At 33.2% G+C, this 230,686-nt stretch carries 228 protein-coding genes, 6 tRNA genes, 1 other RNA gene and 1 pseudogene (2 of these 236 cut by a window edge); 121 read left to right on the forward strand and 115 right to left on the reverse strand.

The features are described from left to right. The 7 genes from C1S72_RS03840 to C1S72_RS03870 all read right to left on the reverse strand — a co-directional run. Nucleotides 1-660, reverse strand: partial view of an ABC transporter ATP-binding protein gene (locus C1S72_RS03840; RefSeq protein WP_104734340.1) — the 5' portion only. Its footprint begins 597 nt before the window's first position; 660 of the gene's 1,257 nt are visible here — the first part of the coding sequence; the start codon lies at nucleotides 658-660; its stop codon lies beyond the left edge, outside the window. 30 nt (nucleotides 661-690) lie between these two features. Then, nucleotides 691-1,452, reverse strand: a complete 762-nt coding sequence (locus tag C1S72_RS03845; RefSeq protein WP_104734341.1) for a class I SAM-dependent methyltransferase — start codon at nucleotides 1,450-1,452, stop codon at nucleotides 691-693. 4 nt (nucleotides 1,453-1,456) lie between these two features. Further along, nucleotides 1,457-2,323 carry an ABC transporter permease gene (locus C1S72_RS03850; RefSeq protein WP_104734342.1) on the reverse strand — a complete coding sequence of 289 codons (867 nt, stop codon included), beginning with the start codon at nucleotides 2,321-2,323 and terminating at the stop codon, nucleotides 1,457-1,459. A gap of 446 nt (nucleotides 2,324-2,769) precedes the next feature. Then, nucleotides 2,770-3,747, reverse strand: coding sequence for an SDR family oxidoreductase (locus C1S72_RS03855; protein WP_104734343.1), 978 nt, complete (start codon nucleotides 3,745-3,747; stop codon nucleotides 2,770-2,772). Beyond that, entirely contained in the window at nucleotides 3,747-5,033 is a 1,287-nt protein-coding gene (locus C1S72_RS03860) for a nucleotide sugar dehydrogenase (RefSeq protein ID WP_104734344.1), read from the reverse strand. Before C1S72_RS03860 ends, C1S72_RS03855 begins: the two co-directional genes overlap by 1 nt. Before the next feature lie 38 nt (nucleotides 5,034-5,071). Continuing rightward, a complete protein-coding gene (locus C1S72_RS03865; protein WP_104735779.1) occupies nucleotides 5,072-7,555 on the reverse strand; it encodes an exopolysaccharide transport family protein in 2,484 nt (827 codons plus the stop codon). Nucleotides 7,556-7,559: 4 nt separating this feature from the next. Continuing rightward, the gene (locus tag C1S72_RS03870) at nucleotides 7,560-8,354 is read right to left on the reverse strand and encodes a polysaccharide biosynthesis/export family protein (RefSeq protein WP_104734345.1); all 795 of its coding nucleotides are present in this window, start codon (nucleotides 8,352-8,354) and stop codon (nucleotides 7,560-7,562) included. Between the two features lie 102 nt (nucleotides 8,355-8,456). Between C1S72_RS03870 and C1S72_RS03875 the strand changes: the two genes are divergently transcribed. From C1S72_RS03875 to C1S72_RS03905, 7 genes are all read left to right on the forward strand, one after another. After that, complete coding sequence (locus C1S72_RS03875) at nucleotides 8,457-10,316, forward strand: ABC-F family ATP-binding cassette domain-containing protein (RefSeq protein ID WP_104734346.1); 1,860 nt, start codon at nucleotides 8,457-8,459, stop codon at nucleotides 10,314-10,316. A gap of 2 nt (nucleotides 10,317-10,318) precedes the next feature. Continuing rightward, entirely contained in the window at nucleotides 10,319-11,086 is a 768-nt protein-coding gene (locus tag C1S72_RS03880; RefSeq protein ID WP_104735780.1) for an O-methyltransferase, read from the forward strand. A 40-nt stretch (nucleotides 11,087-11,126) separates the two neighbouring features. After that, nucleotides 11,127-11,699, forward strand: coding sequence for a cob(I)yrinic acid a,c-diamide adenosyltransferase (locus C1S72_RS03885; RefSeq protein WP_104734347.1), 573 nt, complete (start codon nucleotides 11,127-11,129; stop codon nucleotides 11,697-11,699). A 167-nt stretch (nucleotides 11,700-11,866) separates the two neighbouring features. Continuing rightward, a complete protein-coding gene (locus C1S72_RS03890) occupies nucleotides 11,867-12,088 on the forward strand; it encodes a DUF2795 domain-containing protein (RefSeq protein WP_008637498.1) in 222 nt (73 codons plus the stop codon). Between the two features lie 162 nt (nucleotides 12,089-12,250). Continuing rightward, on the forward strand, nucleotides 12,251-15,604 hold the full coding sequence (gene secA, locus C1S72_RS03895) for a preprotein translocase subunit SecA (RefSeq protein ID WP_104735781.1): 3,354 nt from the start codon (nucleotides 12,251-12,253) through the stop codon (nucleotides 15,602-15,604). A 202-nt stretch (nucleotides 15,605-15,806) separates the two neighbouring features. Next, complete coding sequence (locus C1S72_RS03900; protein WP_104734348.1) at nucleotides 15,807-20,384, forward strand: malectin domain-containing carbohydrate-binding protein; 4,578 nt, start codon at nucleotides 15,807-15,809, stop codon at nucleotides 20,382-20,384. A 10-nt stretch (nucleotides 20,385-20,394) separates the two neighbouring features. Continuing rightward, nucleotides 20,395-21,150, forward strand: a complete 756-nt coding sequence (locus tag C1S72_RS03905; RefSeq protein WP_162919921.1) for a T9SS type A sorting domain-containing protein — start codon at nucleotides 20,395-20,397, stop codon at nucleotides 21,148-21,150. On the opposite strand, the gene C1S72_RS03910 is transcribed toward C1S72_RS03905, so the two are convergent. Genes C1S72_RS03910 through C1S72_RS03925 form a run of 4 tightly spaced genes read right to left on the reverse strand, consistent with a single transcriptional unit; the run spans nucleotide 21,147 to nucleotide 24,554 of the window. Further along, nucleotides 21,147-21,839: a peptidoglycan DD-metalloendopeptidase family protein gene (locus tag C1S72_RS03910; protein WP_104734350.1), complete on the reverse strand. Its 693-nt coding sequence runs from the start codon at nucleotides 21,837-21,839 to the stop codon at nucleotides 21,147-21,149. The genes C1S72_RS03905 and C1S72_RS03910 overlap by 4 nt on opposite strands. A 29-nt stretch (nucleotides 21,840-21,868) precedes the next feature. Next, on the reverse strand, nucleotides 21,869-23,422 hold the full coding sequence (locus C1S72_RS03915; protein WP_162919922.1) for a YggN family protein: 1,554 nt from the start codon (nucleotides 23,420-23,422) through the stop codon (nucleotides 21,869-21,871). Between the two features lie 12 nt (nucleotides 23,423-23,434). After that, nucleotides 23,435-24,019, reverse strand: coding sequence for a hypothetical protein (locus C1S72_RS03920; RefSeq protein ID WP_104734352.1), 585 nt, complete (start codon nucleotides 24,017-24,019; stop codon nucleotides 23,435-23,437). Further along, on the reverse strand, nucleotides 24,003-24,554 hold the full coding sequence (locus tag C1S72_RS03925) for an RNA polymerase sigma factor (protein WP_104734353.1): 552 nt from the start codon (nucleotides 24,552-24,554) through the stop codon (nucleotides 24,003-24,005). Before C1S72_RS03925 ends, C1S72_RS03920 begins: the two co-directional genes overlap by 17 nt. Before the next feature lie 160 nt (nucleotides 24,555-24,714). On the opposite strand from C1S72_RS03925, the gene C1S72_RS03930 reads away from it, so the two are divergent. Continuing rightward, nucleotides 24,715-25,281, forward strand: a complete 567-nt coding sequence (locus C1S72_RS03930; protein ID WP_104734354.1) for a DUF2911 domain-containing protein — start codon at nucleotides 24,715-24,717, stop codon at nucleotides 25,279-25,281. Then, on the forward strand, nucleotides 25,274-26,362 hold the full coding sequence (gene meaB / locus C1S72_RS03935; RefSeq protein ID WP_104734355.1) for a methylmalonyl Co-A mutase-associated GTPase MeaB: 1,089 nt from the start codon (nucleotides 25,274-25,276) through the stop codon (nucleotides 26,360-26,362). Before C1S72_RS03930 ends, meaB begins: the two co-directional genes overlap by 8 nt. Here the strand turns inward: meaB and C1S72_RS03940 are convergent. After that, nucleotides 26,357-27,298 carry an NAD-dependent epimerase/dehydratase family protein gene (locus C1S72_RS03940; protein WP_104734356.1) on the reverse strand — a complete coding sequence of 314 codons (942 nt, stop codon included), beginning with the start codon at nucleotides 27,296-27,298 and terminating at the stop codon, nucleotides 26,357-26,359. The two genes, meaB and C1S72_RS03940, sit on opposite strands and share 6 nt — an antisense overlap. Before the next feature lie 91 nt (nucleotides 27,299-27,389). On the opposite strand from C1S72_RS03940, the gene C1S72_RS03945 reads away from it, so the two are divergent. From C1S72_RS03945 to C1S72_RS03955, 3 genes are read left to right on the forward strand one after another with little or no spacing between them, the layout of a single operon-like run. Next, the gene (locus C1S72_RS03945) at nucleotides 27,390-28,106 is read left to right on the forward strand and encodes a glycosyltransferase family 2 protein (protein WP_104734357.1); all 717 of its coding nucleotides are present in this window, start codon (nucleotides 27,390-27,392) and stop codon (nucleotides 28,104-28,106) included. Further along, the gene (locus C1S72_RS03950; protein ID WP_104734358.1) at nucleotides 28,103-28,735 is read left to right on the forward strand and encodes a lipid-A-disaccharide synthase N-terminal domain-containing protein; all 633 of its coding nucleotides are present in this window, start codon (nucleotides 28,103-28,105) and stop codon (nucleotides 28,733-28,735) included. Before C1S72_RS03945 ends, C1S72_RS03950 begins: the two co-directional genes overlap by 4 nt. Further along, on the forward strand, nucleotides 28,716-30,347 hold the full coding sequence (locus C1S72_RS03955; protein ID WP_104734359.1) for an ArnT family glycosyltransferase: 1,632 nt from the start codon (nucleotides 28,716-28,718) through the stop codon (nucleotides 30,345-30,347). The genes C1S72_RS03950 and C1S72_RS03955 overlap by 20 nt, the downstream gene beginning before the upstream one ends. Here C1S72_RS03955 and C1S72_RS03960 read toward each other — a convergent pair. The 3 genes from C1S72_RS03960 to C1S72_RS03970 are packed head-to-tail and all read right to left on the reverse strand — an operon-like array spanning nucleotide 30,344 to nucleotide 32,521. Further along, the gene (locus C1S72_RS03960; RefSeq protein ID WP_104734360.1) at nucleotides 30,344-30,919 is read right to left on the reverse strand and encodes a phosphatase PAP2 family protein; all 576 of its coding nucleotides are present in this window, start codon (nucleotides 30,917-30,919) and stop codon (nucleotides 30,344-30,346) included. The genes C1S72_RS03955 and C1S72_RS03960 overlap by 4 nt on opposite strands. Nucleotides 30,920-30,921: 2 nt before the next feature. Then, the gene (locus tag C1S72_RS03965) at nucleotides 30,922-31,149 is read right to left on the reverse strand and encodes a hypothetical protein (protein ID WP_104735782.1); all 228 of its coding nucleotides are present in this window, start codon (nucleotides 31,147-31,149) and stop codon (nucleotides 30,922-30,924) included. Continuing rightward, a complete protein-coding gene (locus C1S72_RS03970) occupies nucleotides 31,136-32,521 on the reverse strand; it encodes an MATE family efflux transporter (RefSeq protein WP_104734361.1) in 1,386 nt (461 codons plus the stop codon). The genes C1S72_RS03965 and C1S72_RS03970 overlap by 14 nt, the downstream gene beginning before the upstream one ends. 112 nt (nucleotides 32,522-32,633) lie before the next feature. On the opposite strand from C1S72_RS03970, the gene C1S72_RS03975 reads away from it, so the two are divergent. Together C1S72_RS03975 and C1S72_RS03980 are read left to right on the forward strand one after the other, a co-directional pair. After that, the gene (locus C1S72_RS03975) at nucleotides 32,634-33,560 is read left to right on the forward strand and encodes a TolB family protein (protein ID WP_104734362.1); all 927 of its coding nucleotides are present in this window, start codon (nucleotides 32,634-32,636) and stop codon (nucleotides 33,558-33,560) included. A gap of 67 nt (nucleotides 33,561-33,627) precedes the next feature. After that, nucleotides 33,628-36,003: an outer membrane beta-barrel family protein gene (locus C1S72_RS03980; RefSeq protein WP_104734363.1), complete on the forward strand. Its 2,376-nt coding sequence runs from the start codon at nucleotides 33,628-33,630 to the stop codon at nucleotides 36,001-36,003. Between the two features lie 15 nt (nucleotides 36,004-36,018). Here C1S72_RS03980 and C1S72_RS03985 read toward each other — a convergent pair whose 3' ends face one another. From C1S72_RS03985 to C1S72_RS04005, 5 genes are all read right to left on the reverse strand, one after another. Next, on the reverse strand, nucleotides 36,019-36,960 hold the full coding sequence (locus C1S72_RS03985) for an NAD(P)H-dependent flavin oxidoreductase (protein WP_104734364.1): 942 nt from the start codon (nucleotides 36,958-36,960) through the stop codon (nucleotides 36,019-36,021). A 124-nt stretch (nucleotides 36,961-37,084) separates the two neighbouring features. Continuing rightward, on the reverse strand, nucleotides 37,085-38,281 hold the full coding sequence (gene mnmA, locus C1S72_RS03990; RefSeq protein WP_104734365.1) for a tRNA 2-thiouridine(34) synthase MnmA: 1,197 nt from the start codon (nucleotides 38,279-38,281) through the stop codon (nucleotides 37,085-37,087). 339 nt (nucleotides 38,282-38,620) lie between these two features. Next, complete coding sequence (locus tag C1S72_RS03995) at nucleotides 38,621-39,337, reverse strand: toxin-antitoxin system YwqK family antitoxin (protein WP_230401576.1); 717 nt, start codon at nucleotides 39,335-39,337, stop codon at nucleotides 38,621-38,623. Between the two features lie 72 nt (nucleotides 39,338-39,409). Then, the gene (yidC, locus tag C1S72_RS04000; RefSeq protein WP_104735784.1) at nucleotides 39,410-41,308 is read right to left on the reverse strand and encodes a membrane protein insertase YidC; all 1,899 of its coding nucleotides are present in this window, start codon (nucleotides 41,306-41,308) and stop codon (nucleotides 39,410-39,412) included. Nucleotides 41,309-41,369: 61 nt separating this feature from the next. Then, the gene (locus C1S72_RS04005) at nucleotides 41,370-43,010 is read right to left on the reverse strand and encodes a CTP synthase (RefSeq protein WP_104734366.1); all 1,641 of its coding nucleotides are present in this window, start codon (nucleotides 43,008-43,010) and stop codon (nucleotides 41,370-41,372) included. A 572-nt stretch (nucleotides 43,011-43,582) separates the two neighbouring features. Between C1S72_RS04005 and C1S72_RS04010 the strand changes: the two genes are divergently transcribed. The 22 genes from C1S72_RS04010 to C1S72_RS04115 all read left to right on the forward strand — a co-directional run bounded on the left by C1S72_RS04010 (nucleotide 43,583) and on the right by C1S72_RS04115 (nucleotide 62,683). Further along, the gene (locus C1S72_RS04010; protein WP_104734367.1) at nucleotides 43,583-43,939 is read left to right on the forward strand and encodes a DUF6616 family protein; all 357 of its coding nucleotides are present in this window, start codon (nucleotides 43,583-43,585) and stop codon (nucleotides 43,937-43,939) included. A gap of 216 nt (nucleotides 43,940-44,155) precedes the next feature. Next, nucleotides 44,156-45,199: a hypothetical protein gene (locus C1S72_RS04015; RefSeq protein WP_104734368.1), complete on the forward strand. Its 1,044-nt coding sequence runs from the start codon at nucleotides 44,156-44,158 to the stop codon at nucleotides 45,197-45,199. Between the two features lie 336 nt (nucleotides 45,200-45,535). After that, nucleotides 45,536-46,021, forward strand: a complete 486-nt coding sequence (locus tag C1S72_RS04020; protein ID WP_104734369.1) for a hypothetical protein — start codon at nucleotides 45,536-45,538, stop codon at nucleotides 46,019-46,021. Next, the gene (locus C1S72_RS04025) at nucleotides 46,014-46,589 is read left to right on the forward strand and encodes a helix-turn-helix domain-containing protein (protein WP_104734370.1); all 576 of its coding nucleotides are present in this window, start codon (nucleotides 46,014-46,016) and stop codon (nucleotides 46,587-46,589) included. Before C1S72_RS04020 ends, C1S72_RS04025 begins: the two co-directional genes overlap by 8 nt. A 263-nt stretch (nucleotides 46,590-46,852) precedes the next feature. Then, nucleotides 46,853-47,869, forward strand: coding sequence for a hypothetical protein (locus tag C1S72_RS04030; protein WP_162919923.1), 1,017 nt, complete (start codon nucleotides 46,853-46,855; stop codon nucleotides 47,867-47,869). A gap of 187 nt (nucleotides 47,870-48,056) precedes the next feature. Next, nucleotides 48,057-48,476 (forward strand): hypothetical protein, encoded by a 420-nt coding sequence (locus tag C1S72_RS04035; RefSeq protein WP_104734372.1) that lies wholly within the window; start codon nucleotides 48,057-48,059, stop codon nucleotides 48,474-48,476. Nucleotides 48,477-48,621: 145 nt separating this feature from the next. Further along, nucleotides 48,622-49,269, forward strand: a complete 648-nt coding sequence (locus C1S72_RS04040) for a hypothetical protein (protein ID WP_104734373.1) — start codon at nucleotides 48,622-48,624, stop codon at nucleotides 49,267-49,269. A gap of 183 nt (nucleotides 49,270-49,452) precedes the next feature. Next, entirely contained in the window at nucleotides 49,453-50,196 is a 744-nt protein-coding gene (locus C1S72_RS04045; protein WP_104734374.1) for a DUF6090 family protein, read from the forward strand. Nucleotides 50,197-50,394: 198 nt separating this feature from the next. Next, nucleotides 50,395-51,567 carry an FISUMP domain-containing protein gene (locus C1S72_RS04050; protein WP_104734375.1) on the forward strand — a complete coding sequence of 391 codons (1,173 nt, stop codon included), beginning with the start codon at nucleotides 50,395-50,397 and terminating at the stop codon, nucleotides 51,565-51,567. A gap of 182 nt (nucleotides 51,568-51,749) precedes the next feature. Continuing rightward, nucleotides 51,750-52,550 (forward strand): alpha/beta hydrolase, encoded by an 801-nt coding sequence (locus tag C1S72_RS04055; RefSeq protein ID WP_104734376.1) that lies wholly within the window; start codon nucleotides 51,750-51,752, stop codon nucleotides 52,548-52,550. 155 nt (nucleotides 52,551-52,705) lie between these two features. Continuing rightward, a complete protein-coding gene (locus C1S72_RS04060; RefSeq protein WP_162919880.1) occupies nucleotides 52,706-53,497 on the forward strand; it encodes a DUF6090 family protein in 792 nt (263 codons plus the stop codon). 141 nt (nucleotides 53,498-53,638) lie between these two features. Next, nucleotides 53,639-54,127 (forward strand): hypothetical protein, encoded by a 489-nt coding sequence (locus tag C1S72_RS04065; RefSeq protein ID WP_104734378.1) that lies wholly within the window; start codon nucleotides 53,639-53,641, stop codon nucleotides 54,125-54,127. A gap of 230 nt (nucleotides 54,128-54,357) precedes the next feature. Next, entirely contained in the window at nucleotides 54,358-55,167 is an 810-nt protein-coding gene (locus tag C1S72_RS04070; protein ID WP_162919924.1) for an ExbD/TolR family protein, read from the forward strand. Between the two features lie 195 nt (nucleotides 55,168-55,362). Then, on the forward strand, nucleotides 55,363-55,929 hold the full coding sequence (locus tag C1S72_RS04075) for a hypothetical protein (RefSeq protein ID WP_162919925.1): 567 nt from the start codon (nucleotides 55,363-55,365) through the stop codon (nucleotides 55,927-55,929). Nucleotides 55,930-56,064: 135 nt separating this feature from the next. Further along, a complete protein-coding gene (locus C1S72_RS04080; protein ID WP_104734381.1) occupies nucleotides 56,065-56,499 on the forward strand; it encodes a hypothetical protein in 435 nt (144 codons plus the stop codon). A 184-nt stretch (nucleotides 56,500-56,683) separates the two neighbouring features. After that, complete coding sequence (locus C1S72_RS04085; protein ID WP_104734382.1) at nucleotides 56,684-57,034, forward strand: hypothetical protein; 351 nt, start codon at nucleotides 56,684-56,686, stop codon at nucleotides 57,032-57,034. A gap of 90 nt (nucleotides 57,035-57,124) precedes the next feature. After that, entirely contained in the window at nucleotides 57,125-58,012 is an 888-nt protein-coding gene (locus tag C1S72_RS04090) for a tetratricopeptide repeat protein (RefSeq protein ID WP_104734383.1), read from the forward strand. Nucleotides 58,013-58,396: 384 nt separating this feature from the next. Next, the gene (locus C1S72_RS04095; RefSeq protein WP_230401631.1) at nucleotides 58,397-59,080 is read left to right on the forward strand and encodes an SUMF1/EgtB/PvdO family nonheme iron enzyme; all 684 of its coding nucleotides are present in this window, start codon (nucleotides 58,397-58,399) and stop codon (nucleotides 59,078-59,080) included. Between the two features lie 196 nt (nucleotides 59,081-59,276). Continuing rightward, a complete protein-coding gene (locus C1S72_RS14470) occupies nucleotides 59,277-60,002 on the forward strand; it encodes a DUF6090 family protein (protein WP_104734385.1) in 726 nt (241 codons plus the stop codon). A gap of 28 nt (nucleotides 60,003-60,030) precedes the next feature. Further along, nucleotides 60,031-60,939, forward strand: a complete 909-nt coding sequence (locus C1S72_RS04105; protein ID WP_104734386.1) for a hypothetical protein — start codon at nucleotides 60,031-60,033, stop codon at nucleotides 60,937-60,939. Between the two features lie 124 nt (nucleotides 60,940-61,063). Continuing rightward, nucleotides 61,064-61,876: a hypothetical protein gene (locus C1S72_RS04110; RefSeq protein ID WP_104734387.1), complete on the forward strand. Its 813-nt coding sequence runs from the start codon at nucleotides 61,064-61,066 to the stop codon at nucleotides 61,874-61,876. Between the two features lie 228 nt (nucleotides 61,877-62,104). Continuing rightward, complete coding sequence (locus C1S72_RS04115; RefSeq protein WP_104734388.1) at nucleotides 62,105-62,683, forward strand: hypothetical protein; 579 nt, start codon at nucleotides 62,105-62,107, stop codon at nucleotides 62,681-62,683. Nucleotides 62,684-62,717: 34 nt separating this feature from the next. On the opposite strand, the gene C1S72_RS04120 is transcribed toward C1S72_RS04115, so the two are convergent. The 6 genes from C1S72_RS04120 to bshC are packed head-to-tail and all read right to left on the reverse strand — an operon-like array spanning nucleotide 62,718 to nucleotide 70,088. Continuing rightward, nucleotides 62,718-62,954 (reverse strand): DUF3820 family protein, encoded by a 237-nt coding sequence (locus C1S72_RS04120; RefSeq protein WP_394338516.1) that lies wholly within the window; start codon nucleotides 62,952-62,954, stop codon nucleotides 62,718-62,720. Further along, entirely contained in the window at nucleotides 62,955-63,494 is a 540-nt protein-coding gene (locus tag C1S72_RS04125; protein ID WP_162919926.1) for a DUF922 domain-containing protein, read from the reverse strand. A gap of 44 nt (nucleotides 63,495-63,538) precedes the next feature. Further along, nucleotides 63,539-65,482: a LysM peptidoglycan-binding domain-containing protein gene (locus C1S72_RS04130; RefSeq protein WP_104734390.1), complete on the reverse strand. Its 1,944-nt coding sequence runs from the start codon at nucleotides 65,480-65,482 to the stop codon at nucleotides 63,539-63,541. Between the two features lie 42 nt (nucleotides 65,483-65,524). Beyond that, a complete protein-coding gene (gene guaA / locus C1S72_RS04135; RefSeq protein WP_104734391.1) occupies nucleotides 65,525-67,060 on the reverse strand; it encodes a glutamine-hydrolyzing GMP synthase in 1,536 nt (511 codons plus the stop codon). 49 nt (nucleotides 67,061-67,109) lie between these two features. Then, nucleotides 67,110-68,480: a pyridoxal phosphate-dependent decarboxylase family protein gene (locus C1S72_RS04140; RefSeq protein ID WP_104734392.1), complete on the reverse strand. Its 1,371-nt coding sequence runs from the start codon at nucleotides 68,478-68,480 to the stop codon at nucleotides 67,110-67,112. Between the two features lie 3 nt (nucleotides 68,481-68,483). Next, the gene (gene bshC / locus C1S72_RS04145) at nucleotides 68,484-70,088 is read right to left on the reverse strand and encodes a bacillithiol biosynthesis cysteine-adding enzyme BshC (protein WP_104734393.1); all 1,605 of its coding nucleotides are present in this window, start codon (nucleotides 70,086-70,088) and stop codon (nucleotides 68,484-68,486) included. A 172-nt stretch (nucleotides 70,089-70,260) separates the two neighbouring features. Here bshC and C1S72_RS04150 point away from each other — a divergent pair, with 172 nt between their 5' ends. The 4 genes from C1S72_RS04150 (at nucleotide 70,261) to C1S72_RS04160 (ending at nucleotide 74,037) form a co-directional block, all read left to right on the forward strand. After that, nucleotides 70,261-71,532 (forward strand): carboxypeptidase-like regulatory domain-containing protein, encoded by a 1,272-nt coding sequence (locus tag C1S72_RS04150; RefSeq protein ID WP_104734394.1) that lies wholly within the window; start codon nucleotides 70,261-70,263, stop codon nucleotides 71,530-71,532. 11 nt (nucleotides 71,533-71,543) lie between these two features. Continuing rightward, nucleotides 71,544-72,401 (forward strand): O-methyltransferase, encoded by an 858-nt coding sequence (locus C1S72_RS04155; RefSeq protein WP_104734395.1) that lies wholly within the window; start codon nucleotides 71,544-71,546, stop codon nucleotides 72,399-72,401. Nucleotides 72,402-72,572: 171 nt separating this feature from the next. After that, nucleotides 72,573-72,737: a hypothetical protein gene (locus C1S72_RS14405; RefSeq protein ID WP_162919927.1), complete on the forward strand. Its 165-nt coding sequence runs from the start codon at nucleotides 72,573-72,575 to the stop codon at nucleotides 72,735-72,737. A gap of 154 nt (nucleotides 72,738-72,891) precedes the next feature. Beyond that, nucleotides 72,892-74,037, forward strand: a complete 1,146-nt coding sequence (locus C1S72_RS04160) for an alpha/beta hydrolase-fold protein (protein WP_104734396.1) — start codon at nucleotides 72,892-72,894, stop codon at nucleotides 74,035-74,037. A 30-nt stretch (nucleotides 74,038-74,067) separates the two neighbouring features. On the opposite strand, the gene rimO is transcribed toward C1S72_RS04160, so the two are convergent. The 9 genes from rimO to C1S72_RS04205 all read right to left on the reverse strand — a co-directional run bounded on the left by rimO (nucleotide 74,068) and on the right by C1S72_RS04205 (nucleotide 80,338). Then, a complete protein-coding gene (rimO, locus tag C1S72_RS04165; RefSeq protein WP_104734397.1) occupies nucleotides 74,068-75,372 on the reverse strand; it encodes a 30S ribosomal protein S12 methylthiotransferase RimO in 1,305 nt (434 codons plus the stop codon). A 59-nt stretch (nucleotides 75,373-75,431) separates the two neighbouring features. Further along, complete coding sequence (ftsY, locus tag C1S72_RS04170; protein ID WP_104734398.1) at nucleotides 75,432-76,385, reverse strand: signal recognition particle-docking protein FtsY; 954 nt, start codon at nucleotides 76,383-76,385, stop codon at nucleotides 75,432-75,434. A gap of 144 nt (nucleotides 76,386-76,529) precedes the next feature. Then, a complete protein-coding gene (locus tag C1S72_RS04175; protein ID WP_104734399.1) occupies nucleotides 76,530-76,682 on the reverse strand; it encodes a DUF4295 domain-containing protein in 153 nt (50 codons plus the stop codon). Between the two features lie 46 nt (nucleotides 76,683-76,728). Next, complete coding sequence (gene rpmG, locus C1S72_RS04180; RefSeq protein WP_007648529.1) at nucleotides 76,729-76,911, reverse strand: 50S ribosomal protein L33; 183 nt, start codon at nucleotides 76,909-76,911, stop codon at nucleotides 76,729-76,731. Between the two features lie 23 nt (nucleotides 76,912-76,934). Next, complete coding sequence (gene rpmB / locus C1S72_RS04185) at nucleotides 76,935-77,171, reverse strand: 50S ribosomal protein L28 (protein ID WP_104734400.1); 237 nt, start codon at nucleotides 77,169-77,171, stop codon at nucleotides 76,935-76,937. Nucleotides 77,172-77,270: 99 nt separating this feature from the next. Then, nucleotides 77,271-78,518: a competence/damage-inducible protein A gene (locus tag C1S72_RS04190; RefSeq protein WP_104734401.1), complete on the reverse strand. Its 1,248-nt coding sequence runs from the start codon at nucleotides 78,516-78,518 to the stop codon at nucleotides 77,271-77,273. Next, nucleotides 78,518-78,859, reverse strand: a complete 342-nt coding sequence (locus tag C1S72_RS04195) for an Hpt domain-containing protein (RefSeq protein WP_104734402.1) — start codon at nucleotides 78,857-78,859, stop codon at nucleotides 78,518-78,520. The genes C1S72_RS04190 and C1S72_RS04195 overlap by 1 nt, the downstream gene beginning before the upstream one ends. Continuing rightward, nucleotides 78,860-79,471: a fumarylacetoacetate hydrolase family protein gene (locus C1S72_RS04200; RefSeq protein ID WP_104734403.1), complete on the reverse strand. Its 612-nt coding sequence runs from the start codon at nucleotides 79,469-79,471 to the stop codon at nucleotides 78,860-78,862. Between the two features lie 90 nt (nucleotides 79,472-79,561). Beyond that, entirely contained in the window at nucleotides 79,562-80,338 is a 777-nt protein-coding gene (locus tag C1S72_RS04205; RefSeq protein WP_104734404.1) for a 3'-5' exonuclease, read from the reverse strand. 112 nt (nucleotides 80,339-80,450) lie between these two features. On the opposite strand from C1S72_RS04205, the gene C1S72_RS04210 reads away from it, so the two are divergent. Beyond that, nucleotides 80,451-81,539, forward strand: coding sequence for an NADH:flavin oxidoreductase (locus tag C1S72_RS04210; protein ID WP_104734405.1), 1,089 nt, complete (start codon nucleotides 80,451-80,453; stop codon nucleotides 81,537-81,539). 158 nt (nucleotides 81,540-81,697) lie between these two features. Here C1S72_RS04210 and C1S72_RS04215 read toward each other — a convergent pair whose 3' ends face one another. The 3 genes from C1S72_RS04215 to recR all read right to left on the reverse strand — a co-directional run bounded on the left by C1S72_RS04215 (nucleotide 81,698) and on the right by recR (nucleotide 84,835). After that, nucleotides 81,698-83,020 (reverse strand): dihydrolipoamide acetyltransferase family protein, encoded by a 1,323-nt coding sequence (locus C1S72_RS04215; RefSeq protein ID WP_104734406.1) that lies wholly within the window; start codon nucleotides 83,018-83,020, stop codon nucleotides 81,698-81,700. Nucleotides 83,021-83,100: 80 nt separating this feature from the next. Next, a complete protein-coding gene (locus C1S72_RS04220) occupies nucleotides 83,101-84,207 on the reverse strand; it encodes a glycosyltransferase family 2 protein (RefSeq protein ID WP_104734407.1) in 1,107 nt (368 codons plus the stop codon). 10 nt (nucleotides 84,208-84,217) lie between these two features. Next, nucleotides 84,218-84,835 carry a recombination mediator RecR gene (gene recR, locus C1S72_RS04225; protein ID WP_104734408.1) on the reverse strand — a complete coding sequence of 206 codons (618 nt, stop codon included), beginning with the start codon at nucleotides 84,833-84,835 and terminating at the stop codon, nucleotides 84,218-84,220. A gap of 78 nt (nucleotides 84,836-84,913) precedes the next feature. Between recR and C1S72_RS04230 the strand changes: the two genes are divergently transcribed. Next, nucleotides 84,914-86,356: a sodium:solute symporter gene (locus tag C1S72_RS04230; RefSeq protein ID WP_104734409.1), complete on the forward strand. Its 1,443-nt coding sequence runs from the start codon at nucleotides 84,914-84,916 to the stop codon at nucleotides 86,354-86,356. Here C1S72_RS04230 and C1S72_RS04235 read toward each other — a convergent pair. After that, nucleotides 86,327-86,689 (reverse strand): CoA-binding protein, encoded by a 363-nt coding sequence (locus C1S72_RS04235; RefSeq protein WP_104734410.1) that lies wholly within the window; start codon nucleotides 86,687-86,689, stop codon nucleotides 86,327-86,329. The genes C1S72_RS04230 and C1S72_RS04235 overlap by 30 nt on opposite strands. A gap of 109 nt (nucleotides 86,690-86,798) precedes the next feature. Here C1S72_RS04235 and C1S72_RS04240 point away from each other — a divergent pair, with 109 nt between their 5' ends. After that, nucleotides 86,799-89,297: an outer membrane beta-barrel family protein gene (locus C1S72_RS04240; protein WP_104734411.1), complete on the forward strand. Its 2,499-nt coding sequence runs from the start codon at nucleotides 86,799-86,801 to the stop codon at nucleotides 89,295-89,297. 305 nt (nucleotides 89,298-89,602) lie between these two features. On the opposite strand, the gene C1S72_RS04245 is transcribed toward C1S72_RS04240, so the two are convergent. Then, nucleotides 89,603-90,613, reverse strand: coding sequence for a 3-oxoacyl-ACP synthase III family protein (locus C1S72_RS04245; RefSeq protein WP_104734412.1), 1,011 nt, complete (start codon nucleotides 90,611-90,613; stop codon nucleotides 89,603-89,605). A 168-nt stretch (nucleotides 90,614-90,781) separates the two neighbouring features. Here C1S72_RS04245 and C1S72_RS04250 point away from each other — a divergent pair, with 168 nt between their 5' ends. The 5 genes from C1S72_RS04250 to C1S72_RS04270 all read left to right on the forward strand — a co-directional run bounded on the left by C1S72_RS04250 (nucleotide 90,782) and on the right by C1S72_RS04270 (nucleotide 98,584). Beyond that, on the forward strand, nucleotides 90,782-93,223 hold the full coding sequence (locus C1S72_RS04250; RefSeq protein ID WP_104734413.1) for an alpha/beta hydrolase family protein: 2,442 nt from the start codon (nucleotides 90,782-90,784) through the stop codon (nucleotides 93,221-93,223). 5 nt (nucleotides 93,224-93,228) lie between these two features. Beyond that, the gene (locus C1S72_RS04255) at nucleotides 93,229-93,936 is read left to right on the forward strand and encodes a hypothetical protein (RefSeq protein ID WP_104734414.1); all 708 of its coding nucleotides are present in this window, start codon (nucleotides 93,229-93,231) and stop codon (nucleotides 93,934-93,936) included. Nucleotides 93,937-94,096: 160 nt separating this feature from the next. Then, nucleotides 94,097-96,007: a molecular chaperone HtpG gene (gene htpG, locus C1S72_RS04260; RefSeq protein WP_104734415.1), complete on the forward strand. Its 1,911-nt coding sequence runs from the start codon at nucleotides 94,097-94,099 to the stop codon at nucleotides 96,005-96,007. Between the two features lie 135 nt (nucleotides 96,008-96,142). Beyond that, complete coding sequence (locus C1S72_RS04265; protein WP_104734416.1) at nucleotides 96,143-97,801, forward strand: serine hydrolase; 1,659 nt, start codon at nucleotides 96,143-96,145, stop codon at nucleotides 97,799-97,801. Nucleotides 97,802-97,951: 150 nt separating this feature from the next. Next, on the forward strand, nucleotides 97,952-98,584 hold the full coding sequence (locus C1S72_RS04270) for an outer membrane beta-barrel protein (RefSeq protein ID WP_104734417.1): 633 nt from the start codon (nucleotides 97,952-97,954) through the stop codon (nucleotides 98,582-98,584). 18 nt (nucleotides 98,585-98,602) lie between these two features. On the opposite strand, the gene C1S72_RS04275 is transcribed toward C1S72_RS04270, so the two are convergent. After that, nucleotides 98,603-99,277: a M15 family metallopeptidase gene (locus tag C1S72_RS04275; protein ID WP_104734418.1), complete on the reverse strand. Its 675-nt coding sequence runs from the start codon at nucleotides 99,275-99,277 to the stop codon at nucleotides 98,603-98,605. Nucleotides 99,278-99,310: 33 nt separating this feature from the next. On the opposite strand from C1S72_RS04275, the gene C1S72_RS04280 reads away from it, so the two are divergent. The 9 genes from C1S72_RS04280 to C1S72_RS04320 all read left to right on the forward strand — a co-directional run bounded on the left by C1S72_RS04280 (nucleotide 99,311) and on the right by C1S72_RS04320 (nucleotide 105,907). Next, nucleotides 99,311-99,910 carry an alpha-ketoglutarate-dependent dioxygenase AlkB family protein gene (locus C1S72_RS04280; RefSeq protein WP_104735786.1) on the forward strand — a complete coding sequence of 200 codons (600 nt, stop codon included), beginning with the start codon at nucleotides 99,311-99,313 and terminating at the stop codon, nucleotides 99,908-99,910. Nucleotides 99,911-100,273: 363 nt separating this feature from the next. Further along, nucleotides 100,274-101,200, forward strand: a complete 927-nt coding sequence (locus C1S72_RS04285; protein WP_104734419.1) for an alpha/beta hydrolase — start codon at nucleotides 100,274-100,276, stop codon at nucleotides 101,198-101,200. A 234-nt stretch (nucleotides 101,201-101,434) separates the two neighbouring features. Beyond that, nucleotides 101,435-102,295: an SPFH domain-containing protein gene (locus C1S72_RS04290; protein WP_104734420.1), complete on the forward strand. Its 861-nt coding sequence runs from the start codon at nucleotides 101,435-101,437 to the stop codon at nucleotides 102,293-102,295. A 1-nt stretch (nucleotide 102,296) separates the two neighbouring features. Continuing rightward, nucleotides 102,297-102,482, forward strand: coding sequence for a hypothetical protein (locus C1S72_RS04295; protein ID WP_104734421.1), 186 nt, complete (start codon nucleotides 102,297-102,299; stop codon nucleotides 102,480-102,482). A gap of 6 nt (nucleotides 102,483-102,488) precedes the next feature. Continuing rightward, nucleotides 102,489-102,647, forward strand: coding sequence for a DUF4177 domain-containing protein (locus C1S72_RS04300; protein ID WP_103051374.1), 159 nt, complete (start codon nucleotides 102,489-102,491; stop codon nucleotides 102,645-102,647). 2 nt (nucleotides 102,648-102,649) lie between these two features. Further along, nucleotides 102,650-103,159, forward strand: a complete 510-nt coding sequence (locus C1S72_RS04305) for a DUF1648 domain-containing protein (RefSeq protein WP_104734422.1) — start codon at nucleotides 102,650-102,652, stop codon at nucleotides 103,157-103,159. A gap of 4 nt (nucleotides 103,160-103,163) precedes the next feature. After that, complete coding sequence (locus tag C1S72_RS04310) at nucleotides 103,164-103,349, forward strand: Arc family DNA-binding protein (RefSeq protein ID WP_104734423.1); 186 nt, start codon at nucleotides 103,164-103,166, stop codon at nucleotides 103,347-103,349. 546 nt (nucleotides 103,350-103,895) lie between these two features. Beyond that, nucleotides 103,896-105,155 (forward strand): DUF819 family protein, encoded by a 1,260-nt coding sequence (locus C1S72_RS04315; protein ID WP_104735787.1) that lies wholly within the window; start codon nucleotides 103,896-103,898, stop codon nucleotides 105,153-105,155. Nucleotides 105,156-105,205: 50 nt separating this feature from the next. Then, entirely contained in the window at nucleotides 105,206-105,907 is a 702-nt protein-coding gene (locus tag C1S72_RS04320; RefSeq protein ID WP_104734424.1) for a DUF4369 domain-containing protein, read from the forward strand. Nucleotides 105,908-106,065: 158 nt separating this feature from the next. Here C1S72_RS04320 and C1S72_RS04325 read toward each other — a convergent pair. The 5 genes from C1S72_RS04325 to idi all read right to left on the reverse strand — a co-directional run bounded on the left by C1S72_RS04325 (nucleotide 106,066) and on the right by idi (nucleotide 108,397). Continuing rightward, nucleotides 106,066-106,139: transfer RNA gene (locus tag C1S72_RS04325), tRNA-Thr, on the reverse strand. Between the two features lie 56 nt (nucleotides 106,140-106,195). Beyond that, nucleotides 106,196-106,465, reverse strand: a complete 270-nt coding sequence (locus C1S72_RS04330; RefSeq protein WP_104734425.1) for a hypothetical protein — start codon at nucleotides 106,463-106,465, stop codon at nucleotides 106,196-106,198. A gap of 27 nt (nucleotides 106,466-106,492) precedes the next feature. Beyond that, on the reverse strand, nucleotides 106,493-107,464 hold the full coding sequence (locus C1S72_RS04335) for a type I phosphomannose isomerase catalytic subunit (RefSeq protein WP_104734426.1): 972 nt from the start codon (nucleotides 107,462-107,464) through the stop codon (nucleotides 106,493-106,495). Then, complete coding sequence (locus C1S72_RS04340; protein ID WP_104734427.1) at nucleotides 107,464-107,874, reverse strand: 6-pyruvoyl trahydropterin synthase family protein; 411 nt, start codon at nucleotides 107,872-107,874, stop codon at nucleotides 107,464-107,466. The genes C1S72_RS04335 and C1S72_RS04340 overlap by 1 nt, the downstream gene beginning before the upstream one ends. After that, on the reverse strand, nucleotides 107,858-108,397 hold the full coding sequence (gene idi, locus C1S72_RS04345; RefSeq protein ID WP_104734428.1) for an isopentenyl-diphosphate Delta-isomerase: 540 nt from the start codon (nucleotides 108,395-108,397) through the stop codon (nucleotides 107,858-107,860). The genes C1S72_RS04340 and idi overlap by 17 nt, the downstream gene beginning before the upstream one ends. Nucleotides 108,398-108,517: 120 nt before the next feature. On the opposite strand from idi, the gene C1S72_RS04350 reads away from it, so the two are divergent. Together C1S72_RS04350 and C1S72_RS04355 are read left to right on the forward strand one after the other, a co-directional pair. After that, nucleotides 108,518-110,107 carry a peptide chain release factor 3 gene (locus tag C1S72_RS04350; RefSeq protein WP_104734429.1) on the forward strand — a complete coding sequence of 530 codons (1,590 nt, stop codon included), beginning with the start codon at nucleotides 108,518-108,520 and terminating at the stop codon, nucleotides 110,105-110,107. A 140-nt stretch (nucleotides 110,108-110,247) separates the two neighbouring features. Then, nucleotides 110,248-110,478, forward strand: coding sequence for a (4Fe-4S)-binding protein (locus C1S72_RS04355; protein ID WP_104734430.1), 231 nt, complete (start codon nucleotides 110,248-110,250; stop codon nucleotides 110,476-110,478). A gap of 212 nt (nucleotides 110,479-110,690) precedes the next feature. Here C1S72_RS04355 and C1S72_RS04360 read toward each other — a convergent pair whose 3' ends face one another. The 25 genes from C1S72_RS04360 to C1S72_RS04480 all read right to left on the reverse strand — a co-directional run bounded on the left by C1S72_RS04360 (nucleotide 110,691) and on the right by C1S72_RS04480 (nucleotide 133,972). Then, the gene (locus C1S72_RS04360) at nucleotides 110,691-111,008 is read right to left on the reverse strand and encodes a DUF3467 domain-containing protein (RefSeq protein ID WP_104734431.1); all 318 of its coding nucleotides are present in this window, start codon (nucleotides 111,006-111,008) and stop codon (nucleotides 110,691-110,693) included. Between the two features lie 51 nt (nucleotides 111,009-111,059). Continuing rightward, nucleotides 111,060-115,361, reverse strand: a complete 4,302-nt coding sequence (gene rpoC, locus C1S72_RS04365) for a DNA-directed RNA polymerase subunit beta' (RefSeq protein WP_104734432.1) — start codon at nucleotides 115,359-115,361, stop codon at nucleotides 111,060-111,062. A 29-nt stretch (nucleotides 115,362-115,390) separates the two neighbouring features. Further along, nucleotides 115,391-119,203: a DNA-directed RNA polymerase subunit beta gene (gene rpoB, locus C1S72_RS04370; RefSeq protein ID WP_104734433.1), complete on the reverse strand. Its 3,813-nt coding sequence runs from the start codon at nucleotides 119,201-119,203 to the stop codon at nucleotides 115,391-115,393. Between the two features lie 127 nt (nucleotides 119,204-119,330). Continuing rightward, on the reverse strand, nucleotides 119,331-119,708 hold the full coding sequence (gene rplL / locus C1S72_RS04375) for a 50S ribosomal protein L7/L12 (protein ID WP_104734434.1): 378 nt from the start codon (nucleotides 119,706-119,708) through the stop codon (nucleotides 119,331-119,333). 66 nt (nucleotides 119,709-119,774) lie between these two features. Then, nucleotides 119,775-120,296 carry a 50S ribosomal protein L10 gene (gene rplJ / locus C1S72_RS04380; RefSeq protein ID WP_104734435.1) on the reverse strand — a complete coding sequence of 174 codons (522 nt, stop codon included), beginning with the start codon at nucleotides 120,294-120,296 and terminating at the stop codon, nucleotides 119,775-119,777. A gap of 19 nt (nucleotides 120,297-120,315) precedes the next feature. Further along, entirely contained in the window at nucleotides 120,316-121,005 is a 690-nt protein-coding gene (gene rplA, locus C1S72_RS04385) for a 50S ribosomal protein L1 (protein ID WP_104734436.1), read from the reverse strand. A 17-nt stretch (nucleotides 121,006-121,022) separates the two neighbouring features. Then, nucleotides 121,023-121,463, reverse strand: coding sequence for a 50S ribosomal protein L11 (rplK, locus tag C1S72_RS04390; protein ID WP_103051391.1), 441 nt, complete (start codon nucleotides 121,461-121,463; stop codon nucleotides 121,023-121,025). Nucleotides 121,464-121,535: 72 nt separating this feature from the next. Beyond that, nucleotides 121,536-122,090, reverse strand: coding sequence for a transcription termination/antitermination protein NusG (gene nusG, locus C1S72_RS04395; RefSeq protein ID WP_104734437.1), 555 nt, complete (start codon nucleotides 122,088-122,090; stop codon nucleotides 121,536-121,538). 11 nt (nucleotides 122,091-122,101) lie between these two features. Then, nucleotides 122,102-122,299 carry a preprotein translocase subunit SecE gene (gene secE, locus C1S72_RS04400; RefSeq protein WP_104734438.1) on the reverse strand — a complete coding sequence of 66 codons (198 nt, stop codon included), beginning with the start codon at nucleotides 122,297-122,299 and terminating at the stop codon, nucleotides 122,102-122,104. A 119-nt stretch (nucleotides 122,300-122,418) separates the two neighbouring features. Continuing rightward, nucleotides 122,419-122,491: transfer RNA gene (locus C1S72_RS04405), tRNA-Trp, on the reverse strand. Nucleotides 122,492-122,552: 61 nt separating this feature from the next. Continuing rightward, nucleotides 122,553-123,740 (reverse strand): elongation factor Tu, encoded by a 1,188-nt coding sequence (gene tuf, locus C1S72_RS04410; RefSeq protein WP_104734439.1) that lies wholly within the window; start codon nucleotides 123,738-123,740, stop codon nucleotides 122,553-122,555. Between the two features lie 58 nt (nucleotides 123,741-123,798). Next, a tRNA-Thr gene (locus C1S72_RS04415) sits at nucleotides 123,799-123,870 on the reverse strand. 55 nt (nucleotides 123,871-123,925) lie between these two features. Further along, nucleotides 123,926-123,998: transfer RNA gene (locus C1S72_RS04420), tRNA-Gly, on the reverse strand. A gap of 121 nt (nucleotides 123,999-124,119) precedes the next feature. Beyond that, nucleotides 124,120-124,202 (reverse strand) — tRNA-Tyr (locus tag C1S72_RS04425). Nucleotides 124,203-124,341: 139 nt separating this feature from the next. Continuing rightward, nucleotides 124,342-124,415 (reverse strand) — tRNA-Thr (locus tag C1S72_RS04430). 101 nt (nucleotides 124,416-124,516) lie between these two features. Beyond that, complete coding sequence (hpf, locus tag C1S72_RS04435) at nucleotides 124,517-124,819, reverse strand: ribosome hibernation-promoting factor, HPF/YfiA family (RefSeq protein WP_104734440.1); 303 nt, start codon at nucleotides 124,817-124,819, stop codon at nucleotides 124,517-124,519. Between the two features lie 37 nt (nucleotides 124,820-124,856). Continuing rightward, the gene (locus C1S72_RS04440) at nucleotides 124,857-125,747 is read right to left on the reverse strand and encodes a tyrosine-type recombinase/integrase (protein ID WP_104734441.1); all 891 of its coding nucleotides are present in this window, start codon (nucleotides 125,745-125,747) and stop codon (nucleotides 124,857-124,859) included. Between the two features lie 119 nt (nucleotides 125,748-125,866). Continuing rightward, complete coding sequence (gene rpsU / locus C1S72_RS04445) at nucleotides 125,867-126,061, reverse strand: 30S ribosomal protein S21 (RefSeq protein WP_104734442.1); 195 nt, start codon at nucleotides 126,059-126,061, stop codon at nucleotides 125,867-125,869. Between the two features lie 84 nt (nucleotides 126,062-126,145). After that, nucleotides 126,146-127,570: a carboxypeptidase-like regulatory domain-containing protein gene (locus C1S72_RS04450; protein WP_104734443.1), complete on the reverse strand. Its 1,425-nt coding sequence runs from the start codon at nucleotides 127,568-127,570 to the stop codon at nucleotides 126,146-126,148. A 12-nt stretch (nucleotides 127,571-127,582) separates the two neighbouring features. After that, nucleotides 127,583-128,749, reverse strand: coding sequence for an acyl-CoA dehydrogenase family protein (locus C1S72_RS04455; protein WP_104734444.1), 1,167 nt, complete (start codon nucleotides 128,747-128,749; stop codon nucleotides 127,583-127,585). A 19-nt stretch (nucleotides 128,750-128,768) separates the two neighbouring features. Next, nucleotides 128,769-129,647: a ComEA family DNA-binding protein gene (locus tag C1S72_RS04460; RefSeq protein WP_104734445.1), complete on the reverse strand. Its 879-nt coding sequence runs from the start codon at nucleotides 129,645-129,647 to the stop codon at nucleotides 128,769-128,771. Between the two features lie 14 nt (nucleotides 129,648-129,661). Next, nucleotides 129,662-131,332 carry an alanine/glycine:cation symporter family protein gene (locus C1S72_RS04465; RefSeq protein ID WP_104734446.1) on the reverse strand — a complete coding sequence of 557 codons (1,671 nt, stop codon included), beginning with the start codon at nucleotides 131,330-131,332 and terminating at the stop codon, nucleotides 129,662-129,664. A 98-nt stretch (nucleotides 131,333-131,430) separates the two neighbouring features. After that, nucleotides 131,431-132,453, reverse strand: coding sequence for a potassium channel family protein (locus C1S72_RS04470; RefSeq protein ID WP_104734447.1), 1,023 nt, complete (start codon nucleotides 132,451-132,453; stop codon nucleotides 131,431-131,433). A 3-nt stretch (nucleotides 132,454-132,456) separates the two neighbouring features. Then, nucleotides 132,457-132,684 (reverse strand): PspC domain-containing protein, encoded by a 228-nt coding sequence (locus tag C1S72_RS04475; RefSeq protein WP_104734448.1) that lies wholly within the window; start codon nucleotides 132,682-132,684, stop codon nucleotides 132,457-132,459. 16 nt (nucleotides 132,685-132,700) lie between these two features. Further along, a complete protein-coding gene (locus C1S72_RS04480; RefSeq protein WP_104734449.1) occupies nucleotides 132,701-133,972 on the reverse strand; it encodes a DUF2851 family protein in 1,272 nt (423 codons plus the stop codon). Nucleotides 133,973-134,116: 144 nt separating this feature from the next. Between C1S72_RS04480 and C1S72_RS04485 the strand changes: the two genes are divergently transcribed. From C1S72_RS04485 to C1S72_RS04495, 3 genes are all read left to right on the forward strand, one after another. Further along, nucleotides 134,117-134,602 (forward strand): CIA30 family protein, encoded by a 486-nt coding sequence (locus C1S72_RS04485; RefSeq protein ID WP_104735788.1) that lies wholly within the window; start codon nucleotides 134,117-134,119, stop codon nucleotides 134,600-134,602. Continuing rightward, complete coding sequence (locus C1S72_RS04490) at nucleotides 134,602-135,033, forward strand: GNAT family N-acetyltransferase (protein WP_104734450.1); 432 nt, start codon at nucleotides 134,602-134,604, stop codon at nucleotides 135,031-135,033. Before C1S72_RS04485 ends, C1S72_RS04490 begins: the two co-directional genes overlap by 1 nt. A gap of 96 nt (nucleotides 135,034-135,129) precedes the next feature. Beyond that, on the forward strand, nucleotides 135,130-135,579 hold the full coding sequence (locus C1S72_RS04495) for a hypothetical protein (protein WP_104734451.1): 450 nt from the start codon (nucleotides 135,130-135,132) through the stop codon (nucleotides 135,577-135,579). A 155-nt stretch (nucleotides 135,580-135,734) separates the two neighbouring features. Here the strand turns inward: C1S72_RS04495 and C1S72_RS04500 are convergent, their stop codons facing one another. Next, nucleotides 135,735-136,715 carry a PLP-dependent cysteine synthase family protein gene (locus C1S72_RS04500; protein ID WP_104734452.1) on the reverse strand — a complete coding sequence of 327 codons (981 nt, stop codon included), beginning with the start codon at nucleotides 136,713-136,715 and terminating at the stop codon, nucleotides 135,735-135,737. Between the two features lie 104 nt (nucleotides 136,716-136,819). After that, nucleotides 136,820-138,052: an ABC transporter permease gene (locus tag C1S72_RS04505; RefSeq protein WP_104734453.1), complete on the reverse strand. Its 1,233-nt coding sequence runs from the start codon at nucleotides 138,050-138,052 to the stop codon at nucleotides 136,820-136,822. Here C1S72_RS04505 and C1S72_RS04510 point away from each other — a divergent pair, their 5' ends adjacent. After that, the gene (locus tag C1S72_RS04510) at nucleotides 138,053-139,330 is read left to right on the forward strand and encodes an exo-beta-N-acetylmuramidase NamZ family protein (protein ID WP_104734454.1); all 1,278 of its coding nucleotides are present in this window, start codon (nucleotides 138,053-138,055) and stop codon (nucleotides 139,328-139,330) included. Nucleotides 139,331-139,332: 2 nt separating this feature from the next. Here C1S72_RS04510 and C1S72_RS04515 read toward each other — a convergent pair whose 3' ends face one another. The 3 genes from C1S72_RS04515 to C1S72_RS04525 form a co-directional block, all read right to left on the reverse strand. Then, entirely contained in the window at nucleotides 139,333-139,737 is a 405-nt protein-coding gene (locus C1S72_RS04515; RefSeq protein ID WP_104734455.1) for a hypothetical protein, read from the reverse strand. 164 nt (nucleotides 139,738-139,901) lie between these two features. Continuing rightward, nucleotides 139,902-140,738, reverse strand: coding sequence for a sterol desaturase family protein (locus tag C1S72_RS04520; protein WP_104734456.1), 837 nt, complete (start codon nucleotides 140,736-140,738; stop codon nucleotides 139,902-139,904). A 35-nt stretch (nucleotides 140,739-140,773) separates the two neighbouring features. Further along, nucleotides 140,774-141,268, reverse strand: coding sequence for a YkgJ family cysteine cluster protein (locus C1S72_RS04525; protein WP_104734457.1), 495 nt, complete (start codon nucleotides 141,266-141,268; stop codon nucleotides 140,774-140,776). A 65-nt stretch (nucleotides 141,269-141,333) separates the two neighbouring features. On the opposite strand from C1S72_RS04525, the gene C1S72_RS04530 reads away from it, so the two are divergent. Continuing rightward, nucleotides 141,334-142,032 (forward strand): class I SAM-dependent methyltransferase, encoded by a 699-nt coding sequence (locus C1S72_RS04530; protein WP_104734458.1) that lies wholly within the window; start codon nucleotides 141,334-141,336, stop codon nucleotides 142,030-142,032. Here C1S72_RS04530 and C1S72_RS04535 read toward each other — a convergent pair. The 5 genes from C1S72_RS04535 to C1S72_RS04555 all read right to left on the reverse strand — a co-directional run bounded on the left by C1S72_RS04535 (nucleotide 142,029) and on the right by C1S72_RS04555 (nucleotide 153,783). Then, a complete protein-coding gene (locus C1S72_RS04535; protein WP_104734459.1) occupies nucleotides 142,029-143,669 on the reverse strand; it encodes an amidohydrolase in 1,641 nt (546 codons plus the stop codon). The genes C1S72_RS04530 and C1S72_RS04535 overlap by 4 nt on opposite strands. Nucleotides 143,670-143,829: 160 nt before the next feature. Next, nucleotides 143,830-146,421 (reverse strand): T9SS type A sorting domain-containing protein, encoded by a 2,592-nt coding sequence (locus C1S72_RS04540; RefSeq protein ID WP_104734460.1) that lies wholly within the window; start codon nucleotides 146,419-146,421, stop codon nucleotides 143,830-143,832. A 111-nt stretch (nucleotides 146,422-146,532) separates the two neighbouring features. Further along, the gene (locus C1S72_RS04545) at nucleotides 146,533-148,812 is read right to left on the reverse strand and encodes a T9SS type A sorting domain-containing protein (protein WP_104734461.1); all 2,280 of its coding nucleotides are present in this window, start codon (nucleotides 148,810-148,812) and stop codon (nucleotides 146,533-146,535) included. A gap of 165 nt (nucleotides 148,813-148,977) precedes the next feature. Next, a complete protein-coding gene (locus tag C1S72_RS04550; RefSeq protein WP_104734462.1) occupies nucleotides 148,978-150,702 on the reverse strand; it encodes a porin family protein in 1,725 nt (574 codons plus the stop codon). Nucleotides 150,703-150,759: 57 nt separating this feature from the next. Continuing rightward, nucleotides 150,760-153,783 carry a tetratricopeptide repeat protein gene (locus C1S72_RS04555; protein WP_104734463.1) on the reverse strand — a complete coding sequence of 1,008 codons (3,024 nt, stop codon included), beginning with the start codon at nucleotides 153,781-153,783 and terminating at the stop codon, nucleotides 150,760-150,762. A 190-nt stretch (nucleotides 153,784-153,973) separates the two neighbouring features. Between C1S72_RS04555 and C1S72_RS04560 the strand changes: the two genes are divergently transcribed. The 3 genes from C1S72_RS04560 to C1S72_RS04570 are packed head-to-tail and all read left to right on the forward strand — an operon-like array spanning nucleotide 153,974 to nucleotide 156,722. Next, entirely contained in the window at nucleotides 153,974-154,702 is a 729-nt protein-coding gene (locus C1S72_RS04560) for a glycosyltransferase (protein WP_104734464.1), read from the forward strand. Beyond that, nucleotides 154,699-156,039, forward strand: coding sequence for a glycosyltransferase family protein (locus C1S72_RS04565; RefSeq protein ID WP_104734465.1), 1,341 nt, complete (start codon nucleotides 154,699-154,701; stop codon nucleotides 156,037-156,039). The genes C1S72_RS04560 and C1S72_RS04565 overlap by 4 nt, the downstream gene beginning before the upstream one ends. A gap of 2 nt (nucleotides 156,040-156,041) precedes the next feature. Beyond that, entirely contained in the window at nucleotides 156,042-156,722 is a 681-nt protein-coding gene (locus C1S72_RS04570; RefSeq protein WP_104734466.1) for a cell division ATP-binding protein FtsE, read from the forward strand. A 2-nt stretch (nucleotides 156,723-156,724) separates the two neighbouring features. Here the strand turns inward: C1S72_RS04570 and C1S72_RS04575 are convergent, their stop codons facing one another. The 3 genes from C1S72_RS04575 to C1S72_RS04585 form a co-directional block, all read right to left on the reverse strand. Then, nucleotides 156,725-157,669 carry a hypothetical protein gene (locus tag C1S72_RS04575; RefSeq protein WP_104734467.1) on the reverse strand — a complete coding sequence of 315 codons (945 nt, stop codon included), beginning with the start codon at nucleotides 157,667-157,669 and terminating at the stop codon, nucleotides 156,725-156,727. After that, the gene (locus tag C1S72_RS04580; protein ID WP_104734468.1) at nucleotides 157,662-158,117 is read right to left on the reverse strand and encodes a hypothetical protein; all 456 of its coding nucleotides are present in this window, start codon (nucleotides 158,115-158,117) and stop codon (nucleotides 157,662-157,664) included. Before C1S72_RS04580 ends, C1S72_RS04575 begins: the two co-directional genes overlap by 8 nt. A 67-nt stretch (nucleotides 158,118-158,184) precedes the next feature. Next, nucleotides 158,185-159,771, reverse strand: coding sequence for a right-handed parallel beta-helix repeat-containing protein (locus tag C1S72_RS04585; RefSeq protein WP_104734469.1), 1,587 nt, complete (start codon nucleotides 159,769-159,771; stop codon nucleotides 158,185-158,187). A 105-nt stretch (nucleotides 159,772-159,876) separates the two neighbouring features. Here C1S72_RS04585 and C1S72_RS04590 point away from each other — a divergent pair, with 105 nt between their 5' ends. Further along, entirely contained in the window at nucleotides 159,877-160,773 is an 897-nt protein-coding gene (locus C1S72_RS04590) for a glycosyltransferase family 2 protein (protein WP_104734470.1), read from the forward strand. Then, nucleotides 160,766-161,686, forward strand: a complete 921-nt coding sequence (locus C1S72_RS04595) for a glycosyltransferase family 2 protein (RefSeq protein WP_104734471.1) — start codon at nucleotides 160,766-160,768, stop codon at nucleotides 161,684-161,686. Before C1S72_RS04590 ends, C1S72_RS04595 begins: the two co-directional genes overlap by 8 nt. Here C1S72_RS04595 and C1S72_RS04600 read toward each other — a convergent pair. Together C1S72_RS04600 and C1S72_RS04605 are read right to left on the reverse strand one after the other, a co-directional pair. Then, nucleotides 161,683-162,087, reverse strand: coding sequence for a sugar 3,4-ketoisomerase (locus C1S72_RS04600; RefSeq protein ID WP_104734472.1), 405 nt, complete (start codon nucleotides 162,085-162,087; stop codon nucleotides 161,683-161,685). The two genes, C1S72_RS04595 and C1S72_RS04600, sit on opposite strands and share 4 nt — an antisense overlap. Next, nucleotides 162,088-162,912 carry a glycosyltransferase family A protein gene (locus tag C1S72_RS04605; protein ID WP_104734473.1) on the reverse strand — a complete coding sequence of 275 codons (825 nt, stop codon included), beginning with the start codon at nucleotides 162,910-162,912 and terminating at the stop codon, nucleotides 162,088-162,090. It lies immediately after the preceding gene. Nucleotides 162,913-162,951: 39 nt separating this feature from the next. On the opposite strand from C1S72_RS04605, the gene C1S72_RS04610 reads away from it, so the two are divergent. Continuing rightward, nucleotides 162,952-164,103 (forward strand): glycosyltransferase, encoded by a 1,152-nt coding sequence (locus C1S72_RS04610; protein WP_104734474.1) that lies wholly within the window; start codon nucleotides 162,952-162,954, stop codon nucleotides 164,101-164,103. Here C1S72_RS04610 and C1S72_RS04615 read toward each other — a convergent pair. From C1S72_RS04615 to typA, 8 genes are all read right to left on the reverse strand, one after another. Beyond that, complete coding sequence (locus tag C1S72_RS04615; protein WP_104734475.1) at nucleotides 164,100-165,410, reverse strand: O-antigen translocase; 1,311 nt, start codon at nucleotides 165,408-165,410, stop codon at nucleotides 164,100-164,102. The genes C1S72_RS04610 and C1S72_RS04615 overlap by 4 nt on opposite strands. Further along, the gene (locus tag C1S72_RS04620) at nucleotides 165,411-166,511 is read right to left on the reverse strand and encodes a DegT/DnrJ/EryC1/StrS family aminotransferase (RefSeq protein WP_104734476.1); all 1,101 of its coding nucleotides are present in this window, start codon (nucleotides 166,509-166,511) and stop codon (nucleotides 165,411-165,413) included. Further along, complete coding sequence (locus C1S72_RS04625) at nucleotides 166,508-167,380, reverse strand: GNAT family N-acetyltransferase (RefSeq protein WP_121495516.1); 873 nt, start codon at nucleotides 167,378-167,380, stop codon at nucleotides 166,508-166,510. Before C1S72_RS04625 ends, C1S72_RS04620 begins: the two co-directional genes overlap by 4 nt. Before the next feature lie 150 nt (nucleotides 167,381-167,530). Continuing rightward, complete coding sequence (locus tag C1S72_RS04630) at nucleotides 167,531-169,030, reverse strand: alkaline phosphatase family protein (protein WP_104734478.1); 1,500 nt, start codon at nucleotides 169,028-169,030, stop codon at nucleotides 167,531-167,533. 2 nt (nucleotides 169,031-169,032) lie between these two features. Further along, nucleotides 169,033-170,412 (reverse strand): nodulation protein NoeA, encoded by a 1,380-nt coding sequence (locus tag C1S72_RS04635; RefSeq protein WP_104734479.1) that lies wholly within the window; start codon nucleotides 170,410-170,412, stop codon nucleotides 169,033-169,035. Further along, complete coding sequence (locus C1S72_RS04640; RefSeq protein ID WP_104734480.1) at nucleotides 170,402-170,608, reverse strand: hypothetical protein; 207 nt, start codon at nucleotides 170,606-170,608, stop codon at nucleotides 170,402-170,404. Before C1S72_RS04640 ends, C1S72_RS04635 begins: the two co-directional genes overlap by 11 nt. Nucleotides 170,609-170,637: 29 nt before the next feature. Further along, a complete protein-coding gene (locus C1S72_RS04645) occupies nucleotides 170,638-170,865 on the reverse strand; it encodes a uroporphyrinogen decarboxylase (RefSeq protein ID WP_104734481.1) in 228 nt (75 codons plus the stop codon). 3 nt (nucleotides 170,866-170,868) lie between these two features. Then, entirely contained in the window at nucleotides 170,869-172,668 is a 1,800-nt protein-coding gene (gene typA, locus C1S72_RS04650) for a translational GTPase TypA (RefSeq protein WP_104734482.1), read from the reverse strand. 217 nt (nucleotides 172,669-172,885) lie between these two features. On the opposite strand from typA, the gene C1S72_RS04655 reads away from it, so the two are divergent. The 3 genes from C1S72_RS04655 to C1S72_RS04665 are packed head-to-tail and all read left to right on the forward strand — an operon-like array spanning nucleotide 172,886 to nucleotide 174,578. After that, a complete protein-coding gene (locus C1S72_RS04655) occupies nucleotides 172,886-173,245 on the forward strand; it encodes a hypothetical protein (RefSeq protein WP_104734483.1) in 360 nt (119 codons plus the stop codon). Nucleotides 173,246-173,279: 34 nt separating this feature from the next. After that, nucleotides 173,280-174,101: a 3-deoxy-8-phosphooctulonate synthase gene (kdsA, locus tag C1S72_RS04660; protein WP_104734484.1), complete on the forward strand. Its 822-nt coding sequence runs from the start codon at nucleotides 173,280-173,282 to the stop codon at nucleotides 174,099-174,101. 9 nt (nucleotides 174,102-174,110) lie between these two features. Continuing rightward, nucleotides 174,111-174,578 (forward strand): GNAT family N-acetyltransferase, encoded by a 468-nt coding sequence (locus C1S72_RS04665; protein WP_104734485.1) that lies wholly within the window; start codon nucleotides 174,111-174,113, stop codon nucleotides 174,576-174,578. Here the strand turns inward: C1S72_RS04665 and C1S72_RS04670 are convergent. Then, nucleotides 174,575-174,952: a DUF1801 domain-containing protein gene (locus tag C1S72_RS04670; protein ID WP_104734486.1), complete on the reverse strand. Its 378-nt coding sequence runs from the start codon at nucleotides 174,950-174,952 to the stop codon at nucleotides 174,575-174,577. The genes C1S72_RS04665 and C1S72_RS04670 overlap by 4 nt on opposite strands. A gap of 108 nt (nucleotides 174,953-175,060) precedes the next feature. Between C1S72_RS04670 and C1S72_RS04675 the strand changes: the two genes are divergently transcribed. The 15 genes from C1S72_RS04675 (at nucleotide 175,061) to C1S72_RS04750 (ending at nucleotide 186,682) form a co-directional block, all read left to right on the forward strand. Next, nucleotides 175,061-176,119 (forward strand): DUF6090 family protein, encoded by a 1,059-nt coding sequence (locus C1S72_RS04675; protein ID WP_104734487.1) that lies wholly within the window; start codon nucleotides 175,061-175,063, stop codon nucleotides 176,117-176,119. Beyond that, on the forward strand, nucleotides 176,112-176,918 hold the full coding sequence (locus C1S72_RS04680; protein WP_162919928.1) for a DUF6090 family protein: 807 nt from the start codon (nucleotides 176,112-176,114) through the stop codon (nucleotides 176,916-176,918). The genes C1S72_RS04675 and C1S72_RS04680 overlap by 8 nt, the downstream gene beginning before the upstream one ends. After that, entirely contained in the window at nucleotides 176,911-177,630 is a 720-nt protein-coding gene (locus C1S72_RS04685) for a DUF6090 family protein (RefSeq protein ID WP_104734489.1), read from the forward strand. The genes C1S72_RS04680 and C1S72_RS04685 overlap by 8 nt, the downstream gene beginning before the upstream one ends. Further along, entirely contained in the window at nucleotides 177,627-178,436 is an 810-nt protein-coding gene (locus C1S72_RS14500) for a DUF6090 family protein (RefSeq protein WP_230401577.1), read from the forward strand. Before C1S72_RS04685 ends, C1S72_RS14500 begins: the two co-directional genes overlap by 4 nt. After that, nucleotides 178,429-179,187 (forward strand): DUF6090 family protein, encoded by a 759-nt coding sequence (locus tag C1S72_RS04695; RefSeq protein ID WP_104734490.1) that lies wholly within the window; start codon nucleotides 178,429-178,431, stop codon nucleotides 179,185-179,187. Before C1S72_RS14500 ends, C1S72_RS04695 begins: the two co-directional genes overlap by 8 nt. Before the next feature lie 10 nt (nucleotides 179,188-179,197). Beyond that, nucleotides 179,198-179,989, forward strand: coding sequence for a DUF6090 family protein (locus C1S72_RS04700; RefSeq protein WP_104734491.1), 792 nt, complete (start codon nucleotides 179,198-179,200; stop codon nucleotides 179,987-179,989). Between the two features lie 147 nt (nucleotides 179,990-180,136). Beyond that, nucleotides 180,137-180,862: a DUF6090 family protein gene (locus C1S72_RS04705; protein ID WP_104734492.1), complete on the forward strand. Its 726-nt coding sequence runs from the start codon at nucleotides 180,137-180,139 to the stop codon at nucleotides 180,860-180,862. 32 nt (nucleotides 180,863-180,894) lie between these two features. Continuing rightward, the gene (locus C1S72_RS14475) at nucleotides 180,895-181,656 is read left to right on the forward strand and encodes a DUF6090 family protein (RefSeq protein ID WP_205527083.1); all 762 of its coding nucleotides are present in this window, start codon (nucleotides 180,895-180,897) and stop codon (nucleotides 181,654-181,656) included. A 31-nt stretch (nucleotides 181,657-181,687) separates the two neighbouring features. Continuing rightward, nucleotides 181,688-182,419, forward strand: a complete 732-nt coding sequence (locus tag C1S72_RS04715; protein WP_162919929.1) for a DUF6090 family protein — start codon at nucleotides 181,688-181,690, stop codon at nucleotides 182,417-182,419. Nucleotides 182,420-182,578: 159 nt separating this feature from the next. Further along, nucleotides 182,579-183,187 (forward strand): hypothetical protein, encoded by a 609-nt coding sequence (locus C1S72_RS04720; protein ID WP_104734494.1) that lies wholly within the window; start codon nucleotides 182,579-182,581, stop codon nucleotides 183,185-183,187. A gap of 23 nt (nucleotides 183,188-183,210) precedes the next feature. Beyond that, a complete protein-coding gene (locus C1S72_RS04725) occupies nucleotides 183,211-183,501 on the forward strand; it encodes a hypothetical protein (protein WP_104734495.1) in 291 nt (96 codons plus the stop codon). Nucleotides 183,502-183,537: 36 nt separating this feature from the next. Next, a complete protein-coding gene (locus C1S72_RS04730; RefSeq protein ID WP_104735789.1) occupies nucleotides 183,538-183,831 on the forward strand; it encodes a winged helix-turn-helix domain-containing protein in 294 nt (97 codons plus the stop codon). Nucleotides 183,832-183,905: 74 nt separating this feature from the next. After that, nucleotides 183,906-185,291 (forward strand): DUF4153 domain-containing protein, encoded by a 1,386-nt coding sequence (locus tag C1S72_RS04735; RefSeq protein WP_104734496.1) that lies wholly within the window; start codon nucleotides 183,906-183,908, stop codon nucleotides 185,289-185,291. A 387-nt stretch (nucleotides 185,292-185,678) separates the two neighbouring features. Next, nucleotides 185,679-186,308, forward strand: coding sequence for a SanA/YdcF family protein (locus C1S72_RS04745; RefSeq protein ID WP_104734498.1), 630 nt, complete (start codon nucleotides 185,679-185,681; stop codon nucleotides 186,306-186,308). Beyond that, nucleotides 186,305-186,682 carry a ribosomal maturation YjgA family protein gene (locus tag C1S72_RS04750; protein WP_104734499.1) on the forward strand — a complete coding sequence of 126 codons (378 nt, stop codon included), beginning with the start codon at nucleotides 186,305-186,307 and terminating at the stop codon, nucleotides 186,680-186,682. Before C1S72_RS04745 ends, C1S72_RS04750 begins: the two co-directional genes overlap by 4 nt. A gap of 3 nt (nucleotides 186,683-186,685) precedes the next feature. Here the strand turns inward: C1S72_RS04750 and C1S72_RS04755 are convergent, their stop codons facing one another. Together C1S72_RS04755 and C1S72_RS04760 are read right to left on the reverse strand one after the other, a co-directional pair. Further along, a complete protein-coding gene (locus C1S72_RS04755) occupies nucleotides 186,686-187,474 on the reverse strand; it encodes an SDR family NAD(P)-dependent oxidoreductase (RefSeq protein WP_104734500.1) in 789 nt (262 codons plus the stop codon). After that, a complete protein-coding gene (locus C1S72_RS04760) occupies nucleotides 187,464-188,666 on the reverse strand; it encodes an NAD(P)-dependent oxidoreductase (RefSeq protein ID WP_104734501.1) in 1,203 nt (400 codons plus the stop codon). The genes C1S72_RS04755 and C1S72_RS04760 overlap by 11 nt, the downstream gene beginning before the upstream one ends. Before the next feature lie 106 nt (nucleotides 188,667-188,772). On the opposite strand from C1S72_RS04760, the gene ssrA reads away from it, so the two are divergent. After that, nucleotides 188,773-189,167, forward strand: a transfer-messenger RNA (tmRNA) gene (gene ssrA, locus C1S72_RS04765). A gap of 82 nt (nucleotides 189,168-189,249) precedes the next feature. On the opposite strand, the gene C1S72_RS04770 is transcribed toward ssrA, so the two are convergent. The 4 genes from C1S72_RS04770 to C1S72_RS04785 form a co-directional block, all read right to left on the reverse strand. Continuing rightward, complete coding sequence (locus C1S72_RS04770; protein ID WP_104734502.1) at nucleotides 189,250-189,651, reverse strand: rhodanese-like domain-containing protein; 402 nt, start codon at nucleotides 189,649-189,651, stop codon at nucleotides 189,250-189,252. A 9-nt stretch (nucleotides 189,652-189,660) separates the two neighbouring features. Continuing rightward, nucleotides 189,661-189,975 (reverse strand): rhodanese-like domain-containing protein, encoded by a 315-nt coding sequence (locus C1S72_RS04775; protein WP_104734503.1) that lies wholly within the window; start codon nucleotides 189,973-189,975, stop codon nucleotides 189,661-189,663. Between the two features lie 91 nt (nucleotides 189,976-190,066). Next, nucleotides 190,067-190,678 carry a thioredoxin family protein gene (locus C1S72_RS04780; RefSeq protein ID WP_104734504.1) on the reverse strand — a complete coding sequence of 204 codons (612 nt, stop codon included), beginning with the start codon at nucleotides 190,676-190,678 and terminating at the stop codon, nucleotides 190,067-190,069. A gap of 5 nt (nucleotides 190,679-190,683) precedes the next feature. Beyond that, nucleotides 190,684-191,223 (reverse strand): TlpA disulfide reductase family protein, encoded by a 540-nt coding sequence (locus C1S72_RS04785; protein ID WP_104734505.1) that lies wholly within the window; start codon nucleotides 191,221-191,223, stop codon nucleotides 190,684-190,686. A gap of 108 nt (nucleotides 191,224-191,331) precedes the next feature. Here C1S72_RS04785 and C1S72_RS04790 point away from each other — a divergent pair, with 108 nt between their 5' ends. From C1S72_RS04790 to C1S72_RS04840, 11 genes are all read left to right on the forward strand, one after another. Beyond that, nucleotides 191,332-191,793: a MarR family winged helix-turn-helix transcriptional regulator gene (locus C1S72_RS04790; RefSeq protein ID WP_104734506.1), complete on the forward strand. Its 462-nt coding sequence runs from the start codon at nucleotides 191,332-191,334 to the stop codon at nucleotides 191,791-191,793. 233 nt (nucleotides 191,794-192,026) lie between these two features. Further along, nucleotides 192,027-193,430 (forward strand): anthranilate synthase component I family protein, encoded by a 1,404-nt coding sequence (locus C1S72_RS04795; RefSeq protein WP_104734507.1) that lies wholly within the window; start codon nucleotides 192,027-192,029, stop codon nucleotides 193,428-193,430. A gap of 1 nt (nucleotide 193,431) precedes the next feature. After that, entirely contained in the window at nucleotides 193,432-193,998 is a 567-nt protein-coding gene (locus C1S72_RS04800; RefSeq protein ID WP_104734508.1) for an anthranilate synthase component II, read from the forward strand. Between the two features lies 1 nt (nucleotide 193,999). After that, on the forward strand, nucleotides 194,000-194,995 hold the full coding sequence (gene trpD, locus C1S72_RS04805) for an anthranilate phosphoribosyltransferase (protein WP_104734509.1): 996 nt from the start codon (nucleotides 194,000-194,002) through the stop codon (nucleotides 194,993-194,995). Beyond that, nucleotides 194,995-195,780 carry an indole-3-glycerol phosphate synthase TrpC gene (gene trpC, locus C1S72_RS04810; RefSeq protein WP_104734510.1) on the forward strand — a complete coding sequence of 262 codons (786 nt, stop codon included), beginning with the start codon at nucleotides 194,995-194,997 and terminating at the stop codon, nucleotides 195,778-195,780. The genes trpD and trpC overlap by 1 nt, the downstream gene beginning before the upstream one ends. A gap of 124 nt (nucleotides 195,781-195,904) precedes the next feature. Then, complete coding sequence (locus C1S72_RS04815; protein WP_104734511.1) at nucleotides 195,905-196,525, forward strand: phosphoribosylanthranilate isomerase; 621 nt, start codon at nucleotides 195,905-195,907, stop codon at nucleotides 196,523-196,525. A 62-nt stretch (nucleotides 196,526-196,587) separates the two neighbouring features. Next, nucleotides 196,588-197,769 carry a tryptophan synthase subunit beta gene (gene trpB, locus C1S72_RS04820; protein WP_104734512.1) on the forward strand — a complete coding sequence of 394 codons (1,182 nt, stop codon included), beginning with the start codon at nucleotides 196,588-196,590 and terminating at the stop codon, nucleotides 197,767-197,769. Nucleotides 197,770-197,771: 2 nt separating this feature from the next. Further along, nucleotides 197,772-198,539, forward strand: coding sequence for a tryptophan synthase subunit alpha (gene trpA, locus C1S72_RS04825; protein ID WP_104734513.1), 768 nt, complete (start codon nucleotides 197,772-197,774; stop codon nucleotides 198,537-198,539). 52 nt (nucleotides 198,540-198,591) lie between these two features. Next, nucleotides 198,592-199,419, forward strand: a complete 828-nt coding sequence (locus C1S72_RS04830) for a hypothetical protein (RefSeq protein ID WP_104734514.1) — start codon at nucleotides 198,592-198,594, stop codon at nucleotides 199,417-199,419. Nucleotides 199,420-199,447: 28 nt separating this feature from the next. Continuing rightward, entirely contained in the window at nucleotides 199,448-200,470 is a 1,023-nt protein-coding gene (locus tag C1S72_RS04835; RefSeq protein ID WP_104735790.1) for a DUF481 domain-containing protein, read from the forward strand. Nucleotides 200,471-200,478: 8 nt separating this feature from the next. Beyond that, nucleotides 200,479-201,081, forward strand: coding sequence for a hypothetical protein (locus C1S72_RS04840; protein ID WP_104734515.1), 603 nt, complete (start codon nucleotides 200,479-200,481; stop codon nucleotides 201,079-201,081). Here C1S72_RS04840 and C1S72_RS04845 read toward each other — a convergent pair. The 4 genes and pseudogenes from C1S72_RS04845 to C1S72_RS04855 form a co-directional block, all read right to left on the reverse strand. Next, nucleotides 201,078-201,302, reverse strand: coding sequence for a VF530 family protein (locus tag C1S72_RS04845; protein WP_104734516.1), 225 nt, complete (start codon nucleotides 201,300-201,302; stop codon nucleotides 201,078-201,080). The genes C1S72_RS04840 and C1S72_RS04845 overlap by 4 nt on opposite strands. Then, a pseudogene (locus tag C1S72_RS14570) lies at nucleotides 201,283-201,401 on the reverse strand (DUF6500 family protein); the annotation flags it as partial. The gene C1S72_RS04845 and the pseudogene C1S72_RS14570, both read right to left, overlap by 20 nt. Beyond that, entirely contained in the window at nucleotides 201,381-201,506 is a 126-nt protein-coding gene (locus C1S72_RS14510) for a DUF6500 family protein (RefSeq protein WP_230401578.1), read from the reverse strand. The pseudogene C1S72_RS14570 and the gene C1S72_RS14510, both read right to left, overlap by 21 nt. Before the next feature lie 3 nt (nucleotides 201,507-201,509). Then, nucleotides 201,510-202,790, reverse strand: coding sequence for a DEAD/DEAH box helicase (locus tag C1S72_RS04855; RefSeq protein ID WP_104734517.1), 1,281 nt, complete (start codon nucleotides 202,788-202,790; stop codon nucleotides 201,510-201,512). A gap of 221 nt (nucleotides 202,791-203,011) precedes the next feature. Between C1S72_RS04855 and C1S72_RS04860 the strand changes: the two genes are divergently transcribed. The 15 genes from C1S72_RS04860 to C1S72_RS04930 all read left to right on the forward strand — a co-directional run bounded on the left by C1S72_RS04860 (nucleotide 203,012) and on the right by C1S72_RS04930 (nucleotide 218,462). Next, on the forward strand, nucleotides 203,012-203,758 hold the full coding sequence (locus C1S72_RS04860; protein ID WP_162919881.1) for a DUF6090 family protein: 747 nt from the start codon (nucleotides 203,012-203,014) through the stop codon (nucleotides 203,756-203,758). A 208-nt stretch (nucleotides 203,759-203,966) separates the two neighbouring features. Further along, on the forward strand, nucleotides 203,967-204,782 hold the full coding sequence (locus C1S72_RS04865; RefSeq protein ID WP_230401579.1) for a cyclase family protein: 816 nt from the start codon (nucleotides 203,967-203,969) through the stop codon (nucleotides 204,780-204,782). 18 nt (nucleotides 204,783-204,800) lie between these two features. Beyond that, nucleotides 204,801-205,340, forward strand: coding sequence for a hypothetical protein (locus tag C1S72_RS04870; RefSeq protein WP_162919930.1), 540 nt, complete (start codon nucleotides 204,801-204,803; stop codon nucleotides 205,338-205,340). A 198-nt stretch (nucleotides 205,341-205,538) separates the two neighbouring features. Further along, nucleotides 205,539-206,516: a PliI family lysozyme inhibitor of I-type lysozyme gene (locus C1S72_RS04875; RefSeq protein ID WP_104735791.1), complete on the forward strand. Its 978-nt coding sequence runs from the start codon at nucleotides 205,539-205,541 to the stop codon at nucleotides 206,514-206,516. 20 nt (nucleotides 206,517-206,536) lie between these two features. Next, the gene (locus tag C1S72_RS04880) at nucleotides 206,537-207,517 is read left to right on the forward strand and encodes a leucine-rich repeat domain-containing protein (protein ID WP_104734521.1); all 981 of its coding nucleotides are present in this window, start codon (nucleotides 206,537-206,539) and stop codon (nucleotides 207,515-207,517) included. Nucleotides 207,518-207,578: 61 nt separating this feature from the next. Then, nucleotides 207,579-208,337 (forward strand): DJ-1/PfpI family protein, encoded by a 759-nt coding sequence (locus C1S72_RS04885; protein ID WP_104735792.1) that lies wholly within the window; start codon nucleotides 207,579-207,581, stop codon nucleotides 208,335-208,337. Nucleotides 208,338-208,440: 103 nt separating this feature from the next. Then, nucleotides 208,441-209,238, forward strand: coding sequence for an alpha/beta hydrolase (locus tag C1S72_RS04890; protein WP_104734522.1), 798 nt, complete (start codon nucleotides 208,441-208,443; stop codon nucleotides 209,236-209,238). A gap of 127 nt (nucleotides 209,239-209,365) precedes the next feature. Continuing rightward, nucleotides 209,366-210,151 (forward strand): hypothetical protein, encoded by a 786-nt coding sequence (locus tag C1S72_RS04895; RefSeq protein ID WP_104734523.1) that lies wholly within the window; start codon nucleotides 209,366-209,368, stop codon nucleotides 210,149-210,151. 106 nt (nucleotides 210,152-210,257) lie between these two features. Next, nucleotides 210,258-210,692 carry a cbb3-type cytochrome c oxidase subunit I gene (locus C1S72_RS04900; RefSeq protein WP_104734524.1) on the forward strand — a complete coding sequence of 145 codons (435 nt, stop codon included), beginning with the start codon at nucleotides 210,258-210,260 and terminating at the stop codon, nucleotides 210,690-210,692. Between the two features lie 620 nt (nucleotides 210,693-211,312). Continuing rightward, complete coding sequence (locus tag C1S72_RS04905) at nucleotides 211,313-212,233, forward strand: hypothetical protein (protein ID WP_104734525.1); 921 nt, start codon at nucleotides 211,313-211,315, stop codon at nucleotides 212,231-212,233. A gap of 159 nt (nucleotides 212,234-212,392) precedes the next feature. Next, a complete protein-coding gene (locus C1S72_RS04910; protein WP_104734526.1) occupies nucleotides 212,393-212,953 on the forward strand; it encodes a hypothetical protein in 561 nt (186 codons plus the stop codon). A 156-nt stretch (nucleotides 212,954-213,109) separates the two neighbouring features. Beyond that, the gene (locus C1S72_RS04915) at nucleotides 213,110-213,490 is read left to right on the forward strand and encodes a hypothetical protein (RefSeq protein WP_104734527.1); all 381 of its coding nucleotides are present in this window, start codon (nucleotides 213,110-213,112) and stop codon (nucleotides 213,488-213,490) included. 193 nt (nucleotides 213,491-213,683) lie between these two features. After that, entirely contained in the window at nucleotides 213,684-215,273 is a 1,590-nt protein-coding gene (locus C1S72_RS04920) for a T9SS type A sorting domain-containing protein (RefSeq protein WP_104734528.1), read from the forward strand. 260 nt (nucleotides 215,274-215,533) lie between these two features. Beyond that, entirely contained in the window at nucleotides 215,534-217,567 is a 2,034-nt protein-coding gene (locus tag C1S72_RS04925; protein WP_104734529.1) for a BspA family leucine-rich repeat surface protein, read from the forward strand. A 271-nt stretch (nucleotides 217,568-217,838) separates the two neighbouring features. Further along, on the forward strand, nucleotides 217,839-218,462 hold the full coding sequence (locus C1S72_RS04930) for a hypothetical protein (protein ID WP_104734530.1): 624 nt from the start codon (nucleotides 217,839-217,841) through the stop codon (nucleotides 218,460-218,462). Between the two features lie 47 nt (nucleotides 218,463-218,509). On the opposite strand, the gene C1S72_RS04935 is transcribed toward C1S72_RS04930, so the two are convergent. Together C1S72_RS04935 and C1S72_RS04940 are read right to left on the reverse strand one after the other, a co-directional pair. Next, on the reverse strand, nucleotides 218,510-218,869 hold the full coding sequence (locus C1S72_RS04935; protein ID WP_104734531.1) for a hypothetical protein: 360 nt from the start codon (nucleotides 218,867-218,869) through the stop codon (nucleotides 218,510-218,512). 60 nt (nucleotides 218,870-218,929) lie between these two features. Then, complete coding sequence (locus C1S72_RS04940; RefSeq protein WP_104734532.1) at nucleotides 218,930-219,583, reverse strand: uracil-DNA glycosylase family protein; 654 nt, start codon at nucleotides 219,581-219,583, stop codon at nucleotides 218,930-218,932. Between the two features lie 429 nt (nucleotides 219,584-220,012). Between C1S72_RS04940 and C1S72_RS04950 the strand changes: the two genes are divergently transcribed. Continuing rightward, nucleotides 220,013-220,144: a 30S ribosomal protein THX gene (locus C1S72_RS04950; RefSeq protein ID WP_104734534.1), complete on the forward strand. Its 132-nt coding sequence runs from the start codon at nucleotides 220,013-220,015 to the stop codon at nucleotides 220,142-220,144. Here C1S72_RS04950 and C1S72_RS04955 read toward each other — a convergent pair. From C1S72_RS04955 to C1S72_RS04985, 7 genes are all read right to left on the reverse strand, one after another. Continuing rightward, nucleotides 220,134-220,472: a hypothetical protein gene (locus C1S72_RS04955; protein ID WP_104734535.1), complete on the reverse strand. Its 339-nt coding sequence runs from the start codon at nucleotides 220,470-220,472 to the stop codon at nucleotides 220,134-220,136. The genes C1S72_RS04950 and C1S72_RS04955 overlap by 11 nt on opposite strands. Continuing rightward, a complete protein-coding gene (gene yaaA, locus C1S72_RS04960) occupies nucleotides 220,429-221,187 on the reverse strand; it encodes a peroxide stress protein YaaA (RefSeq protein WP_104734536.1) in 759 nt (252 codons plus the stop codon). The genes C1S72_RS04955 and yaaA overlap by 44 nt, the downstream gene beginning before the upstream one ends. Before the next feature lie 95 nt (nucleotides 221,188-221,282). After that, on the reverse strand, nucleotides 221,283-222,044 hold the full coding sequence (locus C1S72_RS04965; RefSeq protein ID WP_104734537.1) for a glycosyltransferase: 762 nt from the start codon (nucleotides 222,042-222,044) through the stop codon (nucleotides 221,283-221,285). Between the two features lie 6 nt (nucleotides 222,045-222,050). Beyond that, nucleotides 222,051-222,290, reverse strand: a complete 240-nt coding sequence (locus C1S72_RS04970; RefSeq protein ID WP_104734538.1) for a hypothetical protein — start codon at nucleotides 222,288-222,290, stop codon at nucleotides 222,051-222,053. A 64-nt stretch (nucleotides 222,291-222,354) separates the two neighbouring features. Continuing rightward, nucleotides 222,355-222,534 carry a hypothetical protein gene (locus C1S72_RS04975; protein ID WP_104734539.1) on the reverse strand — a complete coding sequence of 60 codons (180 nt, stop codon included), beginning with the start codon at nucleotides 222,532-222,534 and terminating at the stop codon, nucleotides 222,355-222,357. Nucleotides 222,535-222,591: 57 nt separating this feature from the next. Next, nucleotides 222,592-223,629, reverse strand: a complete 1,038-nt coding sequence (locus C1S72_RS04980) for an RluA family pseudouridine synthase (RefSeq protein WP_104734540.1) — start codon at nucleotides 223,627-223,629, stop codon at nucleotides 222,592-222,594. A 2-nt stretch (nucleotides 223,630-223,631) separates the two neighbouring features. Beyond that, nucleotides 223,632-224,195 (reverse strand): PASTA domain-containing protein, encoded by a 564-nt coding sequence (locus tag C1S72_RS04985; RefSeq protein ID WP_104734541.1) that lies wholly within the window; start codon nucleotides 224,193-224,195, stop codon nucleotides 223,632-223,634. Between the two features lie 162 nt (nucleotides 224,196-224,357). Between C1S72_RS04985 and C1S72_RS04990 the strand changes: the two genes are divergently transcribed. From C1S72_RS04990 to C1S72_RS05000, 3 genes are read left to right on the forward strand one after another with little or no spacing between them, the layout of a single operon-like run. Further along, nucleotides 224,358-225,332 (forward strand): D-alanine--D-alanine ligase, encoded by a 975-nt coding sequence (locus C1S72_RS04990; protein WP_104734542.1) that lies wholly within the window; start codon nucleotides 224,358-224,360, stop codon nucleotides 225,330-225,332. A gap of 19 nt (nucleotides 225,333-225,351) precedes the next feature. After that, nucleotides 225,352-225,807 (forward strand): pantetheine-phosphate adenylyltransferase, encoded by a 456-nt coding sequence (gene coaD, locus C1S72_RS04995; RefSeq protein WP_104734543.1) that lies wholly within the window; start codon nucleotides 225,352-225,354, stop codon nucleotides 225,805-225,807. Between the two features lie 5 nt (nucleotides 225,808-225,812). Continuing rightward, nucleotides 225,813-226,286 carry a hypothetical protein gene (locus C1S72_RS05000; protein ID WP_104734544.1) on the forward strand — a complete coding sequence of 158 codons (474 nt, stop codon included), beginning with the start codon at nucleotides 225,813-225,815 and terminating at the stop codon, nucleotides 226,284-226,286. Here the strand turns inward: C1S72_RS05000 and C1S72_RS05005 are convergent. Next, a complete protein-coding gene (locus tag C1S72_RS05005; protein WP_104734545.1) occupies nucleotides 226,283-227,905 on the reverse strand; it encodes a SulP family inorganic anion transporter in 1,623 nt (540 codons plus the stop codon). The genes C1S72_RS05000 and C1S72_RS05005 overlap by 4 nt on opposite strands. 99 nt (nucleotides 227,906-228,004) lie before the next feature. On the opposite strand from C1S72_RS05005, the gene C1S72_RS05010 reads away from it, so the two are divergent. Together C1S72_RS05010 and C1S72_RS05015 are read left to right on the forward strand one after the other, a co-directional pair. Then, entirely contained in the window at nucleotides 228,005-229,741 is a 1,737-nt protein-coding gene (locus C1S72_RS05010) for a M14 family metallopeptidase (RefSeq protein WP_104734546.1), read from the forward strand. Between the two features lie 61 nt (nucleotides 229,742-229,802). Next, nucleotides 229,803-230,686, forward strand: partial view of a carbon-nitrogen hydrolase family protein gene (locus tag C1S72_RS05015; RefSeq protein ID WP_104734547.1) — the 5' portion only. Its footprint extends 646 nt past the window's final position; the window shows 884 of its 1,530 coding nt (coding positions 1-884); the start codon lies at nucleotides 229,803-229,805; the stop codon falls past the right edge of the window.

Here is a 230,686-nt window from a genome sequence, read left to right on the forward strand (position 1 = left end):
CGTACGCCCATCTCCTTTGCTGATGTCCTGCATTTTACCCACGGCTTTTTTTTGAAATTCAGCATCCCCTACAGCCAGTACCTCATCAACCACCAAAATATCGGGCTCCAAATGCGCCGCAACGGCAAAAGCCAATCGTACACGCATCCCAGAACTATAACGCTTCACAGGTGTATCTACATAACGCTCACAACCACTAAAGGCAATGATTTCACTTTCTTTTGCCTTAATTTCAGATTTAGTCATCCCCAAAATAGCACCGTTCAAATATATGTTTTCCCTGCCAGTTAATTCTGGGTGAAACCCCGTCCCAACTTCCAGTAAACTGGCGATACGACCTTTGGTCTTTATTTCCCCAGTGGTAGGACTTGTAACCCGACTCAATATTTTTAACAAAGTACTCTTGCCTGCACCATTTTTACCAATAATTCCTAACACCTCACCTTGATGCACCTCAAAATTAATGTCCTGTAGTGCCCAAACATAATCACTATCAGCTTTGGCACTTCTATCATTTACAGAACCTACTTTCAAATAAGGATCTTCCTTTCCGCGCACACGATACCACCAACGGTTTAAATCATGGCTCAAGGTACCAGTCCCTACGAGACCTAGGCGGTATTGTTTACTAATATGTTTGGCTTTTAGTATAACACTCACAGTTTAACACTTTTTTTTAATCAAGGATTATTAATCACTCTCCTTTGGTTTCTCATAAACAGCCACTAGAGTAGCACTTAAATATTTTGTTGGGTGTTTTTCCAAGTATGGATTTATCACATACTTAAAAATAATGCGTGTGGACTTAAAAATAAACTTTTGAAAAATATTTAATTTTTGATGTACACCAAATGGAAACCCTCCATGATATTCTAAACGCAGAATTTTAAGATTATTTCGTTTTGCAAACCCTTTAAACGTATTAAAATTCATACATTTTAAATTATGGGCTTTTAAATTCTTATAATCCACAAGATACCCATAAAACTTACGCAAATAACGTTTATTTGGAACCATAACCAGTAATCTGCCACCTGGCTTTAAATAATCCAAATGCTTGTCTAAAACGGTATCAAAATTCTCAAAATGTTCTATAAACCCTAATGAAATTACATAGTCATATTGTTGCTTCGTAGTATGAATATTAAAATCAGCCTCTAGTAAATGGTAATCAAATACACCCATAGAAGCAAATGTTTTTTGCAATTGAGAAGCATCCGAATTAAAATCAAGACAGGTTGGCTTCAATTGGTATTTATCAGCTAAATAGGCCAGATAACGGCCAGGGTAACCACCAATTTCAATTATCGTTTGCTTTTTAGAATCATGGGTTATTAAGGTATTCCAAAAGAGATCATATTTTGAACACACGGTTACAATGTGTTTTCTGCCACTGTGGTCATGCTTATAATACCCTTCCCAATATTCTCTTGTTGTTAATTCCGTTTCCATAAAATCACACCGTATCAATAAATGATTTTTCAGTTCGGTTAAATATAGTGATGCCTATTAAAAACAACATGACACTAACAAAAAAAGTATAAATAAATCCTAACCAAGTGAAACTACCAGTATTAAGTAGCATATAACGAAAGCCCTCAATAATTTGGGTAAGCGGATTGTATTCCACGAAATTAGCAACAAGTTCAGGAAATTTTTTTCGTGCTTCAGAAAGCGGATAAGGTACAGCCGACATATACATCAATAACTGAACCCCAAAACCAATAACCACGGTCATATCTCGATATTTCGTGGTCATAGATGACAAAATCATACCAAGACCCAAACCCATTAAAGCCATCATAACAATATAAACAGGAAATAATAATAGATTCGTATTTGGTTGAACTCCGGCTCCAATACCCACATAATAAATATAAAAACCAATAAAAATAACTAATTGTATGAAGAATTTCAATAAATTAGAAATCGTAACCGACAAAGGCATAATAACCCGTGGAAAATATACCTTCCCAAAAATATTCTGATTTTTTTTAAACGTATCACTGGTACCAGACAAACATTCTTTAAAATAATTCCAGGCTGTAATCCCTGCAAGGTTAAACAAAAAACTAGGCACGGCACCTGTATTAATATTTCCTAAATTATTAAAAACCAAAGTGAAAATTACCGAAGTAAACAGCGGCTGAATTATATACCAAAGTGGTCCTAGAATGGTTTGTTTATAAACCGTAACAATATCTCGCTTTACAAACAAAATCAACAAATCACGATACCTCCAAATTTCATTAAAATTCACATCAATAAGCTTGCGCTTAGAGGAAATGGTATATAGCCATTGATCGTTATCTGGAGTACTCAAAGTAACCTGCGTTTTTGGTTAGGGCTAATATAAAGAATGCCATTTTAACAACAAAGCATAATAAAGAACTAATATCTAAAAACTCCTATGTCATTGCAAGCTAAAAACGAAGATAGTAATCATTAATAAAGCCCAACCTGTCTAGGCACTCTCAAAAGCTCAAAAAAGGTTTTCCTGTTTAGTAGGAAAACCACTGTAGTAATAAAAGGACAAAAACTTCAAGAACAGGAGCTATGCGACGCCAAGTTATGAGGTTTGTTCACCCAAGATTAAATGCCTAACGACAATAAAAGCACTTATCGGTTCTTATTTGTGCTTAAAAAAGAACAAACAACTTCCAAATAAAATCCCAAACTCTCTTCGTCATTGCAAGCAAAACGAAGCAATTTCCTTTGTAATCCTAAATTTGATTCAGGAACCACAAACTTCCAACGACCAACTAAAAACTACTGAAAAAAATCCCAAGTTAATTTCAACCCCTCACGAACCGAAATTTGTGGCTCATAACCCAATAGGTCATGGGCTTTAGAAACATCAGCTAAACTATCACGAACATCACCCTGACGTTGCGGTCCATAGGTTGCTTTCAAATCGGAATTGGCAGCTAGCTGTAAAGATTCCCACAAATAGTTCACTGAAATACGCTCGCCACAGGCAACATTAAAAACTTGATTGCGAGCTTTTTCATCAGCAAAAAAGCCTTTTATATTAGCTTGTACAGCATTATCAACATACGTAAAATCACGTGTTTGCTCACCATCTCCATTAATTTTGGGCGACTGATTGTCTTTTAACGCTTGCATAAATAAAGGTATAACCGCAGCATAAGCACCATTAGGACTCTGCTTTGGGCCAAACACATTGAAATAGCGTAATCCAATAACATCTGTCCCATAGGTTTTACCAAACACATCAGCATACAATTCATTAACATATTTGGTAACAGCATATGGAGACAAAGGCTTACCAATAGTGTCTTCTATTTTGGGCAGGTTTTTACTATCGCCATAAGTAGAACTGGAAGCAGCATAAACCATACGTTTAACAGACTTTGAATCCTTTAACGCTATCATCATATTTAAAAACCCAGATATATTAACGGCATTGGTTGTAGCTGGATCATTTATGGAGCGTGGAACAGAACCCAGTGCAGCTTGGTGCGAAACATAGTCCATACCATCCATAGCTTCATAACAGGTATTCAAATCACGTATATCGCCTTCTAGCAGTTCAAATGAAGGATTATTCATAAACTCGGTAAGGTTTTCACGATAGCCATTAGAAAAATCATCAAGCACACGGACTTTTCGCGCACCATGTTGCAAAAGATAGCCAACCAGATTAGAACCTATAAAACCAGCACCTCCAGTTACCAAAAATTGGTATTTAGAAAGATCTTGTGTATGATGTTGACTACTGCTCATTATAATCTGGCATCTACTAAATCTTTTGGAAATAATGACTTAACGTCAAACACAACACCGTGTTCAGATTTCAGTTGATTAATATCTAATTCTAAAAACTCTTGATGGCTAACAGCCAGCACAATAGCCTCATATGCATCCGCCAATTCAGAAGTATTGGTCAATAGATCAAAACCATACTCTTCGCGCACTTCTTCTTTAGAAGCCCAAGGGTCATAAACATCCACTTCTGCATGGTAAGCTTCAAATTCTCTAATAATATCAATGGCTCTAGAGTTTCTGATGTCAGGGCAGTTTTCTTTAAAAGTAATACCCAAAACCAAAACTTTGGCCCCCTTTATGGTAGCACCCTTTTTTATCATCAACTTCACGGTTTCTGTCGCTACATAGCTCCCCATACTATCGTTCATTTTACGACCGGCTAGAATAATCTCTGGGTTATAGCCACTTTCTATGGCTTTCTGCGCCAAATAATAAGGGTCAACCCCTATACAATGACCACCAACCAAACCAGGTGTGAACTTGATGAAATTCCATTTCGTACCGGCAGCTTCCAAAACCGCTTGTGTATCTATATCCAATAATCTAAAAATTTTAGACAGTTCATTAACAAAAGCAATGTTAATATCACGTTGGGAGTTTTCTATAACTTTGGCAGCCTCGGCAACTTTAATTGAAGGTGCTTTGTGCGTACCTGCAGTAATGATGGACTTATACAAATCATCCACAACATCAGCTATTTCGGGTGTAGAACCCGATGTTACCTTTAAAATTTTAGTAACCGTATGCTTTTTATCGCCCGGATTAATGCGTTCAGGTGAATAACCAGCGTAAAAATCTGAATTGAAAGTTAATCCAGAAACAGATTCTAGTATAGGCACACAAATATCTTCTGTGACTCCTGGGTAAACTGTTGATTCGTAAATAACAATATCGCCTTTTTTCAAAACCCTACCTATCGTTTCACTGGCTTTAATTAAAGGGGTGAAAACAGGTTTATTTAACTCATCGGTTGGCGTTGGCACCGTTATAATGTAAATGTTTGATGCATCAGTATCTGACACCAAATCCGTAATACGTAATCCAACAGCATGAGGTTCTTGGGTTAAAACGGACTTCAATTCAGATTCAGTAACTTCTAGCGTTCTATCGATGCCATTTTGCAATTCCGCTACACGTTTACTGTTAATGTCAAAACCAATCACTGGGAATTTTTTGGCAAATTCAACAGCCAGAGGCAGTCCAACATAACCAAGTCCAACGATTGTAATATTCTGTTTTTTCATGTTTAAATGGGGTGAATTTAAATTTAAGAGGTTGTGGTTTAAATGCGTTTAATAAAATCTGTTACTTTTTTCCAGGTACTACGTTTACCATCCTCATGATAAGCATTACCATAAACACCGTAGCCGTATCCATAGCCATAGCCATATCCGTAGCCATAACCATAATTGTGATTGGTTTTATGCTTGTAAAAATTAAGTACAAAACTAATATTTTTAATCTCGCCGCCTCGATATTTAGCGTTAATTAATTGCAACATTCCTTTTTTGGTGTAATCCAAACGCACCATAAAAATGGTGGTGTCTGCATATTTTACGAGTTCCAAAGCGTCTGTAACCAGGCCTAAAGGTGGTGTATCCAAAATAATAATATCATAGGTTTCTCGTAAATTGGAAATGAGTGCCTCCATCCGATTACTCATTAACAACTCCGAAGGATTGGGAGGTATCGGACCAGCTGGAACAACAGATAAATTTTCAATATGTGTTTTATTAACAACATCATCAAAGTCCAAATCATCAATAAAATAGTTAACCATCCCATAATCATTCGTCAATTCAAAATCATCGAATATTTTAGGTTTACGCAAGTCTAAACCTAATAAAATTGTTTTTTTTCCAGATAATGCATAAACGGTAGCGATATTTATGGAAGTAAACGTCTTTCCCTCTCCACTAACTGAAGAAGTGACCATAATGGTGCGACCACTTGGTTTTGGTGTTTTATTTAAAATAAATTGCAAACTAGATCGAATAGATCGAAACGATTCCGCAACGGCAGATTTAGGTTTTTCAAAAACCACCAAATTGTTGTGATAACGATATTTTCCAATCAAACCCATTATAGGAATGCTGGATAATTGTTCAATTTCGTCGGAACCATGAATGGTTGTATCTAATAAGAATATAACAAAAATCAAGAACATAGGGATAAAAAAGCCCATCATAAGCCCCATCATATAATTCAACGATTTATTAGGCCCTATTTTACCACCACCAATATCTTTAGCCTCATCCACTATTGTAATATCTGAAATATTGGCGGCTTTCACTATGGCGGCTTCACCGCGCTTGGCTAAATATAAATCATAAGCCTCCTGACTAATATCTAATTTACGTTGAATACGAAGGTATTGTTGTTGATCCTCTGGTAAAGTACTTAATTTACTTTCAAAGTTTGCCATATTCCTATTAATAGAATTTATAAGCGTATTAATAGTGCTTTTTGTAGAGCTAATGGTTTCCAACAAAACCTGCTTTTCAGCTTCAATACGCCTATCTAAATCCTTAAATAAATCAGATCCTTCCCGAGTTGTGTATTCCATATTTTGGCGTTCAATAGCCAAAGATGTAATCGTTTTAACACTCGTTAAGATATTAGGTTCTTCGATTCCAACCGAGGTGGGTGCAGCAATGTTTGTATAATTGGTTTTAGTGTTGAGATAGGTCTCTAATAAGTTTAAATAATCTAATTTTATGCGTTCCTCTTCCTTTTGTCTTTCTAGTTCTTTAAGTTTAGATGACACTTCTGTCATCTCGGCATCAATATTAAAAACTTTATTTTGCTTCCTGAACGTATTCATTTCATTGTTAAAATCTTGCAAATTGTCATTTACAGCCTGCAAAGTACTATCAATAAACTTGATGGTATTTGAGGCATATAAGTTTTTTCGCTCCAATTCGGTTCGACTCAAAATGGCGGCAGTAGTATTTAAATAATCAACTATTTTAGATTTGTTATGTCCAGCTAATGACAGTTGCAAAACAGATGAAGCATTAGCATTAAAAGTATTTACAAAAATTCTACTTTGATAATGATTAACAATGGCATCAAAACTATTGAATTGTATAAAATATTCAGATTGGGGTTTAATAATATGTTCAGGATGACGCAGATAAATGGTGGCATCCATAAATGGCAGTGATATGGGCTCCCCAACCTTAAACTGTTGTCTAAAGTCACCTACTGGCACTGAAATTGAAACCATTTCTTTTGTGTCGTATTGTTGAGCACTCCTAGTTTCAGATTCAAATTGCGTGAACAACTCAAAATGTAACTGATCTAAAAACCGAATACCTATGGGGTGATTAAGGACTTGTTTACCAGACAAATTTAAATCCACAACAAACGGAGCTGTTTTATAAATATCAACTTTACGGTATTTTCCTTCAACCAAGTAATCCATAAAGTATTGAAGAGAATCGACTACTTTTTCATTGTGTGTACGAGTTTTCAGAGTAGTGATGGTTTTACCTACCTTACCAGATACACCTCCCCAGTTGAATGATATACTGGTGTTTGCCGTAAAAAATGGATTTTGGTCATTTTCCACAGAAATTAACGAACTTAATTTATAAACATTCTGTTTTCTAACATTTATTAAATAAGCAATCAGCAAAGCAAATCCAATACATAACAGCACAAATTTCCACAAATTGAGAACTTTAAATAAATAGCCTTTAAAATCAAAAGCTATTTGATTCCGTTCCTGATATTGTTCGGTTTCTAAATGATTATCATTCATATCACTATAGCCTATCAATTATTAAAAGAGTAGTTGTTAGTAAAGTCATTACACTTACTACAGTAATTATAGTTTCACGACCAGTGGTTCCAAATCCCCAAGATTTTTGTTTTAAAGGTTTTACATAAATAATATCATTTGGTTGAATATAGTAATATGGTGATTCCATAACAGCTACATCCAATAAATTGAGATGGTGAATTTTTTGACCTTGCGGATATTGCCTGATAATCAATACATCTTCACGGTTTCCCGTTACTTCAATGTCACCAGCATTAGCCAGTGCCTCAAAAACATTGACTCGAGGTTGGTATAAGGTATTGGTACCAGGAGAGCCTACCTCACCATTCACAGTGTAACGTAAGCCTGTTAGTTTTACAGAAACAAAAATATTAGCGGTTTCTTTAAACTCTTCTTCCAATAGCTTTTTTTCTAGCATTTTTTCAATTTCTTCAGTTGTATAACCCAATACATTAATCTCTCCGAGAACCGGCACACGAATGTTACCATGCAGATCAACTGTAAACCCATCAAAAAAAGCCCGTTGATCCGTATCCATATTCAGTTCCTGCTCACCAACCGGATTAAATATTTGAACATTTTCTTGATCTAGTGCCTTGACACGAATATTTAGAATATCATTTATTTGAATACGGTAAGGCTTTTGCTTCTCAGTGATAGCAAGTGTACTATCAACAGCTCCTTCTCTATTTTGTAGATACACCAATTCCTTATTAGGAATACAAGAAGATAGAACGCTTGAAAAAATAAGTATAACTAGAATATGCAATTGCTTCATATCGAGGGCACAAGTTTGTTCACAAATATAGCCTTTCACTAGGAATATCAAAACTAATCGTTTAAATTTTGGTTTTTTTACGTTATTTGCAAAAAAGACCCGTTGAACTACCTTACTGTTGAAAATATTTCGAAATCTTATGGCGAATTAAAGCTGTTTGAAAATCTGTCCTTTAGCATCCATAAAGATCAGAAAATAGCTTTTGTGGCTAAAAATGGCACAGGCAAAACGTCAATATTAAATATGCTTTCCGGAAGAGACCAACCAGACTCTGGACAAATTATATACCGAAAAGATATTGTTACAGCTTTTTTATCACAAGACCCCAAATTAGATAGCAACCTGACTGTGGAGCAGGCTATTTTTGATACAAAAAATCCTATTCTAGATATTATAAAACAGTACGAAACTGCCATTAAAAATCCAGACGACACGGAAGCTTATCAAAAAGCGTTTGACAATATGGATAGGCACAATGCATGGGATTTTGAAACACAATACAAGCAAATACTGTTTCAATTGAAGCTAGATAACCTCAACCAAAAGATAAGCACCTTATCGGGTGGACAAAAAAAACGTCTAGCTTTAGCAAATGCCTTGCTGAAAAAACCAGACCTTTTAATTCTAGATGAGCCAACCAACCATTTGGATTTGGAAATGATTGAATGGTTAGAATCCTTTTTTGCAAAGGAGCAAATCACTTTATTTATGGTTACTCATGATCGTTATTTCTTGGAGCGTGTGTGTAATGAAATTATTGAACTAGACCATGGCGAATTATATACTTATAAAGGCAATTACTCTTACTATTTAGAAAAACGTGAAGCTCGTATAGAGCGTGAAGCTATTGAAACGGGAAAAGCAAAACAACTCTTTAAAAAGGAATTGGACTGGATGCGCAGGCAACCCAAAGCACGTACCACAAAATCCAAATCGCGTATTGATGATTTCCATGACATTAAACATCGAGCGCATCAACGTAGAAAAGACCATGAAGTGCAATTGGAATTAAACATGGAACGGTTGGGTAGCAAAATATTGGAATTACATAATATTTCGAAAAGCTATAAAGACAAAACCATACTTAACAAATTTGAATACACCTTTAAAAAAGGGGAACGCATTGGAATTATTGGAAAAAATGGTACTGGTAAATCAACTTTCTTAAATATCATTACACAATCCGTCGTACCAGATTCTGGAAAAGTTGTAATTGGTGAAACCGTAAAATTTGGTTACTACACGCAATCCGGAATTCCTGTTAAACAAGAACAAAAAGTAATTGATGTTATCAAAGAATTTGGTGATTATATCCCTTTAAAAAAAGGACGACAAATTAGTGCCCAACAACTGTTGGAGCGATTTCTCTTCGACAGAAAAAAACAATATGATTTCGTTGAAAAGTTAAGCGGTGGTGAACGCAAACGCCTATATTTATGTACAGTCTTAATTCAAAACCCTAATTTTTTAATTTTAGATGAACCAACCAACGATTTAGACATTGTGACGCTCAATGTACTCGAAAATTTCTTATTGGATTTTCCTGGGTGCCTCATTGTGGTTTCGCATGACCGTTATTTTATGGATAAAATTGTTGACCATTTATTTGTATTCCGAGGCGATGGTGTTATTGAAGATTTCCCAGGAAATTATTCTGACTTTAGAATTTATGAAGACAGTCAAGAACCTGAAACTACTGACAATTCGAAAAAGGATAAAAAGCAATGGAAAAAAGACAGTAATAATACCCTATCCTATAACGAGCAAAAAGAGTTTAAGAATATTGAAAGTAAATTAAAATCATTGGAGTTTAACAAAAAAGAACTGGAAAGTCAATTTCTTAATCCTGATTTATCAACCGATGCCATTCAAGATTTATCCAATCAATTACAAGTAATTTTAGATACCATTGAAGAAAAAGAAATGCGTTGGTTAGAACTTATGGAAAAAATGGAACAATAACCATGTGGTATTCAATTCTATCCTATTTAAAATTTATCATATCATCTACCAATCAACACGGTGTGCATTCGCCTTTTATTTATGATATGGTTACAAAATGCTTTTACGACCAAACAGTATATACTGCTTATTCAAAATTAAGTCGCTACAGAACCCATTTATTGCGAAATGATAGTCTGATTAAAATAACTGATTTAGGACCAGGCTCCAAAAAACACAAATCAGAAACACGTCAAATTTCTGAAATCGCTAAAACTTCAGGAACTACATTAAAACGAAGTAAGCTCTTATTTAGACTAACGCAGTATCTAAATCCTCAAAATATGTTAGAGTTAGGCACATCATTAGGCATAGCAACTAACGCACTGGCTTTAGGGAATCCTAAATCTAAAATAATCAGTATTGAGGGCTGCCCTAACATAGCGACATTCACAAAACAGCAACTTAAAAACCATACAAACACAACAATCCTTACAGGTGATTTTAATGCGTATCTTCAAAAATTAAATACCCAATCGTTTGATTTGATTTTTTTTGATGGTAGCCATACCAAGGAAGCTACAATAAATTATTTTAATCAATTGTTACCTACAACCAATAATAATAGTGTTTTTGTTTTCGATGACATTTATTGGTCAAAAGGCATGACAGAGGCTTGGGAACAGATTAAAAAACATCCACAGGTAACAGTCACAATAGACACCTATTTCTGGGGTTTCGTATTTTTTAGAAAAGAGCAGGTTAAAGAGCACTTCAAAATTCGCGTATAAAGCCATTGTTCAATAATATTTAACCTTTAACTTTGTTCCCATGAAAATTTACACCAAAACAGGCGATAAAGGAACCACAGCATTATTTGGAGGAACACGAGTCCCCAAACACCATATTCGTATTGACAGCTACGGAACTGTTGATGAATTAAACTCGCATTTAGGACTTATTCGCGACCAAAACATTAAACAACATTATAAAGATATTATTACCCACATTCAAGATAGGCTGTTTACAGTTGGCGCCATATTAGCCACTGATCCGGAAAAAGCTATTTTAAAAAGTGGTAAAGAACGTCTGAACATTCCAAAAATTTCAGAAAAAAATATCTCGCTACTTGAAACCGAAATGGACACCATGAATACGGAGTTACCTCAAATGACACATTTTGTGTTACCAGGCGGTCACCAAACCGTGTCATTCTGTCACATTGCGCGTTGTGTGTGCCGTAGAGCGGAACGTTTAGCCTCTGCCCTAAACGATTTAGAACCCATAGATCCTATGGCTTTAAAGTATTTAAACCGACTCTCAGACTATCTTTTTGTATTGGCACGGAAATTGTCCTATGACCTGCAAGCAGATGAAATTAAATGGATTCCTGAAAAACACTAATTCATCTTCTTGATTAAAACTATTATTACTGTAAAAATAACATGGGTTTTTATGTTAAGGGTACAGCTAAAAACACGTTCTTATCATTATTGAGTAATTAATTGTTTTTTTTCTTGCCTATTTAAACTAAAAATTTATTTTTGCAAAAAAATTAAAACACATTACAAATGTATTGGACATTAGAATTAGCATCTTATTTAAGTGATGCACCTTGGCCAGCAACAAAAGATGAACTAATTGATTATTCAATTAGGACTGGAGCACCTTTAGAAGTTGTTGAAAACCTACAATCTATTGAAGATGAAGGAGACTCTTACGAATCTATTCAGGAAATCTGGCCAGATTATCCAACTGACGAAGATTACCTCTGGAATGAGGATGAATATTAATATTTATAAAAGCTTATAAAAAAAGTCTCGTCAGAGACTTTTTTTGTGTCTGATAATTATAAAATTGACCAAATCAACCATATCTTTGAGAGCCTAAAATCTTAAAGTGTAAAACATATTTCAAAACTAGCATACATGCTAGTTAAACTAAAACATACAAACATGAGTTTTTTAAATTCTGTACTAAAGGTATTTGTTGGCGACAAATCAAAACAAGACGTCAAAGCCATCATGCCTATAGTCAAACAAATAAAAACATTTGAATCTGCTTTAGCGCAATTATCACATGACGAATTACGTGCTAAAACCAGCTTTTTTAAGGAGAAAATTGAAGAAGCGCGTAAACCGCTGAATGAAAAAATAGAATCTTTATTAGAACAAGCTGAAAATACGGAAGATATTGATGAGCGTGAAGACATCTATCTTGAAATAGACAAAATAAAAGATGAAATTTACGACATAACCGAAGGTGTTCTCAATGATATTTTACCTGAAGCTTTCGCAGTGGTAAAAGAAACAGCAAAACGCTTTGTTGATAATACTGAAATTGAGGTCACAGCCAATACATTTGATCGTGAAGTTTCTGGTGAAAAAGATTATGTAACACTTGATAATGATAAAGCAATCTGGGCAAACTCCTGGGATGCAGCAGGGAAACCCATCACCTGGGACATGGTACATTATGATGTGCAATTAATAGGTGGTATTGCCATGCACCAAGGTAAAATTGCCGAAATGCAAACAGGTGAAGGTAAAACATTGGTAGCTACCTTACCGGTTTACTTAAATGCTTTAGCTGGTCGTGGTGTACACTTAGTAACCGTTAACGATTATTTGGCCAAACGCGATAGTGCTTGGATGGCTCCTATATTTGAATTTCATGGTTTAAGTGTCGATTGTATTGATTATCATCAACCCAATTCAGCTGCTCGTAAAAAAGCTTATCGTGCCGATATTACTTACGGAACTAATAATGAATTTGGTTTTGATTACTTGCGTGATAATATGGCGCATTCACCAGATGATTTAGTACAACGACCACACCATTATGCCATTGTAGATGAGGTGGATTCAGTATTAATTGATGATGCACGTACACCGTTAATAATTTCTGGACCAATTCCTCAAGGTGATCGTCATGAGTTCATTGAATTGAAACCAAAAGTTGATGACATCGTTTCGGTTCAAAGAAAATATTTAACTGGAGTTTTAGCTGAAGCTAAAAAACTAATTGCCGAAGGTGATACAAAAGAAGGTGGTTTTCAATTATTACGAGTGTATCGTGGTATGCCTAAAAATAAAGCCTTAATTAAGTTTTTAAGTGAAGAAGGTATAAAACAACTACTTCAAAAAACCGAAAACTTCTACATGCAGGATAATAACCGTGAAATGCCAAAAATTGACGCGGAATTATACTATGTCATTGAAGAAAAGAATAATCAAATTGAATTAACGGATAAGGGTATTGAATTTCTTTCAGGAAAAGATGATCCTAACTTTTTCGTCATGCCAGAAATTGGTATCGAGATTGCAAAAATTGAGTCACAAGGCTTATCATCTGAAGAAGAAGCAAACCTTAAAGAAGACTTATTTAGAGACTTTGGTGTAAAATCAGAACGCATTCATACTTTAAATCAATTACTTAAGGCTTATGCCTTATTTGAAAAAGACACGCAATACGTGGTCATGGACAATAAGGTAATGATTGTTGATGAGCAAACAGGTCGTATCATGGATGGTCGCCGTTATAGCGACGGCTTACACCAGGCTATTGAGGCTAAAGAGAATGTAAAAATTGAGGATGCCACCCAAACTTTTGCAACAGTAACGTTACAGAATTACTTTAGAATGTATCGTAAGCTATCTGGTATGACTGGTACAGCCGTAACTGAAGCTGGTGAATTCTGGGAAATTTACAAGCTAGATGTCGTAGAAATTCCAACTAACAAACCTATTGCGCGTGACGACCGTGAAGATTTAGTTTACAAAACTAAACGTGAAAAATACAACGCTGTAATTGATGAGGTTACTAAATTATCACAAGCTGGAAGACCAGTTTTAATTGGTACAACGTCAGTTGAGATTTCAGAATTATTAGGTAAGATGTTAAGTATTCGTAAGATTCCTCATAATGTCTTAAATGCCAAGCAACATAAAAAAGAAGCTGAAATTGTAGATGAAGCTGGACGAAAAGGGCAAGTAACTATTGCAACAAACATGGCTGGTCGTGGTACCGATATTAAATTGTCTGACGAAGTAAAAGCAGCAGGTGGTCTAGCTATAGTTGGTACAGAACGTCATGATTCCCGTCGTGTAGATAGACAGTTACGTGGTCGTGCTGGACGTCAAGGAGATCCAGGAAGTTCTCAGTTCTACGTGTCTTTAGAAGATAATTTAATGCGATTATTTGGTAGTGAGCGTATTGCCAAAATGATGGATAGAATGGGCTTGGAAGAAGGTGAAGTTATTCAGCATTCCATGATTTCAAAATCTATTGAGCGTGCACAGAAAAAAGTGGAAGAGAATAACTTTGGGGTGCGTAAAAGATTATTGGAATATGATGATGTGATGAATGCGCAACGTGAGGTCGTTTATAAACGTCGTCGTCATGCCTTACATGGTGAGCGTTTACGTGTAGATTTAGCCAACATGATATATGATACGTCTGAAGGTATTGCTGAATCTAACAAGGAAGCCAATGATTACAAGAATTTTGAATTTGAATTAATTCGTTATTTCTCAATGAGCTCACCAGTTACCGAAGCTGAATTTGGAAAACTAGGGGCACAGGAACTAGCAGGCAAAATATACAAAGCTGCATTTGAGCATTACCGTGAAAAAATGGAGCGTAACGCTGAAATGGCTTTCCCCGTTATTAAAAATGTGTATGAAACTCAGCGCGATAAGTTTAAGCGTATTGTAGTGCCTTTTACTGATGGTGTTAAGAACCTACAAGTAGTAACAGATTTAGAAAAAGCTTATGAAACCAATGGTAAGCAACTTATCAATGATTTTGAAAAGAACATCACGTTGGCCATAGTTGATGATTCTTGGAAAACACATTTACGTAAAATGGATGAGTTAAAACAGTCTGTTCAATTAGCAGTGCATGAGCAAAAAGATCCGCTACTTATTTATAAGTTCGAAGCTTTTGAGTTGTTTAAAAGTATGATTGACCAAGTGAATAAAGATGTTATCTCATTTTTATTCAAAGGTGAATTACCAACAGAAACACAAAATACTATTCAGGAAGCTCGTCAAACCCGAAAGAAGGAAAAACTAGAAACTTCTAAAGAAGAAATTCCAAATATGGATGAACGTGCTGCTCAAAGTAGAGCAGCTGGTAATACACAACGCCAACAAGAGGTTGTTGAAACCATTGTACGCGATAGACCTAAAATTGGACGAAATGATCGTGTAACAATAAAGCACGTTATGAGTGGAGAAAACAAGACTTTAAAGTATAAACAAGCTGAACCATTAATCAATAAAGGTGATTGGGTTTTAGTAGAATAGTTTAACACATATTTAGTAATATAAGAAGCCCTGTGATTCAGGGCTTCTTTTATTTTATTATTCAGCATAACTAATATTTTTCCATTACATCGAATAAACCATAAATTACTCATTTACTTAAGTATATATACTTAAATTTATATCATAATTCTCTTTCCAAAAAGATTTTTCGGTTAATAGCAGTAATTGAAAATTAAAAAGAATGACCTTTATTATTAATGCATTTAAGTTTGGTTTTGGTTGCTTAACCACAACTTTATTACTCATGGCATTTATGTCATCAAATTTAGTTGCACAAACCATAAGCTTTGGTTCAACAGGACTTCAGAATGAAAATGTTTTAAATCCAACATCTTTAGAATTTGGTCCAGACGATAGATTATATGTAGCTCAACAGAATGGTATCATATGGGCTTATACTATAGAACGTGATAATGCTGTAGCTGGTGATGGTACTTATACCGTTATTAACAGCGAAGAAATAACTAATATCCGATTTGGTATTCCCAATCATAATGATGAAGGGATTTTCAATCCAAGTCAGCAACGACTCATTACAGGAATCATGACGGCTGGAACCGCCGAAAACCCTGTTTTATATGTAACTTCTTCTGACTATTTGTTAGGTGGTGGTGCTGGCGGTAATGATACTAATTTAGATACTAATTCCAGTATGCTATCCAGACTCGAAAAAATTAATGGCGTTTGGGAAAAAACCGATTTAATTCGTGGATTACCACGCTGTGAAGAAAACCATGCTGTGAATGGATTGGATATGTTTGAACGAAACGGAGACACTTTTTTATTGATTGTTCAAGGAGGGCAAACTAATAAAGGTGCTCCAAGTAACAATTTTGCTGGTACGCCAGAATTTTTCTTTTCAGGCTCCATGTTAATTGTGAATTTAACAGATTTGGAGAGCATGCCAGTTTATACTGACCCAAGAAATGGCAGTAATTATGTATATGACTTACCCACTTTAAATGATCCAACTCGTTTAGACATTGACAATACACATCCTGAATTCCCTTATCCAGTAGGACATCCCATGTATAATTCGACTATCGATATTGGTGATCCGTTTGGAGGAAATAATAGTTTAAATCAGGCCTTCCCGGAAGTTGGAGGTCCTATTCAAATTTTTTCTGCAGGATTTAGGAATGCCTATGATGTTGTTATAGCTGAAAATGGAAAAATATATACTTCAGATAATGGTGCCAATTCCCTTTGGGGTGGTTTACCTAGAATTTATGATAGCGGTACTGATACGTTTTTAGGTGATGAAAGCACGATGGTCTATGACCCAAATAACCATTATATTAAAAATGAACTGAACGAAAATGGTAGTACAATTATTAATGATCCATTACATTACGTAGGGACTATCAATGATGCCAATGAAACATACTATGGCGGACACCCTATTCCTATATTGGCATTTCCATCAAGAGCTGGAATTTACACCTATGAAAAAGTTGATGGCTCTTGGGTTGCTACAAATTCTTATGATTTAGAAAATTTAATAAGCGGAACATCTGGTTATTTCAACTCCAGTTTTACCATTACCGACTTTCCCGATCGTCCAGAACTTGGTGAGTTTTTAGCGGATGAACCTATAGCAAGTCCTAGAAATAATATTCTAGCGCGAGTCAATTCATCTACTAATGGCATTACAGAATATACTGCTTCCAATTTTGGTGGTAACATGCAAGGGAATATCTTAACTGCATCTTTTAATGGTAATATCAATCGATACGTCCTCAATGAATCTGGTGATGAAGTACTAGAATCTGAAACCACTTTTAATGGTTTCGGTAGTTTACCATTGGATGTTACCGCACAAGGTGATGATGATATTTTTCCTGGAACAGTTTGGGCTGCAACTTATGGATCCAATAGTGTAACTATTTTTGAACCTACAGATATTAATTGTTTGTTGCCAGGCGATGCAGGCTATGATCCAAATGCAGACAATGATGGTGATGGTTACACCAATCAAGATGAAATAGATAACAACACAAACCCATGCTCACAAAGTAGTAAACCTAAAGATAATGATGGTGATTTTATTTCTGATTTAAATGATCCCGATGATGATAACGATACTATTTTAGACGTGAATGATGTTTTTGCATTAGACCCTAATAATGGTACAACAACTAATTTGCCTATAGATTACCCATTTTGGAATAACAATCCTGGAACAGGTTTCTTTGGACTTGGTTTTACTGGTCTTATGTTAGACCCAAGTGGCACAACAGATTATCTAACACAATTTGATGAAGAAAGCATATCGTTTGGAGGTGCTGCTGGAAAAGCCACTGTTGATAATGTAACCGGAGGTGATGCCTTTGAAGCACTTAACAATCAAGATTATGGTTTTCAATTTGGTGTAAATGTAGATTCAAACTCAAATCCTTTTACTGTTCATTCAAAAATAGAATCGCCTTATTTTGGTTCTGGTGGTTCACAAAACGCTCCAATAGACTATCAATCTTATGGTGTTCAATTAGGTACTGGTGACCAAGACAATTATTTGAAATTGGTTTTTATGAATGGGACTTTAAATGCTGATGCTTTAAATGGACTACAAGTAGTTTTAGAAGATAATGGCATCGTTACAGTTAACGAAAGCTATAACATTCCTAATATATTAAACTCAAGTGCTATTAATTTATATATTTCTGTTGATCCAGTCAGTAATCTGGCTCAACCATTTTATTCTATTGATGATGGGGAAACATTAAATTTATTAGGATCGCCTATTGTTCTACCAACAAGTTTTTTAGATGATTCTGATAACAAAGGATTAGCAATAGGGCTTATTTCTACTTCAAGGAGTGATACCAGTCCAAATCCCTTTACTGCGACTTGGGATTTTATAGAAGTTTATGAAAATCTTGATGGTGTACTCTCTATTAATCCAGCACCATTAAATTTTGGATTGACTCCAGTAAACAATTCACAACGTACCAAATATATTACGCTTAACAATGAAGGTGGGCCCACCGATAGTTCGATAACCATAACTGCCTTAAATTTCATTGGAACAAATTCTAATTTATTCTCAAGTGATTTTCAATTACCTTTCAATTTAAGTCCTGGTGCATCTGTTAAAGTTCCAGTGGATTTCAGTTCCGACGAAATTTTGGGAGAAAAAACAGCTTCGTTAGAAGTTGTTCACAACGGCACCAACACACCCACAACCATTTCATTAACTGGAGAATTAACGGATATATATTCACCAGTTGTTAGAATTAATTCAGGTGGTATTATGGTACTTGCTTCAGATGGTGGCCCAGAATGGGAAGCCAACACCTCAACAACAGGAGATTCATACGTAGTATCTTCTGGATCACCATTTACAATTGACGAAATCATTTATGAAAATCGAGATGTTTCTATTCCAGACTACATAAGTCAAGCCGAGTATGAAGAGATTATGCGTTCTGAATTAAGCACTAATGACCTCGATTTCCCTGTTACTTATTCAATTAGTCTTCCAAATGGTTCCTATATTGTAAATCTCTATTTCGCTAACCTTTATAATGGCACATCAGAACCTAATGAACGTATTTTTAACGTCAATATCGAAGACATAAGAGTCATTGAAAAACTGGATCCTTCAAAAGAATTTGGACATCGCATAGCAGGTATGATTCAAAATAATATTGAAATCACTGATGGTGTTATGGACATACAGTTTCTATTTGAACTACAGAATCCAATAATTAATGCTATTGAGGTTTTAGGTATAAGCTATCCGCCTCTCAATATTGAACCTATTGCTGATAGATCAGACTGTGAGCTGGAATTATCTGATTTTCAAGCTGAAGGTTCTGGTGGTAATCCAGCAGACAATTTGGTGTATTCCATTAGCGGACAGCCTTTGGGTATAGATATTGAACCTACAAATGGATTAATATTTGGCGTCATTGATGAAACAGCAGTTAATGGTGGACCAAATAGTGATGGTGTTTATGAAGTGACTATTACAGTAAGCAAACCAGGTAGTTTAGATGTTTCCACTAATTTTATTTGGACGGTAATTAATGATATTGAAGCTCCAGAAATAAGCTGTCCAGATGATCTAATTGAAGCTGTATCGGTTGGTACAAATGAAGCAAACATTACCATTACAGAACCGTTAATTACTGATAATTGTGATAGTGATATTAATATTGAAGCTAGCCGCTCTGATGGCTTGGAACTCACAGATGCTTTTCCTTTAGGAGATACCACTATAACTTGGATTGCTACGGATGCATCTGGTAACGTATCAGATTCTTGTGAGCAAATAGTTACTGTGGAAATCCCTGAATACAGTCTTCAACTGAATGTCTCTTTACAAGGGCGAACAGACTATAGTGGTAATTTTGACATACAACTTTTCCATATAAATGATTTAGTAACTCCGTTATATGCTTTTACTGAATTTGGAAATGCTTTAGGAGAAATCAGTTTACCATCAACCATTAGTCAAGGCGAATATAAAATTCTTGTAAAGCATCCTATGTATTTGCAGCGTTTAAAAACCATAAACCTAACAGCCAACAGTATTGAAACATTTAATGATGTACTATTGGCAGGTGATGTTAACAATGATAATGTCATCAATATATTTGATCTAGGTATTTTCTCTGGAACTTACAATTTGAGCTCTGGAGATTCTGGGTTTGACTCACGAGCTGATTTTGATAATAATACTACAATCAACATTTTTGATTTAGGAATTTTTTCTGGAAATTATCAATTGTCAGGAGAGACACAAAATGATTAAAAAGAAGACTATGAATTTATTTAATAAGATTATTTCGTTTTTTACTATTAGCCTTTTGCTTTCGTCTGGGTTTATTTCAGCACAATCTGTTGATTTGATTGCCTCTGCTGATCAAATGCCACCGTTTACTAATGGCCAAACATTTAACTATTCCATTATGTCAACAGGAAGCCCCTACAATGCTTTACGTATAAAATTAGAATACAACCCAAGTGTTATCCAAATTAATAGTCTAACACCTGTTTATGCTTTTGGCTTTACTCCTGTGAATGATACTAGTACTCCGGGTCTTGTGAAATATGAAGCCGCTAGTCTATCGGGTAACATTACTACTGATGAAGTTATTTTTAATATTGAATTTGAAGTGCTTGATAACAATCAAGCTATTTCTATTGCTCATAGCTATGATGCTGCCGACGGAACTGTTGTTGTTAATAGCGGCGGGAATAATATTTTGGGAACAGCTAATGACATACTTTTGGAAACCTTAAGCATTAGCCACAACAATTTTGAGTCGCTCACTATTTATCCTAATCCTGCTAGTAATCAGATTTCAATAATTAAAAGTCAACCTTTTCAAATTAAAAGCATTACATTATACACGTTAGAGGGTAAAATGATTATGAAACAATCCATTTCCAATCAAGATTCAAATAATGAGAATATTATTGTGGATGTATCATCTTTAAAAAACGCCTTATACTTTATGGACGTTATTGATCAAAACGATTACAAAAAGACTTTTAAGGTTTTGGTATCTCATTAACCCAATTTCAATAATGTATTTGGATCTGGGCAATTATTAGAAAAAAACTCTAAATCGTTTAAACTGCACACGCCTGGATAATCACCTTTATAAGCTGACATGTCTCTTACAATTTGAAAATGCAAATGTGGTGCGTAGTCTCCATTAACTGTGGCATCACCCAATGTTGCTATACATTCTTGAGCTTTAAAAAATTGACCAACTTTCAAGTCCTTGATTGACTCCAAACTCAAATGACCATACAATGTAAAAAAGTTGGTTTCACCCATTTGATGTTCTAAAATGAGTGTTGGACCATAATCACCATAATTAGTGTTATTAGCAAAACTATGAACTGTTCCGTCCAAGGGTGTGTAAATGTTACTTCCAGCTGAAGTCCATAAGTCTAATCCTAAATGTATGTTTCTTTCGGAGTCTGGATTATTTTGATTGAAGTAAGAACTGCGTTTATATATATTTCGCTTCTCTAAATAGCCTCCATAAGCCACACTAGCTTGATGGTTTTCGCAATAGCTATGTATATATTGCTCCCATTGGGTTGATGAATTAATATCAAAAGTTTGTAAGTCTTGATTGGAATCAGATAAGTCTATGAAAACGAATTCATGATGTGGAATACGCTTATCTAAAACAGGTATTGGTTGTGGATAAAGTGAATTTAGAAATGAGGTAAAAGTATGGGTGTTCATTAAATTGAATATAATTCAAATATAATAAACTATTCCATGACTACTTTACTGTACCTAGCATTTATTGCAATGGTTTTATTACTATTCAAACTCCCTAACTTAAAAGACGACACCGCATTATCATTCTTGTTTTTGGGATGATGTAATCGTGAGTTTTTACCTTGATATTGTAGGTTAAAATCCACTTTAGGAAGCTTAACAGCCGCATTACTATTATCAAGTGTTATATTAATATTATTGAAGTCTTCAGATATATTGTGAATAACTAAATCTCCAAAACTACCTGTTAAAATAGCATTACCAGCTAGTCTGTCTATACCAATATTTGAAGAATTGGAATTTAACACCAAGCCATTGACATCTTGTAAAATAGCATTTTCAACAAAATTTAATTTAAGAGTGCCTAATTCCCAACTTTTAATCAAAACAGAGCCATAAGAAGCATTGATGGAGGTTTTTTCTCCATCAATGCTGTTAGCTAAAAAAGTGGCATGATTCAAATCAGCCTTCACGTTGTTGATTAATGACGATACTTTCAATTCACCATGCCTCACGTTTAAATTCAATTTTGCTTTTTTAGGGATTTTTATTTTTATAACCTTTTTAATATTTAAATTTTTAGATGATCGAGATTCAAATAATGCACGATAGGCCTCTTCATTCTCTTTAGAACGCTCCTCAAGAATACCGGCTTGTTCTTCCCAAACTTTTGCTTGCTCTTCCCAAACCTTTGCTTGCTCCTCCATTTGCTTGCCAAACTCTTCACCCCATTTCTCCATACTTTTCCCAAACTCTTCACCAAATTCTTCGCCCCATTTCTCCATGCTCTTACCAAATTTTTCTCCGAATTCATCACCCCATTTCTCCATATCTTTTTCGAATTTAGCACCGAACTTTTCACCAAACTTCTCGCCCCAAGCTTCCATATCCTTTTCATATTTAGCTAGTGCTTCAGAATCCACTTCTTTAGCCCACTTTTCCATTTTTTTAGCATAGGCTTCTCCATATTTATCGCCATACTCTCTACTCCATTTTTCCATATAAGCTTCACCTTCTTCTTGGTAGCGCTCATAATCAAAATTGATATTACTCATACCATCAGGAAGATCTGGTAAATCAGGCATCTTTGGCATTTTCGGCATTTTTGGCATATTGGCTAAATCCATAGACTCCAATAAGCCTTCAACCATAGGCATAACTGGAATATTAGCCAGTTCAACTTCAAGGTCCTGAAGCGCATCCAATGATTGTAATTCGAAAAGACTAGAATTATCAGACCATGACAAACCTCCTAAATCAGAGGAAATAATCACTCTATCTTTTGAGGCATCAACATCTATCTTCCAGTTTTCTAAATGTTTTTGCAACTCCTCCTTACTCAATACACTACTTTCAATGTAGGCCTCTACCTCAATAATGTCTTTGTTCCAAGTATCTATTTCAATATTGGTATAACTGGTATTTAAATCAATCTTTACATTATCATTGACATTGATAGATTGTGAAACTTTATCCAACTTTTGCTGTGCTGAAACACTCAAGCAAAAGCATAAAAGCAACGGTATTATATATATTTTTTTCATTTTTAAATTAATTTAAGCTGTTGTTCGTTTTTGATTTGATTGTGAATTACTCAATGTTTTTAATTGTTCTTTTAGACGATACATAAGATTTAAACGCAACTTTAAATTGGTAATCAATGCATTAACTGTTAGTTCATTAGGGCCTGAATTAGTAAGTTCAACTGAAAGTTTTTTATATTCTTTGTTAAGTTCCCCCAACTGATTTAGATAACCATCAATAAGCTCTTTGTTCTCAGGTGTTAGCTTCACTTTTGACAATTCTAAATTGATATTTGCCAAATAATAGTCTTCCACTTTTTTAAGATCTGGTGAAATGTCACCCAAGGATTTCATTGTGGCTTCTTGAGTATTGGCATCAACTACTTTTGGTTCAATAACATTAGGGCCGTCTATTTTAAAATAATTATAGGCACCATAACCTAAACCTAAAGCTATAACTACACTGGCAGCAATACGTAACCAGGACCAAGATTTCAATTTTTCTTCAGGTAATTGTTCTTCCAGTTTTTTAAGAAAACGTGCCTCATGACCTTCTTGCATTTTAGTATGCACTGGTGTTTTATCGTTTTTAATTACATCTCTAATATCTTGTGCCATCCTTTTTGTATTTTAACAGTTCTTGCAATTTTAATTTTCCTCTATAAAGCTGTGTTCTTGAAGCAACTTCAGTAATATCTAATATTTCAGATATCTCCTGATGATCATAACCTTCTATCAGGTAAAGCATCACAACATATCTATACTTTTCAGATAATGAATTAATAGCTTCTTTTATTTCTTCAATAGTCACAGCATCGTCAACCAACCATTTGTCATCATCACTAGTATCAACCACTTTCAGGTGCACCTCCTCCAATTCAACCAAACGTTGTTTATTGGCTTTAAGGGTGTCAATACTGGTGTTTATAACAATACGTTTTAACCAAGCCCCAAAAGTAACTTCAGCATGATATTGATGTAGTTTTGTGAATGCCTTAATGAAGGCATCCTGAACAACATCTTCAGCTTGAGCATCATTCTTAATAAATCGTTTGGCAACTATATACATACCATTGCAGTACTGGTTGTATAACTGCATTTGTGCTTTACGATCATTTGCTTTGCATTTTTCAATGATATCAGTCTGAAACATGCTTTACTTTTTGGTATTTTGATTAGTTCATCTTAAAGACGACATAAAAATATGAATGTTGCAAAAAGATATTTATTTTTCTATAATAAAAATATATTGCTTACTATTTTAGTAGCATTTAGAATTGAATTATCTTTATCTTAATTAATCTCAAACATCAATGAATAAACTATTTAAATGGTTTTTTGGTTTTTTATTAATCGTTGCTATTGGTCTTTTTTGTTACTCATATTTTATAGATGATAGCTTATTAGTCCCTCGCAAAAGTCCGATTGATACTGTGACACTAGTAGAAAATGACTTACAGCTTGATGTGGTTTATAATAGACCATCAAAACGTGGCAGGGAAATTTTTGGTGGTTTAGTTCCGTATAAAGAAGTATGGCGAACAGGTGCCAATGAGGCGACTACGTTTAAAACAAACAAGCCCTTAAAAATAAATAACGATTCACTTCCCGCAGGAAAATACACGTTATGGACCATTCCTAATGATTCCACATGGCAAATTATGTTTAACACAAAACAATATGCTTGGGGAGTAGATAAAGAAATGAAACCTATGCGCGAACCTGAATTTGATATTATTAGTTTGGCTGTACCTGTGCAACATATTAATAAAACTGTTGAACAGTTTACCATAGGATTTGATAACACGTTAGACGTTATTGCATTAACAATGGCATGGGACAAAACCAAAATTGAGGTACCTATAGAAACTTTTGACTAAAAAAAAACCACATATTTCTGCTTTAAGTGAGCAACATGGTGTTTCTGATTCAGAAATCACCAACGAAGCTGCTTTAGACAAATTAAAATTAAAACGGAAAAAACAGCCGTCTGTTGATGAATTAGTACAAGAAATTTTAAAAGGAAATATTTCATCTTTAAGTCGTGCTATTACACTTATTGAGAGTAAAAATCCAAGCCATTATAAAACGGCCAGTGACATAATTAAAGCGTGCCTCCCTTATGCCAATAAGTCAATTCGCGTAGGGATAACAGGAGTTCCTGGTGTTGGAAAAAGCACATTCATTGAGAGTTTTGGAAAATATCTTTCTCAAAAAGGCAATAAAATTGCGGTTTTGGCTATTGACCCAAGTAGTTCCATTTCTAAAGGAAGCATTCTAGGTGACAAAACCCGTATGGAAGATTTGGTAAAAGACAACAATGTTTTTATCAGACCATCCCCTTCTGGCGACACGTTGGGAGGTGTAGCTAGAAAAACTCGTGAAACCATCATATTATGTGAAGCAGCAGGTTTTGACACCATTATTATTGAAACCGTTGGTGTTGGTCAAAGCGAAACTGCGGTGAATGACATGGTTGATTTCTTTTTACTCTTAAAATTGGCAGGTGCTGGTGATGAGTTACAAGGTATTAAACGTGGTATTATTGAAATGGCAGATCTAATCGCAATAAACAAAGCAGATGGCTCCAATTTAAAAGCTTCTAAATTAGCTAAAGTGGAATTTAATAGAGCACTCCATCTTTACCCTAAAAAGGAATCTGAATGGCAGCCAAAAGTATTATTATGTAGTGCCTTAAAAAATGATGGAATTGACAGTATTTGGAATGCTATTTCTGATTACCTAACTCTAACTAAAGCAAATAATTATTTTTCCAAAAGGCGTCAAGATCAAAATAAATTCTGGCTATTGCAAAGTATCAAAGATAAACTACATACCGACTTTTTTGAAAATACTGTTATAAAAAAAGCATTAAAAGAGCAGTTACTTTTAATTGAAAAAAACCAAACAACACCTTTTGCAGCAGCAAACTACTTGCTGAACTTAAAAAAGGAATTATAGAAAGTTTTCTTTATACCAAGAGACCTGCTTTTCCACTCCTTCCAGCAATGTAGTTTCCGGATTATAATTCAACAACTTTCTCGCTTTATCTATATTGGCTTTTGTTCGCCACTGATCACCTGCTCTAGCTTCAACATGGTTTATTTTAATAATCATATCCATGACTTTTTCAACAGCATCAATACCATCTTGGGTAGTATGTTCTATTTCAGTACCTAAATTAATAACTTCACCATCAACCAAATTTTCCTTACCGATAACACTCACCACACCATCTACAATGTCATCAACATAAGTAAAACTACGTAGATGCTTGGCACTTCCATCAAAAAGCGGAAATTCTTCTTGGTTAAAACCACAAGCAATTAATTTTGTGTACATCTTTTCAGGACGTTCACGAGGTCCAAAAACCGAATACAAACGTAATGAGCATGCCTTTAATTGTTTTTCTCTAGATTTTTGAAGAACCAATTGTTCAGCAGCCAATTTTGTAACGCCATAATGCGAAGCTGGCTTAGGCGCTATATCCTCTGGAAATGTCGCTTCCAATCCATAAATTGATGATGTACCAATATTAACAAAAAGCTTTAAATTTGGCAGTTTTAAAGCATAGTCTATTAAATTTTTAGTGGCAATAATGTTATTGGAAAAATAATCTTCAAAACTTGAAGACGACGATATTCCTGGCTGTGCTGCGAAATGGAATATGTATTCAATATCTGAAGGCAAACTCTCCTTAAGGTCAGTATCTCGTAAATCTTTTTTTATAACTTGAATACCAATTTTTTCTAAATCACGTTCATTTAATTTCTTTAATGATTCACTGTAATAAGGAGAAAAATTATCAAGACCTACCACATCATGCCCTAAATGTTTCAATCGTTCAGCAGTATGAGAACCTATAAAACCAACAGCACCTGTAACTAATATTTTCATAAATCTAATATCTTGTACAAAGAAACATTTTTTTTCTGTAAGATTAGAATTCTATAAAAAAGAATACATTTGTAAAACCAACCCATTAAATATGGATTACGAATTTACTGTTATTGTACCTGTATATAATGAAGAAGACAACCTCCTTCGCGTTGAAAAAGAACTCCTTAAATATAGCGAAATAGCCAAAAAGAAAACTAAAATTCTTTTTGTGAATGATGGGTCAAAAGATGCCAGTCAAGACCTTATTGAAGACATTTCTAACAGACATGATAATTTCACTTTTATCAGTTTTGCTGAAAACAGAGGCTTGAGTGCTGCCATAAAAGCTGGTTTTGATTATACTAATACTGAATTAGTTGGTTATATTGATTCTGACTTACAAACAGCACCTGAAGATTTTAATTTATTGTTAGAGCACATTGGTGAATACGATTTGGTAACTGGGGTTAGAGCGAATAGAAAAGATTCGTTTGTAAAGAATATGTCATCAACTATTGCCAATGGTATTCGCAGAGCCTTTACAAAAGATGGTATGGATGATACAGGTTGCCCTCTAAAAGTCATAAAAACAGATTATGCTAAACGCATTCCTATGTTCAAAGGTTTACATAGGTTTTTACCTGCTATGATATTATTACAAAATGGGAAAATCATTCAAGTTCCCGTACAGCATTTTCCGCGTGTTGCTGGTCAGGCTAAATTTGGTGTTTGGAATAGGCTAATTGGGCCCTTAATGGATTGCTTTGCCTATTTATGGATGAAAAAAAAATATATTAACTATTCCGTTGCAAAAAAGAGCGAATGAGTAATTGGATAATATATAGCATTGGGTTTCTGGCTCAAATATTATTTTCCTCACGACTCATCATTCAATGGATTTATTCTGAAAAGCAAGGTCGCGTCATTACACCAACTATTTTCTGGACTTTAAGTCTAATTGCATCATTTTTATTATTTGTTTATGGCTATTTACGGGATGATTTCGCCATAATGCTCGGTCAAGGCCTTACCTATTTCATCTATATTAGAAATCTTCAGCTACAAAACAAATGGGAGCAAATGCCAAAATGGTTGCAATGGTTTATTTTATTAGTGCCTTCTTTTATTATTATTTATTATTTTAATAATAACAGTATTGATGTAGAAAAATTATTTAGAAATGATGCCATACCTTTGTGGCTATTAATTTTAGGAGTTATTTCGCAAATTGTGTTTACATTGCGTTTTGTCTATCAATGGTTGTATTCCGAAAAACAAAAAGAGTCCTCTCTACCTATGGGCTTTTGGTCATTAAGTTTGATAGGTTCAATGCTAATTTTAACCTATGCCTTTTTCAGAAAAGATCCTGTTTTATTTATCGGTCATATTTTAGGTGCTACCATTTATGTTAGAAATCTTTTTTTAATTTACAGATATGCTAAAGAAACTAGTTGATTCGTATCCTGTTTTAACGCTCTGCCTAATATTCCTCCTAATTTTACTTCCTAATTTGGAAGTGCTAGATGTGACAATTATGGAGGCTCGTAATTTTATTACAGCTCGTGAGATGCTAACGGATAACAATTGGCTTTTAACGACTATGAATGGAGAAGCACGATACGAAAAACCACCATTACCAACCTGGCTTACAGCTATTTCAGCAGCATTTTTTGGTGTAAAAAGCGTATTCGCTATGCGTCTTCCTGCTGCTCTATTTGTGATTTTACTAGTTGTTTTTGTATTTAAAATTTCACGAGGGCTAACCCAAAATAACACTTTTGCATTTAGAAATGCTCTGATAGCTGGTTCATCATTTTACATCATAGGAATTATTATTGAAGCACCTTGGGATATTTTTACTCATGGTTTTATGTGTGTTACAATTTACTTTCTATTTCAATTTTTAGAGCAAAAGAAATTCCATGTGAAATATGCGTTTTTAGCAAGCTTATTTATAGGATGTTCATTTTTAAGTAAAGGTCCTGTTTCATTATATGCTTTACTCTTACCATTTTTGTTAGCGTATGGTTTTACTTTTAAGTATAAACCTTTACCCAAAAAACTTATTGCTATTGTTAGTATTTTAGTAATTGGTATTTTAATTGGAGGTTGGTGGTATCTGTATGTTCGGGCCTATGATCCTGAAACCTTTGCTGCTATTACAGAAAAAGAAACGGGAAATTGGAGCAGTTACAACGTGAGACCATTTTATTATTATTGGAGTTTCTTTACGCAAAGTGGTATATGGACCATTCCTGCATTTATTAGCTTATTATATCCTTATTTAAAAAGTAGAGTTAAAAACCTAAAGGCTTATCAGTTCAGTTTACTATGGACATTACTAGCGGTTATATTATTGTCCCTAATTCCAGAAAAAAAATCACGCTACTTGATGCCTGTTTTAATTCCGCTATCCATTAATATCAGCTTTTACATAAATTATCTAATTACAGAATTTAAAACTCTACAGGACAAACGCGAAACACTCCCTGTGTATTTTAATTTTGGTTTGATTGGTCTAATTGGAATCATCTATGCATTTATAGTTGGTTGGCTTTTGAAAGATTCTATGGAAGGCTACTTTTTGTATTTTATAATTTCTGGATTAATCCTTTTTGGAATTGGGATTTTAATTTTTAAGAATTTAAGAAAAAAAGAACTGTTAAATGTCTTTTACTTAACCTTTGGTTTATTTGCAACTTTACTTATTACTGCATTACCACTTAAAAATGCTCTAATAAGTGATACTTACAAACCTATTTCAGAATTAAAACAACAAAGTGACTTGAACTTATATCAGTTTAATTATATAGCGCCAGAAGTGATTTGGCAATATGGTGATAAGATTCCTCCAATAAAATTAAAAGATGGCTCTATTGAATTCCCAAAAGAAGATACATTTGGTTTATTAGCTATTGGTATTAGTCCTGAAGATGCAGAATATATACAATCCTTATATCAAATAGAAGAACAAGAGACTTTTGATTTAAACCAAGTTAGTTCAAATTCAAGGCAGTACAAAGAGCGCTTACAAGCTAATTACTACATTCTCACAAAACAACATTAACGCATACTAAATCGGTTTTGAAGGTATTTATCCAAACGATAAAACGCATAGCCTGAAAGCCCTCCAAATATCCATCCACTCAAAACATCAAGTGGATAATGCACACCAATATAAATACGGCTAAATCCCATACCAATTGCCCATACAATTAAGATATATAGTAAATATTTAAATCTGTAACGCAACATAAACCCAGCAAATATAGCAACTGCCATAGAGTTTGATGAATGCCCTGAAAAATATCCAAACTGACCACCACAATATGGTTTCACTAATCTAAACAACCCTTCTAAAGCTGGTTCATGACAGGGTCTCAAACGAAGTACCAATACCTTTTTAAACAAATTAGCAATTTGGTCAGTAAAGGTTATCATTAAAGCAATGATGATAACGGTTAAAATAAATATTTTAGGATTTGGCATTTTGTATATCAAAAACAACAAAATGGCATACAATGGAATCCAGTAAAATTTAGTGGTATAAAACATCCAGAATCCATCCCAAGTAGTTGTTCCTAAATTATTGAGATATAAAAAAAGATCTGTATCTAATTGTACTAATTGTTCTAGCATAACTATTCTTCGTAGCGTTCTACTTCCTTATCGTAGAATTTATTGGCTTGTTCAATTAAATTTTCAGCTTCTGTTTCCAGTTCACGTTGATCGTGTTGATCGAAATCTTCAAGCCATTCCACTTCATCATTTTCAAGATTAATAATAAATCTTGGAAATTCGGTATGTATCACATAAATAGCGTCTGGATAATCGGTATTATCGCCTAAAATAAATTTAGGAAGTTCCATGTTTTGCATCAATTAACTTTTTAGTTAAATAATTAAATCTAATATACAATAAAATAGCAGCAGTAGTCAAACCAGCTAACAATCCAAGCCAGATTCCAAAACTACCCAAACTATCAGCTTTCCCAAAATAAATACTGATTGGAAACCCAATAATCCAATACGAAATAAACGTAATTATTGTTGGTATTTTCACATCTTGTAAACCACGTAGTGCTCCTAATACAACAACTTGAATACTATCACTTATTTGAAATATTGCGGCAGCAATTAACAATTTAGAGGCTATAGCCATTACTTCAGTATTATCAACAGCATTCAATAAATCGTTTTGATCCAAATATAATTTTGGTAATTCATTATGAAATGCAAAAAACAATAATCCGAATAAAATAGCAAATAAGGTTCCCATTAAAAACAGTGAAAACGCAATACGCCTTAATTCAAAATAATTTTGTAATCCCTTTTGATTACCAACCCTAATCATAGATGCGACACTTAAACCCATTGCCACCATAAACGTCATAGAAGATAAGTTTAAAGCAATTTGATTAGCCGCTTGAGCATTCTTACCCAGTAAACCACTTAACCAAATGGCTGCAGTGAAAATAGCTACCTCAAAAAACATTTGCATGGCACTTGGAGATCCTAAATTCATTAGTTTTTTAATCATGCTTGAATGCAATACAAAGAATTTAATATGTGTTACAAAGGCTTTAGACTTCTCATGACCTTTTAAAAGCCACCATAAAAAGGCGACCATTACAAACCTTGAAATTAAAGTACCATAGGCAGCACCAACGATTCCTAATTGCGGGAAACCTAGTTTTCCAAAAATCAAAACATAGTTTAATACCACATTAACAATATTGGCAATCAAGGTTGCATACATAGGGTAGCGCGTCATCGATAAGCCATCACTAAACTGCTTAAAAGCCTGAAAAACTACCAAAGGAATTAATGAAAAAGCTACTAAATCTAAATATGGAATGGCCAGTTTCACAACTTCATCAGGTTGTTTCATGAGGTACATTAACGGCTTTGCAAAAAACACCATTAGAAATAATAGAATTCCTAAAATAGTACAGAGAAACAAGCCATGTTTAAATGCTGATTTTCCAGACGCAAAATTATTTTCTGCATCTGCTTCCGCAACCAAAGGTGTAATGGCTGTTGAAAAACCAATACCCAATGACATAGCTATAAACATAAAACTATTACCAAGGGATACGGCTGCCAATTCAGCTGTACCTAATTGACCTACCATAATATTATCAACAAAACTCACAAAGGTATGACCTAGCATGCCGAGCATGACTGGTGAAGCTAATTGCCAATTATATTTAAACTCTTTGGTATAGTTGCTCAAAACCATGAGGCAAAAGTAGTGCATTACTTTTGGTTTTATACCGTAAAATTTTACAGATTAACAAAGTCTTAAGACAGGTGATTATCAGTAATTATTATCTTGTTTAAAAAGTTCTACTATGAAACATATTTATTTCTCTATTTTCTGTTTGTTTTGTTTATTTGGCAATTCTCAAGAAATGCCTATACCGTTTGCATCTGATATAACTTCTAAATTTCCAAATGTTCGTGATATTGCTATTTCTCCAAATGGTAATGAAATGATGTTTACGGCTCAAAGTGTCATGGGAAACTTATCTGTTATAATATCGGTAACAAAAGAAAATAATATTTGGAACAAGCCTCAAGTAGCGTCATTTTCAGGAATGCATTTTGATTTAGAGCCATTCTTTTCGCATGATGGTTTAAAACTTTATTTTGTTTCCACTCGACCACTTAATCAAAACGAAACACAACCCAAAGATTTTGATATTTGGTATGTTGAACGTGCAAATCTCAGAGCGCCTTGGTCTACACCAAAAAATTTGGGAAGTCCCATAAATACTGAACATGGTGAGTTCTACCCTTCAATAGCAAATAATGGTAATTTTTATTTTACGAGAGACGATACGACTAAAAACCGAAAGGATGATATTTACGTCAGTAAATTATTAAATGGCACATATCAAGAACCGGAAGCTTTACCTGAAACCATTAATACAGAAAGTTATGAGTACAATGCTTTTATTGCACCAGATGAATCGTATTTACTTTTTGGCGGCTACAACAGAAAAGATGGATTGGGAAGTGGTGATATTTACATCAGTAGACTAACCAAAAATGGATGGGAGCAAGCCGAAAATTTAGGCCCTAATATTAATTCAGATAAAATGGATTATTGTCCATTTGTAAAAGATCATATACTTTACTTTACCAGCAAACGCGACCACACTAAAGTTGATCACAAACAACCTTTAAATTTAGAAACGTTAATGAAGGAATTCCATAAAGCTAATAACGGTTCTAGCCGATTATTTAAAATAAAAACAGTTACTTTTGCCGAATAAAAACAGCATGGTCTGTTTATTTATTTAATATCACCTATTTATTATTGTTTTTACCTGTTCCAGCTATATGAATACATATTTCCATTATACGCTTTTCAACATTTTATTGATCCTAAACTGTAGTTTTAGTTTTGCACAGAACCAAGAAATTGTGGTTATGGGTTCATTGGTTGAAGAAGAAAGTAATCAACCCATGCCCTATGCTACCATTGCAATTTATAACGCATCCTCAAAGTCCATTATATCAGGAACTACAACAGATGACTTTGGTAAATTCGAAACTACAATCCCTAATAAAGACGTGTATTTTGAAATTAGTTTTATGGGTTACGAAACCAAAACCATTTCTACATTTTCGGTTGCAGATGGCACTGCGAATTTAGGGACAATAACATTGGCTCCAGATAGTCAAGCGCTTGATGAAGTGGTGTTAACTGGTGAAGTTTCAAAAACAGTTTTTAAATTAGATAAACGTGTTTTTAATGTTGGAAAAGACATAAGCAGTACTGGTGTTAGTGCCCTTGAGGTTTTAAACAATGTACCTTCGGTTAATGTAAGTATTGAAGGCGAAGTTAGTCTGCGTGGCAGTGGTGGTGTACAAATTTTAATAAATGGTAAACCGTCTATATTGGCTGATCAATCAGGGAATGCACTAGGCACTATAACAGCCGACATGATTGAAAGCATTGAAGTTATTACTAATCCATCAGCGAAATATGAAGCTTCGGGTACTTCTGGAATACTCAATATCATTTTAAAAAAGGAAGAAAAGCAAGGCTGGAATGGTTCTATATCTGCCAATACCGGAATACCTGACAATCACAGTATTGGTGGCAGTATCAATCGTAGGACTGAAAAATTCAACCTATTCACACAATTTGGTGCAGGATATCGCTCCTTGCCAAGAGACAATGAAGCCATTAACTATAATCTTATTAATGATGAAACAGTATTTAGCAATGGAGAAGAATTTAGAAATGAAACCTTTTTCAATATCACACTAGGGACCGATTATCATTTAAATGAATACAATGTATTTACACTATCCGGGAATTTTGCCTATGAAATTGAAGACCAGCCCTCTGAAACTAATTTTAGTTTTTTTGAGGGTAATAATTTAATTTCCCGCTGGGTGCGTGAAGAGACTACCGAAGCCACAAACCCGAAATGGCAATACGAATTTAACTGGAAAAAAACCTTTCAGAACAATGAAGACCATTCGTTTCAGTTAAGTGCTTTGGGAAGCTTTTTTGGGAAAGACCAATCGTCACTATTTACAGACACAACTATTGAAGGCGAAGACCAAAATAGCAATCAGCGTACCGCTACCGAATTTCAACAAGCCGATTATACGTTTAAAGCAGATTACGTAAATCCAATTAATGAACTATTCACCATAGAAACCGGTTTACAATATGTTATAAATGACGTAGGTAACGATTTTGAAGTTGAAGATTTAATAAATGGTTCTTATGTCATCAATGAAAACTTAACTAATAATTTTGAATGGAATCAAAAAGTATTAGGTGTTTATGCTACAGGTGCTTATGAAAATGACACTTGGGGTTTAAAACTAGGTCTGCGTATTGAAAATACAGACCTCAACACGTTACTCACTAATACCAATGAAGCCAATGCGCAAAACTTCACCAATTTGTTCCCTTCGTTTCATACCTCGTATAAAGTGAGTGAAGGTTTTTCGCTTCAAGCCGGTTATTCCAGACGTATTTTTAGACCACGATTATGGGACCTAAATCCGTTTTTTAACATTAGGAACAATTTTAATGTAAGAGTAGGTAATCCAAACCTACAGCCAGAATTCACAGATTCTTATGAGTTAACCAGTATATACAAAATTGGTAAAGCCTCGTTAAGTTCCAGTCTATACCATAGATACACAACAGATGTTGTTGAGCGTGTTTCGTATTCTGAAGATAACGTCGTGATAACACGGCCTGAAAATATTGGAACAAACGCCACTATTGGTTTTGAAACCAACGGAAAATATAGTCCCACAAAATGGTTGACTTTAACTGGCGATTTTAACTTCAATTATTTTGACCGAAAGGGAACTTTTGAAGACCAAATTTTTGATTTTACCGGTAATCAGTGGTCAACCCGATTGGGTTCTAAAATAGGGTTTCCAGCAGATATTGATTTAGAATTAACAGGAAATTATCAATCGGGATTTGAAACCGTACAAGGTGAACAAAGTGGTTACGCTTTTCTGGATTTAGGACTTCGTAAAAAAATATTTAAAGGAAAAATTGTAGCAAATTTAGGTATAAGAGATCTTTTTGCCTCTCGAATTGATGAACGTTTTGTAACACAACCGACTTTTGAAACTTATAACTACAGTTTGCGCGGACGCTTTGTTACTTTTGGTATCAGTTATGGCTTTGGTAAAGGTGAAGCTATGACTTATTCTGGCAGAAGACGTTGATGCCTATATAATTTTTCAGAGCTTATTGACGTATTGCTTGGCCATCTCAAATTCCAACATCATGTCTTCTATAATTTGAGCTGCTGGTTTAATGTCGTGAATTAATCCAGCTATTTGACCAATTTCTAATTCACCATCGTCTAAATCACCTTCAAACATTCCCCTTTTTGCTCGTGCTCTTCCTAATAACTCTTTTAATTGCTCAATTGAAGGAGCCGTTTTATACAATTCTTGAACCTCATTAAAGAATTTATTTTTGACCAATCTAACTGGAGCTAATTCTTTTAATGTCAATTGGGTATCGCCTTCTTTGGCATTTACAACCACTTGCTTAAATGCTTGATGCGCTGAACTCTCTTGGCTTGCCACAAATCGACTTCCAACCTGAACAGCATCGGCTCCCAATACCATAGCTGCCAACATAGCTTGTCCTGTCGCTATTCCTCCAGCTGCTATTAAAGGAATTTCTAAATGTTCTTTTACCATAGGTATTAAAGTCAATGTTGTTGTTTCATCACGACCATTATGCCCACCAGCTTCAAAACCTTCAGCCACAACTGCATTAACACCGGCTTCTTGTGCTTTTAAAGCAAACTTCACACTACTAACAACATGCACAACTATAATACCCTTTTCTTGTAACCATGTGGTCCATGTTTTTGGATTACCGGCAGACGTGAAGACAATTTTCACATCTTCTTCAACAATAATATCCATGATTTCCTGAATATTTGGATACAGCATGGGCACATTCACACCAAAAGGCTTATCAGTTGCTTGCTTACATTTTTGAATATGTTCCCGCAACACATCGGGATACATGCTTCCTGCCCCTATCAAACCCAAAGCACCTGCATTACTAGCTGCCGAAGCCAAGCGCCAGCCTGAATTCCATATCATACCAGCTTGAATGATTGGATATTGTATATTGAAGAGTTCGGTAATTCTATTTTGCATATTATTGATTTTATGGAAGTTTTCTCGACTACACTTCGAGTTGCCTTAATGACCACGCTCGAATTGACATGTTCAAAAGTAAGAAAATGAATTTAGATTCCTGCCTTCGCAGGAATGACAAAATTTAAGAAATGACACCCGAACCAATTAGTTCGTCGTCTTGGTACCAGGCAGCAAATTGCCCTTCAGTTATAGCCGATTGCGGCTCATTAAATTCTACATAAAGACCACTTTCCACTTTATGCAATATGGCTTGTTGCAAGGGCTGTCTGTATCGTATTCGTGCTTGAACAGACATTGTTTCACCGGCTTGTAAAGCCAAATCTTCACGTATCCAATGTAGTTCGTTATTTGAAATAAATAGGGCTGATTTATACAATCCAGGATGTGATTTTCCTTGACCGGTATAAATAACATTTTCTTTCACGTCCGTATCTATTACAAATAATGGCTCGACCGTACCTCCTACCGCTAGTCCTTTGCGCTGACCTTTAGTATAGAAATGTGCACCTTGATGCTTGCCTACAACTTTGCCATCAGTCATAGCATACTTTAATTTTCGAGATTTAAACTCCAATTCCTTTACTTTAGAATCGAAATTATTGATCTGCTCATTATAATTGACATTCGTTTCAGGTACCTCAACAATGACGCCCTCTTTTGGCTTAAGTTGTTGCTGTAAGAAATCAGGCAGCCTAACTTTTCCAATAAAACAAAGTCCTTGTGAATCTTTTTTATCTGCCGTGACCAAGTCTAATTTAGCAGCTATTTCCCGAACTTCAGGTTTTGTCAACTCGCCAATTGGGAACAGTGCTTTTGCTAATTGTTGTTGTGACAACTGACATAAAAAATACGACTGATCCTTATTGGTATCAACTCCTGATAGCAATTGATAAATGGAATCGCCATTTTTTTCAATGACGCCTTTTCTACAATAATGCCCCGTTGCTACATAATCTGCACCAAGATCAAGGGCGATTTTCATAAAGACATCAAACTTGATTTCGCGATTACAAAGCACATCAGGATTTGGAGTTCTCCCGCTTTCGTATTCTTTAAACATATAGTCTACAATACGCTCTTTGTACTGTTCACTTAAATCTACAGTTTGAAAAGGAATACTCAATTTATCGGCTACTAACATGGCATCGTTACTATCGTCTAGCCAAGGACATTCATCAGAAATAGTTACGGAATCATCGTGCCAATTCTTCATAAATAGCCCTATAACCTCATACCCTTGTTCTTTTAAAAGATATGCGGCTACGCTAGAATCTACACCTCCAGAAAGGCCTACTATAACTCGTTTTTGCTTTTTCATAATTAGGGTGCAAATATACGGAAATACCTGAATATTTAATTCTATTTAACTGGTTCTTAATACTTCTCAAATTTACTAAATACTCAATCAAAATGACTGCCTTGTTATATTTTGATTTTAATATAAACAACTAATATTCAAATATTTAAATGATTATTTAGAAGTTTAACTTTAAACCATTTTGAATTAAGAACATTAATATCTATATTGTCATCACTTATGTTTAGGTAACTCTCCATTTTGATTGATTAATAGCTTACAATATTAAAATGTATATACCTAAATAAACAAAGCTCCTTAAGTCTTTAAGGAGCTTTTGTATTTATACTGTTTCAGGTTCTATTTCTTTTTGTAAGGATTTTTACTTCTTACCGTAAAATCTTTTTCCTCACTTAATTTGCCATCTTCATAGTATTTCCAAATACCATGTTTTTTATCATTTCTATAAACACCTTCAGCTACCATGGTTCCTGACTTATCATAAAATTTAGCTTGTCCATGCAGTTCACCCATATTATAAATATACTCCTTAATCAACACACCCTCTTCTGTGTACCACAGAGCCTTTCCATGTAACTTATTGTCTTTGTACATTGACTGTTCAGCTATTTGACCATTTGGGTAATAAACAAAACGCTCTCCTTCCAACATACCTCTGGAATTATAATGCTCTAGAGTCATGAGTTGTTTGCTCTTGTTATGGTAATATTTCCAAGGACCAATATATGTACGCCCTCGCATTAATCCTTCACTTATTACCTGACCTTCGGAGGTGTAAAATTTCACTTCTGCCAAATCATCGTTCTCATGGAACTGTCTGGTAGCAGTTAAAACAGGTTTTCCTTTGACATTTTTATAAAACTTAAAAAGACCAATTTCTTTACCATGTGAAAATTCACCTTCATATCTAACGACTTGTGTCCCTTCAAAGTTTTTTTTCCACTTACCATGACGATTACCATCGCTATCAAACTGATTCAAAGATTGACTCATTAAGGTTCCGGATAGTAAAACCATTACGCATAACACAAACTGTTTCATATAATCTATTTTCATTTTATACTTGTGTAACGAATTTATTCAAGATTTGTTATAACAAAAAAGCTGCCAAAACTGGCAGCTTATTTTTTATTTTCGTTGTTGATTCTTTTTTTGCTGCTCTGCCTGCTCCATCATTTCTGCCATTTTCTTTTGAAACTTATTCTGCTTTTTAGGTTTCTTTTTATTTTCTTGAATCCTAGCATGAATCTTATCTTCATCAATGATGTAGTTTTTAATTACTAACATAATTCCAATGGTAATAAGGTTAGAAACAAAGTAATACAAACTTAATCCAGATGCATAATTATTAAAGAAAAACAACATCATGATTGGTGAAAAGTAAATCATATACTTCATCATTTTACCCATATCAGGCATGCCTTCTTGCGTTGGCTGTGAGGCCATTTGTTGTCCAGTGGTCATGCGCATGTAAAAGAATATGGCCAATGATGCCAAAATTGGAAACAAACTCACGTGGTCACCATAAAACGGAATATTGAACGGTAGTTTGGCAATGGTATCATATGATGATAAATCTTCGGCCCAAAGGAAACTTTTTTGTCTTAAATCAAATGCTGATGGAAAAAACTGAAACAGTGCATAGAAAACCGGAAGCTGCATTAATGCAGGTAAACAACCAGCCATTGGACTGGCACCAGCTTTGCTATACAACGCCATGGTTTCCTGTTGTTTTTTCATTGGGTTGTCTTTGTACTTCTCACTAATCTCTGTGATTTCAGGTTTTAACACCTTCATTTTTGCTTGAGACACATAAGACTTATAGGTTACTGGCGACATAACTATACGTACTAAAATAGTCATGACTATAATAGCAATACCATATGGCAAGAAGCCACTTAAAAAACCAAACAACGGAATAAATACATAACGGTTTATCCAACCAAAGATTCCCCATCCTAATGGAACGACTTCGTCCAGGTTTCTGTCATAACCATTTAGTATTTTATAATCGCTAGGACCATAATACCAATTCATGCTCTTTTTAATTTCGCCACCTTGCAATTCCAGAGGCATTTTTGTGGCAAATGCTTTGGTATAAACGGTATCAATTTCTTCGTCTTGAACCAAGTTTCTAGATTCCAGACTAGCGGTTTTAAAAGGCGAATCGGCTAGAAGGATTGAGGTGAAAAAATGTTGTTTGTATGCCACATACGTCACATCTGATGCGGTATCATCTGTTAGTTCTTGTTGCCCGAGATAATCGTCTTTACCACCTTCGTATTCAAAAACCACTTCGGTGTATCTGTTTTCATACGAAATACTCTTGGCATGACGTATGGCTTTTAAGTCCCAGTTTAAGTTAACCTCTTGTGAGCTATTGAAAACATCACTTAAGCCTTGCGAGCGTATGGTGAAGTCCATCATATAATCGTCAGGCTTCAACTCATAACGATATTCTAAATATTGTTGAGGAGACACCTTTAATTTCATGGAAACGACCGTGTTGTCTCCATTTTTGGTTATAGTAGGCTCAAAATATAGATCTTGAGTGTTTAGAATGCGGCTATCTGTTGTGCCAAAATTGATATTAAATTGCGCGTTACCATCTTGGATGATATAGATTGGAGCTTCGTTATAATCTACAAACTCTTTTAGTTTAATTTCAGAAATATAACCACCCTTATTACTGAACTTTATAGCCAACAGATCTGTTTCAACTAATGTTTCATTGGCCTTGGCTGATGGTAATGATGCGGAATAAGCAAAGGCTCCTAATTTATTATTTAGAGCCACCATTTGAGCCGAGTCTTGAACGGCTGCAGCCGAATAGTCTTCGGTGGTGGTGACTTTAGTGTCTTTTTGTTCTGCTGCTTTCTTTTCTGCTTCTACTTGCTCTTGTTTGGCTTTTTCTTGTTCAGCCAGTTCTTCAGGAGTTGGTTGATTAGTATACATCATGTACACTAATATTCCGAAAATAAGAACGAATCCAATAATCGAATTTAAATCAAATTTCTTTTCTTCCATATTTCTATATTTCTCCAATTGGTTTTGGAGCTACGTTGGGTTTACAAAAAGCTTTCCAATATTATTTTTGTGCCATACTGACACCTTTTTGCTTGTTTTTATGTTTTAAAGCTGCCTTGACGAATGCCACAAATAACGGATGTGGACTGGAAACGGTACTTTTATATTCTGGGTGATACTGTACGCCTACAAACCACGGATGCTCTGGTATTTCAATAATTTCAACTAATTGTGTATCTGGATTAATTCCAGTTGCAATCATACCTGCTTGCTCAATATCTGATTTGTATTTATTATTGAATTCGTAGCGATGTCTGTGACGCTCCATAATGGTATTGGCCTGATAGACTTTGTGTACAATACTATTTGGTTTTAAATCGCATGACCACGCTCCTAGTCTCATAGTCCCGCCTTTGTCTGTAATATCTTTTTGTGATGCCATTAAATCTATAACCGGATTGGCTGCTTTGGCTTCCATTTCGGTTGAGTTGGCATCTTTTAGGTTTAATACATTTCTGGCATATTCAATTACTGCCATTTGCATGCCTAAACAGATACCAAAGAAAGGCATATTGTTTTCACGCACATACTTTACCGCATCTATTTTACCTTCTATACCTCGCTCTCCAAAACCTGGAGCTACTAAAATACCATTGAGGTGTGATAGCTTGACGGCAATATTATCTTCGTTTAAATATTCTGAATGAATGGGTTCTACGTTTACTTTTACTTCATTTTCTGCACCGGCATGAATGAAGGCTTCTAATATAGATTTGTAGGAATCTTGTAGCTCAACATACTTCCCGATTAGTCCAATGGTTACTTCGGTTACGGGATTTTTATGGCGCTTTAAAAACTGATTCCACTGCGTGAGGTCTGGTGTGGCACTTTCTAGTCCTAATTTTTTAAGGACTACTTTATCTAAACCTTGTTTTAACATGAGGTTTGGCACATCGTAAATGGTTGATGCATCAATAGATTGTATAACGGCTTCTTCACGTACATTACAGAAAAGCGCTAACTTGCTACGTAAGTCTTCTGGCAGCTCATGTTCTGTACGGCAAACTAACACATCGGCCTGTACACCGCTTTCCATTAAGGTTTTTACACTGTGTTGGGTTGGTTTTGTTTTAAGTTCGCCAGCTGCTGATAGGTATGGTATTAAGGTTAGGTGAATGACTATGGCATTGTGTTCTCCTAAATCCCATTTTAACTGACGTACGGCTTCAATGTATGGTAGTGACTCAATATCACCTACGGTTCCACCTATTTCGGTAATGACGATATCGAACTCACCAGACTTACCTAGTATTTGTACGCGTTCTTTAATTTCATCTGTGATGTGTGGAATAACTTGTACGGTTTTCCCGAGAAACTCACCACGACGCTCTTTTTCAATAACGCTTTGGTATATGCGTCCTGTGGTTACGTTATTAGCTTGGCTTGTAGGCACGTTTAAAAAACGTTCGTAGTGACCAAGGTCCAGGTCTGTTTCGGCACCATCATCGGTGACGTAGCATTCGCCATGCTCGTAAGGGTTTAGGGTTCCTGGGTCTACATTGATGTAGGGGTCCAGTTTTTGAATGGTGGTGCGGTATCCTTGAGCTTGCAGGAGTTTGGCCAGAGAGGCAGCAATAATGCCTTTTCCTAATGAGGAGGTTACGCCCCCAGTTACAAAGATGTATTTAGTAGTCGTTGTCATGTTGCGTTGTTAAACGCAGGCAAATTTACAAAATTAAATTAGGTATTTAGGCATGTGATGCGGGTTAAAAACGTGATTTTTTTTAGGCTTGATTTTGAGGGTTTTTATGGGTTGGAAACGGGATTGGCTTTGAAATTGTAAGAATTTTCGATAGCTGACCCGAAGGAAACCCGAAGGAGACCCGAAGTAAACCCGAAGGAGACCGCAAGGAGCACCAAGGGAAAACGCTTTAAAATGTGTTTTTTGTAGGAATTTTCACGGCTTGACCTGAAGGAGACCTGAAGGAGACCTTAAGGAGACCTTAAGGAGACCTGAATAAAACCTGACGAAGACCTTAAGGAAAATTGACCAAAATTTACCCCTAAAATCTACGTACAAGTACGTATGGTTTAAGTGGGTAAAAATGATTAGATTTGGGTAGCGGTATAAACTCACTAGTAAACATATATGCCTTATTTGGGTGCAAAAGCACATTTTTTTGGTATATATATAATACATATAACACTACTAGTAGTGTTATACATACGTTGTGTTTAATTGTTAATAACTAACTAATCAATAAAATAAATACTATGAATGATTCAAACACAGGTTACATTTTAACAGAAATATGGAATGCACGGCCTTCTTGGACTAACCTAACTTCTGAGCAAAGAACAAAATATTTTGAAGAAAAAATAAATCCATTATTAATGGGAATGATTGGAAAAGGTGCTGAAATACTGGGCTGTGCAATTAATGATAATACTGGAAATGAGCGAATGGATTATCAATTTATGGCTGTGTGGAAATTGCCGAATAAGGAATTTTCAGATGAATTGGAAAAAGCTGCCAAAGAAGCTGGATTTCTTGACTATTTCGACCAAATTAACTTTAGCGGAAAATTAATTCCCCCACCTGTCCTAAATGAAAATATGATCAACATTTAGAGCTGAAAAAAAATAAACTAAACCCAACACCGTGTATAGCTCATTGCGGCTGAATTCCTAATCGGAAATTCAATCTTATTAATTATCTTTCGTTTACGGCGGAAAAGTCCATTGGACATTTTCCGCAACGAGCCATATACAAGACCGTTGTACTTCATTTTCCCTCACTCGCACGGAATTAAATATTTATTCTAACTTTAGAGAAATATCTACCCAATGATAAAATTCTTTAGAAAAATTAGACAGAACTTACTTTCGGAAGGTAAAACAGGAAAGTACTTCAAATATGCATTAGGAGAAATTATCCTAGTAGTTATAGGAATTCTAATCGCTCTTCAAATTAATTTAAAAAGTCAAGAAAAAACCAATCGAAACAATATTGAAAATATCTTAAAAAGTGTATTTACAAATCTGAAAAATGATATATCACATCCTATCAACACATATATCTATGGGTTTAACATCAAAGATTCGATTGGTAACTTGATATTAAATAAAACCATAACGCCAGCCGATTATAAAAATACAAATCCACAGTTTGGAGGAAGCATTGCATATCATTTAACTTATGAATTTGAACCTTTTCAATTTCAAAGACAAGCCTATGATCGCTTAATGGCTAATATTGAAAATATTCCTGAAGATTATATTCCAATAGTTAATTTACTACAAGATGTTTATAGTAAGGAAGTACCTGTGGTAAATGAAGTGGCTTTAGAATTGAAAAAATTTATTGATGAAATTGAAGATAAATACCAAAACAAATATGAATGGTACTCGAACGCGGACAGTACACACTTTTCACAAAAAGTAGCTTATATGATGAGTGATCCATTATACCTTAATGATGTTAAGCGACATCAAAAGATAGCTGACCATTTAAAAAGACATTTGATTGCACTAAAAATGCAAATTTCAATTGCCTATAGCAGAATCTATAATCAGTTTAATTACAACCATCCTTTTCCAGATAGCATGGAACAATTTTATTTTCCTACACAAGAGGAATTAGAGGAATATGTGGGAGTTTATGGTAATAATAAAGGTAGTAACATTACATTAAGAGCAAATGATTACTATCTTTTTGACGGTGACAACTTTAAGTTAGTAAAAGCAAATAACAAATTCGTACCAGTAACAAATCCAAGTGATGCTTATATAGAATTTGTGCGTAATGAAGGTGGCATTGTTAACGCACTTACCATTAATAGAATTAGAGATAATGACACACTTACAACAGTGCACAATAAAATCAAATAACGAAAGCACAACATTGGCTATAAGCAATTGCTTGTTCTCGCCTACTTCTGAAAATTTGCTACGCACAGTTCGCACTACGTGCTCGTGTCTCGCGGATTTTTGCTACGCACAGTTCACTTCGTTCGTGTCTATTCGGTTTGTATTTGCTAAATTAGTTGCTTAAACACGCCACTAATCATACACAAAACCGTTGTACGCAAGCTTGAAAATAAATTCTGTTTTATTGATTCTTCTCATATTAAACATAGATGACGTAATAATGTCATAAACATGACGACATCAATGTCCACACTACTGTTTTACTTTTGTTTCAAACATTTAATCATAGTTATATTAATGGAAACAGAATTAGACATCAATCAAAAATCAACAGTTTATCGAGCTTTTCAACTCGCCAAAATTCCAATAATAATTGCATTTATTTTAACACCAATTCGCTTCTTACTTGAACTAATTGGATTACCTAATAGTGCTATTTTTATTATTGGATTGCTTTGGCTAACATTAGCATTTGCAATTTATTGGGGAACAAAGTTATATAATACAAAACATGCCTATCTTTTACTATTGTTGAGTTTGATAATTTATTCACCAATTTCAAGGTTTCCAGTTGCGTTGTTTTGGTGGATTGACACTAATTGGGAAATAGGCACACATTATGGATTATATTTTAATAATTTTGGACAAGCTCTATTAAATCATATAGGTTATGGATCTCTGGTACAAATCATACCTGGATTTATATTAGGCTCAATAACAATTGCATTTATGAGTAATAGAAAAAATGAGATACAAAAAACTAATACTTTAGAAGATGAATAAGAATCTCTTAGGACTAAGAATAAAAGAATTAAGAAAACAAAAAGGGATGTCTCAAGAGTTTCTTTCTAATGAATCAGGACTGAGTTTGAGAACTATTCAACGAATTGAAAATGGAGAGACAAATCCAACTGGTGAATCTCTCAAACGATTATCAAATGCATTGAATGTAAATCCTGATGAATTAATTGATTGGTCTATTAAAGAAGACAAAAGATATTTGACGTTTCTAAATCTTTCAGCCCTAACTTTTCTATTCTTTCCTCTACTTGGAATTTTAATACCATTCATACTATGGACATCACGAAAAGGAAAAATCAAAAGCATCAATAAATTAGGAAAAGATCTAATCAATTTTGAGATAACCTGGACATTACTTCTATTTTTTATTCCTTTTTTATGGTTTCTCTTTTCAAAAATTGGAATATTAGAAAGTTTTACTTTAAGAAGGATATTCCTTATTATTGGGGTTATGTACATCATCAATTTAATTTTCATATTACTAAATACATTAAGAATTAGTAATGGAAATGATATAATTTACAATCCCAAATTTAAATTTTTAAGATAAAATCCAGCGTACAACAAGGTGTATAATTCATTGCTGGTAATACCCTACTTACGAAAGTCCGTGAGGACTTTCTATCTGTGTTTTATTTGCTAAATTTAGTGCTTAAACACGCAACGAAATCATACACAATCACGTTGGCATTAATGCTGAAAAGTGACAATTTGCCAAAAAGTGAATTTGTAAATTATTTGTTTAAATATGTATAGTACACGCAACCTTTAAGCTGATTAAGCATCTTACTAATATAAAAGATGAAATAAATTATGAAAAAAATAATTCCCTTTCTGTCAATTGTATTAATGTTACTTTTTATAAGCTGTGATAGCGATGATAATATTGATAATTCTGAAAATCAAAATTCAATAGATGTTTATGTGTCGGGTAGTATGAACGGAAACGCTTGTTACTATAAAAACGATGAATTGGTTTTGCTGGACAACAACGGCTTGAGCAGTACTTATGCCAGCAAAATTTTTGTAAACAATAATATTTACACTTTCGGAGGAGGTTATGATGGCCCACAACAACAATCTACCTTCTCTAACTTGCTTTGGACAAACGGAATAGTGACCGATTTAAATGTTGCTTACAGCGATTCAGATTTTGAACTTTTTCTGATTTCCGATTTTTACGTCTATAATGATGATGTTTATTTTGTAGGATATTTAAGAAACATCTCTAATCCTTCTCAAATTGATATGGTATATTGGAAAAATGGTGTCAAAACCACCATTATTCAAAACACCACTTATGATGGTAATAGTCCTTCCCTAATAGTAAGCAATGATGATGTGTATGTCTATTTAAAAAATGCAAATAATGAATATGAAATTTTTATAAACAACATTTTTTATCCAATAAGTCAAAATTACGGAGCAGTTAGAATGGCAACAAAGAACAGCGAAGTATATATCTTTGGGCAAATATTATCCTCTTCAGATGGGTTCTATTATAACATTAACACTGGCGTCGAAACAATCACACCTTTCTTTGTTAATCGTTTAGTCGTTGATAATGATGATATTTATACTTTGGCGCTTTACAGTGGTGGTAGTTTCCTTGAAAAAATTCTAAAAAACAATAATTTATACTATCAAACGCCAGCAGAATTCATTGTTGATGATTTTTTTGTAATTGATAACACTCTTTACTCAATTGAACGTAATTTAGACAATGGTCCACAAATAGTATTTGCTAATAATTTACCTATTGTGACACTGAATAACCCAACAAGTTATTCAGATAGCTTCCTTGGGGATATTTATGTTGTTCAAAATTAATCTCAACAAATTGGTATTTAGTAAAAGAACAACAGTTTGCACTAATGCCAACAACGTGTATAGCTCATTGCGGCTGAATTCCTAATCGGAATTCAACGCTTATTCGCTATCTTTGGGTTACGGCGGAAAATCATAACTGATTTTCCGCAACGAGCCATACACAAAACCGTTACCTACAATTTAAAAAATGGACATTCTTAAACCGACTTGGAAAGTATCAGAAAAAGAGATTTTGACTAATTTCTCTTTCCTGCAATCTGAATTCGGATTTCCGAAATTCAAGAAAAAGTGGATTAAAGATGAATATTATATAACAACTCAAAAAGCTGATATAGAATTCTCAACTCTGATTTTTAAATTTGACTCAAGCGCACCAATTATCGGAATTACAAATCATTCGGAACCGATTGAATTTAATCACCAAATATATCCAACGAATTTTTATTGGATTCATAATCTCGATGAAACTGGCGGATTGAAAATGATGACGGAAAATGGACGAGACTTTGTTGAAATTTATATAACTGAATGTGCTGAATTATTAAAAGCTAATCCCAAAATATTAAGCGGAATAACAACTGATTTTAAACGGAATAAAAAACTGTAGGTAACACCGTGTATAAATAATTGCTATTTTAGGCTTAAATAAAGGTAGTTGCGTATTTGCTACATCTGAATTTCCTTCGGAAATTCCTCGCACGCAAACCCGCAACTATCCATACACAAACACGTTACCCAACATTTGAAACTGAATGAAAACGAAGAAAATTAGAGGACATAATCGAATTTGGAAAGACATTGAAAAATGGAAAAATGCTAATCTGAAACTTGATTTAGAAAACCTAAAACATAGAGAAAGAGATTATGTTAAAATTTGGGTTCATCCATTTAGTGGAATCTCATTAACCAATAGCCAAAATCCTGAACCAAGAGGAGAAACTAAAGAACGAATTCTAAACGGACTTTTTGATATTTATGAGAATTGGAAAAATCAACTTGACGAATTGAATGAGCCTTATTATTTGAAAATATGGCTTTTTGAGTCAAGTTTCTCGAAATCACAAGTTGTTTGTGCAATCGGGAACTCAATTGATTTTTATAATACAACTTTTAATAGTCCCGAAAATGTAGAAGAATTTAAAACTGACTTTGTTGGAATCAAAAAAAAGCGGATTGAAAACTTTAATTGGGAACATAAACTTGACGAGGATTTTATGTTTAGTACAGACATTGGAAATCCAGAAGATTACGAAAACGAAAAAGAATATTTAGAAGATAAAAAATGGTTTAACGATAGATTAAAGAAAAAACACACTAGAAAAACTTTGAATGACGGAACAGAAACTTATGCTTTTGAATTAGGAAAAGTATGGATTGGAGAAAATAAAAACGTTGGGTAACAACGTGTATAATTAATGGCTGGTTCTCGCCTACTTACGAAAATCCTCGCGGATTTTCTATTCGGTTTTTATTTACTAAATTAGGTTCTTGAACACGCCACTAATCATACACACGAACGTTGTACTTCATTATCTCTCACACGAGTTAAATAATTGTTCTACCTTTCAAGAAACAACTAATCAATGATAAAATTCTTTCGAAAAATTAGACAAAATTTACTTTCAGAGGGAAAAACTGGAAAGTATCTCAAATATGCCATTGGAGAAATTATTCTTGTTGTTATTGGGATTTTGATTGCATTGCAAATCAATAATTTTAATCAGAAAAGTCAAGAAAAAGACCAATTAGAAGCATCGCTTATGCTAATGCAATTAAATTTGAAAGAAGACATTAATGAAATAGAAAAACAGATTCTTTATAACCAATCTGTTCTTGAAGCAGTTGACTATACTTTTCAAATCATCTCAAAACAAACAGAAAGTAAAAACATATCATACCAAAAAATCGGAGATATTGCACGTGAAAAAGCCTATTATTCTGTTTCCACGGCATTAAAATCTATGGAGTCAGGCGGGCATTTTAAATGGATTCAGGATAATAAATTGAAAGAATTAATTTACAAATATTACTCTTTTAGTGAAAGATTTTCAAAAATAATAGAAATTAATAATCAGTTTGCTAGAGAAGAAATAGAAGGATTCGCTTATAGGAGTTGGGATTTGAATAATTTTATGACTGGAGTAAATCCTTACGGTAAAGATAGAATTCCTAGAATAAATAATAGAAACGTGATTTTAGAAAGCGTAGAATTTGAGAATATTTTACTTGGAAGACAGCTTAAAACAAAAGCAGAAATAAACTGGGCAAATGATGCTAAAGAAAGTGCGCAAGAATTATACGATGAAATTGAGAGCTATTTCTATTAGTCCAATAAATAACGAAAGCACAACACCGTGTATAATTAATTGCTTTGGCAAGTGCTTATTTGGAAAATTCCTTCGGAATTTTCTCGCGTTCGTTTTTGTTTACTAAATTAGTTGCTTAACCACGCAACTAACCATACACAAAACCGTTGTACGCAAGCTAAAAAAATAAACTATACCTGAAAAATAAACTATACCTGAATGAAACTTACATACTTTCTTTTCTTATTATTTGCCTCATTATTATTTAACAGTTGCGACAATGATGAATCTGCATCACCTGTAATTGGAATAATCTCACCTAATGAAAATGAAACCTTCTTTGTTGGAAGCAACATTACAATTCAGATAAATGCAAATGACCCTGATGGCATCATCGAAAGGATTGTGATAGAAGTAAATGACCAACAAATAAATGAATTTGATTTTGAACCTTATAGCTATGTATGGTCTACAGATGGGTACCCTGAAGGTATTCAAAATATCAAAGCTACTGCATTTGACAATGATGGTTTATCAAGTTCTACATCAATACAAATAACATTGGATGTGGAAAATCCTCAAATTGCAACCCTTCCAATTTCTTTTATCGGAACAACTTATATTCAAAGTGGTATAGAAATTGAATCAAACGGAAATCCTTCTATCGTACAGTCAGGATTATGTTGGAATCAAACTGGGAATCCCACTATAGATGATAATCTTGTAGGTGCGAGCATAGAAGGAAACCCAATTATTATATCTGGTCTTGAGGTGGATACTGAATACCATGTTAGAGCATTCGCTGATAATGGCATTTCAATAACATACGGCGAAACAATGACAGCAACCACATTAAGCACCTATATTAGTGATACAGGTTCCATAGTAGATTCCAGAGACGGAAACACATACAATTGGGTGCAAATTGGCAACCAAAAGTGGTTTGCTCAAAATTTAATGTACGAAGGTGAAGGGCCTAATTTTAATTATATTGAAACACCTTATGGTTTTATTTATCGAGGAGAAGGCGCAATTTGCCCTAATGGCTGGCACATACCAACAGAAGATGAATGGAACGAGTTGATTGATTTTGTTGGTGGTCCAGAAATTGCCGGTGGTGTCTTAAAAGAATCTGGAATAGAGAATTGGGAGTCGCCAAATACAGGTGCAAATAATACAGCTGGTTTTTCTGCTCTTCCTACAGGATTTGCTCTTAGAGGTCCTGCGGAGGAATGGGAATTTGTTGAACTACAAAATGAATATAAATCGACTGCATTTATTATGAGTGATGCCGTTCGGCGCCTTGGTTTGACATGGAACTCGGAAAGTACAAATCTACCTTATTATGGTAATGGAGAATATCTGGCAGCTTGCCGATGTATTGAAGATTAGTGAATTTAAGAAAATTAACACAAAAGCCAGCGTACAACAATGGCTATAAGTAATTGCTTGTTCTCGCCTACTTTGGAAATTCCTGCGGAATTCCCAACTTGGTATGTACTTGCAAAGTTAAGTGCTAAACCACGCAACTACTCATAGCCGAGACCGTTGTGCTCAATTAAAAATTCGAAAAAATGAAAAACCAATCATTATCATTAGTAATCTTCCTTCTCATTTTCACCTATAATGTAACTGCTCAAAATAAAAAAAATGATTATCGTGCGATCAGCAAAGAAATAATAATAAGAATAGATGAAGATTCCATCGCTGCTTTTGGCATGTTAGCAGCCGGTAAAGAGAAAAAAGAAACTATTATTCTTCTGCATGGACTTCCAGGAAATGAAAAGAACCTTGATTTAGCTCAAGAATTAAGAAGAAATGGTAGAAATGTAATTTATTTTAATTACCGTGGTTCTTGGGGAAGTCAAGGGGAGTTCATGTACTCTAATTGTTTGGAAGACGCAACTAAAGTAATAGACTTTTTCTCTACTCCAGAAAATTCTGAAAAATACAAGATTAAATTAAACTCGTTTATTTTATTTGGTCATAGTTTAGGCGGTGGAATAGCCTTATTAAAAGGAGCCCGAGATAAAAGGGTTAAAAAGATCGTTGTTTGTTCTCCAAACCCAATTGGAACTTTATCTCAGGAGTTAATGGACTGGGTTTATAATTATATAAAGACCGCATTTATGTTAAATATAAATCCAGATAAATTTTATAATGAATTAATTGTAAATAAAAATTCTTATAATCCGTTAATCTATAAGAATGAATTATCCCAAAAAGATGTGTTGATTTTTGACGAAGATTTGAGAAATAAAGAATGGGTTGATCAATTAGACAATGTTGAGTATCTTATATGGGAAACTGACCATTCATTTTCTGATAAAAGACTTGAATTAATAGAAAAAGTTAATGAATGGATAAATAACTAAGCACAACAACGGCTATGATTCAGCGTGGTGATAGTGCAAAAACCAAAAGTAAAACATATATTTAATCTGATTTCTCTGCGGAATAGTCCTGCGGACGATTCCATGCCGAAATCATAGCCCAACCGTTGTGCTTCATTATGAATAACCGCTAACTAATGATAAAATTCTTTCGAAAAATACGATACGACCTTATGGAGAAAAACAAAACTGGAAAGTATTTTAAATACGCAATTGGAGAAATAATTTTAGTCGTAATTGGGATATTAATTGCTTTACAAATTAATAATTGGAATAATGAAAGACTATCAGCACGAGAAGAAAAATTGCTTTTAGAAAATCTAAAAGAAGAATATCAAGAAAACTTATTAAACCTAAATGTTGCCATTAAAAAAAGAGAATCGCAAATGAAGGCGCTAAATTCATTATACGATTTTGTAGCTGGCAAATTATCTGTAAATGAGACTAACAAATCAATTGATAGTCTAATAGGTGTTAGTAGATATATTCCAACATATGAATCACGTTCTGGAGCGTTGCAAGAAATCATAAATGGAGGAAAATTAAATATTATTCAAAATAGACAACTCCGAAAATATTTGTCTAATTGGAGCGCAGAGGTTGATGATTTAAGAAAAATTGAAACTGGTGTTTATGACATAATTTTAAATAACTATAACACCTATTTAATCGACAATTACACATTAACATATTCTGATTATTTTATAGCACAAAGTCTATGGAAAGACATACCAATGAAAGAAACCAATTGGAATGGAAAAAAATCAAATAATAAAATAGACATACAAACCATATTAAATGATCCGAAATTTGAAAGTATCCTTTCTTTGGTTAATCTTTGGGCAATAAGTAGTAAAATAAGCGCAAGTGAATTAAAAAATAAAACGGAAATCATAATAGGATTGATAGATGCAGAAATAATTAAATAACGAAAGCACAACAACGGCTATAGTTCATTACGGCTGAAATTCCTAATCGGAATTCATTGCAATTTGCTATCTTTCGGTCACGACGGAAAATCCTCGCGGATTTACCGCAACGAGCCATACACAAAACCGTTGTGCATAATTATGAAGAAACTACTTTTCATTTTAATATTGATGTTTTCAATCCAATCTTTCGCGTGTTCTTGCGAATGTAATTGGGATTGTAGATTCGGAGCAGTTTCTGATAATCAGGAATTCGTAGCACTTATCAAAGTCATTGAATACACGGATTATTTGGAACACCGAAATGAAAAATTCCCTTATTCGATAACAGTTGAAATAATTAAAAAATATAAAGGTTCGGAATCTCGAAAACGAATAAAAATTTGGGGAGATAACGGAATGTTATGTCGACCATATATTGAAGAATTTAAAGTTGGAAAATATTATTTAATTGCACCATCGAAAATCGAATATGACTCGGAACCTGAACAAAAAAATGATTATGACTTGTTCTCTTGCCATACCGACTATTTAGAAGTGGATTATGAAAAGAAAATGGCTTATGGAGATTATTCTTGGTGGCGAAAAGAAATAAGTCTGAAAAATTTTGAGAGTAAACTGAATAAATAACTATGCACAACACAGTATATAAAAAATTGCTGGTGTTGGGCTTAAATAAAGGTCGTTGCTTGTTTTGTTACGTCTGAATTTCCTTCGGAAATTCCTCGCACACAAAACCGCAACTTTCCATATACCAAACCGTTAGGCAACATTTGAAAAAACTGATATTCACATATTTGACTTTTGGAATTTTTACAATTTCCTGCAATTCTCAAACATTGAGAGTTGAAGACAAATTAATGAATTGTATTTACCAAAATTATGAGGATAATGGAACTAAATTCAAAAAAGCACTAACTGAATTTGAGCAATTACTCATAGATGAAAAAATATTAAAAGATAGTAGTGGCGAAAGCTATGTTGCAATTTTTGAGAAAATAGTTGAGGAAAACGATTTTAACTATAATCCATCAAAATCATTTTTGGACAAAATAATTGATATTGGAATGCCACAATCGGAATCCTTTATTAAATGCCAATCGGAATTGAAAGAAAGTGAGTTCATTAAAAGTAATGAATTGCAGAAAGTATTTGATTCACTTAAAGAGTCCGATAACTTTTCACCTTCAACAGTAGCAAAAGGAATTTTAACGGTATTGAATTCCGAGGACTTTGAGCTTGACTATTATAAAATGAGTGTGTTTTTCTTATTTGACACCATTTCTTATGTCAACGATGACGGATTAATTAGGGAACTTCCAGAAATTCAAGAAGACGATACCGAATACGATTTAAGTAAAGCTATAAACATATACATTGATGGAGAAAATCAAATTTTCGTTAATAAAAAGAACGTAAATATCGATGAACTGAAAAATGCCATAAAAGAGTACGAAGAAAAAAGTAAATCGGAATCAATAATAAGTTTAAAAGCAGAAAGGGAAACTATGTATAAAACTTACATTGATGTTCAAAATGCAATCGTTGGTGAAATCAAAAAATTAAGAACTCGACTTGCAAAAGAAAAATATAACAAAGAATTGGATAGCTTGACCAAAGAAGAAATGACTGAAATTAGAAAAGTTTATCCTCAAAAATTAATTGAATAAAATACGTTGCCTAACAACGGCTATAGTTCATTACGGCTGAATGATACTCGCGTACCATTCCGTAACGAAACCATAGCCCAGAACGTTAGCACATTTTCAAAACTGATATCGAATAACTCTTTTTTTTTTAAACTGTAACATTCATAAAACATTCTTGTCTTGTATAGGTAGTTGAAAAAAACTAATCAACAGAATATGTTCTACAGAATTTTATTTATAATTGGAATTAGCTTCCTTTTAATTGGACAAATAATTCTTTCAAAAGGTAATGCGTTTGTCTACAGCCTCGAACCAATTGATTTTGCTCATTGGTCTTTACTTGTTGGTGTTGTCCTACTAATTCCTCAAGTAATCTCATTTCCCAAGAAACCTTTTAGTTACATAGGAATACCTCTAACTATCATCGGAATAACCTGTATAATCGGCATGTGTGTAATTGATTTTATTTTTTGGAGTTTCACAAATGATCAATTACATGATGATTTTACGAACCACATAACTCAAGTCCCATCGATCTGGAAACCGTTTATAACTATTGGACCAAGCTCGAAAGTATTTAATCTCGGATTGTTAATATTAAGTTTAAACTATTGGAAAACTGAAAAGTTGGGTGTCGGAATTTTAATTCTCGCTACTTTGATTTTATGGCATGTTATTCCTACTCCTCATAGATTAATTTTTGGATATTCATTTACGCTTATTGCATTCGGTATTATACTTTTTGGCAAAGACATAAAAACCATGCTAAAACACCGTTTATAATTAATTACTTTGGTGGTTGCTTATTTGGAAAATTCCTTCGGAATTTTCTCGCGTTCGTTTTTGTTTGCTAAATTAGTTGCTTAAACATGTCACAAGGCACACACAAAAGCGTTTGCCAAACATTACGTAAACCTCATGAAAAAAAGAACAATAGCATTATTACTTTTGATTATCGGACTCGCTTTGAGTGTTGCCTTTATCATGAAGATTGAATTTCCCCAAGGATTCGAGTTATATTTTAAAAGAGAATACTATAACCAATATGGTCCATTAGCTATAAGTGTTGAATTGTTATTTGCAAGCTATTATCTATTTATTGGACATAAAAAGACAAATTTCACTTTGGCTCTTTTTGGTTTTACGGCATTGCTAGATCCCTTTTTTAATCAAATAGGGCTTTTCAATAGCATTGTGCCTTTATATGGTACTATAATTTTGGCGATTTGTGCAGTATTGTGTTTATGGTTGGCATTTTCAAACCCATTTAAATTAAAACGTTTATCTCATTTAGCAGCCATATTTAGTGTTGTACTTGGTGTTTTTATTGAGCTTTTCTTTAATTACATATAATGTGTGCTAGGAAATGATGTGTATAATTTGTTGCTTAATTATGGCTTACTCGGAATTTCCTTCAGAATTTTCTCGCGTTCGTTATTGTTTACTAAATTAGTTGCTTAAACACGTACCTAATCAAACCCGAACATATTGTGCAAGATGATGAATACTAAACTATAAAAACTTAAATTCAAAACACATGAAAACTCTTAAATCAATTTTTGCACTATTAACCCTTACTTGCTTTATTAATTGTAGTACTTCAAAACAGGCAACTGTTCTAGAAAATGATTATAAATTAGAGACGGTTGAATATAATGTTCAGGATAGTAGTATTGAAGATTTATTGTACACACATAAGGATAAAACGAAATTTAAAAAGGGGCAATCAATTAAAACGTCTACGTTTATTAAAGAGAGAGAACGGATTGTGAAATTGATTCGTAGTAATACAAATTCAGATTTTTCCGCTGATAACGTAAGTTTTGTAATTGACACTACTTTATCGAATAATAAATTCTCTGTGACTGCTGTAGTCAAACTATTTTGACTTTAAAAATAAAACTAATAGTATTTGCCTAATTAGTTGCTGAAATACGCAACGAGGCATACATAAAACCCTAACACACTAAATAAAACTATGAAACAATTCACAAAACTCCTACTATGCTTAATATTAATTAGTTGTTCAGATAAAGAAAAATCTGAATGTAATTACATCACGGACTATTATCCAATTACAGCAAAGGCAGAAATTGAATTTTATTTAGGGAATTATGAAAAAGCTTACGATTATTATCAAGAAGCTTTTGAGAATTGTGAAGCTATTAGATTAGGGGTTCAACAGGACACAGATAAATTTGCAAAGGTTTGTGCAAAATTAGGGAAAGATGATTTAGCAATAGAGTACATAAAAAAAGCAATTTCAAAAGGATCAACAATAGGTACGTTTAAGAATAACGAAATTTTCAACGACATATTTAATTCTGAAAAAGGGAAGGAGCTTATAGCAGAATACGATAATAGACGCGAGGAATATATTAATAGTCTAAACATGGATTTGAGAACTGAAATTATACAAATGATAGAAATAGATCAAAGGTTAGTTGGAAATCCGGAAGAGAGAATTAAAGTATTTAAGAAAAACGATAAACGACTTGTAGAAATATTTGATGAAATTGGCTATCCAAATGAGCAAGTTGTAGGCAATTTTGGAGTAGACTTTACGTCTGCTGACCCTGGAATTTTATTATTACACACAGATGACAGTATTAGAATAAATTATTTCATTCCTAAAATCAAAGAGTTCATTGAAAAAGGACAATGTTCCCCTATTACACTAGGTACTATGTACGACAATTTAGCAATTTACAATAAGGAACCGCAAACTCACGGAACCTATAAAAATAATACTGGAGACGATTCAAATATGATTTCTGATAAAAATAAGGTAAATGCCAATCGAGCTGAAATAGGATTACCAAGTCTTAAAATGACTAAAAAAATTGATAGCTTAAAAAAATTATAATGAGAATTAACGTAGCTCAACAGCTTGCATAATTTTATTTCCATTACGCGCTTACTTACTATTTGCAATGGCTAAATTAGTTGCTGAAACTCGCAACGAGGCATAGCCGAGACTGTTACTAGGAATTTACATTTTTTTACATTTTTTTTACATTTGAGAATTTACATTTATCTAACTGTTTCATAGTTTTGATAGACTCAAATCTTTATATTTTTCAGTAAAGTCATTCCAACAATAGAGATATCGTTTCTGGTAAAAAACAGCATATTTATTTTAATTGGGTTTTTAGTTTTCAATTCTTGTAATCAAAATCAGAAAAAAACCGAAATCGATTGGGTTTTTGTAACTGGCGGAACATTTGAACAAGGTAAAAATCAAATTATTATCAGTCCGAAAGGTGATACGATTAGCGGTTTTACAAGTCCTCATCGATTTGTTGAGATTAGTGACTTCTACATTAGTAAATATGAAATCACAGTAGAACAATACAGAGCATTTTGCGAGAGCACTGGAAGGACAATGCCAGAACCACCAATTGAAAATGCATATGGAAAGCAGGTGTATTATACATGGGAAAATAAAAAACCCATGTTAGCAACCTGGGATGAAGCGAATGCATTCGCTCAATGGGCTGGTGGAAGATTACCAACTGAAGCTGAATGGGAATATGCTGCCAAAGGTGGACAAAAAAGTAAAGACTTTAAATATAGCGGAAGTAATAATCCGATTGAAATTGGCTGGGTGGGTGAAAATTCTGACAGTACGTTTCATCGTGTTGGGCTTTTAAAACCTAATGAACTCGGAATTTACGATATGACTGGAAATGTTAGCGAATGGGTTTCTGATTGGTACAACCCAGAAAAAGATAGTTTAGTGAGTAAAACAAATCCTCAAGGTCCGCCAGATGGTGAAGGTAAAATTTCAAAAGGGGTGAGTTGGTTTTACGATTCCCAAGATGAGGATGGAAAACCATTAGAATTTGGAATTCATATACCTGAAGTCAGATATCAGTCACCTCGCAATACAAGAAATGATGGATTTGGTTTTAGAATAGCAAAAGATAAATAACCGCAATTGCGTGTATAGTTATTAGCTCGTTCTCGTCTACCCTTCCACAAGCCCTGAGCATTGTTTGCGTAAATTTCTGTTTTACAGCTCCATATACTCGTGTCTATTCAGTTTTTATTGCTAAATTAGGTGCTAGAACTCATTGTACTTCTAAATCACCAACCAATAAGATTCCCGCTTACTCGGGCAATAGCATATGATAAAATTCTTTCGAAAAATTAGACAAAACGTGCTTTTTGAAGGCAAAACTGAAAAATATTTGAAATATGCAATTGGTGAAATCATTCTTGTGGTTATTGGGATTTTGATCGCGCTTCAAATAAACAATTGGAATGAAAACAGAAAAGAAAGTAATAAAGAAGACCTTCTAATTGATGTTTTAATTACTGACTTACAATCAAAAAAAGCTGAATTCACATCTGATTTAGCCATAGGAAAATCAATAATTCGTAATTCTGATGTATCAATTAATTATTGGAAAAAAAGTAGTGACATAGATACTTTAAATTTAAAATACCTACTAAAATATTTAGCTGAAGACGAATGGTTTTTTAATGAAAATTCACCCGTTTATGCAACTATTGCGGGTTCTGAATTATGGAAACAATTACCCGATAGCTTAAATAGACAAATTGATAATATGTACAGAATACAGTTCGGGTTAATCAAATCAGCATTTGCAAAGCAAAGCGAATATGCCTTAAATGGTAAATTAAACTTTCTCGCACCAAATCATCTGTTGAATCTAAATGAAAGCACATTAAATCTGCAGCGAATAGTAGCAGAAAATGATGAGGACTTTATTGTTTTCCTTGAATTATTTAAAAGTGGAGTTATTCGGTTGACTTCTAAATTTGAAACGACCATTCCTTCTATTGATAGGCTTATTGAAAATTTAGAATTCTATAAAAACGATAAATAAAAAAGTAATAATTCATAGAGTAAGAACCATGAAAACAATAACAAACACTGGTAAAACAATTATTTTATGTTTAAGCATTTTGCTTTCTATTTCAAATCTACAAGGCCAAACATTTGAAAAGCTCAATCATATTAAAGGTCATAATTTAGAAACCTATTATAGTAATGGTTCAAATACAGAAGCAGAATATATGGCCGCACTTTGCGATAGCGTTATTTCATTTTATAGTGCATCAATAAATTTTAAACCCAAGGTGACATTGCTCGTATTGTCTCCAACTGATTGGAATACATACACCCATTTTCCTGTATACGGAATGCCACATTACCCTAACGAACAAACACTTGTAGTCGCTGCTGAAGACAATGGTTTTTGGAAAAGTATGCTTCCACCTATTGATCAATTACCAAAGGACATTGCTCAACAAATTTCTAATACATATGTTGATAATACTGGTAATTTGACTATGCGAGAATTTTTTGATTTATTGGCTATTCATGAATTGGGACACGCATTTCACGAGCAAGGTAATCTTACCATGCAACGTAAGTGGATTGGAGAATTGTTTTGCAATATGTTTCTGCACAATTACATAGCTGAAAAGCAGCCTGAATTATTACCAGCTTTAACAGTCTTTCCAAATATGGTGGTACACTCCACCAATAAAAATGATTTAAAATTTACAACATTAGGTGAGTTTGAAGAAAACTATGGTTTAATGGCTAGTCAGTTCCCTCAAAATTACGGGTGGTATCAATGTAGGTTGCATACTGCTGCTGGAAGAATTTATGATGAAACAGGTGTATCTGCATTTCAAAAACTTTGGAATGTCCTTCAAGTAAACAATGAGCCTTTGGATGATACTGCGTTAGCCACATTACTCTTAAATAATGTTCATGAAAATGTTGCAAATGTTCAGTTAAAATGGGACAATTAAAAGAGGCTAACCAATAATAAAGAATTGAATTAAAAAACATGTGAAAATCTTACGGATTCCCTCACTGCTGAAGAATATGTTTTTCTTTTTATTAATTTGTCAAACAACGAAATAATGTTCATAAATGAGACGCTTATTACAATTGGTTGTTGTTGGTTTAATTTTTTACAATTGCACAAGTAAAAAAACTGAATTAGTGCTTCTTGGTACCGTTCATGATCCAGTTCAAAATTTCACTCCAGATAGTCTTTATAATATCTTGACAAGAATAAAGCCAGATTTAATTCTTTTTGAGGTTGATTCATCTTTTTTTACGAATGAATTTAAGTTTAAGAAAACCTGGGGAAGTAATGAAAACATTGCCACAGTAAAGTATATGAATAACTTTAAAGTAGATGTAAGGCCCTATGAATTTACAGGAAGAAACGAATACAGAATAAAAATTGGATCACGACCAACAGATAGCAAAGCATCCAAATTGTTAGATAGCCTTTACAGAAACAATTTATTAAACGATTTGGATAAAAAAACCTATGAAACTTTTCTTAAAGTAAATGATTCACTTAATTCGTTTGCCTATTTATGTGCAAAAGCTTTTAATAATTCTGAAACAGATAGAATTGCTAAAATCAGGCAAGAATTTCAGTATAAAAAGCTTTTAAATATTATGAGTGAATATCCTATTTTTTCAAACACTTACTATAAAAAGAATGACAATGATAGTATAAGTTACTTGGAAGGCTATAAAAAAGCATCTGAATTCTGGGATTTAAGAAACCAAACGATGTCTAAAAACATTTTACACTTTGTTAGTGAATACGATGGTAGTAGAATTGTTGTTTTGAACGGTTATTTTCACAGGTATTATTTAAACTTACTAATTAAACCAAAACAAGAAGAAATGGGCTTTGTTGTAAAAGAATTTTACGAGTATTAATACAACTACTCACACTCGTTTGAAAATATTGTTCATGTCTTCCGTTTTTTCTATAGGCTTTTCTATTTGCCTATTTAGTTGCTGAATTATGCTTACGGAATTAAACACGTCATTAAGATTGTGGTTTACTATAATGAATAAAAAAAGGAATAACCTAAAACTGTTTATAATTAATAATTAACTATTTTTGATACTCTTACAATTAATAACCATTAATACTAACCAAAAATGAATTTATTTAAAAAGTGTTTAGTAATTTTCACAATTCTACTTGTCTCTCAAATTACTTTTGCTCAAGAAAACGACAAAGAAATACCAACAAAGGAAATTTCTGAAGTTGTTGAAGTAAAAGGAACGATAACTGAAATTAATAAAGAGACTCGCGATATCACGATCATGGGTTCTAAAGGTGATTTGCATACCATTACTGCTGGTCCTGAAGTAGAACGATTTGATGAAATTGAAGTTGGCGAGGTGGTTACATTTGATTTTTACAAATATGTAAAAGCTGAATTCCGTAAACCAACTGAAGCTGAATTAGCTGAACCACTAGTTATTATTGCTGAAGCAGGTAAAGCAGATTTAGATGTTGAACCTGGAGCTGCTGTTGGTGCCATGGTGAAAGCCGTTGTAACTATTCAAGTTATAAACCTGCCTTTTATGTTTGTAAACATACAAGGTCCTCAAGGCGATTTTACAACTATCCACATGAAAGACAAAGACTTAATACAAAAATTACATGTTGGCCAAGTTGTTATTCTTACATATGCAGAAGCTGTTGCTGTATCCTTAACAAAAGTTGACTAAATTAGGTCTGTATTATATTGAAAACGTCAATATGCTAGATTTTAGGATATTGACGTTTTATATTTCGAATTAAATCTTCTAACCCATTTACTTTTAGTTCATAAACTGTTTGTAAGTATTCTCCTAATTTGCCTTTTGGGAACCCTTTTGTGTTGTACCAAACCACATAGTATTCTGGCAAGTCTATTAAATAGCGGTCTTTGTATTTACCATAAGGCATTTTGGTATGTGCCAGTTTTATTAAGAAGTCCTTATCTGGTTCCAGAGCCATTTAATTCGATTTTGCAAAACTATTTAAAGCATTCAACTGTTCAGTTATGTTATCCTTCCAAAGTTTTTGTTGTTCTTTATTTCTTGAGAAATCAGAAGCGTTATCATAGTTGTTTTGTATAGTGCTCAAATCCTGTAATATCTGTAAGTGTAATGCATCTAATTTACTACCAACAGAATTGGATATAGATAACTCACTTACTTGTTGTCGTAATTTACGTGCGTGGAGTTCAGTAATATCAAAATGCAACTGTTCATGCTCCAAAATATGGTTGCTAACTTCTTCTGGTTTGTACCAAGATTTATCAGGATAAAAATGTGCTGTTACATCAGCGGCAAAATCTGTAATATTATCATCAGTCTCACTTAATCTATAACCAAAGGTAATTCCGGAAGCTGTAGTGGCGGCAGCATCAGAATTATTATTAGGTGTACCTTGAAAATCTGACCATTGTAATTTGTAGTCAGGTGACCATGCCATTTCCTTTTCTACTATAAGAAGGCAAATAACACAATAAAAGGCAAAGAATATTTTGTTCATTTTTAAGGCATAAAGCACTTAATAAAACGCTGATTCATGCAAAATTATTGCTTAAACTGATCTGAGACATCTGAATTTGGAGTGACCTCAACAATTTTTAAATCTTGATATTTTACCAAATACACCGTGGTATTGTAATATCCACCCAATAATTGCTTTTTGTACGCGAATTTATTCTCAACATAAGATGTTAATGGTGCCATATTGACCGATTCATACAAATCTTCATAATTCAATATCCTTAAAATAACATCCATTGTTACATCAAACCCTCTTACAGCAACTTTATTTGGCGTGACGCCAAATCTGTTTATATAATTTTTAGAAAAACTGTTACTTTCATCCTCATTATAGGTTTTGGCAATGGCTGGGAATAGAAACTGTAAATTTGATAGATGGTAATTAGAAACTTCGTCATCTTCAAAAGCAGCACTCATATTTGAAGTTGCCAAAATAATTTGGCGGTCTTTTGTAATAAAAGCATTTAACTTACTTGAAACATTAGATACCAAACCAGGATTTGAGGTCTCAAGGAAAACGAGATTTTTTCCCGGTTTCAGTTTAGGAATAATATCGTCATCCAATATATAATAAGCATCTTGTCCTTCTTTATTCTTTCTTGAATAAACTTGTGGTGCAAAAGCAAATTCGCGTTTTAAATCATTACTTACTTTGGTATGGTCATTATCAGCAATAATAATAATTTGGTTAATTGAAGTGTCTTGCTTTACGTAGTTTACAATTTTATCATACAATAAATCTTCTGATGGTCTAGATTGAAAAACATTATCAGTAAGCGTTACATTTTTTGTGATTGGAGATACAACTGGTATGCTGTCCGATCGTAATTGCGAAGCTACTTTCTGAATGTTATTGGGCATAAAAGGTCCTATAACAACATCTACATTCTCAAAATTATTTTCATTTAGAATTTTTGAAACTTCACTAGTTAAGTTTTTGGTATCATACACATCAACTTTTAATGAAACTCCCATTTTGTCAAGAGAATCTAAAGCCACAACAACGCCCGAATAAAAATCCAATGACATTTTTAAGAAGGGATCTTTTTTCATTTGTGCTTTTGTATCGGCCACAGAATCAATATCTACCTTGTTTAATTTAAAAGGTAACATTATAGCGACGTGTTTTGTTTTGCGCCTATCAATGCCACTTGATAAATCTACTGGCTCTAAAGCACTTGATGTATTCACGACTTTTTGAGTATAAGGAATCTTCAAAACCATACCTACTTTTAATCCGCTATCTTTTAATTCCGGATTCAATGCTTCTAATTCAGCTTGATCTAAACCTAACTTCAGTTTCAATCTGTAAAAACCTTCTTTAGGTAAAACTTCATAATATGAATACTGATTATCAACTTTTTTCTCTTCGGCCAATTCAATATTAGGAACATTTATTTTATCACCTGGATTAAGCACCTCTGCCATACCTGGGTTTAAAGCTTCTAACTCATCAACCGTTATCCCATATTTGTAAGCTATACGCCATTTGCCTTCTTTTGGCAATACTGTGTATTGCTTTGAAGGTTTTTTGACTTCTACCACTTCTAATACACGCTTAAAAACTGGAATTTTTAATCGGTCTCCCTTTCTTAAATTATTAGCATATAGAAACGTATTGTGCTTTTTGATATCATCCTCTTCAACATCATACTTTTTAGATAAACTATATAATGTTTCTTTACGTTTTACTTTATGGTCTTTAAAACCAACTAATTCTTTTGTTATTGATGCTTGAGGTGACGGGCTTAACTTTGATTTTGGAATAATTAATATCGTATTTCGTTTTATACCTTTTTTGGCATCTGGATTGAGGCTGTAAATATCAAATGGTGTTACGTTGTATACTTTTGCAATACCTTCAATAGTCTCTCCTTCTTTGACTTTATGAGTTTTATAATTTTGAGCGTTGGTTGCAACACAACCAAAAATTAATAGAAAGGATAGGAGATAAAAAAACTGTTTCATTTATGATACTTTATTAATATACGCTTCAATGTTTAAAATGGACTATTCCCATTCAATTGTTGCAGGTGGTTTTGAACTAATGTCATACACTACTCTATTAACGCCTTTAACTTTATTTATTATTTCGTTGGACGTTTTTTGCAAAAATTCATAAGGTAAATTAACCCAATCTGCCGTCATACCATCAGTACTTTCTACAGCTCTCAATGCCACACATTTTTCGTATGTACGTTCATCACCCATTACTCCTACACTATTTACAGGCAGTAAGATTGCTCCTGCTTGCCACACACTATCATACAAATCATACTTTTTAAGGTTACCTATAAATATGGCATCAACCTCTTGTAATATACGAACTTTTTCGGCTGTGATATCACCTAAAATCCGAATAGCCAATCCTGGACCAGGAAATGGATGACGCCCTAATAGCATTTTATCCATATCCATAGAGGCTCCTACTCTTCGAACTTCATCCTTAAACAAAGCCTTTAATGGTTCTACAACTTTTAGCTTCATAAAATCTGGCAATCCGCCAACATTGTGATGACTTTTAATAGTAGCACTAGGACCGCCTGTGGCCGAAACACTCTCAATTACATCTGGATAAATGGTGCCTTGTGCTAGCCATTTCACATCAGTTATTTCATGGGCTTCATCATCAAACACCTCAATAAACACGCGACCAATAGCCTTTCGCTTTTGCTCGGGATCACTCAACCCAGCTAATGCATCCAAAAAGCGTGCCGAAGCATCCACACCTTTTACATTCAATCCCATTCCTTTGTATTGCTCTAATACATCATGAAATTCATTTTTGCGAAGTAAGCCGTTGTTTACAAAAATACAATAGAGGTTTTTACCTATGGCTTTATGCAATAACATGGCGGCTACTGAAGAATCCACACCACCTGAAAGTCCTAGAACAACTTTATCATTCCCTAATTTTTCTTTTAACTCTTCAACGGTTTCTTCAACAAATGATTGAGGCGTCCAGTCTTGATTAACACCTGCAATGTGAACTAAAAAATTTTCTAGTAACTGCTTACCATCTGTTGTATGATATACTTCTGGGTGAAATTGAATGGCATAAGTTTGTTCGCCTTCAATTTTATACGCTGCATTTTCCACATCATGCGTGCTTGCCAGCAACATGCCATTTTCAGGTAATTGCTTTATAGTATCACTATGACTCATCCATACTTGGCTACCTGTTTTTATATTATTTAAAAAAGGTTCCTGATCCTTAACAAACGACAAGTTTGCACGACCGTATTCACGGGTATTTGAAGGTGCTACCTCACCTCCAGAAAAATGTGCTAAATACTGCGCTCCATAACAAACAGCCAATAATGGTTTTTTTACACGAATTTCTGCTAAATCTGGATGTAAAACAGCTTCACCTCTAACAGAGTTAGGGCTTCCCGAAAGAATAACCGCTTTAAAATCTTCAATATTATTTGGAATCTTGTTGAATGGATGAATTTCACAATAAATGTTTAATTCTCTCACGCGACGAGCAATAAGTTGTGTGTATTGCGAGCCGAAATCTAATATAAGTACGTTGTTGTGTTGCATGCGCAAAAGTAATATTTAATACTAAAAATGTATTTATATAATTAAAAAATTATACCATGGAATTTAAAATCAATTGAATATCTTTTTCCGTTGTATCTGGATTAATAAAGCAAAATCTTGAGACGGTTTCATACACTTCACCATTTTTCCATTTGGTTGGTGTTACTAAAGCAAATCCTTTGTTATGATTTTCATAGGTCCAATGGGTGTAGTCTTCCGGCTTCCATCCTTTTCTTCTATACAGAACACATGATAAACTTGGCTCTCTTACCAACTCCAAATTAGGATCAGCCTCAATCATACGACCAGCTATTTGAGCCAATTCAATACCGCGCTCAACCGACTCCTTATATCTATCCGTTCCGTGTGTGGCTAAAGAAAACCATAATGGTAATCCTCGAACACGACGCGTTAGTTGTATTTGATAATCTGTAGGGTTAAAACCGTGAGCACCCTCGTCTTTAAAAATATCTAGATAAGAGCCCTGTTGAGAATGTGCCTCTTTTGCTAGCTCTGGCTCTTTATAAATTACTGCTCCACAATCATATGGTGAAAACATCCATTTATGCGGATCAATTGTTATACTATCAGCTTTTTCAATACCTTTAAATAAGGGCCTAACAGAATCTGCTGCTAAAGCACCACCACCATAAGCAGCATCTACATGAAACCACAATCGTTCTGCTTTGCATACTTTGGCTATTCCTTCTAAATCATCAATTATTCCAGCATTGGTAGTTCCACCAGTTGCTACAACGGCAAACAAACGCTTGCGTTGGTGAAAAGTTAGGTTTTCAATTGTTTCTTGAAGTGCAATACCTGTTAGTTTTTCTTCTGTATCTACTAAAAGTATATCGACGTCAGCCACTTTTGCCATGGCCTTAATTGAGGAATGTGCACCAATTGATGTAATAATTAATCCTTTTTCACGCTTATAAGTATCATCTCTACGCCAATATTCTCTTGCTGTAACTATGGCAGATAGATTGGCAGCAGTACCACCACTTGTAAAGACACCAAATGCGCCTTCTGGCATTCCAGTAAGGGAAACAATCCATTGCATGGCTTCATTTTCACAAAATATACCACCTGCTCCTTCCATCCAATAAGCACCATGAATACTTGAAGCCGAAGTCACCAAATCAAACATAACTGCAGCACGCGTTGGTGATGCAGGTACAAAAGCAAGATTTCTTGGGTGATCAACTGGCACATTAGCTTTGGACAAGTGCTCTTTCCATAAATTGAATGCATACTCACCACCAATCCCTTTTTCGGTAATCGTATCACCAACCAAAGCTTTTAGTTCTTCAGCTTTCTTGGGTTTACCAATATGATGTTCAGTAGCTGATATTCTACCAATGGCATATTTCATGACATCCAAAGTCATTTCAATAAGCTCAATATCTATTTTATGCATGAATTAGTCTAAATTTAGTATTGTAAATTCGCCTTTAAGTGGTTGCAAATTTAACACTAACTGCTGAATTAATTGGTCTCCATACTCTAAATAAAAGTCAGAAAAATTAGCTTGACGTTCTTGTAAGCTTTGGTTTGGGAATAGCGTATCTTGGATATTGGTAACACGACTAATAACATCTTTTAGTTTACGCTTTTGGGCTTTTAACAAACGTTTTTCAAGATGCTCCAATCCTTTTACTTGTTTACGTTCTTGAGCAGCTACAGCTCCGAGAAATGATTTATCTGTTTTTTTAGCCAATTCGTAGAGGTCTTCAAATTGCTTATTTAGTTGATTTTTTTGAGCTGTAAAATCAATATTAATTTGCGAAAATTGTTTGGTTACTTTTGTTATTAAATCATCTTGCTTTAAAAACATTTCTGAAATGTCAATATCCAACTTTTCTAATTTCTCTCGTTGTTTTTTTGAAATAAGTAGCACCGAATTTCTTAACAACAAAACTGGAAAAGGTACTTGATGAGCTTCAAAACTTGATTTCAACTGAAACCAGTAGGCGAGCTCTCCACCTCCTCCAATATAACAAAGATTAGGCAAAATTACTTCTTGGAATAAGGGTCTAGTAATTACATTGGGACTAAAACGTTCGGGATTATTTTCAACTTCATCTATAATAGTTTCAACATCCCATTTGATATCCGTGTCCAATACTTGGTAAATTCCCTCATTTTCAACAATTCGCACCCGCAAACCATCGTTTATATAAAACAAATTTATCTCTCTAGGATTAACTTGAACTTTATAATCAGCTTCAAGTTTATTCAGATTTTTATTGGTTTCAGACACCTTTTGAAACGTTGTTTTATTTAACAACTCATCCTTTATATTTGGTATAAATAATTGCTTCAAGCTTTTATCATTACCATCTAAAATCACTAAACCTAATTCTGAAAAAAACGTATTGACCAAATATCGCGTAGCTTCTGCTAATGTATCATGTTTTAGATAAGCGTCTTTGAATACTGTTTTTAAAGCATCAGCATTATTTCCCAAACCAATTTCTACGGAAAACGCCTCATATACTGCATCCAATCCACTTAAATTTAACTCGCCTACTGCTCCCGAAACCTGTTTAGACCATTGAACTTTTTTTCCGTTATGATTAAAAAAATTTATTTCATCAAAATCATGATCTTCACTAGCCATCCAGTAAATTGGAACAAAGTTATAGTTAGGGTATTCCTTTTTTAATTCACTACAAAGATTAATAGTAGAAACAATTTTGTAGAAAAAATAAAGCGGTCCGGTAAATAAATTTAATTGATGCCCAGTAGTAACAGTAAACGAGTTTGAATCTTTTAAAGCAGAAATATTCTTACTTGTTTTGCTTGAAACTGAAATGCTTTCATTTTGAGAATGAAGCGCTTTTACAAGAATCTCTCTACTTTCTTTATTGAATGACGCTTGTTTTTCTTCAATTTGAAGTTTAAAATTATTAAGTTCAGGAAACTTATTGTAAAATGGTTGCAATCTGGGTGATTGATCTAGATAATCACAAATTAAGTCCGAAAAATAACCTGTTTTCTTAAACGGAATATAACTTGATGGCATATAGTGACTTCATTTTTTTGTAAAGATACCATCTTTTGAAGATAATATTCAGAATTTCGGTTTTTAGCTTTTTTTTAACAGCCCAAAAGAGTTACATCAAATTTTCATACATTTAATAAATTTTCGAATACGAAAACCATCATTAAATAAATATGTTTTAATTAGAGGCATTATGAAAAATTTCTTTTGGGTTAGATCAATAAGTTTGCTTTGTTTGTTTCTTATTACAACTTCTAATTTTTTTGCTCAAAAGATTGACAGTTATCTTGAAATTAAAGGCTTGGTATTAGACAGCAAAAGTAATGAACCTTTAGTTTTAGCCAATTTAATGGTTTTAGAAACTAATATTGCCACAGTCACTAATACTGAAGGTGAGTTTTTATTAAAAATACCAAAAACCCTTTCTGATTCGACAGTAAAAATTCAATATCTTGGGTATGCTGATTTAAATATTTCAATTATAGCCTTGCAAAAGGACAGCAATATTCTTTTAAAACCAATATTTACGGAGCTAGATGAGATTAACATTGTCAGACCAAAAAATGCGGAGTCTTTAGTGAAATCTATGCTAAAAAGAAGAGGTGAAAATTATTTCCCCTACAATATAAATATGACTGCGTTCTATAGGGAAACCATAAAAAAGAGACGACAAAATGTTTCACTATCTGAAGCCGTTGTAAGTATTCAAAAGCAGGCTTACACCAACAACAAAAGAGATGCAGTGAATCTAATTAAAATAAGAAAAAACACAAATTATTCTAAATTAGACACATTGGCTCTTAAACTTCAAGGAGGGCCTTTTAGTAATCTGTATGCTGATATTATTAAATATCCGCAATATATTTTTACTGAAGACAATCTTTCTGAATACATATTTACGTTTGACAAATCAACTCAAATTAATGATAGGCTGGTTTATGTTGTAAATTTTAAACAAAAACCAGAATTAAAAATTCCATTATATTATGGTAAGTTGTACATTGACTCTGAAAGCCTTGCCCTTATAAGTGCTATTTACAGTTTAAATGTTGAAAATAAGGTATTAGCAAGTGAATTATTTATTAGAAGAAAACCTAATAAAGTTCGCGTATATCCTACTGAAGCTAACTATCGTGTAAATTACAGGGTATATAAAGATAAATGGTATTATAGTTATAGTAATATCTTTTTAGCATTTAAGGTCAATTGGAAAGGGCGTATATTTAATAGTTATTACTCACTTAACAGTGAAATGGCAGTTACTGATTGGGAAAATGCTTCAGAAAAGTTTTCTAAACCAATAGACAAGAATCTTATTTTAAAACCAACAAGTATTCTTATAGATGAAGCTACTGGTTTTTCTGATCCTGATTTTTGGGGAGAGTATAATATTATTGAGCCTGAAAAATCAATTGAATCAGCAATCGAAAAAATAAACAAACAGTTGGAAAAATCAGAATCTTAATTCAGTTATTTATGAGTTTGAAACAACTAGTAAAAAGCATAACACCAGGATTTGTAATCAAAAAAATTCATGCTTCCAGAAAAGCCAAAGAAATGGCTGCTTTTCACAAACTATCTACAGAACAGCTTGATTCAAAAAATCTAATTCATGAAAATGACGTCAACCTTTCAGAAATTTTAAACTCAAAAACTATTGGTGAATTTTGGAATCAATCCAAGCAAGAAATAGATCAATTTATAATTCCTGATGGTACAGGAGGAGTCAATCCTGGAGACCGAAGAGCACTTTATTATTTATTATGTCATTTCAAGCCCAAGTCTGTTTTAGAAGTGGGTACACATATAGGTGCCTCAACACTTCATATTGCCTCTGCTCTTTTTATGAGTCAGGTTAACCATGGTCTTGAAGTTGATTTTAAAACGGCAGATATTCGGGATGTTAATTGCAAGCAAAATAAACCTTGGCTCGACTATGGCACTAAATATTCTCCTTTGGAAATGATTACCAAATTTGGCTATGACAGCTTTACGACTTTTAAAGCAGGCATGTCTCTTGATTTAATTAAAACAACTTCTGAAACATTTGACTTTATTTTTTTAGACGGTGATCATTCTGGTGGAACTGTTTACCAAGAAATTCCCGCTGCATTAAATATTTTGAATCCTAATGGTGTTATATTATTACATGATTTTTTTCCAGAAATGAAACCACTTTGGTCTAATGGTTCTTTGGTTGAAGGACCTTATCTGGCAACCGAAAGATTAATTCAAGAAGGCGCCAACATTAAAGTTATACCACTTGGAGATTTACCGTGGCCTACTAAACTAGATACTAATATTACAAGTTTGGCTTTATTGGTGAGAACTTAAGTCTTAATGAGTTCTCGAAAATAATCTAAAAAATAATCTTATTTTAAGTATGTAATCAATTCGATTAGTGACCCTTATGAAAGCATAGAAGGTGCGCTTCCAGAACATGATTCTGAATACAATTACTTTGTCTACAAAGGTACTAACAATGCTATTAGTACAACAGGTCATTTGGCAATTTACGAATCGGTGTCTATGGGTTATAGGAACATTTCAGGAAATAGTGGCTGTTGGTATGCTAATGGAGATAGCAACACGCTTGATACTGAAGCTAGCACAAGTAATGCTACATTTTTATATCAAGGCTTAAGTACTACCCAAAAACAATGGGATTAAACCCATACTATTTTATGGTTAATTATAAGGGAAGCTTGAAGCTTCCCTTTTTTATTGACTTTGTAAAAAAAATAACCGAACTTCGTTATCGACCGATATAGTTAATTAAATAAAACATATCTTGAAATTACAAGCTATTAGGAGAATATCGCAAATGAAAAACATAAATTTTATATTTCTATTTATTGTTTCAGCCATAGCATATGGACAGGAAATAGATACACTTTCGTTTTACTCGAAAGCATTTGGGGATGAAAGAACTGTTTACATATGCAAACCCGAATTCTACAAATACAAATCAGATTCCGTAAAACTTCCTGTAATCTATCTACTCGATGGACAACACGAATGGTTTGCCAAACCAATCATTTCTGATATTCATTATTTACGATTTACAAAAGAAATTCCAAGTGCCTTAATAGTTGTTATTCCTTTAAAAGATAGAACTAAAGAATGTGCTATTGTAGATTTAAAAACCGAACTATCGTTAGATAAATTCATAACCAGAGAACTTGACAAAGAATTAATAACATATAACCCAAGTGAATTAAAAATAATTGTTGGACATTCTTTTACAGCATCTTTTGCGCTTTATTCATTTTACAATCATCCAAACTATTACACCTCTGTAATTGCGAATTCACCGTATGACCAAATGGAAATGCTTGTTGAAGGATTTGAACAATCGGAAGTTATTGATAAGTCAAAAATTTCGATTTCTATTGGCAGTAGCGTTAAGGATATCGCACATAGAAAGAAATACGACAATCTAAAAGTTCAATTCCCTTCATTTTTTGAGTCCATTTATACATTTGAAGCTGGTTACTCGACTCATAATGCTGTTCCAATAGTAGCAGTTCCAACTTTACTTACAAAAGTATTTGAAGATTATAGAAATCGCTTCTTTGAAATTGCTCAAGTTGATATGGAATATAAACTAATAAATAAACCGGGTTCAATATCTGAAGAGTTGAATAAAATAAGAGTTGCCTCAAAAATTGGAAATTATGATTATCCACCTGAAATATCTGACATTAATGGAATAGCATCTCGTTATTGGAACAACGAACTAGAAGAATATGCGGCTAACATTTATGAACTTGGAGTAAAATATTATCCCAATTATTATGACTTTTATCTCTCCCTATATGAGTTAACACTAGATAATGACAAAGAAACCTCAAGGAAATATTTAGAAAGAGCAGAACTTCTTTTAAAAACAGCAGAAAACAACTGGGAAGGAAAACTTGAAATTATTAAAGAAATACATGCTGAAAAAATAAAAAACGGTTGGCAATAATGCAAAAAACCGATATTATTTAAGCAAAACTTAATTAATCACCTCACCATAAAGGTCAAAATCAGCGGCATCTGTGATTTTAACTTGGGTATATTCGCCCGTTTTTAGATAGGTTTTTGAAGCATCAATTAACACTTCATTATCTACATCTGGAGAATCATACTCCGTGCGTCCCACAAAATAATTACCTTCTTTTCTATCAATAACCACCTTGAATTCTTGTCCAATTTTAGCTTGATTCAACTCCCAAGAAATCTGGGATTGAATTTCCATAATTTCATTGGCACGTTCTTGCTTGACCTCTTCCGGCACATCATCTTCTAAATTATACGCATGTGTGTTTTCTTCATGAGAATATGTGAAACAACCTAAACGTTCAAAACGCATATCTTGTACCCATTGCTTTAACTCTTGAAAATTTTCTTCGGTTTCTCCGGGATAACCCACAATCAAAGTCGTACGAATAGTAATTTCAGGAACTGCTTCCCGAAACTGTTTTATGAGTTTGGTGGTTTTTTCTTTTGTTGTACCACGACGCATACTTTTTAAAATATCATCCGAAATATGTTGTAATGGTATATCCAGATAATTACAAACTTTAGGTTCATGTTTCATGACATCTAAAACATCTAACGGAAAACCTGTTGGAAACGCATAATGCAAACGAATCCACTCAATACCATCAACTTTTACCAAAGCTTCTAATAATTCAGCCAGATTACGCTTTTTGTATAAATCAAGTCCGTAATAGGTTAAATCTTGGGCAATAAGAATCAATTCTTTTACACCATTGGCAGCCAATTTTTCAGCTTCGGTTACCAATTCTTCAATAGGTGTACTTTTATGTTTGCCACGCATTAAAGGAATAGCGCAAAAACTACAAGGCCTATCACAGCCTTCGGCAATTTTTAAATAGGCATAATTCTTAGGAGTGGTTGTTAAACGTTCACCTATCAACTCATGCTTATAATCGGCACCAAGTGCTTTTAATAAATGTGGTAATTCGGTTGTTCCAAAATAGGCATCTACATCAGGAATTTCCTTTTGCAAATCGGGTTTATAACGCTCGCTTAAACAGCCTGTCACGAACACTTTATCAACTTCACCAGCTTCCTTCTTCTGCATGAATTCTAAAATAGTATTCACACTTTCTTCTTTCGCATTATTGATAAATCCACAGGTATTAATCACAACAACATTCCCTTCTTCCTCATGAGCCACGTCTTTGCCATTAGCCTTTAGCTGACCCATTAATACTTCGCTGTCGTAAACGTTTTTACTACAACCAAGCGTGACCACATTAATCTTATTCTTCTTTAGTGATTTTGTTCGCATGAAACGTAAGTGATTAAATTATAACGATCTTTCAACAAGATCAGGATGAGCATTTATTTCTATTTGAAGAACGAGTCTACAAACTCGTATTTATTAAAGACTTGTAAATCTTCGATACCTTCTCCGACACCAATGTATTTTACAGGTATTTGAAATTGATCTGAAATACCAATAACTACACCACCTTTGGCTGTACCATCTAATTTGGTAACCGCTAATGACGTGACTTCGGTTGCAGCTGTAAATTGTTTAGCTTGCTCAAATGCATTTTGACCTGTAGAGCCATCTAACACTAACAATACATCATGAGGTGCGTCTCCAACTACTTTTTGCATAACGCGTTTTACTTTGGTAAGCTCGTTCATTAAGTTCACTTTATTATGTAAACGTCCTGCCGTATCAATAATGATGACATCGGCATCTTGGTTGACACCTGATTGCAAGGCATCAAACGCAACAGAAGCTGGGTCGCTTCCCATATCTTGACGTACCATAGGTACATCTACACGATCTGCCCAAACCTGTAATTGATCTATAGCTGCAGCTCTAAATGTATCGGCTGCGCCTAAAACCACTTTTAAACCTTTCTTTTTAAACTGGTAAGCTAATTTTCCAATAGTCGTGGTTTTTCCAACACCATTCACACCAACTACCATCAATACATACGGTTTTTTATCTTCTGGAATGGTATAATCGGTTTCTTCACCAGATTTGGTCTCACTTAATAAACCTGCTATTTCTTCACGTAGTATTTTATTAAGTTCTTCAGTTCCTAAATATTTATCTTTAGCAACACGTGCTTCTATTCGTTCAATAACTTTTAAAGTGGTATTGACACCTACATCACTGGAAACCAAAACTTCTTCTAAATTATCTAAAACATCATCATCAACTTTAGATTTCCCCGCAACTGCCTTACTTAATTTATTTAAAAACGATGTATTGGATTTTTCTAATCCCTTATCAAGTGTTTCTTTTTTTTCTGAAGAAAATATTTTTTTAAAAAAACTCATAGTAACTGTTTATAACTGAATATTACTCTAGCAAAATTCTTGCCTCGTAAATTATATCTGCACTTTTGTCATTCGTGCGTAAATATAAAACAAAAAGCTGCTTTCGAAAACCGAAAGCAGCTTATATATCATAAGAATAAACTCTTATTGTTTGTTTAACCAATCGTTTACTAACTCTGGAGCCATAACAGATTCTACAAACATGTAAGATCCCGTTTTTGGAGATTTTACCATTTTGATAGCTTTTGTTAATCTTTTAGATCCTGTTTGTAACGATGCTACTGATTTCTTTGCCATGTCTAAATATTTTTTAGGACATTTTCACTTAATGAAAATCTCTTTATTACTTAATCTCTTTATGAACCGTCATTCTCTTAAGAATAGGATTAAATTTCTTAATCTCCATTCTATCTGGCGTGTTCTTTTTATTTTTAGTTGTAATATATCTAGATGTTCCTGGTTGTCCAGACTCTTTGTGCTCCGTACACTCTAATATTACTTGTATTCTGTTACCTTTCTTTGCCATTTTACTAACTTTTTATGTAGCTATTACTTAATGAAACCTTTTACTTTTGCTTGTTTTAAAGCAGCAGAAATTCCAATTTTGTTAATAGTCTTTAATGTTGACGCAGCTACTTTTAAAGTAACCCACTTATCTTCTTCAGGGATGTAAAAACGTTTTTTAACTAAATTCGCATTGAATTTACGTTTTGTTTTATTCATTGCATGAGACACGTTGTTTCCAACCATAGCCTTCTTTCCTGTAAGTTCACAAACTCTTGACATTGTTCTAACCTTTAAATGTTATTGTGTTCTGAATTGACGATTCTTTCAAAACAGGGTGCAAATTTAGTAAAACTTTGGAATATCAACAAACTTAAATAACTACTTTTTTAAAATTTCTTTTTGTAGCATTTCAAAAGCTTTGTTTACCGCCTTTCTAACCACTTTTTTTCGGTGGTTTCCAAAATTGAATTCTTCGGAGTAAACCGTATTTTTTGTAGCTATTGCTATAAAGACAGTACCAACTTCTGCATCCGAATCACCTTTGTCAGGTCCTGCATTTCCAGTAGTTGCAATGGCATAATCTGTTTTGAATAAATCACGGGCACTTTGTGCCATCGCTTCAGCTACTTCTTTTGAAACGACCGAATGCTCATCGATAACAGCCCTTGGAATTTTTAAGACTTCAATCTTGGCTTCAGTAGCATAACTTACCACACTTCCTTTAAAATATTTAGAAGCACCTGGAATTGCTGTAAAACTTTCGGCAATTTTTCCACCTGTGCAACTTTCGGCAGTAGCTAATGTTTTGCCTAAATCAGTTAATTGTTTACCTAATAATGCTTCCAAAGAATCGTCCGTATCATAACCAGCAAAAATATCTTCAATTTGTGGCAGCAACACTTCAATTTGTTTTTGCATTTCGGTTTCAACCAAATCTTTATCCATTGATTTAGCTGATAAACGCAATCGCACTCTACCCAAACCTGGCAAATAAGCCAGCTTCATGAAATTGGGTAAATTATCTTCCCATGCTTCAATGCGTTCAGCCAAAGAACTTTCTCCTAAACCATAAGTCAATAAAGTGATATGTTTAATAAAAGGGAACTTATAAGCTTTGCGCAATTTTGGTATCACCTCATTTTCCATGAGTGCTTTCATTTCATATGGCACTCCAGGTAAGGATATAAATACTTTGTCATTTTTTTCTAACCACATGCCTGGAGCACTGCCAAATCTGTTCATAAGCACTTGACATTTTGAAGGCACCAATGCTTGATCAATGTTTACTTGTGCTAATGGCTTTTTAATGTATGTTTCCCATAAATGCTCAATATTTTTCAGTACAGCTTCGCTTTGCACTAACGTATCATTAAAATATTCAGCTAATGTCCTTTTGGTAATATCATCTTTAGTTGGGCCTAATCCACCTGTAATGACAATAATGTCAGCATTCTCTTCGGCTTCATACAGAGATTTAAGTATGTGCTCCTTATCATCTTGAACCGATGTAATTTGATATACCGAAACACCTATTCTATTAAGTTCTTTGCTTATAAAGGCTGAATTGGTGTCAACAATCTGACCAATTAGAATTTCATCTCCAATGGTTATGATTTCAGCTTGCATTACAATCCAAAATCTGTTTTTATTTCGGCAACAGCATTTTCAACAGCCACAGTAACAATTTGTAATTTTTCAGTAGGATCCATATCCGTTTTTTCAAACTTTCCCCAATCCTGAACTTCAATTAGGTCTTGAAGTACGCCTAACTCAAATAAATCGACTGTAGGTTTCATTTTATGAGCGGCTTGATAAGCCGAATAATAATCTGTGTTGGCAACAGCCGTTTTTAATCGTTCCAAGTCTTCTGGCACTTCTTCTAAAAATGCAGCTGCTAAAGCAGCCACAAAATCTTCGTCATTATCTGCCATTTCGCGTACTCTGTATAATTTGTAATGTTGTTCCATTTATTTTACTGTTATTGAAAACATTTCGTTGTCTTCTATATATCCTTTTAATCTATCGTTTGCAACTACCTTGCCAACTCCTGCAGGTGTTCCGGTAAATATAATATCTCCAATCTTTAAAGTAAAATATTTAGAGACATATTCTATTAATTCGTCAATTTTCCATAACATATGACTCGTGTTACCATCTTGAACAACCTCATCATTCTTCTGTAATGAAAAAGACAAATTGTTTAAATCTGAAAACTGTTCTTTGGGCAACCACTTTCCGATTACAGCGGCTCCATCAAAAGCTTTAGCTTTTTCCCAAGGCAATCCTTTCTCCTTGAGTTGTGCCTGAAGATCACGTGCTGTAAAATCAATACCCAAACCTATTTCATTATAATATTTATGAGCAAACTTTTTGTCAATATGCTTACCAACACGATTAATTTTAACCAAAACTTCTACTTCATGATGGACGTCAATGGAGAAATCCGGAATAAAAAACGGTTGTTTTTTTAATAGAATGGCTGTATCCGGTTTTAAAAACACAACAGGATCTGTTGGCTTTTCATTTTTCAATTCTTCTATGTGCTTGGTGTAATTACGACCTATGCAGATTAATTTCATTTTTTTAAGATTAAAGAATCAAGACCGCTTTGCTTTTAGACTCAAGACTTATGTAATTGGTAGTAATGTCTTGACTCTTGGTTCTTGGTTCTATGTCAATTTATTATTAAACGCCCTTAATTTAATGGCTGTCAATACTTTTTTAGTGTATAGTGGAAAATCGGCATTAAGCAGCCATCCAAAATAACCTGGTTCTTCTTCCAGAATATCTTCAACACGTTTACCTTTATGCTTCCCAAAAGAAAAACATTCTTCGCCCTTTTTATTGTAGGTAATAAAGCCTGCGAAATCGGCAAACCGTTTACGTGAACTAAACTCGGCCAAAAATTTGGAGTCATTTTCAAGTTCATCATATTTGGCTATTTGCGCCTTTAACACTTCATACGTTGCATTTGTATCGGCTTCAGCGGTATGGGCATCTTCCAATGTTTTATCGCAATAAAATTTATAAGCAGCACTTAAGGTACGTTGCTCCATTTTATGAAAAATGGTTTGTACATCTATTGACAACCTATTTTTCATATCAAAATCCACTTCAGCACGTAACATTTCTTCTGCTAACAACGGAATATCAAATCTATTAGAATTAAAACCTCCTAAATCCGAATCTTTTATCATGTTATGAATCTCTTTTGCCAATTCCTTAAAAGTCGGCTCGTTAGCAACATCAGCATCAGAAATGCCATGAATTGCGGTTACCTCTTTTGGAATTGGACGCTCTGGATTTACCAACCAACGTTTGGATTCTTCCTTACCATCTGGATAAACTTTAAGGATAGCAATTTCGACAATACGGTCGGACGTAATATTAACACCTGTAGTTTCTAAATCGAAAAAACAGATGGGTTTTGATAAGTTAAGATTCATTAAAAAGTTGTTTTGGCAAAGGTAGTTAGAATAACTAAAACTATAAACTGATTTTAATTATTTGAAATACGATATGAAAAGTCGAAATTTACATCAAAACAGAAAACTTTCTATGAAAAAGAAACCTTCGGATTCTATCACATTTACCTGCGGACTACAAATGAAAAACCGCTTTATGTTGGCTCCATTGACTAACCAACAAAGCCACGAAAATGGTCAGTTGTCTGATGACGAATACCATTGGCTTACTATGCGTGCCCAAGGTGGTTTTGGATTGGTAATGACCTGTGCCTCTCACGTTCAAGAAGTTGGCAAAGGATTTCCTGGACAATTAGGCATTTTTTCAGATGATTTAATTAATGGTCATAAAAAGCTAGCCTCTAAAATTAAGAGTTATGGGAGTTTGGCTGTTATTCAACTGCATCATGCTGGTATGCGCTCACCCTATGAAGTGATAAAACAAAAAGCGATTTGCCCTTCGGATAGTGAAAAACATAACGCTAGAGCCTTGACTTTAGACGAAGTATATCAACTTAAAAACGATTTTATTCAAGCTGCCATTCGTGCTCAAAAATGTGGCTATGATGGTGTTGAAGTTCATGGCGCTCATGGTTATATTTTAACCCAGTTTATAAGCAGTGAAATTAACAAGCGCCAAGACCAATATGGTGGATCACTTGAAAATCGTTCTCGATTATTGTTTGAAATTGTTGATGGTATTCGCAATGCGTGTGGTAAAGCATTTCTGTTAGGTGTGCGCTTATCTCCTGAACGTTTTGGTATGAAATTGTCTGAAATAAAAATTATCAGTCAACAATTGATTGATGATTATAATATTGACTTTTTAGATTTATCTCTTTGGGATTGTTTAAAAAAACCTGAAGAATACCCAGATTCCGATAAAACATTGTTACAGCATATAACCGAATTAGATTTTAAAAATATCAAACTAACCGTTGCTGGGAATATTAGAACTGGTGATGATGTGCAAAACGTATTGGATTCGGAAGTAGATTTTGTAACCATAGGTCGTTCTGGTATTTTACATCATGATTTCCCAATACATGTGATGAAAAACCCAAACTTCAAACCTATTGGAAACCCTGTTTCGGTAGCATATTTAAAATCTGAAGGCTTAAGTGACACGTTTATTGATTATATGCGTAGATGGGATGGGTTTGTGGAGGAAATAAATAAGTAGAATGTGTAAATAAAAAGTCAAAGACTAAAAAAGCACAACTTAAAAGTTGTGCTTTTTGTTATATATGGGATTCGCCTTGCTGAATCTTCGATTTCTTGCCTTCATTTCGAGAACATTTCGACAAGCTCAATGTGACATCTCAATGACCTCGCAGGAATTTATATTTCTCTATTTGGATCCCAAGCTTCCAAGTAGTCTTTAACTGCTTTTACAAATTGGCCACCTAATGCACCATTAACCACTCTGTGGTCATAAGAATGTGACATAAACATACGGTAACGAATACCAATAAAATCGCCTTCAGGTGTTTCTACAACAGCAGGTACTTTTCTAATGGCTCCTAAAGCCAAAATACCTACTTGTGGCTGATTGATAATTGGTGTTCCCATAATACTACCAAATGTTCCAACATTGGTAACTGTGTATGTTCCGCCTTGAATATCGTCTGGTTTTAATTTATTCTCTCTAGCTCTTCCAGCCAAATCGTTTACCTTTTTGGTCATACCAACCAGATTTAATTGATCAGCATCTTTGATAACTGGTACAATTAAGTTCCCATCTGGTAAGGCTGCAGCCATACCTAGATTGATATGTTTTTTCTTAATAATATTATCACCTTGTACTGATATATTCATCATTGGGAAATCACGTAAGGCTTTTGCTACGGCTTCCATGAATATTGGTGTAAAGGTTAAATTTTCACCTTCTCTTGCAGCGAACTCTTTTTTAACTTTGTTACGCCAGTTCCAGATTTTCGTTACATCCGCCTCAATAAAACTTTGAACATGTGCAGATGTTTGAACTGACTCTACCATGTGATGCGCAATCAATTTGCCCATTCTGGTCATTTCAATGATTTCGTCATCACCAGAAGCTACCACAGGTGCTGCTTTTTCTTTTGGCTGTGATTTTTCTTGAGTTGGTTGAGACTTCTCGACTGCGCTCGAAGAGACAGTTGCTTGATTACCTCTATTTTCGATATATGCTAAAATGTCATTTTTAGTAACACGTCCATCTTTACCTGTTCCTGGCATGGCGTCTAATTCGCTTTGAGAGACACCTTCTTTTTTGGCTATATTTCTAACTAAAGGCGAATAAAAGCGATCTCCTGAAGATACTATTGGAGCAACGCTTTCTTGAGCTGCTAAAACAGTATTTTGAACTTCAGCTACTGCAGGTGTTTCTGGAGCAGCTTCAGTTTTTGCAGGTTCTGGCTGTGAAGCCGATGCATTAGCCTCTCCTTCGGTTTCTATAACTGCAATAGTTTGACCTACTTGAACCACATCATCAACATCAAAAAGTTTTTCAACTAAAACACCTTCAACTTCACTGGGCACTTCACTATCTACTTTATCGGTTGCTATTTCTAAAACCGCTTCATCAGCTTCAATAGTTTCACCTACTTCTTTTAACCAAGAGGTGATAGTTGCTTCTGCGACACTCTCTCCCATTTTCGGGAGTTTTAATTCAAATTTTGCCATATCTGTAATGGAACACTGTTTTTTTAAATTACGACTGCAAAATTAATGAAAAATCATCGAATTGATTGCAGTTTTGTTAATTAATTCTTTTCAAACAACACGATTTCGCCTCTACTCTTCGAACTATTACTACCTACCATAAAATGTGCATTATTAGGTAATATTTTAAAGGAAATAGTCCGTTGCGTCTTATAATTATCAATGAGTTCTATAATGGATTTGTAACTAAAGGTATGCGCATCAAAAATAATTTCGGTGTATGGTTTTAACTCTGGTAACTCCGAAACCACTTCTATTGGTTTTTCGAAAAAAGGTTTAATAAAATCGCAAGACCGTTTTGACAAAACCAAGTAAGCGTCAACACGTTTTGCTTGTTGCTTGGGCTCTGAACGCAGCAGGTAAGCTGCTTTTATTCCAAACCAAACTATGGTATTGAAAAACCAATTACTTTTAAAATGTTTTTTATAGAAAATCTGCATAGCCCCATAAAACCGTTTGGCATACTTTACATCCTTTAGCGTGCTTTCACCTTTATAATGGATAATACTGGTTGCGCCATTATAGTAATTTTTATAGCCTGCTTTTAAAACTTTATAGGAAATGTCCACATCTTCACCATACATAAAATAGTCTTCGTCAAATCCGCCAACTTCATTATAAACACTCTTTTCCATTAGCATAAACGCACCTACAAAAACAGGAACTTCTCCAATACCAAATTCATCAACTTGATTGGCATAATAATCATAAGGATTTCCAAGTAGTTTTTTGAGAGCAACACTAGGCTTTGGAATATTACGTTTACTTTCAGGCAAGAAATGACCAGTTCCATCTATTAAGCGACAACCTACAATACCCGGATTTTCTTGTTGTTTGATAAATTGTAATAATTTGGAAAATGTATCTTCGCTAACAACAGTATCTGGATTCAAAATACAGATATATTCACCCTTGGCATGAGCGACGCCTAAATTATTTCCTTTTGAAAAACCATCATTGTTTTTATTTTCAATTAAAATAACTCCCGGAAACTGTGCTTTTACCATTTGACAACTGTCATCTGGCGAATTATTATCAACTACTATTATTTCGGCATCCAAATCTGATATAGCAGCTTCTACACTTTTTAAGCACAACTCCAAAAAGTAACGCACGTTATAATTTAATATGACAACGGAAAGTTTCAAATAATTGAATTTAAGATTTTAGGGATGCTTCAAATGGAATACGGTTAATAATGCTTCTACCTAATGTCACCTCATCTGTATATTCCAATTCGTTCCCAACCGAAATTCCTCTGGCAATAGTTGACGTTACCACATTATAGTCTTGAATTTGTCGGTAGATATAAAAGTTTGTGGTATCACCTTCCATGGTAGAGCCTAAAGCAAAAATAAGTTCTTTAACCTTACCAGTTTTTACCTTTTCAACAAGAGTTTCAATGTTTAAATCACTTGGACCAATACCATCCATTGGTGAAATTTTTCCTCCCAAAACATGATACAAACCTCTAAAAGAACTCGTATTTTCTATAGCCATTACATCACGAATATCTTCAACTACGCAAATAATTTCATCCGTTCTATGTGGATTTGAGCAAATCTCACAAATGGTATTATCACTAATGTTATGACAACTTTTACAAAAATTAATTTCCGAACGCATGGTTTTTAAAGCATCAGATAACTGATTGGTTTGATTTTCAGGCTGTCCCAATAAATGCAAAACCAAACGCAATGCCGAACGTTTACCAATACCTGGCAATTGCGACATTTCGTTTACAGCACGTTCAAGTAGTTTTGATGAAAATTCCATAGCTGCGAATTTACGATTTTACATTTAAGAATTGTATATACAAACGTAATTTGTATTTTGGCTAAACAATATTTTTATATGAATCCTACGCAGATTATTCTACTTATTGCAGCATATTTTGGCTTGCTTATTTTGATTTCATATTTCACTGGAAAAAAATCTGGAAATGATGCCTTTTTTAAGGGCAATCGACAATCCCCTTGGTATGTAGTAGCCTTTGGCATGATAGGAGCCTCATTATCTGGTGTTACCTTTATTTCTGTTCCAGGTTGGATTGAAGCTTCGCAGTTTAGCTATATGCAGGTGGTTTTGGGGTATATTGTAGGCTATCTGGTTATTGGCTTGGTACTTTTGCCTTTGTATTACAGATTGAATTTAACATCCATTTACACCTATTTAGAAACACGATTTGGAAATTACTCGTATAAAACTGGCGCTTCCTTTTTTCTAATATCTCGTGTAATTGGAGCCAGTTTCAGACTATATTTAGTTGCTAATGTGTTACAAATTATACTGTTTGATGAATTAGGAATAGAATTCTGGCAAACAGTTACTATTACGGTACTTTTAATTTGGCTATACACGTTTAAATCAGGAATTAAAACCATAGTTTGGACCGATACCTTACAAACCCTTTTTATGCTTATTGCCGTTGGTGTTACCATTTATTTTGTAGGTGATGAATTAGGATTAAGCGGTAGTAATATTTTTAGTTTTGTTTTAGATAGCGATTTGAGTAAAACCTTCTTTTTTGATGATTTTAAATCTGGTAATTATTTTTGGAAACAATTTATTTCTGGAGCATTTATAGCTATAGTTATGACCGGTTTGGATCAAGATATGATGCAAAAAAACTTGACGTGCAGAACGCTTAAAGATGCACAAAAAAACATGTTTTGGTTTACAATTGTTTTAACAATAGTGAATTTTGTTTTTTTAAGTTTAGGCTTACTCTTAACGGTATATGCGCAACAAAATGGAATTGACGCCCATAAAGATGACTTGTTCCCTATTCTGGCCAAAAACCATTTAGGAATTGGTGTTTTTGTATTTTTCCTATTGGGATTAATTGCTGCAGCATACAGTAGTGCCGATTCGGCATTAACCTCTTTAACCACATCGTTTAGTATTGATATTTTAGATATTGAAAAGAAACACAATACCGAAAAACAAGTACGTATTAGAAAGCGGATTCATGTGCTTATCTCTTTAGTACTAATTTTAGTAATTATCGCATTTAAGTACATTATTAAAGATGCGAGTGTAATTGCTAAACTTTTTGTGTTTGCAGGTTATACTTATGGACCATTGCTGGGATTATATGCTTATGGCTTATTTACAAAATGGCAGGTGAAAGATAAATGGGTTCCAGTTATTGCCATACTATCGCCTATCCTTTCTTATATTATTAGCGTAAATAGTACCAAATGGTTTGGTTTTGAGTTTGGGTTCTTTATCTTGATTTTAAATGGATTCTTAACCTTTTTAGGCTTAATATTGATTCGTAGACAACAATACTAAAGTACAAGCCACTTCAAATTCAATATTATGGTCTTGCAATAATTTATAAAATTTGGGGTTTTCAGTTCCGGGATTGAAAATAACACGTTTTGGCTTCAAGCTAATTATATAATCGTAATATGCTTCTTGACGATTGGGATTCAAATATAATGTAACTGTGTCAATATCATTATAGTCAACCAATTCAGTATCAATTACTACTCCAGAAACCTCACCAGATTTCATTCCAAAAGCAGCAACTTCATGCTTATTTGATACCAAACGTTGAATGGCATAATTAGAATATCTATTAGGTTTTAAAGATGCACCAAATACTAATGTTTTTTTGCTCATGTGTTAAAGTGTTGTTAAGTAATGTTAAAAACAGTAACAAGCTGTAAAAATAGACGTCTGTAATAATAATAACAAAAAATAAAACATCAATCAAAAGACAACCAATCAGATGAAAAAGCTATTAGCAATATGCTTGTTATTATTATTAACTCTATTCTCACAAGCTCAAACTTCTGTAAATAATATTCCGACTCTTATAAGTGGAACTATTACAGGAACCGTAATAGACGAAACATTACAACAACCCTTACCATATGTAACCATTATTTTAAAAAGTGAATCAGATGAAACCATTAATGGTACTATAACTGATGACAACGGTAAGTTTGTTTTACAAAAAGTTCCAGGAGGAAAATATATAGTAACTATTCAGTTTATTGGTTATAAAAGCATAGACAAACCAATAGAAATCAATAGAGATAATAAGGATATTAATTTAGGAACTTTAGCCTTACAAGAAGAAGCAACAGGTTTAGACGAAGTAACAATTATTGCTGAAGTATCTACTATTGAACAAAAAGTAGATCGTAAGGTGGTTAATATTGGTAAAGATTTAACTACTGCTGGCGCTACCGCTTCTGACATAATGAATAATATTCCATCGGTTAGCGTCGATCAGCAAACTGGAAATATCAGCTTACGAGGAAACGAGAATGTTCGTGTTATGATAGACGGTACATTATCAAACGTTCCTATTGCTCAACTCTTAAGACAGATTCCTTCAACATCTATTAAACAAATAGAATTAATTACAAACCCTTCAGCAAAATACAATCCTGAAGGTATGAGCGGCCTCATTAATATCATTCTTTATAAAAATACTAATATTGGATTTAACGGTAATATTAATCTAGGTCTAACTAAAGAGATAAATGCCAGATTCAATGGATCTATAGATATGAATTACCGTAATGGGAAATTCAATTTGTATGGCAATTATGGTAATAATGTTGGAACTAATGCTAGCTATGGGAATATTTACAGAACAGACAACCTATCTAATCAAATATTTGATACTGATAGAACTGGTAGCTCCCATCTATTCAAAGTAGGTTTAGATTATTATTTAAACGAAGCCAATACCATATCCTTCTTCACTAATCAAAATATTTTTGACGGTAAAACAGATAGTACAACTGATGTAGAATATGAAAATAGACCTACCGAAAGTCAATTATTCAACAACACTATAGACAATATTTCGTCGCAATACAATTTGGCCTATAAACACAACTTTAAAAAAGAAGGTGAAAAATTAGATGTTGAAATCGATTACAGTGATTTTAATCAAGAAGAAAATGCCAATTTCGATTTTGTAAATATTGCTTTTCCACCAAATTATGAAGATTATGTTGATACTAATCGGGCGCAAACTATTGTAAATGTTGATTATGTAAATCCTTTAAGCGATGAAACTAAATTAGAAGCAGGATTAGAAGCGCGTTTATATGATACAGAAGTTAATTATGATTCTTCTGGATTATCCACAAATCCAAATCAAGATGACATTATTGGTAATGGTGACGAATTTATACCAACACCTTCAACATTCTATGATTATAAACGAGACATCTATTCGGCCTATATTACTTATGGGAAATCATTAGAAAAATGGAGCTATCAATTTGGTGTCAGAGCTGAAACCGTAACTGTTGATGCTGTTGCAACCAACTTTTTAGAAAACGCATCTGAAGTAAATCCATTTGAAAATGATTATTTTCAGCTTTACCCTTCGGCGTTTTTAACCTACACACCTAGTGAAAAAAACACTTATCAAGTAAGTTATAGCAGACGTGTTGATAGGCCTGGTGTTGGACAGGTTAATCCTATTCGCGAATGGAGCACGCCACTACTATCCAACGTTGGTAATCCAGAATTGGAACCACAGTTTACCAACTCGATAGAAGCAAATTATATTCGAAATTTTGAAAAAGGTTCGGTAACTGCTGGTGTTTTTTACAGACTTATTGAAGACGAAATTAATCGTGCTGTTTTTGTAGACCGTTTAGATTATAACAAGTACATCCTGACGTTTGAGAATTTTGACAACACATCAGCCTATGGTATCGAACTATCTAGTAATTACAGACCGACAAAATGGTGGAGTTTTAATGCTAGTTTTGATATGTATTCGAGACAACAGAAAGGATTCACCGAACGTGTTATTGCGCCTCCAGGTCAAGAACCAACAGAAGACGACATCATTACTGAAGAAGTAACAGCGGATAATATTATATGGAACTTCAGAGTTTTTAATAATTTTAAACTGGTTAAAAATTTAGATTTGTCGCTTTTTGCTTTATACCGTGGTGAAGAAGAAGGCATTCAGTTTACAAGAAAACCTATGTATTTTGTAAATACAGGAATTAGATACTCATTCTTGGAAGATAATCGTGCTACAGTAAGCTTCAATTACAATGATATTTTTAATACTATGGCATTCGAATTTGAGGGTGAAAATCCTGTGCCTTCTATAGGCGGATTCTATTGGGAAAGTAATACGTGGAATATCAATCTTTCTTATCGTTTTGGAGGAAATAAGTACAGAGCATTACAACGTAAAAACCGCGATGACAATGAGAAATCAGGAAGTGGTGGATTTATATAATATATTTGGTAGCCTTCATAATAGTTGATGGTTAGTGTTATTGTTTGGCTATTAAATAAGAAAACCCAAGGTGTCACTGCCTTGGGTTTTTGAATTAAGGATGTTAAATGATAGTTAAAATCTGTTATCAATGAAATAAAAACAGACTTTTTACGTCTATATAGATAAGTGATAAGTTTTTAAGTAATATAACTGTAAAACTTCTTACGGTTAGTGTTAGTTAAAATTGGTTAATAGCGAAAAAACCCGAAGCAATCTTGCCTCGGGTTTTTTTATGTATTAAATTCAAATACTAAAAAAACTTGTTACCAGTTAATAATGACACTTCCCCACGTAAAGCCACTTCCAAAGGCAGCCAACACAACCGTATCGCCTTCTTTTATATTGCCTTGTTCCCAAGCTTCGGTTAAAGCAATAGGAATTGAAGCTGCTGTTGTATTTCCATATTTTTGAATATTATTGAATACTTGGTCATCATTCAATTTAAATTTTTTCTGGATAAATTGAGCGATCCGTAAATTCGCTTGATGTGGAATTAGCATATCAATATCATCAACTTGTAAATTATTTTTCTTTAAGCCTTCCATAATCACTTCACTAAAACGTACTACTGCATTTTTAAAGACAAATTGCCCATTCATATACGGATAGTAACTTTCATCATTTGGATCATTTTCTGCTAAAATATCATTTACCCAGCGCTTACCCATACCTGGTGCTACCAAAACTAACTCTTCAGCATGCTCACCTTGTGAATGTAAATGCGTCGATAAAATACCTTTAGAATTATCTTCTTCACGAGTCAAAACGGCTGCTCCTGCTCCATCACCAAAAATAACAGTTACACCTCGTCCTCGAGTGGTTTTATCTAATCCATGAGAATGTAATTCACTACCAATAACAAGCACATTTTTATACATGCCTGTTTTTATAAAATTATCAGCAACAGAAAGTGCATAAACAAAACCTGAACATTGGTTTCTTACATCTAGAGCACCAACCGTTTTAATATCTAATGCATGTTGTACTTGAACACCAGGTCCAGGAAAATACATGTCTGGACTTAAGGTGGCAAATATTATAAAGTCAATATCATCTTTATCAATTCCGGCACGTTCTATAGCTACTTTAGCAGCTTTTACACCCATTGTTGCAGTAGTATCACCCGTTTCCTTTACAGCCCAACGACGTTCTTTGATTCCGGTTCGTTCTTGAATCCATTCATCATTAGTATCCATCATTTTAGACAGATCGTCATTAGTTACTACATTTTCAGGAACATAATGTCCTAAACCAATTATCTTTGAATTGTACATGCCTTCAAGGTTTAAATATGTCACGCAATTTAACCATTTACGCCCTAATAGATTTGAATTGTCAATTGTAATCGTTATGCGTGCATAACAAATAAAGTTTAAGATTTATTAACTTTTTAACAGTATTCTTTTTAAGTATCTTTAAGGCTCTAATTAAAACCAGTTGTCATGAAGCGTATTTTTACATTATGCCTATTTTTATGCATTTCTTACAGTTTTTCACAAGAAAATCTTACTTATCAAAAACCTCATCAAAATATTCTTGAATTAGCCGAAGCGCCTCTGGCACCAAGTATCCGTATGGATAGTAAAGGTGACAACATTGTATTTTTATTCCGTAGCAACTATAAAACGATCGAAGAGCTTTCAGAAACCGAATTACGTCTTGGTGGTTTACGTATAAACCCTGTGACTAATATTGGCAGTAGAACACGCTATTATACTGATATAAAAGTTAAAAATGGTAAAGGCAGTGAACCACAAACCATAACAGGGCTGCCAGAAAAAGGGCGATATGCAAATTTCTCTTGGTCGCCAGATCAAAAGTATATGACGTTTACCAATACTGTTTCCAATGGTGCGGAACTGTGGTTATTAGATGTTTTAAATGCTTCGACTAAAAAAATTACTAATGCCAATTTAAATGCTAATATGGGTGATCCTGTTACTTGGTTTAAAGACAGCGAATCAATGCTAGTTAAAATGCTTCCAAATGACCGAGAACCTTTAATTAACACAAAAGAAGCAATTCCAACAGGTCCAACCGTTTCTGTTAGCGAAGCTGGTGTTAAAGCTCAAAATAGAACATACCAAGATCTGCTAAAAAACAAAAATGACGAACATAATTTTGAACAATTAGCCAAGTCTGAAATCTATAAGATTAATCTTGATGGATCAAAAACATTATGGAAAACAAGCGATATGTATCGAGGTTTATCATTCTCTCCTAATGGAAAATATATTATGATAACCACTATCAACAAGCCATTTTCATATTTAGTTCCTTATTATAGATTTCCATCGGCTTCAACTATTTATAAAAGTAATGGTGATAAAGTTAAGACTGTTCTAGAGGTTCCTTTGATTGAAGATTTACCAAAAGGCTTTATGGCTGAGCGCAAAGGTAAACGAGACTTTACTTGGAGAAATGACAAACCAGCCACATTGGTTTGGGCCGAAGTGCTGGATGGTGGTGATCCTGCCAATGAAGTTCCTTATCGCGATGAAGTATTTCAACAAGAAGCGCCATTTGATGGCCCAGCAAAATCCATTTTAAAAACCAAGGATAGGTTTAGCGGAATTATTTGGGGAAATGACAACATTGCTGTGGCATACGATTATTGGTGGAATACCAGAAATTCCAGAACCTACGTTTTTAACCCATCTAAACCAAATGATGTAAAAATTTTGTTTGACAGGAATTATCAAGATAGATATAATGATCCTGGAAGTTTTGTAACTACTAAAAATGAATTTAATGAGTACGTTTTAGATCTTGACAATAATTCTGCTTACCTCATTGGTGATGGATACAGTAATGAAGGTAAGTTTCCTTTTGTTGATGAATTAAATTTAGAAACAAAAAAAACCAATCGATTGTATCAGTCGCAACTTACTGATAAAGTTGAAGATATCTCCAGTGCTTTAGATGCTAAAAAAGGTGAATTTGTAGTTAGAATAGAATCAAAAAATGAATATCCAAATTACTACATCAGAAATATAAAAAAAAGGATAGGACTTATTCCATTAACACAATTTGAAAATCCATTTAAAAGTATTCAAGATGTTGAAAAGCAAGTTATAAATTATAAGCGTGATGACGGTTTAGATTTAAGTGCCACACTCTATTTACCTACCGATTATGAAGCTGGTAAAAAATATCCTATGATTATGTGGGCTTATCCACGTGAGTATAAAGACAAAAATAGCGCAGGTCAAAATACCTCTAGTTCAAATGAGTTTACCTATCCGTATTATGGTTCACCAATTTATTGGGTAACACGTGGTTATGTCGTTTTAGATGATGCGGCATTTCCTATAGTAGGTGAAGGTGACGAAGAACCAAATGACAGTTTCATTAAACAATTAGTTGCAAATGGTAAAGCTGCCATTGATGCCGTTGATAATATGGGCTATATTGACCGAGATCGTGTTGCAGTTGGAGGACATAGTTATGGTGCCTTTATGACAGCCAATTTGCTATCACACTCTAACTTGTTTGCGGCAGGTATTGCCAGAAGTGGTGCGTACAACAGAACATTGACGCCTTTTGGTTTCCAAAGCGAAGAACGGAATTATTGGGAAGCTCCAGAAATATATTATAACATGTCACCGTTTATGCATGCCGATACTATGAAGACACCGTTATTATTAATTCATGGTGAAGCCGATAATAATTCTGGAACCTATCCATTACAAAGTGAACGTTACTTTAATGCTTTAAAAGGTTTAGGCGCTCCAGTACGTTTGGTTATGTTACCTAAAGAAAGTCATGGTTATGCCGCCAAAGAATCTATTATGCACATGCTTTGGGAGCAAGACCAATGGCTAGAACAACATGTAAAGAATAAAGCAGACTTAAATACACCTGAAGAAACAATAAAAGATTAGCATAAATGAAGTTATTAATCACTATATACACTATACTTTTTTTACTCTTAACAACTTTTCAAAGTGAATATTCTAATAAAAAAGAATATTATACAATTAATATTCTCGGAACAAATTTTTATAGAGAAGCAGATTTTAATTCAAAAGTTCTAGATAATATAGATGTAGGAATAAAACTTATTGAATTAAAAACTATTACATCTGATGATGAGTTTGAAATAGGCAATGGGTTTAGTCTAGATGGGAAATGGATAAAAATTAAACTCAACAATAAATTTGGTTATGTATTCAGTTCTGATTTATCAAAAATAAACCCAAAACCAATTCTTGATAAATTAGGGACAAAACTTCATTTGAAAGGAGACTTAATAAATAATTTTTCCGAAACTAAAATGATTCAAACAGAAAATGGAACTTTTCCAAAATATTTTGAAACTAAATACTATTCTAATTGCACTTATAATTATACTGCCTGGGATGGTTGTTTTTATCATGTTTTTGAGTACACAAATTTAAGCTTAAATGAAGTTTATCATCAAATGATTTCTGAATACTCTGGTTACACTGCTGAAACAAATGAGTATTGGATTCCAGAACCAAAAATCATTACAAAAAAGAAAATAATATTTGATAGTATTGGTGCTACAAATGATTTAATAATTGAAATTAAAGAAAATGACACCATTGTAGTTTCTTCTGACGATTGTACTTAAATAAGTTTTAAATGTCAGTTTGTCACATTTTATGTCTTGGTACTTTTTTTGTCTATTCTGTTTGCAGAACAAATATTTAATTAATCTGTCTGTTCGAGTACAGTCGAGAACTAAAAGACCTCTCGACTACGCTCGAGGTGACAAAATAAAATAATAAATCATGACAAAAGGAAATATTAATGTTTCGGTTGAAAACATTTTCCCACTCATTAAAAAATTCTTGTATAGTGACCACGAAATATTTTTACGTGAGTTAATAAGTAATGCAACAGATGCTACACTAAAGCTGAAGCATTTAACCAGTATTGGTGAAGCCAATGTAGAATATGGCAACCCACAGATTGAAGTTAAAATAGACAAAAAAGGCAAGAGACTTCACATTATTGACCAAGGTATTGGTATGACAGCCGAAGAAGTTGAAAAATACATCAACCAAGTTGCTTTTTCTGGTGCTGAAGAGTTTTTAGATAAGTATAAAGATGCAGCTAAAGATTCTGGAATCATTGGTCATTTTGGTCTTGGTTTCTATTCTGCTTTCATGGTAGCCAATAAAGTAGAAATCATAACCAAATCTTATAAAGATGAACCTGCTGCTCACTGGACTTGTGATGGTTCGCCAGAATTTACTTTAGAACCAGCTGATAAAAAAGACCGAGGAACCGAAATCATTCTTCATATTACTGATGATGATAATGAGTTTCTAGAGGAATCACGAATTCGTGAATTATTGGTTAAGTATAACAAGTTTATGCCAGTGCCAATTAAATTTGGAACTAAAGAAGTAAATGATCCAGACTTCACGCCAAAAACCACAAAAGACAAAGACGGCAAAGAAACAACCGAACCTCACAAACAGATTACGGTTGACAATATCATCAACAATCCGAATCCTGCCTGGACAAAACAACCAGCAGATTTAGAGGATCAAGATTATAATGATTTTTATCGCGAATTGTATCCTATGCAATTCGAAGAGCCTTTATTCAACATTCACTTAAATGTCGATTATCCGTTTAACTTAACTGGGATTTTATATTTCCCAAAAATGACCAATGATTTAAACATTCAGAAAGATAAAATTCAATTGTACCAAAATCAGGTTTTTGTAACTGATAATGTAGAAGGAATTGTTCCAGAATTCTTAACCATGCTTCGTGGTGTAATTGATTCTCCAGACATTCCTTTAAATGTATCACGTAGTTATTTACAAGCCGATGGTGCGGTGAAGAAAATATCATCGTACATCACGCGTAAAGTTGCCGATAAATTGAAGTCACTTTTTAATAACAATCGTGAAGATTTCGAAGAGAAATGGGATGATATTAAAATCGTTATTGAATATGGTATGCTTTCAGAAGAAAAATTCTTCGAAAAGGCAGATGCTTTTGCACTGTATCCAACAGTAGATGGTAAATACTTTACTTACGACGAGTTATACAATGCTATTAAAGCGAAGCAAACCGATAAAGATGATAAACTTGTAATTCTATACGCATCAGATAAAGATGCACAACACAGTTACATTGAAGCTGCTAAAGGTAAGGGTTACGAGGTGTTATTATTAGATTCTCCTATCGTTTCGCATTTAATGCAAAAACTAGAAGGTAGCAAGGAGAATATCTCATTTGCTCGTGTAGATGCCGATCATATTGATAATTTAATTAAGAAAGAGGATACTAAAATCTCCAAGCTTTCAGAAGACGAAAAGAAAAATCTTGATGAATTATTAAAAGAAGTCATCCCTTCAAAAAAGTTTATGGTGCAATTAGAAACTATGGATAGCGATGCGGCTCCATTCATGATTACGCAACCAGAATTTATGCGTCGTATGAAAGAGATGCAGCAAACTGGTGGAGGCGGTATGTTTGGCATGGGCAATATGCCGGAAATGTACAACTTGGTGGTAAATACCAACTCTGAATTGGTTGGTGAAATTCTAAACACCAAAACCAAGAAAAAGCAAGAACGTCTAATTAATCAGAGTTTAGATTTAGCGCGATTGAGTCAAGGTTTACTTAAAGGTGAAGAGTTAACGAACTTCATTAAACGAAGCTATGACATGATTAAGTAGTTGACACGCTGATTTATTCAGCATCCTACATATATTCAAAACCACTTCCTAACCGAAGTGGTTTTTTTGTAACCAATTGCGAACTTGTTCGTCATACTATAAAGTCGTAAATTACTAACAAACAATAACCAACTCATGAAAAACACAAAAACTCACTTTTTCGGAATCTCCTTTCTTATATTATTCCTACTCACCTTTTCATTACAAGCTCAAAGTTTAGATCAAAAAATTGATGCAATGGCATCAGAAATGTATCCAGAAGATGGTCCTGGTGTATCCATTTTAATAGCGAAAGACGGAAAACCTATTTATCAAAAGGCTTTTGGTTTAGCGAGTTTAGAATTGAATGTTCCAATGACAACAGAAAATGTATTTGAAATAGGTTCTATAACCAAACAATTTACTGCAGTTGCCATTTTAATGTTAGAAGAACAAGGAAAGCTTAATATATCTGACGACATGTTAAAATACATTCCAGATTATCCAACTAAAGGAAAAACAATTACCATCCATAATTTATTAAACCATACCTCTGGAATTAAAAGTTATACAGGAATGCCAAGTTTTCAAAAGTTTGCAGCGCAAGATATGACACCTACTGAACTAATTGATCATTTTAAAAACGAACCTATGGATTTTGATCCAGCTGAAGAATTTCGTTATAATAATTCTGGTTATATCCTACTCGGCTATATCATTGAAGTGGTTTCAAAAATGACCTATGAAGATTTTATTGAAAAGAACATTTTTGAAAAACTAGGCATGTCTAATTCCTATTATGGCAATAACAATCAAATTATTCCTAATAGAGCTGACGGCTATCAAGAAGGAACTATTGGGTTTGAAAATTCAAATTACTTAAGCATGACATTACCATATGCTGCTGGTTCACTAATGTCCACAACAAATGATTTATTAATATGGCAAAACGCACTGAATAACCATAAATTAATCAGTAAAGAGAGTTATGAAAAAGCCATTCATGGTTCAACATTAAATAACGGAGAGCATATTTTATATGGCTACGGACTGGTAGAAGAGAAAATAAGCGGATCAACAGTCATTCAGCATGGTGGAGGTATTTTCGGATATACAACAATGGGAGTATATTTCCCTGAAGAGAAGGTATTTGTTTCTGCATTAAGTAATTGCAACTGTAAAGATGTTGGTGCTTTAGCAAACAAAATTGGTGCTTTAGTAATTGGTAAACCTATAAAAGGAAAAGAAGATGCAATAACTTTAACCAACGAGCAACTAAATGCTTGGACCGGTACATATGAATTTGATGGTAATGTATTGCGCTATGTTACTGTTGAAGACGGAAAAATATTCAGTCAGCGTGAAGGCAGCACAAAAATGGAGATTTATCCGTTGTCACCTAACAAATTTATATTTGATGCTAATAATACAAGTTACGAATTTTCAAAAGACTCTAATGGATTAAAACAAGTAACAATGCAATTAAGTGGAAAAGAAATAATAGGAAGAATAACAGATAAGAAAGCACCTGTTGAGAAACCAAGCATTACAGTTTCTCAAGAAATACTTGATACATATGTTGGTAAATATGAATTACAACCCGGTTTTATTATTGAAGTAACTACAGCTAATGGACAACTTTTCGGTCAATTAACAGGTCAACCTCTATTTGAAATTTTTGCAGAAGACGAAGACACCTTCTTTTTAAAAGTAGTATCTGCTAGTATTGATTTTAATAAAGATGAATCTGGAAAAGTGACAAGTCTAACGCTCCATCAAGGCGGTCAGGATATACCTGCTAAAAAAATAGAATAGTTTGCTCCAAGTGTTATGAAATTATAAACCCACTTCCAAACAGAAGTGGTTTTTTTGTATTTAAAAAATCAATAGCACCATTGGTATTTGAAATAAAGAGCAAGTTATGTTCGTTTATAATATCATTATCTTTAAACAAAAAGAAAAATTATGAAACATTTAAAATCAATTTCGTTTTTATTACTATTGTTTATTTCGAGCGCGTTATTCGCTCAAGAAACTGAAGAAACCAGTTATTCCAAGTTTAGTGTCATTGCATACGGAGGTATTGGTTATGGTATTGTTGACAATGACAATGAAGCAAATTACAATCTAAATAGTAATTCAGGAGATTTGGTTCTTAACTACAAATTTTCCCAAAACTATGGTATTGCTACTGGTGTTGGATTAAATCAGTTAAGTGGTAACGGATTTAATTCTGCAGGACAATTTTACCATGAACGTGACTTGATAAAAATTCCGTTGTTATTGAGTATTGATAAAAATGTAGGAAATAATTTTAAAGTATTTGCTTATTTAGGCCCTTACGCCCAAACTATTATCAATGATGAATATACTTTTGTAAATGGAAAAGTAGAAGATGTCTATGAAGGTTGGAATTTTGGATTTCAATTAGGTTTAGGATTCTTATATGAAGTGAGCGATAGATTTAGCCTAGGTTTGAATTATTTAGGTCAATCTGACTTTTCAAAATTAGAAACCAATAATAATCAGATTATTGTTGATGAACAAAAAATGAAAAATCTTAATACTGTTGGATTGATGTTTATCTTAGGCTTTTAGTTAATACGAAAACCTAAACTATTTAATTTCGAAATCAAAATATGTATCCGGAAATGGTTCTTGTCGTAAAGTGAAATGCCACCATTCTTTTGGATAGTTTCTAAAACCATGTTTTAACATAACCGTCTGCAATAGCCGACGGTTATGTTTTTGATTTTCTGAAATTTCGGTATAATTAACCCAAGATTCTTTACCAAAAAAATCATAAGGACTTCCCATATCCAAAGGCTCTAATGTATTAGCATCAATTATGGTTAAATCCAATGTACTCCCTCGACTGTGTCCTGATTGTGAAGCAATATATCCATCTCTAAATAAATGTCTTTTTACAACATCAGGATAAAATTGCTGTTTATTGATAGTATCGCTCAAATCCCTTGCCCAACGTATAAAATGATTTACAGCCCTTTGCGGTCTATAACCATCATAAACCAACAAGCATAAGTTTTGTTGCTGTAGTTCTGCTTGAACTAATTTAAGAGCTTGGGCTGTTGGTTTAGTAATTATAAGCCTGTTAGCATGATATCCATCAATAGTGTCACCCACAAAATTATTGACGCCAAAGTAGCGCAATTCTACTTCCAAATCAGGAATAATGGATTTGGCGTACACAAAATTATCAGGTAAGTGGTTTTGTCTCACTAATGCAAGTGTACCAAAAACAATAAGAAGTAGAATTACTTTGATTTTCATATGCTAACTGCTAATTTAGAAAAAAAATCGCCTATGGATTTGTTTTCAAGTCAAAAAACCATTCTTGAATTACCTGATGCTCATATCACATATGTTGCTGATTTTCTAAAAACCGATGAAGCTCATGAACTTTTTGAACACTTGAAGCATAAAACCAAATGGCATCATGATGATATAACCCTTTTTGGAAAAACCTACAAACAACCTAGATTAACAGCTTTATATGCTGAAACAAACAAAACATATACCTATTCAAATGTCACCATGCATCCAGAACCAATGTCTTCAGAATTATTAAGCATCAAGAAGAAAATAGAAATAATCACAGAGTCAGAATTTAATTCAGTACTCCTAAACTTGTATCGCCATGGGCAAGATAGTAATGGCTGGCATGCCGACAATGAAAAGGAGTTAGGAACTAATCCCATTATAGCTTCCTTAAGTTTGGGAGCGGAAAGAGTGTTTCATTTTAAACATCGAAAGATAAAAACTGCAAGACATAAACTATTATTAAAAAATGGCAGTTTATTAATTATGTCAGGTGCTATGCAACATCATTGGTTGCATCAAATACCTAAAACACAAAAGCCAATTAGCGAGCGCATTAATCTAACATTTAGGAATATCTATTAAACAAAAAAACCGAGGTCCCTCAACCTCGGTTTAGTTTAATTTGCATTTTTATTATGCTGTTAGATTTAGGGTCTCTAGTATCAACGACATAATGCAAATATTAATTAATTAATCCATTGAACTAAAAAGTATGTCTTTTAGTACATATCAAATGTAAAATTATATTTTAAAAAGAACGTTTAAATACATTTATTTTCGATGAAATGCATCTTTTTTTAACATTTGTAGTTGAAATATTGCATTTTATCGATGAAATGCACGATTTAATTTAGTGATTTTGATAATTATCGTAAACTCATTTACATAATAAAAACCTATTTTTACGTTAGTAAAATGTAATTTGATTTTTATAATCTGAATAATATGAGAGCTTCATTTTTAATTTTTTTACTCACTTTTCATTTTATTAGTTTTTCTCAAGAAGATAATCCAATAGAAACTAGCATTGTGATCAATGAACACATTGAAGGGTCCCTACTATTACCTGAAAATGCTAATTCAGATTATTTAGCAATCATTATTGCTGGATCTGGACCAACAGATAGAGATGGTAATCAGAATTTCCTAAAAAGTAATAACCTAAAAAAGTTAGCGCAAGCTTTAACTAAAGAGGGTATCGCAACCTTTCGTTACGATAAACGTATAGTTAAACAAATAAGGAAAGGTAATGTAGATAAAAATATCATGTTTGATGATTTTGTTACAGATGCTTCATCAGTTGTTGATTATTTTCATAATCAAGCTCAATTTAAATCCATTTACATCATTGGACACAGTCAAGGTAGTTTAGTTGGTATGCTGGCTTTATCTGAAAAGGTAAACGGTTTCATTTCATTGGCTGGTGCTGGTCAAACCATTGACGAGGTTATTACTGAACAAATTCAAAAAATGGCACCAGGATTAACTGAAGATGCCCAAAAAACATTTGAAATCCTTAAAAAAGGGGAAACTACAACCGACTACCCTCCTGCCTTAGCATCTGTTTTTAATATTGATACACAACCCTTTATTTCCAATTGGATGCAATATAAACCCAAAGAAATTATTTCAGAAGTCGAGATTCCTATTCTAATTGTAAATGGCACAAAAGATCTTCAGGTTTCAGTTGAAGAGGCAAATCAGCTAAAGGAAGCCAATACAAATGCTGAATTAAAAATTATTGAGAATATGAATCATGCACTTTTTATTATTGAAGGCGACGATTTAGAAAACTCAAAATCTTATAACGAATCTTTCAGATCAATTTCTTCAGAACTTGTTGAAGCTATTTCTAGTTTCATTAAGAAATAAATTCCTGTTACATAAAAAAAAAGAAAAGCATCCCGAGAGGGATGCTTTTACTTACTAACCAACCAAAAATATGAAATGTTATTGTCTTTAATTAAGGTAACCACACTTTAATTAAAGTTAAGTTACAATAACACTATTTATAATTCAATTAGCGTGCCAAACTCAATTTGCAGGATAATTATTTTAATGATATATTTGTGATATCATTTTAATATCATTTTAAATTTTACAATCATGAAAGAAGAGAAACTCATAGTACCTGCAAACGGCTACATCATGTTGTTCGTATTTTTAATACTGTTTTTTGGCACCATTGTTTTTGCCATTACTACAGGAAATCCTGAATATCTACCTATTATTATTGCTGCAATTCTTATTGCTCCGGGATTTATTATGGTTCAACCAAATGGTTCACGAGTACTGCTACTATTTGGTAAATATGTTGGTACTGTTAAAAAAAATGGTTTCTATTGGGTAAATCCATTTTACACGAAAAAGAAAATCTCTTTACGAGCTAGTAATTTTGATAGTGAACGTTTAAAAGTTAATGACAAACTCGGTAACCCAGTAATGATAAGTACTATTTTGGTGTGGCGTGTTCAAAACACTTACAAAGCAGCTTTTGATGTTGATAATTATGAAAATTTTGTGCGTGTACAAACCGATGCAGCAGTTAGAAAATTAGCGAGTATGTATCCTTATGACAACTTTGCTGACGAAGGTCTTGATGAAGACATTACACTACGCTCAAGTGTTAATGAAGTAAGTAATGCTCTAGAAAGAGAAATTGATGAGCGTCTTTCTATTGCTGGTATTGAAGTGCTTGAAGCCCGAATAGGTTATTTAGCTTATGCTCAAGAAATTGCAAATGCCATGCTGAAACGTCAACAAGCAACAGCAATCGTAGCTGCAAGACATAAAATTGTAGAAGGAGCTGTAAGCATGGTCGAAATGGCTTTAGAAGAATTAGGCAAAAAACAAATTGTAGACCTAGATGAAGAGCGTAAAGCAGCTATGGTGAGTAACCTGATGGTGATACTCTGTGGTGATAAAGATGCTTCACCTATAGTTAATGCTGGAACTTTAAATCATTAAAATGAGTAAGAATCAAATATACAGTATTGCAATAGGAAGTGCGTTAGGAACTAGTATAGGCACTACAATTGGAGCTGTGGTGGGAGATGTTGCTATAAGCCTAATATATGGATCAATGATTGGAACATTAATAGGGATAGTAATAGCTCTCACCGTCTTTAAAAAGGATAAAAAACAAGAAAATTAATTAGATATGAAGGAATATAAAGTGGTAAACTGGAAAATGGGATTATCTAACAACAATAAAAAATTAGAAATGACCTTAAATGAACATGCCATTTCTGGTTGGAGAGTGATTCACATTGGTGAACAAACAACAAGGATTGTTTTTGAACGTGACAAAAATAGATAGTGATGATGAGTAATGATAGACCGCGAATAAAAGTTCCATTAGAAAGTTTTGATGTGGTATTAGAATTAATATCTATTACCCTTATAATACTAATGTGGGTTTACTTAATTGTAGAATATCAAGAATTACCCGAAACCATTGCATCACATTTTAACGCTAAAGGTGAAGCAGATGGTTATAGCAGTAAAAATTATTTATGGTTTTTACCAATAATATCAACAGTAATGTATGTTAGTTTGTTTATGATTAATAAATTTCCGCATACACATAATTACATGGTTAATATTACAGAAGAAAATGCTTTAAAAAATTACCGATTTAGCACGCGGATTGTTCGCGTCGTAAACACCTTAACAGTTATTATGTTTGCCTATATTATTTATTATATTGTACAAAATGCCAAAGAACATGATATGCAATTTAGCTCTTGGTTTGTTCCCTCTGTTATTAGTTTTAGTATATTATTACCTATTGGTATTTACTTATACTACAAAAAAATAAACAAGTCTTAAGAACATGTCAAAAAAGAAAGCCTTTGCATTACGATTAAATGAAGAGATGCTCAAAGCCATCGAGAAATGGGCTTCTGATGAGTTCAGGAGTACCAATGGGCAAATTGAGTGGATGCTAATGCAATATTTAAAGGATAATAAACGTGAACCCAAAACCAAAAAGAACAACAATAAAGACAGCGACCAATAAGGTCGCTTTTTTTAACCCATTTATTTTGGTATTTTGCACCCTTAATATATCCAAATGAAACCAATATTTAAATTCACTTTAGTTTTTTTATTTTGTCTATTTTACAACATTTCTTTTGGACAAAGTATTTCCATTGAAAAAGTAGATGCAGATCGAAAAAGTTCATTTAATATACCAGTAAATGCAAATAATTTAAATTTCAATTCATTTGATTTAAAAATTCAAGTTATTGATTCATTGGTCAAGATTAAGGAAATCATTTTTTTGAATGATGAATTAAAAAAGAATTCTATAGTAAAACAAACAGATTATTCCATAAAAATTTCTTTCGATTCTAATCGAGAAATCTCAATCATTGATGACAAAATATTTAAAATATTAGTAAAAGCTGATAAAAGTTTTGTCAACAAAAAAATATTAAAATTAAATCAACTCGATTTTACTAATAATGCTTCAACTTTAGATGTAAGTTCAAACGTAAAAAGTGCAACTGCAATAGTAAGAAAACCAATATTTATAAAAGACGCTATTGTTTTTGGACTCCTTATGTTAACTTTAGGTTTTATTTTTTATACTGAATCCATAAAAACAGGATTCTGGCCTAAATTCTATAAAATTGTCCCAGGACTATTTATGGCCTATATGCTACCTGCAGTATTAACCACATCTGGGTTAATTGCGCCTGAATGGGAAACAATTGGCGAATCAGACATTATTCTTGAGCACAGTACCAATCTCTATTATGTAGCTAGTCGGTATTTACTACCTGCAGCATTGGTTCTTATGACATTAAGCATCGACTTAAAAGCTGTTTTTAATCTAGGTTGGAAAGCACTTGTGATGTTTCTTACTGGTACTTTAGGTATCGTGATTGGTGGTCCAATAGCCATTTTATTAGTTTCCATGGTGTCACCAGAAACTGTTGGAGGTGTTGGTCCTGATGCTGTATGGAGAGGTTTATCCACTTTAGCTGGTAGCTGGATTGGTGGTGGAGCCAACCAAACTGCTATGCTAGAAATTTATGGCTATAATCAATCTGAATACGGTAAAATGGTATTTGTAGATATTGTTGTTGCCAATATTTGGATGGCTATTATTTTAATTGGAATTGGACGTTCCAAAGCTATTGATAAATGGCTACGAGCAGATAATTCAGCTATTGAAAGCTTAAAAGAAAAAGTAACCTCCTTCGCCAAAAGCGTTAAACGTAATCCATCGTTAACAGATATCATGATTATTGTTGCTATTGCCTTTGGAACAGTAAGTCTTGCACATATAGGAGCAAATCTACTTGCACCATATTTTGAAGGTGTTATAAGTAATATTGAATCTGCAACAACGCGAAACACATTTACATTTCTTGGCTCTCAATTCTTTTGGATGATAAGTATTGCTACTCTTATTGCTATTTTATTATCATTTACAAAAGCTAAAAACTATGAAGGTGCTGGTGCAAGTAAATTTGGAAGCGTCTTTATTTATATACTTGTGGCTTCAATTGGTATGAAAATAGACTTAGGTTCTATTTTCGATAACCCTGGACTCATTGCAGTAGGCCTAATTTGGATGACCATTCATGCGGTATTATTAATCATTATCGCTAAAATTATAAAAGCACCATATTTCTTTTTAGCCGTAGGAAGTCAAGCCAATGTTGGAGGTGCAGCCTCTGCTCCTATCGTAGCATCTGCATTCCATCCATCATTAGCTACTGTTGGTGTGTTATTAGCTGTCTTTGGTTATGCCATTGGGACTATCGCAGCTATTGGCTGTACAATTCTTATGGAATTAGCAGCCGTTAGCTAGTATTTAATCATTTTTTATAAGATATTTGCCCTCTTAATTTTATAATGTAAATGAGAAATTTAATCCCAATAATAATTGCCTTATTAATTGTTTCATGTGCGAATGAGAAACAACACGACCTAACTGTTAAAGGTACAATTAAAGACCTTAAGAAAGGAACTGTTTATTTACAAAAAGTTGAAGATTCTACATTGATAAATGTTGACTCTATGACCATTACAGGTCAAAAAGAATTTATACTTCATTCCGATTTAGAATCACCAGAGGTTTTTTATTTACACCTGAACAAAACAAACGAAGATAGTGATCGAAAAATAGTTTTCTTTGCAGATAAAGGCACCACTGAAATACATACTACCCTAAAGGATTTTGCTTTCAATGCAGAGATTAAAGGTTCCTCTCAACAGGAAAAATTAGAAGAATATTTAAAAATGATGGAGCGCTTTAATGACAAGAATTTAGATTTAATTAAAACTGAATATGACGCCAAAGCTGCTAATGATTCTACCCTAATTGAAGAAAACCAAAAAGCTTTTGAAAATTTATTGAAAAGTAAATACCTCTACACAGTCAATTTTGCAGTTACTAATAATGATAGTGAATTGGCCCCTTATTTAGCTCTAACGGAGATTTATGACGCTCAAATTAAATGGTTGGATACTATTAATAATGCATTGACTCCCAAAATTAAAAACTCAAAATACGGCAGGGAACTCGAATCCTTTATTAATAAAAGAAAAAATGAACAATAAAAAAAAGCCTCTCAAAATTGAGAGGCTTTTTTATGATTATTGAGCCAATGGAGAGACTCCCTTCGACTGCGCTCAGGATAAACTTCTCGCCCTATTTCAAAATTTCAAAAACCCTTTGTAAACAAAAAAGTCCAGTGTTATACTGAACTTTCATTTTGAGCCGATGGAGGGACTCGAACCCACGACCTGCTGATTACAAATCAGCTGCTCTAGCCAGCTGAGCTACATCGGCAAAACAGTTCGCAAATATAATCTTGTAAATTATAATTGCAAATTATTTTTTAAAAATTAACCTAACTTGTTTATTTTTTCGATTAACTCACGACCTTTAGATTCAAGCTCCTGATTAATTGCTTTAAAGTGTGCTTTTTTATCTTCAACTTTTCTATCATTTACTTTTTCAATTAAAGTGTCAAAAGTCTCAATAGCCTCGTCAATAATAGCTTCACTTTTTTTTGTGTCTTTGTCTGTATTTGAATATTCCCAAACATAAACAGCTTCAATAATATCACCTAATACGTAATTAATATCTTTTTTTAGGTCTCTTTTATTTGCCATAATTTTATAATTTATTTTGCCACAAAATTACACATAAACTTCTAATAGTATGGCATTTTTAGAACTAATTTCGAAGTCTTTAATAGCTGCTGGCAATAGAATTGTTTCTCCCAATTTAATGGTTTCATGCACACTATTTGTCATGATATTTGCTTCTCCTTCAACACACATATAAATTAAGAAAGAATCATGTATATTTTGCTTCTTTATGGGACGTGTTAATTTTAAATAATTAGTTGTAAAATAAGGACATTTAACCATTTCATTTGAAATGTTTTGTTCCCTATCATATGAAATTCTAAAATTATCAGGCATATTAAAATCGAACGCATCAATTGCTAAATCGTTATGTAATTCACGTTCATTGCCATTAGCATCAACACGATCCCAATCATAAACACGATAAGTTATATCGCTAGTTTGCTGTATTTCAGCTAATAAAACACCAGATCCAATTGCATGTACACGACCAACCTCAATAAAATAAGTGTCTCCCGTTTTTACTTTGTCAAAATTTAAAATTTTTGTGAGCGTTTTATCATTAAGGTGCTTGAGGTACTTTTCAGCTGTCATTTCCTGATTAAAACCAACAATTAGGTTTGATCCTTCATCTGCCTGCATAACATACCACATTTCGGTTTTACCAAAAGAATTGTGACGTTTAGAAGCTAATTCGTCATTAGGATGTAACTGAATAGATAAATCTTCTTTGGCGTCAATAAACTTGATAAGTAATGGAAATTTGTCTCCAAATTGGTTATAATTTTTCTTACCAATTAAATCCGACTTAAACACTGTTAAAATATCCTGTAATGATTTTCCTTGAAGGTTTCCATTGCTAACAACTGATGTATCACCTTTAACATCACTAATCTCCCAGCTTTCACCAATATTTGGCAAACTCGAAGCTTTGTTTAATAGTTTTTTTAATTTATTTCCACCCCAAATTTTTTCTTTTAGAATAGGGTGAAATTTTAAAGGATACAGATTACTACTCATTAATTTCCGTTATAACTAACAAAGTTCCTTGGTGTTTCATAAAGCGTCACTTCAAGATCTAAATTAGCAGGTAGCTTTGTTTTCATTTTATCAAAAATAACAACTACAATGTTTTCCGCTGTTGGATTTAACTCTTTAAATTCTGGCACCTCAACATTTAAGTTTTTATGGTCAAAAGCATCCTCAACTTCACTCTTTATAATATCTTTCAACACCTTCATATCAATTACATAACCAGTTTCCTTATCAATTTCACCAGTAACGCTAACTATTAACTCATAGTTGTGACCATGATAATTAGGATTATTACATTTACCAAAAACAGCATCATTTTTTTCAAAATCCCAGTCTTTTCTATAAAGTCTATGAGCCGCATTAAAATGTGCCTTTCTACTAACCGTTACTTTCATTTTGTGGTATGTTAATATAATTATAGAATTTATCAAATATTATTTTAAACCAAGCCGTATAAATTTCAGGGTTCAGCTTGATATCTTCTTTCACAGCATTTAAAGACATCCATTTCCAGTCGGCTACTTCATCAGGATTAATATTAGGAGCGTCATGATATCTTCCAACTAAAATATGATCATATTCATGTTCCGTGAGCCCATTATCAAAAGGGGCTTTATAGATAAATGAAGTTGTTTCTGTTAAGTCTGTAACAAAGCCCATTTCTTCTTGTAAACGTCGCTTTCCAGCTTCAATATTGGTTTCTCCTGCACGTTGATGGCTACAGCAAGTATTTGTCCACAAGCCTGGAGAATGGTATTTGTGTAATGCGCGTTGCTGAAGCATAAGTTCATTTTTGTCATTAAATACAAAAACCGAAAAGGCACGATGTAAACGTGCTTTTTCATGAGCTTCCATTTTGGGCATCAATCCAATTTGTTCATCGTTTTCATTAACGAGAATGACTAGTTCTTCTTCCATAGTATCACAAAAATACCAAGATATACATTAATAATATCATTCTTAATTATAAAATGTGTTAAGGCTTTAAAAAATGACAATTTAAAAAGTATCTTTGCATCCCATATTTCAAAGCATATTATGAGTTTTAAAAGTGAAATAGAAAGACGAAGAACCTTTGGTATTATATCGCATCCAGATGCTGGTAAAACCACCTTAACAGAAAAGTTATTATTGTTTGGTGGAGCCATACAAGAAGCTGGTGCCGTAAAAAGTAATAAAATAAAAAAAGGTGCCACAAGTGACTTTATGGAAATTGAACGCCAAAGAGGTATCTCTGTAGCGACTTCTGTTCTAGCTTTTGAATATGATGGCATTAAAATCAATATTCTTGATACGCCTGGACACAAGGATTTTGCTGAAGATACATTCAGAACGCTTACAGCTGTAGATAGCGTTATTGTTGTAATTGATGTTGCCAAGGGTGTCGAGGAGCAAACCGAAAAGTTAGTTGAAGTGTGCCGCATGCGTAATATTCCAATGATTGTGTTTATTAATAAACTAGATCGTGAAGGTAAAGACGCTTTTGATTTATTAGATGAAGTAGAACAAAAATTAGGGTTGAGTGTGGTTCCATTGAGTTTCCCTATTGGAATGGGTTACGATTTTAAAGGTATTTACAACCTTTGGGAAAAGAACGTAAATTTATTCAGTGGTGATAGTAGGAAAAATATTGAAGAAACCATAGAAATTTCTGATTTAAGTTCTCCTGATTTAAATAAACTTGTTGGAGAAAAAGCTGCAGACACTTTACGTGAAGAGATTGAATTAGTTGAAGGTATTTATCCAGATTTCAATAAAGAAGAATATTTAAATGGCAAGCAACAACCTGTGTTTTTTGGTTCTGCATTAAACAATTTTGGTGTTCGTGAATTATTGGACTGCTTTGTTGAAATAGCTCCAAAACCAAGGCCAAAGCAAAGTGAAGAACGTCTGGTAAAACCAGATGAAAATAAATTTACTGGCTTTGTATTTAAAATACACGCCAATATGGATCCTAATCATCGTGATAGATTAGCATTCGTAAAAATTGTTTCAGGTAAGTTTGAACGCAATAAACCCTATTTACATGTAAGAAACAATAAGAAACTTAAGTTTTCAAGCCCTAATGCTTTCTTTGCAGAAAAAAAGGAAATTGTAGATATATCATACCCTGGTGATATTGTAGGATTACATGACACCGGAAATTTTAAAATTGGTGACACTTTAACAGAAGGTGAAACCATTAATTACAAGGGCGTTCCGAGTTTTTCGCCTGAACATTTTAGGTATATTAACAATGCTGATCCTCTAAAATCAAAACAACTTTTTAAGGGTATTGATCAATTAATGGACGAAGGTGTAGCGCAATTATTTACATTGGAACTTAATGGTCGAAAAGTAATTGGAACTGTTGGTGCATTGCAATATGAAGTAATTCAATACCGATTAGAGCATGAATATGGTGCCAAATGTACTTACGAAAACCTAAATGTGCATAAGGCTTGTTGGGTAGATCCTGAAGATGAGAAGAGTGAAGAATTTAAAGAGTTTTTAAGAGTAAAACAACGATTTTTGGCTAAAGACAAGCAAAATCAATTGGTGTTTTTAGCAGATTCGGCTTTTTCATTACAGATGACTCAACAGAAATACCCGAGTATTACCTTTCATTTTACTTCAGAATTCAATTAAATGCATGTCATTCATCTAATATTTGTGTAAACATTTGCTTTTTACCGAATATTTCATACTTTTAATCGATAATTTTAAGTGTGATAAAACTTGGATAGATACATTTAAAATAGATTATAACCCCAAATAATGATCTACTTATGGAAACAAATGACAATGTTTTCAGTAATAATGATATTACTGTAACTTACAACCCAAGTGCTTGCATCAATGCCGAACGATGCGCTCGCGAACTTTCAAATGTCTTTAGAAACTCTGTAATTCCTTGGATAGACCTAGATGGTGCTTCAAGTGATGAGATTATTAGACAAGTGAAAAAATGCCCATCTGGTGCATTACAATATTGTATAAATAAAAAAGAGGCTTGTTAATTAAGCACAAGCCTCTTTTTTATTTATAGCAATTTATGCTGCATTACGCTTGACCTGTCGGTCCGAAATTCAAAGGAATTGGTGGTTGCTACATGTAAACATGTCGAGAAACTTCAACCAATTAAATTTAGGCCTGACCAGTGGGCCCAAAATTCAAAGGAATTGGTGGTTGCTACATGGAAACATGTCGAGCAACCTTTCTCAAATTTAATTTAGGCTTGACCAGTGGGTCCGAAATTCAAAGGAATTGGTGGTTGCTCGTAATCTTTGATTTCACCATGTGCATTTTCAAATCGCGTTACATTTTCTCCTAAAGCCTTTAACAAGCGTTTAGCATGTTGCGGTGTTAAAATAATACGAGATTTAACCTTACTTTTTGGTGTACCAGGCATAATACTAACAAAATCCACTACAAATTCAGAAACCGAATGGTTTATAATTGCTAAATTAGAATAAGTTCCCTCAGCAACTTTTTCATCAATCTCGATATTTATCTGACCTTGCTTTTTTTGATTTTTATTTTCACTCATAATAATATGTTATAAAAAAATAGCGTGAATTTCTTCACGCTATTTTTAGTATTAGTTATAATTAACTTCTTGTTTAGCTTGCATCATCTCGTCAAACTCTTCTTTGGATCCTACTATGATGTTTTCGTAAGCTCTCATACCAGTACCAGCTGGTATTCTATGTCCTACAATAACATTCTCTTTCAGTCCTTCTAGAGTATCAACCTTTCCATTTACTGCAGCTTCGTTAAGAACTTTAGTAGTTTCTTGGAACGATGCAGCCGAAATAAATGACTTAGTTTGAAGCGATGCTCTTGTAATACCTTGAAGTATAGGCGTTGCTGTAGCAGGTTGTGCATCACGTGCTTCAACCAACTTCTTATCCTCACGACGTAATAATGAATTCTCATCACGTAAATCTCGTGGTGAAATTATTTGACCAGCTTTGATGTTGACAGAATCGCCAGCATCTTCAACAACCTTCATTCCAAAGATTTCATCATTTTCTTCAATAAAATCAGCTTTATGAACCAATTGGTTTTCAAGGAATGTGGTATCACCAGAATCCATGATTCTAACTTTACGCATCATCTGTCTTACAACAACCTCGAAGTGCTTATCATTAATTTTCACACCTTGCAAACGATATACCTCTTGTACTTCATTTACCAAATATTGCTGTACAGCTGATGGTCCTTTGATATTCAAGATATCATTTGGTGTTACAGAACCATCCGACAACGGCATACCTGCTTTTACGAAATCATTCTCTTGAACAAGAATTTGATTAGATAATTTAACCAAATATTTCTTGATATCACCTAATTTGGATTCAACAATAATCTCACGATTACCTCTCTTAATTTTACCAAATGAAACCACACCATCAATATCACTTACTACTGCTGGATTAGATGGGTTACGTGCTTCAAATAATTCTGTTACACGAGGTAAACCACCTGTAATATCCCCAGATTTAGCAGATTTACGAGGTATTTTAACTAAAATCTTACCGACTTTAATTTTCTCACCATCGTCTATCATAAGGTGAGCTCCCACTGGTAAGTTGTAAGAACGTATTACATTTCCTTTAGCATCATCAATATGCAATGTTGGAATTAACTTCTTATTTCTAGATTCAGAAATCACTTTTTCTTGGAAACCTGTTTGCTCATCTATCTCAACTTGGTAGGTAACACCTTGCTCTATATTTTCATAACGAACTTTACCCGCAAATTCAGAAATAATCACACCATTATACGGATCCCATTGACAAACAACATCACCTTTCTTAAGTTCATCACCATTCTTTATGAATATTGTTGAACCATAAGGAATGTTGTTGGTACTTAACGTAATTCCTGTTTTCTTATCTATTAATTTTAATTCAGATGTACGAGAAATAACAATATTTGCTGTTTTTCCTTCAGAGTCTTCACCTTTTACAGTTTTCAATTCATCAATTTCAGCAATACCGTCAAACTTAACAGCTAATTTATTTTCTTCTGAAATGTTTCCAGCAATACCACCTACGTGGAATGTACGTAAGGTAAGCTGTGTACCAGGCTCTCCAATAGATTGAGCTGCAACCACACCAACTGCTTCACCACGTTGTACCATTTTTCCAGTGGCTAAATTACGTCCGTAACATTTTGCACAGATACCTTTTTTAGCTTCACAACTTAATGGCGAACGTACTTCAACAGATTCAATTGGCGAATTTTCAATTGATTTAGCAACTACTTCATCAATCATATCACCACTAGCGACTAACAATTCATCAGATTGAGGATTGTAAACATCGTTAAGTGAAATACGACCAACAATACGATCACCAAGTGTTTCTACAATTTCGTCATTTTTCTTAAGTGGTGTAACTTCAACACCTCGTAATGTTCCACAATCTTCACTGTTTACAATAACATCTTGAGAAACATCAACTAAACGACGCGTTAAGTAACCAGCATCGGCTGTTTTAAGAGCCGTATCGGCAAGACCTTTACGAGCACCGTGAGTAGAGATAAAGTATTCTAAAATTGAAAGACCTTCCTTAAAGTTAGAAAGAATTGGGTTTTCAATAATCTCTCCACCACCAGCAGTCGATTTTTTAGGTTTAGCCATTAATCCACGCATCCCTGTAAGCTGACGAATCTGTTCTTTAGATCCACGAGCTCCAGAATCAAGCATCATATATACCGAGTTAAATCCTTGTTGATCTTCGCGAATACGCTTCATAGACAACTCTGTCAATTCTGCATTTGTTGAAGTCCAAATATCAATAACTTGATTATAACGTTCGTTATTAGTAATAAGTCCCATGTTATAGTTAGCAGTAATACCATCAACTAATCCATTGGCTTTATCAATCATATCATGCTTCTCTGGTGGTATAATAATATCACCTAAACTAAATGATAATCCACCTTGGAATGCGAAATTATATCCTTGTGTTTTAATTTCATCAAGGAATGCCGCCGTTTCAGGTACACTTGTAACTTTTAAAATATCACCAATAATGTTACGTAGTGATTTTTTCGTTAATACCTGATTAATGAATCCTGCTTGTTGTGGTACTTTTTCATTAAATAGCACACGACCAACAGTTGTTTCTATAATTTGAAGTGTTAACTTACCTTCTTCATTAAAGTCCCAAGTTCTTACTTTGATAGCTGCATTTAAATCAACACGCTTTTCATTGTAAGCAATAACAACTTCTTCTGGAGAATAAAAAGTTAAACCTTCACCTTTGATTTTTACTTCATCAGTAGATTTACGCTCTTTTGTCATATAGTATAATCCAAGTACCATATCTTGAGATGGTACTGCTACTGGCGAACCATTAGCTGGATTTAAGATATTATGAGAAGCTAACATTAATAATTGTGCTTCTAAAATAGCTTCTGGACCTAAAGGTAAATGTACTGCCATTTGGTCACCATCAAAATCGGCGTTGAATGCCGTAGTAACTAATGGGTGTAATTGGATAGCTTTTCCTTCAATTAATTTTGGTTGAAAAGCTTGAATACCCAATCTGTGAAGTGTAGGCGCACGGTTTAGTAATACTGGATGTCCTTTAAGAACATTTTCCAAGATATCCCAAACCACTGGCTCTCTTTTATCTATAATTTTCTTTGCAGATTTTACAGTCTTAACAATACCTCTTTCAATTAATTTTCTAATTACGAAAGGCTTGTATAATTCTGCTGCCATATTTTTTGGCAATCCACATTCAAATAATTTTAATTCTGGTCCAACAACAATTACCGAACGTGCAGAATAATCAACACGCTTACCTAGTAAGTTTTGACGGAAACGACCTTGCTTACCTTTTAATGAATCAGATAATGATTTCAAAGGTCTGTTAGAATCTGTTTTTACTGCAGAAGACTTACGTGTATTATCAAATAACGAATCTACAGATTCCTGTAGCATACGTTTTTCATTACGTAAAATTACCTCTGGAGCTTTTATTTCAACAAGTCTCTTAAGACGATTGTTACGAATAATAACACGACGATATAAATCATTTAAATCTGAAGTTGCAAAACGACCACCATCTAATGGTACTAACGGACGTAATTCTGGTGGAATGATTGGAATAACTTTCATTATCATCCATTCAGCACGATTCTCACGATTCTCGTTAGATTCACGTAACGCTTCAACAACTTGTAAACGCTTTAACGCTTCTGTCTTACGTTGTTTAGATGTTTCGGTATTTGCTTTGTGACGCAATTCAAATGATAATTCATCTAAATTTATACGCGATAACAATTCGATTAAACATTCTGCTCCCATTTTAGCCAAGAATTTATTTGGATCAGTATCGTCCAAATATTGATTCTCTTGAGGAAGTGTTTCTAAAATGTTTAAGTATTCTTCTTCTGTAAGGAAATCCATTTTTTGAACTGGTTCCCCTTCAGCATTTTTAGCTATTCCTGGTTGAATTACTACGTAACGTTCGTAGTAAATAATCATATCTAATTTTTTAGATGGTAACCCAAGTAAATAACCTATTTTATTTGGTAACGAACGGAAGTACCAAATGTGAGCCACAGGAACTACTAAATTAATGTGCCCTACACGATCACGACGTACTTTCTTTTCTGTTACTTCAACACCACAACGGTCACATACAATACCTTTGTATCGTATACGTTTGTATTTTCCACAAGCACATTCGTAATCCTTTACAGGACCAAAAATTCGCTCACAAAACAAACCATCACGTTCTGGTTTATGAGTTCGATAATTGATAGTTTCTGGTTTTAATACTTCACCACGAGATTCTGCTAAAATAGATTCTGGTGATGCTAAACCAATTGAGATTTTATTAAATCTCTGTACTGTATTCTTATCTTGTTTTCTTGCCATAATATATGGTTGAAATGATTTTTAATTAACTACTCCTCTAATCTGATATCTAAACCTAAACCTTTCAATTCGTGCATAAGTACATTGAATGATTCTGGTAATCCAGGTTCTGGCATTGGTTCACCCTTAACAATACTTTCGTATGTTTTAGCACGACCAATTACATCATCAGATTTAACTGTCAATATTTCTCTTAATGTTGCAGACGCTCCATAAGCTTCAAGAGCCCAAACCTCCATTTCACCAAAACGCTGACCACCAAATTGTGCTTTACCACCTAATGGCTGTTGCGTAATTAATGAGTAAGGTCCAATAGAACGTGCGTGCATCTTATCGTCAACCATATGACCTAATTTCAGCATGTAGATGACACCTACTGTTGCTGGTTGGTCAAAGCGGTCACCAGTACCACCATCATAAAGATAGGTGTGTCCAAATCTTGGGATTCCAGCTTCATCTGTAAATTCGTTAATTTGATCCAAGGTAGCACCATCAAAAATTGGCGTTGCATAAGTACGATCTAATTTTTGACCTGCCCAACCAAGAACAGTTTCATAAATCTGACCAATATTCATACGTGACGGTACACCAAGTGGATTTAATACAATATCAACAGGTGTTCCATCTTCAAGGAAAGGCATATCTTCTTGACGAACAATACGAGCAACAATACCTTTGTTACCGTGACGACCTGCCATTTTATCACCAACTTTAAGTTTACGCTTTTTAGCAATATAAACTTTAGCTAATTTGATAATTCCTGCTGGCAACTCATCACCTACAGAGATTGTAAACTTCTCTCGGCGTAAAGAACCTTGTAAGTCGTTTTCTTTAATCTTGTAATTGTGAATTAAATCGGCAACAAGCTTATTAGTTGCATCATCAGTTGTCCATTGACCACTAGTTAAGTGAACATAATCATCAACAGCATTTAACATTTTAAGTGTGTATTTTTTACCTTTTGGTAAAACTTCTTCGCCTAAATCATTAAATACACCTTGAGCTGTTTTTCCACCTACAATAGCAAATAGTTTTTCAACTAAAATACTTTGTAAGTCGTCAAACTTCTTGTTATATAATGCTTCTAATTGTGCAATATCCTCTTTATCTTGAGCACGTTTACGCTTATCTTTTACTGCACGAGCAAATAATTTTTTATCAATTACAACACCATTTAATGATGGGGATGCTTTTAATGATGCATCTTTAACATCACCCGCTTTATCACCAAAAATAGCACGTAACAATTTCTCTTCAGGAGTAGGATCTGATTCACCTTTAGGTGTAATCTTACCAATAAGAATATCACCAGGCTTAACTTCTGCACCTACGCGAATCATACCATGTTCATCTAAATCTTTTGTAGCCTCTTCAGATACGTTTGGAATATCATTAGTCAACTCTTCGTTACCTAACTTTGTATCACGTACTTCTAAAGAATACTCATCAATATGAATTGATGTAAATATATCTTCGCGAACAACTTTTTCAGAAATTACAATAGCATCCTCAAAGTTATACCCTTTCCAAGGCATAAAGGCTACTTTCATATTTCTACCTAAAGCTAATTCACCATTTTGTGTAGCATAACCTTCACAAAGCACTTGCCCTTTAGTTACTTTATCACCTTTCTTAACAATTGGCTTTAAGTTAATGGATGTACCCTGATTTGTTTTTCTAAACTTAACTAAAGGATAGGATTTTGTATCGCTATCAAAGCTAACTTTAGCTTCATCTTCAGTTCTATCGTATTTGATTACAATTTCGTTAGCATCAACATATTCTACAACACCACTACCTTCTGCATTTATTAAAACACGAGAATCAGATGCTACTTGTCTTTCTAATCCAGTACCAACAATAGGTGCTTGCGGACGTAATAACGGTACAGCCTGACGCATCATGTTAGATCCCATTAATGCACGGTTTGCATCATCATGCTCCAAAAATGGAATTAAGGATGCAGAAATAGAAGCAATTTGGTTTGGCGCAACATCAGTATAGTGTACTTGACTTGGTTCAATTACTGGAAAGTCACCTTCCATTCTTGCAATTACCTTATCATGAACAATTTTACCTTTTTCATCAACTTCAACCGTAGCTTGAGCAATTAATTGCTCTTCTTCTTCTTCAGCACTTAAGTAAATTGGATCGCCTTTAATATCAACAACACCATTTTCAACTTTTCTATAAGGCGTTTCAATGAATCCCATTGAGTTTACTTTAGCGTAAACTGATAATGAAGAAATTAAACCAATGTTTGGTCCTTCAGGTGTTTCAATAGGACACAAACGACCATAATGTGTATAGTGAACGTCACGAACCTCGAAACCTGCTCTTTCTCTTGAAAGACCGCCTGGTCCTAAAGCTGATAAACGACGTTTGTGAGTAATCTCAGCTAATGGATTGGTTTGATCCATAAATTGAGATAACTGGTTTGTACCAAAGAATGAATTAATTACAGACGATAAGGTCTTAGCATTAATCAAATCGATTGGTGTAAATACTTCGTTGTCACGAACATTCATACGCTCACGAATAGTACGAGCCATACGTGCTAAACCAACACCAAATTGTTGAGATAATTGCTCACCAACTGTACGAACACGACGATTAGATAAGTGATCAATATCATCAATCTCTGCTTTAGAGTTGATAAGTTCGATTAAGTATTTTATAATAGTTATGATATCTTCTTTAGTAAGCACTTGCTTATCCATTCCAATATCAAGACCTAATTTTTTGTTCATTCTATAACGACCTACTTCACCTAAAGAGTAACGTTGGTCTGAAAAGAATAATTTGTCAATAATACCACGAGCAGTTTCCTCATCTGGCGGCTCGGCATTACGTAATTGACGGTATATGTGTTCAACAGCCTCTTTTTCAGAGTTTGTTGGATCTTTTTGTAATGTGTTGTGAATAATTGCGTAGTCACCTTGTTGTGCACTTTCTTTGTGTAAAAGAATAGTTTTTACACTAGTTTCAAGGATTTCTTCAATATTATCTTTATCTAGAACTGTATCACGATCTAAAACAATTTCGTTACGTTCAATAGATACTACTTCACCAGTATCTTCATCAACAAAATCCTCATGCCATGTGTTAAGTACACGTGCAGCAAGTTTACGTCCTAATACTTTTTTCAATCCAGCTTTAGATACTTTTATTTCTTCAGCTAAATCAAATATTTCTAAAATATCTTTATCGCGCTCAAAACCAATGGCTCTGAATAAGGTAGTTACAGGTAACTTTTTCTTACGATCAATATAGGCATACATAACACTATTAATGTCTGTAGCGAATTCAATCCAAGATCCTTTAAAAGGAATTACTCTAGCGGAATATAGTTTTGTTCCATTAGCGTGAAATGATTGACCAAAGAAAACACCAGGTGAACGGTGTAATTGTGATACAACAACACGTTCAGCACCATTTATTACAAAGGTACCACTAGGCGTCATGTAAGGAATTGTACCTAAATACACATCTTGAACAATGGTCTCGAAATCCTCATGTTCAGGGTCTGTACAGTACAATTTCAACCTAGCCTTTAGCGGAACGCTATATGTAAGTCCACGCTCTATACATTCTTCAATGGTATAACGTGGTGGGTCAATAAAGTAATCTAAAAATTCTAAAACAAATTGATTACGTGTGTCTGTTATTGGGAAGTTTTCCATGAAGGTGTTGTATAACCCTTCATCTCCTCGTTCTTCAGATTTAGTTTCTAGCTGGAAAAAATCCTGGAAGGATTTAATCTGAATATCCATAAAATCTGGATATTCTGTTCTATTGACTATAGATGAGAAATTTAATCTTTCAGCTTGTTTTGCTAACATCAATGGACGGAATTTTGATTAAAAAAAATGTGACTGCGTAGTATGTCACGGTTATATACGCAAAATGGTCTAGGCCCAAAAGCGATTAACTTCAGGCCTAAACCGTTATGTGTTTGAGGTGTTAAGCTTACTTAAGCTCAACCTCTGCTCCTGCTTCTTCTAAAGAAGTTTTTAAGCCTTCAGCTTCATCTTTAGAAACACCTTCTTTAATTGCGCTAGGTGCACTATCAACTAATTCTTTAGCTTCTTTTAATCCTAAACCAGTTAATTCCTTAACTAATTTTACAACTGCTAATTTAGAACCACCAGCGGCTTTAAGGATAACATCGAATTCTGATTTTTCTTCAGCAGCTTCACCACCACCAGCACCAGGGCCAGCAGCAACAGCAACTGCAGCAGCAGCAGGTTCGATACCATACTCATCTTTTAAAATAGTAGCTAACTCATTAACTTCTTTTACTGATAAGTTAACTAATTGTTCTGCGAAATCTTTTAAATCTGCCATTTTTCTATCGTTTTAATAAATTTTTAATTTTAATATATTTGTGTAAAAAGTGCGTACTTTTTTGGATTATCCTTCTTTTTCGGATAATGTTTTAATAATACCTGCAAGCTTACCACCACTAGATTGAAGTGCTGAAATAACACTTTTAGCTGGTGATTGTAATAAGCCAATAATATCGCCAATAACTTCTTCTTTAGATTTGATATCAACTAAAGCGTCCAATTGTTCGTCACCAATGTAAATAGCTTCCTCAATAAAAGCACCTTTTAAAAGAGGCTTATCTGATTTTTTACGGAAGTTTTTAATTACTTTGGCTGGCGCATTACCAGTTTCAGCATACATGACTGAAGTATTTCCTTTTAATGTTGAAGGAAGGTCTCCAAAATCTTTATCTGATGCTTCCATTGCTTTTTCAAGCAAGGTATTTTTAACAACTGCTAATTTAATGTTAGCCTTAAAACAAGCACGACGTAAATCTGAAGTCGTACCAGCATTTAATCCTGAAATATCTGCTAAATAGATATTTGAACTATTGGCCAATTGTGCAGTTAAGTCTTCAATTACTTGTGATTTTTCTTCTCTTGTCATAATAAAAGTTTTAAACTACTTAACCAATTTTTGGATCAACGGCTAAACTTGGACTCATAGTACTAGACATATAAATGCTCTTTACATAAGTTCCTTTAGCTGCAGTTGGCTTAAGTTTCATTAATGTTTGTAATAATTCATTTGCGTTACCCGCAATTTTATCAGCGCTAAAAGATGCTTTACCTATTGAAGCGTGTACAATACCTGTTTTATCAACTTTAAAGTCAATTTTACCAGCTTTCACATCGCTTACAGCTTTAGCAACATCCATAGTTACTGTACCTGTTTTAGGGTTTGGCATTAAGCCACGAGGACCTAACACACGTCCTAAAGGACCTAATTTACCCATAACACTTGGCATAGTAATAATTACATCAACGTCTGTCCAACCACCTTTAATTTTATCAAGGTATTCGTCTAAACCAACATAATCTGCTCCAGCTTCTTTAGCTTCTGCTTCTTTATCTGGAGTTACTAATGCTAAAACTTTCACGTCCTTACCAGTACCATGAGGAAGTGTTACAACTCCTCTCACCATTTGATTTGCCTTTCGTGGATCTACACCTAAACGTACAGCTAAATCTACAGATGCATCAAATTTTGTATTGGTAATTTCTTTAACTAATGAAGAAGCTTCTTCAACAGAATAAAGTCTCCCTTTTTCTATTTTTGCTAAAGCCTCCTTTTGTTTTCTTGTTAATCTTGCCATTTTAAAAATTTTTTAGATTAATTAGGGGCTTGGCCTCCTTTTACAGTTATACCCATAGATCTTGCAGTACCAGCAACCATTGTCATGGCAGACTCTACTGTAAATGCATTTAAATCTTGCATTTTATCTTCAGCTATGGTTCTAATCTGATCCCAAGAAACTTTAGCTACTTTTTTAATGTGAGGTTCACCTGAACCCTTCTTCACCTTGGCCGCTTCTAATAATTGTACTGCTGCAGGAGGAGTTTTGATTACAAAGTCAAATGATTTGTCTTTATAAACAGAAATCACAACAGGTAAAACTTTACCTGGTTTATCTTGGGTTCTCGCATTAAACTGCTTACAGAACTCCATGATGTTAACTCCAGCGGCACCTAAAGCGGGTCCAACCGGTGGCGACGGATTCGCTGCACCTCCCCTAACTTGTAGTTTAACTACTTTACTTAATTCTTTTGCCATTTTTAATAATTTAGTTTCATACAATACTTATGATTGGAAGCGTAAGATTGTATTTTTATCTTGTAACAATTATTATACTTTTTCAACTTGCATATAACTTAACTCTAATGGTGTTTTTCTTCCAAAAATCTTTACCATTACTTCAAGTTTACGCTTTTCTTCATTTATCTTTTCAATAGTACCATCAAAACCATTAAAAGGACCATCAATAACTTTAACAGTTTCCCCTTTTGTAAATGGTATAGCCACATTAGAATCTGCCTCTAATGATAACTCATCTACTTTACCTAACATTCTGTTTACTTCAGACTGTCTTAATGGCACCGGGTCTCCTCCTTTTGTTTCTCCTAAAAAACCTATAACATTAGTTACCGATTTTATAATGTGAGGGATTTCTCCAGTTAAATTTGCTTTTATCATGATGTAGCCAGGAAAATAAACCTTCTCTTTATTTATTTTCTTACCATTTCTAATTTGAATAACCTTTTCAGTTGGCACTAAAACCTCATCAACATAATCTCCAAATCCTAAACGGGCAATTTCGTTTTCAATGTAAGTTTTGATCTTGTTTTCTTGACCACTTACAGCTCTAACTACATACCATTTTTTTTCGTTTCCTTCAGACATACAATTTTATTTTAACCGTTAATCCATTTAAAGTAAAATCCTATGGCTTTGCTGAACACTGTATCTACTCCCCAAATTGCTAACGAGAATATAATTGAAAACACTGCTACAAGCACTGTTAAACTTTGTGCTTCTGCCCAAGTTGGCCAAGACACATTATTTTTTAACTCTCCGAACGATTCTTTTATATAGTTTACAATTCCAGCCATTATATGTTTTATTTACAATTTTAGAGCATCAAACTATTGATTACTCACTGTTTTGTTTTACTTCCACGAGTTGAGAGACTTCCCTTGGGTCAGGCTACTCGCCTCGTTTACTCTATTAGCACGGGTTGAGAGGCTCGAACTCCCGACACCTGGTTTTGGAGACCAGTGCTCTACCAACTGAGCTAAACCCGTAAATACAAGTCAAGGTATTCCGAAAAACGGAATACCTTAACTTACTATTTATTGAATTTTATTAGTCTAAAATTTCAGTTACCTGACCAGCACCAACTGTTCTACCACCTTCACGGATAGCGAAACGTAAACCTACGTTCATTGCAATTGGTTGGATTAACTCAACAGTAATAGTTAAGTTGTCACCTGGCATTACCATTTCAACTCCATCAGGAAGCGCAATGTTTCCAGTTACGTCAGTTGTACGAACGTAGAACTGTGGACGGTAGTTATTATGGAATGGTGTGTGACGACCACCTTCTTCTTTTTTCAAGATATAAACCTCTGCTTTAAATTTAGCGTGAGGTGTTACAGAACCTGGTTTAGTGATTACCATACCTCTAGAGATTTGAGTTTTCTCAATACCTCTTAATAAGATACCTGCGTTATCTCCAGCTTCACCTCTATCAAGAATTTGACGGAACATTTCAATACCAGTAATAGTAGAAGTTAACTTCTCTGCACCCATACCGATAATTTCAACTGGGTCACCTGTATTAGCAACACCAGTTTCTATACGACCTGTAGCAACAGTTCCACGACCAGTAATTGAGAATACATCTTCTATTGGCATTAAGAAAGGCTTATCCATATCACGAACTGGCTCTTCAATCCAAGTATCACAAGCTTCCATTAATTCTAATACTGTATCAACCCACTTTTGCTCACCATTAAGTGCACCTAAAGCAGAACCAGATACTACTGGTCCATTATCTCCATCGTACTCATAGAAGTTTAATAAATCTCTAACTTCCATGTCTACTAATTCTAATAATTCCTCATCATCAACCATATCCACCTTGTTTAAGAAAACAACGATTCTTGGAATACCTACCTGACGACCTAATAAGATGTGCTCACGAGTTTGTGGCATAGGACCATCTGTTGCAGCAACAACTAAAATAGCGCCATCCATTTGAGCAGCACCAGTTACCATGTTCTTTACGTAATCCGCGTGACCTGGACAGTCAACGTGAGCATAGTGACGATTTGCTGTTTGATATTCTACGTGAGATGTATTAATTGTAATACCTCTTTCCTTCTCTTCTGGAGCGTTATCAATTTGATCGAATGATCTTGCTTCTGAAAAACCTGCATCAGCTAATACTTTAGTAATAGCAGCAGTTAAAGTTGTTTTACCGTGATCTACGTGTCCAATAGTACCAATATTTAAGTGTGGTTTTGAACGATCGAAAGTTGCCTTTGCCATGTTTAATTTATTTAATCTTATTTATATTAGTGTTCAATTTAATTCTATCTTGAAAAAGAGCCAATGACGAGATTTGAACTCGTGACCTCTTCCTTACCAAGGAAACGCTCTACCCCTGAGCTACACCGGCGTAAAGGTTTTTAACTTGTTCTTCAAACAAGACCTGCCGTGGCAGGATTTTTTTGAGCGGGAGACCGGGTTCGAACCGGCGACATTCAGCTTGGAAGGCTGACGCTCTACCAACTGAGCTACTCCCGCGATTTCATATTTTTAGGATTACCTCGTTTTACTTAGTGATCCGTGAAGGTGACCCTTCACTAAAAATTCTTATTGCAGTCTTACAAAATCAAGCTTTTGACAACTACTATAACAATTTTTGTGGGGAGAGCAGGATTCGAACCTGCGAAGTTAAAAAACAACAGATTTACAGTCTGTCCTCGTTGGCCGCTTGAGTATCTCCCCAATAAAATTTAATCCAGTCTTTTAAAGAACTTTGAGCCGATGGAGGGACTTCCTTCGACTACGCTCAGGATAAACTTCTCGCCCCATTTGAATTCCGTATTATTAATCCAGAATACAACCCTGTGCTTTTGTTTTAAAGAGCCGATGGAGGGACTCGAACCCACGACCTGCTGATTACAAATCAGCTGCTCTAGCCAGCTGAGCTACATCGGCTTTTCACTTACTTTTTTAACTAAAAAAAAGCCCGCTATTTCTAACGGACTGCAAATGTAAATATTTATTTTCTTATTCAAAACATTTTTCGAAAAATTTTATCATAAATATGCTCGTAATTTTTCTTTACGCTTTTTTAATTGTCTTTCTAACGATGCCACAGCACTATCAGTTCCTTCTTCAAATGTTTTACATTGCTTCTTTACAACAAAACTATCGCCTGGAACACTTAACCTTGCTTCAAAAATCTTATTGGCTTTATCACTGGTATTCTCAACTTTTAAAAAAACATCTGATTGGATGACCTTATCATAAAACAAATCTAACTTATCCATTCTTCGCTGAATAAAGTCTATCAACTTTTTGTCTGCATTAAAATTGACTGATTGCGTGTTTACTTTCATACTCTACTAATTTTTATTAAACAATAGATTTACTCTTTCATTTGTCACTTCGAGGATGCGATTTTAAGTAAACTTTTTTAAGTTCTGATATACTATTATGGGTGTAAACTTGGGTCGCAGCCAAACTTGAATGACCTAGCAGCTCTTTAACTGCATTTAAATCGGCACCTTGATTGAGTAAATGAGTCGCAAATGAATGTCTTAAAATATGAGGACTCTTTTTTACTTTTGAAGATGCTAAACTAAAATACTCATTTATTATTCGGTAAACAAGCGTTTCATAAATTTTAACGCCTTTTTTTGTTAAAAATAAATGTTCAGAATCTTTTATAATCTCCAACTCATCTCTCTTATTTAAATAAGATTTTAGAGTTTCAATCACAGATTGAAGTAACGGAATAAATCGTTCTTTATTGCGCTTCCCTAAAACTTTTAATATTTTTTTAGAAAAATCAATATCAGCAATTTTTAACTGTACTAATTCTATGCGCCTTATTCCTGTAGAGTAAAACAACTCAATTATTATCTTATCGCGTATTCCCTCAAAACTATCATCAAAGTGCCAATTATCTAAAACTGCAGTAACTTCTTTTTCAGAAAAGGGAATCTGTACCTTTTTACTTGTTTTTAAGGCTTTATGCTTGGCTAGGGGATTTAAACTAACATCACCTACTTTCAATAAAAATTTATAATATGAATTGAGCGATGATATTTTTCTGTTAATAGTTCTATTGCTAATGCCTTTTTCAACAAGTGTCACTATCCAACTCCTTATTTGGGAATAGCTTATTGACAATATGTTATCAGATTGATATTCTTCCTTAATAAAACTTGAGAATTCAACTAAATCTCTTTCATAAGCTTTAAGAGTGAGCTTTGAATAGTTTTTTTCTAACAGCAAATAATCTAAAAAAGATTGTATTGGCATTTATAAAAGTTACTTTGTGGTTTTCATAAAATTACAACCTTTTGATGAGTTTTGGTTTTATTTCAAAAAAAAATCCTGTTATTTCTAAATAACAGGATTGATTATAGATACTTTAACAATTAAATATCTTCGTGGTCTCTTAAACGCTGAATATACTGCGCTTTTTGGATTTGAGCTCTACGAGCTACAGAAGGTTTTGTAAACTGCTTACGCGTTTGTAAAGCACGTTTTGTTCCCGTTCTATCAAACTTACGCTTGTAACGCTTTAATGCTCTATCTATATTTTCTCCGTCTTTAATTGGTATAATTAACATAGTCCTTAACCTCCTCTCTTTTAGAATTTTCAGGCTGCAAAAATAATAACAAATTTAAATTTTGCAATTAAAAAAATAAAAAAATTATTCTTTGAATAAGGAATATCTTTTGGTTAGGTCCTGAATGAGTTTTTCTTCTTCTTCACTCTCCAATAATGTGTTGTAATTTTCCCAGAAAGCTTTATCATAAGGTTTAGGCGAAAACATATCGGAATCCCAAGGTTCAGATAAAGCTTCATCAACAGTTTGTTGATCAGTAATGATTTCAGTAAATAATATTTCTTGAACTGTGTAATAAAAACGTTCGTCCTTGTTTACTGCTGATTCATCAATTTCTGTTCTTGGATCATCTTCAGCAACACCAACATTTACCAATTTTGGTGTTTCGTAATAAATATAATTTAAATACATTTTATCTTGATACTCTTTGTATGAAATCACCAATTTATGATTCAAATAGGTGTCAAAAAGTGTCTTACTACGACTTCGTTGCGCTTGAGAAGCTGCATGTAATTCATATTCAATTTTTTTAATAGCGTATGTATCCCAATAAATATAAATCCATCCTTTTGGTTGGAAGCCATCATTAAAAACGCCCTTGGTTTCTAGGTTTACATGTTCAAAACTTTCAGAGATTTCTATTTTATAAATCTTCCTGTCGTTTTCTACCAAAACGGTATCCAATTTAAATTGATGTTTGCTTAAAATATCCTCAATATCAAATAAGGCCTTTGGATTAGATGAATTTCTTACCATGTTCAACTTTCCTCCAAACAAGGTTTCCAAACCATTTATACGATTATCATTCCACTTGATTGCTTTTATAAGCGATGCCGTTTCTATAGTGTCTCGAATTAAATTTCTAGATCTTAGCTTAACGTTCTTGGCCTTATTTTTTAGATAAGATGTATAAGTCAGTAAACTATCTACATCTCTCAAATCATAACTCTTACGGACTTGATCTACATTTATTCTCATCTTCTCACCTGGAATGGTATCATAACCAGGATCATAAAATGTAATCGCACTTTCAATAAGCCACTTAAATTCTTTTTTATTACGTTCTTTATGTCGTAAAAACCCTTTTTGCAAATAGGAAGAATCAGGTAGGTTTACAGGTATCTCCTCTAAAGCACGCAGCATGATATCATTTCCCGTTTTGGGCCGAGTTTCAGCAACAAGTAACACCTCATCCAACGATGCAACATCTGGATCTAAATACACATCGAAAGAACTATCAAATTCACCAACGGGAATTTTATAACTTTTAAAACCAATAGATGAAATAACTAATGTATCCTTTAGATGCTTATTAGGTACAACCAACACAAATTTACCATCAGTATTGGTTATGGTCCCTATGGTGGTATTTTGAATATAAACACTGGCGCTTTCTAATGGCTGAAATGTTTCGCCATCAAGAACGGTATTCATTAATTCGGTTTGAGAAAAAACACCTAACGTATAAATTGTTAGGGTTATACTAAATAAGCATTTAGTCAATTTCATTTTTGTTATTTTTTAGGTAGCAGGCTTATAATCTTTACCATCTAAAGTCATTTTCGCAATAATCTCACGTAGTATTTCGGAAGTTCCTCCACCTATAGGGCCTAAACGACTATCACGTAAAAGCCTAGCCATAGGATACTCTTCCATATAACCATAACCTCCCAAAAATTGAAGACATTGGTAAATAACCTCATCAGCCATCTTGGTGGATTGCAATTTAGAAATCGTAGCTTCTTTCACTACATATTCTCCTTTGTCCATTCTATGGGTTACAGAATAATTAAACTCCTTACAGATTTCCATGTAACTGTAAGCGTCTGCAAAGGCATGCCGCAAAGCTTGGAAGTTGTTTATGGTTTTACCAAAAGCCTGACGCTCACTCATATATTGTTTAGCATAATCCAAAGCATATTCTGCTCTTGCATGTGCATTGACACCCATAATTAAACGCTCAAATGCAAAATGCTGCATAATGTAAGGGAATCCTTTATTCTCCTCTCCCATTAAATTTTCTGCAGGAATGGTCACATTATCAAAAGCAATTTCAGCTGTATCGCTTGCTCGCCATCCCAACTTATCTAATTTTGTTGATGTTATACCAGGTGTATCACGATCAATAATAAACATGCTGATTCCTTTGTTTCCTAACTCCGGATTAGTTTTAGCAGCTACCACTAAATAGTCACTGTAAACACCATTGGTTATAAATGTTTTTGAGCCATTAATTACGTAGTTATCACCTTGCTTAACTGCTGTACTTCGCATTCCAGCAACATCACTACCACCAAAAGGCTCTGTAACACAAAGACAACCTATCATATCTCCGGAAACACTTGCCGTTAAATATTTTTGTTTAATAGCGTCACTTCCTTCAGCATTCAGATGTGTCATTGCTAAATAAGCATGAGCCCACATATTGGCCGCAAAACCACCCGAATTTATTTTTTGCAATTCTTCAAGGAAGATAACTGTATAAAATAAGTCTAAATTTAAACCACCATAGACTTCTGGATAATTCACCCCAAAAAATCCCATCTCACCAAACTTCTTCCAAATAAAGCGTTCTACGTTTCCATCTTTCTCCCATTTTTCAATATGTGGAACCACTTCCTTTTGCAAGAAATCTTTTAAACTCTGCCTAAACATGTTATGTTCTTCAGTGAAATACATGCTATTCATACCTTCTATTTTTTAGCAATTAATTGAGAGTCAAATATAACTTAATTATCTCAATTTTGTGAACTGGGAAGTCTTTAACTTTTGTTAATTCGTCTAACGATTTAAAGCCATCTCGAAGTGTGCGTTCTTCAATTATGTTATAAGCTATTTCGTAATCTATATACTTTATAGTAACCAATTGATCCTTTGAAGCCGTATTCAAATTAATTTTTTGAATGGTTCTTGGTGTTTTTACTGTAAACTTTCTGGTGATATTCTCAATAACATCTGGTTTCAGCCCATATACTTCAGATAATTCTACGTCAGAAGCAAAACCACCTTCCTGTTGGTTTCTGTATTTTACAATATTTGCAGACAACTTTTCACCTATACCGTAAACACTTTGTAATTGACTTGCAGTAGCTTTGTTTAAGTCAATTTTTTCTTCGTTAGTCTTTGGACTATTATTAAAATCTGTTTTTTGATAGGTTTTAGGTTTAGGGTTTATCACCCATTCAGGAAATTTAAAATAAGGTGATAAGGATTTAAGCAATGAATCTGACACTTGAGTGACTTGCTGAAACTCGGCAGCTGAATTCACCCATTTGTCACGTGCTCTAAATTCTAATAATCTATCAATTTCTTCATTACTCATTCCAAGGGTGTAGCCTTTATAATCTGTAATGAAATTAGGGTTAAAAGGATATATTTTGGGTTTAGAGGATGCTAACTTTACTTGCTTTAAGGAATCAACTTCTCTTTGAAATGCTATTAATTCGGAATTGTTTTCAAGAGGTTTATCTTTCGAAAAATCAATAAAATAAAATGCACATTGCACAATAAGAATTAAGAAAAGCAATAAAAAAATCCCATTTCGTTGTTTTTTAGTAAACGTAAAATGGGATTTTATATGTTTCATTTTAAAGGTATTTTCTACATGTGCTTTGTAATATCTTCATGACCTTCTTCTAGTGCTTCTTTTTTAATAGCTATGGCATCTAAATAACGCTTCATTTCTTCACGCACTTTCGGGAATAGCAATAATAGTCCAATCATATTTGGAAATACGAGCGCTAATATCATAGCATCAGAGAATTTAATCACAGCATCTAATGTTGCTGCCGCACCAATAACTACAAATAATAGGAATAATATTTTATAAACCATATCTGCAGTTTTTCCTCTTCCAAATAAATACTTCCACGATTGTAGACCGTAATAAGACCATGAAATCATTGTTGAGAATGCAAATAATACAATCGCTATTGTTAATACATAAGAGAATCCTGGTATCACAGAATCGAAAGCTATAGATGTTAAATCAACACCGCCTATTTGTTCTCCAGTTGCATTAATCATGACATTACTACCTTCTACGGCTCCATAAGTAAATACACTTTGCATATTAGCTCCATCAATATTAAAAAAGATAATTACCAATGCAGTCATTGTACAAATTACGACTGTATCAATAAATGGCTCTAAAAGCGCTACAACACCTTCAGAAGCTGGGTATTTTGTACGCACAGCTGAATGAGCAATAGCTGCAGAACCTGCACCTGCCTCATTGGAAAATGCTGCACGTTGAAAACCTACAATAAGTACTCCCATAAAGCCACCAAGACCAGCCATTGGCGTGAAAGCTCCTTCAATTATCAAACCAAATGCATCATCAATATATTGATAGTTTGCAAAAATAATTACTAATGATGCCAAGATGTATATACCAGCCATAAAAGGCACTACTTTTTCAGTAATTTTAGCAATACGTTTAATACCACCAATAATTACAATTCCAACAAGTACCGCCATAATAACACCAATAATTGTTCCTGATGCTCCACCTTCTAGACCCATTAGAGATGAAATTTGCACAGTCGCCTGATTAGATTGAAAAGCATTTCCTCCACCAAACGATGCACCAACACATAAAATAGCAAACAACACCGCAAGAACTTTACCTATTCCAGCTTTTCCAGTCGCTTTAAGCCCTTTAGATAAATAATACATTGGACCTCCATAAATTGTTCCATCATCACCAACATCTCTATACTTAACACCTAGTGTACATTCTACAAATTTAGTAGACATCCCAAGAAGACCACAGATTATCATCCAAAACGTAGCTCCAGGACCACCCATAGCAATTGCGACAGCAACACCTGCAATGTTACCCAAACCAACAGTTCCAGAAACCGCAGTTGCTAAAGCCTGAAAATGCGATACTTCACCATGAGCACTTTCATCACGAATAGTATCCAGAATATCCTCTTCTGCTAACGCCTCATCATTATCGTATAATTTATCAACACCATGTTTTTCAATATCAACATACTTTCCTCTAACTGTATTAATAGCAGTTGGGAACTTTGTAATACTTGGCACTTTAAAATATAATGTAAAAAATGTTGCTCCAATTACCAATAGAATTACAACTATAGGCACATCAAGTCCCGCAATAGGAACAGAAGTTAAAATAAAACCTTCCCACCAAGTTGCAATTGGCATGAAAGCATCATTTACTTTTTCATCAATTCCTTTGTCTTGAGCAAACCCAATTATTGGCAGCAATACTGCTAGTAAAGAAAATAAGTATTTTCTCATAATAATATATTTCGTTAGTTTAGTTTAAGTAATAAAGTCAGCAAGATGCTAAAAAAAAATGAGTTTTTAAAACATCTGTTGTTAAAACAAAAGAAGCTTTAATTTATATTATACTCTGAATTTAATTTTTGGATTTGTTCAGGTCTTCCCAAAACTATAATTTTTGAATTTGGCATGAGTTGTTGTTCGGCTTCAGGATTAACAATATATTCGCCATCACCATTTTTATAACCTATAACATTACAGCCTGTTTTTTTTCGTAAATCCAAATCTTTAATAGTTTTAGTTTGTGATACGTCATACAATTTATTCACAGGTATTTCTTCAATATTAATGTTGGATTTTCCAACTATTGATAAGTTATCAATAAATTCAATTAAATCAGGTACCACAACTAGTGACGCCATGTGGTCGCCTCCAATTTTGTCAGGTAGAATAACGTTGTTAGCTCCAGCTAGTTTTAATTTTTTATATGAGGTCTCTTGTGATGCTCGACTGATTATGGTCATTTCATTGTTAATTTGTCTAGCTGATAGCACAACAAACAAATTATCTGCATCATTAGGTAATGCAGAAATTAAAGTACTCGCACGATCTATTCCTGCTTGAAGCAGTATTTCATCTTCATTAGCATTTCCATGCACAAATGGCACCATTTCACTTTGATATTTATCAATGATGTCCTTGTTTCGTTCAATTACAACAAAAGGTTTTTTGTAAGCAATAAGCTTTGTAGCAGCCTGTTTACCGTTTCTTCCATAACCACAGATAATAATGTGATTTGAAAGGCTATCAATCTTTTTTTGCATTTTCTTCTGTTTTAATTCATCAATATTATTCTGACTTAAAATATATTCTGTAATCACTTTTAGGGCATAACCAACAATTACTACACTGGTAAGGATTAAAAAAATAGTAAATATTTTTGACGGTTCATCTAGAGGCCTAACCTCACCAAATCCTACAGTGGTAATGGTTATAACCGTCATATACAACGCATTAATCCAAGTATAACCAGACAACACTTTAAAACCAACAACTCCAATTAGCAGCAAGAAAACTAATAAGAAAATGGCAGTGTATATTTTTGACCTAAATAGACCTAGTATTTTATTGCTCATAAATTATAAATCAAAAACTGATGATCGTTTTGTGTACAACAAATCTTTAATTCGCATCCAAAAAGCAATGAATAAATACAAAGCAAAACCAAAACCCAAAGTTACAAACGTTAAATACATAAATGAGGTTCTCACAACCTTGGCTCGAATTCCCAATCTATCTGCAATTCGTTGACACACGTAGTATCCATGTTTTTGAAAATACAATAAGGTGTTATAGAAAACATTCATGCTGCAATGTAATAATTTATTCGCTTAAAAGTGCATTTCCAATGGCACATTGCAAGCATTTATTTTTATCACAATATTGTTTTTTGAGTTGAATGTAGGCTTGCGTTTCATAAGCCGAAAAGGGCTCTTTTTTTAAGTCTTGAAATTTTTCAATGATACTATTTTTTTCAGCAGGTAAAAGGCGAATCAATTCAAATATATCTTGTGTGTTTTCATTACCTCTACTTTTAGAATAAGCAAATTTGATCGGAATTATAGTGTTTATAAGAAGTAGATTAATAAAAGCCTTGGTAAGTGCTTTTTTTGATGAACTAGATACAGTTCCAAAATTATAATGTGTTTGCCAATAATCTGAAACTGAAATTTCAAACATCTGATATAAATCGGTTAAATCTTTTTTTGATATCAATTCTGAAAACAGGTTATGTTGCTTGTAATATAATGCTGCTAGTTGCGCTAATCGAATGGTTGGGAAGTTTGGTGGTCGTAATTTGTAAAATTGAGCAGGTAAAACTGAATTCTCATCTAATTTGAACTTATGTTTGATATAGTGATATTGGTCTTTTAAATCAATAAAGTATCTGTCTTGATGGTCTGCATTCATTAGTCCCATTTGACCTAAAAACAAAGCTTCCAATTCTTGCTGATTGGATTGCAATTTTCTAACAATTGAAAAATCGAATGACTGACTCATACTCAAAAATGCCTCGCCATTAATGTTCAGTCCAAAGTTTTTTGCGAGCATTCCAAACAGAACAGCTTCCCAATTATTTTTTGATTTATTAAGCAAGTCTTGAATTACTTCTGATTTTTGTTCCAACCGCTCTATGTAAAGGCGTTCTAACCAAAGTTTCAAAACAAAATCATCCACATCAGGAAAATCCTTTTCACAGTTAATCCATTTGCTGGATTTCGAAAACAATTTTTGATAATTATCCAATACAGATTGATTTATGTAATTTTTAAGTTCAAGTGTTGGTATTACCGAATTATCGTTTCTGAAAATATCCGCATCATGCTCCCAAACTACATGTAAGATAACATTATCGTAATTTGAGTCTGTTTCATGATTGTGTACATACCAATCACTAGATTTTAAGTGAATTTCAACATTGCCTGCCCATAATTGATTGCCAATAGTTATTTGTGCATTAAAAAAATCAGGACCAGCTAAATGGTTATGAGTTCCAGATGATTTTACTAAAACGTCACTGCCATCAACCGTTTTTAAATTAACCGATTGATACTTTTTTTGCTTCCAGATATAGTGTAAAAAGTCTTCTTTCATACTTAAAAACAAGTTACTAAAATTTGCTATAAATGTTTATGTTTAGTTTAGGATAATACACAGTCCCATTTTGTATTTTTACATAAAAACAAAATGAACACGCATATAATCTATACCTGCTTGCTCATAATTTTTCAAAATACTATGACTTTATACGATTTCAATACAGATAGTAAAGCCAATGATTGGCTAGTTGTTGATGATGTTGTTATGGGTGGACGCTCTGACGGCAATTTTTATGTTGACGAAAATGGTTATGGTATTTTTGAAGGCAACATATCACTAGAAAATAATGGTGGCTTTTCTTCTGTAAGATATGAATGCTCTACGATAGCAGTACATGATTATTCAAAAATCAGGCTACACGTTAAAGGTGATGGCAATACCTATCAATTACGAATTAAAAGTAACCGTAATGATTATTATTCTTATGCTGCGTATTTTCAGTCAGATAATAATTGGGGCACTATTGATATTCCTTTGAAAGCTTTTTACACTGTTTTCCGAGGTAGAGATTTAGATATGCCTAATTTTAATGGTGAAACCATTGAAGAAATTGGTATTTTAATCGGTAATAAAAAAGCACAAACCTTTAAATTGGTACTGGATAAAATTGAACTCATTAAATAATGATTAGAAAACATACTCCAAACGGCCTCAACTCCATACTTGATATATGGTACAAAACATCAACATTAGCACGTCCTTTTTTGGAAGACAATTTTGTTGAACAAGTTAAAACAGCTATGCGTGATATGTACATTCCAGGCTCTGAAACTTGGGTTTACGAAGAGAACAATAATATTCTTGGTTTCATTAGTATGATGGATAATGAGATTGGCGGCTTATTTGTTTTACCAAATCATCATGGCAACGGCCTAGGCACTCAACTTGTAAACTTTATAAAACCTATGCACAGGAGTTTGGAAGTAGAAGTATTTGATAAAAACACTATTGGAAGGGCTTTTTATAAGAAATATGGTTTTGAGCAAATGAACCATTATTTTCATAAAGATAGTAACCAAGATGTGTTGCGTTTAAAACTTGACAATCTCAAATAAATAAACGAACTTCGTTAGCTCTAGATATAAAAAACCTGTATTGAGCCTGTCGAAATATTAAAACGATATCATATCAATAAGTTGGCATTAATTTGAATGAACAAATTACAAGAAATATTATATCGATTTAAAATTCTGAATTTAAGCAACAGAAAAATAGATTATTGGATTAAAACAAAACAATTCGATAAAATAATTTATGCGTCAAAGAACGGCAATTATAAAATTCGAATAAAAATTCTCGACGGAATAAAAGATATACTGGAATTGGAACCGATTTTAAACATTGCATCTGATTTAATCGATGATAATGTTAAGATTGTGTCCGAAAAAGCCATTGAACTTTTAAAAAGTAAACCTGATTACTCAAAACGAATTTCTGCAAAAGAAACTTTTTGGAAAGAACAAAATAAAAAACGTATTGGGCAAAATATTACTTCTTCAAAAAATGACCAAACTTGGAAAAGTAATAAAAAAGGAATGGTTCGTTTAAATCAGGTCAAACAGCAACTGAAAAAATCAATGTATGGAGAAAAGTGGATGTAAAAAAACTAATGCCAACACCGGCTATAATCCATCGCTCGCAAAATGCTAAACCAAAAGTAAAAACATTAAATCAGCTTGATTTCTCTGCGGAATAGTCCTGCGGACGATTCCACGCCGAAATCATAGCCAAAACCGTTAACGAAACTTCAATAAAACTAGTCGATATAACCCATTTTCTTCATCCAGTCGTTATTAAACATTTTACCAACATAACGACTGCCATGATCGTGAAATAGCACCACCACCACGTCATCTTTAGTAAAGTGTTCTTTTAACTGTAAGAGTCCTTTAATAGCTGCTCCAGCAGAGTTTCCTAAAAACATCCCTTCTTCTTTGGCTAATAACTGGGTGTAAACCGCAGCATCTTTATCGGTTACTTTTGTAAAACCATCAATAATGGAGAAGTCAACGTTTTCTGGTAAAATGTCTTCGCCAATACCTTCGGTTACGTAAGGATAAATTTCTTTTTCATCAAAAATGCCTGTTTCGTGATATTTTTTAAAGACGCTTCCATAGGTATCAATTCCCCAAACTTTTACATTTGGGTTTTGTTCTTTTAAATATTTACCAACTCCGGAAATGGTGCCTCCAGTTCCTACACCAACCACAAAATGCGTGACTTTACCATCTGTTTGCTCCCAAATCTCTGGACCTGTGCTCTCATAATGCGCTTTAGCATTGCTGGGATTATCATACTGATTCACATACCAAGAATTTGGTGTTTCTTCTCCTAAACGCTTTGAAACGGAATAGTAACTTCGTGGATCTGTAGGTTCCACATCAGTAGGACATACTACCACTTCAGCTCCAACAGCACGAAGAATGTCCATTTTTTCTTTAGACTGCTTATCTGAAATTACAAAAATACATTTGTAGCCTTTTACTATCGCTGCCAAAGCCAAACCCATTCCCGTATTTCCTGAAGTGCCTTCAATAATAGTTCCACCCGGTTTTAAACGACCATCTGCTTCAGCATCTTCAATCATTTTTAAGGCCATACGATCTTTAACCGAATTTCCAGGATTGAATGTTTCATATTTAGATAAAACCAAACATGGCAACTCTTCTGTAAGTTTATTGATTTTTACTAATGGTGTATTACCAATAGTCTCCAAAATATTCTTTGCGTATTTCATTCTAGGCTCGCAAAAGCGAGAATCTTTTTGTTGTTAATATAAATTTTGCACAAAAGTAATTAATTTAATGAGATGCTGAAAGAAGTTCAGCATGACTGTGTTGCTTATTCAAAACGCATAGCTTTAACTGGCGATATCTTGGTAATAATGTAAGATGGTAATAACAGCATTATCATACACATAACAAAGGTGCCTATATTTAATGCCACGATATACCCAATACTTAAATAAACAGGTGCTTCACTCACGTAATAAACATCAGGGTTTAATGGAAATAATTTGAAATATTTTTGTGCTAGTAGAATTCCTAACCCAATGATATTTCCCCAAAAAAGCCCCAAAACGATTAGGTAGGATGCATTATAAAGAAATATTTTACGGATACTTAAATTACTGCTTCCTAAAGCTTTTAAAATACCAATCATTTGAGTCCTTTCTAAGATTAACACCAATAATGCTGTAATCATATTGATACCAGCTACCAAAATCATGATGCCAATAATGCCATAAATGTTTTTATCAAATATGTTTATCCACTCAAAAACAGATTCGTATTTCTGTTCTACGGTAACGGTATTCATTTTAGAGGGTGTGTTTTCATATACGGCATTCTGTATATTTTGCAATTCATTATAATCATTTACAAAAACCTCAAAATGTCCAACTTGATCTGGTTCCCATTTATTCAAACGTTGTATATGCCTGATGTTTGAAATAATATAGGTTTTATCCAAATCTTGAAATCCAGAATTATAAACACCTTTTATTTTATATGGAACAATACGTGTATTTTTATAGTCTTCACTCAAAAAATAGGTTTGAATAGTATCTCCCAATTTAAGATTCAATCTATTGGCAATATATTGTGAAACCAGAACATCCTCACTGTACGCCTGTGTGTATTTAGGAAGTTCGCCTTCTATTAAAAACTCTTGAAAATAATCCCATTTAAAATCTGGTCCGACACCCTTTACTATAACAGCTTCAAAATCGGTTTCAGTTCTAATAACTCCAAATTTAGTTGCAACACCTTGAATATGATTGACGCCTTCTACCGAATTAAATTGAGGGTAAAAATCCTGATTGAGAGAAATTGAACCGTCACTTTCTTGGGAATTATTATTTCCAAAATTTGAAATCAATATATGCCCATTGAATGCGACTACCTTGTCACGAATTTTTTGTTGTAACCCTATACCTGTAGCAATAGCAATCATCATCACGACCATTCCAATAGCAATTGCTGCAATACCAATTTTTATTATTGGTGCCGAAACGCTACTTTTATACGTTTTACTATCAATTATGCGTTTAGCAGTAAAATATTCGAAATTCAAATGTTGCAATTAGATTTTAATAAGGTCAAAAATACCGTTTTTTTATTTGTTTTAGTATTGATTTCCTGCGGAAACTTTTCGCAAACAGAAAGAGAAACCCAAGTTAATCATAACAATACAAAGAATACTTCGTCTCTTGACTCCCTGTCTGCCTTCAGCCAAGCTCACAATGACGAAACTATAATTGTTGGCGCCAATCAAACCGAAGATTATTTACCTCTATTAAACAGTAAGCGCGTTGGAATTGTTGCCAATCAAACTTCAGTAATCTTTAAAAATGATAATTATATACATCTAGTTGATTCACTATTAAAATTAAACATAAACGTTAAAAAAGTCTTCTCTCCAGAGCATGGTTTTCGCGGTACCGCTGATGCTGGCGAATTAGTTAGTGATGGTATAGATACAAAAACAGGTTTACCTATTGTTTCTTTACATGGAAAAAACAAAAAACCTACCCAAAAACAGTTAGCAGATTTAGATGTTGTGATTTTTGATATTCAAGATGTAGGTGTTCGTTTCTACACTTACATATCATCTCTACATTATGTTATGGAAGCTTGTTCGGAAGAAAATATAACACTGCTAATTTTTGACAGACCTAATCCTAATGGACATTATGTTGATGGTCCAACTCTAGAAACTGAAAACAAAAGTTTTCTTGGCATGCATCCTATTCCGTTAGTACATGGTATGACTATTGCCGAATATGCAACAATGATAAATGGTGAAAAATGGTTAAAAAATGGTTTACAATGTAATATCACTATAATTCCAATTAAAAATTACACGCACCAAACGCCTTATAGCCTACCCCTTAGGCCTTCGCCTAATTTACCGAACGATCAATCTATTAAACTATATCCTAGCCTTGGTTTATTTGAAGGCACCAACATAAATGCTGGTCGTGGTACAGAGTTTCAATTTCAGAGATATGGTGCGCCTTTTCTGAATCCTAAAACTATGACCTTCACTTATACTCCAGAACCAAATTTTGGAGCAAAGAATCCAAAACATAAAAACAAAGCCTGCTATGGTGAAGATTTAAGTGACGTTAAAATTGATGGTATGACCTTGAAATGGATTATTAAAGCTTACCAAAATTCAACTGATAAATCGTTGTTTTTTTTAACGGATGGATTTACAAAACATGCAGGAACAGCCAAACTCCAACAACAAATTGAAGCTGGTTTAACGGAGAAAGAAATAAGACAAACTTGGCAAGAAGATTTAGAGACTTTTAAAAAGACACGTAAAAAATATTTACTTTATGAATAATTCTAATCATCTGAGTAAGTCAATTTAGAACGTTCTATTGAAGTTAAATTTTTAGAATCGTAGATGTGTAATACGAACACAATTTTTTTAGAAGATTGACTAACAACTAATACATGCTTCCCTTGAGATAATTCAGTTAATGGTAAACTAAACTCATTTTTATTAAGATAAACATCAACTTCACGTTTGTATTCAGTATTTATGGAATATACGTTAGTAATAAGTTTATCACTTTGTAACAATAAGGTATCCTTTGTTTTATTTAAATCATGATTTATGTTGGAAGCACTCAAATTAGCGTTTTTCTCAATCAATCCAATATGACTAGATTGTGCCATAGCAAAATTGCCAGCAATACTGACAATTAAAATTGTCCAGATTGAAATACAATTATATTTATCTATCATTAGCTAATATGTTTAAACAACATATTTTAATGAATCCCGAATGATAAACATATGTAAATCAATAAGTTATTTCATCAAGAAATCTATAAACAGTAAAAAAACAGGATAAAATAACATTTTTAAACGAAAAAGACTTTCAAATTAATATATTCTATTTCAATGTTTTAATCTTTAGGTAATATCGTTGGTTTTTGATATTTTTGAAAAGGTTGTTTGAGTAACTCACCTATTTTTCCATTGGCTATTTCATCAGGAAATACATCTACACCATAAACAATTTTCTCACGATCTAGCTCCATATAGGTGCCAAATAATCTGTCCCAAATAGAAAAAATATTACCATAATTAGAATCTGTGTAAGGCAAAACATAGTGGTGGTGAACCTTGTGCATATCTGGAGAAACAATAATATAACTCAACCATTTATCAACTCGCTTGGACATTTTAATATTGGCATGAGTAAATTGCGTAGCAACTAATGATAAAGACTGATATAACATGATAATTGCTATAGGTGTTCCAACTAAAAACACTCCAAGTAAGGTAAAGGCGAAACGAATTACACTTTCTATTGGATGATGTCTGTTGGCTGTTGTTGTATCGACATTATGATCGGTATGGTGAACCAAATGCACCATCCATAAAGGTTTTACTTTATGCTCAACATAGTGAGCCAAATAAGCACCAAAAAAATCTAATAACAAAACGCCTAATAACACATATAACCAAAGTGGCATTTCTGGCAACCAATTGATAATTCCAAAATTATTTTCAGCCACCCAATCAGATGTTTTTAAGAGCAAAAAAGCTAATCCGAAATTGATAATAACAGTTGTAAACGTGAAAAACAAATTAGGCAATGCATGTTGCCATTTTTTATACTTGAATTTGAATAGCGGTAATGAACCTTCTAAAAGCCAAAAAAAAGTTATACCTCCAACAAGAATTAAACTACGATGCAGTGAAGGAATATTTTCAAAATAATTGATTAAGGTTTCCAATTTCTATTTTTCTTTAAATATAAAAAATGTTCTGCTTATAACTTAATATGCTTTTTCATTTCCTCAACAATATTATATGCAGCAGGACAAATAGCAACGTTTTTCATAGTGAGATTAGAAATTTGCTGAAACTTTTTTCTATCTGTATGCGGGAATTCTTTACAAGCTTTAGGCCTTACTTCGTAAATACTGCAATAATTATCAGCTCCCAAGAATGTACAAGGTACAGACTGTAAGACATAATCATTTTCTTCATCAATACGTAAGTAAGTTTCAATAAACTGCTGTGGTTTCATTTTGAAATGTTTAGCTATTCGCTGTATATCTTTCTCGGTAAACAAAGGTCCTGTAGTTTTACAGCAATTGGCACATTGTAAACAATCAGTTCGTTCAAATTCTTCATCATGTAGGTCTTGCATGATATAATCCAATTGTTTGGGCGGTTTCTTTTTTAGCTTTTTAAAGAAGGCTTTGTTTTCGTTATGCTTATCTTTGGCCAGCTTTGGAAGATTGTCAATAATGTCTTGCATGGTGTAAAAATAGCATAACAATTTTAAATAATAGATGCTGAATCAACTTCAGCATAACAAATTTCATGGAACGAGATTTATTAGGGAAAGCATTATTAGATTATTACAACGGTAATTATACCGAAAACATCATGACATCAACCAACATTTCTGATGAAGATGAATTACCCTTACCTTATTTATTCCGAAGTTTTAAAAACATGCCAAAGCTTGAACAAAAAGCATTACAATTATGTCATGGAAAAACGCTTGATGTAGGATGTGGATCGGGTTCCCATAGTTTGTATCTTCAAGAAAAAGGTATAGATGTAAAAGCCATTGACATTTCAAAAGGTGCTATTGAAGTTGCTAAAAAGCGTGGTGTTAAACAAGTTGAAAGACTTAATATACTAGATGAAACAGAACAATTTGACACCATTTTACTTTTGATGAATGGTACTGGAATTTTTCAAGAAATTGAACAAGTTGGCAAATACCTAACCTGTTTAAAATCACTCTTAAAAAAGGGTGGTCAAATTTTAATTGATTCTTCAGATATTCAATATATGTATCAAGATGATGATGGTGGTTTATGGATTGACACCAACGCAGCATATTATGGCGAATTGGATTATTACTTGAGTTATAAAGGCGAAGACGAAATACCCATGAAATGGCTCTATTTGGATTTTGACACTTTGCATTTAGCTTGTACAAGTGTGGGTCTGAAATGCAAAAAAATTATGGATGGAAAACATTTTGATTATTTAGCCAAACTTTACTAATCCAGTTGTGGTTGTCCACTTACATAAGTTTGCAAAACTTTAATGTTAGGAACCTTCTCAATTTCTACGGTCATAATATCTTGATCGATGATAACAAAATCAGCAAACTTTCCAACTTCAATACTGCCTTTTTCATCCTCTTCAAAATTTGAATAAGCAGCCCAAATTGTCATACCCTTTAATGCTTCAGCTCTTGACAAACCATTTTCTGTTTGAAAACCACCTTCTGGAAACTGTTTTAAATCTTGCCTAGCAACAGCAGCATAAAATGTTAAAAACGGGCTGACCTGTTCCACAGGAAAGTCGGTTCCCAGAGCTACTTTCCCGTATTGCTCTAAAAGTTTTTTATAAGCATATGCTCCTTTAATACGTTCTTCCCCTACTCGATCTTGTGCCCAATACATATCACTGGTAGCATGAGTTGGTTGCACTGACGGCAAGATATTATCGAAGTATTTAAAATCTTCAGGCGACACCACTTGAGCGTGTTCTATTCGCCAGCGTCTATCAACATTTCCTTGTAAGACATTTTTATAAGTCACTAAAACTTGATGATTAGCAGAATCACCAATGGCATGTGTGTTCATTTGAAATTCAGAGTCCGCTATCCGTTTGGCTGAATTTTCAATATGCTCCAATGACATAACTGGTAACCCATATGTGTTATGTTTATCAGAATAAGGTTCTCTTAAAAGAGCACCTCGAGAACCCAACGCACCATCGGCATAAAATTTAAATGATCGTACATTCAACTTATCGGTTTTTGTAATTCCTTTGTTTAAATAATAATCTAAATTAGGTTCAATTCCAGGAACCATCATATAAAGTCTTATTTTCAAATTGCCAGATTTTTGGAGGCTGTCTATCAACTCTATGGTTTCAATCCATGGTGAGGTAAATATATCTGGACCAGCATCTGAAATAGTAGTCAATCCGTTTTCAAAACATATTTTTTGGGCAGCTAAAAGCGCCTCAATCAATTGTTCCTTTTCAAAAGCAGGCCAATTGTTCATGACCAATTGTTCGGCATTATCCAGAAGAATACCTGTTAGCTTACCATTTTTCACTTCTACTTCACCTCCTTCAATAGAACTGTTTACAGTTACATTCCCTAAATCTAGAGCTGCTTGATTACAAAATGAGGCATGACCGTCAATACGCGTTAAAGCAACCGGTGTATTAGGAAATAATTTATCTAAAATGGTTTTATCGGGCATGTTTTTATCTTCCCAATCATTTTGATCCCATCCTCTACCCTTTATAAAGGGCATGTTATGTTCTTTTTGGAAATCTAAAACACGCTTTATCATATCATCAAAACTAGTGGTACCAATAAGATTTACTTGCTTTTGTAGTTGTCCTAGTGTTAAAAAATGTGCATGAGCATCAATTAAACCTGGCAAAATAGTCTTGCCATTGGCGTCTATTATAGTGTCAGCAGAATATTTTTCTTGAAGAACTTTTGAAGATGCTATATCAAAGAATTTCCCATTCTTAACGGCAAAGGCTTCAGCTTTGTCAAAATCATCCAAAATCGTGTAAATGTTTCCGTTAAGGACAATGGCATCAACGTGTGGCTTTTCTTTTCCACAGGAGAGAATACTTAAAAAGATTAAAGACAGTATGAGTTTTTTCATAAATAGTTATTATAAAATTTGCCCTAAATTAATTATTTTGATTGAGTTTAAATATAGTCCAATCTCTTTTTAAAAGCCATATATTATCTTTTCTTGATATTAAAATGAGATTCAGAATCAGGTTTAAAAAACTCTATCTCTCATCAAAATTATTAAGAATTTACTTTTTTATAAACTTTGTAGTTTGTTCACCATCAACCGTTTTTAAGTTTAAAAAATAAATACCCTTTACAAGTTTGCTTACATTTAATCGTAATTGGTTTGTTGATGTCAACTGCGTAAGTACCTGCCTACCATGTACATCATAAACTATAATAGATTCCAAATTAGTTTTACTTTCCAAAATAATGACATCTGCTGCTGGATTTGGATATACGGTTATTAAGTTTTGTAATTCAGTCTCTTCAACAGACAGGTTTTCGGCAACGGTTGTTAATTCATCATTAGTGATTATTGGCGCATTGTAATCAAAATAGATTTCGGCATCGTTTGAAAAGGTGTCACCCAATTCCAAAGTCTCCAATGTTTTTATTTTAAATAGCACATAACCATCATTGTTAGCATCATCAAACGGTAAGTTAATATTCTCAAAAATAAACTCTACAATATTATCATCCTTTATCCTCGTTACAAAATCGTGGCTACCATCTAATGGTATCAATGTTGATACATCGTACTTGGCCAAATCTATTTCATCCTTTATCACAACATTCACGGCACTGGCAGTTCCTGTATTTTCAAAACGGATTAAGTAGTGAACATATTTGCCAACATCTTCTGGAGCAATGGTTTCACCTTGCAGGCAGGTTTTGTCATTGGGGTCGAAAGAGTTTACAACCACTTGTTTTAGTTGAAAATTATTGTCGCCTGGTATTTCGTCACCAGTTATTGGAAAGATATTAGCCACAAAACCTAAATCATCACCTCCGTTAAGTGGTGGTGTATCCGTTGGTGAGTTTAAATTCATGGTTACCAGAATCTCTCTTGTTTCAAATGGCATCAAATCCATAAAATCCCAGGTTAGTACATTATCAACGTGTTCATCTGCATTTGGTTCAGAAGAAACCAATTCCATTAGTCCAGCATTTTCGTTGTAACTGAATTCCAACGAATTGGAAATAACTGTATTCCCTTTGTTTTTGTAAATTATTTTATAGTCAGTATCAAAACCTGGACGAGCTTCTTCCATAGGAATAATCACAATTTCTAAATCGTTATGACTACCATTTTGCGTAACACAAAAATCAAGGTTATAGGGACTTGTTTCTGAAGGAAAATCTATTGAAATGCTTTCTGGAATTATTGTAAAATACTCTGAATTTTCTAAAACTGGATAAATCTCATGTATACCCTCTTGAACTGAAATAGAATAATTCCCAGAAGTATCGGGAATAATTGTTCCATTAACTGTACCATCAGTAATATTAAATTTTATATTGGGAATAAACGGGTCGCCCAAATCACAACCATTATTGTCTAAATCAAAAGTAACAGATCCTTCAATAATAGAATAACTACCTCCAGGCACAAATGAGCAATATGTATTTACAACACAGTCTGTGTTACCATATGCAATTGCCTGGTTTTTTACAGCATTTAACTCTTCTTCATCAACACATATGAATTCTAAATTATTGGTATATAAAAAATTAAAACTGTCAAACTGACTACCATTTTTTATGAACAGCGAAGTCAATTGGCTGTTATTGTAACAATTCAAATAATTGAGATTTATCAAATTATTTACATCTAATGTGCTGAATTGATTAGAATTACAATCTAAATAGGTAAGATTAATAAGAGCATTTACATTTAGTTCTGCTAGTTGATTTCCACTACAAGTTAACTGAACTAAATTTAATAAGCTTTCTAAATCTAAAGTTGTTAATTGATTATTACTAACATTCAATTCCGCAAGATTAGTCAAATTACTCAAATCCAGTTCTGGTATTTGATTTCTACTGCAATCAATAAATGTACAGTTTGATAACCCACCTATATTTAAATCTACTAATTGATTAGAATAACAATTCAACTCCAAGAGACTAGTTAAAGCACTGACATCTAAAACATTTAATTGATTATTGCTACAATTCAATTCCTCTAGGCTTGACAAACCACTTAAATCTAATGACGTTAATTGATTTACACTACAATCTAAAAGATTAAATTCTGAAGACAATGGTAAAATTAAATTTGTTAGATTATTATAATAACAATTCAAATTTGTAATATTTATCAAGTTACCCAAATCCAAATCTGTTAGTTGGTTTTGTCCGCAACTCAAATTATTAAGATTTGTTAAAGAATTCACTTCAAGTGTTGTCAATAGATTATTACTGCATGATAAAACTGATAGATTGTTTGGCAAATTATCCTCACCCAATATGGTCAAATCATTATTTGCACAATTTAAGTAATTAAGATTTTCTAAACTACTGACATTCAATGTGCTTAATTGATTATTCCAACAAGTTAACTCTTGCAAATTAACGAAAGCCTCAATGCCTTCTAAAGATGCAATATATCGACTTGAGACATTAAGTTTTAAAACTGCTTCCGCTTCAGAAACCTGAATTTCTCCATCATCATTTGTATCCGCATCTTCATCTCCATTTCTATCGCCAACGGTATCAACACAATTACCGTTTACAAGCATATTCTTAAAATTAGCATCTGGTATATTGACAATTTGCGCTTGAGAAAATGTAAACGAAATGAGGGCAATTAGGATTAAGTAATCATGCTTCATAATAATAGTGTTAAGTATGCAAAATACTAATATTTATGGCAACTAAAAAACGCTCATATTGAGCGTTTTAAGTATTTTATTAGATTCTAAAACAAGTTCAGAATAACAAAATTATTGCTTGATGAATTTTGTAGTTTGTTCACCATCAACCGTTTTTAAGTTTAAAAAATAAATACCCTTTACAAGATTGCTTACATTTAATCGTAATTGGTTTGTTGATGTCAACTGCGTAAGTACCTGCCTACCATGTACATCATAAACTATAATAGATTCCAAATTAGTTTTACTTTCCAAAATAATGACATCTGATGCTGGAATTGGATACACAGTTATTAAGTTTTGAATTTCGGTTTCTTCTACAGATAGGTTTTCGGCAATGGTTGTCAATTCATCGTTAGTAATTATCGGTGCATTATAATCAAAATAGATTTCGGCATCGTTTGAAAACGTGTCACCCAATTCCAAAGTCTCCAATGTTTTTATTTTAAACAGTACATAACCATCATTGTTGGCATCATCAAACGGTAGGTTTATATCCTCAAAAATAAATTCAACAATATTATCGTCCTTTATTTCTGTTATAAAGTCATGGCTACTATTCAATGGTAGTAAAGTTGATAAATCGTATTTTGACGCATCTATTTCATCCCTAACAACAATATTAACTGCACTAGCAGTTCCTGTGTTTTCAAAACGGATGAGATAGTGCACATAGTTACCCACTTCTTCTGGTGTTATGGTCTCACCTTGCAAGCAGGTTTTATCGTTTGGATCAAATGAGTTGACTACTGTTAATTTTATTTGGAAATTATTATCATGAGCTGTTTCGTCTATGTCTTTTGGGTAAATATCAGCTACATAACCTATATCATCTCCTCCGTTTAATGGTGGTGTATCGGTTGGTGTATTCATGTTTAAAGTAACTAACACTTCCCGAGACTCAAAAGGTTGAAGATTACTATAATTCCATGTCACTATGTTACCGGCAACATTGTCTGCTTCTGGTGTTGCAGACACAAAAGTCATAGCATCCCTATTTTCATCATAATCAAAAAGCACAGTTCCTGAAAGCGTTGTATTCCCTTTATTTTTATAAAGCACTTTGTAATCTGTATCAAAACCAGGTCTCGCCTGCTCTAATGGAATAATAAAAACTTCCAAATCATTATATACTCCATTTGGTGTAATACAAAAATCTTGATTATACGGACTTGCTTCAGTTGGAAAATTCACAGTCATACTTTCTGGTGTAACCGTAAAATAATCTAGATTCTCTAAAACAGGAGTAACAGTGTGTTCTCCCTCCAAAACAGGAAAAGAATGACTTCCATCGCTACCAGAAATGAAATATCTATTTATAACACCATCATTTACATTAAGTTTTAGATTGGGATAAACATCATCACTCACATCACAGCCGTCCATTGCAAAATCTAAATGGGTTTGTCCATCAATAACATAAAAATTTCCTCCTGGCTCAAAGAAACAATAGGAATTTACTTCACAGTCCGTTAAACCAAACAATTCAGCTCTATTCTTGACATAGTCAATTTCAAAATCATCAGTACAGATATATTCTAAATCTGGATTATTGTAAATATCTAAATACTCTATGTGACTGCCATTTTTCATGAACAAACTCGTTAATTCATTATTAGAGCAATCTAAATCTGTTAGATTTGGCGACTCATTAACATCTAATGATTCTAAATAAAGATCAGTACAGTCTAAATTCTCGAGACTTACTAACCCACTTAAATCTAATGAATTAAAAAAAAAGTCAAAACCGTTGCTACAGTCTAAATCAACAAGATTAACCAAACTACTTAAGTCTAATGCTGTCAAATAATTAACAGAGCAATTTAATTCTGTTAGATTTGTTAATCCACTTAAGTTCAATGTAGATAAATCGTTATTATCACAAAATAATCTATCAAGGTTTGTCAGCGCAGTTACATTTAAAGTTGTTAGTCTATTTCTGGAACAATTCAAATATTCGATATTAGTTAAACCAGTAATATTCAGATTGGTTAATAAGTTGGATCCGCACAACAAATCAGTAAGATTGGTTAAATCACTAACATCCAAATTTGTCAGATAATTAGCCGTACAATTCAACATTTCTAAATTTACAAAAGAGGAAATACCTTCTAATGAGTCAATATTTCTGTTTAAAACATCTAAACTCAATACGGCTTCTGCTTCCGAAACTTGTATTTCTCCATCGTTATTGGTATCTGCGTCTATATCTCCTGTGTAATCACCATCTGTATCTACACAGTTGGTATTCACCAAGGCGTTTTTAAAATTAGCATCTGGAATATTAACAATTTGCGCTTGAGAAAAGGTAAACGAAATTAGTGCAATTAGGAATAAGTAATTATACTTCATGAATATTAGCGTTAGGAATGCAAATTACTAATATTTATGGCAACAAAAAAACACTCAAAGAATGAGTGTTTTTTTTTTGTATTTAAGAGGTCTCGACTTCATTTCGAGTTGCCTCAAAGACCGTGCTCGACGTGACAAAGAGATTCATGCCTTCGCAGGAATTAGTTAAAAATCAAATTTATAGGTTACGCCACCTAACAATTGAATGCCTTGAACGTTGAAATTTTGCCAGCGTTGATAATCTTGGTTGGCTAAATTATTGCCTTTTAAATAGGCTGATAATCGGTCAGTAATATGATATCCAACATGTGCGTTTAGATCAAAATAACTATCTAAAGTAACTGTACCTTCAAAAAGTTGAATAAGGTTTGGATAAAATATATAATCTTTTCGTTCGCCTACGTAGAACAAATTGGCTCCAGCAAACCATTTTTCATTGATTTGATAATCCATAAACAACGACGCCTTAATGTCAGGTAAATTCCAAGCTTCACGCTGGTCACTAACATCATAAATAAAATATTCCCCTTGAATCCCTAGGGTGAAATTTCTACTGACGTCAACACTTAATTCGCCACCAATTGAAAAGGTTGATACATCATCATATACCACACCAAATGAATTACCATAGGTATAACTTTCACCCGTAGCAATAACATCGTTATTCAAAAACAAGGCTTTATTGTTTTCAGCTACGTAAGCACCTTTTATATTATAGCCCATACTATTGGACAATTTTCCTTTAAGTCCAATAAATGCATTGTATTGCTGATCAGTTGGCGCAATGAATAGCGTTGGTGATACAAATGGGTTTTCCTGTGCAAAATCATAATAACTATTCTGAAGCAAACCACCTTGAATGCCTCCATAGGCAATAAGGACCTCGTCTACCACTCTATACGATGCTGATAAATTGGGATAGATATAGAATTTATTTTCACCCATTTCTGTATCGTTTAAATAATAAAAAGACACACCCAAATCTAATGTTAAATCATCTTGTGTCAATCGGTAGGTTGGCAATAAGCCAACATTAAAATTTCCGTATTTCAATTCCTCATCTACATAATAACTTCTATCAAACGAACCGCCTAAATAGTCTATTTTTAACTCGGTTGTAATTTCAAAATCTGAAATGGGAATGTTGCCTGCTGCTTTTGCTTTAAACCTATTTTCTCCAGAACCTCTATCGTCTCCAAAACGTCTAAAAAACACCGATCCAGATGTAATATAAGAGTCTTCAAAAGAAATATCACCTGACACATGTGCACCATAAAATTCATGTAAAACTGGTAATCTATCGACATCTGATTTCTCAAAAATAGATTTTGGAACACCATACCAATTATAACTTTGGTGCAAACCACCTAACTCAACATTCCAAGCCATATCTCGTAAGTTTTGAGCATAGTTCACATTCAATTTTGTATCATAAAAACTGTCATCCAGAAATACACCATCAATGCCACCTTGAGATGAATGGTGGCTAATATAACCTCCAACACTCTCTGTTCTTGATATAGCATGATTCAAGTATAATTCACCTAAAATATTAACGTAATTACCAAACCCTAATGATGCATAGTTATCATATATTTTTGGTGGTTTTTCTTTGTCAACCACTGCAGCTTTACCTTTTGCTGGTGTGAACGTTGATGCAACAGGGAATGAAAAAATATTATACTGAATGTCTTTTTTTGTTGTGGTCACCTCATCATCTAATGACGGTTCTTCTTTTACCTTAAACGCATCAGAAATAGATGGCTCATATGGTTTCACCACATTAATAACATTCGTATCAAGCGTATCGTTTGGTCGTTCTTGGGCCCAAGTAGATCCAATAGAAAAAACGATTGTTATTATTAAGATTTGATAAACTTGCTTGCGCATAGATTTGTTTTTTGTTTGATGTATTTTTTGATTATTTACAATTCTAAACTTCAGATTTTAGTCTTCCTCGCTTTGAACTGATGCGTTCGTTTTGGCTTGCTCTGTTTTTAGTTTATTGAGTTCCGTTTGTGCCTCTTCAACAACATCATCAAAATCAGGAAAATTTTCAATGACGCTTTCCAAAATATAGGTTGCTTGAAAGGCATCTCCTAAAGCATAATAATTTTTAGCCATAACAATTAATCCTTTGGCACTATAATATTTATACCCTGAATAATCCTTTGCCAATTGCTGAACCGTTGTATTGGACGCTTCAAAACTTCCTGCTTTGTGTTTAAAATAGGCATTGTAATACAGGGCTTCAGCAGCAGTTTCACCTGTTGCTGTTTTTTCAACTTCAGTGTAAGCAGTCTTGGCACGTGTTTCATTGCCTTGTTTTATAGATGATCTTGCAATAATGACGTGTGCATCACTCTTTATTTTATTATCTATACTGACATTAGTCAATACTTTTTCGGCATAAGAAATAGCTTCATTATATTTTTCTAATTGATAATTAGCTTTCATTAAATTTGATTGTGCAAAAATGACATTCTGCGGGAAACTTGCTTCATTTTCTAAACGTTTTAGAACAGGAATCGCTTCATTCCAATTTTTGTTTTCTAAATAAATTTGTGAAAGTCGCGATAATGCTTCTTCGGTAAATTCATTTTGAGAGGCATTAACAACCGCTTTATAATGCGGTGCCGCATTAGATTTCAAGTCTTTTTTAAAATACAATTGTGCTAAATAAAAATGTGCTTGTAAGGCATGAAGACCTCTAGGAAAGTCATTTAAATAGCCATTAAACTGACGTATGGCATCATCGGTTTTATTTTCAATATATTTTTTCTCGGCAGATTCAAAGGTTGTATTATCCAAATCGGCATCTGTTACCTCTACATAATCCAAGGTCTTTACCCAAGACGCATATTCGTTTACACGTCCTAAATCAATATAAATCAAACGTGCAGTTGAAACAGCCTGATTGGCTTCTGGTGTTCCTGGATAATTGGTTGCTACGGCTTTAAATTTATTTAAAGCACGTTCATTTTCACGAGCATTATAATGAATCAAACCTTGACGTAATTGGGCCTTTGGTGCCAGAATACTCATGCGATATTCTGAATTCAGTTTATCATACATCCTAATCGCTTTATCTGATTCGCCTTTTTTTACATATGAGTTTCCCAACTCATAAATAGCATCATCACGTAAAGTAGATTTTGGAAATCTGTCAATAAATGTTTCCAAACCTGAAATTTTTTGATTGGAATTACCAGCATAACCTTGGCTTAATGTTTTTTGAAAATAGGCATAATCAGCATCTATCTTGTTCAACTTAACGGCTTGGTCGTAAGCCTGAATGGCCTCATTGTATTCAGTTGACACAAAATGCGCATCTCCCATTCTTAAATAAGCATCATTAAGACGAATATCATCATCATTTACACTAGAGATAAATGAATTAAAATGCTCACTTGCTTTATCATAATTTTTCTGCTTAAAATACGTATATGCTAAATTGTACTCAAGGTTGGTATATTCAGGTGTTCCGCCAGAACTTACTTGTTGCTTGAATTGTTTAAATCCAATTAAGGCATCTTCATAATTGGTTAAATTATAATCAGTTTCAGCTTTCCAGAATGTAGCTCGAGCCGTATAATTATCGTCTCTAGGTTCTTTAATTGATTTCTCGAACAATTTACTTGCTTCTTGATAATTACCTTCGTTATACAATTCCAATCCTCTATAAAAAGCTACTTTTTGGAATGCTACCTTGCTTTCAAAGTTGCGCTTTCCTTCCAGTAAAACTAAAGCCTCTTTATAATTTTTAGATGTGATATACGAGTCAATTAATAAAGTTTCAATTTCTTCTTTGTATGCTGTATCTGGATATTTGTCTAAATAATCTGTCAACACTTGCGGAACGGATTGATATGGATTTCCTATTTCATAACTAATTTTAGCATAATTGAGCCAGGCATCTTCTTGAATTTTTAAATCGAAATCCATTTGGGATGCATTCCGAAAAGCATTGAGTGCTTCTTGTTTTTTATCGAGATTCACATAGCTTTCACCTAAATGGTAGTAGGCATTTTGTGCTACACCATTATCGCCATCTATTATTTTATTGAATTCTGAAATAGCATCCTCATAGTTACCTTGTTTGTAATAAGCATAACCCAATTGATAGTAATCAGTATTATTCCATTTACCACGTCTGCCTTTGAATTCTTGAAGGTACGGAATGGCTTCAGCATATTTTTCAAGATTAAAATAACTTTCTCCAATTATTTTATTGAGTTCAGACACTTCATTCCGATCACTATCTGGCAAGCGTTCTTTAGCTAGCTTTATGGCTTCTTCAAACTTTCCAAGTTTGAAATTTAAATCGGCTTGATAGTATGATAGTTTTTCCTTGTATTTCTCCTGATCGCTTACCTGATCAAAGTATTCATTGGCTTGATTGTAATCATCGTCTTGATAAGCCATAAAACCCATATAATATTTTGCTTGAGAACCATACTTTTGTGAAGTTTCCAATCGGGACAAATGCTTTTTGGCTGTTTTATAATCACCTGTTGTAAAGGCTACATAACCATTGTTAAAACTGAATTTATCTCGTTCACTGCGAGCCAGTGAATTTTCATCCACTTTGTCATACCATTTTTTGGCGTGTGCATATTTTCCGTTTACGAAATAATAGTCTGCTACATCTAAAAAAGCAGTGTTACGCTTGGTACTTGTTGGATAATTTTCAACAAAATCCTCGATCAATTTGTCGGCATTTTGCTGATTGAGTCTAACTGCACAATTGGCTATAAAATAATCACAATCTGATTTTAAAGCATCCGTTTCAGCATCTTTTTTTATATTTCTAAAAAGTGTTTGGGCGGCTAAATACTGATTGTTATTATAAAGTGAAAGTGCTTTTTGGTAATCTACCAAATCATTGGTGTAAGCTTCGGTTTGCTGGGCCACAGATATTTGAAATACTCCAAAAACCACTATAAAAAATAAGGCTATTCTTCTTAACATGAATGCTTGCTTTTAATTCAAAATCAAAGATAAATCAATATATATTTCATAACGTTGGAATTAACTTATAATTATAAACAGAGTTATAAAAATCGGAGCTTCATATAAAATTACTCAAACTAACTTGCCGTAATTTTAAAGAAAACAATACATTTACAAACAGTAACTGTTAGCTTTCAGATCCGCTTATATGAATACTTCTTGCGCAATTATTGTTCCATGTTTTAATGAAGCTAATAGAATTGACATCGCTAAATTTGAAGCATTTAATAATCATAATGCTAATATGAGCTTCTACTTTATTAATGATGGAAGCTCTGACAATACTAAATCTATTTTAGATGGCCTTTCTAATACATCAGAACGATTTCATTCCCTGCGTCTTGAAACTAATGTTGGGAAAGCAGAGGCTATTCGCCATGGGTTCTTGAAACTTAATTCTATTTACGACTATGTTGGCTATTTGGATGCAGATCTTTCAACACCACTGGAGGAAATAGAGCGTCTGTTGCACTATGCACAAAACAAGCAAAAACCTTTTGTTATGGGTTCACGTATTAAACGCATTGGAAGCGATATTGATAGACGTTTAAAAAGACATATTTCTGGGAGAATCGTTGCTACTATTATCGATTCCTTTATTTTGCAGCTAGGGATTTACGACACCCAATGTGGTGCCAAAATTATTGATTATAATTTAGCAAAAGTATTATTTGCTGAACCTTTTAAAACCAAATGGCTTTTTGATGTAGAATTGATTCTGCGTGCTAAACTAAAATATGGTAAAGCGTATTGTTTAGATAACATCCATGAAGTTCCATTACTCGAATGGAAAGATATTGGTGCATCAAAAATTTCTAATACAGATATTTTGAAGCTACCATTTGATTTTATAAAAATCTACAACCATTATAAGTGAAAACATTCCAAAACATATATAAAACACTTTTAACCAATCCTAAAAGGAACATTCTAATTTATGCCGTTTTGGTTAGGGTTTTGGTATTCATTTTCTATAATGCTATCACTATTTTTCCAGATACTGAAGACTATATTAATCTCGCAACTTATATAGGCAATCTTAATCTTTTCAATTATACTGGCGAAAGAACACCTGGATTTCCATTTTTAATTGCTTTAACTGGGCAAAATTTACATCTGGTGGTTTTTTTCCAAGTCATTTTAGGGGTTGTAAATACTTATCTACTTTATGATTTTTGCTGGGTAAAAACAAAAAGCAAGGATATTGCTTTTATAACAGCAGTTATAACAACTTCTTTTTTATCTGTGGTTTTTTATGAATTTGCCATATTAACTGAATCCTTAACTTACACCTTAATGATTTTGGCTTTTTGGTATATTGAAAAGTACAAATTGCTACATGTCACTACCTCAATTAAACATTTAATTATATTATCGCTTATTTTCAGTGCTTTATACCTAACAAGACCACTATTTATATATTTCCCATTAGGCTATATTCTGTATTTTGTATTTAAGAATTTTAAAGTCAATCTCAAGTCAGCATTTTTAAAATCGGCTATTATTTTATTCATTCCCTTAATTAATTTTTACAGTTGGAATTCACTGAACAAACATAATATTGGTTATTTTACTAGTAGTTATTATTTAGGAATCAATCTAGCACAAACAGCAACGTCATTTTTTGAAAAAGCACCTGATGAACACCAAGTTATACGTGATATTTTTGTAAAACACCGTAATTATGTTGTAAAAAACGAACCTTACCATCAGTATCCTATGACTGTTTGGTATGCCTATGATGAGCTTATTACAGCAACCAATCTATCTCCTCCAGATTTATCTCATAAATTAGGCGAAATCTCAATAAACCTTTTTAAAAAACATCCTGACCAGTATTTAAGACAAGTTTTTATTTCATGGAAAGATTTTTGGGGAGGGACCTCAACACTTTTATGGAATGTAGATAAATTTGAATACAAAGTTATTAGAAAAGGATTGGTTGGCCTTTGGAATTATATTCAAAAGCCTTTATTAATACTTATTAATATCCTATTTCTAATATTTGCTTTCAAAAAAATATTGACTGTCTTAAAACAGAAATTAAGAGTTTTAGACTACGACTTATTTATGGTGTTAATAGTCTTATCTGGATCTCTGGCTCAAGCATTGGTAGCTTATGGTACAAATTCCCGATTCTGCTTTCCCTATTTCGCATTAATTGTTTACTTTGTCATCACTAATTTATTTTCATTTAAAAACTCAAAATCATAAACATGCAGCAAGTACTTTATCTTAAAGACGCTTCTATTTTTCAAGGTGATAGTTTGGTATTGTCTGATATTAACGTTGAAGTTAATAAAGGTGATTTCGTTTATTTAATAGGTAAAACCGGAACTGGGAAAAGTAGTTTTATGAAAACGCTTTATGGTGATTTACCATTAACCAAAGGCGAAGGCAGCATTGTTGATTTTGATTTGAGAACCCTTAAAGAGAAAGATATTCCGTTCTTAAGACGGAAATTGGGTGTTGTTTTTCAAGATTTTAAACTTTTAACGGATAGAACAGTAAACGAAAATTTATTATTTGTATTGAAAGCAACAGGCTGGAAAGACAAAAAAGAAATGACTACAAGAATAGAAGAAGTTTTAAATAAAGTAGGGATGAAAACCAAAGGCTTTAAATTTCCGCATGAGCTCTCTGGAGGAGAACAACAGCGTGTAGCTATCGCAAGAGCTTTATTGAATAACCCTGAATTAATTCTGGCAGATGAGCCTACTGGAAACTTGGATCCACAGACAAGTGTGGAAGTCATGGAGGTTCTCCAAGATATTAACAAAAATGGCAATACCATTTTAATGGCTACCCATGATTATGCTCTATTATTAAAATATCCTAGTAAAACACTTAAATGCGACGATAATCAAGTTTATGAAGTGGTGCAGAAAAAAAACTAATTCTACTTACTCTTACTATGAGCTAGTTTAATCAATTCATGTATTATTGGTAAGCTAGTAATGGTTTTCCTGAAATTAGTCCTGTAGTTAAAAGGTGACATTATCAAAAATAATCCAATGCAAATAATAGCACCATACATTGAGACATCTAATGCCAATGCTATTCCTGCATGCAGAAACAACAATAGCACGCCCCAAATTTTATGAAGATTTGCTCTAAAAAATATTAGTATTGAAAACAATTCAATATAAACAGCTCCCAAATATAAAAACCAAGCAATCCAATAATTTTCTACAAGCCACGATCCAACTACTGTTGGTTCAATTAATTGGTTTTGCAAAATAATAACATTTCTCATGGATAGTGGTGAAAACAGGCTTACCTGACCATTAAAACATTCAATAACGCCCCAGAATACTTTCCAAAAACCAGTTAACGAATATGTTAGCAACAAAAAAAATTGCATAGAGGCAAACATTAAAATGGTTTTTTCTTTGTAATGTGCTTTATTACTATTTGGCATGAAAATTATCCCAAACAAATACATGAGCGGCAAATATAAGCCATGGTTTATTTTACCAAATGAATTAGTAAATGCTACAAATAAAAAGAAATTGATAAAAGCAAAAATCTTTAAAAAGAGATTGTTATTCTTAAAACAAAGCAAAACAAACGAAAGCAATAGACTTAATTTAAAATATAAAGCAAGGTAAACTGATGAAACACCTTTAAATACTTCTAAAGGCCACAACGGGTTAATTCGTTCAGCCGATTCCAATTCCCTAATATTAAACACATTATCTAGAATTAATACCAAAAACAAGACATAAGAGAACTTAACTATGATTTGTATATCGCTGTATAGCTTATCAACTGGCTTATTGAAAATTGGGAATTTACCAAAGTTATATTTCCAAAAATAATGATCTTTTAAGAACTCAATCAAAATCTATAATCTTGTTATCTATAATGTTACAAACCTTTGTGGTTTTTTCTGTTTTTAAATATTCTTTTTTACTCAAATCTAACGTTTTCACAAAAAGTTCAAAGTTACTTCCCGAGGGAAGAATTCTTAAAAAATTGGTATGATCCAACTCTGATTCATTCAAATTATTGGATACTGCCTTGTAAAAGTTAATTACATTCAAATTCATATCCAGAGCTGAAACATGATGAATATAGCTTAAATCTAATATATTAGTTGGTGGAATCAGTGAATCACCTATTTTGGTTACCATAACAAATGGAAATTCGACTTTATTTGGTGTTTTCGAATATAAGGACCATCTAAAAAAAGGAAAAACTTCTTTATGATACGTTGTAAATCTGCCAATAAAAGCAATAGCCAAATAAATAACAGTCCAAAAAACAACAAAGTTTTTATAAAATTTCATGCTAGATAATCATAACGTGTCTAAAGTAATGAATATTAACAAAACTAAATGTGCCTACCTATAAAAACTAAAACAACCATTTAAATAAACGATTAAAAAAACCCTCTTTTGCTTCAATCAATAACTGCGGTTTAAATTCAATAATATAAACCCCAAAATTGTTTAAAGATCTGTTTTCATTTCTTTCAAGCTTCATTGGAAATACTATTTTAGAGTCGTTTTTTACAGTTCCTGTTTTTAATTCTACATCTAAATTTTCCACATCGCGAATAACATAATTAGAGTTTTCAGCAATATCATAGTTACTAAAATCAACTATAATATCATTTTCATTTTTGCTAAATAAAACAACTCTATAACTGTGGTCTTTATAATCATTTTTTGAAATATCTAAAACCGATGGCAAATCAAACTCTTCAAGGCTATCATGACTACTCTCACTATCTTGTTTAAATACAGATTGCCATTTAGAAAACATATATTTTTCTTTATCAACTCTAAATGGAGTTTTGTTTTTTGTGTAGTAAGTATTATTGTTTAAGCTAATGGGATTAAGGTTATTTGCTGTTTGAGATAGCAGGTGAATATAACCTCCATAAAAAACATTATTGGATATTGAAACAGATTTGGCGTGAAGCAATCTAAACGGATTATTTCTTCCTAATATTAAATTATTCTTAATGAAGATATTTTCTACTGGTGCATTTTTGTAGTAGCCTATTGTTAGTGATGGTGCATCTCCATTAACTTCATTTTGCAAATAATTGGTATTATGGTAAAGTATGTTATTTGTTACCGTTATATTTTTAGCTATGTTAATACCATTTCTATCATTGGTTGCAACAATAATATTATCAACTGTCCGTCCTGAAACCAAACCACTATTAAAAATTACATTATTGTCTAAAGTTATGTTTTTAACATATTCCCTATTCGCTTTTTTATTGGCAGACCAGACTTCAATACCTTTATAATAGTTATTGAAAATGATATTATTTTTTAAAACCCTTATTTCAGTATCACTATCATTTTGAACATAAAACCCCTCACCTAGACCTTTAATGCTTTTACCTACATACCCATTATCATAAACAATGCAATTAGAAATTATGGTTCCTCCTGTTTTGTTCCATGACCCAAATCCCAAACCATTATTTCCATGAATAATAAGGTTAATGAACTTACAATTTTTTCCACTATTATGACTTACGCCTCCAAATGGGCGAAAACCTGCTACTTTTTCATCTCTAACTTTTAAATTAATTGGTGAAATTTCAAAATCTCTGTATGTTACATTTTTGCCTACGACACTTAAAGTAGCAACATTAGGCCCAGGAACATTTCCGTTTATAATTGCCCATTCACCTTTGTATGAAGTAACAATAATATTTTTATTTGGTATTGTACTTTGCAGCTTACTTGTAAACCTACCCGAATAAATACCTCCATGCAACCAAATAGTATCACCACCATTCACGACTTCACTTTTTTGGTTAAGTGCTGTTTGTAAATCCCAAGGGTTCTTTAAGCTACCATCACCCAGTTTTGAGCCTTTAATAGTTGGATGATCTTTAGGAAATACATGGAAGGCCTTTTGTGCCTGTAATTGGAACACAATAAAACAAAAACTAATAGCTGCTAAAATTGATTTCATGATAGCAAATTTACAATTACCATACCATCATGATAATTTTAAAGTTGTTATTATTAAAAAAAAATGTGATTTATTGTTTAGTTTTGAATTCATTGATAAAAATCTATGCTTTCCATTTTAATACCTACATACAATTATAATGCTTATCCACTAGCTGAAAAACTTGTAACACAATCTTTAGAGTTGGGAATTAATTTTGAATTATCTTGTATGGATGACGGTTCAAACTCAAATCTTAACACTGAAAACCAAAAAATAAACACACTTGAAAGCGCAGAATTTATAATAAGCGAAAAGAATGTTGGACGCACAGCTACGAGACAAATTTTAGCTCAAAACGCTAAATATGATTGGTTGCTATTTTTGGATGCTGATGTGATGCCAAAAGACAATACCTTCATAAAAAAAATAGTTTCAAACATAGAAAATGACACCGACATCATTTTTGGCGGTATTACTTATCAAAAAACAAGTCCAGAAGCAATCAAAATACTACGATGGCATTATGGCCGAAACAGGGAACAACAGCCTTTAAAATACAGAAAAAACAGGCCTTATCAATCTATAATTTCAGGAGCTTTGGCTATAAAAAAAGATGTCTTTCTGAAAACTAATTCTGAATTAACAGAGAACAAATATGGATTGGATATTCTCTTTAGTACGTTATTAAAAAAAAACAAAACGAATGTTGTTCATATAGAGAATCCTGTAATCCATTTTGGAATTGAAAACAATAAATTATTCTTATCTAAAACTAAAAAAGCAATAGATACCTTGTATTATCTGGTAAAGGAAAACAAAATTTCTTCATCTGAAACAAAATTGTTGAAAGTGTTTAATAAGCTTAAGGCTATTGGTTTAGCATATTTTCTTGGAACAATAACACTAAAATTTAATAATGTAATAGAAAAGAAACTGTTAAGTAAGTCACCCAATTTAATATTATTTGATATATACAGACTAGGTTACTTTTGTAGATTAAACCAAAAAGATAATGCCTAAATTTTCTATTGTCATACCACTCTACAACAAAGCTAAATATATTGCTAAAACTTTAAATAGGGTTTTAAATCAAACGTTCTCTGATTTTGAAATCATTATCGTGAACGATGGCTCAACAGATAATAGTTTTGAAGTTGTTGAAAAATTCACTGACGCCAGAGTTAAATTATTTACAACCAAAAACCAAGGCGTATCTGCTGCTAGAAATTTTGGAATTAAAAAAGCTCAAGGAAATTATATAGCTTTTTTGGATGCTGATGATTTTTGGGAAGAAATATTTTTAGAAACTATAAACGGACTTATTATTTCTTACCCTAACGAACATATATTTGCAACTGCTTTAAAGATCATGACGTCAAAAAGGGTTTATCCAGCAACTTATAAGCATTTCAACCTAAAACAAAACGAAACAGGTATATTAAGCTATTTTACAGCTAGTATTGGGCATTCTATTTTACATTGCGCAAATAGTGTTTTTAGTAAAAAGGCTGTTGAAAATATTGGATATTTTGATGAATCACTAAAAACGAATGAAGATACAGATTATTGGATAAGGAGTGGGTTTAAATACAACGTTGTTTTCGTAAATAAACCATTAGCCACACATCATTTTACTGGCAGTGGCTTATCAAAAACCAACAAAACAACTTATAAATCCATAGATTTTAAAAAATATATAAAGCAATCAAATAAACAACCTCAATCCAAAGCATTTCTGAATAAGAACATCTATTCTTCTATAATTAAATATAAATTATTGAGTGATAGAAAAAACAGCAACGCACTAAAAAATATTATAGAGCCAAAACATATTAATATTAAGCAAAAATTTGTCATTTCATTACCTCCAACAATGCTTAAACCCTTAATTTATTTCTATAATTTATTTAATAAAGAAAAGAACTATTATTAGTTTTTCTGGGCAAGGAATTCTTTATAGTCCCTTATATAATCAGTTTCCTCAAATTCATCAGAAGCCAGCACTAAACAAACAGATCCAGATGAAAAATTCTCTAATTCTCTCCAAATTTCTGTTGGAATAAGCAACCCTTTATTAGGTTTATTCAAAGTGACTTTTGTTCGGTCTTTTCCATCATCTAGAACTACATCAAAACTTCCGCTTAATGGTATTAGAACTTGAATTAATTTTTTATGTGCGTGACCGCCTCGATAGGCATCACTTGGTACCTCATACAAATAATAAACACGTTTAATATCAAAAGGCAAAACATCTTTTTCAATAACAGCTAAACTTCCCCTAGGGTCATGGATTTTAGGAATATTTACTAATAATATATCACTTATTTTACTCATCTATTTTTTATTTAACTCTTTATATTTTTTGATACCTTCAATTGCTGTTTTTATCTTTGGGATTACCTCACTCAATGGAATTAATCCTTTTCTTATTAATGAAAAAACTAGTTTGATAATATAAAAATAAGCAAGTATACCATATGATTTATAATACATAGCGCTTCTTGCAAAAAAATAATTGTCTGATGTTACATTATCACTTGAACTGTAGGGCTTGTGCTCTACAATAAATTCAGGAACAAACTTTGATTCTAAATTTCTTCTAAATATTTCATTAAAGAAAAACACATTCTCACCATCTTGAAAGGTACTTCCTAATCCAAATTGCTCATTGAATTTCAGATTATTTTCTTTAATTGATTGTGTTTTAAAAGCAATTTCAATTGACAGAATTTTTCTATAAAACGACTTAACATTAACAACTTTGTTTGGGTAATTCCAATAGGGTTTACCTTCGGTCGTTAGAGTTTTAAACGTAATAACATCACAATTCTGATTGTTTTTAAAAGCATGAAGTATTTTTTCAGTGAACTGTTCAATGTAAACCGCATCATCATCTGCTAAAAGACAAATAGATCCAATAGTATTTTCAATAGCTAAATTTCTACTCTTACTCAACCCAGTTTCAAAGGAATTTATTACACGAATATTTGGTGAGTCAGATATTAAAAGACAGTCTTTTGAAGTTTGATTAACTACTAAAATATTTAAGTCAAAAATATTATTGTTTATGAACATGGGGGCTAGAAAATCCAGTGAATTCCTATTCATAGTTGACACAAGAATTTCTAATGTAACTTCCGTTCCCGTTTTATTATCCATTTAAACAATTATCTTTGAAACAAAGATATTAAAATAAGCATGCGAATACTTTTGGTTGGTGAATTTAGCCGATTACATAATTCTTTAAAAGAAGGCCTAATTGAACTAGGTCATGATGTTAAAATAATAGGCAGTGGCGATCAGTTTAAAAAATACCCTGTTGACATTAATATTAGCAGCACATTATTCAAGACAAAAGCAGCTACTTTAATGAGAAAACTAATTCATAAACTTACTAGATTTGATATCGCTGAAATTGAGATATACTTGAATATAAAAAGGAATCTACCGAAACTTTGTGGATTCGATATTGTTCAATTGATTAATGAAGATGCCTTTTTTCTTCATCCAAAGTTACAAATCCCATTATTAAAACGTCTATTTAGCCAAAATAAAAATGTCTTTTTATTATCATGTGGAGATGATTTTATTTCGATTAATTATTACTTAAATAACAACTTAAAATATTCAATACTTAACCCTTTTTTAGAAAATAAAAGTTTGAAAGCTAAATTTGAATATTCTCTAAAATACATAACAAAACCTTATGGTAAGCTACATCATTTTATATATAGGAATACCAGAGGTGTCATTGCTTCTGATTTAGATTATCATTTACCACTTCTTAATAATAAGCAGTATTTATGTCTGATACCAAACCCTATCAATATTATTAAGATTAGCTTTATTAAACCTAAAATTGAAGATAGAATCATAATTTTCATGGGTATTAATAGGGCAAACTACTTAAAAAAAGGAAGCAATTTTTTTGATGAAGCTTTAGAAATAATATCTAAAAAGTATGATAATAAGGTAAGCATTATAAAAACAGAAAACCTTCCATATGATGAATACATCCAATCATATAATAAGGCACATATTATTCTAGATCAAGTCTATGCTTATGATCAAGGCTACAACGCTTTAGAAGCTATGGCTAAAGGCAAAGTGGTTTTTACAGGTGCTGAACAAGAATGGTTAGATTATTATGGTTTGAAGGAAGATACTGTTGCTATTAATGCTTTACCTAATTCCAACCAAATTGCCAACAAATTGTCATGGCTTATTGAAAATCCAGAAAAAATTATTGAAATCTCCGAAAATGCTAGAGCCTTTATTGAGAGAGAGCATAACTACTTGAACATCGCAAAACGTTATCTAGAAATTTGGCAAAATCATTCAACAATTTAATTCTCTAAATCAGGTTCATCTGGTAATACACCAAACAATGATGAACTGAATATTAAAAGTATTAACCCATAATAAGCAACATATGTCACAAAGTGCGCAATATTGGCTCCTTTTGTTCCATAAATATCAATAAAATAAATACTCGTAAAATACAGAATGATCACAGAAAATGCTTCGGTAATGATATAATGCCAAAACATTTTTTTAGCCAAAAACTGATAAGCAATAACTATGGATAGCACTTTAACAAAATCACCTAAAAGCTGCCATAAAAACAAATCCTGTACGGGTAAAAATTCTTCAGAAAAAATTAAAAGGATTATATATTTTCTAAAAAGATATATAACCAATAATCCTAATCCAAAAATGGGAATAATGGTTTTGTAAAAATTAAAAACTTCATTTCTAAATTCTTTTACATTATCTATTTCAGATAAACGAGGTAATATATAAAGTGTCAATAATGAAGATACGAACATCAAATAATACTTTGAAATCCTGTTCATAGTTTCCCAAAAACCAGCTTCTCGTATTCCAACCGAATCAGTAATATAATTCCTTATAAATATGGCAACTATAGGTAATAAAATAGCTGAAAAAATAGCCATCATGGAATATGAACTCAATTTTTTGACATAACTAAAACTAATGTTCTTTACTTTGACTAATGGCGCCAAACTTCTTCTATTGGCAACACCTACTAGTGTGATTAAAAAAATCAAGGATTCTGAAATAGCTACCGAAATTAATGCACCATCAATACGCTCTTTATATATTAACAAAATGGTAATAGAAAGACCTAAAATCTGTCCAATAATGTTAATTATGATTAAAATTTTATATTTAGAAAACCCATTGAGAATACCAAACGTAAACATATTCAATGCGTAAAACGGCAAAGCTATCGCGAGAATTCTAATAACATAAGCGTAATCATTGTAATAGGAAAACACATAATCATTAATATAATCTGCTCCAAAGTAACAGGTAAAAGACACTAATATGGTAGAAAAAAAGCCTAGATAAAAAATAGTAGAAAGGGTTTTACTCAATTCAATAGTATTCTCCTTAAATTCAGCCACATATTTTACGATACCATTATAAAAACCCAATATGGAGACTGTTTGAACTGAACTTAAAAAGTTCCGTAGATTTCCTATTAAGGCCATTCCTTCTGCTCCAACAAAAAGGGCAATGGCTTTTGAAGTTAAAAATCCTGCTATAATTCTCGTTGCTACTGAAGCAGAATTCAATGAAGCAACCTTGATTAAAACATTATTATTTATATAATTAAGTAATCGTTTCAATTAATAAGAATTTAGTAGGTTAACAATTTGAGAGACCTCTGAATCAGTCATAACTGGGCTCATTGGAATACTGACTACCTGTTCATGTATGGCATCTGTTACTGGCAATTTCAGATTACTGTATTCCGCTAGGGCTAATTGTCTATGAGCTGGTTTAGGATAATGAATTAGGTATTGTACATCATTCTTCTCCAAAAAAGAGACAAATGCGTCTCTATCTTCTACCCTAACGACAAAGACATGGAAAACATGATTCCTGCTTAAGTCATAAAAAGGCAGTTGTATCTTACTATTTTTAATTTCACTTAAATATTTTTTAGCAACCTCACGTCTTCTGCTATTGTCATTATCCAATGAAGGAAGTTTAACTGATAGCATGGCAGCCTGAATATCATCTAAACGGTTATTAAAGCCCAGACTTGTATGCACGTACTTTTCAGTGGAGCCATAATTTCGTAACTCCTTAATAGTTTCAGCCAATTGAACATCATTAGTAGTTACCGCACCAGCATCACCAAGCGCACCTAAATTTTTACTCGGATAAAAGCTAAATGCTCCAGCATCAGCCAAGTTTCCTGCTCTATTTCCTTTACTATTAATAGCTCCATGAGCTTGCGCAGCGTCCTCAATTACTAGTAAATTTTGTTTTTTTGCCAAAAGATTGATTTCATCCATTTCCGCTAATTGCCCATACAAATGAACTACTAAAATAGCTTTAGTATTTTTGGAAATATGCTTATTTAATTCTTTAGCTGATATGTTAAAAGTCTTTTCATCAGGCTCTACAAAAACTGGCTTCAGTCCAGCATGAACAACAGCCAAAATACTAGCTATATAAGTATTTGCAGGAACTAGCACCTCATCACCTATTTTTAAAATACCTAATTTAATATATGCTCTAAAAATCAATATTAAGGCGTCTAGCCCATTACTGACTCCTAGGCAATAATCAGTACCGCAATATTTCGCATAGTCATTCTCAAAAGTATTTAATTCATTACCGAGAATATATTGTCCGGAATTTAAAAACTGCTTAAATCGCTCTTGAAAAGCCTTATCAAAACGTTCGTTTATTTTCTTTAGATCTAAAAATTTAATCATATCAAAACAGCATCTAACCGCTTGTAATTTTCAATTGGTAATTGATAAAAATCCTGAACTATGGCTCTCGCACCAAAACCTTCTTTCCAATATTGTAATCCAGAATTAACTTTGAAGCCATTATTTTCATTTGAAATACCAAAATCAAAATATGTTTTCTCTGTAAAAACTTCTTTCAATAAATAGTCATGCAAAAAATCTAAACTCCCTGTTTTATTCTTTGTTTCATCGGCAGAAATGTATTGCGAATGGACAACTTTTTCAGTAATAAAGATAGTTGTCCCAGCAATAATTTTTTGCTGGTCATAAACATTAAACTGCATGATGTTTTTTGGAAAACGCTTTTTAAGTAATTTAATTTCATCCAAGCTATGAACGGGATTAACACCATGTTTTTTTTGCAGGTTTGGAATTAATATTTCATTCCAAAAATTATCAAAATCATCATCTGATTTAATAATTAAATGTGCTTTCTTTGCGCGTTTGACACCATCCTTTCTGTCTTTTGAATATTTTATTGGGTTTGACTGATTTAAAACCGAGAGCATGTCTCTTCTTATTAATTTAGCATCCAAAATATGCATTAAATACAACATGTCATCACTTGGTTGCTTACTATATATAGCAGGTAACGTTTTAACTTGAAGGATATTAAAACCTTTTTCTGAATAGTATTTCAAAACCTCCTTAAAACATTCTAAAATAGTATGAAATTTCAATTTTTCACTTACAACCAATCCGCCATAGGTAAGACCTTGATGTGAATAAACCATATTATCAACTTTGTTAGCAGGTAAAAGAGCTACAACTTCATCATTTTTAAATATTAATAGTGAGGCATCTTCAAATCGATCTTGATGGTATTCCATAAAATCTCTATTGAATAAAAAAGTAGCATTTTTTGCACTACCAATAAAGGCGTCCCAATGAGATTTATATTTTGGATGATATGGTTTTACTAAATACTTAATTTCTAAATTGGTTTAAATTTGAGATGAAAATACTAATTATAATTTACTCTATTGGGCTGTTTTTTTTGAAACTCGATTAAAAGTAATTTCTCCTTTATCGTTGATATATTCGTAAACACCAAAAGCAGCTTTTCTATTAATAGGAATATAGCTTTTATCTGCTTGAAGGTTTTCTAAATACATCTCATTGTCGCTTAAATAAGAGAATAGAAACCTAAATAAGTTTACTGGCGTTTTAATTTCTTTTTCAAAATGAGGAGTGTCATTTGACCATCTAATTGCTAATTGTGAAGAAAAAATAGAGTAAATTAAATCTCTATTTGTCTGTTTTTCATGAGACTCTATAGTTGTATGCATACCAACAAACCCACCATGATCTGCGGTTATGACTATCAAGCTATTTGGATCATTATCAATTATAAAGTTGATAATATCCTTTAACCAAACATTAGCCATCTCAAGCTTACTAAAATACTTATCCCGTTCAAAATCAGCTACGTCTCCTGGATTAGAACTATTGGTTATATGACCAGGCAACAATTGCTCAATAAAGAAAAAATTATGAGAATCATTTTCAAGAGGAAACAATGATTCTAAATTCTCGCGTACATCTTTTGTTACATGAAATCCTCTAGAGAAATATGTAAACTCATTATAATCTATGTTACAATAATCATATTGCATTTCTGGTCTATTAGTCAATAAATATGATTTTTCCATTAATAAGTGAGTCTTATATTTATTCTGCTTTAGAATATCAACCACAGGATTATCTCCAGCAATCACATCTCTTGCATTATAAACCTCTCTAATTTTATTATTTGGAAAATTATAATAATGATGCTTCATTGCAAACAGCGAACTATTAGAACTTAATGTTGAATAATAATTGCTCCTATAATTATCAAATAATTCAAAATTATTATTTAAAAGATATCCTTTGAAATCTGAATTATCATAGTTGTAATAACCCTTATCTATTTCAGAAAAGTTAACATAGCCATCAGGTTGAATAATATAAATGTTCGGTTTCTTCTTGAATTCTACATTTTCAATATTATCAGGTTGATTAATCCATTCTTTAGGTGTCTCGATATCAAAAAAAATGTATTTCATTAAAGGAATTAAAACCAAAACAGCCATTAATATTTGCAAAGCAATTATTTTATTAAAATGCTTTTTTAGGACAACTCCAAGTACAAAACCTAATGCCAGTGCCAGCAGCATAAACTTAATATGAAACCCTTTCGTAATTAAAACCAATAAATAAGCAAACCACATTAAGTTAAAAACAGGTGTTGCATATACTTCAATGCTCTTGAAATAGGAAACTCTTGAAATCAAAAATCCCATAAGCTTAAATACGCCAATGGGAATAATTAAGAAGTATATTATAAAAAATACAATTTGTTCTGAAGAGTTTAGCAAAGTCAAATTGTTATTATAATAATACAATAAGGGGTACAATCCAGCAGCTATAGCAGCAATTAGTGGTTTGTCCTCATCACTGTTTATGAATGCTATAATTCTATCACGCAGATTACTCATTGCTATTTTCTTTTAAAAGAATACATAACCCGTTTAGAATTCGGTATGTCTATTTTTTCTACCAAATCAAACTTCTTCAAATAGGCTTTCTCAAAATTTTCTTCGTTATAAAAATCAAAATGATTTCTGAATTCTCCTTTGGTATTTAGTAAACGTAATGCCCAAGAATCGTCTGGTTTTGGAAATTCAATTATTAAATTTCTAGAAAAATTGGCAAAGAATTCAGCAGACATGTCAAAGGTCACATTTCCTGAAAGCGTCATATGATGAATAACTGCCAACGCTAAAGTAATATCTGGAGCATATTCTTCAATACGATTTAGAAAAGACGTTCTTTCTTTATTGTTAAACCCAATATTTGCCGATGGGTTTAAAATATCTAAAACAAAAGGCAACATATAGGCTTCGTTATTTGTTTTAGTAATTTTGTAATTATAATCAACGGCATTATTATCAATATCACAGACCAAAGCTTGTTCTAATTCATGATTTAGAAGTCTAACAAAAGTACCATCGTTGCCACCAATATCAATTAAGGTTTTAGGTTTAATTGAATTCACCCATGTATTTATAACTTCAGATTTTGTTTTAAAAGCCGTATCTGAATAATTGGTTTTACTATAATAGTCGCCCCATTCAGATTGTTCTTTTAAGGACATTTTTTTTATGAAATCGTAAAGCGATTTAATAATATTTAGTTGCGCTTTTTTAGAAAGTTTGGTTTGCTTAATGTTTCCCTCGTAGTCGTCATTATAATTCTCTTCAAATTTTGCTAGTAGGTGCACATTTGAATACAAAAACGGGTTTAATTTTGTTTTAAATGGTAACATGGATGCTAACTGCTTCATTGGCATACCGTCTATAAAACTTGATAATAGCTTTAGAGATTGTGTACCATGATATTGTGCGAGCAGTAATGGGCCCAAAAAGTGTGCTATAAATTGCTTGTAAGCACGCCAAGGTTGACCTTCAGTATAAAAATCAAATGATAAGGTGTCTATAAAAATGGCTTGGCTATTATGAAACGTCACATTGAAAGCCGATGCATCTTTTAATGAATAGCCATGCTCTAAAGCATATTTTTGGATTTTTAAAGTAAGTAATGCAGCTTCTTTATATTGCAAAAAACTCCATTCGTAAGGATAGGTGATAAAAGGGATCTGTTCAGGTACTATTACTATTTCAGCATCGTTAGATTGATCTTCAGTATGTGAAATCAATAACTTATTCTGAAATAATTTTTTAAAGAAACCTGAATCTTTTAAACTTCTATATTGACGAAAGTATATTGGGTTAATAACACGCTTAAAAACATTTTGGTCTTTAAAAACGTATCCAGATGGATCTCTAAATGAAGATGGATGCCTTTTATTACTTGTCACCTGCTTTGTTGTTTTCTATGTCAGAATCTTTAACGTCAATATCATCAAATAAGTCATCGTCGTTTTTAACAAGACCCAAAAATGATTTGATTTTAAACATAAAACTTTTCGAAAACAAAACAACTCCTGCCACAGCTGCAACGACCGCTTGCACAATCATAGCACCAATACTTGGATCGAAATATAGAAAATGCATATTCAAACTTTTTGTAAATATAATGAACTCTACCTTTTCTTTAACACCAAGTAATATATGTTTATCAAGAATATGGCTGTATTGGTAATAACAATGGGATAAGACAAGGGATTAAGCATAAAGCCATAAATCACAAAAAGTAAACAACCTACAGAATTTACCATTCGTAAGTTGTTTACTTTTTTCATTAAGAATGAAATTAAAACTGTAGCCATGGCAGCATAACCAACCCAATCTGTTACAGTAATCAACTCCATAATTTATATACTTTTATTACGCTTACGTTCAACTTCCGTCAATAGAATTTTACGTAATCGTAAATGTTTAGGTGTTACCTCAACATATTCGTCTTTCTGGATATATTCTAACGCTTCTTCTAATGAAAACTTGATAGCAGGAACAATTTTAGCCTTATCATCAGCACCTGATGAACGCACGTTACTTAATTTTTTAGTTTTAGTCACATTAACAACCATATCATCTCCACGAGAATTTTCTCCAATTACCTGACCTTCATAGATATCTTCGCCTGGATCAACGAAAAACTTTCCACGATCTTGTAATTTATCAATTGAATACGGAATAGCTTGTCCTTTTTCCATAGAAACTAACGATCCATTTTGACGTTCTGGAATACCACCTTTTAGAGGCTGATATTCTTTAAAACGGTGTGCCATAATAGCCTCACCAGCAGTAGCTGTTAATAATTGATTACGTAAACCAATAATACCTCTTGAAGGTACTATAAACTGGCAAACCATACGCTCACCTTTAGCTTCCATACTTAACATTTCACCTTTACGCATAGTAACCATTTCAATAGCCTTACCAGAAACTGTTTCAGGCAAATCAATTGTCATTTCTTCAACAGGTTCACATTTTACACCATCAATTTCCTTAATGATTACTTGTGGTTGACCAATTTGCAATTCATATCCTTCACGACGCATCGTTTCAATTAAAACAGATAAATGCAATACACCACGACCAAAAACCATAAATTTATCAGCACTATCAGTCTCTTCAACACGTAAGGCTAAATTCTTTTCAAGTTCTTTAGTCAAACGTTCTTTTATGTGTCTTGAGGTAACATATTTACCATCTTTTCCAAAGAAAGGCGAATCGTTAATAGTAAATAACATACTCATAGTTGGCTCATCAATGGCTATGGTTTTTAGACCTTCTGGATTTTCCCAATCAGCAACCGTATCGCCAATTTCAAATCCTTCTAAACCTACAATGGCACAAATATCTCCAGCTTTAACCTCTTCAACTTTCTTACGACCTAAACCTTCAAATGTATGTAATTCTTTAATTTTAGATTTTACAATACTTCCATCGCGTTTTACCAAAGAAATATTTTGATTAACCTTTAATTCTCCACGTGTTAAACGACCAATTGCAATACGACCCGTAAACGAAGAAAAATCTAAAGATGTAATCAACATTTGCGTTGTCCCTTCTTCAATTTTTGGCTCTGGAATATGCTCGATAACCATATCTAGTAACGGCTCAATATTATCAGTTTCATTCTTCCAGTCGTCACTCATCCAGTTGTTCTTTGCAGACCCATAAACCGTTGGAAAATCTAATTGCCACTCTTCAGCACCCAATTCAAACATTAAGTCAAATACTTTTTCATGTACTTCATCTGGTGTGCAATTTTCCTTATCAACTTTATTAATAACCACACATGGTTTTAATCCTAAATCAATAGCTTTTTGTAATACAAAACGCGTTTGTGGCATAGGACCTTCAAAGGCATCAACCAATAACAGCACACCATCAGCCATATTTAAAACACGTTCTACTTCACCACCAAAATCGGCGTGACCAGGTGTATCTATAATATTTATTTTAGTGTCTTTATAAATAACAGATACGTTTTTAGAAGTAATTGTAATACCTCTTTCACGCTCTAAATCGTTGTTATCAAGAATGAGATCTCCAGTGTTCTCGTTATCACGAAATAACTGACAGTGATACATGATCTTATCAACCAAAGTTGTTTTACCGTGGTCAACGTGTGCAATAATTGCAATGTTTTTAATTGTAGCCATAATAATGCCCTATTTTAAGCGCGCAAAGGTACGTTATATTTTAACAACTATTATAAATTATAGTTAATTATATGTTACAATCAATATTACAGATACGATTTATAATTATCTTTCGTTAAAGTATTATTAGTAAATAGCCATTACTAACCAACTTCATAACCACCAAAGGCGCTTTACTCATGTTAAATTACATGTTTAACCCTTAAAAATGTAAAAAATGAAATTGATTAGTAAATATTCTAAATTCATCCCCTATCTTTATTATATAGCCGTAATTTCCTATTGGTTTACAGATGTAAATAGAAGCGATGGTCTTACTGCCTATCCCATTTTATTATTTAGCATACCTTTTCTTTGGCAATTAATTAAACCAAATAAGCAACTCAATTTCTCACTAGGAATTGTATTTGTGTGCTTGTCATCCTATCTAATTCTCGCTTATTTATCTGATTTATTCAATATTATTGATTTTTCGGCATCAACTAGAACCTTCATTATTTATGGTGGTCTCTTTGTGTTTACCAATTTTTTAATGGCGCTTTGGATGATTCGAAATAGCATTAAAAAAGCGTTTTAATTTAACTATCTTTGTAGCTTAAATTTTTAAGCTCATGAATTTAAGAGACGTTCCAAAGTTAATGCATACAAATAGTAATAACTTTTTTTTATTAGCAGGACCTTGTGCAATTGAAGGTGAAGATATGGCTTTGCGCATTGCTGAAAAGATTATTTCTATTACCAACGAATTACACATTCCGTTTGTATTTAAAGGCAGTTTTAAGAAAGCCAATCGTAGTCGTATAGATAGTTTTACTGGAATAGGTGATGAAAAAGCTTTAAAAATTTTACGTAAAGTTTCTGAAACCTTTGATGTACCAACAGTTACAGATATTCATGAAGTATCTGATGCTAAAATGGCTGCCGAATATGTAGATGTGCTTCAAATCCCAGCATTCTTGGTACGTCAAACAGATTTAGTAGTTGCGGCTGCTGAAACAGGCAAAGTAGTTAACCTAAAGAAAGGACAGTTTATGAGTCCTGAAGCTATGAAACATGCTGTACAGAAAGTCAAAGATTCTGGTAGCGATAAAGCTTGGATAACCGATAGAGGAACCATGTTTGGCTACCAAGATATGATAGTTGATTTTCGTGGTATTCCAACCATGCGTCAGTATGCACCAACAATATTAGATGTTACTCACTCATTACAACAACCTAACCAATCGGTTGGTGTAACAGGCGGAAGACCTGATATGATTGAAACTATTGCGCGAGCTGGTGTTGTAAATCATGTTGATGGTTTATTTATAGAAACCCATTTTGATCCTGCCAATGCAAAAAGTGATGGTGCCAACATGTTACATTTAGACAATCTAGAAGGTTTACTCTCTAATTTAGTGGCTATTAGAAAAACAATAAATAGCTTAAAATAAGTCTATTCTATGGATATTGAAATTCGCCAAGCAACCATTGAAGATGTTCCAGAGATAACTGCACTATTTAGGGATACTGTTCGTGAAGTGAATTCAAAAGATTATTCAGATAAGCAGATTCAAACCTGGTCTGCTGGAGCCAATGATACTGAAAAATGGGAAGAAAGAGTTAACAGATTCTATTTTTTAATTGCTGAAACTAATGACACCATTGTTGGTTTTGCCTATTTAAAAAACGGCAACTATTTTGATGGTCTGTTCGTTCATAAAGACTATCAACGTCAAGGTATTGCTTCAAAATTATTACGTATCATAGAGTCGAAAGTTATGATGGATGGTTTCGATGAAATCAAATCTGATGTTAGTATTACAGCATTACCCTTTTTTGAAGACCATTACTACGATGTTATTAAAAAGCAAAAGAAGGTATTGAAAGGCATGACATTCGAAAACTATATTATTTCAAAACAACTTTAAATAAACCAAGCCTTTTTACTCTGCTCCAATTGCTTTGCTGCTGTTTGCAGCAATTTAATAAAACGCAATTCATCTAAATCTTCAATGCTTTTTAATTGAACAGAGCGCACTTGTTTTCGGTTATTATAATCCTGTAACTCCGGAAAGTCATTTTCCAATAAAATACCTTGAACAAAAGCCACATCTACAAAATCAGTTCCTTTTAAAACATTCAAATATATCATAGGCTTTTTCCCCATGTTATAAAACGGAATTTTATAGCTATAGCGTTCTTGAATATTAGGCAAAGTCTTCAAAATTACCTGTCTTACGTACAGCATAATAGATTGCAATGGCTCTTGTTGTTCCAAAAAATAAACATCAACTGGTTTCATTTAGTTATATGAAATTGATTATAATTTGTAAGAATTTACTAAATTACTAATCGAAAATGACCATCCAAAACTACTAGTCAATTTAATTTACTTGGAACTAACCAGTAAATGCTCAAATTCTTTCGTCGTACCAGACAACATCTTCTTGCCGATAACAAAACAGGTAAATACATTAAATACGCCATTGGTGAAATAATTCTTGTAGTCATTGGAATTCTCATTGCATTGCAAGTCAATAATTGGAACACTGAAAGACAATTAGAACAAACTGGACGTAAATTGTTGAAAAATATTCAAAAAGATCTTTTAACAGATATAGAAAGCGCTACAAATATTTTAGAAACCTACGTAATAAAGGACTCGTTAGCACGATTAGTTGTCAATAATAAATTCACAATATCTGATTATCAAAATAGTATATACGGACCAGAAGGCACCTATTTCATGTATTGGTATGATAACTTCGTAATCAATAAAGAAGCTTTTTTAAAGTTTAAAGACTTCGTGAAAAACCTGGATGATTCATTTATTAGCTTTCAGGACTCATTAGATGAACTCTACATTACTCAAGGTAATTATATAGACAAGTTCAATCAACGAATAAGCACAACAGTATATAAAAATTTAGACTACCTCGCCAAGAGTAAAACATGGTATTATGAATGGCAATATGGAAGCGACACTGGAAACCATGATGAAAGCCATTTGTTTTTTTTAGAAGACCCTTTATATAAAAACCAAGTTGCTAATTACATTAACGATTATAAAAACCTAAATAGAGGTGCACAAACCTTCAGAGTACAGGCTGTATCACTCTACAAAAAGATAAGCGATGTGTTAAATGAAACTCCAGAAGACAACGAATTACTTAAGTTACAAATCAGTCAAGAGCATCAACTTGATCATTATTTAGGAGACTATAAACCCGATAGCGAATCTATAGATATGACAAGAATTATATTAACAAACAACTATTTACAAAGACAGGATTCAGACGGTCAAACTACTAGGATGTACAGACATTCGAACACCTCGTTTTTCATGTTTAAAACCAATGAAGTTGAAGTTGTAAAATTTAATTTATACAGCGACCCAAATGAGACGAGTATTAAGATTATGGCAAAACACAAGTATCTAAACTATAAAAAGGTGAATACTAATGATTAAATTCTTCCGAAAAATACGCTACAACCTCATGGAACAAAATAAAACAGGCAAGTACTTTAAATACGCCATTGGCGAAATTATTCTTGTAGTCATTGGGATTTTGATTGCATTGCAGATTAATAATTGGAATGAACAGCGAAATAAAAATTCACTTGAAAAACAATATATAATTAGACTAATAGAAGATCTAAAAGAAGAAGAAGCTTTGGTTAAAGCTGTTATTAATTATTCTAATCAGATTTTACATCATGCAAAAAATGCCATAAGCTTATTTGAAGATCCACAAAAAGAAATTACTAACCCATCACGTAGCTTAGTTGACATGTATCAAGCCAGTCAATTACAAGACCCTAACTCTATAAAATCAACTTATTTAGAATTGATTGCATCTGGGCAAATAAATCTTATTAAAAAAGATAGCTTAAAAACCGCTTTAATAAGACATTATGAAGTGGAATGGTCAAAAAACAAATTATTTGAAATGAATAATGACTACAGAAAAAATTTGAGAAGTAAGATGCCAAACTTTATACAGGAAAAAATTCGTGAAAAATGCGATGACATCTATTATAAAGTACGAAACAGCATAGAGGCACGATTACCAGAAAATTGCGAGGTGGATATATCAGATGATGAAGCTGTTATAGCTATAGAATTACTGCGGAATGACACCTCATTAAAAAAAGACCTTCGGTTTTTAATTGGAAATGAAGGTGCTAAAAAATTCCTTTTAGAAACCCACTTAACTCAATTACAAAGGCTCATTCAAGACCTAGAAACCACTGTTAATCATGATTAAATTCTTCAGGAAAATACGCTACAACCTAATGAGTGAGAACAAAACCAGCCCAAATGACTCGGGCGGGCGGGCGGGCAAATACTTTAAATATGCTATTGGTGAGATTATTCTTGTAGTCATTGGGATTTTGATTGCACTACAGATAAATAATTGGAATGAGACTAGAAAACATGCCATAGCAGAAAAAGAATTTTTTAAAAGCATAACAAATGATCTTAATCAAGATCTAAAATTTATAAACTATGTTCAAAGGTATTTAAAACCTAAAACAGATGCTTATAACTTATTAAATAGTAAGTACTCAACAGATTATGAAAACCATAAAACACAAATAGATTCTTTAATGTCTATTTATCTTTTTTCTGGACAACGTACATTCTACCCTGTCTCTGGAGCTTTCAAATCTGCAATAGCGGGTAATGAAATCAATACCTTCAGTCAAAAAAGTAATATCCAAAGTATTATAAAACTCTATGGTTCTAATTATGATAGACTTATTGACAATGGTAAAATTGTAGATGAAAGATGGAGTCATTTAAGTAAAAAATATATTCATTACAGAAGAACAAATGCCTTTAACGATGTAAATAATATTACATATACCAAAATGTTAGACGACTTCCACTTTCATTATATTCAATTAAACTGGTACAATAAAATTTTAGATGAAACTAAAATTGAAGTGAATCAATTATTAAAAAAATTACAATGATTAAATTCTTCAGGAAAATACGCTACAACCTCATGGAACAAAATAAAACCAGCCCGAATGACTCGGTCGGGCGGGCAGGCAAGTACTTTAAATACGCAATAGGCGAAATTGTCCTAGTAGTTATTGGTATTCTAATTGCCCTTCAAATTAATAATTGGAATGAAGGCAGAAAACTAGAAAAAAGTAAAAGCCAACTTATGTTAGCTTTAAAAAGCGAATTGGTCAAGAATAAAAAGGAATTGGATAATTATAGTTTAGAAATACATGAAAGCAACTCAAGATTCAATAAAGTGCTTCTTTATTCGGTAGGAGATTATACCATTCCTAATGATAGTCTAAAGTTTTATCTATCTGAAATGATTTATGGCAGAACATTATCCTTATTGAGTTCCGTTCAAGAAGAAGCTATTAATTCTGGTAAATTTGAAATGTTAAGTGATAGCTTAAAGCAAAACCTTTCTGTACTAAAAGATTATACCAATTCTAGAAAAGTGATTAGTGATAGAAGTACTGCCATGCTAAATGTTGATATTGATAACAGGATAGTTAATTTAATGGCTAGATTAAATATGCTTCCTGTCATTCCTGATGAATTTTTAAGTCATCCATTAATTCCAACACATCCTGATTTTTTATTAAGCAATATGGAGTTATCATCTCTAGTCAAAAATCCTGACACCTACCTAACATTAAATAAAATATATTTAATGTATGCAGCCGATGAAGTTTGGGTTAAGTATGGCCTTGTTAGACTAACAGACAAAACAATTGCATTAATCGACAAAGAATTGAATACAAATGATTAAATTCTTTAGAAATATCAGAAAAAAACTTCTTAACGAAGGTAAAACTAGTAGGTATTTTAAATATGCTATTGGTGAAATTATTCTTGTAGTAATTGGGATTCTAATTGCCTTGCAGATTAATAATTGGAATGAAAAGAGAAAATCCAATAAAATGGCCTATGAAGTTTATACCAACTTACTTACCTCATTAGAACAGGATTCCATAGAGGTTGAACGAACCGTTAGTTTGTTGACTAAAAGTTTGGAAACTCAAAAAAAATTGATTTTAAATCAGTCTAACCAGTTTACAAAACAATTGAATCAAAATGATTTGGATAAAATGGTTCAAGAGGTCTTCTCTGGGGTTATGAGTTTTTTTCCAAAGACAGGTGTTTATGAATTAATAACTTCAAATAACAGCATGGACTTATTACAATCAGAAAACATAAAATCTTTGCTTATTAACCTTTATGACTTTCAGTATAAACGATATGAAAATGTAGATGCCATTGTTGATTATAAATATCATTACCATTTAGGCTCTCTTATTCGAAAAAAACTTGGATTTATTGTAGAATATAATTCTGAATCAAAATTAAACGTAATTAAAGGTGTTGATCCCGTTCAATTCAATGCACATTATGATGAATTAGTCTCTGAATGCCAAGACGTCTATGGTGTGTTATCTACTTCTAATAATTACCTTATTGAAATCAAAAAGTCTATTAATGAGTTGCAACTACTCATTAGAAAAGAACTGAAAGACAATTAAAGCACAACACATGATCAAGTTTTTTAGAAATATCCGAAAATCACTTCTAGCCGAAGGAAAAACCAGCAAACCTCCCTTGCCGGCAGGCAGGTATTTTAAATATGCCATTGGTGAAATTATCCTTGTGGTTATAGGTATTTTGATTGCTCTGCAGATTAATAATTGGAATGCTCTCAAAAAACAAGAAAGCAATAATATATTCTTAAGTAAGCGGCTACTTGTAGAAACTGATAAAAACATCATTGAACTAGAAAAAGAAATCATTTCAATAGAAAAATCAATAAACTCATTGCTCATGATGTTACACCTTTCAGGTGAAGACTACCATGAAGTTGACCCCAAAAAAGTTGACAGTTTAATTTATAATATTTTGGGCACACCAACCTATTATTTTAATGATGCTGTTTTAAATGAAGCCTTATCAACTGGTCAAGTGTCTAGTTTTGAAAATGACAGTTTAAAAAATATCATTTACAGTATTCCAACGACTATGGAAACAGTCAAATTTCGCGAGCAAAACATTGAACAAGACACCAATACCAATTTAATTCCTTTTCTCTACAATTACATCTCTTTAAGGAATGTGGACTACCAATTCTCTAACCTTGATAACCTAGGAAAAAGCCAAGTAAAAGAAATTGATAATCGTCAAATACTCTCCATGTTATTTTGGGAAAATGAAATTGACAACCTCCATTTTATATATAACACATTGCTAGAAGAAAGCTACAGGAAACTTGATAGAGACTTGAAGAGTTTAAAGATATTATTGGAGCAACAAATAAACCGCAATCATGATTAAATTTTTCCATTATCGAAAAATAATTTTGCGTTTGCAAAATCAAAGGTCTTGTAGACCTTTGTTGGAAATAGCCGCTTGCGGAAAGCTCAAAATTAAAATGTGTGAAATATGATTCAGTTTTTCAGACACATACGTAAATCACTCCTCATGGAAAATAAAGCAGGCAAGTACCTAAAATATGCCATTGGTGAAATCATTCTAGTCGTTATTGGTATATTAATAGCCTTACAAATCAACAACTGGAATGAGACAAGACAAATCAGAAAAGTAGAAAAAGAAATTCTGAATGTATTACTTGAAGATTTAAATTCTGCAAAAGCGTTTTCAGCGCAATACATTAAAAGTGAGCAAAGCTACCTGAATGTTATTGAAACAATACTGCATAATGATTCAATAAAAACAATCATAAACAGTAATGATAAAACAACACAATATTTCAACAAAGCATTTTGGGACTTCGAAATAAAAATTCCTGTAATTAATACATATTCCGATTTAAAAAATGCAGGAAAAATTGCCATTGTTCAAAACGATTCTATTCGAGACAGGTTAAGCATTTTAGAGGCAAATATTTACAATTTAGATAAGTTAATCCAAGATAGGATGAATGTTCATCAAATTAGGATTGATGAAATATGTGTGGAAAATGTAAATTTTCTTCAACTTTTAAAATTTAAAATACCTGACTATAATATTTCATTAGGTTCTCAAAATGACTATATCGAAATCATGTCACAACCAAAAGTTCGTAACTTAATGGGGATTAAGGCCGTTCTGACAAATGAGGCATTGGGATACAGGGAAGATCTACACAATGAAATAGTATCTATTATTGAATTGATAAAGACTGAACTAAATGACAGTCAAAATTGAAAAAGTATAGTTAACACAAGTATAATCAACCCATGATAAAATTCTTTAGAAAAATACGCTACAACCTAATGAGTGAGAACAAAACCAGCCCGAATGACTCGGGCGGGCGGGCGGGCAAGTACTTTAAATATGCTATTGGCGAAATCATTCTTGTAGTTATAGGAATTCTAATTGCACTACAGATTAATAATTGGAATGAAAACAGAATAAAATCCAATAAAGAAACTGCTATTTTAGCCACTATTCACAAAGAGTTTAAGGAAAATAAAAAACAGTTGGACTCGGTAGTTAATCAACATCTTATGGCAAGAAATAATTGTGCAAAAATTATCAATTTATTTCCAATAAAATCTAAACCAGAACCTGCTATTTTAGACTCTCTGCAACATCAATTGTTTTGGTCCTATGGTGGTACCACTTTTAATCCATCTCAAACAAGTATTAATGCACTAGCTAGCACATCGTCTTTTGATATTATTAAAAACAATACCTTGCGTGATCATTTAATTTCATGGAATGATTTGATTACAGATTATCAAGAAGAAGAATTAAGAGTTTCGGAACATATGGTTCAACAATATGATCCATATATGTCTAAACATTTTGACTGGAATTTTAATTTCAACGATGAACGCAATGATTTTAATGCACTTCAAACATTGGAGTTTGAATATTTAGTCAGAAATCAATATTATTTAATTGATCAAATATTGACTGCCACTGGTGAACTTCAAAAAGTACAAAATACTTTGGTTAAGATTATTAATCTATCAAAACCTAAAAACCATGATTAAGTTTTTTAGGAAAATACGTCAAAATCTTATTATGGAAAATAAAACCAGCCCGAATGACTCGGTCGGGCGGGCAGGCAAATACTTCAAATATGCCATTGGTGAGATTATACTTGTGGTCTTAGGAATTCTCATTGCGCTTCAAATTAATAATTGGAATGAAGAAAAAAAGAACCACCAGTTAAGAGCCTATTACATGAATTCCATTAAAAACGACTTAAAAAAAGATACTATTGATATCAATCGTATAACTAGAATCCAACGTGCCGATAACCAGGCTTCAGATCAGTACTTAAAGCGTATTCTGGCACCAAATAGCACTATAGACACGATAATTAACATATCAAAAAATGAGTATAATTTTAAGTTTGCTGTTAAACGGGAGTATGCCAACAACACTTTTAAAACATTAATTTCAACAGGTAACATTGAACTTTTAGATAAAGAACTTACTCAAAAATTAATGGATTTAAATAGCCAACAACTTGATCAGTTGGAACGCTTTTATAGCCATATGGGTTATTTTGAAAGAATAATGTCTGACTATCTTCAAGATTATCCCATTTATAGTGATATACCCGAAAATTCAATAGTTGAAAAAATTTTATGGGAAGATGTCAACGAAAAGGAACTCGTAGGTAGTTTTACTTCAATTCTGGGTTTACGTAAATTTATGTTCGAGAATTCCATTAGCGGACATTTAAAAGTTAAAGAACAGTCTGCTGAAGTACTCAACCTAATTGATAAATTGTTGGAACAAGAATGAAAATTGATTTAGCTACAAAAAAAACAATAGAGCTATAAGGCCTGTAATAAAATTAGAGTTCACCAAAAAAAGCGTTATTTATAAATTTAACTATTGTGAAAAATTTAACTAGGATTATAAGATAATTTTATTTTACTTTGTATTTCAAAGTACTTTTATATGGAATCAAAAGATTATCTAAAAGACATTAGTGAGATTAAAAACCTCATGAATAAATCGTCTCGCTTCATATCACTATCTGGACTTTCAGGAATATTAGCAGGTATTTATGCACTTGTAGGCGCTGCAACAGCTTATTGGCTAGTAACAACTTATAGTTATGGCACCTTAACTTTAGATGGTTGGGTATTTAGAACCTGTGTGTTAATTTTAGGTTTGGTGGCATTCTTTAGTATAGTCACTGGAATACTACTTACCACACGCAAAGCAAAAAAACACGGTGAAAAAATTTGGGACACTACTTCAAAGCGTTTAGTTTTTAACTTCTTAATTCCATTAGTAGTTGGCGGTATTTATATTCTTATTATTCTCAATCAACAAAAATATGGGCAAACAGCTGCATTAATGTTACTTTTCTATGGGTTAGCATTGATTAATGCCTCGAAATACAGTATTGGCGATATTCGATATTTAGGACTTATTCAAATAGTTTTGGGACTAATTTGTGCGCTTTTTCCAGGTTATGGCTTCTGGCTTTGGACACTTGGTTTTGGCGTTATGCACATTATTTATGGCACTTGGATGCATTTTAAATACGATAAACAATAAATTAATAACTAAAATTTAAAATTATGTTGACACAAAACAAGCGATTGATTACAATCATGCTCTCGGTTGGACTCCTATTATTAATTCCATTAATAGGGATGCAATTTTCTAATGACGTTAATTGGACAGTTTCCGATTTTTTAGTTGCTGGCGGTCTATTATTAGGAGCAGGTTTAACAATTGAAATAGTTATAAGAACTATCAAAAAGAAACAGACTAGAATATTATTAATTTTAATAATTGCAGCAATACTATTATTAACTTGGGCCGAATTAGCAGTTGGAGTATTTGGTACACCTTTCGCTGGCAGTTAAGTAATCACTAAAATGTCCTCATTAGCAGGACACCTTATGAGCATAATAACTAACATAAATAAAGTTTTTGATCATCGCATTCGATTGGGTATCATGTCCATTCTAATGGTTAATGAGTATGCCGATTTTAACACACTCAAAGAATTATTAGATGTTACAGATGGCAACCTAGCAAGCCACACCAAAGCTTTAGAGAAAGCGGAATACATTTTGGTTGAAAAACAATTTATAGGCAGAAAACCAAATACACGTTACGCAACTACTCAATTAGGTCGTTCAGAATTCAAAAAACATATTAACGCACTTGAAAAATTAATAAATAAACAATAACATGTATCACGCTCAAAACGAGCTATTTTTTTATCAATTTACTTTGTATTTCAAAGTACTTTAATTTAATCAATATGAAAAATATACCATTAATAATAGGTGCCGTTTTATTCAGCACGCTTTTTTACCAACAAGATATCGGTTTAAACATGTTATTATTTAGCTTAATAACTATTATTATACTTGCCATTTTTAATTTTAAGGAAATTAAAAAGAAAACAACTATTGCTCTAGCAACTATGTACCTCTTGACAGCTTTAGCTATATTTTTTTATAAATCAGAACTTTCAATTGTTGCCAACTGCCTAGCTTTTTTCACTCTAATAGGTCATGTATCACAACGAAAAACATCAATATATATAAATTGGCTAAATGGACTTTACACATTTGTAGCAGGATTCTTTCATCGCAACTTTCAAACTTTAGAAACAAATAAGAGAACAAAGCAAAACAAACAAATTGACTATTTGCACTTAATAAAGATTATTGGAATACCGTTAACAGTTGTAATCATATTTATCCTGTTATACAAAAATGGAAACCCAGTATTTAACGAAATCATATCTGACATTGATTTCAGTTTTATTAATTTACAATGGACATTACTCACAGTATTAGGTTATTATTTGTTTTACAATATTTCAACTCCAATTCAAGTAAATCCAGCTACCAAAATAGATTTGAATACCAAGAACGTTTTAGATAAAAAAGATCCGTTTTCAACTGAAACATTAAAAAAAGAAAACCAATTAGCCATAATATTAATAGTGCTTCTCAACCTATTAATTGTTTTCTTTCTTATAACTGACATTTCTTACTTGACTTCAAAAAGTGACGTAATTGCCGCTAATTTATCAAACCAAGTTCATAGCGGAATAAATGCGCTAATAGCTTCAATAGTAATGGCAATTATCATTCTTCTGTATTTTTTTAGAGGTGATTTAAATTTCTATAAACACAATAATAAACTGAAAGTTGCTGCATTTATATGGATAATTCTAAACACCATTTTAGTAATAAATACAGCATTCAAAGATGGGCAGTACATCTTCTTCTTCGGATTTACCTATAAGCGAATTGGTGTCTTCATTTATCTACTGCTCACTTTTATCGGTTTAATTACTACAGCTCTCAAATTAATTCAACTAAAAAACCTTTGGTTTTTATTCCGTGTAAATAGCTTAACTGCATTTACAATACTTGTTATCTCATGTTCAATTAATTGGGATTATTTTATTACATATTATAACTTATATCATGCCAAGTCAAACGATTTTAAATATTTAATCAACCTGTCCTTCAACAATGCATCTTTACTAAAAGAGTATTCTGAAAATAATCCGTTAACTACTAGGAATCAAATTCTAGTTGATAAAAAACATGATTCATTCTTAATAGAACTAAAAAATAATTCTTGGCAAGAAATGCAGTTTGACAATTTAAAAACTAGTTATAAATAATGAGATATTCCAAAACAATATTAAAATCCATTTTACTATCCACAACAATATTTTGGACAGTAATTTTTTCGGAAGATTTTGACACCAATATGCTGTTCTGGGCATTCATATCAATGATACCAATAACACTTTGTTGTTCGTTAACTATTATGTTTACAATATCACCATGGTTTTATATAAACGCAAAGGTAAAGCCGCAAGACGTGTATAAAAGGTATTTTCCTTATTATGCAATAATATGCTTTTCAATATGCGTATATGCTATTTGGAAAAATAATTTTGACATCTACGCTATTAGTTTCTTCTCTTCGGCATGTCTCACTTTGATGCAAACCTGGAATTGGTTAGTGACTGATAATCAAGCATCTCAACTAATTAATAAATGACATGAGACTAATAAAAAGATTACTTATTCTAATAATCTGCATTACCGTCTATTCCCTATTGTGCAGTTCATACATTACCTCTACTGCAAAAAATCACAACTATACCTCAATATATAATATTCCAAAAAATAGAGTTGGCATTATTTTAGGAGCAAGTAAGTATACTTCAAATGGTAGGATTAACTTATATTACAAGTACAGATTAGAAGCTGCCGTTTCTTTATTCAATTCAGGTAAGATTGAATATATTTTAATTAGTGGCGATAATGGAAGAAAAGACTATAATGAACCGAATGATTTTAAGATAGATCTTATGAAATATAAAATTCCTGAAAACAAAATATTTCTTGACTACGCCGGATTTAGAACATTAGACTCTATGGTAAGAGCCAAAGAAATTTTTGGTTTAGAATCTTTTACAATTATCTCTCAAAAATTTCATAACGAACGCGCTTTATTTTTAGCCAAGCATTATGATATAAATGCAATAGCTTTCAACGCAAAAGGCATATCAGGTCGTTACGGTTTCAAAACCAGAGTTCGGGAATATATAGCGAGAACAAAAGCATCTCTAGATGTTTTGTTTAATGTGAAACCAAAGTTTTTAGGTAACAGAATTGAAATAAAATGAAACGGCATTTTAATAAAACATATTTTATTAGTTTTATAATCCTTTTTATTGCTGAAGTACTTATTGAATCCTTTTTAAAAAACGGCTTTATACGTCATACATTTGGTGATTTTTTAGTAGTTATACTTCTGTATTGCTTTATTAAAAGTTTCTTCAATCTCAAAACAACCCTTGTAGCTTTTGGTGTTCTTCTTTTCGCTTATGGTGTTGAATTTTTACAAATGACTTCTATGTTGGAGGCGCTAAACCTTCAAAACAACCAATTTGCAAAAATAGTTCTGGGAACCACCTTTCATATTTCTGATTTAGTAGCTTATACTATAGGTGTTATGTTTGTAATTTTAATTGAAATATCAATAGATAAAAAAACCTGAAGTTTATTCTTCCCTATTCTTTTCTTGAATCCTTCTTACTATTTGAGTGGCCATATTGCGTGGTATAAAACGCGGTAGTGTACCCAAAATTTTATTCAATCCACCAGGGATAGCAACAGACTTGCCTTTTTTCATAGCCTTGTAACCATAAGCAGCTACATCTTTGGCATTAGCCATATTGAAAGTGATTTTATTCTCGGAAGAAGCACTGGATACAACTTGCTGAAAAGACGTTTTAGTTGGCCCAGGACACAAGGCTGTAACTGTAACACCAGTTCCTTTTAATTCGTTAGCAATAGCTTCGGAAAAAGATAAAATATAACCTTTGGTAGCATAATACAAAGACATCAATGGTCCTGGCTGAAAAGCCGCTAATGATGATAAGTTTAATATCATTCCTGAACCACGTTTCACCATGCCATCTAAAATCAACTTTGTAAGATGGGTTGTAGTCATAACATGCAGATTCAACATTTGTTCCTGACGCTCCCAATCAACTTCATGAAAGGCTCCAAAAGCACCAAATCCTGCATTATTTACTAAAGCATCTATTTGAGTTTCTCCCAATTCAGACACAATTTCTTCAGAGATATTGACTTGGCTCAAATCTTTAGCCATTATTTGTACTGGCACTTGATAAGTAGATTCTATTTCTTTTTTGGTTTCCAAAAGCTTATCCGAATCAATGTCAACTAACACCAATCCATAGTTGTCTTTTGCAAACAACAAGACTAATTCATACCCCAAACCAGATGCACCTCCGGTTATTAAAGCCGTTTTTCTAATTTCCATCTACATAATCTTGAAGGTACCCAAAGCGCTCTGTAAGCTTACCATTCTCGGTAATTTTTGCACGCTTTAAAATACCACGTTCATCATTGTTAAAAAAAGCTGGAATAACATGCTCTAGAAACATATCACCAAAACCTTCACTGGCATCTTTTGGTAATTCGCATGGCAAATTATCTACTGCCATTACAGTAATAGCTCCGCTAGCATCAAAGGCTACCTCGCGTTCTGTCTGGGCATCATACCCATAAAAAGGATTGGCAATTGTTGAAGCTCGTATGGTCGATGCTACTGGTCCGTCAATGTCACAGCTAATATCAGCAACTAAATTTATTCTAAAGTCTGGATGCTTGGCATCTTCTCTTGTAAACAAATAGGGTGCATTATTACCATAAAAATGACCCGCTATAAAAAAGTCAGTTTCTTTGGCATAAGGCATAAAGTTACTCTTGTAAGCTGTTGGATCCTTATAAAAAGCCCACTTATCTCCTACTTTACCATCTTTACGCTTATTATATTCCATCACATCAACCCTACAATAAACTGGTTCTGTAAATTCAGAAGTTAGATATAGCGCATCACTAACCTCTTTAATTTTGAGGTGATCTAAAATTTCTTTCGCACCTTGAGCAACTTTACCCGTTCCAGACAACAATATTTTAATGCTTGGTAATGTAATTTTATCGAGCTCGGCTTTAACCTCATTTAAATCGGCTAAAGTTTCAACTTTTGGTAAGTTAAAAAGGTTATCGCGTAATCCTAGAGCTCTAACACCATTATAAGCTCCAACCAATCCAGCATAACGCCCAAAACCAATTAAACGTGCCCCACTTTGTTTAATTATAGTTTCATGATCATACATCTCAATATTTTTATCAAGCATAGCTCGAAGAAGCTTCCTATTGTAAGGCTGCTTTTTGATGGTATGAGAAAAGTAAAAGTATTTTTTATTGGGTATCAAATTTTCAATCGGGACTTCTTTTACGCCTAACATGACATCACAATCTGACACATCTTCAGTGACTGTAAAACCCATAGCTTTATAAGCACTATCAGGAAATATACGAATATTGCTAGATTCAACCATAAACTCGGCATGAGGAAACTGTGCTCTGGCTTCAGCCAATTTTTCAGGTGAAAAAACAACACGTCTATCAGGAGGATTTTTACGTTCTTTTATGATGGCAAACTTCATAACTTATAAGTTGGAATAATTATTGCACGAAAATAAGTGTATTGGCAAGGTTATACAAACTTTTTGATAACTTTGCAATCCATTATCATTTTGATAATTAAAAATTGGGGTCGACTGGTTTTGACAGCGAGATTAATGAAATGGTAAGCACGTCGTGTAATGACTTTGAAACACGTAAAAGGCTAGGTCAAACTTTTAAACGGCGAGAATAACTACGCTTTAGCTGCCTAATCCGAATTATAGTAGGATTGGCCTAGGTACACAAGGTGTACAAGCTAAATGTCTCCTGAAAGCCTTGATTAACGGCGTTCGATTAGAGGCATCGTAAATGTTAATATAGAACGTGAAGTGCTTCGATTTGCGTTTGAAACTTAAGAAGATAAGTTGTAAGTAGGTTGTCTGTAACCAGCTTATAATCGAAAAAACAAGAACAGAATAAACGTGTAGAAAGCCCTTTGATTACTTGTTTGGACGAGAGTTCGATTCTCTCCGACTCCACAAAAAACCCTTGAATATACAGTAAATTCAAGGGTTTCATTTTTTAGGGGATAATTCAGGTGACAATTAACACTATTATAAATGCTTACTGCAACACTTTAACCTCTTGCCCTTCGTGTTGCCATTTAGAAATACCGCCTTCTAAATCATAAATTTTGACAAATCCAGCATCTAGCATTTTTTGTGCACAACTAGCACTTCTGCCTCCAGATTTACAATATAAAATTACAGGTTTATTTTTATCTAATTTAGCAATATCCTCATCAAAGGTTGGCGATAAAAAATCGATGTTCTGAAAATTTGCAATATAGCCTTCTTGGTATTCTTCAGGTGTTCTCACATCAACCAGTTGAATATCTTCCAATTCTAATAGCGATTGCATTTCTTCAACTGATACGACCTTAACCTCTCCTTTTTTCGCCTCTTTTTTGCAGCTACTAACACCTATAAATAGTAATAAACCGCAAAGTATGATACTTTTTTTCATTTGTTGTGTTTAATTTTTAGTGGTTTCTCCTTGCCATTCTGTAAATCCTCCTACAAGGTTATAAGCACTCTTAAAACCTAATTGGTTCATAATGGCACATGCTTGAGCACTCCTGCCACCGGATTTACAATAAACATAATAATGCTTGTTTTTATCCAATTCTTGGACCTTGTCAATAAATGCTTGCCCTTGGTAGATGTCAAGATGAATGGCATTGGGTATAAAACCGTCCTCTAGTTCTTGTTCGGTTCGCACATCAATTATTACTGCATCAGAATCTTTATCTAACTTTTCGCGCCATTCAGTTTGGGTATAATCTGCCATCTTCTTTAATTTGAATTAAAACAAAATTAAGATTTCTTTAATAAAAAGACGAAAAAAAATCCGAAGTGTTACGCTTCGGATTAGATAATTATTAAACTTTTATGGAGCAGCCTATCGCTCTTGTTTTTGTTTCTGGGACTTCTTTCCCATTTAATAAAGCGTCAACAGCGTTTTCAACATACCTTTGATTGACCGCACTGGCATCTTGGTAATTATCATCTATTGCTCCAATGTACTTCACCTCATTTCCTTTTTTTGTTTTTTGTAAAACATATACATGCGGTGTTTTTGTAGCACCATATTGCGGATAAATTTTTTGTCCTTTATCCATTAAATAAGGAAATGTAAAGCCCTTAGCTTTAGCTCTTGCCTTCATAGCTTCCATGTTGTCTCCAGGTTTTACATCTGTATTATTAGGCATAATGGCAATTACTGGATAACCTTTACTTGCATATTTTTTATTCAGAGCTTCTATTCTATCTTCATAAGCAACAGCATAAGGACAGGTATTACAGGTAAATATTACTATAAACCCTTTGGCTTCTTTAAAATCAGCCAATGACACCATTTTTCCATCGATGTTTTCTAAACTAAAATCGGTAGCAATATCGCCAATATCATAACCACCACTATCAGTACCTGTTGTAAAGGCAAATAATGTTGCTACAACCAGGAAAGTAAAAATTGTTTTTAGTGTTTTCATAATTGTTATTTTAAAAATTGTTTAAGTTCGGTTTCTAATTCTTCATAACTGAAAGACTGTTCATAAAAATGTCTTTTATCATTATTGTATATTAAAGTTGCTGGTATTGCTCCTGACCAGTTTTCGTTAACCTTTGGTATCCATGAATTGCTATCAACATCATTCAAAACAATCATCTTAGATTGTAGTTTTTTTTCAGCAATAAAAGGTTTTAATTTAGATTCATAATGCTTTGGAAAGTCAAGACTAACGAGAATCACTTCTACATCTTCTGATTTATAATCAGCTCCTATTTTTTCAAAATATGGTAATTCCTTTACACATGGCGCACACCATGTAGCCCAAAAGTTGACTATATATGTTTTATCATCGTTATAATTTAGATATTTCTCAACACCTGCAAAATCATAAATTTCCAAAGGGGTTTCTTGCTGTATTGTATCAACCCTTTCTGTAACCGTATCTTCTTTATTTGACGTTACATCTTTCTTGTCATTATTACAATTAAATAAGAAAACAGCTAAAAACACAAATATATACTTCATAAGCTTAAAATTATAGATAACTTTTGAGACCAAATAATGTTTAACAAATATTTAATTATTAGTGGTTTATACATATATTTTTTTACATTTGTATATACAACAGTTGTCATGAGAATTGAAGACATTCTTAAAACAAGTAAATCGTTATCAGACACTAAAAAAACTGTTGTTAGTTTAATTTATACAGCCAATCTGGTTAATCACAAATTAAATGAAAGCCTTAAAGCTCATGATATTTCTTTAGAACAATTTAATGTTTTAAGAATATTAAGAGGTAAAAAAGGGGTTGCTGCGTCGCTTTCTGATATTCAAGAGCGTATGATAACAAAAATGAGTAACACAACTAGGTTGATTGACAAATTAGTAGTCAAGAATTATGTTACCAAAAAACTAAATGCAGCAAACAAACGAAAATTAGATATTACAATAACCAAAAAAGGTCTTGAAGTTTTAGAAACTCTAGATATTTTGATCGATAACATTGAAAAAGATTTAACAAGCCAACTAACCAAAGTGGAATCCCGAGAATTAAACAAGTTACTGGAAAAGATTCGATTAATAGCTAACTAATTCTCTTTACATATCTAGTAACTAGAAAACTACCATCTTGTATGGTAGTTTTTTTTAAATTTTATTTTGGATACTAACAAATTCATTCTATATTTGACTAAACTATGAAATTAATAATAAACAATATCTGGTGGTGGAATTTTCGAAAACAACTTTCGTGAATTAACCCTATATATTTAATTAAAAATATTTAAAAGGCTTGTCATTCACGACAAGCCTTTTTTATTTGAATTATGAAAACATTCAGTCTCTATACACATTACAAAAAAATATTGGCAGATACCTTAACACCTGTTAGTGTGTACCTTAAAATAAGGGATAAGTTCCCCAATAGTATCTTACTAGAGAGTAGTGATTATCATGCCAATGATAATAGCTTCTCATACATTTGTTGCAATCCAATTGCCTCAATAAAAGTTCAGAATGAAAAAATCTTACAGCAATTTCCTGATGGCAGCAGTTTGACCACACAAATAACTAAAAAAACTAAAGTTGCCGATAAAATACATAAATTCACAAAACGCTTTAAGACACAGTCGTCCAAGGAATTCAAGTTCATTAATAATGGCATTTTTGGTTTTACAGCCTATGATGCTGTAAGGTATTTTGAAGATATCTCAATTTCAAAAAAACCGAATAATTTAGAGATCCCTGACATTTACTATGCTGTTTACCAAAACATAATTGCTATAAATCACTTTAAAAATGAAGCTTATGTTTTTGCACATTGTTTTAATGCCGAAAATAATATTGATGATTTATTACAGCTCATAAAATCTAAAAATTACGCAGCCTTTAATTTTGAAACAAATGGTGAAACCAAATCAAATTTAACTGATGAGGAATATAAAAAGCATGTAACAAAAGCTAAAGAACATTGCGCCAGAGGTGATGTCTTTCAATTGGTGCTTTCAAAAAAGTTCTCACAACAATTTAAAGGTGATGAATTTAATGTTTATCGTGCATTAAGAAGTATCAATCCATCACCATATTTATTCTATTTTGATTATGGAAACTTTAAGATTTTTGGAAGCTCGCCAGAAGCACAACTTATTGTCAATAAAGGTAAGGCTGAAATACATCCAATTGCTGGAACTTTTAAACGCACAGGTAATGATGAACACGATGCCGAACTAGCTAAAAAATTAGCTATGGATGACAAAGAAAATGCTGAACATGTTATGCTTGTTGATTTGGCAAGAAATGATTTAAGCAGACATGGTAGTACGGTAAAAGTGGATACATATAAAGAAATTCAATTCTTTTCACATGTCATTCATTTAGTCAGTAAAGTATCTGGAATAAAGAACAGTCAAACAACAACCATGCAAGTGGTAGCGGACACATTTCCTGCTGGAACGTTATCTGGTGCTCCAAAACACAGAGCCATGCAACTTATAGAGCAATATGAAAAAACAAGTCGTGAGGTTTATGGAGGCGCCATAGGTTTCATGGACTTTAACGGTAATTATAATCACGCCATTATGATTCGAACATTTTTGAGTAAAAACCATCAGTTACATTGGCAGGCTGGTGCAGGCTTGGTATCAAAATCCAATCCTGAAAATGAATTACAAGAAGTATATAACAAGTTAGGTGCATTAACAAAAGCTATAGAACTTGCCGAAACCTTATAACATGAAAAAAGTATTAGTTATAGATAATTACGATAGTTTCACTTACAATCTGGTTCATTATTTAGAAGATTTAGATTGTGATGTAATCGTTTTAAGAAATGATAAATTTCAACTTGAAGCTGTAAAAGAGTTCAATAAAATTTTATTGTCACCTGGACCAGGAATTCCAAATGAAGCTGGATTATTAAAACCCTTGATAAAAGAGTTTGCTTCCACCAAAAGTATTTTAGGTGTGTGCTTGGGACAACAAGCAATAGGGGAAGTTTTTGGTGGTTCCATAATTAATCTGGATTCAGTTTTTCACGGTGTATCTACTAAAATTGAAATTATTGATACTGAAGATTATTTGTTTAGTGGACTAGATAAGCATATTGAAGTTGGACGTTACCATTCATGGGTTGTGAGCAATGACCTTCCTGATTGTTTAGTTGCAACGTCACGAGATGACAATGGGCAAATTATGTCCTTAAAACACATAGACTATGATGTGAGAGGCGTACAATTTCATCCTGAATCCGTATTAACACCAAATGGAAAAGACATTTTAAAAAACTGGGTTGAACATTAATATGAAACATATTTTAAACAGATTAATAAATCAAGAAAGCATCTCTAGCGAAGAAGCCAAAGCCGTATTGGTAAATATTTCTAAAGGAGATTATAATCAAAGTCAAATTGCATCATTCTTAACAGTCTATATGATGCGAACAATAACCATAGAGGAATTACAAGGTTTTCGTGATGCCTTATTAGAGTTATGCATTCCTGTAAAATTAGATAATTATAGTACCATTGATTTATGTGGTACTGGTGGTGATGGTAAAGATACATTCAACATATCAACTTTAGCTTCATTTGTTACTGCTGGAACAGGTATTCATGTTACAAAACACGGCAACTATGGTGTATCTTCAGCATGTGGATCATCAAATGTTATGGAGTTTTTGGGCATTAAATTTTCTAACAATCCTGATTTCTTAAGGAGTTGTTTAGATCAAGCAGGCATTTGTGTATTGCATGCTCCATTGTTTCATCCAGCAATGAAACATGTAGCTCCAATTAGAAAAGAATTAGGTGTCAAAACATTTTTTAATATGCTCGGTCCTATGGTTAATCCTGCTTTTCCAAAAAACCAATTAGTCGGTGTGTTTAGTTTAGAATTATTAAGGCTTTACAGTTATTTATACCAAAGCACAAAAAAGAAATACACACTTGTACATGCATTGGATGGCTACGATGAAATATCGCTTACAGGTACAGCCAAAGTTATTCAAAATGACAGAGAACAAATTATTGATGCTTCAACTTTTAATCTCAACCCATTAAAACAAGAACAAATTCACGCCGGAAATTCGATTGAATCATCGGCGAAAATTTTCACCCATATTTTACTAGGTCAAGGCACTGATGCACAAAACAATGTAGTTTGCGCCAATGCCGCATTGGCCATATCAACAGTAAATAATACATCAATTGAAGACAGTTTTCAAATAGCTAAAGAATCCTTGATATCAGGCAAAGCCTTAAATAGTTTTAAAACTCTTGTAGAATTAAGCCAAAACTAATGAACATTTTAGACAAAATAATAAGAGATAAACATGTTGAAGTTGGCTTAAAAAAAAGTCTAATTCCAGTTTCCCAATTAGAAAATTCTGTACTGTTTGAAAGACAAACAATGTCACTTGCAACTGCCTTAAACAAAAGCAAAACAGGTATTATAGCAGAACACAAAAGACGCTCACCTTCAAAGTCAGTGATTAATCAAAATACAAATATCCAAGATGTAGCCAAAGGATATGAAACGGCAGGCGTTTGTGGCATGTCGGTTTTAACTGATGGAAAGTATTTTGGTGGTAGTTTAGATGACTTACTTATAACGAGAGCAAGTTGTCATTTACCTATACTACGAAAGGAATTTATTGTAGACACCTATCAGATTATTGAAGCGAAAGCTTATGGAGCTGATGCCATTTTATTAATCGCTGCAATACTTTCTAAAGATGAAATCAAACAATTTTCAAAATTAGCTAAAACACTCCATTTGGATGTACTTTTAGAGGTTCACAACGTAGCAGAATTACATAAATCAATTATGCCTAGTCTGGATATGTTAGGCGTGAACAATCGCAATTTAAAAACTTTTGAAGTTAGTTTAGAAACAAGTAAAACATTAAGCAAGCTAATACCTGATGAATTCGTAAAAGTCTCTGAAAGTGGTATAAGTTCTATTGAATCAATAAGAGAATTGCAATCTTACGGTTATAAAGGATTTTTAATTGGTGAGAATTTCATGAAAACTAATAATCCTGGTGAAAGTGCCAAAGAGTTTATAGATAATTTAGAAATATAGAATTGTCATTCCGCACTTGATGAGGAATCCATTATAAATTAAACAATATGAATAAGGTTCCTGCTTTCGCAGCAGTGACAGAAAATAAGAAGCGTGGTGAGATTCCCGCTTTCGCGAGAATAAAATGAAGTTAAAAGTTTGCGGTATGAAATATCCAGATAATATTTTTGAAGTTGCCAGATTGCAACCGGATTATCTCGGCTTTATATTTCATGAACCCTCACCTAGATGTTTTGAAAACTCAATACCTGAAATAGCACCAGAGATAAAAAAAGTTGGTGTTTTTGTTGATGAAAAAGTTGAATTTATCTCCAGACAGATTGAAACACACAATTTGAATGTAATTCAACTTCATGGTCATGAATCGCCTGAATTATGTCGAATTTTAAAATCGTCAGGCGTTGAAGTTATTAAGGTTTTTTCCATTAAAAATGAATTTGATTTTTCAGTTTTAGAATCTTATGAAGACGCATGCAATTATTTCTTGTTCGATACTAAAGGCAAACTTCCTGGTGGCAATGGTTATTCTTTTGATTGGCGCGTTTTAAGTAATTATACATCAACGAAACCTTTCTTTTTAAGTGGTGGTATTGGATTAGAAAATGTAGATGATATCTTGTCATTCCTAGCCAAACAGGAATCCAAATATTGCTACGGTATAGATGTCAATAGCAAATTTGAAATTGAACCAGGTTTAAAAAATATTGAACAATTAAAAGAATTTAAAAACAGATTGTCATTCTGAACGAAGTGAAGAATCTCGAAAGAGATGCTTCGACAAGCTCAGCATGACATAAAAATAACATTATGTCATACAACATCAACGAAAAAGGATACTACGGAGAATTTGGAGGAGCTTTCATTCCAGAAATGCTCTATCCAAATGTTGAGGAACTACGGCAAAATTATTTAAAAGTAATGGCTGAATCAAGCTTTCAGAAACAGTTCAACCAGTTACTTAAGGATTATGTCGGTCGTCCTTCTCCACTATATTTCGCCAATCGATTAAGTAAAAAGTATCAAACTAAAATCTATCTAAAACGCGAAGACTTAAATCATACTGGCGCACATAAAATCAACAATACTATTGGTCAAATATTAATGGCCAAACGATTAGGCAAAACACGCATAATAGCAGAAACGGGTGCAGGACAGCATGGTGTAGCCACAGCTACTGTTTGCGCGTTAATGGGTTTAGAGTGTATTGTTTATATGGGTGAAATTGATATAGCTAGACAAGCACCCAATGTTGCCAGAATGAAAATGCTTGGAGCAAGGGTTGTACCAGCTACTTCTGGTAGTAAAACACTAAAAGACGCTACTAACGAAGCCATTAGAGATTGGATTAATAACCCTGAAAACACGCATTATATTATCGGGTCTGCAATTGGACCTCATCCATATCCAGATATGGTAACACGTTTTCAATCGGTTATTTCTGAAGAAATAACATGGCAATTAAAGGAAAAAGAAAATCGTGAGTATCCTGACTATGTCGTGGCTTGTATTGGAGGTGGTAGTAATGCTGCTGGTACCTACTACCATTTTTTAGACAATAAAGGGGTTGGAATAATTGCTATTGAAGCAGCTGGAAAAGGCATTGACTCTGGAAAAAGTGCTGCAACATCGGCTTTAGGAAAAGCAGGTATTATTCATGGTTGTAAAACACTCTTAATGCAAACTAATGATGGTCAAATAACAGAACCCTATTCCATTTCGGCTGGATTAGACTATCCTGGCGTTGGACCATTACATGCACATTTATACAAAACTGGACGTGGCGAATTTTATTCGGCAACTGATGATGACGCTATGCAGGCTGGGCTAGAACTAACACAATTAGAAGGTATTATACCAGCCATTGAAACAGCCCATGCATTGGCTGTTTTTAAGCACAAAACATTTAAACCCGATGACATTGTAGTAATTAGTTTATCGGGACGCGGTGATAAAGATTTACAAAACTATATTGATTACTTTAACTTATAAATATGAATAGAATCAATCAAAAATTACAAGAAGACAAAAAGTTAATTTCTATTTATTTCACAGCGGGTTATCCCAATTTAAATGATACAACCACAATTATTAAAAACCTTGAGAAAAGCGGTGTGGATATGATTGAAATTGGCCTACCGTTTAGCGACCCTTTAGCCGATGGTCCTACCATACAAGCTAGCTCTACACAAGCCTTAAAAAATGGCATGACAACTGAAGTTTTATTCAATCAATTACAAGATATTCGTAAATCGGTTTCCATTCCATTAATTATTATGGGCTATTTTAATCCCATTTTACAATATGGTATTGAAGCCTTTTGTAAAAGATGTCAAGAAATAGGAATCGATGGCTTAATACTGCCCGATTTACCTGTGGACGTTTTTGTAGAACAGTATAAAGCAACTTTTGAAAAATACGGACTCATTAATGTATTTCTTATTACGCCACAAACATCTGATGAACGCATTAGATATATAGATTCCGTTTCTAATGGATTTATTTATATGGTAAGTTCGGCTAGTACCACTGGAGCTAAACTAGGATTCGGCGTAGAACAAACCAACTACTTCAAACGTATAGCGGACTTAAATCTCAATAATCCGCAAATTGTTGGTTTTGGCATTTCAAACCACAAAACATTTAATCAAGCAACACAATATGCCAAAGGTGCCATTATTGGTAGTGCGTTCGTAAAATTTATAAAAAAAAGTCCTTTAGATAATATTGAAAATTTTATCCCAACAATATCTATAGGCTAGTTGTTTTGCTCAAAAACAGTTATCTTTATAACGACTAATCAATCATCAATAAATGAAGAATTTATATTTTCTACTAGCCATACTTATTCAAAGTTTGGCCTTTTCACAAGATAACCCTGATAACATAGTCGATAATCAAGACCAAGAAATATCTCAAGCAGATAAACTAGCCAAGCAACTACAAAACCCTGTTGCTAGTTTAATAAGCGTGCCGTTTCAAGGGAATTTTGATTTTGGTATTGGTACGGAAAACGGTTCACGAATGACCTTAAACATTCAACCGGTAATTCCATTAAGCATTAGTGAGCACTGGAACTTAATTGGCAGAGTAATTTTACCTGTAATTTCACAGCACAACGCTTATGGTAATAGTGGTAGTCAATTTGGCTTAAGTGATGCTGTTGTGAGTGGATTTTTCTCTCCAAAAGAACCTACATCAAATGGTATTATTTGGGGAGCAGGTCCTGTACTGCTAGTTCCAACAGCTACTGACGACTTACTAGGGACTGAAAAATTTGGAATGGGTCCTACTGTAGTCATACTTAAACAAGCAGGAAAATTTACAATTGGTGCTTTAGCAAACCATATTTGGTCTGTGGCAGGAAGTGATAACAGAGCCGATGTAAATAATACATTTTTACAACCTTTTATTGCAAAAAACATTAAAGGTGGCTATTCTATAACTCTAAACACTGAATTAACTCAAAATTGGGATGCTGATGCAACTTCAGGAAGTCTTCATCTTGTTGGTGCAAAAGTATTTAGTATCGGAAAGCAACTCACACAGTTTGCTATTGGTCCAAGAATACCCTACGGCAACGCAAATACTGCAGATTGGGGTTTTAGAGCCATGCTAGTTCTATTATTCCCAAAAGGATAAATACCAAATGCATAAAAACAAGTTAATAATGGCATATCAAAAAATTACATTTCTTTTTTTAGTCGTTTTAGCACCTTTTATTTCATGGTCTCAAAACGACACAATCGTCTTAAAAAACAATGACAAATTAGTTGGTGAAATTAAATCAATGGACAGAGGTGTTGTTACTATTGAAACTGATTATAGTGATTCTGACTTTACTATAACCTGGATAGACATCATTAGTATTAAAAGTAAACAAAACTACCTTATGACACTTTCTGACGGTACAAGAATAAATAGTTCTATGTATACAAAAGATGGCGATTCGGCTGTTGTTACATTACAAGGTCATAATAATGAATTGGTTAAAATAAGAGATATTGTATATATCAATCCCGTAAAAAATAAATTTTTATCCCGAATAAAAGCGTCTGTTTCTCTTGGTTATAATTTTACTAAAAGTAATAATTTGAGTCAATTGTCAGTAAATAGTAATTTATCTTATACCGCTTATAAATGGGGCTTAAATGGAAGCTATAATTTGGTAAGAAGTAATCAAGACAGTGTTGATGCAACTAGCCGTGTAGATGCTTCTGTAGGTCTCAAATATTTCATGAAAAAAGATTGGTTTTATTCCCTTTCAGGTGACTTTTTATCTAACGATGAACAAAAACTTCAATTGCGTTCAACGGTAAAAAGTGGTTTAGGCAAATACATTATTCATTCCAATAGCATGTATTTTGGTGGTGGTTTTGGTTTAGCTTTCAACAACGAAAAGTTCACAGACATTAATAACACCAATAGAAATTCCCTAGAGGCTTATGTAGGATTGGCCTTGGACATTTTTGATGTAAAAGATTTTAACCTCAATACAAATCTGACATTTTATCCCAGTTTAACTGAATCCGGCAGATACAGAGCCGACTATAATTTGAATCTAAAATATGATCTCCCATTAGATTTCTTTATAAAATTAGGATTAACCTATAACTATGATAGCAAACCTGTTGAGGGAGCATCGGTATCTGATTATGTGTTTCAATCTACTTTTGGCTGGGAGTTTAATTAATAAACACTATGGGTATTTTAAATAAATCGTCAAGAGCTCTAATTTTTGGAGGACTATTTTTTATAGTTCCGCTATTATTGATAATTTTTGCTTGGACGCAAATACACAAAACCCTCAAGCCTATTAGTGCCAAAATAAGTGAGGCACTTGATCTCAATTCAGTTTTTGGTTCGGCATCGATTATTATCGTTACTATTATCCTCCTTATAATTTTATGTTTTGTAGCTGGCTTACTTATAGAAAAAGGGATTGTAAAAAATTGGAGTTCTGGTGTAGAAAAAAAATTATTCATTTTTATGCCATCACTTCAAATGCTGAAATTTCGTTTAATTGGTGATAACAATAATGTTATAAATGAGTTTTGGCAAGCTATAATTTTTAAGGAAGATAGTTTTTATCGCATTGGATTTATTACTGATAAAACAAAAACGCATACTACCATTTATATTCCTGATGCTCCAAAAATTGATGCTGGTGAAGTTCGCTATATGACTAATAGTGATTTTGAATACTACAACATTTCTATGAAAGCTGCCATGTCTGCTATATATGCTTTTGGTGAAGGTTTAGATGTTGAAGCTATAATTGCAAATTCTAAAAAAACAAATTAGCCTTTATTTTTAATCATAGTTAAATACATTGCTTCAACTTTAGTTCGTGCCCAAGGTGTTCTTCGTAAAAATTTCAAACTAGATTTAACCGAAGGATTATCAGTAAAACAACGAATATTAATGACATGTCCCATATATTCCCACCCATAATGTGCCTCTAACTCATTAATGATTTGTTCGAGTTTAACGCCATGAAGTGGATTATTTGGCTGACTCTCCATGTATCAAGCTTTTAATTTTTACAGCCTTTTCAAAATGATCTAATTGGTGTGTTTGTATCCACCATGTTGCAGCTTCCATTAATAATTCTGGATGGTCATTTTATTAGCAAAAAAGGCATAAAACGACAAACCAACAGTATCTCCTTTTTGGGCCATTTTCTTATCACAAACAGCTAGTATTTTATCTCTTAAAACGGCTGTCAACACTTAATTATTTGAGCGTCTTCTATTTCTATTTCGGTTTCGCCCAGTATGAGATGTATTATCCCTTTTAGATGGTTGTCTATTTTCTCCTTTAGGTTTTGATCGCTGCTGCCTACCTTGACCTTGCTTTCTGGGTTCAGTTGATGCATTAGGATCAGGTTCAAACCCTTCAACAACAGATACTGGTATTTTTTCACCAATTAACTTTTCAATATCCCTCAAATAGGTTGTTTCATCAGCACTTACTAAAGAAATAGCTTCGCCACTGGCTCCTGCTCTACCCGTTCGTCCAATGCGGTGTACATAGTCTTCAGAAATATTGGGTAACTCAAAGTTAATAACATGCGGTAATAATGGAATATCCAAACCTCTAGCTGCAATATCTGTTGCCACTAATACCCGTATTTTACTAGTTTTAAAACCGCTTAAGGCCTTGGTTCGTGCACCTTGACTTTTATTACCATGAATAGCAGCAGCTGAAATTCCCGCACCAATCATTTTTTTACAAAGCTTATTAGCACCATGCTTGGTTCGGGTAAAAACCAAAACCTGTTTCCAGTTCCCATCAGAAATTAACTTGATAATTAACCCCGTTTTTTTGCCTTTGGCTACACGATACACTTTCTGATTGATAACCTCAACAGCTGTGTTTTCAGGCGTGGCCTCAACGGTCACAGGTTGGTGCAAAATACCATTAGCCAACTTTCTAATCTCTTTTGAAAACGTGGCGGAAAACAACAAACTTTGTCGTTTTTTAGGCATGGAATCCATGATGCGTTCAATATCACGTAAAAAACCCATGTCTAGCATACGATCGGCTTCATCTAAAACCAGAATTTCAACACGTTTTAACGACACTATTCCTTGGTTTTGCAAATCTATTAAACGACCTGGAGTGGCAACTAAAATATCAACACCTCTACGAATAGCAGCCGCTTGTGGCTTCTGATTAACACCGCCAAAAATAACAACCGAACGTAAATTGGTAAATTCACTATAAGACTTGACATTGTCGTAAACCTGTGCAGCCAATTCCCGAGTTGGTGTTAAAATTAAAGCCCGTATAGGTCTGTATTTTGAATGCTTATTCTCTTCTAACAATTGCAACATAGGTAAGGTAAAACCAGCTGTTTTTCCAGTACCTGTCTGTGCAGAGGCCAATACATCTTTCCCTTCTAGAATGACTGGAATGGCTTTTTGTTGAATAGGTGATGGTTCTGTATAACCTTGTTGAGAAACCGCTTTTAGTAAGGCATCGGTTAAGCCTAGAGATTTAAATGACATATAAATGATTGTGCAAATGACATTCTTATTTATAGCGTCATTTTCTATTAGGTGTCAAAGATACAGCTATTATTTTTGGTGTTCGCTATTTACTTGATTATATCAAAAAAATAGACGAACTTCGTTTACAGTTGATATAGATAACCTGTATTGAGCTTGTCGAAATATTAAAACGCATTCATATCACAGCGTTGTGCTTCATTATAACCAACCATTAACCAATGATAAAATTCTTTAGAAAAATCCGTTACGACCTTATGGAGAAAAACAAAACTGGAAAGTATTTAAAATATGTCATTGGCGAAATTGTTCTTGTAGTAATTGGAATTTTGATTGCATTACAGATTAACAATTGGAATGAAGGCAGAAAACAACAATTGGTTTTAGACCAATATTACGAACTCTTACTAGGTGACTACGAAGAAAACAAGAAATATATTAATACTTTAATAATATCATTAAAAGAGGGAATTACTTCCTTTGAAAACTATTATCAGGAGTTTGGAAAGAAAAATTTAGAAACTAATGACTTCATAAGTGAGCTTGATAAAATCGATAATGTTACAGCCTATTTAAAGTTTGAAAATCCTACGATTCAAACGGTTCAACATACAGGAGAAATAAAATTATTACCCGCAACTTTACGTGAGAAAATTCTAATCCTTAACGGAAATCAGGAAAGATGGACAATTGTTAATAACTCAAATAATGAAATTTTTTTATCTCAACAAATGAAAGCCATTGCCTTGGGGTTAAAAACAAATATCAAAATACGAGCAAACAATCACCCGCAGCTTAATAAAGATTTGCAAAAAGAAGTGAGTCCAATCAAATTATTACTCGAGGCTGAAGCTGCATTTGCACTAAAGTATTTTACCGAAAAAAACTTACTAGTAGAGATGCAGAAGATGATTGATGATATTACCGAAGTAGAAAGTTTAATAAAAAAAGAGCTTAATAAAAAATAACGAAAGCACAACAATGGCTATAGTTCATTACGGCTGAAATTCCTACTCGGAATTTCAAGCCTTTTTACTAAATTTATGGTTACAGCGGAATGATACTCGCGTAGCATTCCGTAACGAAACCATAGCCAAAACCGTAAACGAAACCTTAAAAATGGTTATATATTTCTTATACTTAAAATTAAAATTTCCTAATCACAACGTTAGTTTCTTGCTAAAAAGCTTTAGCATAGTATTTAGTTTAATTCTTTTAAGCTGTGAAACACAAACCAAATCGGTTACCGCAGAAACTCTAACATTCTTGTCTGATAAAACTATTGTTGATTTATCACACGAATATTCCACAGAAACCGTGTATTGGGTTACAGCCAAAGAGTTCGAACTCGATACCGTTTTTGCAGGCGACACCGATAAAGGGTTCTACTATTCAGCTAATAATTTTGCCACTGCCGAGCATGGCGGAACCCATATTGATGCACCCATTCATTTTTCTAAAACAGGGCAAACCGTTGAAGAGATTCCATTAGAAAACTTAATAGGTTCAGCTATTAAAATTGATGTATCTAAAAATGCCAAGGGTAATCCCGATTATTTAATTTCGGTTGAAGATTTAACAAGCTGGGAAAACCAAAAAGGCCATCAAATTCCTAATAACAGTATTGTGTTGTTGCAAACAGGTTTTGCAAAATACTATCCAAATAAAGAACAATATTTAGGAACTACAGAACGTGGCGACCATGCCATTGCCTTATTGCATTTTCCTGGATTATCACCTGAAGCCGCACAATGGCTGGTTGATAATAGAAACATTAACGCCATTGGTATTGATACACCAAGCATAGATTACGGGCAATCGCAACTGTTTAAAAGTCATGTTATTTTACTATCTGAAAACATACCAGCTTTTGAAAATTTGACCAATCTGGATAAATTACCACAGGATGGTTTTGACATTATTGCCTTACCCATGAAAATAAAAGGCGGAACAGGTGCGCCTTTGCGCATTATAGCATTACTAAACAACTAAAATTATAAAACATATATTATGAAAACTCTTATTGGAAATCTTATAATTATACTCGCTTTTTCATGCTCTGTTTTTTCACAGAACAATTTGGAGAAAGTTACCAACGCCATGGAACCGTTACATTTCATGTTAGGAACTTGGGAGGGTGATGCTTGGACTATGACTCGAGAAGGCCGAGTTGAATCGCGTATCAAAGAACAAATTTATTGCAAAACAGATTGCAACATAATGGTTGCTGAAGGATTGGGAACAAAAACCGATGCTGAAACCAATGAAACCGTCGTTGTTCATGAAGCTTTTGGCGTGATGTATGTAGATCCAGAAACCAAAAAACTCATGTTAAGAGCCTATAAGGATAATAAAATATCCATTTCAGAAATAGATATTATTTCTGAAAAGGTTATTCGCTGGAAAATGGAAATCCCAAATCAAGGTACCGTGAGGTTTACTAGTGATTACAGTAAAGACAATACATGGGTTGAAATAGGCGAATTTAGTCGCGATGGTGAAAACTGGATGCAGTTTTTAGGTATGGAACTTACCAAAATTGCCGATTAAAAAACCTGTGGCTAACACGTGCATAATTAATGGCTAGAACTCGCCAACTTATGACAATTGCTTGAGCCAGTTCGCTACGCTCCTCTCTCGCGGATTTTCTTTTCCGTTTGTATTTGCTAAATTAGGTGCTTAAAACACGCAACAAACCATTTACAAAACCGTTGGCGATAATTAACATAACAACAAATGTCAGAAAATATGAATAATAATTTTTATGCAATCGTGATGATTCTTTTTTTGACTTTCGGTTGTAAAAACGAAACAAAAAAGATTGAAGAAGTTTCAAAAACAGAATTCACTGAAGCGTTAAATGTATTAGGTAGCTACGTTTCTGACGGTTATTCAAAGAGAAGTGAAGGCTATGATTGGATAGCCATATCAGTTACAGAAACAGAAAATAATCAATTGAATATTTCAGTCCGCTCAAGAGCAGACAAGAAAAAACCTACTTGTACATTTGATGCAGTTGCCTATAAAGTAGATGACAAACTTTACCAAACCCAAATTGATGGAAAATCCATTCTGTTTGAATTTACTAATGCGCAAATCACTATATCTACAGAAAAGGAAGATGATGAAAGCTTACTGTATTTTTATTGCTCTGGTGGTGCAAGTATTGCCGGAACATACCAAAAAATAAATGAACCAATTGATCAAAATCAAATTGACAAAACAAAATTCAATAGCGTACTAAACTTACAAGACGTTGGATTTAATGTCTCTTCAATAGAAAAAGATGGCAAAAACACCCTTACAATTTTCACATTTGGATTAAAAGAACGTGAATACCAAGAGACACTCAACATTGACGGTGAAGAAGTAATCAACGCAGAAGTTGAAGACCTTAATTCTGATGGCTCACCTGAACTTTTTGTTTTTACTCGGTCAGTTGGAAGTGGAAGTTACGGAAATGTGTACGCATTTTCCGTTAATAATAAGAAATCAATGAGTGAGGTGTATTTTCAACCTACAGCAGAAAACAGCGAGATAAATAATGGATATATGGGACACGATGAATTTTCGCTCGTTGAAAATACTTTAAGTCAACGCTTTCCAATCTATAAAGAAGGTGATACAAATGCTGAACCAACTGGAGGAACAAGACAAGTTTCTTACAGACTAGTAGAAGGCGAAGCCATGAGAAAACTTGAAGTTGATAAAATCACTGAATATTAAAAACAGTAATAAAAAATAAGATGAATAGAGCATTAAAGCAATCCATGAAACCGCTAATGATACTTTTCATTATCCTTTTCAACCAAATTACATCTGCTCAAACTGTTTCTTTCGAAGATTCAAACCTTGAAATTGCAATTAGAGAAATAATTAGATTACCATCGGGAGAAATCACAAAAATACATGTTGACAGTATCAAAAGATTGGATATTCGAAATAGAGGAATCACTTCGTTAAAAGGTCTTGAGTTCTTTAAAAATCTACAAATAATATCTGCGGATTCTAATCCAATTAGTAACCTGTCGCCTTTAACTAACTTGAAAAGATTACGAGTCTTAAATCTTGGTAACGGAAAAATCAGTGATCTCTCACCTCTATCTGAATTAGATAGTATGTACGGTATTTGGGTACCAGAGAATAAAGTTTCAGATCTCTCACCTATCAAAAAATTAGTTAGCTTAGAGCATCTTATTATATCAAAGAATAAATTAACTGATATTGGCCCTGTTTCAAACCTGACTAACCTTGTTCAGCTGAATTTAGATTACAATGAGATTGATAACCTATCACCTCTTTCAGGTTTGTTAAAGCTTGACAAGCTATCACTCCACGGGAATGATATAATGGATTTAAGCCCTCTTGCTACTCTTGTAGCACTGAAGCACCTAGACCTTCGAAACAATCGTATCAAAAATCTCAACGCTCTGGAAAACTTAACTTCTTTGGAAAATTTATTCCTTTGGAACAATCAAATTGAGCATATATCTGAACTTTCGTCATTGATCAACCTTGAGTGGCTGGAACTTGGTGCCAATGAAATTGTCGATATCTCCCCATTATCAAACCTTAATAAGATAAAACGGTTATCCATCAATGACAATTACATAAACTTTAATGCTGGTTCTGATGCATTAAGCTTTGTTGAATCTCTTCAAACAAAAGGTACTATTGTTTACTACCTCCCACAACAGAATTATAACTATTTCAAAAAGCTTAATTAAAATCAATGTTCTAGAAATAAACCACACACAACACCAAAAAAAAAAAAAAAAACAGAACAAAATGACAAAATTTAGAGTTTTAACAACAATAATAATTTTCGCAACTATTCTGATTAGTTGCTACTCTGAAAAATCGAAAAATAATTTAGAAAAAGAGAGCATAAATCAAAAGGAAATAGAATCAGATACACTGACTAAGCACTTAAAACCATTCAAATCTGAATTGCCAACAATCGGACTTTTGATGTATAACGGAGTTCTACAAAGCGAAGTAATTGCAACTTCAGATGTTTTCGCAAAACCAACCGAAAGCGGAAAACAAATTTTTAATGTAATCACAATTGCAGAAACTGAAAAACCAATCACAACCGAAGAAGGAATGCATTTCGTTCCTGATTATACTTTTGAGAATTGTCCAAAATTAACTGCTCTTTTTGTGCCAAGTGCTTATGATATGTATGCACAAGTTAACAACGAAAAAATAGTAAACTTCATAAAAAAGAAAAACAAAGAAACTGAATATGTTGTGAGTAATTGCGCTGGAGCTCAATTAATCGGGAAATCTGGAATTGCAGATGGACATAAAATCGTTACTTGGATTGGTGGTGGAGAACAATTACAAAAAGACTATCCAAATTTAAAAGTTCAGAATGATAGTTTAGTAACTTTTATTGAAGATGGAAAATTCAGTTCGTCAAATGGAAATTTGGCAAGTTATATTTCAGCATTAAATTTATTGGAAAAAATGACAAGCTCTGAACATAAAAAGTTCGTGCAAAGTTATTTATATCTTGACCGACTTCAAAATTGGAAAGAATAAAGTACGGTGGATAAAAATGTGAATAATTCATTGCTAGTGCAAGCCTACTTACGGCACAAGCACAAAGTGCAAACACGTTGCAAACAATTTGAATAACAATACTATGAGAAACTATATTTTATTTTTTATACTAATAGCATGTTTAAAATCAGGAATTAGCTATTCTCAAGATGTCAATGTTAAAATTGGAATTAAAGACAGCCTTCAATCAAAAATATTAAATGAGAATAGACAACTAGTAGTATCTCTGCCTATTGACTATGACGTATCAAACGATACGTATCCTGTTCTCTTTTTGTTAGACGGAACTGAAAATAATCTCATAGATGCCAGATTAGTAACCTATAATCTACGTTTAAAAATAATTATTGTAGCAATTTCAAACACTGACCGAGAAAGAGATATGATGCCAATTAGCAGACCATCATACCAAGTAGAAAATCCTAAAGCCGATAATTTTATATCATTCCTAGAAACCGAACTAGTACCATATATTGCTAAAAAATATCGTACAAACGGTCAGAAAACCATAAGAGGTAGATCTTTAAGTGGATTATTTGTAATGTATGCCTTTTTATCAAAACCAGAATTGTTTGATAATTATATAGGAAATTGTGCTGGGTGGTTTGCAGATATGAATACCTATTTCAATAAACTAGCAGACAAATCTTTTCAAAACAACAATAATTTTAAAGGAAAAAAATTATTTGTAGCAAACTCGTTGGCTGACCCATTAGACCCAAACAAGGAAATACACCAATCAATAATTGATTTATCCAAGAGAATAGAACATGAGTTAGGTGACCAAATAAAATATGAGTATATAACTTACGAAAATGCTGGACACGTTCCCTATTCAGGTTTTTATGACGGAATGAAATTTATATTTGAGAAAGAATAAAAAACTGTTACCTAACACCATATAAAATTGACGGCTAATTCTCGCCTACTTATGGCACAAGCACAAAGTGCAAACTGGCAAAGCAAACCATATACAAAACCATTAACAAACATTTGTACATAAATAAATGAATACCTTTTTTGAAATTTTATTTTTTGGATTTATAGTATATGCCTTTTATTTCATGTTTACTTTTAAGACTAAAAAAGAAAAGGAATATGAAAAAAAATTAAAAAAAAGCCTAGAAGACGAATTTATTATTGACCCAGAAACTGGAACTAAACTAACACTAGAAGAAGCTGAATCTGGACATTGGATTGCACACGACAATGAATTTCGTACCATTCCAGAAACTGAACTTGAGAACCTCCCAACCGAAGACGAAAAAATAGCCGAAAGAGCATTAAACTACTTAAGAAAAAGTAAAGATTATAGGAAAACGAAACTGACTGATGAGCAACTTGATATTTTTGAAAAAACAAAAATTTTAAATAGTTATGACGATTGGCACTACTCAAACCCGTTTGAATTTAAAAATGGCATAGTGTTTTTACCTGCTCCTGAACTTCATGGAATGACCTATTATCAAGACACCTACTGTGAATCTCATTTAATGTATTGGATTAAAATTGATAATATAAATGGACACTATTTTTTTAGAGAAAAGTCTTCGGGAGAAAAGTTTCTTGACCTTTTGAGGAAAGATGACGAATTAGAAATTAATGACTATGAATGCTTTACCCTAAAGAAAAGTCACAACATAATTCTAATAAAAAATCTTTTAAAGAATTTCGAAAATCAAAAAGGATTAGAAATAGAAATTGATAATGATAATCTATTCATAAAAACCACAAAACTTGTGAATTTAGACGATATTTATAAAATAGAAAACATAATAAAAAACGTTTGCTAAATTACGTGCTAAAACACGCAACGACACGAGCAAAGCGAACTGAACAAAGTTAAATCAAAGATTCAACGAAGTTAAATCATACACAAAACCATTAGACGCAAATTGAATGAACAAACTCATTAAAAAACCATATCTAATTTTCTGGACGTCAATTCCCATAATTAGCTTACTCGGATTTTTTATTAAAGCTGATTCTTTTGGATTCAATGTTCACGACACCTATTTTGTAATTGCCACTAACCATTTAATCATGCTGATTTCATTACTTTTCGTAATAATTGGACTTGGATATTGGATTATGGAAAAAGCCAATAGAAAACTATCAAAATGGCTTAATTTAATACACATTACCTTGACCTTTGGTGGAATTTTAATTGTTTTGATTTTGACTCAATGTTATAGGAATGAAATTATGGAATATGATTTCAATAATAACCTGACTTTAAGCATCACCCTTATTTTAATTACTGTAATATTTGGTCAATTAATTTTTCCAATTAATATAATAAGAGGACTAATAAAAAAACTACCCAACCCCTAGCCTAAAGAACAAAATCTACCCTTGTCCCGACCCATAGCCTCGGGAGTCTCCCGTCTCCTATCTTCCATCATCAACAAATAACCAAATCAACGAATCAACCCAACACCCTTTGTCAGTCTGAGCAAGCCTGTATCGAGCTTGTCGAGATGTCGAAGACACAACCCTCAAATCACCTGTCCCAACCGATAGCCTCGGGAGTAACCCATCATCGGTCATCGGTCATCGGTCAACCACCATCCGTCATCAACAAATAATCAAATCCACGAATCCACGAATCCACAAAACAACCATTCAACCCATAAAAAAGCACTTAATCGTTAAAAAATAACACTTTATCGGTAAAAAGTCTTGCGTATTTCAAAAACCTTTTCTATATTCGTTTCGTTTTAAGGCAGTTAGTAGGTAGTAAACAATAACCAAATCAACAAATAAACAAGCAAACACTACTGCCAACAAAACCTCTCCCTAACAACAAATCCCGACCCATAGCATCTGGATAAATTCTCTCCCTACAAGTAATAGCAAAAACAGGCTACCCTGCATGGCCGTGGCATGGGCAATCTGTATAAAACCAGAAAACGGCAAAACCAAGTCTTTATTAACCTAAAACAATTAAAATCATGAAGACACAAGTAAAAAATGGTTCCAAGTCGCACACAGCGGACGAACTAATTAACCAAGTGGCACAAATGCCAAAACAACTATTAGAAAAACACAACATCCAATTGTTAACTCCGACGGATAACGTCCCGACCGCCAGCGTCGAGACCGATAGCGTCGGGCTTGTTCAGACTGCTAACGTCGAAAAGCTCAAGCGCGCCCGCACCGCAGGCTATTACGAAACTGGTATGGCGCTCAACATCACGCACGGTATTCAGGTGGTTGACTACCTGATTACCTATGGTACGGATTACAACCCCAGTAATCCCGCCATTGCCGTGGCAAGTCTGCAAACCATGAACACCACAGGGCAAGACCTCTTGGACAACGCCCGTGCCAAAATGCAGGAAAAGAAGCTCACCACCCAAGCCCGTCAAGATGTGTATGGCGACCTCAAACCACTGGCAACACGCATCCTAAACGAGCTTGAAGCCTCCGGTGCCCCACAGGCAACCATAGACAACGCCAGGCACTACGTTCGCAAAATCCGTGGAACACGTATCATTAAAATAGATCCGGACAGCACCGCAAACCACGTGAGTGCCAGCCAGACCTCCTTTACCGAGCAGATACAACACTTTACAGACCTCATTAACGTGCTAACGCCTTGCACCCAGTACCAGCCCAACATCCCCGAGCTGCAACTCACCGCACTGGTAGCCAAGCGCGATGCCATGAAAGCCACCAACAATGCCGTAAGTACCGCACAAGCCGTATGGAGCACCTCGCGCGTAGAGCGCAACAAGTTCTTCAACGAGCCCGTAACAGGCTATGTAGAAACCTTTCAGGCAGTCAAGCGTGCCGTAAAAGCCATCTTTGGTGCCAGCAGCCCGCAGTACCAGCAGTTGGGAGGCCTAACCTTTAGACGTATTAAAGAGTAAGGCGTATAGTACGGTAACAACCCTTAATTACTTTTTAAAAACCACGAATGCTTGGCGTTCGTGGTTTTTTTATATCACACGCTTATCAATTAATTTAATATATTAGTGCTATAGGTTGGATATAATCATTGATTATATCCAAATGTTAGCAAACATTTGATGAAAATCGCACTCAAAATAATCGGAATTCTATTGATTGTATATTTTGTTTTGGCTTATGCTTTACCAAAATTTGTTGCGATTCCGTTTGCTGCGTGGAATTCAAAACAAGTTTGGACTGAATATGAAGAAAGTCAAAAGAACGAACTTAATCAAATTGATTTAGAAATAATTGGAGTTTATGAATATCAAACCGAAAACGAATCAGAAAATCATCTGATATTTATAGATACAGTTGACACCAAATTAGTCGGATTCTATTTTGGAACCGAAGATTCTGGTGGACACGGAGTTTTTCATTATGGAAATCCACTCTTGAATTTCAAACTGACTGAAAACGAAATCGCATTTGAAATCGGACAAAGAGAACTTTATGAAACTACGAGAAATAAAGTTTACAAACCGTCACAGAAACCCAAAAAAGAAAAACCAATCGGACTTTCGAAAACCCATATAAAATATAACGGAAATTTGATTGAATTTGGATTTAAATTAAACTGTGAATCTGAATTTCAAGATTGCTGGCAGAATAAAATGGAATTTAGAAAAATATATGATTAAAAATCGTTTGCTAACAACGTGTATAGCTCATTGCGGCTGAATTCCTAATCGGAATTCATTGCAATTTGCTATCTTTCGGTTACGGCGGAAAATCATAGCTGATTTCCCGCAACGAGCCATACACAAAACCGTTGTGTGTAATTTGAAAACAAAATTATGTTGAAAAAAATTTACTTAATCTTAACTGTAATATTTTTCTGTAATTCTTGTGGCAGTAATAATACTCATCTTAACAATCAGAAAAAAAATTCTCAAATAGAATTTACTAATCAAGAATTTGATTTGAGTCGATTTAAAGGAAAATGGCTTACTAATTCAAGATTTGACAATAGTAATTTTGCGATTTTTCAGGAAGATTTATACGTACGCTACAGCGATAAAAGATATGTCCCATATAAGTTGGAGAAAGACAGTATATTTATTTATTTTAACAAGAAAGTGGCAAAAGGTCGACTAATAAATTTAACTGAAAGTGAAGTGGAAATACTTTGGGGAACGAAAGAACCAAAAGAAAGGATAATATATTATCGACCATAAAAACTACACACAACAATGTATAACCGCAATTTGCTTCGCCAGTCGCTACGCTCTAGTCGGCGGATTCGACTAAGTCCGAATCCACTCGGAATTGCTAAAGTCTGTGTCAAACCAAAAATTAACGCATATTAACCCGTAACCAACGGTTATACGAAAACCGTTGTAACCAATTTAACCATGCTCATGTAAAATTATGATGACATTAAATTCAAAAAATCTTGTTAGGATAAATAGATTAATAATTATATTGATATTTCATATTATTCTCTATAATAATTGTCTAAGTCAAGAAGGAAGTTTAGATACTAACTTTGGGGATTCTGGGATTAGCACAGTGGACTTTAATTCTAATTTTGATGTTGGAAGAGATGTCGCAATACAGTCTGACGGAAAAATACTTCTTACAGGTACATCTAATTCAAACATTGCTTTAACTCGTTTAAATCCCGACGGCACTTTAGATCTAAGTTTTGGAAACCTAGGAAAAGTAATTACCAATTTAAATTATTATGATGATGCTCTAGCAATTAAAATTCAGGATGACGGGAAGATTTTATTAGCTGGTTATTCAAGCGAATATATACCTAACACAACAACATTAATTTATTCATTTATTTTAGTTCGTTATTTTTCAAACGGATTAATTGATACTAGTTTCGGAGACAATGGTATTGTAATACCGAACTTTGGTGACAGTAATCAAATATTTCGTGCATTGGGAATTCAACAAGATGGAAAAATTGTTGCCTCTGGAGATTGCTATATTGGCTCGAATAAAGAATTTGTAATAATGCGTTTTAACTCTGATGGCACTTTAGATAACACTTTTGGAAATGGAGGTGTTTTTCATACATTAATAGGTATTAACTTCAATACTAACCATTCACTTGCCATTCAAGCAAATGGTAAAATAGTTTTGGCGGGTACAACTGGAATATCCCCAAAAAGTATTGCCATAGTTCGTTTAAACACAAATGGTACAATTGATGATACTTTTGGTGAAGAAGGAAAAAAAATAATATCTATTTCAGGTGTTTCAGATTATTGCAAATCTGTAAACATTCAACCTGACGGTAAAATTTTACTTGCTGGCGAAATATTCATATCAACTGGTGATTTTGATTTTACTTTAATCCGCTTAAACAACGACGGAACTTTAGATACTACATTTGCAAATAATGGCATTTCAATTAAAAATATATCAGGTAATGACAATTGTAATTCAAGTATTATTCTGTCTAGTGGTGATATTATTTTATCAGGTACAACTAGTACCAATAACATTGCCAAAGTTGCCATAATTAAATTTAATGAAACAGGTATCCTTGATACATCATTTGGAGATAACGGTGTTACAACTATAAACCCAAATGTAGAAAATAGTGATTTTTATTATGGTGTAAGCAGTGCCTCTCAACTTGATGGGAATATCATTATTGGTGGATATGCAAGAATTCAGTATGAATATGATTTTATGATTATAAGAATTATAACAAGTTTAGAACTTGGTGTTTTGAGTAATAATAAAGAGGCAGATTTAATGTTTTATCCAAATCCCATCAATGAAGTTGGTATCTTAAAATTTGAATTACTTTCTAGCCAAAAAATTTCGATTTATTTGAGAGACATTACAGGTAAAATTATTAAAACTTTCATTAATCATAAATTGATTCCTTCTGGAAAGGTTCAAGAATTTCTTTATTTCACAAATATCAATTCAGGTATTTACATATTATCCATTAAAACTAAAGAAAGTATAACTTCGATTAAAGTAATTAAATAAAACTGGTTACAACAAAGTATATAATCCATTGCTAGTAAAAGCCTACTTACGAAAATTTGCTTACGCACAGTTCGCACTTCGTGCTCGTGTCTCGCGGATTTTCTATTCAGTTTTTATTTGCTACATTAGGTGCTTAAACCATGCAACAAACCATATACAAGCTCATTACCCAACATACGAAGATTGTTAAAAGTTCAACGCAACCTTTTCACTTATTATGCATCTTATGGGTATAGATTGTCTAAAAAAATCAATTCAATATGAAAAATCTGTTTTTAATTTTTAGTCTTGCTTTTTTCTTGTTTTTTTCATGTTCTTCAGAAAATGATGAACGTACTCCTTGTCAATACGAAACTACGTTAACCACTTCAGTAGCATCTGATATAACAGATACTTCAGCGACTTTAAGTGGAACTATAAGTGTAATTTCAGAAAACTGTGAAGTGCCTAATAACACTGAACAAGGCTTTGTGTATGCAACTACTATACAGCCTACAATAAACGACAATCAAGTCAATATAAATGGAACTGAAATTAGTACAACCATTATAAACCTTGAACCAAATACTACATACTATGTAAGGACATTTTTAAAGAATACATATGGAGAATTTTATGGTAATGAAATCAGTTTTTATACCGAAGAATTAGGATACTCCAATCCTATTTATTTAGACGACAACGGTGTAACCATAAAAGCAAAAGAATGGGCAGAAATAGGTGATGTGGGAGAAGTTGATGGTATTGAGTACACAATTGTAGATTTAGAGACTTTAAATTCTATGATACTGAACAACGAAGATGTTACCGTGATTTGTACATCAAGAATTAACAATATGAATGGTATGTTCTATGAGAATGAAACATTCAATCAAGATATAGGTTCTTGGGATGTGAGTAACGTGACTGATATGAGTTATATGTTCGTCTCCTCACTTTTCAATCAAGATATAGGTGCTTGGGATGTGAGTAACGTGACTGATATGAGTTATATGTTCGTCTCCTCACTTTTCAATCAAGATATAGGTGCTTGGGATGTGAGCAGTGTTACTGATATGAGCAATATGTTCTACTTTAATTCTGTATTCAATCAAGAAATAGGTAATTGGGATGTGAGTAGCGTCAACAATATGTTTGAAATGTTCTTTGGTTCAGTTTTCAATGAAGATATAGGTGCTTGGGATGTGAGTAATGTAACAAGTATGAGGGGTATGTTCATCCAATCTCTATTCAATCAAGATATAGGTGCTTGGGATGTGAGTAATGTAACAAGTATGCGTAGTATGTTTTCCCTTTCTGAATTCAATCAAGATATAGGTGATTGGGATGTGAGCAGTGTGACTGATATGACGGGTATGTTCAATTTTTCTGAATTCAATCAAGATATAGGTGATTGGGATGTGAGCAGTGTTACTGATATGACGCGTATGTTCAATTCTTCTGAATTCAATCAAGACATAGGTGCTTGGGATGTGATTAGCGTGAATACAATGGAATCTATGTTTAGTTCTTATTCAACCTTCAATCAAGATATAAGTAATTGGGATGTGAGTAATGTCACAAATATGAAGGGTATGTTCTTCCGTTCTGTGTTCAATCAAGATATAGGTGCTTGGGATGTGAGCAGTGTTACTGATATGAGTATTATGTTCGCCTCCTCACTTTTCAATCAAGATATAGGTGCTTGGGATGTCAGCAGTGTCACAAGTATGCGTGGTATGTTCCTCTCATCTCAATTCAATCAAGACATAGGCGCCTGGAATGTGAGCAGTGTTACTGAAATGTCGTCAATGTTCAAATATAATTCTGTATTCAATCAAGATATAGTTGCTTGGGATGTGAGTAATGTAACAAGAATGATTGGTTTGTTCTCTTATTCAGTATTCAATCAAGACATAGGTTCTTGGGATGTAAGCAATGTCACAAGTATGCGTGGTATGTTCTATGAGAATGAAACTTTCAATCAAGACATAAGCTCTTGGGATGTGAGCAATGTCACAAGTATGTATTATATGTTCTACAATTCAGTATTCAATCAAGATATAGGTGCTTGGGATGTGAGTAGCGTGAATACAATGGAATCTATGTTTAGAGAGAATTCAACTTTCAATCAAGACATAAGCTCTTGGGATGTGAGCAATGTCACAAATATGTATTATATGTTCTACAATTCAGTATTCAATCAAGATTTAAGTTCATGGGATGTTAGTAATGTCACTTCTTGTGGATCGTTTTCATATTCAACTCCTTCATGGGTACTTCCTAAACCTAACTTTACTAATTGCACTCCTTAACTAAACTAAAATCGAACTATTAATTTGATTTATCCATTATAACATCATTCGAATTTCACTTTTAAATCATCTGAATAAAGAATAAACGTTGGGTAAAACGTGTATAATTAACCAGCCCGACAAGTCATTCTGGCGGATTGCTGGTGCAAGCCTACTTACGAAAGTCCTTGCGGATTTTCTATTCGGTTTGTATTTGCTAAATTACGTGCTAAACCACGCAACGAAATCATACATGAACACGTTGGCAAACATTTAACCCAAAAATCGAACTATGAGATTAACATTCGTATTTATCTTATTTACTTGCCTGACTTTCGGACAAGAAAAACCAATAATTTTCTATAATGAAAGTAGAGAAAAAATAAGCAAGCAAGATTTCATTAAAACTAAAGATTATAGTAAAAATTTAGACTTATATTTTGAGAATGATACTACCCAAATTGGATTATTAGTAACTCGAAAAAAATTTGGACAACTTGACAAAACTACTTTTGAGAATTTAAAATCCTACTTAACTGAATTAACTGACAAAACAATCGATTCCACTCAAAATATTGTAATAAATTATTTAACTGCATTTCCGAAAAAAGCTGATAACACAAAATCAAGGTCTACTTGGAATATTTTAGATAAAGACTATTTGAAAAAACTTCACAATATTGCTGATATAAATCAATTTTGGATAAACTCACCTGAATCTGACAATCTTAAATATTATCATCAAAATAAAATTAATTGGATAGCAGATAAAGAGAATTTATTTAAAAAATTATTTTTTCCTTATGAAGTAAGATATGGAAATTATATTCTGATTAAACCAGACGGAAAGTTCTATTATTATTTAGGAGAGCATAGTAAATATCAAATTTGGGAAAATGCCGAAAAATATTTTTAATAATAACGTTTGCCAACAATGTATAACCGCAATTACGGCTCATCTTTTTATTTCATTTTAACCATTCCAACAGCGTTATTAGTCATTCCCCAAGCGTTATTAGTTATTCCCCAAGCGTTATTAGTCATTCCCCAAGAGTTATTGGTCATTCCCCAAGCGTGATTAGTCGTTCCCCAAGAGTTATTAGTCATTCCCCAAGCGTTATTGGTCATTCCCCAAGCGTGATTAGTCATTCCCCAAGAGTTATTGGTCATTCCCCAAGAGTTATTAGTCATTCCCCAAGAGTTATTGGTCATTCCCCAAGAGTGATTGGTCGTTCCCCAAGCGTTATTGGTCATTCCCCAAGTGTGATTGGTCATTCCCCAAGCGTGATTGGTCGTTCCCCGAGCGTGATTGGTCGTTCCCAAACACGAATAACCAAATCATCAAATCAACTGTCCCTACCTTTAGCGTCGCGAACCCAACACCTAAAAAAACGCGCTGTACTGCATAACCCGAAAATCAAAGGTGTTAAACTCGGGGTTTTTTGCTTTTAACTGCTTATACAAAGGCAAGCGGCTAATGGAAATATTGGCAGCTCCAGAACCAGAAGTTAATGATACTGTTTTGATGGTTCTATTTTGAAGCTGAAATTTATGGATTCTGGGTACTTCATTATTTACCAGCTCCAGTTTCAGGTTATAATCCCGTAAATGCCTTCTAAAAAAATATTCCGGACCATTTTTACTATTACCTCCTGTAAATAATAAAGTGTCAATATGAGGATATTGCTTTAAATAGCCTACCAAATCACGTAACACAATGTTTGTCATACCCAAATCAGAAGCATCTATCTTCTCCCTTTCGGCTGATGCCACAATATCACAAACACCTATTTGATGCTCAATTAAAAACGCTTGACGCTGGTCTATGGCTTCCTGCGAGTTATCATACCGCAATCCCAATTGATGTATTTCATCTATAAACAACCACAAACTATTGTAGTAACTCCCATAGCAAAAATCAACATCCTTTTCCAGTAAATCGCCCGTAGAAAAACGTGGCGGTGGCAAGGTGCCAACAATCAGTTTTGTGGTGTTCCCTTGAATAAATGGCTCGTATGGATGTTTGTGCTGGAACATAATATAATTGACTCCGTCGAATCTTCGATTTTCTGCATCACACTGAACAAGTTGGTGTCTGAAGTGCCACATTGTGCAAGCCTGTATTCTTGTCACACTGAGCCTGTCGAAGTGCCACCAAAGGCAAGAATCTATAGTGCATTTTGATAAATTTCGTCAATTCGAGTGGATTTTTCGATTGAAATGAGAAAAATTTGTATCGAGAATCAGAATTTTAACACTCAAAAAAAAGATCTCGATAACTCTACCCATCCTGTCGAAGTACAATTTTTTGCAACTATCAATAACCACTCATTTGTCATTCCTGCGCAGGCAGGAATTTTTTTGTTACATGCTAAACTACAAATTTTAAAGCTTAACTTTTTTCACTATATTAAAGGATAAATAAGTTTAATTAAATAAGATTCCCACTTTCGTGGGAAGTAAAAAATGGGAAAAGGCGATAAAAAAACAAAACGTGGAAAAATCAATCGAGGTACATTTGGTGTCAGACGTCCTAGAATTAAAAAGAAAGTAAAACCAGAAGATAAAATTAGTATCAACAAAAAAGCTAAACCTTAATGTTATTACCTAGTTTTTTTCCTAAAGCATAGGCACCTGCTATAGAACCTATAATGAGGCATATTGTTAGAAATACATAAACGGTGTATAGCAATAAGCTGTCTTTTGAGTTTATACAAAAGGAATCCCACAAACAAGTTTCTAATGGATCTTCATTAATTTTTATAAGTAAAAAACTGAATCCAAATAATACAACAAGAGAAACCAAAACGTATTGTAGGGTCTTGTTTTTTGGCTTTTTACCAGTAGGTTTAAAAGCTCGCCGTTCAAATTCTGAACGTTTATTATCTTGTAAAGACCAAATTGTTTTCTTTGGAGAGTTGCTCATGAAATCTGTAATTTTCTAAATCAAAACCTTTAATATCATCCAAGGTTTTCGCATCATTTTCAATGATATAGCGCGCCATTAATCCACGAGCTAGTTTGGCGAATATACCAATGGTTTTGTAGTCGCCATTTTTTAGTTCTTTAAAATCAATATGTACCACAGGTACTTTTAAGGCTTTAGTATCTACAGCCTTAAAATACTCATTACTGGCCAAGTTTAAGAATAACTCACCTTCTTCCAATTCATCATTCAAAGCTTTAGTAACTTTCTTTTTCCAGAATTCATAGAGGTTTTTGTTTTTTCCAACCGGTAGTTTTGTTCCCATCTCCAATCTATAAGGCATGATTAAGTCCAATGGCTTTAAAACGCCATATAAACCAGACAGAATCCTAACAGTATCTTGGAGTTTGCCCAATTTCTTGGTAGATATATTATAAACATCCAAACCACGATACACATCACCATTAAATGCATAAACCGCTGGTCTTGCTTTATCTTTTGAAAATGGCAATTCCCATGCCTGATTGCGCTCGTAATTTAACTGTCCCAAATTATCAGAAATACTCATGAGCTTGGATAAACTTTTAGCCGATTTCTTTTTAAGCAGTTTATTTAAACGCTCCGCTTCTGATAAAAAACAAGACTCTGTTGCTTTGGTAGTTGGTAATTTACTATCATAATCTAGAGATTTGGCAGGAGATAACACTAGTTTCATAAACAATTTGTATTTTCTTCAAAGTTACAATTGTAATTAATAAAATTCAAGATGCGTATTTTATATTTTCTATTGAAGCATTGACTAGCTTTATACTAAAAATGAAATTGGTTTTCTTTTAAAACTTCCCAATTAAAGTTTAAATACAAATCACTTCTGGCATCCAATGGGTTTTTGGCTGTTTGTAATGTTTTTAATTTTTTTTCATTAAGTGCATCATTCACAGTTAGGTCTCTAATCAAACTATTATGGTTCTTAAATTTGGAGTGTTTGTGTTCCCTATGAACAACATTTGAATATGTGTAAATATAAAATTTGGTCCCTAAAGCTTTTTGCAAAAAATAGAAGAAACTATCCTCATGACCATAATGACCGCAATATGCTTCATCTACACCCTGACTTTTGTAAAAAACGTCTTGAGTTAAAAAAAACACATTAAAATGCGGGTCAACTTCCTTTAAACCATAATATCTTCTGAACTTAAAAATAGCATCTTTAGGAATCTCAAAGCTTATAAGGCTCTCAAATAAGTTTTCAGGAAACAATACATCTAAATCCGTTAAAACCATTTTGTCTGATTTAGCATAGTTGACACCTAAATTGCGTGCGCCTCCTTGATTCCATTCAATATCATCTGTGATTCTTAATAAAGTATAGTTGAGTGGCACATCTTCAGGAATTATAAAACGGATTGGTGAGTGATCATCTACAAATACAAAATGAATGTGCTTTAAAACATTGGGACTATAACGACTGTAAATCGCTATTAATTCTAAAAGTGGATTAAACTTGCTATTGTCTAGATAAAACGGCACAACATAAGTCAACGCAATTTGGTTATTTGATGCTTTTGACATGTGCTTTTATTTAGTGATCGAATTTATTTCTAAAATATGGAGTTGAATAAGTGCCTCAAAGCCTTCTGTAAATTCTTTAGGAACTTCGTCTTTAAAAAAGACATTACGATCAATTGACTTAACCATAAAGTCATAACTGGCTAAATCAGTTACATCAAGTAAATACTCATGCTCATGACTCGTAAAAATAAAACTGTGATGTTCTTTGCTTACTTTAAATTTAGGATTTAATACATAGTTAACCATGAAAAACAATCAGGAAGTGTTTAATTCTCTAAAAAAAGTGTCAAAAGGAAATAAAGATTGTCAATTAATAGCCATCGTCATAATAACCATCATCGTAGTACCCATCGTCATAATAACCATCATTATAGAATCCATTATCATCATCATCTGATTTACATGATACAATAGACGAACCTATTATTGTTACCGCAGAAGTAATTAACAATGTTTGTCCTGTTCGCTTTAAAAAGTCACGTCTTTTCATAAGATGAATAATTTAAAACTAAAGTAATATTTTTTCGGATTAATCCAAAATATTCTCTTAAACATCTTGGTGTTTAGAATACTGACGCCATTTTTCAACACAAGCTTGCATATCTTCGGGGATTTCAGAATCAAACCGGAGCATTTTACCAGTTTTAGGATGCATAAACCCAAGTGTTTTGGCATGAAGTGCCTGACGTGGTAGTATTTTAAAACAGTTTTCTACAAATTGCTTGTATTTGGTGAAAGTTGTTCCTTTTAGTATGCGTTCACCACCATAACGCTCGTCATTAAATAGCGTATGTCCCATATGTTTCATATGCACCCGTATTTGATGTGTACGACCTGTCTCCAATTTACAGGAGACCAATGTAACATAACCCAAACGTTCCAAAACTTTATAATGTGTAACAGCAGGTTTTCCTTTGTCAGCATCATCGCCTTCATAAACGGTGTTTTGCAATCGGTTTTTGGGATGTCTTCCAATATTGCCTTCTATGGTGCCTTCGTCTTCTTCAATATTCCCCCAAACCAATGCCACGTACTCACGTTCGCTAGTTTTATCGAAAAACTGTTTGGACAAATGCGTCATAGCTTCCTCATTTTTAGCAATCACCAACAAGCCACTAGTGTCTTTATCAATACGATGTACTAAACCTGGTCGGTTACTAGAATTATTAGGTAAGTTATCAAAGTGATAGATCAAGGCATTAATCAAAGTACCTGAATAATTGCCATGACCTGGATGCACAACCATGCCAGCTTCTTTATTTACCACCAACAAATCATCATCTTCATAAACAATATTAAGTGGCAAATTTTCTGGCGTGAGTAAATACTCGTAAGGTGGATGCTCAAACAACACTCTGATTTTGTCCAGAGGCTTTACCTTGTAGTTCTGCTTTACAGGAACATCATTCACATAAATATTTCCGTTTTTTGCAGCCGCTTGAATTTTATTTCGTGTAGCATTTTCAATAAAATTCATTAAGTATTTATCTATTCGAAGTGGTTGCTGACCTTTTTCGGCTGTAAATGCATAATGCTCATACAAGTCATCATCTTCTGGCTGATTTTCTGGTGTGTATTGATCCATGATTAGTTTGAACCAGGTCTTTTACCATTTCCTAATACCAAATCTATTTTTGATGTTTTAGGTAACATGTCACCAGCCTTAATTTCTTCTCCGTTATGAGTCATCTTTAATACCACATCAATAGCTATATTATCTACATACTTTAAGTTTCCAACTTCAAAACCTAGTGCTTCTAATGTTGGTTTGGCTTGCCTTAAAGTGCGTTCTTCCAATTCTGGCACCATCACTTTCCTATATCCCGAAGGGTTTAGCGTTAAATATATTTTACGGTTTTCTTTTACCTGTTTACCTGCAACAGGATCTTGCTCAATAACTGAAAACTTTGGATAATCTGGATTGAAATTTGAAGAATCCAATATTTCCATGGCCAAATTATTCTCGTTCAATTCAATTTTAGCCACTTCAATTGACTTCCCCTTTAAATCAGGAACTGTTTCAAACTCACCGTGATTTGTTGAAATATTCAACCATTTTAACATGATAAAAACAATAACGACTATGGCTACTAACGCCAGAACCAATTGTTTTAAAAATACTTTACTTTTAAGGAATCCTATTAAACTCATGGGTGATTATTTCTGAAACAAATATATAAAAACAGAACTGTTTTTACTTTCGATTATTTAGTGATATTTTAGCTTAACTAATATTAGATACGTTTTATAGTACGTTTCAGATTACACATATAGTATTAATTAACAAGGTTTCTACATGAGTAGTAAATATTTATGAAAAAAAATATTGGTATTATAATGGGAGGATACTCAAGCGAATATGAAATTTCGCTTAAAAGTGGACAAGTGGTTTATGAAACATTAAATCCCGAAAAGTACAACGCCTATAGATTACATATTTTCAAAAACAAATGGGTTTATGTGGATGCCAATGACCAAGAGCACCCTATTGACAAAAACGATTTTACGATAACAATTGATCATAAAAAAATTTCATTTGATTGTGTGTTTAATGCCATTCATGGTTCTCCAGGAGAAGATGGCTACATGCAATCTTATCTTGAATTAATAAACATACCACACACCAGTTGCGGTATGTATCAAGCCGCTCTGACCTTTAATAAACGTGATTGTTTAAGTGTATTAAAACCTTATGGCATAAAAACGGCAGAAAGTTATTATTTGAATTTTGGTGATTTGATTGATGAAAGTGCCATTATCAAAAAAGTGGGTCTGCCCTGTTTTGTTAAAGCCAATAAAGCCGGAAGTAGTTTTGGAATCACAAAAGTATATAAAAAAGAAGAGCTTAAACATGCTGTTGAAGTGGCTTACAAAGAGGACGATGAAATTATTATTGAGTCTTTTTTAGATGGCATTGAGGTTTCTGTTGGTGTTATAACCTATAAAGGAGAAACCAAGGTATTACCTATAACAGAAATTGTAAGCGATAATGATTTTTTTGATTACAAAGCAAAATACTTGGGTGAATCTCAAGAAATAACACCGGCTCGTATTTCTGAAACTGATGCTGATAAAGTAAGAAGGCTAGCAAAACAAGTTTATGAGATTCTCAAAATGAAAGGTTTTTCTAGAAGCGAATACATTTTTAAAAATGGAGAACCACATTTACTAGAAGTTAATACAGTTCCAGGTTTAACTAAAGCCAGCATTTTACCTCAACAAGCTGCAGCTGCAGGAATTAGTTTAGCCCAATTGTTTGAAAACGCTATTGATGAGGCTTTGAAATAAAATTTGTAATTTTAACTTTATGAAACGAGCCATATTCCCAGGATCTTTTGATCCCATTACTCTTGGACATTATGATATAATAAAGCGTGCCGTCAAACTATTTGATGAAGTTATCGTAGCCATTGGTGTTAATGCTGAAAAGAAATATATGTTTTCATTAGAAGAGCGAAAGCAATTTATTTCTGATGCATTTAAGGATGAACCAAAAGTGACTGTAGTATCTTATGAAGGATTGACTGTTGACTTTTGTTTAAAAAATAATGTGAAATTTATTTTACGTGGCTTACGGAACCCAGCCGATTTTGAATTTGAAAAAGCCATAGCACATACTAATCGGGATTTGGCTCCTATTGAAACCGTTTTCCTATTAACAGCTGCTAAAACATCTTATATAGCTTCGTCGATTGTTCGAGATGTTATTAGAAACCATGGTGATTATACCAAACTGGTTCCAAAAAGTGTTCGTGTGAAATAATTGTCATGAAATATTCGAAACTTTATTATTTTCTATTTATCATTCTCGTTTTAGGATGCAAAAAGGAAGAGACTAAAGAATTAGATAAAGCACAAATTATTGGTGAAATCGAAATTATGTTTAACGATTATCACGATGCTATTAAGCAAAATGGTTTGCCAGCTGAATTTGATTATCTTGATGATTCAGAAGATTTTTATTGGGTGCCTCCTGGTTATCAATCGACAATAAAATATGATTCAATTAAAGCAATTCTTATTCAGAATAACAAAAGTATCCAATCTATTGCTTTTGAATTTGAAACTTTAGAAATCTTTCCTTTATCATCAAAAATTGCTAACTATTCAGGTATTGTAAAAGGCGAAATGGTTGACACAGCCAATGTTACTTCCCAATTTAAAATAATAGAATCAGGTACACTTATTAAACGCACTGATGGCTGGAAATTGCTTAATGGTCAATCTAGAAGTTTAGACTAAAACTTATATTCCGATAATGAATTTGGAAATTCTTCAGGATTGGCTGCCAAGTGATAGCGTGGATCATCAATATCCTCAATAATCACTTCTCGAAACTTCGGACTAGCCTTATATAATAAAATTTTACAGTCTTCGCTTAAGTGTTTGAGTTTTATAGATTTATTTTCAGCTTCATATTTTTCAACCAAATTAAAAATAGCTTCTAATGCCGAATGGTCACTTACACGTGATTCCACAAAATCTATTTCTACGGTATCTGGGTCGTTTTTAACATCAAACTTATCGTTAAAAGCCTTTATGGAGCCAAAGAATAATGGTCCCCAAATTTCATAAACTTTAGTGCCATCATCCTTAATGCGTTTACGCGCACGAATACGCTTCGCATTTTCCCATGAAAATACCAAAGCACTGACAATAACACCTGCGATCACAGCAATGGCTAAATCGAATAAAACCGTTAAACCAGAAACTAAAATCAATACAAACAGATCAGTTTTAGGAATCTTATTCATAATTCTAAAACTTGACCAAGCAAAAGTCCCAATAACTACCATAAACATAACGCCTACTAAAGCTGCAATAGGTACTTGTTCAATAAGACCTGACGCAAATAAAATAAAGCCAAGTAAAGCTAAAGCAGCAACAATTCCAGACAATCGTGTTCGACCACCACCTTTGATGTTGATTATGGATTGCCCAATCATGGCACAACCTCCCATGCCTCCAAAAAGGCCTGTTACGATGTTTGCTCCACCTTGCGCCAGACACTCCCGATTGGTATTACCTCTTGTTTCAGTTAATTCATCAATGAGATTCAAGGTCATTAAAGATTCAATTAAACCTATAGCTGCCAATATCAACGCATAAGGACCAATAAATTTTAAGGTTTGCCAAGTAAAAGGCACTTTTTCAAATATGTCAAATTGAAATTGTGGCAAACCACCTTTTAAGCCTTCACCACCACCTTCACGAATAAAGCTACCAACAGTGGCTACATCTAAATTTCCAAAAATAACAATAGCAGATACAACTAAAATAGCTAATAAGGCTTCAGGTAGTTTTTTGGTTAATTTAGGTAAACCGAACATGATTCCCATGGTTAAAGTAACAAGACCAATCATAGTCCATAATTCAGTTCCAGATAACCACACTTCCATTCCATTTTCAACTGTCATAAACATTCCTAATTGTGATAGGAAAATCACAATAGCCAATCCATTAACAAAACCCATCATTACGGGATGTGGAATAAGACGAACAAACTTTCCAAGCTTAAAAACACCTGCTAACATTTGAATAATCCCCATAAGAATTACCGTTGCAAATAGATAATACAAGCCCAATTGCTCGCCTGCTGCTCCCATGGCATTACCTTCGGCTACCAAACTAACCATAACCACTGCCAAAGCACCTGTTGCACCACTAATCATACCTGGTCGACCACCAAATATTGACGTAATTAAGCCAATCATAAAGGCTGCATACAATCCAACTAATGGGTCTACGCCTGCCACAAAAGCAAAAGCAACTGCCTCTGGAACCAATGCTAAAGCAACGGTTAAACCAGATAAAATATCGTTTTTGGCATTGGCTGCACGCCTTCTAATAAACTCTGTCATGATGGTTGTTTTACAAGCCGCAAAAATACGGTTAATCTTAAGAAGCACAAGTTTATATTGGTTTAAATTGATTAAGTTTACTTTTTAAAATACCTATTCATGAATAGAATTTTTAGTATACTTCTTGTTTTTTTAATTTCAATAAATCTTTTGGCTCAAAGCAAAAAAGACTTCAATACCGTTTTTGAAAAGAGTAACGGAACAGAAACGGCGACCTATCAACAAACGATTTCATATTATCAGAAGTTAGCCAACACGTATCCCGAAATTAACATACAAACTATGGGCCTTACAGATTCTGGGGAACCTTTGCATGTAGTAACTTTAAACCCAGACAAGGAATTTGATTTTGATGCTGTTAGGACTAATAAAAGAATTTTACTTATTAATAATGGTATTCATCCAGGAGAAAGTGATGGTGTTGATGCCACGATGATGTTGTATCGTGATCTTGTTCAAGGGAAAATTAACATGCCGAAACATACGGTTTTGGCAACCATTCCTATTTACAATGTTGGTGGTAGTCTGAATAGAAATTCAGGAACACGTGCCAATCAAAATGGGCCAATGGAATATGGATTTAGAGGTAATGCCAGAAACTACGATTTAAATCGTGATTTTATAAAATGTGATACCAAAAATGCTAAAACCTTTGCACAAATATTTCATTTAGTTAAGCCTGATGTCTTTATAGATAACCATGTAAGCAATGGAGCCGATTACCAATATACATTAACCCACTTATTTACACAACACAACAAACTAGGCGGTTCACTAGGTAATTATTTACATTCTGAAATAATGCCACAACTAGAAAATAAGCTAACAAAAAAAGATTGGGATATCACGCCTTACGTCAACGTATTTAATCAGATTCCTGAAAAAGGTTTTAGTCAGTTTATGGATTATCCTAGATATTCAACGGGTTATACTACATTGTGGAATACTTTAGGTATGATGGTTGAAACTCATATGTTAAAGCCCTATAAACAACGTGTAGAAGGTACTTATGAACTCATGATAAGTATGATAGAAATTATTGAAGAAAATCATGATGCAATAAAAGTCAACAGACAATTGAGCTTTATGAAGTTTCAAGCCAACAATTCATATACTCTTGATTGGGAAATTGATGAAAACCAAACAAGCATCTTACAGTTTAAAGGTTTTGAAGGTGAATTTATCGAGAGTGAAATCACTGGATCACAACGCTTAAAATATGACCGCAACAAGCCTTTTACAAAAGAAGTAGTTTATAAAAATCATTTTAAACCAAAAATTGAAGTAACAGTTCCAAGAGGTTACATCATTCCACAAGGTTGGCACAATGTCATAGATTTATTGAAATTAAATAAAATTGAAATGAAACGCATTGAAAGTGACACCACCATTGTTGTTGAATCTTATAAAATTTCTAATTACGAAACACGCAAAAATGCCTACGAAGGGCATTATCCACATTACAATACCCAACTAATTCCCACAACAGAGGAAGTCGCATTTCGAAAAGGTGATTATTATATTTCTACCCATCAATATGGTAAGCGATACTTATTAGAAACTTTAGAACCCCAAGCGCCTGATTCGTTTTTTAATTGGAATTTCTTTGATACTATTTTACAACAAAAAGAAGGTTTCTCGCCGTACGTTTTTGAAGATGAGGCTCTTGATATTTTAAACAAGAACCTAGAACTAAAAACGGAATTCAATAAAAAGAAAGAAACAGATTCTGAATTTGCAAATAACTGGTATGCCCAGCTTAATTGGATTTTTGAACGCTCGGAACACTACGAAAAAGCCCATTTGCAATATCCTATATACCGAATAATTAATTAATCGTATTTTGAGTTTTCAATTGTAATTTGAATTACTTTTACATGAACTAATTTCGTTATAAATGAAACCTCAAGACATAGAAAATATTGAACTCGAGTACCTAACTTTAAATGATTATCAGGAACTTAAAGGCGCCATGCAAGAAGCCTATAAGTCCATGCCAAATTTGTATTGGAGAGAGCATCAAATAAAAACATTGATTGAAAAATTCCCTGAAGGTCAAGTCATCATTAAAGTAAATAATCAAATAGCTGGATGTGCATTATCTATTATTGTTGACTATGATAGTATTGATGATATTCATACCTATGATGATATAACTGGTAATTACACCTTTAACACGCACGATGCTAAAAAAGGTGATGCTTTGTATGGTATTGATGTCTTTATAAAACCTGAATTTAGAGGGTTACGACTTGGAAGGCGTTTATATGATTACCGAAAGGAGTTGTGTGAAAAATTAAACTTAAGAGGCATTGCTTTTGGTGGTAGAATTCCAAATTATCACAAGCATGCAGCTGAAATGACGCCAAAAGAATACATTGATAAAGTCAGACGAAAAGAAATTCACGATCCCGTACTAAATTTTCAAATTTCAAATGATTTTCATCCTGTTAGAATTTTGAAGGGCTATTTAGAAGACGACAAAGCTTCTGGCGAATATGCTGTACTATTGGAATGGGATAATATTTATTATGAAAAACCTACTAAAAAAGCGGCTACTAAAAAGAAAGTCGTGAGGTTAGGATTAATCCAATGGCAAATGCGATTGTATAAAGATATGGACGAACTTATGCAACAAGCCGAATATTTTATTGATGCTGTTGCTGCCTATCGTTCTGATTTTGCTTTGTTTCCAGAGTTTTTCAATGCGCCATTAATGGCAGAAAACAACCATTTATCAGAATCGGAAGCCATTAGAAAATTGGCTGAATTTACCCCTAT

The sequence above is a fragment of the Hanstruepera ponticola genome, assembly GCF_002940745.1.
Classification (GTDB): Bacteria; Bacteroidota; Bacteroidia; order Flavobacteriales; family Flavobacteriaceae; genus Hanstruepera; species Hanstruepera ponticola.

Coding starts and splice junctions, on each gene's coding strand:
- C1S72_RS03845 (WP_104734341.1), bottom strand. CDS start 1,452: ATGGAAACGGAATTAACAACAAGAGAATATTGGGAAGGGTATTATAAG.
- C1S72_RS03855 (WP_104734343.1), bottom strand. CDS start 3,747: ATGAGCAGTAGTCAACATCATACACAAGATCTTTCTAAATACCAATTT.
- C1S72_RS03860 (WP_104734344.1), bottom strand. CDS start 5,033: ATGAAAAAACAGAATATTACAATCGTTGGACTTGGTTATGTTGGACTG.
- C1S72_RS03865 (WP_104735779.1), bottom strand. CDS start 7,555: ATGAATGATAATCATTTAGAAACCGAACAATATCAGGAACGGAATCAA.
- C1S72_RS03870 (WP_104734345.1), bottom strand. CDS start 8,354: ATGAAGCAATTGCATATTCTAGTTATACTTATTTTTTCAAGCGTTCTA.
- C1S72_RS03880 (WP_104735780.1), top strand. CDS start 10,319: ATGTGGTATTCAATTCTATCCTATTTAAAATTTATCATATCATCTACC.
- C1S72_RS03885 (WP_104734347.1), top strand. CDS start 11,127: ATGAAAATTTACACCAAAACAGGCGATAAAGGAACCACAGCATTATTT.
- C1S72_RS03890 (WP_008637498.1), top strand. CDS start 11,867: ATGTATTGGACATTAGAATTAGCATCTTATTTAAGTGATGCACCTTGG.
- secA (WP_104735781.1), top strand. CDS start 12,251: ATGAGTTTTTTAAATTCTGTACTAAAGGTATTTGTTGGCGACAAATCA.
- C1S72_RS03900 (WP_104734348.1), top strand. CDS start 15,807: ATGACCTTTATTATTAATGCATTTAAGTTTGGTTTTGGTTGCTTAACC.
- C1S72_RS03905 (WP_162919921.1), top strand. CDS start 20,395: ATGAATTTATTTAATAAGATTATTTCGTTTTTTACTATTAGCCTTTTG.
- C1S72_RS03910 (WP_104734350.1), bottom strand. CDS start 21,839: ATGAACACCCATACTTTTACCTCATTTCTAAATTCACTTTATCCACAA.
- C1S72_RS03915 (WP_162919922.1), bottom strand. CDS start 23,422: ATGAAAAAAATATATATAATACCGTTGCTTTTATGCTTTTGCTTGAGT.
- C1S72_RS03920 (WP_104734352.1), bottom strand. CDS start 24,019: ATGGCACAAGATATTAGAGATGTAATTAAAAACGATAAAACACCAGTG.
- C1S72_RS03925 (WP_104734353.1), bottom strand. CDS start 24,554: ATGTTTCAGACTGATATCATTGAAAAATGCAAAGCAAATGATCGTAAA.
- C1S72_RS03930 (WP_104734354.1), top strand. CDS start 24,715: ATGAATAAACTATTTAAATGGTTTTTTGGTTTTTTATTAATCGTTGCT.
- C1S72_RS03940 (WP_104734356.1), bottom strand. CDS start 27,298: ATGAAAATATTAGTTACAGGTGCTGTTGGTTTTATAGGTTCTCATACT.
- C1S72_RS03945 (WP_104734357.1), top strand. CDS start 27,390: ATGGATTACGAATTTACTGTTATTGTACCTGTATATAATGAAGAAGAC.
- C1S72_RS03950 (WP_104734358.1), top strand. CDS start 28,103: ATGAGTAATTGGATAATATATAGCATTGGGTTTCTGGCTCAAATATTA.
- C1S72_RS03955 (WP_104734359.1), top strand. CDS start 28,716: ATGCTAAAGAAACTAGTTGATTCGTATCCTGTTTTAACGCTCTGCCTA.
- C1S72_RS03960 (WP_104734360.1), bottom strand. CDS start 30,919: ATGCTAGAACAATTAGTACAATTAGATACAGATCTTTTTTTATATCTC.
- C1S72_RS03965 (WP_104735782.1), bottom strand. CDS start 31,149: ATGGAACTTCCTAAATTTATTTTAGGCGATAATACCGATTATCCAGAC.
- C1S72_RS03970 (WP_104734361.1), bottom strand. CDS start 32,521: ATGGTTTTGAGCAACTATACCAAAGAGTTTAAATATAATTGGCAATTA.
- C1S72_RS03975 (WP_104734362.1), top strand. CDS start 32,634: ATGAAACATATTTATTTCTCTATTTTCTGTTTGTTTTGTTTATTTGGC.
- C1S72_RS03980 (WP_104734363.1), top strand. CDS start 33,628: ATGAATACATATTTCCATTATACGCTTTTCAACATTTTATTGATCCTA.
- C1S72_RS03985 (WP_104734364.1), bottom strand. CDS start 36,960: ATGCAAAATAGAATTACCGAACTCTTCAATATACAATATCCAATCATT.
- mnmA (WP_104734365.1), bottom strand. CDS start 38,281: ATGAAAAAGCAAAAACGAGTTATAGTAGGCCTTTCTGGAGGTGTAGAT.
- C1S72_RS03995 (WP_230401576.1), bottom strand. CDS start 39,337: ATGAAAATAGATTATATGAAACAGTTTGTGTTATGCGTAATGGTTTTA.
- yidC (WP_104735784.1), bottom strand. CDS start 41,308: ATGGAAGAAAAGAAATTTGATTTAAATTCGATTATTGGATTCGTTCTT.
- C1S72_RS04005 (WP_104734366.1), bottom strand. CDS start 43,010: ATGACAACGACTACTAAATACATCTTTGTAACTGGGGGCGTAACCTCC.
- C1S72_RS04010 (WP_104734367.1), top strand. CDS start 43,583: ATGAATGATTCAAACACAGGTTACATTTTAACAGAAATATGGAATGCA.
- C1S72_RS04015 (WP_104734368.1), top strand. CDS start 44,156: ATGATAAAATTCTTTAGAAAAATTAGACAGAACTTACTTTCGGAAGGT.
- C1S72_RS04020 (WP_104734369.1), top strand. CDS start 45,536: ATGGAAACAGAATTAGACATCAATCAAAAATCAACAGTTTATCGAGCT.
- C1S72_RS04025 (WP_104734370.1), top strand. CDS start 46,014: ATGAATAAGAATCTCTTAGGACTAAGAATAAAAGAATTAAGAAAACAA.
- C1S72_RS04030 (WP_162919923.1), top strand. CDS start 46,853: ATGAAAAAAATAATTCCCTTTCTGTCAATTGTATTAATGTTACTTTTT.
- C1S72_RS04035 (WP_104734372.1), top strand. CDS start 48,057: ATGGACATTCTTAAACCGACTTGGAAAGTATCAGAAAAAGAGATTTTG.
- C1S72_RS04040 (WP_104734373.1), top strand. CDS start 48,622: ATGAAAACGAAGAAAATTAGAGGACATAATCGAATTTGGAAAGACATT.
- C1S72_RS04045 (WP_104734374.1), top strand. CDS start 49,453: ATGATAAAATTCTTTCGAAAAATTAGACAAAATTTACTTTCAGAGGGA.
- C1S72_RS04050 (WP_104734375.1), top strand. CDS start 50,395: ATGAAACTTACATACTTTCTTTTCTTATTATTTGCCTCATTATTATTT.
- C1S72_RS04055 (WP_104734376.1), top strand. CDS start 51,750: ATGAAAAACCAATCATTATCATTAGTAATCTTCCTTCTCATTTTCACC.
- C1S72_RS04060 (WP_162919880.1), top strand. CDS start 52,706: ATGATAAAATTCTTTCGAAAAATACGATACGACCTTATGGAGAAAAAC.
- C1S72_RS04065 (WP_104734378.1), top strand. CDS start 53,639: ATGAAGAAACTACTTTTCATTTTAATATTGATGTTTTCAATCCAATCT.
- C1S72_RS04070 (WP_162919924.1), top strand. CDS start 54,358: ATGAATTGTATTTACCAAAATTATGAGGATAATGGAACTAAATTCAAA.
- C1S72_RS04075 (WP_162919925.1), top strand. CDS start 55,363: ATGTTCTACAGAATTTTATTTATAATTGGAATTAGCTTCCTTTTAATT.
- C1S72_RS04080 (WP_104734381.1), top strand. CDS start 56,065: ATGAAAAAAAGAACAATAGCATTATTACTTTTGATTATCGGACTCGCT.
- C1S72_RS04085 (WP_104734382.1), top strand. CDS start 56,684: ATGAAAACTCTTAAATCAATTTTTGCACTATTAACCCTTACTTGCTTT.
- C1S72_RS04090 (WP_104734383.1), top strand. CDS start 57,125: ATGAAACAATTCACAAAACTCCTACTATGCTTAATATTAATTAGTTGT.
- C1S72_RS14470 (WP_104734385.1), top strand. CDS start 59,277: ATGATAAAATTCTTTCGAAAAATTAGACAAAACGTGCTTTTTGAAGGC.
- C1S72_RS04105 (WP_104734386.1), top strand. CDS start 60,031: ATGAAAACAATAACAAACACTGGTAAAACAATTATTTTATGTTTAAGC.
- C1S72_RS04110 (WP_104734387.1), top strand. CDS start 61,064: ATGAGACGCTTATTACAATTGGTTGTTGTTGGTTTAATTTTTTACAAT.
- C1S72_RS04115 (WP_104734388.1), top strand. CDS start 62,105: ATGAATTTATTTAAAAAGTGTTTAGTAATTTTCACAATTCTACTTGTC.
- C1S72_RS04120 (WP_394338516.1), bottom strand. CDS start 62,954: ATGGCTCTGGAACCAGATAAGGACTTCTTAATAAAACTGGCACATACC.
- C1S72_RS04125 (WP_162919926.1), bottom strand. CDS start 63,494: ATGAACAAAATATTCTTTGCCTTTTATTGTGTTATTTGCCTTCTTATA.
- C1S72_RS04130 (WP_104734390.1), bottom strand. CDS start 65,482: ATGAAACAGTTTTTTTATCTCCTATCCTTTCTATTAATTTTTGGTTGT.
- guaA (WP_104734391.1), bottom strand. CDS start 67,060: ATGCAACACAACAACGTACTTATATTAGATTTCGGCTCGCAATACACA.
- C1S72_RS04140 (WP_104734392.1), bottom strand. CDS start 68,480: ATGCATAAAATAGATATTGAGCTTATTGAAATGACTTTGGATGTCATG.
- bshC (WP_104734393.1), bottom strand. CDS start 70,088: ATGCCATCAAGTTATATTCCGTTTAAGAAAACAGGTTATTTTTCGGAC.
- C1S72_RS04150 (WP_104734394.1), top strand. CDS start 70,261: ATGAAAAATTTCTTTTGGGTTAGATCAATAAGTTTGCTTTGTTTGTTT.
- C1S72_RS04155 (WP_104734395.1), top strand. CDS start 71,544: ATGAGTTTGAAACAACTAGTAAAAAGCATAACACCAGGATTTGTAATC.
- C1S72_RS04160 (WP_104734396.1), top strand. CDS start 72,892: ATGAAAAACATAAATTTTATATTTCTATTTATTGTTTCAGCCATAGCA.
- rimO (WP_104734397.1), bottom strand. CDS start 75,372: ATGCGAACAAAATCACTAAAGAAGAATAAGATTAATGTGGTCACGCTT.
- ftsY (WP_104734398.1), bottom strand. CDS start 76,385: ATGAGTTTTTTTAAAAAAATATTTTCTTCAGAAAAAAAAGAAACACTT.
- C1S72_RS04175 (WP_104734399.1), bottom strand. CDS start 76,682: ATGGCAAAGAAATCAGTAGCATCGTTACAAACAGGATCTAAAAGATTA.
- rpmG (WP_007648529.1), bottom strand. CDS start 76,911: ATGGCAAAGAAAGGTAACAGAATACAAGTAATATTAGAGTGTACGGAG.
- rpmB (WP_104734400.1), bottom strand. CDS start 77,171: ATGTCAAGAGTTTGTGAACTTACAGGAAAGAAGGCTATGGTTGGAAAC.
- C1S72_RS04190 (WP_104734401.1), bottom strand. CDS start 78,518: ATGCAAGCTGAAATCATAACCATTGGAGATGAAATTCTAATTGGTCAG.
- C1S72_RS04195 (WP_104734402.1), bottom strand. CDS start 78,859: ATGGAACAACATTACAAATTATACAGAGTACGCGAAATGGCAGATAAT.
- C1S72_RS04200 (WP_104734403.1), bottom strand. CDS start 79,471: ATGAAATTAATCTGCATAGGTCGTAATTACACCAAGCACATAGAAGAA.
- C1S72_RS04205 (WP_104734404.1), bottom strand. CDS start 80,338: ATGAATCTTAACTTATCAAAACCCATCTGTTTTTTCGATTTAGAAACT.
- C1S72_RS04210 (WP_104734405.1), top strand. CDS start 80,451: ATGAAAAAGAAACCTTCGGATTCTATCACATTTACCTGCGGACTACAA.
- C1S72_RS04215 (WP_104734406.1), bottom strand. CDS start 83,020: ATGGCAAAATTTGAATTAAAACTCCCGAAAATGGGAGAGAGTGTCGCA.
- recR (WP_104734408.1), bottom strand. CDS start 84,835: ATGGAATTTTCATCAAAACTACTTGAACGTGCTGTAAACGAAATGTCG.
- C1S72_RS04230 (WP_104734409.1), top strand. CDS start 84,914: ATGAATCCTACGCAGATTATTCTACTTATTGCAGCATATTTTGGCTTG.
- C1S72_RS04235 (WP_104734410.1), bottom strand. CDS start 86,689: ATGAGCAAAAAAACATTAGTATTTGGTGCATCTTTAAAACCTAATAGA.
- C1S72_RS04240 (WP_104734411.1), top strand. CDS start 86,799: ATGAAAAAGCTATTAGCAATATGCTTGTTATTATTATTAACTCTATTC.
- C1S72_RS04245 (WP_104734412.1), bottom strand. CDS start 90,613: ATGTACAATTCAAAGATAATTGGTTTAGGACATTATGTTCCTGAAAAT.
- C1S72_RS04250 (WP_104734413.1), top strand. CDS start 90,782: ATGAAGCGTATTTTTACATTATGCCTATTTTTATGCATTTCTTACAGT.
- C1S72_RS04255 (WP_104734414.1), top strand. CDS start 93,229: ATGAAGTTATTAATCACTATATACACTATACTTTTTTTACTCTTAACA.
- htpG (WP_104734415.1), top strand. CDS start 94,097: ATGACAAAAGGAAATATTAATGTTTCGGTTGAAAACATTTTCCCACTC.
- C1S72_RS04265 (WP_104734416.1), top strand. CDS start 96,143: ATGAAAAACACAAAAACTCACTTTTTCGGAATCTCCTTTCTTATATTA.
- C1S72_RS04270 (WP_104734417.1), top strand. CDS start 97,952: ATGAAACATTTAAAATCAATTTCGTTTTTATTACTATTGTTTATTTCG.
- C1S72_RS04275 (WP_104734418.1), bottom strand. CDS start 99,277: ATGAAAATCAAAGTAATTCTACTTCTTATTGTTTTTGGTACACTTGCA.
- C1S72_RS04280 (WP_104735786.1), top strand. CDS start 99,311: ATGGATTTGTTTTCAAGTCAAAAAACCATTCTTGAATTACCTGATGCT.
- C1S72_RS04285 (WP_104734419.1), top strand. CDS start 100,274: ATGAGAGCTTCATTTTTAATTTTTTTACTCACTTTTCATTTTATTAGT.
- C1S72_RS04290 (WP_104734420.1), top strand. CDS start 101,435: ATGAAAGAAGAGAAACTCATAGTACCTGCAAACGGCTACATCATGTTG.
- C1S72_RS04295 (WP_104734421.1), top strand. CDS start 102,297: ATGAGTAAGAATCAAATATACAGTATTGCAATAGGAAGTGCGTTAGGA.
- C1S72_RS04300 (WP_103051374.1), top strand. CDS start 102,489: ATGAAGGAATATAAAGTGGTAAACTGGAAAATGGGATTATCTAACAAC.
- C1S72_RS04305 (WP_104734422.1), top strand. CDS start 102,650: ATGATGAGTAATGATAGACCGCGAATAAAAGTTCCATTAGAAAGTTTT.
- C1S72_RS04310 (WP_104734423.1), top strand. CDS start 103,164: ATGTCAAAAAAGAAAGCCTTTGCATTACGATTAAATGAAGAGATGCTC.
- C1S72_RS04315 (WP_104735787.1), top strand. CDS start 103,896: ATGTTAACTTTAGGTTTTATTTTTTATACTGAATCCATAAAAACAGGA.
- C1S72_RS04320 (WP_104734424.1), top strand. CDS start 105,206: ATGAGAAATTTAATCCCAATAATAATTGCCTTATTAATTGTTTCATGT.
- C1S72_RS04330 (WP_104734425.1), bottom strand. CDS start 106,465: ATGGCAAATAAAAGAGACCTAAAAAAAGATATTAATTACGTATTAGGT.
- C1S72_RS04335 (WP_104734426.1), bottom strand. CDS start 107,464: ATGAGTAGTAATCTGTATCCTTTAAAATTTCACCCTATTCTAAAAGAA.
- C1S72_RS04340 (WP_104734427.1), bottom strand. CDS start 107,874: ATGAAAGTAACGGTTAGTAGAAAGGCACATTTTAATGCGGCTCATAGA.
- idi (WP_104734428.1), bottom strand. CDS start 108,397: ATGGAAGAAGAACTAGTCATTCTCGTTAATGAAAACGATGAACAAATT.
- C1S72_RS04350 (WP_104734429.1), top strand. CDS start 108,518: ATGAGTTTTAAAAGTGAAATAGAAAGACGAAGAACCTTTGGTATTATA.
- C1S72_RS04355 (WP_104734430.1), top strand. CDS start 110,248: ATGGAAACAAATGACAATGTTTTCAGTAATAATGATATTACTGTAACT.
- C1S72_RS04360 (WP_104734431.1), bottom strand. CDS start 111,008: ATGAGTGAAAATAAAAATCAAAAAAAGCAAGGTCAGATAAATATCGAG.
- rpoC (WP_104734432.1), bottom strand. CDS start 115,361: ATGGCAAGAAAACAAGATAAGAATACAGTACAGAGATTTAATAAAATC.
- rpoB (WP_104734433.1), bottom strand. CDS start 119,203: ATGTTAGCAAAACAAGCTGAAAGATTAAATTTCTCATCTATAGTCAAT.
- rplL (WP_104734434.1), bottom strand. CDS start 119,708: ATGGCAGATTTAAAAGATTTCGCAGAACAATTAGTTAACTTATCAGTA.
- rplJ (WP_104734435.1), bottom strand. CDS start 120,296: ATGACAAGAGAAGAAAAATCACAAGTAATTGAAGACTTAACTGCACAA.
- rplA (WP_104734436.1), bottom strand. CDS start 121,005: ATGGCAAGATTAACAAGAAAACAAAAGGAGGCTTTAGCAAAAATAGAA.
- rplK (WP_103051391.1), bottom strand. CDS start 121,463: ATGGCAAAAGAATTAAGTAAAGTAGTTAAACTACAAGTTAGGGGAGGT.
- nusG (WP_104734437.1), bottom strand. CDS start 122,090: ATGTCTGAAGGAAACGAAAAAAAATGGTATGTAGTTAGAGCTGTAAGT.
- secE (WP_104734438.1), bottom strand. CDS start 122,299: ATGGCTGGAATTGTAAACTATATAAAAGAATCGTTCGGAGAGTTAAAA.
- tuf (WP_104734439.1), bottom strand. CDS start 123,740: ATGGCAAAGGCAACTTTCGATCGTTCAAAACCACACTTAAATATTGGT.
- hpf (WP_104734440.1), bottom strand. CDS start 124,819: ATGAAAGTAAACACGCAATCAGTCAATTTTAATGCAGACAAAAAGTTG.
- C1S72_RS04440 (WP_104734441.1), bottom strand. CDS start 125,747: ATGCCAATACAATCTTTTTTAGATTATTTGCTGTTAGAAAAAAACTAT.
- rpsU (WP_104734442.1), bottom strand. CDS start 126,061: ATGTTAATTATACCAATTAAAGACGGAGAAAATATAGATAGAGCATTA.
- C1S72_RS04450 (WP_104734443.1), bottom strand. CDS start 127,570: ATGAAATTGACTAAATGCTTATTTAGTATAACCCTAACAATTTATACG.
- C1S72_RS04455 (WP_104734444.1), bottom strand. CDS start 128,749: ATGAATAGCATGTATTTCACTGAAGAACATAACATGTTTAGGCAGAGT.
- C1S72_RS04460 (WP_104734445.1), bottom strand. CDS start 129,647: ATGAAACATATAAAATCCCATTTTACGTTTACTAAAAAACAACGAAAT.
- C1S72_RS04465 (WP_104734446.1), bottom strand. CDS start 131,332: ATGAGAAAATACTTATTTTCTTTACTAGCAGTATTGCTGCCAATAATT.
- C1S72_RS04470 (WP_104734447.1), bottom strand. CDS start 132,453: ATGAGCAATAAAATACTAGGTCTATTTAGGTCAAAAATATACACTGCC.
- C1S72_RS04475 (WP_104734448.1), bottom strand. CDS start 132,684: ATGAATGTTTTCTATAACACCTTATTGTATTTTCAAAAACATGGATAC.
- C1S72_RS04480 (WP_104734449.1), bottom strand. CDS start 133,972: ATGAAAGAAGACTTTTTACACTATATCTGGAAGCAAAAAAAGTATCAA.
- C1S72_RS04485 (WP_104735788.1), top strand. CDS start 134,117: ATGACTTTATACGATTTCAATACAGATAGTAAAGCCAATGATTGGCTA.
- C1S72_RS04490 (WP_104734450.1), top strand. CDS start 134,602: ATGATTAGAAAACATACTCCAAACGGCCTCAACTCCATACTTGATATA.
- C1S72_RS04495 (WP_104734451.1), top strand. CDS start 135,130: ATGAACAAATTACAAGAAATATTATATCGATTTAAAATTCTGAATTTA.
- C1S72_RS04500 (WP_104734452.1), bottom strand. CDS start 136,715: ATGAAATACGCAAAGAATATTTTGGAGACTATTGGTAATACACCATTA.
- C1S72_RS04510 (WP_104734454.1), top strand. CDS start 138,053: ATGTTGCAATTAGATTTTAATAAGGTCAAAAATACCGTTTTTTTATTT.
- C1S72_RS04515 (WP_104734455.1), bottom strand. CDS start 139,737: ATGATAGATAAATATAATTGTATTTCAATCTGGACAATTTTAATTGTC.
- C1S72_RS04525 (WP_104734457.1), bottom strand. CDS start 141,268: ATGCAAGACATTATTGACAATCTTCCAAAGCTGGCCAAAGATAAGCAT.
- C1S72_RS04530 (WP_104734458.1), top strand. CDS start 141,334: ATGGAACGAGATTTATTAGGGAAAGCATTATTAGATTATTACAACGGT.
- C1S72_RS04535 (WP_104734459.1), bottom strand. CDS start 143,669: ATGAAAAAACTCATACTGTCTTTAATCTTTTTAAGTATTCTCTCCTGT.
- C1S72_RS04540 (WP_104734460.1), bottom strand. CDS start 146,421: ATGAAGCATGATTACTTAATCCTAATTGCCCTCATTTCGTTTACATTT.
- C1S72_RS04545 (WP_104734461.1), bottom strand. CDS start 148,812: ATGAAGTATAATTACTTATTCCTAATTGCACTAATTTCGTTTACCTTT.
- C1S72_RS04550 (WP_104734462.1), bottom strand. CDS start 150,702: ATGCGCAAGCAAGTTTATCAAATCTTAATAATAACAATCGTTTTTTCT.
- C1S72_RS04555 (WP_104734463.1), bottom strand. CDS start 153,783: ATGTTAAGAAGAATAGCCTTATTTTTTATAGTGGTTTTTGGAGTATTT.
- C1S72_RS04560 (WP_104734464.1), top strand. CDS start 153,974: ATGAATACTTCTTGCGCAATTATTGTTCCATGTTTTAATGAAGCTAAT.
- C1S72_RS04570 (WP_104734466.1), top strand. CDS start 156,042: ATGCAGCAAGTACTTTATCTTAAAGACGCTTCTATTTTTCAAGGTGAT.
- C1S72_RS04580 (WP_104734468.1), bottom strand. CDS start 158,117: ATGAAATTTTATAAAAACTTTGTTGTTTTTTGGACTGTTATTTATTTG.
- C1S72_RS04585 (WP_104734469.1), bottom strand. CDS start 159,771: ATGAAATCAATTTTAGCAGCTATTAGTTTTTGTTTTATTGTGTTCCAA.
- C1S72_RS04590 (WP_104734470.1), top strand. CDS start 159,877: ATGCTTTCCATTTTAATACCTACATACAATTATAATGCTTATCCACTA.
- C1S72_RS04595 (WP_104734471.1), top strand. CDS start 160,766: ATGCCTAAATTTTCTATTGTCATACCACTCTACAACAAAGCTAAATAT.
- C1S72_RS04600 (WP_104734472.1), bottom strand. CDS start 162,087: ATGAGTAAAATAAGTGATATATTATTAGTAAATATTCCTAAAATCCAT.
- C1S72_RS04605 (WP_104734473.1), bottom strand. CDS start 162,912: ATGGATAATAAAACGGGAACGGAAGTTACATTAGAAATTCTTGTGTCA.
- C1S72_RS04610 (WP_104734474.1), top strand. CDS start 162,952: ATGCGAATACTTTTGGTTGGTGAATTTAGCCGATTACATAATTCTTTA.
- C1S72_RS04620 (WP_104734476.1), bottom strand. CDS start 166,511: ATGATTAAATTTTTAGATCTAAAGAAAATAAACGAACGTTTTGATAAG.
- C1S72_RS04625 (WP_121495516.1), bottom strand. CDS start 167,380: ATGGAATACCATCAAGATCGATTTGAAGATGCCTCACTATTAATATTT.
- C1S72_RS04630 (WP_104734478.1), bottom strand. CDS start 169,030: ATGAGTAATCTGCGTGATAGAATTATAGCATTCATAAACAGTGATGAG.
- C1S72_RS04640 (WP_104734480.1), bottom strand. CDS start 170,608: ATGCATTTTCTATATTTCGATCCAAGTATTGGTGCTATGATTGTGCAA.
- C1S72_RS04645 (WP_104734481.1), bottom strand. CDS start 170,865: ATGGAGTTGATTACTGTAACAGATTGGGTTGGTTATGCTGCCATGGCT.
- typA (WP_104734482.1), bottom strand. CDS start 172,668: ATGGCTACAATTAAAAACATTGCAATTATTGCACACGTTGACCACGGT.
- C1S72_RS04655 (WP_104734483.1), top strand. CDS start 172,886: ATGAAATTGATTAGTAAATATTCTAAATTCATCCCCTATCTTTATTAT.
- kdsA (WP_104734484.1), top strand. CDS start 173,280: ATGAATTTAAGAGACGTTCCAAAGTTAATGCATACAAATAGTAATAAC.
- C1S72_RS04665 (WP_104734485.1), top strand. CDS start 174,111: ATGGATATTGAAATTCGCCAAGCAACCATTGAAGATGTTCCAGAGATA.
- C1S72_RS04670 (WP_104734486.1), bottom strand. CDS start 174,952: ATGAAACCAGTTGATGTTTATTTTTTGGAACAACAAGAGCCATTGCAA.
- C1S72_RS04675 (WP_104734487.1), top strand. CDS start 175,061: ATGCTCAAATTCTTTCGTCGTACCAGACAACATCTTCTTGCCGATAAC.
- C1S72_RS04680 (WP_162919928.1), top strand. CDS start 176,112: ATGATTAAATTCTTCCGAAAAATACGCTACAACCTCATGGAACAAAAT.
- C1S72_RS04685 (WP_104734489.1), top strand. CDS start 176,911: ATGATTAAATTCTTCAGGAAAATACGCTACAACCTAATGAGTGAGAAC.
- C1S72_RS14500 (WP_230401577.1), top strand. CDS start 177,627: ATGATTAAATTCTTCAGGAAAATACGCTACAACCTCATGGAACAAAAT.
- C1S72_RS04695 (WP_104734490.1), top strand. CDS start 178,429: ATGATTAAATTCTTTAGAAATATCAGAAAAAAACTTCTTAACGAAGGT.
- C1S72_RS04700 (WP_104734491.1), top strand. CDS start 179,198: ATGATCAAGTTTTTTAGAAATATCCGAAAATCACTTCTAGCCGAAGGA.
- C1S72_RS04705 (WP_104734492.1), top strand. CDS start 180,137: ATGGAAAATAAAGCAGGCAAGTACCTAAAATATGCCATTGGTGAAATC.
- C1S72_RS14475 (WP_205527083.1), top strand. CDS start 180,895: ATGATAAAATTCTTTAGAAAAATACGCTACAACCTAATGAGTGAGAAC.
- C1S72_RS04715 (WP_162919929.1), top strand. CDS start 181,688: ATGGAAAATAAAACCAGCCCGAATGACTCGGTCGGGCGGGCAGGCAAA.
- C1S72_RS04720 (WP_104734494.1), top strand. CDS start 182,579: ATGGAATCAAAAGATTATCTAAAAGACATTAGTGAGATTAAAAACCTC.
- C1S72_RS04725 (WP_104734495.1), top strand. CDS start 183,211: ATGTTGACACAAAACAAGCGATTGATTACAATCATGCTCTCGGTTGGA.
- C1S72_RS04730 (WP_104735789.1), top strand. CDS start 183,538: ATGAGCATAATAACTAACATAAATAAAGTTTTTGATCATCGCATTCGA.
- C1S72_RS04735 (WP_104734496.1), top strand. CDS start 183,906: ATGAAAAATATACCATTAATAATAGGTGCCGTTTTATTCAGCACGCTT.
- C1S72_RS04745 (WP_104734498.1), top strand. CDS start 185,679: ATGAGACTAATAAAAAGATTACTTATTCTAATAATCTGCATTACCGTC.
- C1S72_RS04750 (WP_104734499.1), top strand. CDS start 186,305: ATGAAACGGCATTTTAATAAAACATATTTTATTAGTTTTATAATCCTT.
- C1S72_RS04755 (WP_104734500.1), bottom strand. CDS start 187,474: ATGGAAATTAGAAAAACGGCTTTAATAACCGGAGGTGCATCTGGTTTG.
- C1S72_RS04760 (WP_104734501.1), bottom strand. CDS start 188,666: ATGAAGTTTGCCATCATAAAAGAACGTAAAAATCCTCCTGATAGACGT.
- C1S72_RS04770 (WP_104734502.1), bottom strand. CDS start 189,651: ATGAAAAAAAGTATCATACTTTGCGGTTTATTACTATTTATAGGTGTT.
- C1S72_RS04775 (WP_104734503.1), bottom strand. CDS start 189,975: ATGGCAGATTATACCCAAACTGAATGGCGCGAAAAGTTAGATAAAGAT.
- C1S72_RS04780 (WP_104734504.1), bottom strand. CDS start 190,678: ATGAAAACACTAAAAACAATTTTTACTTTCCTGGTTGTAGCAACATTA.
- C1S72_RS04785 (WP_104734505.1), bottom strand. CDS start 191,223: ATGAAGTATATATTTGTGTTTTTAGCTGTTTTCTTATTTAATTGTAAT.
- C1S72_RS04790 (WP_104734506.1), top strand. CDS start 191,332: ATGAGAATTGAAGACATTCTTAAAACAAGTAAATCGTTATCAGACACT.
- C1S72_RS04795 (WP_104734507.1), top strand. CDS start 192,027: ATGAAAACATTCAGTCTCTATACACATTACAAAAAAATATTGGCAGAT.
- C1S72_RS04800 (WP_104734508.1), top strand. CDS start 193,432: ATGAAAAAAGTATTAGTTATAGATAATTACGATAGTTTCACTTACAAT.
- trpD (WP_104734509.1), top strand. CDS start 194,000: ATGAAACATATTTTAAACAGATTAATAAATCAAGAAAGCATCTCTAGC.
- trpC (WP_104734510.1), top strand. CDS start 194,995: ATGAACATTTTAGACAAAATAATAAGAGATAAACATGTTGAAGTTGGC.
- C1S72_RS04815 (WP_104734511.1), top strand. CDS start 195,905: ATGAAGTTAAAAGTTTGCGGTATGAAATATCCAGATAATATTTTTGAA.
- trpB (WP_104734512.1), top strand. CDS start 196,588: ATGTCATACAACATCAACGAAAAAGGATACTACGGAGAATTTGGAGGA.
- trpA (WP_104734513.1), top strand. CDS start 197,772: ATGAATAGAATCAATCAAAAATTACAAGAAGACAAAAAGTTAATTTCT.
- C1S72_RS04830 (WP_104734514.1), top strand. CDS start 198,592: ATGAAGAATTTATATTTTCTACTAGCCATACTTATTCAAAGTTTGGCC.
- C1S72_RS04835 (WP_104735790.1), top strand. CDS start 199,448: ATGGCATATCAAAAAATTACATTTCTTTTTTTAGTCGTTTTAGCACCT.
- C1S72_RS04840 (WP_104734515.1), top strand. CDS start 200,479: ATGGGTATTTTAAATAAATCGTCAAGAGCTCTAATTTTTGGAGGACTA.
- C1S72_RS04845 (WP_104734516.1), bottom strand. CDS start 201,302: ATGGAGAGTCAGCCAAATAATCCACTTCATGGCGTTAAACTCGAACAA.
- C1S72_RS04855 (WP_104734517.1), bottom strand. CDS start 202,790: ATGTCATTTAAATCTCTAGGCTTAACCGATGCCTTACTAAAAGCGGTT.
- C1S72_RS04860 (WP_162919881.1), top strand. CDS start 203,012: ATGATAAAATTCTTTAGAAAAATCCGTTACGACCTTATGGAGAAAAAC.
- C1S72_RS04870 (WP_162919930.1), top strand. CDS start 204,801: ATGAAAACTCTTATTGGAAATCTTATAATTATACTCGCTTTTTCATGC.
- C1S72_RS04875 (WP_104735791.1), top strand. CDS start 205,539: ATGAATAATAATTTTTATGCAATCGTGATGATTCTTTTTTTGACTTTC.
- C1S72_RS04880 (WP_104734521.1), top strand. CDS start 206,537: ATGAATAGAGCATTAAAGCAATCCATGAAACCGCTAATGATACTTTTC.
- C1S72_RS04885 (WP_104735792.1), top strand. CDS start 207,579: ATGACAAAATTTAGAGTTTTAACAACAATAATAATTTTCGCAACTATT.
- C1S72_RS04890 (WP_104734522.1), top strand. CDS start 208,441: ATGAGAAACTATATTTTATTTTTTATACTAATAGCATGTTTAAAATCA.
- C1S72_RS04895 (WP_104734523.1), top strand. CDS start 209,366: ATGAATACCTTTTTTGAAATTTTATTTTTTGGATTTATAGTATATGCC.
- C1S72_RS04900 (WP_104734524.1), top strand. CDS start 210,258: ATGAACAAACTCATTAAAAAACCATATCTAATTTTCTGGACGTCAATT.
- C1S72_RS04905 (WP_104734525.1), top strand. CDS start 211,313: ATGAAGACACAAGTAAAAAATGGTTCCAAGTCGCACACAGCGGACGAA.
- C1S72_RS04910 (WP_104734526.1), top strand. CDS start 212,393: ATGAAAATCGCACTCAAAATAATCGGAATTCTATTGATTGTATATTTT.
- C1S72_RS04915 (WP_104734527.1), top strand. CDS start 213,110: ATGTTGAAAAAAATTTACTTAATCTTAACTGTAATATTTTTCTGTAAT.
- C1S72_RS04920 (WP_104734528.1), top strand. CDS start 213,684: ATGATGACATTAAATTCAAAAAATCTTGTTAGGATAAATAGATTAATA.
- C1S72_RS04925 (WP_104734529.1), top strand. CDS start 215,534: ATGAAAAATCTGTTTTTAATTTTTAGTCTTGCTTTTTTCTTGTTTTTT.
- C1S72_RS04930 (WP_104734530.1), top strand. CDS start 217,839: ATGAGATTAACATTCGTATTTATCTTATTTACTTGCCTGACTTTCGGA.
- C1S72_RS04940 (WP_104734532.1), bottom strand. CDS start 219,583: ATGTTCCAGCACAAACATCCATACGAGCCATTTATTCAAGGGAACACC.
- C1S72_RS04950 (WP_104734534.1), top strand. CDS start 220,013: ATGGGAAAAGGCGATAAAAAAACAAAACGTGGAAAAATCAATCGAGGT.
- C1S72_RS04955 (WP_104734535.1), bottom strand. CDS start 220,472: ATGAGCAACTCTCCAAAGAAAACAATTTGGTCTTTACAAGATAATAAA.
- yaaA (WP_104734536.1), bottom strand. CDS start 221,187: ATGAAACTAGTGTTATCTCCTGCCAAATCTCTAGATTATGATAGTAAA.
- C1S72_RS04965 (WP_104734537.1), bottom strand. CDS start 222,044: ATGTCAAAAGCATCAAATAACCAAATTGCGTTGACTTATGTTGTGCCG.
- C1S72_RS04970 (WP_104734538.1), bottom strand. CDS start 222,290: ATGGTTAACTATGTATTAAATCCTAAATTTAAAGTAAGCAAAGAACAT.
- C1S72_RS04975 (WP_104734539.1), bottom strand. CDS start 222,534: ATGAAAAGACGTGACTTTTTAAAGCGAACAGGACAAACATTGTTAATT.
- C1S72_RS04980 (WP_104734540.1), bottom strand. CDS start 223,629: ATGGATCAATACACACCAGAAAATCAGCCAGAAGATGATGACTTGTAT.
- C1S72_RS04985 (WP_104734541.1), bottom strand. CDS start 224,195: ATGAGTTTAATAGGATTCCTTAAAAGTAAAGTATTTTTAAAACAATTG.
- C1S72_RS04990 (WP_104734542.1), top strand. CDS start 224,358: ATGAAAAAAAATATTGGTATTATAATGGGAGGATACTCAAGCGAATAT.
- coaD (WP_104734543.1), top strand. CDS start 225,352: ATGAAACGAGCCATATTCCCAGGATCTTTTGATCCCATTACTCTTGGA.
- C1S72_RS05000 (WP_104734544.1), top strand. CDS start 225,813: ATGAAATATTCGAAACTTTATTATTTTCTATTTATCATTCTCGTTTTA.
- C1S72_RS05005 (WP_104734545.1), bottom strand. CDS start 227,905: ATGACAGAGTTTATTAGAAGGCGTGCAGCCAATGCCAAAAACGATATT.
- C1S72_RS05010 (WP_104734546.1), top strand. CDS start 228,005: ATGAATAGAATTTTTAGTATACTTCTTGTTTTTTTAATTTCAATAAAT.